The 230,686-nt window shown below is 30.4% G+C and carries 217 protein-coding genes, 1 tRNA gene, 2 riboswitches and 2 other annotated features (2 of these 222 only partly in view); of the genes, 31 read left to right on the top strand and 187 right to left on the bottom strand.

What is annotated here, in order from left to right; all coding sequences use genetic code 11:
• From dapG to KDK92_RS15290, 30 genes are all read right to left on the bottom strand, one after another.
• A protein-coding gene (dapG, locus tag KDK92_RS15435) for an aspartate kinase (protein WP_250860235.1) crosses the window boundary here: on the bottom strand, positions 1-931 show its 5' portion. Its footprint begins 257 nt before the window's first position; 931 of the gene's 1,188 nt are visible here — the first part of the coding sequence; the start codon lies at positions 929-931; its stop codon lies off the left edge, out of view.
• A gap of 180 nt (positions 932-1,111) precedes the next feature.
• Positions 1,112-1,378 carry a YlmC/YmxH family sporulation protein gene (locus KDK92_RS15430; RefSeq protein ID WP_250860234.1) on the bottom strand — a complete coding sequence of 89 codons (267 nt, stop codon included), beginning with the start codon at positions 1,376-1,378 and terminating at the stop codon, positions 1,112-1,114.
• Between the two features lie 88 nt (positions 1,379-1,466).
• Positions 1,467-2,726, bottom strand: a complete 1,260-nt coding sequence (locus tag KDK92_RS15425) for a M16 family metallopeptidase (protein WP_250860233.1) — start codon at positions 2,724-2,726, stop codon at positions 1,467-1,469.
• A 51-nt stretch (positions 2,727-2,777) separates the two neighbouring features.
• Positions 2,778-4,889, bottom strand: a complete 2,112-nt coding sequence (locus KDK92_RS15420; protein WP_250860232.1) for a polyribonucleotide nucleotidyltransferase — start codon at positions 4,887-4,889, stop codon at positions 2,778-2,780.
• Between the two features lie 253 nt (positions 4,890-5,142).
• Entirely contained in the window at positions 5,143-5,406 is a 264-nt protein-coding gene (gene rpsO / locus KDK92_RS15415; protein ID WP_250860231.1) for a 30S ribosomal protein S15, read from the bottom strand.
• A 114-nt stretch (positions 5,407-5,520) separates the two neighbouring features.
• Positions 5,521-6,438 carry a bifunctional riboflavin kinase/FAD synthetase gene (locus tag KDK92_RS15410; protein ID WP_250860230.1) on the bottom strand — a complete coding sequence of 306 codons (918 nt, stop codon included), beginning with the start codon at positions 6,436-6,438 and terminating at the stop codon, positions 5,521-5,523.
• Between the two features lie 9 nt (positions 6,439-6,447).
• Complete coding sequence (gene truB / locus KDK92_RS15405) at positions 6,448-7,320, bottom strand: tRNA pseudouridine(55) synthase TruB (RefSeq protein ID WP_250860229.1); 873 nt, start codon at positions 7,318-7,320, stop codon at positions 6,448-6,450.
• Positions 7,321-8,277: a DHH family phosphoesterase gene (locus tag KDK92_RS15400; RefSeq protein WP_250860228.1), complete on the bottom strand. Its 957-nt coding sequence runs from the start codon at positions 8,275-8,277 to the stop codon at positions 7,321-7,323.
• A gap of 1 nt (position 8,278) precedes the next feature.
• Positions 8,279-8,626: a 30S ribosome-binding factor RbfA gene (rbfA, locus tag KDK92_RS15395; protein ID WP_250860227.1), complete on the bottom strand. Its 348-nt coding sequence runs from the start codon at positions 8,624-8,626 to the stop codon at positions 8,279-8,281.
• 255 nt (positions 8,627-8,881) lie between these two features.
• Entirely contained in the window at positions 8,882-10,933 is a 2,052-nt protein-coding gene (gene infB, locus KDK92_RS15390; RefSeq protein WP_250860226.1) for a translation initiation factor IF-2, read from the bottom strand.
• Entirely contained in the window at positions 10,920-11,258 is a 339-nt protein-coding gene (locus tag KDK92_RS15385; RefSeq protein ID WP_250860225.1) for a ribosomal L7Ae/L30e/S12e/Gadd45 family protein, read from the bottom strand. The genes infB and KDK92_RS15385 overlap by 14 nt, the downstream gene beginning before the upstream one ends.
• Positions 11,251-11,517: an RNase P modulator RnpM gene (gene rnpM, locus KDK92_RS15380; protein WP_250860224.1), complete on the bottom strand. Its 267-nt coding sequence runs from the start codon at positions 11,515-11,517 to the stop codon at positions 11,251-11,253. The genes KDK92_RS15385 and rnpM overlap by 8 nt, the downstream gene beginning before the upstream one ends.
• Before the next feature lie 16 nt (positions 11,518-11,533).
• Entirely contained in the window at positions 11,534-12,586 is a 1,053-nt protein-coding gene (nusA, locus tag KDK92_RS15375) for a transcription termination factor NusA (RefSeq protein WP_250860223.1), read from the bottom strand.
• A 2-nt stretch (positions 12,587-12,588) separates the two neighbouring features.
• Positions 12,589-13,050, bottom strand: a complete 462-nt coding sequence (rimP, locus tag KDK92_RS15370) for a ribosome maturation factor RimP (RefSeq protein ID WP_250860221.1) — start codon at positions 13,048-13,050, stop codon at positions 12,589-12,591.
• A gap of 142 nt (positions 13,051-13,192) precedes the next feature.
• Entirely contained in the window at positions 13,193-17,521 is a 4,329-nt protein-coding gene (locus KDK92_RS15365) for a PolC-type DNA polymerase III (RefSeq protein ID WP_250860220.1), read from the bottom strand.
• A gap of 302 nt (positions 17,522-17,823) precedes the next feature.
• The gene (rseP, locus tag KDK92_RS15360; RefSeq protein WP_250860218.1) at positions 17,824-18,864 is read right to left on the bottom strand and encodes an RIP metalloprotease RseP; all 1,041 of its coding nucleotides are present in this window, start codon (positions 18,862-18,864) and stop codon (positions 17,824-17,826) included.
• 149 nt (positions 18,865-19,013) lie between these two features.
• The gene (gene ispG / locus KDK92_RS15355) at positions 19,014-20,060 is read right to left on the bottom strand and encodes a flavodoxin-dependent (E)-4-hydroxy-3-methylbut-2-enyl-diphosphate synthase (RefSeq protein WP_250860216.1); all 1,047 of its coding nucleotides are present in this window, start codon (positions 20,058-20,060) and stop codon (positions 19,014-19,016) included.
• Between the two features lie 15 nt (positions 20,061-20,075).
• Positions 20,076-21,116: an RIP metalloprotease RseP gene (rseP, locus tag KDK92_RS15350; protein WP_250860215.1), complete on the bottom strand. Its 1,041-nt coding sequence runs from the start codon at positions 21,114-21,116 to the stop codon at positions 20,076-20,078.
• A gap of 1 nt (position 21,117) precedes the next feature.
• Positions 21,118-22,281 (bottom strand): 1-deoxy-D-xylulose-5-phosphate reductoisomerase, encoded by a 1,164-nt coding sequence (dxr, locus tag KDK92_RS15345; protein WP_250860214.1) that lies wholly within the window; start codon positions 22,279-22,281, stop codon positions 21,118-21,120.
• Positions 22,278-23,273, bottom strand: a complete 996-nt coding sequence (locus tag KDK92_RS15340) for an AI-2E family transporter (RefSeq protein WP_250860213.1) — start codon at positions 23,271-23,273, stop codon at positions 22,278-22,280. Before KDK92_RS15340 ends, dxr begins: the two co-directional genes overlap by 4 nt.
• A 2-nt stretch (positions 23,274-23,275) precedes the next feature.
• A complete protein-coding gene (locus KDK92_RS15335; RefSeq protein ID WP_250860212.1) occupies positions 23,276-24,079 on the bottom strand; it encodes a phosphatidate cytidylyltransferase in 804 nt (267 codons plus the stop codon).
• A gap of 12 nt (positions 24,080-24,091) precedes the next feature.
• Positions 24,092-24,838 (bottom strand): isoprenyl transferase, encoded by a 747-nt coding sequence (locus KDK92_RS15330; protein WP_250860211.1) that lies wholly within the window; start codon positions 24,836-24,838, stop codon positions 24,092-24,094.
• Between the two features lie 124 nt (positions 24,839-24,962).
• Positions 24,963-25,520: a ribosome recycling factor gene (gene frr / locus KDK92_RS15325; RefSeq protein WP_250860210.1), complete on the bottom strand. Its 558-nt coding sequence runs from the start codon at positions 25,518-25,520 to the stop codon at positions 24,963-24,965.
• A 15-nt stretch (positions 25,521-25,535) separates the two neighbouring features.
• Entirely contained in the window at positions 25,536-26,243 is a 708-nt protein-coding gene (pyrH, locus tag KDK92_RS15320; protein ID WP_250860209.1) for a UMP kinase, read from the bottom strand.
• A 78-nt stretch (positions 26,244-26,321) separates the two neighbouring features.
• Positions 26,322-27,242 (bottom strand): translation elongation factor Ts, encoded by a 921-nt coding sequence (tsf, locus tag KDK92_RS15315; protein WP_250860207.1) that lies wholly within the window; start codon positions 27,240-27,242, stop codon positions 26,322-26,324.
• A gap of 42 nt (positions 27,243-27,284) precedes the next feature.
• Positions 27,285-27,986 (bottom strand): 30S ribosomal protein S2, encoded by a 702-nt coding sequence (gene rpsB, locus KDK92_RS15310; RefSeq protein WP_250860205.1) that lies wholly within the window; start codon positions 27,984-27,986, stop codon positions 27,285-27,287.
• Positions 27,987-28,357: 371 nt separating this feature from the next.
• Positions 28,358-29,134, bottom strand: coding sequence for a GTP-sensing pleiotropic transcriptional regulator CodY (gene codY, locus KDK92_RS15305; protein WP_250860547.1), 777 nt, complete (start codon positions 29,132-29,134; stop codon positions 28,358-28,360).
• Between the two features lie 179 nt (positions 29,135-29,313).
• Positions 29,314-31,389 (bottom strand): type I DNA topoisomerase, encoded by a 2,076-nt coding sequence (topA, locus tag KDK92_RS15300; RefSeq protein ID WP_250860204.1) that lies wholly within the window; start codon positions 31,387-31,389, stop codon positions 29,314-29,316.
• A gap of 119 nt (positions 31,390-31,508) precedes the next feature.
• Positions 31,509-32,600 carry a DNA-processing protein DprA gene (dprA, locus tag KDK92_RS15295; protein ID WP_250860203.1) on the bottom strand — a complete coding sequence of 364 codons (1,092 nt, stop codon included), beginning with the start codon at positions 32,598-32,600 and terminating at the stop codon, positions 31,509-31,511.
• A 10-nt stretch (positions 32,601-32,610) separates the two neighbouring features.
• Entirely contained in the window at positions 32,611-34,128 is a 1,518-nt protein-coding gene (locus tag KDK92_RS15290) for a YifB family Mg chelatase-like AAA ATPase (RefSeq protein ID WP_250860202.1), read from the bottom strand.
• 303 nt (positions 34,129-34,431) lie between these two features.
• Between KDK92_RS15290 and KDK92_RS15285 the strand changes: the two genes are divergently transcribed.
• Positions 34,432-34,791: a YraN family protein gene (locus tag KDK92_RS15285; RefSeq protein WP_250860201.1), complete on the top strand. Its 360-nt coding sequence runs from the start codon at positions 34,432-34,434 to the stop codon at positions 34,789-34,791.
• A 357-nt stretch (positions 34,792-35,148) separates the two neighbouring features.
• Here KDK92_RS15285 and KDK92_RS15280 read toward each other — a convergent pair whose 3' ends face one another.
• The 19 genes from KDK92_RS15280 to pta all read right to left on the bottom strand — a co-directional run bounded on the left by KDK92_RS15280 (position 35,149) and on the right by pta (position 52,515).
• Positions 35,149-35,967: a ribonuclease HII gene (locus KDK92_RS15280; RefSeq protein WP_250860546.1), complete on the bottom strand. Its 819-nt coding sequence runs from the start codon at positions 35,965-35,967 to the stop codon at positions 35,149-35,151.
• 4 nt (positions 35,968-35,971) lie between these two features.
• Complete coding sequence (ylqF, locus tag KDK92_RS15275) at positions 35,972-36,844, bottom strand: ribosome biogenesis GTPase YlqF (protein WP_250860200.1); 873 nt, start codon at positions 36,842-36,844, stop codon at positions 35,972-35,974.
• 268 nt (positions 36,845-37,112) lie between these two features.
• Entirely contained in the window at positions 37,113-37,466 is a 354-nt protein-coding gene (gene rplS, locus KDK92_RS15270; protein ID WP_250860199.1) for a 50S ribosomal protein L19, read from the bottom strand.
• Positions 37,467-37,562: 96 nt separating this feature from the next.
• A complete protein-coding gene (gene trmD / locus KDK92_RS15265) occupies positions 37,563-38,291 on the bottom strand; it encodes a tRNA (guanosine(37)-N1)-methyltransferase TrmD (RefSeq protein WP_250860198.1) in 729 nt (242 codons plus the stop codon).
• Positions 38,288-38,791, bottom strand: coding sequence for a ribosome maturation factor RimM (rimM, locus tag KDK92_RS15260; RefSeq protein WP_250860197.1), 504 nt, complete (start codon positions 38,789-38,791; stop codon positions 38,288-38,290). The genes trmD and rimM overlap by 4 nt, the downstream gene beginning before the upstream one ends.
• 139 nt (positions 38,792-38,930) lie before the next feature.
• Complete coding sequence (locus tag KDK92_RS15255; protein WP_250860196.1) at positions 38,931-39,158, bottom strand: KH domain-containing protein; 228 nt, start codon at positions 39,156-39,158, stop codon at positions 38,931-38,933.
• A gap of 29 nt (positions 39,159-39,187) precedes the next feature.
• On the bottom strand, positions 39,188-39,433 hold the full coding sequence (gene rpsP / locus KDK92_RS15250; RefSeq protein WP_250860195.1) for a 30S ribosomal protein S16: 246 nt from the start codon (positions 39,431-39,433) through the stop codon (positions 39,188-39,190).
• A gap of 35 nt (positions 39,434-39,468) precedes the next feature.
• Positions 39,469-40,830, bottom strand: a complete 1,362-nt coding sequence (gene ffh, locus KDK92_RS15245; RefSeq protein ID WP_250860194.1) for a signal recognition particle protein — start codon at positions 40,828-40,830, stop codon at positions 39,469-39,471.
• A gap of 11 nt (positions 40,831-40,841) precedes the next feature.
• On the bottom strand, positions 40,842-41,195 hold the full coding sequence (locus KDK92_RS15240; RefSeq protein ID WP_250860193.1) for a putative DNA-binding protein: 354 nt from the start codon (positions 41,193-41,195) through the stop codon (positions 40,842-40,844).
• Between the two features lie 92 nt (positions 41,196-41,287).
• The gene (gene ftsY, locus KDK92_RS15235) at positions 41,288-42,199 is read right to left on the bottom strand and encodes a signal recognition particle-docking protein FtsY (RefSeq protein ID WP_250860192.1); all 912 of its coding nucleotides are present in this window, start codon (positions 42,197-42,199) and stop codon (positions 41,288-41,290) included.
• Positions 42,200-42,294: 95 nt separating this feature from the next.
• Positions 42,295-45,864 (bottom strand): chromosome segregation protein SMC, encoded by a 3,570-nt coding sequence (smc, locus tag KDK92_RS15230; protein WP_250860191.1) that lies wholly within the window; start codon positions 45,862-45,864, stop codon positions 42,295-42,297.
• Between the two features lie 109 nt (positions 45,865-45,973).
• Entirely contained in the window at positions 45,974-47,080 is a 1,107-nt protein-coding gene (locus KDK92_RS15225; RefSeq protein ID WP_250860190.1) for an elongator complex protein 3, read from the bottom strand.
• Positions 47,073-47,777 carry a ribonuclease III gene (rnc, locus tag KDK92_RS15220; RefSeq protein ID WP_250860189.1) on the bottom strand — a complete coding sequence of 235 codons (705 nt, stop codon included), beginning with the start codon at positions 47,775-47,777 and terminating at the stop codon, positions 47,073-47,075. The genes KDK92_RS15225 and rnc overlap by 8 nt, the downstream gene beginning before the upstream one ends.
• 117 nt (positions 47,778-47,894) lie before the next feature.
• A complete protein-coding gene (gene acpP, locus KDK92_RS15215) occupies positions 47,895-48,128 on the bottom strand; it encodes an acyl carrier protein (RefSeq protein ID WP_276576001.1) in 234 nt (77 codons plus the stop codon).
• A gap of 69 nt (positions 48,129-48,197) precedes the next feature.
• Complete coding sequence (gene plsX / locus KDK92_RS15210; RefSeq protein WP_250860188.1) at positions 48,198-49,187, bottom strand: phosphate acyltransferase PlsX; 990 nt, start codon at positions 49,185-49,187, stop codon at positions 48,198-48,200.
• Between the two features lie 221 nt (positions 49,188-49,408).
• A complete protein-coding gene (gene rpmF, locus KDK92_RS15205; protein WP_250860187.1) occupies positions 49,409-49,591 on the bottom strand; it encodes a 50S ribosomal protein L32 in 183 nt (60 codons plus the stop codon).
• 33 nt (positions 49,592-49,624) lie between these two features.
• Entirely contained in the window at positions 49,625-50,137 is a 513-nt protein-coding gene (locus KDK92_RS15200; RefSeq protein WP_250860186.1) for a YceD family protein, read from the bottom strand.
• 153 nt (positions 50,138-50,290) lie between these two features.
• Positions 50,291-51,487 (bottom strand): acetate kinase, encoded by a 1,197-nt coding sequence (locus KDK92_RS15195; RefSeq protein WP_250860185.1) that lies wholly within the window; start codon positions 51,485-51,487, stop codon positions 50,291-50,293.
• Between the two features lie 26 nt (positions 51,488-51,513).
• Positions 51,514-52,515: a phosphate acetyltransferase gene (gene pta, locus KDK92_RS15190; protein ID WP_250860184.1), complete on the bottom strand. Its 1,002-nt coding sequence runs from the start codon at positions 52,513-52,515 to the stop codon at positions 51,514-51,516.
• A gap of 230 nt (positions 52,516-52,745) precedes the next feature.
• Here pta and KDK92_RS15185 point away from each other — a divergent pair, with 230 nt between their 5' ends.
• Together KDK92_RS15185 and KDK92_RS15180 are read left to right on the top strand one after the other, a co-directional pair.
• Positions 52,746-53,972 carry a nucleotidyltransferase gene (locus KDK92_RS15185; protein WP_250860183.1) on the top strand — a complete coding sequence of 409 codons (1,227 nt, stop codon included), beginning with the start codon at positions 52,746-52,748 and terminating at the stop codon, positions 53,970-53,972.
• A 64-nt stretch (positions 53,973-54,036) separates the two neighbouring features.
• Positions 54,037-55,173 (top strand): sporulation integral membrane protein YlbJ, encoded by a 1,137-nt coding sequence (locus tag KDK92_RS15180; protein ID WP_250860182.1) that lies wholly within the window; start codon positions 54,037-54,039, stop codon positions 55,171-55,173.
• On the opposite strand, the gene KDK92_RS15175 is transcribed toward KDK92_RS15180, so the two are convergent.
• From KDK92_RS15175 to KDK92_RS15150, 6 genes are all read right to left on the bottom strand, one after another.
• On the bottom strand, positions 55,170-55,694 hold the full coding sequence (locus KDK92_RS15175) for an ATPase (RefSeq protein WP_250860181.1): 525 nt from the start codon (positions 55,692-55,694) through the stop codon (positions 55,170-55,172). The genes KDK92_RS15180 and KDK92_RS15175 overlap by 4 nt on opposite strands.
• Positions 55,695-55,706: 12 nt before the next feature.
• Entirely contained in the window at positions 55,707-56,186 is a 480-nt protein-coding gene (coaD, locus tag KDK92_RS15170) for a pantetheine-phosphate adenylyltransferase (RefSeq protein ID WP_250860180.1), read from the bottom strand.
• A 1-nt stretch (position 56,187) separates the two neighbouring features.
• Positions 56,188-56,745: a 16S rRNA (guanine(966)-N(2))-methyltransferase RsmD gene (gene rsmD, locus KDK92_RS15165; protein WP_250860179.1), complete on the bottom strand. Its 558-nt coding sequence runs from the start codon at positions 56,743-56,745 to the stop codon at positions 56,188-56,190.
• 237 nt (positions 56,746-56,982) lie between these two features.
• Complete coding sequence (gene recG / locus KDK92_RS15160; RefSeq protein ID WP_250860178.1) at positions 56,983-59,016, bottom strand: ATP-dependent DNA helicase RecG; 2,034 nt, start codon at positions 59,014-59,016, stop codon at positions 56,983-56,985.
• Between the two features lie 359 nt (positions 59,017-59,375).
• The gene (locus KDK92_RS15155; RefSeq protein WP_250860177.1) at positions 59,376-61,004 is read right to left on the bottom strand and encodes a DAK2 domain-containing protein; all 1,629 of its coding nucleotides are present in this window, start codon (positions 61,002-61,004) and stop codon (positions 59,376-59,378) included.
• Positions 61,005-61,016: 12 nt separating this feature from the next.
• Positions 61,017-61,367: an Asp23/Gls24 family envelope stress response protein gene (locus tag KDK92_RS15150; protein ID WP_250860176.1), complete on the bottom strand. Its 351-nt coding sequence runs from the start codon at positions 61,365-61,367 to the stop codon at positions 61,017-61,019.
• A gap of 198 nt (positions 61,368-61,565) precedes the next feature.
• Here KDK92_RS15150 and rpmB point away from each other — a divergent pair, with 198 nt between their 5' ends.
• On the top strand, positions 61,566-61,757 hold the full coding sequence (gene rpmB / locus KDK92_RS15145) for a 50S ribosomal protein L28 (protein ID WP_250860175.1): 192 nt from the start codon (positions 61,566-61,568) through the stop codon (positions 61,755-61,757).
• A gap of 340 nt (positions 61,758-62,097) precedes the next feature.
• Here rpmB and KDK92_RS15140 read toward each other — a convergent pair whose 3' ends face one another.
• From KDK92_RS15140 to KDK92_RS15035, 22 genes are all read right to left on the bottom strand, one after another.
• Entirely contained in the window at positions 62,098-62,730 is a 633-nt protein-coding gene (locus tag KDK92_RS15140; protein WP_250860174.1) for a thiamine diphosphokinase, read from the bottom strand.
• Positions 62,730-63,386, bottom strand: coding sequence for a ribulose-phosphate 3-epimerase (gene rpe, locus KDK92_RS15135; RefSeq protein ID WP_250860173.1), 657 nt, complete (start codon positions 63,384-63,386; stop codon positions 62,730-62,732). Before rpe ends, KDK92_RS15140 begins: the two co-directional genes overlap by 1 nt.
• Positions 63,380-64,249, bottom strand: coding sequence for a ribosome small subunit-dependent GTPase A (gene rsgA / locus KDK92_RS15130; RefSeq protein WP_250860172.1), 870 nt, complete (start codon positions 64,247-64,249; stop codon positions 63,380-63,382). Before rsgA ends, rpe begins: the two co-directional genes overlap by 7 nt.
• An 8-nt stretch (positions 64,250-64,257) precedes the next feature.
• Entirely contained in the window at positions 64,258-66,144 is a 1,887-nt protein-coding gene (gene pknB / locus KDK92_RS15125) for a Stk1 family PASTA domain-containing Ser/Thr kinase (protein WP_250860171.1), read from the bottom strand.
• Positions 66,134-66,862, bottom strand: a complete 729-nt coding sequence (locus KDK92_RS15120) for a Stp1/IreP family PP2C-type Ser/Thr phosphatase (protein ID WP_250860170.1) — start codon at positions 66,860-66,862, stop codon at positions 66,134-66,136. Before KDK92_RS15120 ends, pknB begins: the two co-directional genes overlap by 11 nt.
• Before the next feature lie 15 nt (positions 66,863-66,877).
• Positions 66,878-67,903, bottom strand: coding sequence for a dual-specificity RNA methyltransferase RlmN (gene rlmN / locus KDK92_RS15115; RefSeq protein ID WP_250860169.1), 1,026 nt, complete (start codon positions 67,901-67,903; stop codon positions 66,878-66,880).
• A 4-nt stretch (positions 67,904-67,907) separates the two neighbouring features.
• The gene (rsmB, locus tag KDK92_RS15110; protein ID WP_250860168.1) at positions 67,908-69,233 is read right to left on the bottom strand and encodes a 16S rRNA (cytosine(967)-C(5))-methyltransferase RsmB; all 1,326 of its coding nucleotides are present in this window, start codon (positions 69,231-69,233) and stop codon (positions 67,908-67,910) included.
• A 255-nt stretch (positions 69,234-69,488) separates the two neighbouring features.
• Positions 69,489-70,418, bottom strand: coding sequence for a methionyl-tRNA formyltransferase (gene fmt, locus KDK92_RS15105; RefSeq protein WP_250860167.1), 930 nt, complete (start codon positions 70,416-70,418; stop codon positions 69,489-69,491).
• Positions 70,418-70,870 carry a peptide deformylase gene (gene def, locus KDK92_RS15100; protein ID WP_250860166.1) on the bottom strand — a complete coding sequence of 151 codons (453 nt, stop codon included), beginning with the start codon at positions 70,868-70,870 and terminating at the stop codon, positions 70,418-70,420. Before def ends, fmt begins: the two co-directional genes overlap by 1 nt.
• Before the next feature lie 45 nt (positions 70,871-70,915).
• Positions 70,916-73,108, bottom strand: a complete 2,193-nt coding sequence (priA, locus tag KDK92_RS15095; protein ID WP_250860165.1) for a primosomal protein N' — start codon at positions 73,106-73,108, stop codon at positions 70,916-70,918.
• 94 nt (positions 73,109-73,202) lie between these two features.
• On the bottom strand, positions 73,203-74,387 hold the full coding sequence (gene coaBC / locus KDK92_RS15090) for a bifunctional phosphopantothenoylcysteine decarboxylase/phosphopantothenate--cysteine ligase CoaBC (RefSeq protein ID WP_250860164.1): 1,185 nt from the start codon (positions 74,385-74,387) through the stop codon (positions 73,203-73,205).
• A gap of 1 nt (position 74,388) precedes the next feature.
• Positions 74,389-74,643 carry a DNA-directed RNA polymerase subunit omega gene (gene rpoZ, locus KDK92_RS15085; RefSeq protein ID WP_250860163.1) on the bottom strand — a complete coding sequence of 85 codons (255 nt, stop codon included), beginning with the start codon at positions 74,641-74,643 and terminating at the stop codon, positions 74,389-74,391.
• A gap of 6 nt (positions 74,644-74,649) precedes the next feature.
• On the bottom strand, positions 74,650-75,261 hold the full coding sequence (gene gmk / locus KDK92_RS15080; protein ID WP_420852342.1) for a guanylate kinase: 612 nt from the start codon (positions 75,259-75,261) through the stop codon (positions 74,650-74,652).
• Between the two features lies 1 nt (position 75,262).
• Positions 75,263-75,535, bottom strand: a complete 273-nt coding sequence (remA, locus tag KDK92_RS15075; RefSeq protein WP_250860161.1) for an extracellular matrix/biofilm regulator RemA — start codon at positions 75,533-75,535, stop codon at positions 75,263-75,265.
• A 10-nt stretch (positions 75,536-75,545) separates the two neighbouring features.
• Positions 75,546-76,424: a YicC/YloC family endoribonuclease gene (locus tag KDK92_RS15070; RefSeq protein WP_250860160.1), complete on the bottom strand. Its 879-nt coding sequence runs from the start codon at positions 76,422-76,424 to the stop codon at positions 75,546-75,548.
• Positions 76,425-76,678: 254 nt separating this feature from the next.
• Positions 76,679-78,031: an NCS2 family permease gene (locus KDK92_RS15065; RefSeq protein ID WP_250860159.1), complete on the bottom strand. Its 1,353-nt coding sequence runs from the start codon at positions 78,029-78,031 to the stop codon at positions 76,679-76,681.
• A gap of 107 nt (positions 78,032-78,138) precedes the next feature.
• Positions 78,139-78,238: riboswitch (purine riboswitch) on the bottom strand.
• Positions 78,239-78,304: 66 nt separating this feature from the next.
• Complete coding sequence (locus KDK92_RS15060; protein ID WP_250860158.1) at positions 78,305-79,297, bottom strand: asparaginase; 993 nt, start codon at positions 79,295-79,297, stop codon at positions 78,305-78,307.
• Positions 79,298-79,541: 244 nt separating this feature from the next.
• On the bottom strand, positions 79,542-79,739 hold the full coding sequence (locus KDK92_RS15055) for a hypothetical protein (protein WP_250860157.1): 198 nt from the start codon (positions 79,737-79,739) through the stop codon (positions 79,542-79,544).
• Positions 79,740-79,839: 100 nt separating this feature from the next.
• Entirely contained in the window at positions 79,840-80,829 is a 990-nt protein-coding gene (locus tag KDK92_RS15050) for an N-acetylglucosamine kinase (protein WP_250860156.1), read from the bottom strand.
• A gap of 205 nt (positions 80,830-81,034) precedes the next feature.
• Positions 81,035-82,621: a 5'-nucleotidase C-terminal domain-containing protein gene (locus tag KDK92_RS15045; RefSeq protein ID WP_250860155.1), complete on the bottom strand. Its 1,587-nt coding sequence runs from the start codon at positions 82,619-82,621 to the stop codon at positions 81,035-81,037.
• Positions 82,622-82,720: 99 nt separating this feature from the next.
• A complete protein-coding gene (locus KDK92_RS15040; RefSeq protein WP_250860154.1) occupies positions 82,721-84,307 on the bottom strand; it encodes a 5'-nucleotidase C-terminal domain-containing protein in 1,587 nt (528 codons plus the stop codon).
• Between the two features lie 98 nt (positions 84,308-84,405).
• Positions 84,406-85,131: a glycerophosphodiester phosphodiesterase gene (locus tag KDK92_RS15035; RefSeq protein WP_250860153.1), complete on the bottom strand. Its 726-nt coding sequence runs from the start codon at positions 85,129-85,131 to the stop codon at positions 84,406-84,408.
• Between the two features lie 151 nt (positions 85,132-85,282).
• Between KDK92_RS15035 and KDK92_RS15030 the strand changes: the two genes are divergently transcribed.
• The gene (locus tag KDK92_RS15030; RefSeq protein WP_250860152.1) at positions 85,283-85,552 is read left to right on the top strand and encodes a metal-sensing transcriptional repressor; all 270 of its coding nucleotides are present in this window, start codon (positions 85,283-85,285) and stop codon (positions 85,550-85,552) included.
• A 224-nt stretch (positions 85,553-85,776) separates the two neighbouring features.
• Here KDK92_RS15030 and KDK92_RS15025 read toward each other — a convergent pair whose 3' ends face one another.
• The 3 genes from KDK92_RS15025 to KDK92_RS15015 are packed head-to-tail and all read right to left on the bottom strand — an operon-like array spanning position 85,777 to position 87,758.
• Positions 85,777-86,070: a hypothetical protein gene (locus tag KDK92_RS15025; protein WP_250860151.1), complete on the bottom strand. Its 294-nt coding sequence runs from the start codon at positions 86,068-86,070 to the stop codon at positions 85,777-85,779.
• A 16-nt stretch (positions 86,071-86,086) separates the two neighbouring features.
• Entirely contained in the window at positions 86,087-87,253 is a 1,167-nt protein-coding gene (locus KDK92_RS15020; RefSeq protein WP_250860150.1) for an iron-containing alcohol dehydrogenase, read from the bottom strand.
• A gap of 25 nt (positions 87,254-87,278) precedes the next feature.
• The gene (locus KDK92_RS15015; RefSeq protein WP_250860149.1) at positions 87,279-87,758 is read right to left on the bottom strand and encodes a hypothetical protein; all 480 of its coding nucleotides are present in this window, start codon (positions 87,756-87,758) and stop codon (positions 87,279-87,281) included.
• Between the two features lie 183 nt (positions 87,759-87,941).
• On the opposite strand from KDK92_RS15015, the gene pgmB reads away from it, so the two are divergent.
• Positions 87,942-88,586, top strand: coding sequence for a beta-phosphoglucomutase (gene pgmB / locus KDK92_RS15010; protein ID WP_250860148.1), 645 nt, complete (start codon positions 87,942-87,944; stop codon positions 88,584-88,586).
• Positions 88,587-88,617: 31 nt separating this feature from the next.
• On the opposite strand, the gene dapF is transcribed toward pgmB, so the two are convergent.
• The 4 genes from dapF to ptsP form a co-directional block, all read right to left on the bottom strand.
• Positions 88,618-89,574 (bottom strand): diaminopimelate epimerase, encoded by a 957-nt coding sequence (gene dapF, locus KDK92_RS15005; RefSeq protein ID WP_250860147.1) that lies wholly within the window; start codon positions 89,572-89,574, stop codon positions 88,618-88,620.
• Between the two features lie 278 nt (positions 89,575-89,852).
• A complete protein-coding gene (locus tag KDK92_RS15000; RefSeq protein ID WP_250860146.1) occupies positions 89,853-91,121 on the bottom strand; it encodes a S1C family serine protease in 1,269 nt (422 codons plus the stop codon).
• A gap of 328 nt (positions 91,122-91,449) precedes the next feature.
• On the bottom strand, positions 91,450-93,399 hold the full coding sequence (locus KDK92_RS14995) for a sensor histidine kinase (protein WP_250860145.1): 1,950 nt from the start codon (positions 93,397-93,399) through the stop codon (positions 91,450-91,452).
• 270 nt (positions 93,400-93,669) lie between these two features.
• Complete coding sequence (ptsP, locus tag KDK92_RS14990; protein WP_250860544.1) at positions 93,670-95,376, bottom strand: phosphoenolpyruvate--protein phosphotransferase; 1,707 nt, start codon at positions 95,374-95,376, stop codon at positions 93,670-93,672.
• Positions 95,377-95,627: 251 nt separating this feature from the next.
• Between ptsP and KDK92_RS14985 the strand changes: the two genes are divergently transcribed.
• Entirely contained in the window at positions 95,628-95,909 is a 282-nt protein-coding gene (locus KDK92_RS14985; RefSeq protein WP_250860144.1) for a hypothetical protein, read from the top strand.
• A 227-nt stretch (positions 95,910-96,136) separates the two neighbouring features.
• On the opposite strand, the gene KDK92_RS14980 is transcribed toward KDK92_RS14985, so the two are convergent.
• The 3 genes from KDK92_RS14980 to KDK92_RS14970 all read right to left on the bottom strand — a co-directional run bounded on the left by KDK92_RS14980 (position 96,137) and on the right by KDK92_RS14970 (position 98,653).
• Positions 96,137-96,484, bottom strand: coding sequence for a 2TM domain-containing protein (locus KDK92_RS14980; RefSeq protein ID WP_250860143.1), 348 nt, complete (start codon positions 96,482-96,484; stop codon positions 96,137-96,139).
• Positions 96,485-96,501: 17 nt separating this feature from the next.
• Positions 96,502-97,887, bottom strand: coding sequence for a hypothetical protein (locus tag KDK92_RS14975; RefSeq protein WP_250860142.1), 1,386 nt, complete (start codon positions 97,885-97,887; stop codon positions 96,502-96,504).
• A gap of 124 nt (positions 97,888-98,011) precedes the next feature.
• Positions 98,012-98,653 carry a lactate utilization protein gene (locus tag KDK92_RS14970; protein ID WP_250860141.1) on the bottom strand — a complete coding sequence of 214 codons (642 nt, stop codon included), beginning with the start codon at positions 98,651-98,653 and terminating at the stop codon, positions 98,012-98,014.
• A 153-nt stretch (positions 98,654-98,806) separates the two neighbouring features.
• Between KDK92_RS14970 and KDK92_RS14965 the strand changes: the two genes are divergently transcribed.
• Positions 98,807-99,151, top strand: coding sequence for a phenylpyruvate tautomerase MIF-related protein (locus tag KDK92_RS14965; RefSeq protein ID WP_250860140.1), 345 nt, complete (start codon positions 98,807-98,809; stop codon positions 99,149-99,151).
• A 103-nt stretch (positions 99,152-99,254) separates the two neighbouring features.
• Here the strand turns inward: KDK92_RS14965 and KDK92_RS14960 are convergent, their stop codons facing one another.
• The 13 genes from KDK92_RS14960 to KDK92_RS14900 form a co-directional block, all read right to left on the bottom strand.
• Entirely contained in the window at positions 99,255-99,515 is a 261-nt protein-coding gene (locus KDK92_RS14960; RefSeq protein WP_250860139.1) for an HPr family phosphocarrier protein, read from the bottom strand.
• Positions 99,516-100,088, bottom strand: coding sequence for a PTS sugar transporter subunit IIA (locus KDK92_RS14955; protein WP_250860138.1), 573 nt, complete (start codon positions 100,086-100,088; stop codon positions 99,516-99,518).
• Positions 100,089-100,931, bottom strand: coding sequence for a BglG family transcription antiterminator (locus KDK92_RS14950; protein WP_250860137.1), 843 nt, complete (start codon positions 100,929-100,931; stop codon positions 100,089-100,091).
• A gap of 136 nt (positions 100,932-101,067) precedes the next feature.
• The gene (locus KDK92_RS14945; protein ID WP_338115273.1) at positions 101,068-101,649 is read right to left on the bottom strand and encodes a PTS sugar transporter subunit IIA; all 582 of its coding nucleotides are present in this window, start codon (positions 101,647-101,649) and stop codon (positions 101,068-101,070) included.
• A 200-nt stretch (positions 101,650-101,849) separates the two neighbouring features.
• Entirely contained in the window at positions 101,850-103,025 is a 1,176-nt protein-coding gene (locus KDK92_RS14940) for a C40 family peptidase (RefSeq protein WP_250860136.1), read from the bottom strand.
• 220 nt (positions 103,026-103,245) lie between these two features.
• Complete coding sequence (gene ptsG / locus KDK92_RS14935) at positions 103,246-104,763, bottom strand: glucose-specific PTS transporter subunit IIBC (RefSeq protein ID WP_338115272.1); 1,518 nt, start codon at positions 104,761-104,763, stop codon at positions 103,246-103,248.
• A gap of 242 nt (positions 104,764-105,005) precedes the next feature.
• Positions 105,006-105,293, bottom strand: a complete 288-nt coding sequence (locus KDK92_RS14930) for a hypothetical protein (RefSeq protein ID WP_250860135.1) — start codon at positions 105,291-105,293, stop codon at positions 105,006-105,008.
• A 207-nt stretch (positions 105,294-105,500) separates the two neighbouring features.
• A complete protein-coding gene (locus KDK92_RS14925; protein WP_250860134.1) occupies positions 105,501-105,779 on the bottom strand; it encodes a peptidoglycan-binding domain-containing protein in 279 nt (92 codons plus the stop codon).
• Positions 105,780-106,411: 632 nt separating this feature from the next.
• Positions 106,412-106,999, bottom strand: a complete 588-nt coding sequence (locus KDK92_RS14920) for a metallophosphoesterase family protein (RefSeq protein WP_250860133.1) — start codon at positions 106,997-106,999, stop codon at positions 106,412-106,414.
• A 15-nt stretch (positions 107,000-107,014) separates the two neighbouring features.
• The gene (locus KDK92_RS14915; protein WP_250860132.1) at positions 107,015-108,943 is read right to left on the bottom strand and encodes a BMP family ABC transporter substrate-binding protein; all 1,929 of its coding nucleotides are present in this window, start codon (positions 108,941-108,943) and stop codon (positions 107,015-107,017) included.
• A 927-nt stretch (positions 108,944-109,870) separates the two neighbouring features.
• Entirely contained in the window at positions 109,871-111,388 is a 1,518-nt protein-coding gene (locus tag KDK92_RS14910; protein ID WP_250860131.1) for a BCCT family transporter, read from the bottom strand.
• 152 nt (positions 111,389-111,540) lie between these two features.
• Positions 111,541-112,890: a betaine reductase selenoprotein B gene (gene grdH / locus KDK92_RS14905; RefSeq protein ID WP_250860130.1), complete on the bottom strand. Its 1,350-nt coding sequence runs from the start codon at positions 112,888-112,890 to the stop codon at positions 111,541-111,543.
• Between the two features lie 11 nt (positions 112,891-112,901).
• On the bottom strand, positions 112,902-114,227 hold the full coding sequence (locus KDK92_RS14900; RefSeq protein ID WP_250860129.1) for a glycine/sarcosine/betaine reductase component B subunit: 1,326 nt from the start codon (positions 114,225-114,227) through the stop codon (positions 112,902-112,904).
• 442 nt (positions 114,228-114,669) lie between these two features.
• On the opposite strand from KDK92_RS14900, the gene KDK92_RS14895 reads away from it, so the two are divergent.
• Positions 114,670-115,314 (top strand): TetR/AcrR family transcriptional regulator, encoded by a 645-nt coding sequence (locus KDK92_RS14895; RefSeq protein WP_250860128.1) that lies wholly within the window; start codon positions 114,670-114,672, stop codon positions 115,312-115,314.
• A 49-nt stretch (positions 115,315-115,363) separates the two neighbouring features.
• Here the strand turns inward: KDK92_RS14895 and adhE are convergent, their stop codons facing one another.
• The 5 genes from adhE to KDK92_RS14870 all read right to left on the bottom strand — a co-directional run bounded on the left by adhE (position 115,364) and on the right by KDK92_RS14870 (position 121,595).
• Positions 115,364-117,979, bottom strand: coding sequence for a bifunctional acetaldehyde-CoA/alcohol dehydrogenase (gene adhE, locus KDK92_RS14890; protein ID WP_250860127.1), 2,616 nt, complete (start codon positions 117,977-117,979; stop codon positions 115,364-115,366).
• A 201-nt stretch (positions 117,980-118,180) separates the two neighbouring features.
• On the bottom strand, positions 118,181-118,336 hold the full coding sequence (locus tag KDK92_RS14885) for a hypothetical protein (protein ID WP_250860126.1): 156 nt from the start codon (positions 118,334-118,336) through the stop codon (positions 118,181-118,183).
• A 193-nt stretch (positions 118,337-118,529) separates the two neighbouring features.
• Entirely contained in the window at positions 118,530-119,441 is a 912-nt protein-coding gene (locus KDK92_RS14880; RefSeq protein ID WP_250860125.1) for a DMT family transporter, read from the bottom strand.
• Between the two features lie 166 nt (positions 119,442-119,607).
• On the bottom strand, positions 119,608-120,705 hold the full coding sequence (tnpB, locus tag KDK92_RS14875) for an IS200/IS605 family element RNA-guided endonuclease TnpB (RefSeq protein WP_276576000.1): 1,098 nt from the start codon (positions 120,703-120,705) through the stop codon (positions 119,608-119,610).
• A 158-nt stretch (positions 120,706-120,863) separates the two neighbouring features.
• Positions 120,864-121,595, bottom strand: a complete 732-nt coding sequence (locus tag KDK92_RS14870) for a phosphatase (protein ID WP_250860124.1) — start codon at positions 121,593-121,595, stop codon at positions 120,864-120,866.
• A gap of 689 nt (positions 121,596-122,284) precedes the next feature.
• Positions 122,285-122,542, top strand: a binding site (T-box leader).
• Between the two features lie 91 nt (positions 122,543-122,633).
• Here KDK92_RS14870 and KDK92_RS14865 point away from each other — a divergent pair.
• Positions 122,634-123,974 (top strand): sodium-dependent transporter, encoded by a 1,341-nt coding sequence (locus tag KDK92_RS14865; protein WP_250860123.1) that lies wholly within the window; start codon positions 122,634-122,636, stop codon positions 123,972-123,974.
• Positions 123,975-124,088: 114 nt separating this feature from the next.
• Here the strand turns inward: KDK92_RS14865 and KDK92_RS14860 are convergent, their stop codons facing one another.
• The 9 genes from KDK92_RS14860 to nagZ all read right to left on the bottom strand — a co-directional run bounded on the left by KDK92_RS14860 (position 124,089) and on the right by nagZ (position 134,702).
• Positions 124,089-124,883 (bottom strand): ElyC/SanA/YdcF family protein, encoded by a 795-nt coding sequence (locus tag KDK92_RS14860; RefSeq protein ID WP_250860122.1) that lies wholly within the window; start codon positions 124,881-124,883, stop codon positions 124,089-124,091.
• Positions 124,884-124,909: 26 nt separating this feature from the next.
• Complete coding sequence (locus KDK92_RS14855; protein ID WP_250860121.1) at positions 124,910-125,905, bottom strand: asparaginase; 996 nt, start codon at positions 125,903-125,905, stop codon at positions 124,910-124,912.
• A gap of 1 nt (position 125,906) precedes the next feature.
• The gene (locus KDK92_RS14850) at positions 125,907-126,677 is read right to left on the bottom strand and encodes a copper homeostasis protein CutC (RefSeq protein WP_250860120.1); all 771 of its coding nucleotides are present in this window, start codon (positions 126,675-126,677) and stop codon (positions 125,907-125,909) included.
• Positions 126,670-129,720 (bottom strand): glycoside hydrolase family 2 TIM barrel-domain containing protein, encoded by a 3,051-nt coding sequence (locus KDK92_RS14845; protein ID WP_250860119.1) that lies wholly within the window; start codon positions 129,718-129,720, stop codon positions 126,670-126,672. Before KDK92_RS14845 ends, KDK92_RS14850 begins: the two co-directional genes overlap by 8 nt.
• Before the next feature lie 92 nt (positions 129,721-129,812).
• Entirely contained in the window at positions 129,813-131,270 is a 1,458-nt protein-coding gene (gene panF, locus KDK92_RS14840) for a sodium/pantothenate symporter (RefSeq protein ID WP_250860118.1), read from the bottom strand.
• Position 131,271: 1 nt separating this feature from the next.
• A complete protein-coding gene (locus KDK92_RS14835; RefSeq protein ID WP_250860117.1) occupies positions 131,272-131,628 on the bottom strand; it encodes a YhdT family protein in 357 nt (118 codons plus the stop codon).
• A gap of 108 nt (positions 131,629-131,736) precedes the next feature.
• Positions 131,737-132,438, bottom strand: a complete 702-nt coding sequence (locus KDK92_RS14830) for a TcaA NTF2-like domain-containing protein (protein ID WP_250860116.1) — start codon at positions 132,436-132,438, stop codon at positions 131,737-131,739.
• A 112-nt stretch (positions 132,439-132,550) separates the two neighbouring features.
• Positions 132,551-133,495, bottom strand: coding sequence for a nucleoside hydrolase (locus tag KDK92_RS14825; protein ID WP_250860115.1), 945 nt, complete (start codon positions 133,493-133,495; stop codon positions 132,551-132,553).
• A gap of 49 nt (positions 133,496-133,544) precedes the next feature.
• On the bottom strand, positions 133,545-134,702 hold the full coding sequence (nagZ, locus tag KDK92_RS14820; protein WP_250860114.1) for a beta-N-acetylhexosaminidase: 1,158 nt from the start codon (positions 134,700-134,702) through the stop codon (positions 133,545-133,547).
• A 209-nt stretch (positions 134,703-134,911) separates the two neighbouring features.
• On the opposite strand from nagZ, the gene KDK92_RS14815 reads away from it, so the two are divergent.
• Positions 134,912-136,597 (top strand): hypothetical protein, encoded by a 1,686-nt coding sequence (locus tag KDK92_RS14815; protein ID WP_250860113.1) that lies wholly within the window; start codon positions 134,912-134,914, stop codon positions 136,595-136,597.
• Between the two features lie 50 nt (positions 136,598-136,647).
• Here the strand turns inward: KDK92_RS14815 and KDK92_RS14810 are convergent, their stop codons facing one another.
• Positions 136,648-136,995, bottom strand: a complete 348-nt coding sequence (locus KDK92_RS14810; protein ID WP_250860112.1) for a RidA family protein — start codon at positions 136,993-136,995, stop codon at positions 136,648-136,650.
• A 146-nt stretch (positions 136,996-137,141) separates the two neighbouring features.
• Positions 137,142-137,291, bottom strand: a complete 150-nt coding sequence (locus KDK92_RS14805; RefSeq protein WP_250860111.1) for a hypothetical protein — start codon at positions 137,289-137,291, stop codon at positions 137,142-137,144.
• A 125-nt stretch (positions 137,292-137,416) separates the two neighbouring features.
• On the opposite strand from KDK92_RS14805, the gene KDK92_RS14800 reads away from it, so the two are divergent.
• The gene (locus KDK92_RS14800; protein WP_250860110.1) at positions 137,417-138,754 is read left to right on the top strand and encodes an MATE family efflux transporter; all 1,338 of its coding nucleotides are present in this window, start codon (positions 137,417-137,419) and stop codon (positions 138,752-138,754) included.
• Positions 138,755-138,771: 17 nt separating this feature from the next.
• On the opposite strand, the gene KDK92_RS14795 is transcribed toward KDK92_RS14800, so the two are convergent.
• The 14 genes from KDK92_RS14795 to KDK92_RS24825 all read right to left on the bottom strand — a co-directional run bounded on the left by KDK92_RS14795 (position 138,772) and on the right by KDK92_RS24825 (position 153,302).
• Positions 138,772-139,485, bottom strand: a complete 714-nt coding sequence (locus tag KDK92_RS14795; protein WP_250860109.1) for a DUF2161 family putative PD-(D/E)XK-type phosphodiesterase — start codon at positions 139,483-139,485, stop codon at positions 138,772-138,774.
• A gap of 85 nt (positions 139,486-139,570) precedes the next feature.
• Positions 139,571-139,882, bottom strand: coding sequence for a YbjQ family protein (locus KDK92_RS14790; RefSeq protein WP_250860108.1), 312 nt, complete (start codon positions 139,880-139,882; stop codon positions 139,571-139,573).
• The gene (locus KDK92_RS14785; RefSeq protein WP_250860107.1) at positions 139,863-140,102 is read right to left on the bottom strand and encodes a hypothetical protein; all 240 of its coding nucleotides are present in this window, start codon (positions 140,100-140,102) and stop codon (positions 139,863-139,865) included. Before KDK92_RS14785 ends, KDK92_RS14790 begins: the two co-directional genes overlap by 20 nt.
• A gap of 175 nt (positions 140,103-140,277) precedes the next feature.
• On the bottom strand, positions 140,278-142,059 hold the full coding sequence (locus tag KDK92_RS14780; RefSeq protein WP_250860106.1) for an ABC transporter ATP-binding protein: 1,782 nt from the start codon (positions 142,057-142,059) through the stop codon (positions 140,278-140,280).
• Positions 142,060-142,072: 13 nt separating this feature from the next.
• The gene (locus tag KDK92_RS14775) at positions 142,073-143,812 is read right to left on the bottom strand and encodes an ATP-binding cassette domain-containing protein (RefSeq protein WP_250860105.1); all 1,740 of its coding nucleotides are present in this window, start codon (positions 143,810-143,812) and stop codon (positions 142,073-142,075) included.
• A gap of 196 nt (positions 143,813-144,008) precedes the next feature.
• Positions 144,009-144,554, bottom strand: a complete 546-nt coding sequence (locus tag KDK92_RS14770; RefSeq protein ID WP_250860104.1) for an RNA 2'-phosphotransferase — start codon at positions 144,552-144,554, stop codon at positions 144,009-144,011.
• 484 nt (positions 144,555-145,038) lie between these two features.
• Positions 145,039-145,758 (bottom strand): DUF4261 domain-containing protein, encoded by a 720-nt coding sequence (locus KDK92_RS14765; RefSeq protein ID WP_250860103.1) that lies wholly within the window; start codon positions 145,756-145,758, stop codon positions 145,039-145,041.
• A gap of 16 nt (positions 145,759-145,774) precedes the next feature.
• Positions 145,775-146,314, bottom strand: a complete 540-nt coding sequence (locus KDK92_RS14760) for an NUDIX domain-containing protein (RefSeq protein ID WP_250860102.1) — start codon at positions 146,312-146,314, stop codon at positions 145,775-145,777.
• Positions 146,293-147,222, bottom strand: a complete 930-nt coding sequence (locus KDK92_RS14755; protein ID WP_250860101.1) for an NADAR family protein — start codon at positions 147,220-147,222, stop codon at positions 146,293-146,295. Before KDK92_RS14755 ends, KDK92_RS14760 begins: the two co-directional genes overlap by 22 nt.
• Before the next feature lie 93 nt (positions 147,223-147,315).
• Positions 147,316-147,858, bottom strand: a complete 543-nt coding sequence (locus KDK92_RS14750) for a hypothetical protein (protein ID WP_250860100.1) — start codon at positions 147,856-147,858, stop codon at positions 147,316-147,318.
• Positions 147,859-147,975: 117 nt separating this feature from the next.
• On the bottom strand, positions 147,976-148,530 hold the full coding sequence (locus KDK92_RS14745) for a class I SAM-dependent methyltransferase (RefSeq protein ID WP_250860099.1): 555 nt from the start codon (positions 148,528-148,530) through the stop codon (positions 147,976-147,978).
• Between the two features lie 227 nt (positions 148,531-148,757).
• Complete coding sequence (locus tag KDK92_RS14740; RefSeq protein ID WP_250860098.1) at positions 148,758-149,390, bottom strand: hypothetical protein; 633 nt, start codon at positions 149,388-149,390, stop codon at positions 148,758-148,760.
• A gap of 169 nt (positions 149,391-149,559) precedes the next feature.
• Complete coding sequence (locus tag KDK92_RS14735; protein WP_250860097.1) at positions 149,560-151,761, bottom strand: DNA topoisomerase III; 2,202 nt, start codon at positions 151,759-151,761, stop codon at positions 149,560-149,562.
• 227 nt (positions 151,762-151,988) lie between these two features.
• A complete protein-coding gene (locus tag KDK92_RS24825; protein ID WP_250860096.1) occupies positions 151,989-153,302 on the bottom strand; it encodes a transglutaminase domain-containing protein in 1,314 nt (437 codons plus the stop codon).
• Between the two features lie 292 nt (positions 153,303-153,594).
• Here KDK92_RS24825 and KDK92_RS14725 point away from each other — a divergent pair, with 292 nt between their 5' ends.
• On the top strand, positions 153,595-154,416 hold the full coding sequence (locus KDK92_RS14725) for a transglycosylase domain-containing protein (RefSeq protein ID WP_250860095.1): 822 nt from the start codon (positions 153,595-153,597) through the stop codon (positions 154,414-154,416).
• On the opposite strand, the gene KDK92_RS14720 is transcribed toward KDK92_RS14725, so the two are convergent.
• Complete coding sequence (locus tag KDK92_RS14720) at positions 154,299-155,555, bottom strand: NlpC/P60 family protein (RefSeq protein WP_250860094.1); 1,257 nt, start codon at positions 155,553-155,555, stop codon at positions 154,299-154,301. The two genes, KDK92_RS14725 and KDK92_RS14720, sit on opposite strands and share 118 nt — an antisense overlap.
• A gap of 153 nt (positions 155,556-155,708) precedes the next feature.
• On the opposite strand from KDK92_RS14720, the gene KDK92_RS14715 reads away from it, so the two are divergent.
• Genes KDK92_RS14715 through KDK92_RS14705 form a run of 3 tightly spaced genes read left to right on the top strand, consistent with a single transcriptional unit; the run spans position 155,709 to position 158,025 of the window.
• Positions 155,709-156,089 (top strand): GntR family transcriptional regulator, encoded by a 381-nt coding sequence (locus tag KDK92_RS14715; protein ID WP_250860093.1) that lies wholly within the window; start codon positions 155,709-155,711, stop codon positions 156,087-156,089.
• Between the two features lie 23 nt (positions 156,090-156,112).
• A complete protein-coding gene (locus KDK92_RS14710) occupies positions 156,113-157,675 on the top strand; it encodes a DUF1648 domain-containing protein (RefSeq protein ID WP_250860092.1) in 1,563 nt (520 codons plus the stop codon).
• A 17-nt stretch (positions 157,676-157,692) separates the two neighbouring features.
• The gene (locus KDK92_RS14705; protein WP_250860091.1) at positions 157,693-158,025 is read left to right on the top strand and encodes a DUF3784 domain-containing protein; all 333 of its coding nucleotides are present in this window, start codon (positions 157,693-157,695) and stop codon (positions 158,023-158,025) included.
• Positions 158,026-158,081: 56 nt separating this feature from the next.
• Here KDK92_RS14705 and hisS read toward each other — a convergent pair whose 3' ends face one another.
• The 3 genes from hisS to KDK92_RS14690 all read right to left on the bottom strand — a co-directional run bounded on the left by hisS (position 158,082) and on the right by KDK92_RS14690 (position 161,033).
• Positions 158,082-159,344 (bottom strand): histidine--tRNA ligase, encoded by a 1,263-nt coding sequence (gene hisS / locus KDK92_RS14700; RefSeq protein ID WP_250860090.1) that lies wholly within the window; start codon positions 159,342-159,344, stop codon positions 158,082-158,084.
• A gap of 300 nt (positions 159,345-159,644) precedes the next feature.
• Positions 159,645-160,505 (bottom strand): SDR family oxidoreductase, encoded by an 861-nt coding sequence (locus tag KDK92_RS14695; RefSeq protein ID WP_250860089.1) that lies wholly within the window; start codon positions 160,503-160,505, stop codon positions 159,645-159,647.
• A 39-nt stretch (positions 160,506-160,544) separates the two neighbouring features.
• Complete coding sequence (locus KDK92_RS14690; protein ID WP_250860088.1) at positions 160,545-161,033, bottom strand: hypothetical protein; 489 nt, start codon at positions 161,031-161,033, stop codon at positions 160,545-160,547.
• A 269-nt stretch (positions 161,034-161,302) separates the two neighbouring features.
• Between KDK92_RS14690 and plsY the strand changes: the two genes are divergently transcribed.
• Complete coding sequence (gene plsY / locus KDK92_RS14685; RefSeq protein WP_250860087.1) at positions 161,303-161,908, top strand: glycerol-3-phosphate 1-O-acyltransferase PlsY; 606 nt, start codon at positions 161,303-161,305, stop codon at positions 161,906-161,908.
• Between the two features lie 154 nt (positions 161,909-162,062).
• On the opposite strand, the gene KDK92_RS14680 is transcribed toward plsY, so the two are convergent.
• The 7 genes from KDK92_RS14680 to KDK92_RS14650 all read right to left on the bottom strand — a co-directional run bounded on the left by KDK92_RS14680 (position 162,063) and on the right by KDK92_RS14650 (position 168,628).
• Positions 162,063-162,341 carry a CD3324 family protein gene (locus KDK92_RS14680; RefSeq protein WP_250860086.1) on the bottom strand — a complete coding sequence of 93 codons (279 nt, stop codon included), beginning with the start codon at positions 162,339-162,341 and terminating at the stop codon, positions 162,063-162,065.
• A 296-nt stretch (positions 162,342-162,637) separates the two neighbouring features.
• Positions 162,638-162,940 carry a hypothetical protein gene (locus tag KDK92_RS14675; RefSeq protein ID WP_250860085.1) on the bottom strand — a complete coding sequence of 101 codons (303 nt, stop codon included), beginning with the start codon at positions 162,938-162,940 and terminating at the stop codon, positions 162,638-162,640.
• 100 nt (positions 162,941-163,040) lie between these two features.
• The gene (locus KDK92_RS14670) at positions 163,041-163,469 is read right to left on the bottom strand and encodes a GNAT family N-acetyltransferase (RefSeq protein WP_250860084.1); all 429 of its coding nucleotides are present in this window, start codon (positions 163,467-163,469) and stop codon (positions 163,041-163,043) included.
• Positions 163,470-163,860: 391 nt separating this feature from the next.
• Positions 163,861-165,915 (bottom strand): aminopeptidase, encoded by a 2,055-nt coding sequence (locus KDK92_RS14665; protein WP_250860083.1) that lies wholly within the window; start codon positions 165,913-165,915, stop codon positions 163,861-163,863.
• A 45-nt stretch (positions 165,916-165,960) separates the two neighbouring features.
• The gene (locus KDK92_RS14660) at positions 165,961-166,443 is read right to left on the bottom strand and encodes a GNAT family N-acetyltransferase (protein WP_250860082.1); all 483 of its coding nucleotides are present in this window, start codon (positions 166,441-166,443) and stop codon (positions 165,961-165,963) included.
• 26 nt (positions 166,444-166,469) lie between these two features.
• Entirely contained in the window at positions 166,470-167,378 is a 909-nt protein-coding gene (locus KDK92_RS14655) for a GNAT family N-acetyltransferase (RefSeq protein WP_250860081.1), read from the bottom strand.
• 23 nt (positions 167,379-167,401) lie between these two features.
• Positions 167,402-168,628, bottom strand: a complete 1,227-nt coding sequence (locus KDK92_RS14650; RefSeq protein WP_250860080.1) for an alpha/beta fold hydrolase — start codon at positions 168,626-168,628, stop codon at positions 167,402-167,404.
• 221 nt (positions 168,629-168,849) lie between these two features.
• Between KDK92_RS14650 and KDK92_RS14645 the strand changes: the two genes are divergently transcribed.
• The gene (locus KDK92_RS14645) at positions 168,850-169,254 is read left to right on the top strand and encodes a 2TM domain-containing protein (RefSeq protein ID WP_250860079.1); all 405 of its coding nucleotides are present in this window, start codon (positions 168,850-168,852) and stop codon (positions 169,252-169,254) included.
• A gap of 365 nt (positions 169,255-169,619) precedes the next feature.
• Here KDK92_RS14645 and cysS read toward each other — a convergent pair whose 3' ends face one another.
• Both cysS and KDK92_RS14635 read right to left on the bottom strand, forming a co-directional pair.
• Entirely contained in the window at positions 169,620-171,005 is a 1,386-nt protein-coding gene (cysS, locus tag KDK92_RS14640; RefSeq protein WP_250860078.1) for a cysteine--tRNA ligase, read from the bottom strand.
• A 285-nt stretch (positions 171,006-171,290) separates the two neighbouring features.
• On the bottom strand, positions 171,291-171,902 hold the full coding sequence (locus KDK92_RS14635; RefSeq protein ID WP_250860077.1) for an HD domain-containing protein: 612 nt from the start codon (positions 171,900-171,902) through the stop codon (positions 171,291-171,293).
• 130 nt (positions 171,903-172,032) lie between these two features.
• Here KDK92_RS14635 and KDK92_RS14630 point away from each other — a divergent pair, with 130 nt between their 5' ends.
• Positions 172,033-172,311 carry a hypothetical protein gene (locus KDK92_RS14630; protein ID WP_250860076.1) on the top strand — a complete coding sequence of 93 codons (279 nt, stop codon included), beginning with the start codon at positions 172,033-172,035 and terminating at the stop codon, positions 172,309-172,311.
• A 104-nt stretch (positions 172,312-172,415) separates the two neighbouring features.
• Here KDK92_RS14630 and KDK92_RS14625 read toward each other — a convergent pair whose 3' ends face one another.
• The 9 genes from KDK92_RS14625 to KDK92_RS14585 all read right to left on the bottom strand — a co-directional run bounded on the left by KDK92_RS14625 (position 172,416) and on the right by KDK92_RS14585 (position 182,852).
• Positions 172,416-172,796, bottom strand: a complete 381-nt coding sequence (locus tag KDK92_RS14625) for an arsenate reductase family protein (protein ID WP_250860075.1) — start codon at positions 172,794-172,796, stop codon at positions 172,416-172,418.
• Between the two features lie 97 nt (positions 172,797-172,893).
• The gene (gene metG / locus KDK92_RS14620; RefSeq protein ID WP_250860074.1) at positions 172,894-174,516 is read right to left on the bottom strand and encodes a methionine--tRNA ligase; all 1,623 of its coding nucleotides are present in this window, start codon (positions 174,514-174,516) and stop codon (positions 172,894-172,896) included.
• 100 nt (positions 174,517-174,616) lie between these two features.
• Positions 174,617-174,877 (bottom strand) — a binding site (T-box leader).
• A 67-nt stretch (positions 174,878-174,944) separates the two neighbouring features.
• Positions 174,945-175,778, bottom strand: coding sequence for a CvfB family protein (locus KDK92_RS14615; RefSeq protein WP_250860073.1), 834 nt, complete (start codon positions 175,776-175,778; stop codon positions 174,945-174,947).
• Positions 175,779-175,924: 146 nt separating this feature from the next.
• Positions 175,925-177,040, bottom strand: coding sequence for a hypothetical protein (locus KDK92_RS14610; protein WP_250860072.1), 1,116 nt, complete (start codon positions 177,038-177,040; stop codon positions 175,925-175,927).
• 242 nt (positions 177,041-177,282) lie between these two features.
• A complete protein-coding gene (locus tag KDK92_RS14605; RefSeq protein ID WP_250860071.1) occupies positions 177,283-177,843 on the bottom strand; it encodes a C40 family peptidase in 561 nt (186 codons plus the stop codon).
• Between the two features lie 276 nt (positions 177,844-178,119).
• Positions 178,120-178,416, bottom strand: a complete 297-nt coding sequence (locus KDK92_RS14600; protein WP_250860070.1) for a TFIIB-type zinc ribbon-containing protein — start codon at positions 178,414-178,416, stop codon at positions 178,120-178,122.
• An 86-nt stretch (positions 178,417-178,502) separates the two neighbouring features.
• Complete coding sequence (locus tag KDK92_RS14595) at positions 178,503-179,249, bottom strand: hypothetical protein (RefSeq protein ID WP_250860069.1); 747 nt, start codon at positions 179,247-179,249, stop codon at positions 178,503-178,505.
• A 168-nt stretch (positions 179,250-179,417) separates the two neighbouring features.
• The gene (locus KDK92_RS14590; protein ID WP_250860068.1) at positions 179,418-181,223 is read right to left on the bottom strand and encodes a MutS-related protein; all 1,806 of its coding nucleotides are present in this window, start codon (positions 181,221-181,223) and stop codon (positions 179,418-179,420) included.
• Positions 181,224-181,379: 156 nt separating this feature from the next.
• The gene (locus KDK92_RS14585) at positions 181,380-182,852 is read right to left on the bottom strand and encodes a methyl-accepting chemotaxis protein (protein ID WP_250860067.1); all 1,473 of its coding nucleotides are present in this window, start codon (positions 182,850-182,852) and stop codon (positions 181,380-181,382) included.
• Between the two features lie 175 nt (positions 182,853-183,027).
• Between KDK92_RS14585 and KDK92_RS14580 the strand changes: the two genes are divergently transcribed.
• Together KDK92_RS14580 and KDK92_RS14575 are read left to right on the top strand one after the other, a co-directional pair.
• Positions 183,028-183,984, top strand: coding sequence for an LNS2 domain-containing protein (locus KDK92_RS14580; protein ID WP_250860066.1), 957 nt, complete (start codon positions 183,028-183,030; stop codon positions 183,982-183,984).
• Positions 183,985-184,213: 229 nt separating this feature from the next.
• Positions 184,214-185,119 carry a DMT family transporter gene (locus KDK92_RS14575; protein ID WP_250860065.1) on the top strand — a complete coding sequence of 302 codons (906 nt, stop codon included), beginning with the start codon at positions 184,214-184,216 and terminating at the stop codon, positions 185,117-185,119.
• 66 nt (positions 185,120-185,185) lie between these two features.
• On the opposite strand, the gene KDK92_RS14570 is transcribed toward KDK92_RS14575, so the two are convergent.
• The 6 genes from KDK92_RS14570 to KDK92_RS14545 all read right to left on the bottom strand — a co-directional run bounded on the left by KDK92_RS14570 (position 185,186) and on the right by KDK92_RS14545 (position 190,968).
• Positions 185,186-185,791 (bottom strand): histidine phosphatase family protein, encoded by a 606-nt coding sequence (locus KDK92_RS14570; RefSeq protein WP_250860064.1) that lies wholly within the window; start codon positions 185,789-185,791, stop codon positions 185,186-185,188.
• A gap of 17 nt (positions 185,792-185,808) precedes the next feature.
• A complete protein-coding gene (locus KDK92_RS14565; RefSeq protein ID WP_250860063.1) occupies positions 185,809-186,879 on the bottom strand; it encodes a reductive dehalogenase domain-containing protein in 1,071 nt (356 codons plus the stop codon).
• Between the two features lie 136 nt (positions 186,880-187,015).
• The gene (locus tag KDK92_RS14560) at positions 187,016-187,174 is read right to left on the bottom strand and encodes a hypothetical protein (protein ID WP_250860062.1); all 159 of its coding nucleotides are present in this window, start codon (positions 187,172-187,174) and stop codon (positions 187,016-187,018) included.
• 73 nt (positions 187,175-187,247) lie between these two features.
• Entirely contained in the window at positions 187,248-188,903 is a 1,656-nt protein-coding gene (gene hcp / locus KDK92_RS14555) for a hydroxylamine reductase (protein ID WP_250860061.1), read from the bottom strand.
• Positions 188,904-189,267: 364 nt separating this feature from the next.
• On the bottom strand, positions 189,268-189,873 hold the full coding sequence (locus KDK92_RS14550) for a CBS domain-containing protein (RefSeq protein WP_250860060.1): 606 nt from the start codon (positions 189,871-189,873) through the stop codon (positions 189,268-189,270).
• Positions 189,874-190,098: 225 nt separating this feature from the next.
• Positions 190,099-190,968, bottom strand: a complete 870-nt coding sequence (locus KDK92_RS14545; RefSeq protein WP_250860059.1) for a radical SAM protein — start codon at positions 190,966-190,968, stop codon at positions 190,099-190,101.
• Positions 190,969-191,154: 186 nt separating this feature from the next.
• Between KDK92_RS14545 and KDK92_RS14540 the strand changes: the two genes are divergently transcribed.
• Positions 191,155-192,522 carry an aldehyde dehydrogenase gene (locus tag KDK92_RS14540; RefSeq protein ID WP_250860058.1) on the top strand — a complete coding sequence of 456 codons (1,368 nt, stop codon included), beginning with the start codon at positions 191,155-191,157 and terminating at the stop codon, positions 192,520-192,522.
• 49 nt (positions 192,523-192,571) lie between these two features.
• On the opposite strand, the gene KDK92_RS14535 is transcribed toward KDK92_RS14540, so the two are convergent.
• The 13 genes from KDK92_RS14535 to KDK92_RS14475 all read right to left on the bottom strand — a co-directional run bounded on the left by KDK92_RS14535 (position 192,572) and on the right by KDK92_RS14475 (position 207,673).
• Complete coding sequence (locus KDK92_RS14535) at positions 192,572-194,599, bottom strand: ABC-2 transporter permease (protein WP_250860057.1); 2,028 nt, start codon at positions 194,597-194,599, stop codon at positions 192,572-192,574.
• Positions 194,571-195,476 carry an ABC transporter ATP-binding protein gene (locus tag KDK92_RS14530; protein ID WP_250860056.1) on the bottom strand — a complete coding sequence of 302 codons (906 nt, stop codon included), beginning with the start codon at positions 195,474-195,476 and terminating at the stop codon, positions 194,571-194,573. Before KDK92_RS14530 ends, KDK92_RS14535 begins: the two co-directional genes overlap by 29 nt.
• A gap of 1 nt (position 195,477) precedes the next feature.
• Entirely contained in the window at positions 195,478-195,852 is a 375-nt protein-coding gene (locus KDK92_RS14525) for a GntR family transcriptional regulator (RefSeq protein WP_250860055.1), read from the bottom strand.
• A 206-nt stretch (positions 195,853-196,058) separates the two neighbouring features.
• Positions 196,059-196,958: a thiamine pyrophosphate-dependent enzyme gene (locus tag KDK92_RS14520; RefSeq protein WP_250860054.1), complete on the bottom strand. Its 900-nt coding sequence runs from the start codon at positions 196,956-196,958 to the stop codon at positions 196,059-196,061.
• Positions 196,958-198,142 (bottom strand): transketolase C-terminal domain-containing protein, encoded by a 1,185-nt coding sequence (locus KDK92_RS14515; RefSeq protein ID WP_250860053.1) that lies wholly within the window; start codon positions 198,140-198,142, stop codon positions 196,958-196,960. Before KDK92_RS14515 ends, KDK92_RS14520 begins: the two co-directional genes overlap by 1 nt.
• The gene (locus KDK92_RS14510) at positions 198,143-198,445 is read right to left on the bottom strand and encodes a 4Fe-4S binding protein (RefSeq protein ID WP_250860052.1); all 303 of its coding nucleotides are present in this window, start codon (positions 198,443-198,445) and stop codon (positions 198,143-198,145) included.
• Positions 198,446-198,461: 16 nt separating this feature from the next.
• Positions 198,462-199,001 (bottom strand): 2-oxoacid:acceptor oxidoreductase family protein, encoded by a 540-nt coding sequence (locus KDK92_RS14505; protein ID WP_250860051.1) that lies wholly within the window; start codon positions 198,999-199,001, stop codon positions 198,462-198,464.
• A gap of 149 nt (positions 199,002-199,150) precedes the next feature.
• Positions 199,151-199,954 (bottom strand): pyrroline-5-carboxylate reductase, encoded by an 804-nt coding sequence (gene proC / locus KDK92_RS14500; protein WP_250860050.1) that lies wholly within the window; start codon positions 199,952-199,954, stop codon positions 199,151-199,153.
• Positions 199,955-199,968: 14 nt separating this feature from the next.
• On the bottom strand, positions 199,969-200,457 hold the full coding sequence (locus KDK92_RS14495; RefSeq protein WP_250860049.1) for a flavodoxin family protein: 489 nt from the start codon (positions 200,455-200,457) through the stop codon (positions 199,969-199,971).
• Positions 200,458-200,758: 301 nt separating this feature from the next.
• Entirely contained in the window at positions 200,759-202,147 is a 1,389-nt protein-coding gene (locus KDK92_RS14490; RefSeq protein WP_250860048.1) for an alanine/glycine:cation symporter family protein, read from the bottom strand.
• 365 nt (positions 202,148-202,512) lie between these two features.
• On the bottom strand, positions 202,513-204,291 hold the full coding sequence (locus tag KDK92_RS14485) for an ABC transporter ATP-binding protein (protein ID WP_250860047.1): 1,779 nt from the start codon (positions 204,289-204,291) through the stop codon (positions 202,513-202,515).
• The gene (locus KDK92_RS14480; protein WP_250860046.1) at positions 204,291-206,048 is read right to left on the bottom strand and encodes an ABC transporter ATP-binding protein; all 1,758 of its coding nucleotides are present in this window, start codon (positions 206,046-206,048) and stop codon (positions 204,291-204,293) included. Before KDK92_RS14480 ends, KDK92_RS14485 begins: the two co-directional genes overlap by 1 nt.
• 716 nt (positions 206,049-206,764) lie before the next feature.
• Positions 206,765-207,673 carry a WG repeat-containing protein gene (locus tag KDK92_RS14475; protein WP_250860045.1) on the bottom strand — a complete coding sequence of 303 codons (909 nt, stop codon included), beginning with the start codon at positions 207,671-207,673 and terminating at the stop codon, positions 206,765-206,767.
• Positions 207,674-208,009: 336 nt separating this feature from the next.
• Here KDK92_RS14475 and KDK92_RS14470 point away from each other — a divergent pair, with 336 nt between their 5' ends.
• Positions 208,010-208,861 carry a DegV family protein gene (locus KDK92_RS14470; protein WP_250860044.1) on the top strand — a complete coding sequence of 284 codons (852 nt, stop codon included), beginning with the start codon at positions 208,010-208,012 and terminating at the stop codon, positions 208,859-208,861.
• 96 nt (positions 208,862-208,957) lie between these two features.
• Here the strand turns inward: KDK92_RS14470 and KDK92_RS14465 are convergent, their stop codons facing one another.
• The 3 genes from KDK92_RS14465 to KDK92_RS14455 form a co-directional block, all read right to left on the bottom strand.
• A complete protein-coding gene (locus KDK92_RS14465; protein WP_250860043.1) occupies positions 208,958-209,407 on the bottom strand; it encodes a hydrogenase maturation protease in 450 nt (149 codons plus the stop codon).
• A 251-nt stretch (positions 209,408-209,658) separates the two neighbouring features.
• The gene (locus KDK92_RS14460; protein WP_250860042.1) at positions 209,659-210,561 is read right to left on the bottom strand and encodes a sensor histidine kinase; all 903 of its coding nucleotides are present in this window, start codon (positions 210,559-210,561) and stop codon (positions 209,659-209,661) included.
• Positions 210,558-211,265, bottom strand: coding sequence for a response regulator transcription factor (locus KDK92_RS14455; RefSeq protein ID WP_250860041.1), 708 nt, complete (start codon positions 211,263-211,265; stop codon positions 210,558-210,560). The genes KDK92_RS14460 and KDK92_RS14455 overlap by 4 nt, the downstream gene beginning before the upstream one ends.
• Positions 211,266-211,480: 215 nt before the next feature.
• On the opposite strand from KDK92_RS14455, the gene KDK92_RS14450 reads away from it, so the two are divergent.
• The gene (locus KDK92_RS14450; RefSeq protein WP_250860040.1) at positions 211,481-212,764 is read left to right on the top strand and encodes an N-acetylmuramoyl-L-alanine amidase; all 1,284 of its coding nucleotides are present in this window, start codon (positions 211,481-211,483) and stop codon (positions 212,762-212,764) included.
• A 13-nt stretch (positions 212,765-212,777) separates the two neighbouring features.
• On the opposite strand, the gene KDK92_RS14445 is transcribed toward KDK92_RS14450, so the two are convergent.
• Positions 212,778-213,710 (bottom strand): right-handed parallel beta-helix repeat-containing protein, encoded by a 933-nt coding sequence (locus KDK92_RS14445; RefSeq protein ID WP_250860039.1) that lies wholly within the window; start codon positions 213,708-213,710, stop codon positions 212,778-212,780.
• A gap of 133 nt (positions 213,711-213,843) precedes the next feature.
• Here KDK92_RS14445 and KDK92_RS14440 point away from each other — a divergent pair, with 133 nt between their 5' ends.
• Both KDK92_RS14440 and KDK92_RS14435 read left to right on the top strand, forming a co-directional pair.
• Positions 213,844-214,308 (top strand): hypothetical protein, encoded by a 465-nt coding sequence (locus tag KDK92_RS14440; RefSeq protein WP_250860038.1) that lies wholly within the window; start codon positions 213,844-213,846, stop codon positions 214,306-214,308.
• A 22-nt stretch (positions 214,309-214,330) separates the two neighbouring features.
• Positions 214,331-214,930, top strand: coding sequence for an HAD family hydrolase (locus KDK92_RS14435; RefSeq protein ID WP_250860037.1), 600 nt, complete (start codon positions 214,331-214,333; stop codon positions 214,928-214,930).
• A 136-nt stretch (positions 214,931-215,066) separates the two neighbouring features.
• On the opposite strand, the gene KDK92_RS14430 is transcribed toward KDK92_RS14435, so the two are convergent.
• On the bottom strand, positions 215,067-215,270 hold the full coding sequence (locus tag KDK92_RS14430; protein ID WP_250860036.1) for a hypothetical protein: 204 nt from the start codon (positions 215,268-215,270) through the stop codon (positions 215,067-215,069).
• A gap of 133 nt (positions 215,271-215,403) precedes the next feature.
• On the opposite strand from KDK92_RS14430, the gene KDK92_RS14425 reads away from it, so the two are divergent.
• Positions 215,404-215,479, top strand: a tRNA-Pro gene (locus KDK92_RS14425).
• Between the two features lie 203 nt (positions 215,480-215,682).
• Here KDK92_RS14425 and KDK92_RS14420 read toward each other — a convergent pair.
• The 7 genes from KDK92_RS14420 to deoD all read right to left on the bottom strand — a co-directional run bounded on the left by KDK92_RS14420 (position 215,683) and on the right by deoD (position 221,823).
• Positions 215,683-216,444 carry a hypothetical protein gene (locus KDK92_RS14420; protein WP_250860035.1) on the bottom strand — a complete coding sequence of 254 codons (762 nt, stop codon included), beginning with the start codon at positions 216,442-216,444 and terminating at the stop codon, positions 215,683-215,685.
• A gap of 198 nt (positions 216,445-216,642) precedes the next feature.
• Positions 216,643-218,010, bottom strand: coding sequence for an MATE family efflux transporter (locus KDK92_RS14415; protein WP_250860034.1), 1,368 nt, complete (start codon positions 218,008-218,010; stop codon positions 216,643-216,645).
• Positions 218,011-218,213: 203 nt separating this feature from the next.
• The gene (locus KDK92_RS14410; RefSeq protein ID WP_250860033.1) at positions 218,214-219,047 is read right to left on the bottom strand and encodes a potassium channel family protein; all 834 of its coding nucleotides are present in this window, start codon (positions 219,045-219,047) and stop codon (positions 218,214-218,216) included.
• Positions 219,048-219,233: 186 nt separating this feature from the next.
• On the bottom strand, positions 219,234-219,749 hold the full coding sequence (gene lepB / locus KDK92_RS14405; protein WP_250860032.1) for a signal peptidase I: 516 nt from the start codon (positions 219,747-219,749) through the stop codon (positions 219,234-219,236).
• Between the two features lie 23 nt (positions 219,750-219,772).
• Entirely contained in the window at positions 219,773-220,114 is a 342-nt protein-coding gene (locus KDK92_RS14400) for a hypothetical protein (protein ID WP_250860031.1), read from the bottom strand.
• Between the two features lie 103 nt (positions 220,115-220,217).
• A complete protein-coding gene (locus KDK92_RS14395; protein ID WP_250860030.1) occupies positions 220,218-220,967 on the bottom strand; it encodes a hypothetical protein in 750 nt (249 codons plus the stop codon).
• Positions 220,968-221,112: 145 nt separating this feature from the next.
• On the bottom strand, positions 221,113-221,823 hold the full coding sequence (gene deoD, locus KDK92_RS14390; protein ID WP_420852343.1) for a purine-nucleoside phosphorylase: 711 nt from the start codon (positions 221,821-221,823) through the stop codon (positions 221,113-221,115).
• Positions 221,824-222,072: 249 nt separating this feature from the next.
• Positions 222,073-222,173, top strand: a riboswitch (SAM riboswitch).
• Positions 222,174-222,350: 177 nt separating this feature from the next.
• Between deoD and KDK92_RS14385 the strand changes: the two genes are divergently transcribed.
• From KDK92_RS14385 to KDK92_RS14370, 4 genes are all read left to right on the top strand, one after another.
• Positions 222,351-223,340 carry a methionine ABC transporter ATP-binding protein gene (locus KDK92_RS14385; protein ID WP_250860028.1) on the top strand — a complete coding sequence of 330 codons (990 nt, stop codon included), beginning with the start codon at positions 222,351-222,353 and terminating at the stop codon, positions 223,338-223,340.
• The gene (locus tag KDK92_RS14380) at positions 223,340-223,987 is read left to right on the top strand and encodes a methionine ABC transporter permease (RefSeq protein WP_250860027.1); all 648 of its coding nucleotides are present in this window, start codon (positions 223,340-223,342) and stop codon (positions 223,985-223,987) included. Before KDK92_RS14385 ends, KDK92_RS14380 begins: the two co-directional genes overlap by 1 nt.
• Positions 223,988-224,010: 23 nt before the next feature.
• On the top strand, positions 224,011-224,826 hold the full coding sequence (locus tag KDK92_RS14375; protein ID WP_250860026.1) for a MetQ/NlpA family ABC transporter substrate-binding protein: 816 nt from the start codon (positions 224,011-224,013) through the stop codon (positions 224,824-224,826).
• 202 nt (positions 224,827-225,028) lie between these two features.
• Positions 225,029-226,168 (top strand): GerAB/ArcD/ProY family transporter, encoded by a 1,140-nt coding sequence (locus tag KDK92_RS14370; protein ID WP_250860025.1) that lies wholly within the window; start codon positions 225,029-225,031, stop codon positions 226,166-226,168.
• A gap of 76 nt (positions 226,169-226,244) precedes the next feature.
• On the opposite strand, the gene KDK92_RS14365 is transcribed toward KDK92_RS14370, so the two are convergent.
• From KDK92_RS14365 to asnA, 4 genes are all read right to left on the bottom strand, one after another.
• Complete coding sequence (locus KDK92_RS14365; RefSeq protein WP_250860542.1) at positions 226,245-227,636, bottom strand: MATE family efflux transporter; 1,392 nt, start codon at positions 227,634-227,636, stop codon at positions 226,245-226,247.
• A gap of 44 nt (positions 227,637-227,680) precedes the next feature.
• Positions 227,681-229,180 (bottom strand): aminotransferase-like domain-containing protein, encoded by a 1,500-nt coding sequence (locus tag KDK92_RS14360; protein ID WP_250860024.1) that lies wholly within the window; start codon positions 229,178-229,180, stop codon positions 227,681-227,683.
• A 39-nt stretch (positions 229,181-229,219) separates the two neighbouring features.
• On the bottom strand, positions 229,220-230,173 hold the full coding sequence (locus tag KDK92_RS14355) for a D-alanine--D-alanine ligase (protein WP_338115275.1): 954 nt from the start codon (positions 230,171-230,173) through the stop codon (positions 229,220-229,222).
• A gap of 324 nt (positions 230,174-230,497) precedes the next feature.
• On the bottom strand, positions 230,498-230,686 hold the final stretch of the coding sequence (gene asnA / locus KDK92_RS14350) for an aspartate--ammonia ligase (RefSeq protein ID WP_250860022.1). Its footprint extends 822 nt past the window's final position; 189 of the gene's 1,011 nt are visible here — the last part of the coding sequence; its start codon lies off the right edge, out of view; the stop codon is at positions 230,498-230,500.

Raw genomic sequence — 230,686 nt, 5'->3', positions numbered from 1 at the left:
TGTGACTATCAATTGTAAATATCTTTTGTTTTGGAAAAACATTTATTAAATCTAAACTAATACCATTATCAGCTAAAACTGTGAACATAGAGTAATAATTTTCGTTTCCATCATAAGCTACAGTAACTTGTACTCTTTTACTCCTACTAGCTATCCCAGTAATTATTCTCTTCCTTTCAAGGTGTACATCATTATTAATTAAAGTTCCCTCGCTATTAGATAAGGTATTTTTAATAAGGAGTGGTAAGTTATGATTTTGAGCAATTTCCACTGCTCTTGGATGAATAACCTTTGCACCCTCATAAGCAAATTGGAAACTTTCTTCATAACTTATATTTCTAATCAGTGATGCATTAGGGACTATATTGGGATCTGAGGTAAGTATTCCATCAACATCCGTATATATCTCAACTCTCTCAGCCTTTAAATACGCACCAATTAGGGAAGCTGTTACATCACTTCCCCCTCTTCCTATTGTTGTGATATCCCAGTTCTTTGTTCTTCCTTGAAATCCTGCTATAACTGGTACTTTACCTTCATTTAATAAACTTTTTAAATTTTCTGTATCAACAGTAATAAAATCAGCTTCCATAAAATTCTCATCAGTTATTATACCTGCTTGCCCACCTGTCAAAGGAATTGCATTTATACCCTTTAGTAACATCTCAGAACTTGTTACTACAGAACTAATAACTTCTCCACAACTCATAAGCATATCTACAACTCTTGGTTGTTCTGTTTTTAATCTTGGATTTATTTGTGATAAAAGTGTATCTGTTGCATATGGATCACCATTCCTCCCCATAGCAGAAACCACAACAACTGGTAACTCACCTCTATCAATGGTTTTTTGAACTTTATCTATTATTAAACTTCTTCTTTCAGGGGTAGCAACAGAAGTACCTCCAAATTTTTGAACTACAATTTTCATGTTATCCTCCAAAGTCCTTTATTATACAATATTTCTAAAAAATATTTTTGTGTACAAAGTCTATTCTAATTAATATAGATAAAACTACTTCAATGATATAAAGAAGTAGTTTTATCTATATTATAACCTCATTATTTATATAATGTATTACATTTAGTGATATTTATATTGCAAAAAGTGCTATTTCTCTAATTCACCTTCAAAATCAATAATGATTGTTTTACTACCAATCTTTTTCACCCTATCCCATGGAATTTCAACAGTAGGAATTTTATTTGCAAATAATGATATCTTCCCTTCAGAGCCACCTAACATGATTTTCTTAAGATTACCATCTTCGTCGATTATAACATCGTTATGGCCAAGATAGCTATATTTGTCACCATCATTGATATTTATAATTTCATATTTTTCCATATCACTAAAGTATTTACGCTTTTTATCCATAAAAAACCAACCTCCTGATCATAAGTATTTTATTAATAATTATGTTAGAAGGTCTTTTATTATACATAGATATTTATTTGAATATGTCTTATTTAAGAATTCTTAAGTTTTCAACAGATACATTGTCTTGACCACTTCCTACAAAAGTGTAATTAAGTATACCCTTTTTAAAAATTCTTTCCATAATTACTTCTATTCTATTATTGTCTATAGCTTCAATTTTCCCTAAAATCTCATCAGGAGTTTTTACTCTACCGCTCATAAGCACAGTACGTCCATTACTGAACATTCTATTGCTTGTATTCTCAAGTGCTAATAGATAGCCTCCTTTTAATTGTTCCTTAGCTTTATATAATTCGTCCTCACTAAACTTAAACTTACTAAATTTATCAATTTCTTCACTGGTAATATCAATAAATTGCTGAACTGTATTTGGACTAAGTGCACCGTAAATATTTAGTGCTCCCGTGTTAACATAGGCAGAATTGAACGCATATACAGAATAACATAGTCCCTGTTCTTCTCTTACCTTCTGGAATAAAATTGATGATGCACCTCCACCAAACCTATTTGTTAATATTGCAAGTGGATACATATCATCACTTCCCAATTCAATTCCTTCTAATCCCATATTAATATGAAGTTGTTCAATCTCTTTTGGTTTAAAAAGATTGTTGTTCACTTTAACTGGAACATCGTAAGTTCTAACTAAGTGATTTTTATTTTCCCATTCTGAAAAATTTTCTTCAATAAGTTTGCCCATATCATCTGAGAAATTACCACATATTGAAATAACACAATTTTCTGGAATGTAATTTTCTCTTATATATTTTTTAATTTTCTCACTATTTAATTTTCCAATTGATTCTTTTGTTCCTAATATTGTATTCGATAGACCTCCATCTCCCCACATTGCTTCACATTGGAGATCAGTCAAAAGATCTTCTGGTGAATCATCATTCATGTTTATTTCTTCACCGATAACCATTTTTTCTTTTTCAATATCTTCCTCATTAAATAATGAATTAAAAATCATATCAGCTAAAGTTTCCACACATAATTTTTCATGAGTATTTAATGCTCTCACATATATACAGGTAGTTTCCTTACCTGTAAAAGCATTAATGTGTCCACCAACATCTTCAATTGATTTAACTATATCCATTGCACTTTTGTTTTTTGTTCCTTTAAAAAGCATATGCTCAATGAAATGTGAAATACCAGTTTGTTCTTTTCTTTCATTTCTAGCACCGATTTTCATCCATATCCCAACACTTATTGAATTAACGTATTCTATCTTTTCTGTAACAACTCTTAATCCGTTCTTTAAAGAATAAATATTATACATAAGTATTCTCCTTCTTTAATTTAAAAGAAAAAGGCATTTCTGCCCTTCTCATTATTTTTCTTCTTTATTATCTTTTTCACTATTTTCTATAGCATCTTTTCTTGAAAGATTAACTCTACCTTGAGCATCAATTTCAGTTACTTTAACAAGAATTTCATCACCAACAGTAACTACATCCTCAACTTTAGCAACTCTCTTGTGGTCAAGTTTAGAAATGTGAACAAGACCTTCTTTACCAGGTAATACTTCAACAAAAGCCCCGAAGTTAGTAATCTTAGTTACTTTACCTAGATAGATTTCACCTACTTCAACTTCTCTTAAAAGTTCTTTTATCATAGCTAGCGCTTTTTCAGCATTTTCAGCATCATTTGACATTACAACAACTTTTCCATCATCATTTGTATCAATTGATACTCCTGTTTCAGCTATAATACCTTTTATAGTCTTTCCACCTGGTCCGATAATAGTTCTAATCTTATCAGGATGAACTTGAATACTATGCATTCTTGGTGCATATTTAGATAGTTCTTCTCTATGAGTAGGTATACACTCTTTAATAACATCTAATATTTGTAATCTAGCTTTCTTTGCTCCATGTATAGCTTCTTTAATTATATACTCTGATAGACCTGCTATTTTTGTATCTACTTGGATAGATGTAATACCTTTCTCAGTTCCTGCAACTTTAAAGTCCATATCTCCAAAGAAATCTTCTAATCCTTGAATATCTGTCATAACAGCTTCTTTAGATAAATCTTCACTAGTTATTAATCCCATAGCTATACCTGCTGCTGGTCTCTTAATTGGAACCCCTGCATCTAGTAAAGCTAATGTACTAGCACATACACTTGCTTGTGAAGTAGACCCGTTTGAACTAAGAACTTCAGAAACCATTCTAATTGCATAAGGGAATTCTTCTTCACTTGGTATTAATGGTTCAAGAGCTCTTTCTGCAAGTGCTCCATGTCCAATCTCTCTTCTACCTGGTCCTCTCATTGGTCTAGTTTCACCAACGCTATATGATGGGAAATTATAATGATGCATATATCTTTTATGACTTTCAGCACCAAGACCATCTAATGTTTGTGCATCTCCTAGAGCTCCTAATGTAGCTACAGTCATTACCTGAGTTAATCCTCTAGTAAATAATCCACTACCATGAGTTCTAGGTAATAATGATACTTCGCTTTCTAAATTTCTTACTTCATCAAAAGCTCTTCCATCTGGTCTTCTACGTTCATTTAGCATCATATTCCTAACTATATCTTTCTGCATCTTATATAGTGTATCTGCAATATCCGAACGATTATCAGCGTATTTTTCACCGAATTCTTCATCAATTTTTTCTCTAAGAGATTTCATCTTAAGAGCACGTTCTTCTTTATCAATGATATACATAACTTCTTTTGTCATTTCAAAAGCAAACTCACGAACCTCTGCCTCAATAGTCTTATCTACTGAGTGTAATTTTGGTTCTGGTTTTTCTTTACCACATTTCTCTACTATTTCCTCTTGGAATTTAATTAATAGCTGACATTGATCAAATCCGAACTTGATAGCATTTATCATAGTTTCTTCATCTATTTCTTCTCCGCCTGCTTCAATCATCATAACTCTCTCTTTTGTAGCACAAACAGTCAGTTGCATGATACTCTGTTCTCTCTGCTCTGCATTAGGAAAAACAATATATTCTCCATCAATCAAACCAATAGAAACTGTTGCTACTGGAGAAGTAAATGGTATGCTTGATGCACACAAAGCTAATGAAGCAGCATTCATTGCAATAAACTCTGGTAAATTATCTTGTTCAACTGACATTACAGTACAAACTATTTGAACATCATTTCTGTATCCTTTTGGGAATAATGGTCTTAATGGTCTATCAATTGCTCTCGCACTCAAAATAGATTTTTCAGACGGTCTTCCTTCCCTTTTAATGAATCCACCAGGTATTTTACCTACTGAATAAAGTCTTTCTTCATACTCAACACTTAATGGAAAGAAGTCAATGCCTTCTCTTGGCTCTTTAGATGCGTTAACATTTACCATTATAACTGTATCTCCATAGCTGACAAACATTGCACAGTCAGATAACATGCCAGTTTTTCCGCATTCTACTTTCAACGTTCTTCCAGCGAACGAAGTTTCTAGTACATGACTCATATCTTACCTCCAAATTCCTATGTATTATATCAAAATTTTATATTTCCAATTCATTTTAGAAATTTCCTATAGATATATATTATACCATATTATTATCAATTTTTCGTATTTTTCAAATAAAATGTGAATATAATTATTTTTATAAGTAATATTACTATTTATATTATTGTCAAAGTTATAAATTTTATTATAAAATTTATAATATTATGTCTTGTAGATATACAAATAAAGAGCGGCATTGCCACTCTTTTAATTATTTTCTTATTCCTAATTTCTTGATTAAAGCACGATACTCATTAATATCTCTAGCTTTGATGTAGCTAAGGAATCTCTTTCTTTGACCTATCATCATGAATAATCCTCTTCTTGAGTGATGGTCTTTCTTGTGCATTTTTAAATGCTCTGTTAAATGCTTAATTCTGTGAGTAAGTAATGCTACTTGTACTTCTGCTGAACCAGTATCTCCTTCACATTTTCCGTACTCTTTAATGATTTCTAACTTAGTTGCTTTATCCATCTTTACACCTCCAAATTTATCCCCACTATCCAAGATAACGTTGGTGAATCGCAAATCTTAGAATAGGGTTCTACGCAATTATAGCAGATAATTAATTAAATGTAAAACATTTTTTTAAAACCACATAATTTGTTGTTCTACAAATTCTTTATCCTTTTGAATCTGCCTTTTCAACAATTCAATATTTTTGAATTTTTTCTCATCTCTAATTCTATCAATAAAGTGTAGTTTAAAGTAATTGTCATAAACATCTTTATCAAAATCTAAAAGATGTGTTTCTATACTTAATTTATTCCCATTTACCGTTGGATTATACCCTACATTAGTAATTCCTTTGAAGTATTGACCTTCAATTTCTGCTACAGTATAATAAACTCCACCCCTTGGTACTAGATTCTTTATGTTGTAATCAATATTTATTGTTGGAAACCCAATTGTTCTACCAATCTGTTTACCTCGGATTACTATACCATCCATAACAAAACTATGACCTAAAAATTTATTAGCTGTTGCAATTTGACCTTCAATAATTAATCCTCTTATAAGAGTACTACTTACTGGTGTATCTCCAATTTTTACAGGATTTACCACGTGAAGTTCAAATCCTAGATTCTTTTGCATACTCTTTAATAATTCAACATCCCCAAGATTTTTGTATCCAAAACGATAGTTATAACCAACAATTATATGTTTTGCTCCATATTTTTCTGTTAAAAGCCTAATGAACTCTTCTGGACTCCATTCCATGAACTCGCTATTGAACTGAGTTAGAGCTAATAAATCTACTCCGAGCTTTTCAAAATACTCTATCTTTACTTTATTACTCATTATTAGTTTTGGCGTTCTATGAGAATTTATGACGCTTAGAGGATGATTACCAAAGGTATAAACCATACTTTGAATTCCCAACATTTGTCCAATTTCTATTGCAGTTTCAATCAACTTTCTATGACCAATATGTATTCCGTCAAAACTTCCAAGAACTATTACAGTATCTTCCTGTATTCTACCATCATCTTTTAATAATTTCATAAACATCACCTAACTATATCTTTTGAATATTTTAAATCCATTTTCACCAAGTTCTCCAAGACCTATAAAGCCACATTCAAAGTCATACACCCTGTATGCTTTATTCTTTTTCAACGTACTTGTAAGCGCCTTATCCTTTACCACTACTCCGTTAGATACTAATTTTGAGAATTTTTCATTTAGATTCAATTCATTAAGATTACTGAAAATATCTTCTATAGAAATAATATTATTTAATATATCATTCTTCTCAATTCCACTTATATCTATAGAATCCTCAACATTAAAAATACCACTCTTAAGTCTTGTAAGGGAAGTCATTACCCCACCGTTGTTTAATTCTTTTCCTATATCAAAACAAAGACTTCTGATATACGTACCTTTAGAACATTTCACATCAAATTTTATATATGGGATATTCACTTCTACATTACTAATATTATGTATAGTTATTTTTCGTCCCTTTATCTCAACTTCTTTACCTTCTCTAGCATATTCATATAAGCGTTTCCCAGCAACCTTAATTGCTGAGTAAATAGGAGGAATTTGTTCATATGTTTTAATGAATGAGTTAACCACTTTAACTACTTCTTCTTCAGTTATATGTGAAAAATCGAAAGTCTCTGTGACTTCACCTTCTATATCATACGTATCTGTAATTTCCCCTAACTTCATTTCTGCTCTATATATCTTTTCTTCAGACATAATTAGTTCAGCAAATTTCGTACCTTTTCCTATACAAATTGGTAGTACTCCTTCTGCCATTGGATCTAATGTTCCTGTATGCCCTACTTTTTTCATATTTAATGTTTTCTTTATAATTCTAACAACATCAAAAGATGTTATTCCCTTAGGTTTATTAATATTGATTATTCCATTCATCTAAATAAGTCCTTTTAAATAATTTATTATTTTCTCCTTGATTTCATCTGTAGAGAGTTCACTTTTGAATCCAGCTGCTCTTACATGCCCACCACCATCAAATAATCCTGCCATTTTACAAACATCAATATATTTTTTTGACCTCAAGCTAACTTTTTGGTATTCACAATTACTTTTTATCAACATTACCGCTTCAACAGTATCAATTTTAGTCCCTAAATTTATCAAATCTCCAATATCTTCATTCTCTGCTTCCAGCTTTTCAATATCACTTTGTTTTATTTCCATAATACACAGTTTATTATTATAATACATTTCCATACTTTCAATTGCCGTTGCATACAATTTGATTTGTTTAAAAGATTTATTTTCGTATATTTTATCATGTATCTCAGTAAAGTTAATTCCTTTTGAAATTAATTCACCGGCAATTTGATGAGTTCTTTTACTAGTATTACTGTATTTAAAAGAACCTGTATCAGTAAGCAATGCTGTATATAAACACTTACTTATATTTTCATCAAGTTCTATTTCAAGTGATTTCGCTAATTCAAAAACCAGTTCTCCAGCAGCTGATCTGCCCGAATCGACCCAATTTATATTTCCATATTCTTCATTAGATTTATGATGATCTATATTTATAATATTATTTCTAAACTTATCAATATTTATATTCAAGTTAATTCTTTCAACATTTCCACAGTCGAGTACAATTAAAATATCATTTTCCTCAATGATATCTTCTTCAGTAACTTTTATACTGCTATAATAAGGTAAAAATGAAAATTCTTTAGGTGGACGTTCTTTAAAAACCACTTGAACCTCATTTTTAATTTTCTTTAAACAGCCATAAAGCCCTAGTGAACTACCTAATGAATCACCATCTAGGGATGTATGTGCTGTTATTACCACCTTATCCGCATTTAATATTAAGTCTTTAATAAGATTAGTATCCATTCTATTTTTCCTTTATTTCTCTTAATAGTTTATCAATTTTCATACCATATTCTAGCCCTTCATCAAGTTCAATTATAACCTGCGGAATGTGTCTCATGCTTATTGTTCTACCAAGCTCTTTTCTTATAAAGCCTTGACTTTTTTTCAATGCTTTCATAGACTCACTTTTTTCTTTTTCACTTCCAAAAATACTTACATAAATCTTAGCATAACTATAGTCATTTGTAACATCAACTCTTGTAACACTTATCATTCCTGATAATCTAGGGTCTTTAACCTTAGAATTAATGATAGCACTTACATTTTTTTTAATTTCTTCATTTATTCTTCCACTTCTATGTTTAGTCATATCTTCATCTCCTTTGAATATAGATTACCACCTTAATCTTAAAATTATTATTTTAAGATTAAGGCACATTCAAAAACTAAATTAATCATCTTGCTCGTTCTTTTGACTATTTTCATCGTTACTCAATCACTTACATACACTTGTATGCGCATAATTGAGTGCCTAGAAAACACTCAAAATCACTTCGCAATCTGACTAGTTTATTTTTTTCATGCGCCTAAAGTAGTTTCATTTTCTATATATTATTTTAGATTATTATAAGCTCTTTATTTTTATCTCTTCGATAATATAAGCTTCAATTAAATCTCCAATTTTTATGTCATTAAATCTTTCAATTGTTACACCACATTCATACCCTGTGTTAACTTCTTTAACATCATCTTTAAATCTCTTTAGGGAACCTAAATCTGTATCTAAAATTACAATTCCTTGTCTTATTATACGAACTTTACTGTTTCTAGTTATCTTACCAGTTTGAACATAACATCCAGCAATTGTTCCCACATTTGAAACCTTATAAGTTTCTCTAACTTCTAGTGTACCTAAAACAACTTCTTTATATTCAGGATCAAGCAATCCAACCATAGCAGATTTTATATCTTCTAAAGCATCATAGATTATTCTATAAGTCTTGATTTCAACTTCTTCTTTTTCTGCCATTGCACTAGCATTAACAGTTGGTCTAACATTAAATCCAATTATTAATGCATTGGAAGCACTAGCTAGAGTAATATCTGTTTCTGAAATTGCACCTACAGCTCCATGAATAACTCTAACTTTAACTGTATTTGTAGATAGTTTTTCAAGAGATTGAATAATTGCTTCAACAGAACCTTGAACGTCAGCTTTAACAATTAAATCAAGTTCTTTAACTTTACCTTCTTGTATTTGACTGTAAAGATCTTCAAGGGATACCTTATGGCTCTTTTGGAATTTTTCCTGTCTTATACTCTCTGCTTTTTTATCCGCTCTTGCTCTAGCAGTCTTCTCATCTTTAGCAACAACAAATCTTTCTCCTGAACTTGGTACATCTGATAATCCAAGAATTTCAGCTGGCATTGATGGTCCCGCTTCCTTAATTTTCTCACCCTTATCATTAAACATTGCTCTGATTCTACCATATGTTGTACCAACATATATTGAATCTCCAACTTTTAATGTTCCATTTTGAACTAGTAATGTAGCAACTGGACCTCTACCTTTGTCAAGTCTAGCCTCTACTACTGTTCCTTTTGCATTTCTATCAGGATCTGCTTTTAATTCCATCATTTCAGATGAAAGAACAACCATTTCTAATAATTGCTCTAAACCTTCTCTTGTATGAGCTGATACAGGAACACATATTACGTCTCCACCCCAGTCCTCTGCTACAAGTCCATGTTCAGTTAATTCTTGCTTAACTCTATCAGGGTTCGCTCCAACCTTATCCATTTTGTTTATTGCAATAATCATTGGAACCTCTGCTGCTTTACAGTGGTTAATCGCCTCAACTGTTTGTGGCATTATACCATCGTCAGCTGCAACAACTAATATAACTATATCTGTAATTTTTGCTCCTCTAGCACGCATAGCTGTAAAAGCTTCATGTCCAGGTGTATCTAAGAAAGTTAATGTCTCATTATTTACTTTAACAGTGTAAGCACCTATATGTTGAGTTATTCCTCCTGCTTCAGTAGATGTAACATCTGTTTGCTTTATAGCATCTAGTAATGATGTTTTTCCATGGTCAACGTGTCCCATAACAGTAATAATAGGTGAACGTTTAACTCCATTGATGTCTTCTTCTAAATCAGTATCTTCCTCAACTGCGCCTTCTTCTTCTTCTTTTTCAATAGCTTGAACATCGAATTTTTTACATAATTTTTCTGCAGTTTCAAAATCTATCTCTTGATTAATCCCTGCCATTACACCAACAAATATAAGCTCTCTAATAACCTCAGTTACAGGTTTTTTAAGTTTATCAGAAAGTTCTTTTACAGAAATTGTTCCTTCAATTTCTATGAACTCTAATAATTCTTCTTCAACTTCTCCGCTCTTTTTAGATGCTTTTTTATCTGTTTTCTTAATTTTTTCTTTTTTAATATTCTTGACTACGTTTTCATTTTCAATGCTCTCATACAACTCAACTACTTCTGACTCTTTCTCAACCGAACCAATTAATTCCTTTATTAACTCAGCATCCTCTTCCTCAATAACACTCATATGATTCTTAACCTTTACACTGAACTCTTCTAACAAAATTTTTATTAAATCTTTACTAGGCACGTTTAATTCCTGCGCTAATTCATATACTCTAATTTTTGTCAATATGGTCACCCCCGCATTTAATATCTTCTTGCCATAGTTCCCAAAGTTTTCTTGCAAACCCTTTATTATCTATGGATACTACTTTTATCATTTTATCTTTTCCGAGTAATCTTCTCAATTCTTCACTCGAAGCATTTAAAATCATTTTAACATTATGTTTTTCGCAACTATTTTTAAATTTCTTAAGTGAGTTTTGAGATAATTCTTCACTTGTAATAATCAAGGACGATCTATTTACCAAAATAGCTTCCTCACATTTATTGTATCCCACTGAAACTTTTCCAGCTTTTTTAGCCATTCCAATAAGGTTATAAAATTTATTCATTTACTATTTCTTCCTTCAGCTTATCATATATTTCCTGTTCAATCTTCATTTTAAAACTTCGTTCTACTCTTCTACTTTTCATTCCTTTTTCTAAGCATTCTAAACTATTGCACACATATGCGCCTCGCCCTGGTTTTTTACCGACTTTATCTATCGATACTTCCCCTTCTTTATTCTTAACTATTCTTATTAGTTCTTTTTTAGGCTTCATTTCACCGCAACCGATACACTTTCTTTTAGAAATCTCTCTTGTTTTCATTTAAATCACCTCAAACTTATTCTGTTATTTGAGATTTGCTTTTGATATCAATCTTCCAACCAGTAAGCTTAGCCGCTAATCTAACATTCTGACCTTCTTTACCTATTGCAAGTGAAAGTTGCCCATCATCTACAACGACACTAGCTATTTTGTTTTCTTCATTTAATATATCTACACTACATACTTTAGCTGGGCTTAAAGAATTTGAAATAAACACTTCTGGATCCTTGCTCCACTTAACTATATCTATTTTCTCGTTATTAAGCTCATTTACTATACTCTGAACTCTACTTCCCTTTGGTCCAACACATGAACCCATTGGATCAACATTCTCATCATGAGAGTACACTGCTACCTTACTTCTTGATCCAGGTTCACGAGAAATTCCTTTTATTTCAACTATACCATTGAATATTTCTGGAACTTCTAGTTCAAACAAACGTCTAACCAAGCCAGGATGTGTTCTTGAAACAACAATTTGAGGTCCTTTAGTTGTCTTTTTAACTTCTACAATATATAACTTGATTTTTTCATTGAAATCATAAGCTTCAGTAGGGATTTGTTCATTAGGTCCTAGAATTGCTTCAATCTTACCTAAATTAACAAATACATTTCCTCTTTCTTTTCTAATTATTACTCCAGTTATGATATCATATTCTTTCTCAAGATACTCGTTGTAAATAACATTTCTTTCAGCTTCTTTAATTCTTTGAATAACAACCTGTTTTGCATTTTGAGCTGCTACTCTTCCAAATTCTCTTGGTGTAACTTCAATCTCAACTATATCATCTATTTGATATCTTGCACTGATAATTCTAGCCTCTTCAAGACTTATTTCTGTTGTCTCATCAAACATTTCATCTACTACAGTTTTTTGAGCATAAACATGTATTTCCCCATCTTCTCTAGAAATTGTTACTCTTACATCGTGTGTACTATTTGATATCTTTGAATAGTTCTTTTTGTATGCAGAAACTAATGCATCTTCTACGGCATTAAATAAAAAATCTTCGCTAATACCTTTGATTTTTACAATTTCCTTTAATGCACTTACAAATTCTTCATTCATTTTTAAAACTCCCCTTTTAGTTTAATTCTCTTAATTTTTTCAGTTGGAATAGTCCACACTTCTTCGCCTTCAATAATTATTTCGTTCTCATTAAAATCTTTTAAAACCCCTACTACCTTCTTTTTACCACAATGTAATTTAGATAATGCCACTTTCACCTCATGATTCAAATATCTTCTATAGTGTTCCTCTGTATATAATATTCTCTCAATTCCTGGTGAAGAAATTTCAAGATAATATGCTTCATCTATAGGGTCTTCTACATCTAGATAATCACTACTCAACTTTTTAGTAATATCAACACAATTATTAATTGTAACTCCGCTCTCAGAATCAATATATATTCTTAAATAGAATTCATTGTTCTCTTTCACATATTCGATATGATATAACTCGAACCCTTCATTGTTTACTATAGCTTTAACTCTATCTCTTAATTCATTAAGTTTTACTTCTGTAATCACTAGTATACCTCCTTTTTCCATTTCAATTAAACAAATAGAGTGGAGATAAACTCCACTCTATTTATGAAAGTCTTCTATTATATTTTCTATTATTCATTGTAACATAGAAAAAATTCATTTTCAAGGAAGAATTATCTTATTTTTAGAAGAATGAGAGTTGATTGCTTTCAGGCATTCCTTTCAAACAGCCATGTTCATTCAGCCCTTCTATGACAGTCTTTGTAACTTTTGCTCTTTTTCTTAAATCTTCTTTAGATAAAAATTCCCCATTCTTTCTAGCTTCGCCCATACTTTTAGCCGCATTTTCTCCTACACCTTCAATAGCACTAAGAGGCATTCTTATTTTCCCATCCTCAATAGTAAAATCAATTGGATGTGATATATATAAATCTACTGGTAGAAATTCTATTTCTCTTAATCGCATCTCATGTACCAATTCTAATGTAGTTAATAATCCCTTATCTTTATTACTTGCAGCATTACCTTCATTATTTATCTCTTCCATTTTTGCAAGAACTGCATCCTGACCCCTTATAATTAAGTTTCCATCAAACTCATCCGCTCTAATAGTGAGATACGCGCAATAATAGGCCTGCGGTTTATACACTTTAAAGTAAGCAATCCTTATAGCCATCATAACATATGCAGCTGCGTGCCCTTTAGGGAACATGTATTTTATTCTTTTACAAGATTCAATATACCAATCAGGTACATTATTCTCTTTCATAACTTTCTCATATTCCTCACTTACACCCTTACCTTTTCTAACCTTCTCCATTATTGTAAATGCTATTGCAGGTTCAACACCTTTGTATATTAAATAAACCATGATGTCATCTCTTGTAGAGATACAATCTTTAAGTGTAGTATACCCTTCCTTGATAAAATATTGCGCATTATTTAACCAAACATCTGTACCATGAGAAAGCCCTGATATTCTTACAAGATCCGAAAAAGTTTTTGGCTTTGTATCAAGTAACATCTGTCTAACGAATTTTGTTCCAAACTCTGGAATCCCATAACATCCTACTGGACAACCTAGATCTTCTTCTGTTATTCCCAGCCCCTTTGTTGAGGTAAATAAAGATAATACCTTTTCGTCCCCCAATGGAACACTCTGTGGCTCTATACCAGTTATGTCTTTAAGCATTCTCAGTACAGTTGGATCATCGTGTCCAAGTATGTCAAGCTTAAGTAATCTACCACTTATTGAATGATAATCAAAATGTGTTGTTATTATATCAGATGTTGGATCGTCGGCCGGATGCTGTATTGGACAAAAATTAAATATCTCCTGATCACTTGGAACAACCATTATACCACCTGGATGCTGACCTGAAGTTCTCTTTGCGCCTGTCAACCCTTTAGATAACCTATCCACTTCTGCACCTGGAAGAATCATATCTTTATCTTTTAAATAATTCATTACATATCCATAAGCTGTTTTATCTGCAACTGTACCGATTGTTCCAGCTTTAAATGTATATCCCTTTCCAAATAGAACTTCGCAATATCTATGAATATCTCCCTGGTTATCTCCTGAGAAGTTAAGATCTATATCCGGTTCCTTATCTCCTTCAAACCCAAGGAAAGTCTCAAAGGGAATATCAAATCCATCCTTGTTTAACATCTCTCCACACTTAGGACATTCCTTATCTTCCATATCTACCCCAGCACCAACACTACCATCAGTAATAAACTCACTATATTTACACTTTCTACACACATAATGTGGCGGCAATCCATTAACCTCTGTTATATCAGACATAGTAGCCGCAAATGAAGACCCAACTGACCCTCTGGAACCAACAAGATATCCATCCTGATATGATTTAGCTACTAGTTTCTGTGCTATTAGATATAGTACTGCGTACCCATTTCCAATTATAGATGTTAATTCTTTCTTTAACCTTTTTGAAACAATCTCAGGAAGATTCTCTCCATATATGTTTCTAGCTTTCTCCCAACACATGGATTCTAGTTCCTCTTCCGCTCCCTCAATTTTAGGTGTGAAAGTTTCATCTGGTATAGGTTTAACCATCTCAATCCAATCTGAAACCTTATTTGTATTTTTAACAACTACATCATATGCTGCATGAGAACCAAGGTATCTAAACTCTTTTAACATCTCATCAGTAGTTTTAAAGTACAGTGGTGGCTGATATTCTGCATCAGAGAATCCTTTACTAACCATTAAAATTTTTCTGTATACTTCATCATGAGGATCTAAAAAATGAACATCCCCTGTAGCAACTACAGGTTTATCCATTTCAAGCCCTAGTTCATAAATAGCTTTATTTATTTCTTGTAATTCTGAAACTCCATTTACTATACCTTTTCTAATCATAAATTCATTGTTACCTGTTGGTTGTATCTCTAAATAATCATAAAAAGAAGCAATTTCTTTTAAGTCATCTTTACTTTTACCTGCAAGAAAAGCTTTATATAGTTCTCCTGCTTCACATGCTGATCCAATTATAACCCCTTCTCTATGTTCCATAATCATGCTCTTTGGCATTCTAGGTCTCCTAAAGAAATAGTCTAGATTTGATTTAGAAATCATCTTATATATATTTTTCAATCCTACCTGATTTTTTGCAAAAAGAATAATGTGATGGGTTGGAGCTTTTAGCACATTAAACTCATCAGAATAGGCGGTATTAATATCTTTCAAATATTTTAAGCCCTTGACCTCATTAAGATTCTTGAAACAATGAAGAAATATCTCCGCAGTAGCTTCTGCATCATCAACTGCTCTATGATGGTTGTCTAGAGATATTTTTAGATGCTTCGCAATTGTCTTAAGTTTAAATGTCTTAAGTTCAGGAATAACATATTTACATAATGCCACTGTATCTATTGTGGCGTTCTTAAATTCAAGATCAAGTCTATTGCAATTTGTGTTTATAAAGGAACAATCAAAGGCTGCATTGTGAGCAACAACAACTGCCCCATCAGTAAATTCGAGAAATTCTGGCATCACTTCTTCTATAGTCTTTGCATCCCTTACCATATCATTATTAATTCCAGTAAGTTCAATTATATCAAATGGAATTTTTCTCTCAGGATTAACGAAAACATTAAATCTGTCAATAATTTTTCCTTCTTGAATTTTCACAGCACCTATTTCAATTATCCTATCATTCTTTGGTGAAAAACCTGTAGTTTCCAAGTCGAATACAACAAAAGAACTATGAATTGTTTCTTCTTTTAGTACCTTAAAGTTATCTAATACTATTGGTTCACCGTCATTAACTAAATAGCCTTCAATACCATAAATAATTTTTATACCATGTTTCTTAGCTGCATCCATAGCTTCTGGGAAAGCCTGCGCAACACCATGATCCGTAATCGCAACAGCTTTATGTCCCCACTTCGCAGCTCTTTTAACAACATCACTTGCAGAAACAACAGCGTCCATCGAACTCATCTGAGTATGTAGATGTAGCTCCACCCTCTTTTCACTAGCTGTATCCATCTTCTCTATTTTCTGCAACTTTGATATATCTCTTCCCATTACTACTATCTCTCTTGAGAATGTATCTAACAGAGCTTCACCTCTAACTTTACACACAAAACCTTTTTTAACTTCTTCAAGTACAGCTTCCTCATCCTTTGGTTTTAAGAATATCTTTACAGTTATTGAACTTGTATAATCTGTTATATTAAACATTAATATCTTCTTACCAGTTCTTGTTTCTTTAATATTAACAGCGAAAACTTCACCTTCAATAGCTACAACACCTGATGTCTCATCAATATCAATTATATTCATTGAATCTATAGTAATACTTCTTCCTAAGATTACACTCTTATCATCTGATTTGGAATTCACACAAATTCTTTTCTTAGGTTCTGGTTTTTTTTCTTCCTTTTTAGATGAATCCTTTTGAGGATTTACCCCTATGTTAGCGAAAACCTCCTGTACCAAATACTTATTTTGATTTTCTTTGCTTTTTCTATACTCGTCTAATCCAAATCCCTTATTTTCATGTAATAATTCTACTGAGCAACTAACACCAAAAATACTGCTTATCGTATCTCTCATGAAAGTTTCAACTCTACGGTCTTTCAATTTGTTATAAAGAAACTCATTATCAAGGGAAATTTTGATACTATCTCCTGAAATCTCTTTTGCACAATTAAGTAACGCCCCTTTACATACTGGCAACGTCTTACCAACAGTATTTAATAAATCACTCCAATATTTTTGACAAACTTCTTCTAAAGTAACTCCTGAAATATCTCGAAACCATAATACCTGCATTTTTTCGCTTCCTGGTATAACGCCTTCTAATAATCTTTCAATTCTCTGCTTATCAATTTCATCTATTTCAATATTATGTTTTAATTCTACTTTTATTCTTTTAGTCTTCTTAGATAAGACAACCTTACATACTTCAACATCACTAAGAATACTTGCAAGCCCATCTTCCTTAAGCTTTATTAATTCATTAAGATATTTACCCATGTTCCCCTCCGTAGCAATCTTAGTTCATAACCCTTAATTATAAAAGGCACGCTCTGCGTGCGCTTTTCTATTTACTCCCCTTACGGAGCCCTCTTTAATACGTATAAAATTAAAAATAATAAGAGAATAGGGTAAACCCTATTCTCTCTATATATAATATTACAATTGTTGAATTTGTGCAATAAGAGCATGGACCAATTCTTCCTCAGGGGCTTTTTTGAACTACAATTTTTCTCCGTCCTCAATATGGACATTTCCAACTTTAAGTCTTTTCGTTTTTTTCTAACTTAAGTAACTTCCTTCTAAATTACAGGATATAGAACATCTTTGATTGTAACCAACACCATTAATGCTAGCAATGCTATGAAACCAATATAATTTATCTTTCCAACAACATCCTCATTAAACTTCTTACCTGTAATCATTTGAAGAATAAGTATTAATATCCACCCACCATCTAAAGCAGGAAATGGTAGAATATTAAATATTGCCAATTGCACACTAACTATTGCCATAAAATAGATAAGGGGTAATATTCCTGCTTTAGCGAATTTACCAGTTACTTTAAGTATTGTAACAGGTCCGCCCACATCATCTTTTGAGGCTTTGCCTTTAAATGCTTTCCCAAAGAATCCAAATGTCTGTTTTATATTACTATTCACTTCCATTAAACCTAAATTTAGCGATTTACCAAAAGAAGGTTTTATCACCTCAGCAACAATACCAACCTCAAAACTCTTTCTACCATCTTCTTCAACTTCCGTAGGAACTATATTAAATTCCATAATCTCTCCATCTCTATCTACCTTAAGATCTACTGCTTCACCTTTATTCTCACTCATGATAGTCATAAAATCAGTCCATGTATCTATTTTTTTATCATTAGCTTTAAGAATTTTATCGCCTTCTTTTATCCCTGTCTTTATTGCAGCACCATCTTTTAGCACTTCACCAACATTTGGCACAGGAGTTCCTCTAAAACTATAAACCATACCAAAAAGTAATATAGCTAATATAAAGTTAAATATAGGACCTGCAGCAACTATTGTTAACCTTCTCCAGTTTGCTTTGTTAGCAAAGGCTCTCTTGTCTTCACACTCACCTTCTTCGCCAAGCATCTTAACATATCCACCTATTGGTAACATTCTAACATTATATTCTGTTTCTTTCCCTTTAACTCCAAAAATCCTTTTACCCATTCCTATTGAAAACTCTTCTACTTTAACTCCATTTAACTTTGCTAATATAAAATGACCTAATTCATGCCATATAACCAACACACTAAAGGCAAGTAGCCCCATAATTATAAATGGTATATTTTTCACAATAATCTCTAAACTCATATTAGTTTCCCCCTAAATATAAAGCATATAAATCTTCCCTAATTCTCTTAAAATATTATGTTACTTTAAATTATCTGAGTAAAATACGTTTAATATAGTAATTTATAAAAAACAAGAGACTAGGGTAAACCTACTCTCTATATCTCATATTACAATTGTTCAATTTGTGCGATAAGTTCATCAACCAATTCTTCCTCAGGTACTTTTTTTATAATCTCACCTTTTTTAAATATTAAGCCTACTCCTTTACCTCCAGCTATTCCAATGTCAGCTTCCCTTGCTTCTCCTGGTCCATTTACAGCACAACCCATAACAGCTACTCTGATATTTTTTTTGACATTACTTAACCGTTCTTCCACCTGAGTTGCTATGCCAATAAGATCTATTTCAGTCCTTCCGCAGGTAGGACATGATATAAACTCAATTCCTTCTTTTATTAAATTCAATGATTTCAAAATCTCTTGCCCAACTTTCACCTCTTCAACAACATCTCCTGTGAGTGATACCCTTAATGTATCTCCTATTCCCTCACTAAGAAGCGTACCAATTCCAATTGCCGACTTGATTGTTCCTCTCCATGGAGTACCTGATTCTGTAACACCAAGATGAAGAGGGTAATCAACTTTTTCACTCATTAATCTATAGCATTCTATTGTTTTATATACATCCGAACATTTGATTGAAATTACAATATCATAAAACTCTAATTTTTCAAGAATTTTAACATGACCTAGTGCACTTTCTACAAGAGCCTCTGGTACTGGTGAACCATATTTTTCAAGTATCTCTTTTTTTAAAGAACCAGAATTAACGCCAATTCTAATCGGAATATTTTTTTTCTTAGCAGCTTCAACAACAGCCTTAACTTTCTCTTCACTACCAATATTCCCAGGATTAATTCTAATCTTACTTGCACCATTTTCAATAGCCTTCAATGCTAATTGATAATCAAAGTGTATATCCGCAACAACCGGTAAATTAACATTCTTTACTATTTCTCCTAAAGCTTCAGCCGCCACCATGTCAGGTACAGCACATCTAACTATATCACACCCTGCCGATTCCAACAGTTTTATCTGTGCAACAGTAGCTTTAACATCTCTTGTATCTGTATTTGTCATTGACTGAACAGCTATTTTTTCTCCATCCCCAATGTAGATGTTCCCTATTTTAATTCTTCTTGTACTTTTTCTCACTTTAGTCACTTCCTTTTAAATTACCGGATATAATACGTCTTTGATTGTAACCAATACCATTAATCCTAGTAATACCATAAAACCAATATAGTTTATCTTTCCTACAATATCCTCATTAAACTTCTTACCTGTAATCATTTGAAGAATAAGTATTAATATCCATCCACCATCTAAAGCAGGGAATGGGAGTATATTAAATATAGCTAATTGCACACTAATAATTGCCATAAAGTTGATAAGAGGTAATAATCCCGCTTTCGCAACTCTACCTGTTAATTTAAATATTGTAACAGGTCCACCTACATCATCTTTTGAGGCTTTTCCTTTAAATGCTTTTCCAAAAAATCCAAATGTTTGTTGAACCATACTCTTAGTTTCTTTAACCCCTAACTCTAAAGCTTTCCCAAAAGAAGGTTTTATCACCTCTGGGGCAATACCAACTATATATCTCGTTCTACCCTCTTCCTCTATTTCTTTAGGGACAATATTAAATTCAATTATTTCTCCCTCTCTATCTATCTTAAGATCCACCGATTCCCCTTTATTATCGCTCATTACAACTAAGAAATCAGTCCATGTATTGATTTTCTTTTCATTCGCTTCAATAATTTTATCGCCTTCTTTAATACCTACGCTTATTGCAGGAGCATCTTTTGTTAGTTCAGCAACATTTGGCACTAAAGTTCCAGTAAGACTATAAACCATACCAAAAAGAAGAATAGCTAATATAAAGTTAAATATTGGACCTGCAGCAACTATTGTTAACCTTCTCCAGTTGGCTTTATTGGCAAAGGCTCTCTCGTCTTTACACTCGCCTTCCTCACCAAGCATCTTAACATATCCACCAATTGGTAACATTCTAACATTATATTCTGTTTCTTTCCCGTTAACTCCAAAAATCTTTTTACCCATTCCTACTGAGAACTCTTCTACTTTAACTCCATTTAACTTTGCTAATATAAAATGACCTAATTCATGCCATATAACCAACACACTAAAAGCAAGTAGCCCCATAATTATAAATGGTATATTTTTTACTATGATCTCTAAACTCATATTATTTTCCTCCTAAATATAAACCATATAAATCTTTTCTAATTCTTTTATCTATCTGAATAATGTCTTCTAATGTTGGCTTAGACATATATTCATAATTATTTAAACATCTTTCTACGATTTCATTAATTTCTAAATATTTTATAACTCCATTTAAAAATAGATCTACTGCCACTTCATTACTTGTGTTCAATATCACCCCTGCATTTCCCGAAGCCTTTCCAGCCTGATATGCTAATTTCAAACAAGTAAAAGTATCTGTATCAGGTCTTTCAAAAGTTAATTGACCAATATCAAAAAGATTCAATTCTTTTATGTTACAATCAATTCTTTTAGGATATGTAAGTGCATATTGTATAGGCAATTTCATATTTGGGTTACTCAATTGTGCAATAATACTATTATCTTTATACTCAACCATAGAATGTATTATACTTTCTGGGTGAACCACTACATTGATTTTATCATAATCTACTCCATACAACCAATGAGCTTCAATTACTTCCAACCCTTTATTCATTAACGTTGAAGAATCAACACTTATTTTCATCCCCATATTCCACTTAGGATGTCTTACTGCATCCTCAGGTGTAATATTAATTAGTTCTTCTTTTTTCTTTCCTCTGAAAGGTCCTCCTGATGCTGTTATATGCAACCTTTTGATATCTTCTCTTTTTTCCCCTTGCAAACATTGAAAAAGAGCATTATGCTCTGAGTCAACAGGTAGTATATCAACATTTCTTCTTCTAGCTGCTTCCATAACATGACGTCCACCAGCTACCAAAGTTTCTTTATTCGCCAATGCAATTGTTGTTCCATTCTCAATGGCCTTCATTGTAGGCTTCAAACCAACCATTCCCACAACCGAAGTAACCAAAATATCATTTTCTTTAATTTCACTTACCTTTTCTAAAGATTCAATACCCCTATAAAGACTTAACTTCTTATTTTTATCTTTACAATAATCTTTTATTATGTCATAAGCATTGTCTTCAGTCACAACAACAACTTCCGGTGAAAATTCTTCTATTATTTCAATAGTTTTTTTATAGTTACTGTGAGAACTAATCCCAGTTAAATTGAATGCTTTCCGGTTTTCTCTTAGTACTTCCATTGTTTGACTACCAATTGAACCAGTAGCTCCTATAATACCTACATTTTTCATATTCTGCCTCCGTCATATTCTTGTATATTATATCCTTTTATCCATTCTTTTATTGTTATAGCACAAAATAATAACATGAGAGAACCGGTAAACCCTTGAATCTGGTACCCCATATATACTGAGATAAATAACATCAATGGATGTATATTCAAAGAACTACTAGCGAATTTAGTTTGAAGTATCTCTCTTGTTATGGATATATATAAGTATAAAATACCTAATCCAATAACAAGAACGTATTTTTTATAATATAGATTAATCAATATTAAAGGTATAAATACTAATAACATACCTACAATTGGAAGTATATCAAGTATACCACAGATTATTCCATAAGATAAAAAATCATTTATACCTAAAACCATAAAACCTAAAGTTATCTGAAGAGCCGAAAATCCTACAAGCATTAGCTGAATTTTGAAATACGCTCTAAACTCATTAAGTTTCCTTGTGAAAAAATTTAATGATTCATGCCCCATTAAACTTCTTATTACTTTTATAATTGATTCTTTATCTTTAAGTGCAAAGAAAAGCATAATATTTGCAAAAATGTATGTACTAAGACTATTTGTAGTATAAGTTGCTCCTTTTGTTAAAATCATACCACTTAAGTTCGTTAATTGACTATATAACTTCGTCATTAACTCTTCATATTTAATATTATTTTCCAGATTCAGCAACAGAATTTTAATGTTATTTACAACATTAACAGCTCCACACCTTAAAATGTAAATTATCTTATTGTAAAAAAAACCACCTATAAATATTATCAAAAGAACTACTATTGTATTTATAATTAAAATTAAAATAGTAGCTCTAATATTGGCGTTTGTCAACTTCTTCTTTAATAGTCCATCTATAGGAATTGCCATTATAAGAAGTATTAGAAACAAAATCATAGGTTTAAAAAAATGATTTATAAATACCGCTCCTAAAGCAAAAATCCCAAACAATACTATAACTTCAATAAAAACTCTTCTTCTTTTATTCACACCTACATCCCTATTATTATTGATATATAATAATATACTACAGCAGATGCAAAAATTATGCTATCAAATCTATCTAAAATTCCTCCATGTCCTGGAATTAGATTACTAAAATCTTTAATATCCATGTTTCTCTTTATAGACGATGCTGTTAAATCACCAATCTGATTCAACACCCCACATAATAGACCAATCATTATAAAGTGAAAAAGATTAATATTAATACTAAAGAAATTTATAATTATGTACCCATATATACCTACTGCAATTGTGGATGATAAAAATCCACCTATTGACCCTTCCAAACTCTTATTAGGACTAATTCTAGGTGCAATTTTAATCTTACCTATATTTTTACCTACAAAGTAAGCCATTGTATCACAGCTCCAAGAACTTATGAATATTACCCAAATAAGGTAAACACCATTCTCTTTTGCCCCTATTAAATATATTAAACTTATCAAGGCAGAGACATATAATATACCAAATAGTGTCACAGCAGAATCAACAATAGTACGCTTTTCATATAACATAGGTAAAACTAGTAATACCATAACTACTGACATCACAAGAAACCCTAAAAATACTGGTTCAATACTCTTACCTAAATAATAGTAATAAAATATTGTTGAAACATACCCTATTATCCCAAATGGATTCATATTCTTTTTTCTTAAAGCATTGTAAAATTCATTTAGCCCCATTAAAGACATTATCATCAAGCCATATCTTAAAAAATTTCCACCCAATACTATTATTAATAATGTTGGAATTAAATATATAACTGCTCCAATATATCTTTTATTCATAATAAACACTCCTTATTTCACTCCACCAAATCTTCTATCTCTTCCTTCAAAGGTTTTTAATGCTAAGTACAGATCATCTTTATTAAAATCAGGCCAAAGAACATCTGTAAAATAAAATTCCGAAAATGCCAATTGCCATATAAGAAAATTACTTAGTCTTTCTTCACCACTAGTCCTTATCATTAATTCTGGATCTGGTATTCCTTTAGTATATAAATTATTACTAATCATATCTTCATTTAACTCTTCAAGAGTGAATTTCCCTTTTTCATAATCTTTCAGAATATTTTTAAAAGAGAAAAGAACCTCATCTCTTCCACCATAATTCAATGCCAAATTAAGAGTTAATCCAGTATTATTCTTTGTTAAATTTTTAGCTTTTATTAATTCTTCTTGACATATTTTAGGAAATTCCGTTATATTTCCAATATAATTGATTACAACATTATTCTTATTTAATTCTTCAAACTCACCTTTTAAGTACTGAACAAGCAATTTCATTAATCCATTAACTTCATCTTGAGGTCTTTTCCAATTTTCTGTTGAAAAAGCATAAAGAGTCAAATATTTAATCCCAATTTTACTACATTCCTTCACAATTCCTCTTATTGCTTCAACCCCAGCTTTATGTCCTAAAGTTCTAGGTAATCCTCGTTTCTTTGCCCATCTTCCATTTCCATCCATAATAATAGCAATATGAGATGGTATTGTAGCAAATTCAGGATTGACTTCTTTTCGTTTTTTGTTAAAAATACCCAAATATATCACCTTTTTTCATTTTTTTTCTCAAAATTCAATTAATTCTTCTATTAAAAACTTAATTCTTTATATAACTAACAAACTCAGAAACCCTTTAAAAGCTTCTGAGTTTGCAGTCTATAGATTATACTTTCAAAACTTCCTCTTCTTTAGCAGAAACTAAACTTTCTATTTCCTTTACAAACTTATCTATTTCTTTTTGAATATCCTTTTCAACATCTTTAGCATCATCTTCTGTTATTTCATTTTCTTTCTTTAATGTTTTAAGCTTGTTAAGTGCATCATGTCTTACTGATCTTAATGCAACTTTTGAATCTTCACCAGTTTTTTTAATTGCTTTAACTAAATTTTTTCTTGTTTCTTCTGTTAATTCCGCTACCAATAACCTTATAACATTACCATCATTATTAGGATTTAATCCTAAATCCGATTTAAGTATTGCTTTTTCAATATCTTTTAAAGCACTCTTGTCATAAGGAGTTATTAGTAAAATCCTTGGCTCTGGAACAGAAATATTTGCTAGTTGACTAAGTGGAGTCATACTACCATAATATTCAGCTTCAATTTTATCTAACATCTTAGGATTAGCTCTTCCTGCTTTCATAGATCCTAGTTCATCATTAAGTACTTTAATTGTCTTTGTCATTCTAGTATTCATATTACTCATAATTTCTTTTATCATAAATACACCCCCGTATTATTTTACTAAAGTTCCGATTTGCTCACCTTGAACAGCCAATTTAATATTATCTGGTTTTTCTAGTGCGAAAACTAGAATAGGAATTTCATTATCCATACAAAGTGATGTAGCTGTTGAATCCATAACTTGCAAACCTTTTTCTAATACTTCTATGTATCTTAAAGAATCAAATTTCTTCGCATCATCATACTTGTTAGGATCTTTATCATAAACTCCATCAACATTTTTAGCTAATAATATTATATCAGCTTCTATTTCAGCTGCTCTTAATGCGGCTGCCGTATCAGTGGAGAAATAAGGATTTCCTGTGCCTGAAGCAAAGATCACAACTCTTCCCTTTTCCAAGTGTCTCATAGCTCTTCTTCTTATAAATGGCTCAGCTACTTCTCTCATCTCAATAGCAGTTTGAACCCTAGTTTGAACTCCCATACTTTCAAGGGAATCTTGCATAGCAAGAGCATTAATACATGTTGCCATCATTCCCATATAATCAGCAGTTGTTCTATCCATATCACTTCCATTTCTGCCTCTCCATATGTTTCCAGCGCCAATCACAATACCACATTCAATTCCCATTTCAGCTATTTCTTTAATTTGCTCTGATATGCTTTTAACTATATCAAAATCTATACCATAACCTTTAGGTCCTGATAATGCTTCACCTGATAATTTCAACATGACTCTTTTATATTTTCCATTGTTCATATTAATATTATACCTCCAATTGTCAATAATTACTAATTATTTTAAAAAAAAAGAACACGCTAGTGTTCTTTTTTTCATTTACTTGCTAAGCTGTCTTTGAACTTCTTCAGCAAAATTTTCTTCTTTTTTCTCAATACCTTCGCCTTTTTCAAATCTTACAAATGCTTTAACACTAATTTCAGCACCTAATTTCTTACCTTCTTCTTCAAGAAGTTTTGAAATAGTAAGATCTCCATTTTTAACCCAAAGCTGATCAACTAAGCATACCTCTTTAAGGTATTTATTAATTCTACCTTCAACCATTTTATCAACGATTTTTTCTGGTTTACCTTCGTTAAGAGCCTGAACTCTATAGATTTCTCTCTCTTTTTCAAGGTTTTCTTGATCAACAGAGTTTCTATCTAAGTATAATGGGTTTGAAGCAGCAACTTGCATAGCTAACTCTTTAGCTAATGCTTTTACTTCTTCAACTTTATCAGTATTACTCTCTAATTCAACAATAACACCGATTTTTCCACCACCGTGAATGTAACTATTAATTGCTCCATTTTCAACGCTTAACTTCTTGAATCTTCTTAGATCCATGTTTTCGCCTAATTTAGCAATTAAAGCTGTTAATGCATCAGCAACAGTCATATTCTCATCAGCTATATATTTCGCAGCTTTTAATGCGTCTATATCAGTATACTCATTTAAAGCTACTTGTTTAGCTATGTTTTCAGCAAAAACTATAAATGCTTCATTAGCTGAAACGAAATCAGTTTCACAGTTTACTTCAACAATTGAAGCTTTCTTTCCATCTTCAGTAATAAAAGTTTTAACTATTCCTTCAGCAGCAACTCTTCCTGCCTTTTTAGCAGCAGCAGCTAAACCTTTTTCTCTTAAAATCTCAACTGCTCTTTCTATGTTACCTTCACATTCAGTAAGAGCTTTTTTGCAGTTCATCATTCCTGCACCAGTACGCTCTCTTAGTTCTTTTACCATACTAGCAGTAATCATATTTATTCCTCCATTTCATTAAGTGGCTTATTATTTAGCTTATTATTCAGCTAATTGTTCACCTTGCTTACCTTCTAAAATAGCCTCAGCCATTTTTGAAGAGATAAGTTTTACAGCTCTGATTGCATCATCATTACCTGGAATAACATAATCAATTGGATCTGGATCACAGTTTGTGTCAACTAAAGATACAACTGGGATTCCTAATATTTTAGCTTCTAAAACAGCATTTTTTTCTTTTCTTGGGTCAACAACGAACATTGCACCAATTTTAGAAACATCCATATTTCTTATTCCACCTAAGTTCTTCTCAAGCTTTTCTCTTTCAAGCTTTAACTGAGAAACTTCTTTCTTTGGTAGAACATCGAAGATTCCTTCGTCTTCCATTCTGTCAAGTTCATCTAATCTACCGATTCTCTTCTTGATAGTTTTAAAGTTAGTTAACATTCCACCTAACCATCTATTTTGAACAAAATGCATTCCTGCTTTAGTAGCTTCACTAGCAACAGCCTCTTGAGCTTGCTTCTTAGTTCCAACAAATAATACTTCTTTTCCTTCAGCTACTACAGATCTTATGAAATCATAAGCTACCTCTGTTTGCTTAGCTGTTTTCTGAAGATCAATGATATAGATACCATTTCTCTCTGTAAAAATATACGGAGCCATCTTAGGGTTCCATCTTCTTGTTTGGTGTCCGAAATGTACACCAGCTTCTAATAATTGTTTCATAGAAATAACTGCCATTTTAAATCCTCCTCAGGTTTCACCTCCACACTTTTCACCTCACGTAAAACTTCGCCACGAAGCACCTTCACATGAATCAAAGTGTGTGTGTATTTTTTTTTACCCTATTGAGTATACCATAAGCTCTTTTGTACTTCAACAAAAATTTCGCTTTTTTGTACCATATTATAGTTTTATTTATTATATTAAACCATTTTCATGCTTTTTATTATTTAATTCATTGTTTTGATAGAATATTAACAGACTTACTTTCACAAACGAAGCTTATGTTCACTTGGATATACAAATGTTTAATAATGTTAAGAAGAAACACTAATTTCTGTTAAATTTCAATTTTTTTAAATAAAAAAAAAGCAGTCAAACTGCTTTTCTTATTTCATCTTGTTAAGTTCTTCAATTAATTTATTATTAAGGATTTTAATATGAGTTCCCTTCATTCCTAATGATCTTGACTCAATTACACCAGCACTCTCAAATTTTCTTAAAGCATTAACTATAACAGATCTTGTTATTCCAACTTTATCAGCAATTTTAGATGCTACTAATAATCCTTCTTCACCCTCTAATTCATTAAAAATATGTTCAACAGCTTCAAGCTCTGAATATGAAAGAGTTCCAATTGCAAGTTGAACAACCGCTTTCTTTCTTGCTTCCTTTTCCATATCTTCATTTTTAGCTCTTAGTATTTCTAAACCAACTATAGTTGCACTATATTCAGAAATTACTAAATCATCTTCATTATATTCCGTAGCAAATTTAGATATAATTAATGTTCCTAATCTTTCTCTGTTTCCCATAATAGGAACAATAGTAGTTTTTAATCCTTCTAAAATACAACTGTCGTCTTCATCAAATACGCATATTTCAGAATTTGTTACATTAGCTCTAGTTTCATGAATACTCAATAACTTAGCATTGTATTCTTCAGGAAATCTCATTTCTTCTAAAATATCAGTCTTCATCTTTTCACATTCAAATCCACTGAAAAGATTATAACCAAGTATCTTACCTTTTCTGCTAGTTACATAAACATTGCTTTCTAATACTTCACTCAATAGTTTACAAATATCCATAAAAGAAACAGGTTCAGCTCCTGATTTTTGCAATATTTTATTTAACATTCTCGTTTTGTCTAATAATGACATTATAATATCCTCCTCGTTAGTATATATATTAATAGTATTGTTCAAAAATTCAAAATTAAATCAAAAAAACTAATCTTGATAATAACGAATCACAGTTAATTATAATATCATACCTTCAATTAATATTCAACATTTTTTTTAAATTTTCGACATCCTTAATACTAGCTTCATTCAATTTACTGTTAATTCATATCTTTTTCAGTATAATCACACTCTTTATTTGGACAACTTAAATGTTCTCCACTCTTTTTTGAATATCTTTTTACCAACAATTCACCACATTGTGGACATGGTTTATTTACTGGTTCATACCAGCTAACATAATTACACTCTGGATAATTACTACATCCGTAAAATGTCTTACCCTTTTTACTTCTTTTCTCAACTATAGTGTTACCACACAATGGACAATTAACATCCAATTCTTTGGTTATAGCCTTTGTATTTTTACATTCGGGATAACCTGGACACGCTAGAAACTCTCCAAATCTTCCTTGTTTTATTACCATATTTCTACCACACTTATCGCACAAGATATCAGTAACTTTATCTTCAATAGTAATTTTAGCTATTTCTTTTTCTGCTATTTCTATAGCTTCTTTTAGCGGTTCATAAAGAGTAGCCACGGTTTTTCTCCACTCTGCTGTTCCTTCTTCAATACTATCAAGCTTACTCTCAAGTTCTGCAGTAAAATCAATATCAACTATAAACTTAAAATACTCACTTACTATATTATTAACTATTTCACCTAATTCTGTAGGTTGAAGTATTTTCTTTTCCCTCTCCACATACTTCCTACCTAATAAAGTAGATATGGTTGGAGCATATGTACTAGGTCTTCCAATACCATTTTCTTCTAATGTTTTAACCAATGATGCTTCCGAAAACTTAGCTGGCGGTTGTGTGAAGTGTTGAATTCCTTCAATATTTTCTACATTAAGAATATCATCTTTAGTTAACTTCGGAAGAAGCTTCTTCTTTTCATCTTCACTAGTAGAATATATCTTAGTAAATCCATCAAATAGTATCACAGATCCTCTTGCCTTTAGTAAGTATTCTCCATTTTTAATATTCACTGTAGTATTATCCATAACACAATTACTCATTTGACTAGCCATAAATCTTTGCCAGATTAAATTATACAATTTATACTCATCTCTACTCAAAGAATCTTTTGCTATTTCTGGAGTTATCTGAACATTACTCGCTCTTATTGCTTCGTGTGCATCTTGTGTATTTTTTTTAGTCTTATATATTCTTTTCTCTTGTGGAATGTATTCATCACCCAAGTTTTCTTTGATGAATTCTAATGCAGCGTCCTGAGCTTCATTTGAAATTCTCACAGAATCTGTTCTCATATAAGTTATCAATCCAACAGTTCCAAATCCCTTTATATCTATTCCTTCATATAGTTTTTGAGCATTTGACATTGTTCTTTTAGTACTATACCCTAATTTTCTGTAGGCTTCTTGTTGTAATGAACTTGTTGTAAATGGAGCAGCTGGTGCTTTTTCTTTTTTTGAAGTTTTTATTTCATCAATGATATATTTTCCTTCATTAAGATTTTTTAAAACTTCATTTGTTTCCTTTTCATCATTTAATTCAATTTTCTTTCCATTTTTCTGGGCTAATTTTATTTGAAAACTATCCTTCTTTTTATCTTTGTAAACCGCACCTTCGATTGTCCAATATTCTTTAGGTTCGAATGCCTTGATTTCTTCGTCTCTATCACATATGATTTTCAAAGCTGCCGATTGTACTCTACCAGCACTTAGTCCCCACTTGATTTTTCTCCAAAGTATTGGACTTATCTCATATCCAACAAGTCTATCTAATATTCTTCTAGCTTGTTGTGCATTAACTACATTTTCTCTTATTTCTCTAGGATTTTTAATTGCATTTTTAACTGCTGTTTTTGTAACCTCGTTAAATTCTATTCTTATTTTTTCATTTTCGTCAATTTTAAGAGCCTTAGCTAAATGCCAAGAAATAGCTTCACCTTCTCTATCAGGGTCGGTAGCCAGATAGACTTTATCACTTTTCTTAGCTGCTTTTCTTAAAGTGCTTAACACATCACCTTTTCCTCTTATGGTTATGTATTTTGGTTCAAAATCATTTTCTATATCAACACCCAACTGACTCTTTGGCAAATCCCTAACGTGCCCCATTGTTGCTTCAACTACAAAATTCTTTCCTAAATATTTCTTAATAGTTTTAGCTTTTGCTGGTGACTCAACTATAACTAGTTTTTGTCCCATCATAACCCCTCCGATTTCTATATATTATTTTCTCTAAGTTTCTCCTAAATTTTGCAATAGTTAATTCATGAAAACTTTCATAATTTCAAACGTCTAAATTATTGTCAAAAAAATATTAGTTATTTAACCTCATATTTTCTAACATAAAAATTTCCATTTATGCAGCTTATTAAATCATTTATCTGCATTTCAAATAATAAACTATAAAGTACCCTTATGTCAATCTCAGTAATTTTATTTATTTCATCAAAGTGCATAGGTATATCAGATAAAATTGAAAAAATCTTAGAACAACTGGATTTTTTTTCATCCTCATCTTTGTCTATAATACACTTTTTTTTATCTATTTTCAATATATCTGTTATATCTGTTATATCATTATATACATATGCCCCCTCACTTATTATTTTATTACACCCTTTAGAACTCTCCGAAAAAACATTTCCTGGAACTGCCATAACATCTCTTCCTTGTTCTAATGCCTGCCCCATGGTAATTAAACTTCCACTTTTGTATCCTGCTTCAACAATTAAAAGCAATCTACTTATCCCACTGATAACTCTATTTCTTTTTGGAAAATTATATCTCATTGGCTTTGTACCTAAAACAAATTCACTTATCAAAGCTCCACCATTTTGAATAATATTTTCAAACATACGTTTATTTGTATATGGATATAAGACATCCAATCCACTTCCCAATACAGCAAATGTAGCCAATTTATTTTTTATAGAATAATAATGACATAAAGAATCTATACCCAAGGCTCCTCCACTTATAGTATTTACATTATATTCTCTTAAATACTTCACTATTCCTTTTATTACTTCTTCACCGTAGTGGGTGCACTTTCTTGAGCCTACAATTGAAAGATTCTCTTTATCATTTATTGATTCTATTCTCCCTTGATAAAATAAAACATTTGGTGGATCATAAATTTCCTTCAACAATTTTGGATAGTTCCTATCATGAACATCCATTGAAGAAACATTCATTTTTAGAGATTTTATATATATTTCCTCTATTGTCTTAAAATCATTCTTTTTCTTGCATGGGTATTTTAATTCAAAGTATTTGATTATCCTTTTACAATCATTCAAAGTCATTTTATTAAAATTTTCTTCTTTAAGAGTATCATTTAATATTTCTTTCTTTATACTATGATTTAATCCAGTCATACTTAACCATGTATGAAAAAACAATTTTTCCATTCTTTTCACCTCACCACATTATACTGTTAATACCTTGCCTATAACTGATTGCCTCTGATATATGACTATCTCCTATTTCTTTACTTCCTTCTAAATCAGCAATAGTTCTAGCTACTTTCAAAATTTTAATAAATCCTCTATTAGTAATTCTTAATTTTTTGCACACATCACATAAGTATTCTATTATTTCATCAGAAACCACATCATATTCTTTTAATACTTTCAATGATGCACTACTGTTGAATTCTGTATTTTTATATCGCTTATTTTGAACTGTCCAAGCCCTTTTAACTCTTTTCATTATGGCACTTGAAGTTTCTCCTTTCACTGAATTTTCTTGAACTTCTTTCAGTTTATTACTTAAAAAAATTATTATATCGAATCGATCCATTATAGGTCCTGATAATTTTGATCTGTATCTATTGATCTGTGTTAATGTGCATTTGCATTCATTTTTATCATCACCGAAATAACCACATGGACATAAGTTAGATGTAGCGATAAAAATAAAGTCACAGGGATATTCTATATATTTTAAATTTTTATTAATCTGAACCTTCTTATCTTCAATAGGTTGTCTTAATGTTTCTATTTTAGCTCTTTCAAGTTCTAAAAATTCATCAATAAACAAAACACCCTTATGTGCTAATGTTATTTCTCCTGGTGATAAATTTCTCCCTCCGCCTATAAGCCCTAACTTTGTTATGCTATTATGAGGTGCTCTAAAAGGCCGTCTTTTTATTAATCCTTCATTAGACGTCTTTCCTACCGCTGAGTAGATGCTAGTCACTTCCAAGCTTTCTTCATAAGTAAGATTTGGTAATATGGTATAAAACCTACTCGCCATCATGCTTTTCCCACACCCGGGCGGACCTAATATCAGTATGTTATGTTTACCTGCTGCTGCAACTTCTAGTGCTCTTTTACCATATTCATTTCCTATAACCTCACACATATCTACTTCATATTCCATATTAGTACTATATGTAGGTCTGCAACACTCAATCCCTTTCATATCCCTATATTTAACATACATGAAAACCTCTCTTAAACAACTAAAAGGATATATCTCAATTCCCTCAATTGTTAAACATTCTTTCAAATTTCCATGTGGTATTATAAATTTCTTCTCACCAATTTCACTCAAACTCTTAATCAAGGTGAATGCGCCTTTAATACTCCGTAAATTTCCATTTAATGATAGTTCTCCAAATATAATATTACTCTCAAGCCCTTCAATGGAGATACCATATTCTATACATAATAATGCTATTGCAATTGGCAAATCAAATAACGTCCCTTCTTTTCTCACATCAGCTGGCGCTAAGTTCACAGTAATGCGCCCTGATGGGAATTTTAAATTTGAATTTTCAATTGCTGCCCTAACTCTATCTTTTGCTTCTTTAACCTCAGTACTTCCAAGTCCAACAATGTTAAAGGCTGTAAGTCCTTTTGATACTTCTACTTCTACCTGAATTCGCTGACCACCAATTCCCTCAATACAAACACTTTTCACACTTAATGCCATATAATTCCTCCTAAGGCACATTTGGATAAATGACTATTCATAGGTCTATAGTGTATACTCCTTCCTCAGAAACCACTGATAGAGCAGCTATCAGTGAACATAACTCATCGTCTGAAGCTAAATATCCACCACCTCTTTGACTTGTTATTTATTTTCATATGCCTAATTATGATTTCAATCATAATTATTGACAATAAGTTTATTTTTATAATCGTTTTTTGAAACATATGTTTTTATAATTTGGTTTTGTCAATACTCTTAATATAAACAAATAACAGAGAACAGAGAAGAAGGGAACTTAAAATGAAATCTTATAAAAAAACTTTCGGGAGTATGAATGAGAATATTGTTAGTTCATATCTTAAATCGAACAATTACACAATAATAGAGACTAATTATAGACACAATCTAGGTGAGATTGATATTATTGCTAAGGATAAATTGAATGAGTGTATATGTTTTATAGAAGTAAAAAGTAAGTTTATTGATAATTTTGATACCTATCCTCCTGTTACAAAATATCAATTGAATAGAATCAAGCGCTCTGCTTTTGTATATCTTAAAAAATTTTTTCCAAATGAAAATGCTCGTATTGATTTAATAAAAGTTGTTAATAATGGTACTAATTCTTCTATAGATCACATTAAAGATATAACTTGGTAGGGTGAAATTGTTAATTTTTTATTAAATTAAATAAAAGAATTCCTCACCTTGGATAACAGCTACATCAAAACTTCAATGTTCGGGACTGGCACCCTATGGATTTCGATTATCAAATCGCATAAAAATAAAAAACTCCCAAAATAGGAGTCCTTTATTAAAAAAATATTAACATTACACTGTATTATAATATCTTAGGAACATTCAAATAAATAACTAGTCAGTATGCTAGTCTATTTTGTGATCTACTTCATCCTTGGAACCCACTGATAGCGCAACTATCAGCAGAACCCAACTCTTCGCATATCACAAAATATCCGTCGCATCTTTGACTTGTTATTTATTTTCATGTGCCTTAATCTATAAATTAAGAAGATTTTTTATGAATGACTTTCTGTGTATATCTGTATACCCATGTTCTCTTAATGCCTCAATATGTTTCTGAGTTCCATACCCAACATTATTATGAAAATCATATTCTGGATACTTTTCTGAATACTCTTTCATCATTCTATCTCTATAAACTTTTGCTATAATAGATGCACAAGCAATAGCTGCACTCTTGGTATCACCTTTAATTACTGCTTCATTCTCTACGTTAAAATTCTTAATACAATACCCATCACATAAAACTTTTTCCGGCTTAACATTTAGCCCCAGAATTGCATTCTTAAATATTTCATTATTACACCAAGAAATTCCATTATTATCAATAGTCAGATTATCAATTCCTACTATCTTATAATCAACACATTCTTTTATTATCTGATCAAATAACCTTTCTCTTTCACTCTCTTTAATCTTCTTAGAGTCATTTATTCCTAATATCAAGTCATTTGCTTTCAACGAACTGTAATCCAAAACCACAGCTGCTCCAACTATAGGTCCTGCTAATGGCCCCCTACCAACTTCATCAACACCAGCGATAATCAACCCATTATTATGATTTATATCAAATTCATAGAGTTTTTTTACTCTTTCAATCTCATTCTGCAGTTTAGTGATTTCTTTATCACACTTTACTTTTAAAGCTTTTACCGCACTTCGCCCATCTTCAGATAAAATTGAAATTAATTTTTCTACGTTAACTATATCTTTAGATACATACATATGGTCTATTTCTTTTGTTACAACATCTTTTATTTCTTTAACTTTTAGAGCCCCTATGTCTTTAATCATATATTTATGGCTTCTCAATAGAGATTTTGCCAATTTTCCCTCCCCTAAATTCATCTAATAATATAACTGATACTCTATGGTAATTAATCTCATTCTTTTTAAGAAGACAACCTCTTCTTCTTGCTATATCTTCCATTGTTTCCAAAGGATCATCTGATACGTAATCTAATTTATATCTTTCCTTAAGATTCTCTGGATATTCTACAACAAGTCTTTCTAACAATTTATATGTTAAATCTTCGATATTTAGAATTTCATCTTTAATTGCCCCTGTAAAGGCAAGATTTTGCCCAACTATTTCATCTTTGAACTTTGGCCACAACACCCCCGGAGTATCTAATAACTCAATACCTAAAGTTGTCTTTATCCATTGATTTGATCTAGTTACCCCTGGTTTATCTCCAGTCTTAGCTCTTTTTCCATTAGCCATTCTATTAATGAATGAAGACTTACCTACATTTGGTATACCTACAACCATTGCTCTTGTAACAAAGTTTAATACACCTTTTTTCTCCATTCTCTCTCTTTTATCTTTCATTAATTTATCTATGGCTCTTTTTATATCATTCATGCCATATCCTTTAACGCAATTTGTTAATACAACCTCAACATCATTTTCTTTTAATTTTTCTACCCATTGATTGGTTATTTTATCTTCCGCTAGGTCGTATTTATTTAATAGTATTACCCTTGGCTTACCTTTGCAGATTTTATCAATTTCAGGATTCTTACTAGCTTCAACAATTCTTGCATCCCTAATCTCAATAACAATATCTACAAGTTTTAGTTCTTCTTTAATCTTTCTTTTGGTTTTTGCCATATGCCCAGGATACCAGTTAATATTATCTATTGTATTAACGCTTTCTATTCCATGCATAATTTCTTCACTCCTTATAAAAGTGTATATTTTGATATAAAAAATTAAAAACATTTTTAAAGAAGTTGAGAATGGTGAAATGTCATTTCTTTTCAACTCTCCACTTCTTTTTTAGTGTGCCCTTTTATTATTTATTGTTAGGAATTATACTAACACAGTTTTATACAAACATCAATAATTTTGATATACAAGGTTTAAATGTGCTAATTTCAACCAATATCTTATAATTTCTAAACAATAAAAAAAGGGGCCTAAAGCCCCTCTTAAATTATCTTCTTACAATTTTCTCTTTAACTTTAGCAGCTTTACCTACTCTTTCTCTTAAGTAGAATAACTTAGCTCTTCTTACTTTACCTAATCTTACAACATCAATCTTATCGATGAAAGGTGTGTTAACTGGGAAAGTTCTCTCTACTCCAGTACCATAAGCAACTCTTCTTACTGTGAAAGTTTCTCTAATTCCACCGTTTTGTCTCTTAATTACAGTACCTTCAAAAACTTGAATTCTTTCTTTTTTACCTTCAGTAATTCTTACGTGAACTTTTATTGTATCACCAACGTGAAACTCAGGTAAATCAGTTCTAATTTGTTCTTTTTCAATAGCTCTTATTATATCTTGCATTTGTACAACCTCCTTCTTAAATTTAGACGTTCTATAACAGAATTTCTATCAGAGGACCGCCTGAAATCGCACAAGTATTATATTAACATATAAAATTTAATCTTTCAAGTATTTTTTCTTATTTTTCAACAATTTTATATCATCTTTAGTCAAAATATACTCATCATAAAGATCTTTTCTATATCTTTTGGTTATTTCTAAAGATTTTATTTTTCGCCACTTCTTTATATTATCATGATGACCTGATAATAAAACCTCTGGAACCTTATCACCTTCAAAATCAGCCGGCCTAGTGTATTGTGGGTATTCCAATAACCCATTGTAAAAAGATTCATCCATAAAGCTTTCTTCACTACCTAGCACTCCTGGAATTAATCTACTTATACTATCAACAATTGGTAGGCATGCCATTTCGCCTCCAGTAAGTATAAAGTCACCTAATGAAATTTCTTCATCTATATATTTTCTTGTTCTCTCATCTATACCCTCATAGTGACCACATAGGAATATCAAAGATTCTTCATGAGAAAGTTCTTGAGCTTTCTCATGATTAAATCTTTCCCCTCTAGGTCCTAAAAATATAACTTTACCTTTATTATTCTCTTTTACGTTCTTTATGCAGTCAACAATAGGCTGCGGAGTCATAACCATTCCGGCACCTCCGCCATAAGGATAATCATCTGCTTTTCTATGTTTATTTACTGAGTAATCTCTAATATTTACAATACTTAATTCCAAGCGTCCACTTTCCTGCGCCCTTTTCATGATGCTATGATTAAAAACTTCAAACATCTCGGGAAAAAGTGTTAAAATATCTATCTTCATTCATCCATCCACTCTTTAATAGGCTTTATAATTATCTTTTCTGAAGCAATATCAACACTCAATACAATTTCTTTTAATACTGGAATTAAAACATCTTTCTTTTTGTCATCTTTAACCCAATAAACATCATTACTTCCCGTACTTATTACATCATATATTTGCCCTAACTGAAGACCATTTTCATCAAATACCATACACCCAATTAGGTCAGCTACATAATATTCACCTTCTTCAAGTTGCACAGCCTCTTCTCTATTAACAGAAATATACTTATCTCTAAGTACTACAGTGTCTTCAATTTTGTTGAAACCTTCTAGTTTCAAAATAGCTTTAGTACTTTGAAGCTTCACACCTTCAACTACAACTTCTTTACCGTCAATTAAAACAGTCTTAAGCTTTTTGAATCTCTTAAGATCGTCAGTAAGTGGCATTACCTTCACCTCACCTCTAATACCATGAGCTTTCGTTATCATACCAATTACTAAAGTTTCATTCTTCATACCACACCTCAACCTTGTTTAAATTTTAATATAAAAATATATATTTATATACGTTAATGTACTTAAATTGTATATGTACAATATTATTTGCAAATTATATACTTATTTATACAAAATAAGAGTTAGGAAACCCTAACTCTTAAATTATTTCAACTACTACTCTCTTATTCTCTTTGATAGCGCAAGCTTTAACAACAGTTCTAATAGCCTTAGCTATTCTTCCTTGCTTACCTATTACTTTACCCATATCATCTTGAGCAACTTTTAACTCAAGAATTATGGATTGTTCACCAGAAATTTCATTAACTTGAACCATCTCTGGATTATCTACAAGAGATTTGGCTATTACCTCTAGCAATTCTTTCATCGAGATACGCCTCCATTCAACATTATATACTATTTGTTGATTCCTACTATGTTAAATAATTTCTTAACAGTTTCTGTTGGTTGTGCACCATTGCTTAACCACTTAGCTGCTTTTTCTTCATCAATTTTGATAGTTTTAGGTTCTGTTAGTGGGTTATAGTACCCGATCTCTTCGATGTTTCTTCCATCTCTAGGAGCTCTTGAATCTGCAACTACTACTCTATAGAAAGGAGCTTTCTTAGCACCTATTCTTTTTAGTCTGATTTTAACCGCCATTATATTCACCTCCTTAAATTCTTCATTTGTTTATATTAAAATGGGAATTTCCCAAATAAACCTTTTGACGCTTTCTTTCCAACACCTTTGCTCATTCCTTTAAACTGCTTCATCATTTTCTTTGATTGTTCGTATCCTTTTAGCAGTTTGTTAATTGCAGCGACATTTACACCTGAACCTCTTGCAATTCTCTTTTTTCTCGATGATGAGTTCTTAATAAGACTTGGATTTCTTCTTTCAGCAACAGTCATTGAATTAATCATTGCCTCAACTCGATTCATTTCTTTTTCAGAAGCTTCCATATCTAAATCACCCATCATTGATTTATTAGCACCAGGAACCATTTCCATGATTTTCCCTAAAGGTCCTAATTTTTTCATCTGTTTCATGGCAGAAAGGTAATCCTCAAAATTGAATTCTTCATTCATCATTCTGTTAGATAATTCCTCTGCTTCTTTCTCATCAATTGCACTTTGTGCTTTTTCAATAAGAGACAATACATCTCCCATTCCTAGAATTCTTGAAGCCATTCTATCTGGATGGAACACCTCTAAGTCATTAAGTTTTTCTCCTATTCCTGCAAACTTAATTGGTTTTCCAGTCATTGCTTTGATTGATAATGCAGCTCCTCCACGAGTATCACCATCAAGTTTTGTAAGTACAACACCATCAATGTTTAATAACTCATCAAATGTAGTAGCTACATTTACTGCATCTTGCCCAGTCATAGAATCTACAACAAGTAAAATTTCATCTGGCTCCACACATTCTTTTACATCCTTAAGCTCTTGCATTAATTCTTCATCAATATGAAGTCTTCCAGCTGTATCTATAATAACAACATTATTGTCATTTGCTTTTGCATGTTCTATTCCTGCTTTTGCGATATCTACAGGATTCACTTTATCACCCATACTAAATACAGGAACATCTATAGATTTCCCTACAACTTGCAATTGTTTAATCGCAGCTGGTCTATATATATCACAAGCAACAAGTAAAGGTCTTTTATTATTCTTTCTAAGATGCGTAGCGAGCTTACCGCCCATTGTTGTTTTACCTGCACCCTGCAAACCTACTAGCATTATAACTGAAATGCCATTTGCTTTCAAATTAATTTCTTTACTCTCATCACCCATTAAAGAAGAAAGTTCATCATTAACAATCTTGACTACCTGTTGCCCAGGTGTCAGACTTTCCATTACTTCACTTCCGGTGCATTTTTCGCCAACAGTCTTAACAAAGTTTTTTACCACTTTGAAATTAACATCCGCTTCCAAAAGCGCTAGTTTAACTTCCCTCATGGCCATTTTTATATCTTTTTCAGTTAATTTTCCTTTACCCTTAAGCTTTTTCATAGCTTCTTGTAATTTTGACGCTAATCCTTCAAATGCCATATAGGAACCTCCTAATAAATTTCATTTAAGAATTTCAACACATCATTCAAACAATCCAGCAACTTTTCTCTGTTAATCTCATCATCACTAGTAACATTCTCTATACTATCAATTACTTTAACAGTCAATTTGTCCATCGATAACTTTTTATTAAGATGAGATAATTTAGATTCATAATCATATAAGATTTTTTCACTTCTCTTTATTAGATCATGAACTGCTTGACGACTTTTCCCTGTGTTTTCTGCAATTTCCGCTAATGATAAATCAGCATTATAATACAATTCTATCACATTCTTTTGGTTTTCTGTTAATAAAGCACCATAGCAATCCAACAGAAACGAAATCTCAAATCTCTTATCCATAATTATCACCACACTTAATAACCTGACAACGATATTAATAATAACAGATTAAAATGTTGCTGTCAAGTATTTTTACTTAACACCTTATTTTTTTAATCAAAAAGTGCGTTAACAAATTCTGATGCATCAAATTCTTGTAAATCTTCTATCCCTTCTCCAACTCCAATATACTTTACAGGAATATTCAAAGTATTTTTTATTGATATAACTATACCACCTTTGGCAGTACCATCTAACTTCGTAAGTATTATACCATCAATTTTGCTAGTTTCCATAAATTCTTTTGCCTGCGAAACGGCATTTTGACCTGTTGTTGCATCTAACACAAGATATGTTTCTTTTTGCGCTCCAATAAATTCACTTTCAACAATTTTGTTAATCTTAGCTAATTCCTTCATAAGATTCTTTTTATTATGCAACCTTCCAGCTGTATCACATATTAATATATCAGAGCCTCTTGATTTCCCAGCAGAAATAGCGTCAAATATAACCGCACCAGGATCTGCCCCTTCTTTATGTTTAACTAAATCTACTTCTGCTCTGTTTGCCCATACTTCTAATTGATCAATTGCAGCTGCTCTAAATGTATCTCCCGCTGCTAGAAGAACTTTTTTTCCACTTTCTTTATATCTACTTGCAATCTTTCCAATTGAAGTAGTTTTCCCAGCACCATTAATACCAATAATTAAAAGTACCTTCGGAAATTCCTCTTCAATTTCCACTGTATCTTCTTCAAGCATCTCTATAATAACTCTTCTTAAACAGGGTTTTACTTCTGAAGGTTCATTAACCTTCTCTTCTTTAATTTTCTTTTTCAGTCTATCAATGATATCTACAGTAGTATCAAAACCAATATCCGCCATAACCAAGATTTCTTCAAGTTCTTCGTAAAGATCATCATCAATTGTCACGGCAATTTTTAATACCTCATTAACCTTATCAGTAATAGAATCCCTTGTTTTTTCTAAACCACTTTTAAGTTTACCAAATAATTTTCCAAACATATTTTTCCTCCAAACTATACTGAGATTCCAACTCAAATATTAATTTATACATAGGTTTAAAGTGTATGTATAAATTAATTTTCGTACTGGATCCTCTATACCTGAATTGCATTATTATTTAAATCCATTGACAGTATTTTTGAAACACCCTTCTCTTCCATTGTAACCCCATAAATCACGTCACTCATATGCATAGTTCCTTTTCTATGAGTAATAACAATAAATTGAATGTTTTCAGAGAATTTTTTTAAAAACTCTGCATACCTAAAAACATTAGCGTCATCCAACGCAGCTTCTATTTCATCTAGAATACAAAATGGAGTTGGCTTCATTTTAAGAATAGCAAACAACAGTGCAATAGCAGATAATACTTTTTCTCCACCTGACATTAAAGATATATTTTGAAGCTTTTTCCCTGGTGGTTGAACATTAATTTCAATGTTTGCCTGCAGTTCATCCCCTTCACTAAGTATTAAATCTGCACTTCCACCTTTAAATAGTTCCTTGAATGTTACGTCAAAGTTTTTTCTCATTATTTCAAAATTTTCTTTAAAAAGCGTTCTCATTTCATCTGTCATTTCATCTATTAACTTCAATAACTCATCTTTTGAGTCTATTAAGTCAGCTCTCTGAGTGCTCATAAATTCAAATTTTTCTTTAACCTCTTTATATTCTTCAATAGCACCAAGATTCACTGTACCTAATCTAGATATTTTTTCTTTTAGTACTTTAATTTCTTTTGTTGCTACAGAAATATCAATATCTTCATTTCTAAAATCTTTTGCTTCAGCTAAAGTCAAATCAAAATCTTCATTTAATCTTTGGAAAACATTATCTCTTTCACTCTCTAACTTTGCTTTATTAATTTCAATTTTATTAAGATTTCTATTTATTAGTTCTGCATTCTTCTCTTCGCTCATTAACTCTTCAGAGTATTTCTTAATATATTCTTTAATCTTAATTTTTTTATCTTCGTTTTCTTTAAATGATTCATCAGCTTTAACTAAATATTCTTCTATATTTTTAACATTTTCTTTATCTTCAGTGATTTTTTTAGAACTAATTGCTTTATCCATATATGATTTTTGCACTTCTTTTTCTAAGTCATGCTTTCTCTCATTTATTGAATTAAGTTCAATATTAATCCTATTAATTTCACTTGTTTTATTTGTTATCTTTTGAACAGTTTCAGCTTCAGTAATCCTTATTTCCGTTAGTTCCTTGTCAGCTTTACTTTTTTCTTCTTCCATTAGTGTCTTATCATTTTTTAATTCTTCAATGTTTCTTTCGCTTATTTCAAGCATTTTTGTTAATCCACTATTTTTTTCTTCAAAGCTTGATAATTCATCTTTACGACTAACTATTTCATTAATAATCACATTTAAAGATTCTTTGCCCTGTGAGACTTCTTTAATAAGATTAACTTTTTCTTCTTCAATTCCTTTAATTCTAGTTCTAATTTTAACTCTTTCTAACTCTTCGCTATGAATCCTATCTTTAATATTAAGATTATTCTCATCTAATGCTTCAATATTCTTTTCAAAACTTCCACGACTAAACTTCAAAGCCTCGATTTTTTTTATAAGTTCTTCACTTTGAACATTTAACTCTTCAATTTCTCTTTTTCTACCGATGATAGAATTATTTTTATTATATATACTTCCACCAGTTAAAGATCCCCCTGGATTTATAACTTCTCCATCAAGCGTAACTATTCTAAACCCAAGTCCACCTTTTTTCCCAATAGCCAATCCGTTATCCATGTTATCAGCTATTACAGTTCTCCCAAGAGTATACTCAATTGCATTAGTATACTTCTTATCATAAGATACTAAGTCACTAGCAATACCAATATATCCTTGCATCCCTTTAATATTATTAACAATATTTACTCTTTTACCTTTAACAATATCAATAGGTAAGAATGTGGCTCTCCCAAGTTTCTTATTCTTTAAAGTGTTAATTAATCGTTTTGCAATTATTTCATTCTCAGTTATAACATTAGAAATGGCCCCTCCAAGAGCAATTTCAATTGCAAGTTCATAATTTTTAGGAGTTTTTAATATTTCACCTAGCACCCAACACTTATCTTTATATTCTGGTATAAATTTATGAACCTCTCGCATCAATCTTTGGACAGATTTATTATATCCTTCATATTGTTGCTCAAGATTATTCAATACATTCTTTTTTGCCTCACAAGCATTAAATTCTCTATTTAATACATCGATATTTTTTTCAATTTTTACTTTTTCTTTTTTCTCACACAAGAGCCTCTTATTATTCTCTTCAATATTATTCTTCCAATCTTCAATTTCATTATCAATAGCTTCAGTTTTATTAATAAGTTCCAATTTAGTCTTCTCTTTTATTTTTAAAGACATATCGAAGTTAGATATTTTCTGCGTAATTTCAAGTTTCTTATCACTAAAATCTTTAAGTTCTTTTTCAATTATGAAATAGGTATTTTTCTTACTAAATAATTCTTCTTTAACCTTTTCAACTTCTTGAGTTATTCTAATAATCTTCTTACCTGATAACTCTATCTTAGAAGCTAATTCCAGTATCTTCTTATCAAAATATATTTTATTTTCCTCAATTTTCTCTTTTGTTAGATTCAATTCGCTCAAATCACCTATTTGAATATTCTTTTCATTAGTTATCATATTGAATTTTTCATTAAGAGAAATTATTTCTTTTTCTTCTTTTTCTATTACTTGATCTGCATTTTTAATTCTTTCTTCTAAAAGATTAATTTCACCATTCAACTTTTCATTCAAATTTTTCTGAGAATAATATTTTTGTCTTTCACTTGCATATTCTGTTTCAAATTGTTCAAGTGCTTCCGTCCATGAAGTCAACTCATTTCGAGAGTTTTCCAATACTTTTTTTGAATTAATAAGTTCTTCATTAATTTGAGTTAATAATCCTTCATTTTCCTTACAACTATTTTCATTCTTTTCAAGAGTTGCTAAGATAATATTAACTTCCCTTGTCTTCAATTCTGAACTTAATTCAATGAACTCTTCTGCTTTTTCTTTATCTATCCTCAGTGGTTCAACACGTTCCTCATAAGTAGACAATAAATCATTAATCCTTACAAGATTTTCTTCAGTATTATTCAATCTTCTTTCTGCTTCTTTTTTTCTTGTTTTGTATTTAACAATCCCAGCAGCTTCTTCAAGTAGCTGTCTTCTATCTTCATTATGGCCACTAAGAATTGCATCTATTTTACCTTGCCCAATAATGGAGTACCCTTCTTTACCTATTCCAGTATCCATAAATAATTCTTGTACGTCTTTAAGTCTACATTTTGTGTTATTTATCAAATATTCACTTTCACCAGATCTGTATAATCTTCTAGTAATTTTAACCTGTGAATAATCTATCTGTAGTTTATTATCAGAGTTATCTAGTATTAAAGATACTTGTGCTAGCCCAACAGGTTTTCTGAACTGAGTTCCAGCAAAAATAACATCCTGCATCTTTGCCCCTCTTAAACTTTTTACACTTTGTTCTCCTAGAACCCATCTTACCGCATCTGAAATATTACTTTTCCCACTTCCATTGGGTCCAATAACTGCAGTAACACCTTTTGTAAATTCTAATTCTGTCTTGTCTGCAAATGATTTGAATCCTCTTACTTCAATTGATTTTAAAAACATAAAATTTCACCCACATCAATATTATAATAATGGTACGATAATCGAAAGTACAGTTCCTAAAACAAATATTGATGTAATTCCGATTAATGTATATCTAATTACCTTCTGTTTACTTTTTCTTTTCATTAAACTCATCCCCCATTACTTTTTTTATAAATTCATTTAAATAATCTCTTAATTCTAATTTAATATATTTTTTTCCATATTTCACAACAAATTGATTTCGATTAATCTCTTTGCTAGTTTCAACTTTTATATTTCCATTAAAATCGAGCAATAACTTATTGAAAAACTTTTTTTTCCAACAATACAATTTAGACAAATCTTTATGGTTAATAATTAAATCCACATCTTCTTTCAGGTCAATGATACTTCTTGAAATCATATCATTTATTAGAGATCCTTCAATCAACTCTCTAATTGCAGGATGATAAGGCCCACTTACCAATTCAGAACCAGATGATATTTCTTTGGTTGGTTGCAGCCCAATTCGTATTACCTTGATATCATTCACCTCAAAAAACGCAAAAATTCTTTTAGTTATTTCAATACATTCTTCAATAGTATACGGAGTATATTCTCCTAATTCATACATTGACTCCATCTCTGTATTCTTTATAACCAATGATGGATACAATCTTGTAAAGTCCGGTTTTACATCAACCGCTTTTTTTGCAGAATAAAAATCACTTTCAAAATCAGCTTTTGGTAACCCTAACATCAATTGAATTCCAAGAGTAAATCCGTATTCTTTTATCAATTGGCTAGCCTTTTCAATATCTTCAGCTGTATGACCTCTATTTGCTGCTTTTAATACCTTATTATCAAATGACTGCGCCCCTAATTCAATAATATCCACTTCATACTCTTTTAGATTTTTTAAGATTTCATCATTTATATAATCTGGACGTGTTGAAAGACGTATGAATTTTATTTTTCCCTTTGATTTATACTCTTTTGCAATACTTAGCAACATTTTCTGTTTTTTAATATCAATCCCAGTAAATGTTCCACCAAAAAAGGATATTTCCACTATAGCCTCTTTATCTTTTTTCTTATTTATACTTTCAATATATTCATCAATCATATTTCTAATCTCTGTTGTTGAAATTTCTTCATGCTTCCCTGTAATAGAGTGTTGATTACAAAAAGCACAATCATGCGGGCACCCCTCATGTGGCACAAATACAGGAATTATATAATAGCTTTTACTCATTAAGCTCCTCCATTAGTTGCACATATGCCTTTGCAGCATTTTGTTCTGCTTCTTTTTTTGTATACCCTTCCCCGTTACTTTTGATTACATTCTCAACCTTTAGATCAATGAAAAATTTAGGTCTATGAGGAGGTCCTTCTAACTTAGCTAACTCGTAGGAAATATCAATCACACCATTTTGTTGTAGTATTTCTTGTAGTTTTGTTTTATAATCTAAAACTATTTTATTTTCTATGGCTTTATTAATTATATCATCAAAGCTCTTTAGAACAAACTCTTTAGTGAATTCTATTCCTTTATCAAGGTATACTGCTGCAATTATTGCCTCAACACAATTTGATAAAATAGAGGATCTCTTTCTTCCCCCTGTACTCTCTTCACCCTTACTCATAAGAATATACTTTCCTAAATCCCATCCATTAGCTATTTCAAATAGTGAATTTTCACAAACAATCAAAGCTCTAGTTTTAGTTAAATCCCCTTCTGATTTATCCTCACATCTCATAAATAAATATTCAGATATAATTAACTCTAATACAGCATCCCCTAGATACTCCATTCTCTCATTATATTCTACTTCTTTTTTTAAATTAGCATATGAACTATGTGTCAAACCAGTTAATATCAATTCTTTATTATTAAAACTTATTCCCAGTTTTTTTTCTAGCTCACTTATCACCTTTTTTTTATGAATCATTATTATTCTCCTAACTACTATGTATTATTAAAGTCTGACATTCTAAAGACAAAAACAAAGCAATAACAATATATTGTAACTTTATCAATAAACACAAATCCCGCAAAGCGGGACTTTTTATTCTTCTATTTTGCTTGATACGTACTTTACTACGTCATTTACAGTGCCCACTTTTTCAGCATCTTCATCTGCTATTTCAACCTCAAACTCTTCTTCCAGTGCCATAACCAGCTCTACAACATCAAGAGAATCTGCTCCTAAATCATTTACAAAATTAGATTCTAGTTTAATTTCATTTTCATCGATTCCTAAACGATCTGCGATAATTCCTTTAATCTTTTCAAATACCATAATAATCCCTCCATAATATATTATTAAATTATTCTTTAAATTTAAATATTTCTGATAAACATTGGATATCTATTTTTCAAATTCTGTTTTAATCTTATCAATAACTTTCTTATCGTAGAATAATACTGATTGTTTAATAGCATTTTTAATAGCTTTTGCATCAGAACTTCCATGTGCTTTGATACACACACCTTTTACACCTAAAAAAGGTGTTCCTCCATATTCTCTATAATCAAAGTCTTTTTTGAATTGGCTAAACACAGGTTTTAATAACGCACCTCCAATTTTTGTTTTGAAGGAAGAATAAATTCCTTCTTTCAATCTTCCAAAAATTAATGAGGATACACCTTCTATTGCCTTTAATATTGTGTTTCCAACAAACCCATCAGCTACAATCACCTGAACATCTCCACTAACCATATCTCTAGGCTCAATGTTACCATAAAAATTTATATTTTCTTCTTTCAGTAACTTATAAGATTCTTTAGTTAACTCATTACCTTTTTCTTCTTCGCTTCCAATATTAACTAACCCAACCTTAGGATCACTAATATTCATCACACTCTCAAAATAAGCTTTACCCATCAATGCAAACTGTACCAAATTTTCTGGTTTACAATCTACATTTGCTCCACAATCTATAAGCATAAATGGGCCCTTTTCTCCTGGCATAAGTGGAGCTAATGCTGCTCTTTTTATTCCTTTAATTCTTCCAATAATCAAAGTAGCTCCCGTCAATAAAGCCCCTGTACTACCAGCTGATATAATTGCATCAGCCTCACCATCTCTGACCATTCTTAGTGCTTTAACCATAGAAGAATCTTTCTTCTTTCTTATTGCCATGGCAGGAGGTTCGTTACATGAAATAACCTCAGAAGCATCCACAATGGTTATATTGTTATTATTCTGATACTTCTCAAGTTCCTCCTCTATTTTCTTTTGAGGACCTGTGATATATATATGTACTTCTTTTTTGCTTTCTGTAAGAAAGTCGATACATCCTTTGACAATCTCACATGGTGAATTATCTCCACCCATGCCGTCAACAACAATTTTCATATTATATACCTCTCATTATTACTTTTTCAATTTAAACATTTTCAAAATAAATAACTAGTCAGTTTGCCTCATAATATTCGTAGCATATTTGAATTGTTATTTATTTTCATATGCCTTAATTATATATTAATGACCGCTTATAGTCTATAGTGAAAATCATATATGGACTTAAAATAAGATAAAATAAAAGAAAGCCTTAGAGACTTTCTTCTTTAATCTTATTAATTATCGTTAGAAACTACTTCTTTACCTTTGTAGTGTCCACATCTCTTACAAACTCTGTGAGCTAATTTTACCTCGTGGCATTGTGGACATTCCACGATACCTGGCATACTTAACTTAAAGTTTTGTGATCTTCTTCTATCTCTTCTTGCTTTAGAAGTTTTTCTCTTTGGATGAGCCATAATTACACCTCCTTAACAATATCATCTTTATGTTTAATTTTTGTTGAAAAAGTCTTGCAGTTTAGTAAATCTTGGGTCTAATTTTTCTTCTTCTTCTTCAACAATTGGGTTACAATCACATATATGAAGGTTAAGATTCATTCCACAAATGGGACAAAGACCTTTGCAACTCTCACTACATCTTCTTTGAATAGGTAAATAACTAACTATGTTTTCTTCAATTATCCTACCTAAGTCTATTTCACAATTCGAAGGAAGTTCAAAACATTCCTCTTGCTCAGATCGCGAAAACTTTTCATCTATCTTCACCTCAAAAGTTTCATCAAATGTCTCAAGACATTTAGAACAAATGAGTTTCAAGTTACATGAGACTTCCCCGTTAAATTCTATGTATTCATCTTTATTGACAAACGTTCCTTTGAAATCAACAGGCGAGTTAAAGATAATTTCTTCATCAAAAGCATTAATCTTATTCAAATCAATTTTTTCATTAACTGAAAGCTTCATAATACTTTTATTACACAGTTTACTTAAGTTAAATAACATACTGTCATCTCCTATTATTAATGCTAGTAATAGCACAAGCACAATTTATTATATAAATAATACCATCAAAAGTCAAGACTATTTTATAAAAACAGTGCTCAGATTTAATCGAACACTGTTTCCCTAGCAATTAAATAGACCTTAAATTAATAATTAAAGAGCATCAACGATAGCCTTTGTATCTTTAGCAATCATTAATTCTTCATTAGTAGGAATAACAAACACCTTAACTGTAGAGTCATCAGTTGAAATAAGTCTTTCTTCCCCTCTGAAGTTATTCTTCTCTTTATCAATTTTAACACCTAAGTATTCAAGTCCTTCACAAACAGCTTCTCTACTATCTTTAGAGTTTTCACCTAAACCAGCAGTAAATACTATCAAATCAGTTCCACCCATAGCAGCAGTGTATGCACCGATATACTTCTTAACTCTGTAATGGAAAACATCTAAAGCTAATCTAGCTCTATCATTTCCATTTTCTATTGCACCTTCAATATCTCTAAAGTCACTGCTTACACCAGATAATCCAAATACTCCTGATTTCTTATTCATAAGAGTATCAACTTCTGCAGCAGTTAAATTTTCCGCTTTTTGAATAAATGGAACTATAGCAGGATCTATATCACCACATCTTGTTCCCATTACTAACCCTTCTAATGGAGTGAATCCCATTGATGTATCAACAGATTTACCATTTTGAATAGCTGCACAACTTGCTCCATTACCTAAGTGACAAGTTACTATTTTTAATTCTTCAATTGGCTTTCCAACAACTTCTGCAACTCTTTGAGATACATATCTGTGAGATGTACCATGCATACCATATCTTCTTATTCCATGCTTCTCGTATAACTCATATGGAAGAGCATACATGTATGCTTTATCTGGCATACTTTGGTGGAATGCTGTATCAAATACTGCAACCATTGGAGTATTTGGCATTAATGCTTTACACGCATTAATTCCTGTAATATTTGGTGGATTGTGAAGTGGTGCAAGTTTAACACACTCTTCTAAAGCCTTCATTACTTCATCATCAATTAATACAGATTCTGCGTAATTCTCTCCTCCATGAACAACTCTATGTCCAACAGCTGAAATTTCATCCATGCTCTTAATAACACCATGAGTTTCTTCAACTAAAGCTTCTAATACAAGTTTTATTGCATCTTGATGACTCTCCATTGGTTGTTCTACTATGTACTTTTCTCCATTAACCTTTTGAGTTAATATAGAACCTTCGATACCTATTCTTTCTACTAATCCTTGAGCTAAGGAATTATCTTTAGCCATATCAATTAACTGATATTTAAGTGATGAACTACCACAGTTTACAACTAAAATTTTCATATTTCTGCCTCCTAAAATATATTAAATTAATTACAGTTCTGAGCTTGAACAGCCGTTACTGCAACAACATTAACTATGTCATCTACACTACATCCTCTTGAGAGGTCATTTATAGGTTTTGCAAATCCTTGGCATATTGGTCCAACTGCTTCTGCATTTGCCAATCTTTGAACAAGCTTATAACCTATATTACCAGCTTGTAAATCTGGGAAAACTAAAACATTAGCTTTTCCTGCAACATCGCTGTTTGGAGCTTTTTGTGCTGCAACTGATGGAACTATAGCTGCATCTAATTGCAGTTCTCCATCTATAGCTAAATCAGGTCTTGCTTCTTTTGCAATCTTTGTTGCTTCATTTACTTTATCAACTAGTTCATGTCTAGCACTTCCCATACTTGAGAAAGACAGCATCGCTACCTTTGGCTCTACTTCTGCCAATCCTTTAGCATTATCTGCTGTACTGATTGCGATGGAAGCTAACTGCTCCTTTGTTGGGTTTGGATTAACTGCACAATCAGCAAATAGCATTAATCCATCTTTACCATATTCACAATTAGGAATGCTCATTATGAAAAAGCTAGATACAACGTTTATTCCTGGTGCTGTTTTTATGATTTGCATCCCTGGCTTTAATGTATCTCCAGTTGTATGTACTGCACCAGCAACCAATCCTTGAACATCATCCATCTTCAACATCATATTTGCATAAAATAACGGATCATTTAGAATAGCTTCTGCTTTTTCAATATCTACACCTTTATGCTTTCTTAATTCATAAAAAGCATTTACATATTCTGATCTTTTATCATCTGTTTTAGGATCAACAATTTCAACCTTTTCAAGGTTTACTCCTAATTGTTCTGCATTCTTCTTAATAGTTTCTAAATCACCTACTAGAACTACTTGTGCTAGACCTTTTTCAGCAATTATTTCACTTGCTTTTAAAGTTCTCTCTTCGTCACCTTCTGGCAGAACAATTTTTTTAATATCGCTTTGAGCTTTTTTCCAGATATCATTCATAAGTTCCATGTTATTTCCCCTCCTGCACAATTATCACTCTATACTAATATAAACCCAGAAGTTTTCTTTTTCAAGGATTAAAATTAAAATATGGAGAATTTCTTTGTATTTTTGTTTATTTTGCGTTTTTTTATCTAATGCATATTAAAATCAATTGTTGATATAGAACAACTTGATGAAGTTTATCCTTATATGATATTATTTTTTTAAACACAAATATTTATACAGGAGAGAAATTTATGAATATTACCGGTATAATAACTGAATACAATCCCTTTCATAACGGTCATATATATCACATTAACAAATCAAAAGAACAGACTTCTAGCGACGCTATTGTTTGCGTTATGAGTGGTAATTTTGTTCAAAGAGGAGTTCCTGCAATCATTGACAAATGGGAGAGAGCTAAATTCGCTTTAGATAATGGAGTTGACCTTTTACTTGAGATTCCCACAGTATATGCTATTTCCTCAGCTGAATTTTTCGCTTATGGGTCAGTAGCCACACTTAATTCCCTTGGATGTGTAAATAATATCTGTTTCGGTAGTGAGCTTGGTGATATCAATATTCTTAAAACAATAGCTGAAATTCTAGTTGAAGAACCTCAACAGTATAGATCACTATTAAAACAAAGACTGAACAATGGTGCGAGTTTTCCTGCAGCTAGAAGTTTTGCACTTTCACAATACATACTTGATAATTCTCTTTTAAACATCAGTTCAGATAATCTAAATACAATTTTGAACTCTTCAAATAATATTTTGGGTATTGAATATTGTAAAAGTTTGATTAAACTAAATAGTTCCATGACCCCTTACACTATACAGCGAAGAGGCTCAGCTTACAATGAAACAAAACTGTTAACTGAATTTGCTAGTGCAACTTCCATCAGAAAATTTATTTATGAAAATAAAGAAATAAATAATCTAGCCTCTTTTTTGCCTAGTAACATTTATAAACACTTAAATCTACTTAAAACTAGAGAGTATGATTTTGTTAATCCTAATAAGGCATTCTCATACATTAAATATAAATTACTAATGGATCCCTCTTCAATTTTATCATTACCTGATTTAGAAGAAGGTATGGGGAATAGAATACTAGATGCTTTCATCAAAAGTAATACACTTGAAGAAGCTGTTAATAAAATTAAATCAAAAAGATATACATTTACTCGAATTTATCGTTTACTTTTTCAATTATATTTGGGATTTGATAAAATTTCTTACAAGCATCTAAGGAGCATTAAGCCTAGCTACATAAGAGTTCTAGGCTTTAATTCTAAAGGGAAAGAAATACTTAACCAAATCAAAAAAAACATCGATATACCTTTAATTGCCTCTGTAACAAAGAAGCACAATTCAATCTTGAGTCATGATATTAAGGCTACAAATTTATACTCATTATTAAATAATAACGTAAAGTATGGTGATGATTTCTATAAAAAACCATATATTTTAAAATAATTACTGTAATATAATTCCTGTAAATAAAATATATTTAATACTATAATTCTTAAGGAGTGTTAACATGATAATAGTATTAATTTTAATTTTAGTTACAGGATTTATCTTTTTAAAAACTAAAAACAAATTCTTGAATATTGTTATATTTCTTTTAACAATTACACTTATCTTGATTTTATTGAATCCAAAACTTTGTATCTCATCAGCACATCAGGGAGTAAAACTTTTTTATAATTCAGTATTTCCATCACTGTTTCCATTCACAGTAATTACAGGCTTAATTTTAAGTTTTAACGGTATAAATGTTTACTCCAGAATATTTGGCAAAGTACTTTGTAAACCACTTAATCTTCCTCCAACTGCAAGTTTCCCTTTGATTGTCAGTCTAATTTGCGGTTTCCCTTTAGGAGCTAAATACACAGGTATTTTGAGTAAAGAAAATCATTTGAATTATGACAATGCAACAACAACTTTAATTGTAGCTTCTAATGCCAGCCCTTTATTTGTAATTGGAATAGTTGGTGCAGTACTCCTAAAAAACATCAAACTTGGGTACATATTATTTTTTATAAACATTATCTCATGCTATATAACCGGGTACATATTCTCATCAAAAAAAGCATATTCATTTACTAGTTTAAACAATATAAAAACAACAAAAGTGAATGTAGGAAATGCGATTAAACAGAGTATCGAAGGCGCTCTCAATACTTCCTTGTTAGTTTGTGCTTATATAACTTTTTTTTCCGTAATCATTGAATATCTGAACCACTATATTTTAAATTTATTCCCTGATTTTAATTCGCTAATTGGAAAGATGTTATTTGGTATTATTGAAATCACTAATGGAATTACAATGATTTCAGAGACAGACACCTCTCTTTTAGTTAAATTAATTCTAATAAGCTTCCTGATATCTTTTAGCGGACTCTCAATATTCTCTCAAGTTTACTCATTAGTTTATAATGTAAACTTATCTTTTAAAAAGTATTTTGGGGCTAAAATATTACAAGGCGTTATTTCATCTTGTCTTATAAGTGTATTTATTCTTTTTATCTCTATTACTGATTTTTCATCATTAATGGTTTCCACACTTCATAAAAACGAACTAAAATCACTTAGTGTCATATATATTATTTCATATTTCACACTTATAATTTCTTTTATTTTCAGTTTCTTTGCACAAAAAAAGAGGAGCTAATTCATTCCCCTAAGCTCCTCTTGGTTTTCTTTTAACTTATTTATAACATCATTCATTTTTTTATCTATATCATTTAGACTCTTATTTACATCATCTTTTATATCATCAATCAACCTTTGTTTAATTTCTGACACATCACTTTCAACATTATGTAATATTTCCCCAGCATAGTCAGTAGCTTCAGTTGTAATAACCGCTGCACTTCTTTCTGCTTTAGATAACATGGCTTCAGTTTTCAATTTTGCTTCTTTAACCAAATCGTGATTTTTCAATCTTTTTCTATGATACTCATAGCTTTCTTGTTTAATCTTTTCAGCTTGTTCCGTTGCATCTTTTAAGATTCTCTCTTTTTCATGAACTATCCATTGGGCTTTCTTAAATTCCTCAGGAAGATAGTTGTATATCTGCTCTATTAAACTTAACATCTCTTCCTTATCTATCATTATCTTATTTGTCATAGGAACTTTGGACGCATTTTCAATAAGATCTTGCATACATTCTAAATACTCAACAATCTTCATATTACTCACCCCTTATAATTTCATCTTTTCTAAAATAGCGCACTCAACTTCTTCACTAACACAACCTTTTAATTCCCCACCAAATTTAGCTATTTGTTTAACCATAGACGAGCTAATATAACCTTTATTTCTATCACTCATCAAAAACACCGTTTCTACATCTGAATATAATTTTTTATTTGCTGATTCCATATCATATTCATAGTTAAAATCAATAGTATTTCTAAGTCCCTTGATGATTATATTATAATTCCTTTCTTTCATATAATCAACGAGCAGCCCCCAATATGAGTCCACTTCAACATTTTCTAAATTACATACAGTTTTCTTTATTAAGGCAACACGTTCTTCAAGTTCAAATAATCCTTTTTTATCAGGGTTTACCATTACTAAAACAATAATTTTGTCAAATATCTTACTTCCGCGTTCAATAATATCACAATGACCTAAAGTTATTGGATCAAAACTTCCAGTAAATACTGCAGTTCTCATATTATTCCTCCGTATATTCATAGAAAAGAACAGTTGTATTACCATACTTTCTTTTCTCAGTAAGTATTATCTCTTGATTCCCTTCATAAATATCCTCACCACTATCGATTTTACATACTATTATCCCATCGTCTTTTAGCGCTTTCTCATTAGTAACTATCTCAATAGCCTTAGGAATCATTTCTTTAGCGTATGGAGGGTCTATGAATATGATATCAAACTTTTCTCCTCTTTTAGCTAACATTTCTAAACTTTTGTATGAATCGCCTTTAATAGGAGTGCATACATCTTCAAACTTCAAATTTTTAACATTTTGCTCTAATCTTGAAAAAGTTTCATCATCTCTATCAAAAAGGTAGCATTTCTTTGCGCCTCTACTTGCTGCTTCTAAACCTAAGCTACCTGTTCCAGAAAAAACATCTACAACATTAGCATCTATAGATTTATCATATAAAATATTAAAAATTGCCTCTTTAATTCTATCTAAAGTTGGTCTAGTAACCATAGTTGCAGGGGCAAGAATTTTCCTTCCCTTTGCCTTACCTGAAATAATTCTCATTCCAACACCTCATCTTAAAGTTTTCTTAATGCATATTCAAATACTAACTATTCATAGGTCTGCATTGTATACTTCATCCTTATAACCCACCGACAGAACAACTATCAGCCCCAACACACCCTATGCCACAAAATTTCCGTCGCACCTTTGACTCGTTATTTATTTTCATACGCATAAATTATTTTATCATATTCTGTTCGTTTTTACAAAATATTGTTAAATATTTTCATATTTTTATTAATTGTAACATATATAGTTGCTTGATGACGATAATTTTCTTAATATTTCTTTTTTCATTTTGATGTGCTCCATATCTTCACTATCAATCACCATTTGAGCTTCTTTATTTGCAACCCTTAGTATATTCATATCTTCTCTTAAATTTGCTAATAACAGTTCATCTTCTCCACTCTGTTTGATTCCAAAAAGTTCACCTGTTCCTCTGATTTTCAAATCTTGTTCAGATATATAAAACCCATCATTAGATTCAACCATTATTTCCATTCTTCTTCTTGTGACTTCACTTTTAACTTCAGGAACCAAAATACAATAAGATTGATGCTCCCCTCTTCCCACTCTTCCTCTTAATTGATGTAATTGGGATAATCCAAATCTTTCTGCATTCTCAATAATCATAACAGTAGCATTTGGAACATTAACTCCAACTTCAATGACAGTAGTAGAAATAAGCGCTTTAATTTCACCATTCTTAAACCTATTCATCACAAGTTCTTTTTCTTTAGCTTTCATTTTCCCGTGAAGAATTTCAATTTCTACATCTTTAAATATATTTTTTTGTAATTCTTTAAAATGCTCCTCAACGGATGTGAGCTTCATTTCTTCATTCTCTTCTACTAAAGGACATACAATATATACCTGTCTCCCCTTTTTAATTTCATTCAGAGCAAATTCGTAAGCTTTTTGACTTTGTTTTTTTTCAGTGTATCTAGTTTTTATCTCTTTTCTCCCCTTAGGTAGCTCATCAATTATAGATACATCCAAATCTCCATAAAGATAAAGTGATAATGTCCTAGGAATTGGAGTGGCAGTCATTACTAGTACATCAACATTTTCTTCTTTATTAGATAATCTGCATCTTTGATTCACACCAAATCTATGTTGCTCATCCGTAACAACTAACCCAACTTTATTGAATTCTACATTATCTTCAATTAAAGCATGTGTACCAATAATAATATCAATTTTCCCTTCTTTTAACTTTTCCTTTATGATTTCCTTGTTTTTTTTAGTAGTACTTCCAACAAGTAATTCTATGTTAATACCGAATTTTTTCAACAGGGCACACGTCTCATTATAGTGTTGTCTAGCAAGAATCTCTGTTGGAGCCATCATAGAAGCTTGATACCCATTCTTCACAACATTAAGCATGGATATAATTGCAACTATAGTCTTACCGCTACCAACATCTCCTTGTACAAGTCTGTTCATAGGATACGTATTTTTTTGATCTAAGAGTATTTCTCTTAAAGTTCTTCTTTGAGCACCAGTAAGTTCAAATGGTAGTTCCTCTTTAATTATTGATAACTCTTCACAAATTTTATACTGTATACCATTGGCACATTTAAAATACTTCTTCAATGATAATATTTTTAATGAATAAGTAAACAATTCCTGAAACTTTAATCTTTCCTTAGCTCTTATAAGCATCTCTTTCCCTTGGGGACAATGTATGTTAATAATAGCATCTTTTAAAGAAATAAGATTATACCTTTTGATGATTTCTTTTGATATATTCTCTTGAATATCCACATTATTTACTAGTTCAGTTATAATCTTATTCAAAAATGTATTGGTTAATTTACCTCTTAAATTATATTTAGAAACAACTTTCATACTATCTAGGTTTGAATTACGAATTACTTTCGCATTGTTTAATCCTTTATCGCCCTTTAAATTATAAACCTTCCCTTTTAAAACATACTTACTACCTATTTTAAAGTTATTCTTAATATATGGCATATTGAACCACTTACAATAAAATTCACCACAAGAGTTCTCTAGTTTAATGGAAGTTATAGTCATATTATTTCTAATTCTTAAATCTCTATTTATTTTTTTTACTACCCCTTCTACTATAACCGTTGAATTTTCTATCCAAGTGCTTTTATCATTTAATATATCTACACTTTCATAATCTCTTGGAAAATAAAGAAGTAAATCTAGAAAAGAAAAAACACCAGCTTTATTCAACTCTTCCTTCATTTTGGGCCCTACCCCTTTAAGATATTTTATATCCATTGTAAGGTTCATAATATCACTCCTAATAAAGCGCGCACTTCGTACGCCTAAAAAACAAATGTAGATTTCCCATTCTCAATTCGCATTTATATTTTTCTCTAATTATTTTTTACTCTTTAGAAATTTTTCAATTCCCTAAAATAATAACAAAGAAGAACCCTAAGGTTCTACTAAGCTTGTTGAATAGTTATACAATATTGTTATCATTCTTACTACTATCTTAAAAACTTCAGGCTGTTTAAAAAGTTCAAGATCAAGGAACTAGGCGAACGAGCAGCGGAATGTACAATTGAGTACTTGAGCAGCGCAGAGAGCCTTAGTGACGCCGAGATTGAGCTTTTTAAACAGCCTGAGCAGAACCCTAAAGGGCTCTACTCAACTGAAACAATAAAATAATATAATGGTTGTTTACCTTCATAACTTTCAATATCCATATCTGGATATTTATCTTCTAATTCCTCAACCATCTTATCTACATCTTCTTTATTACAATCTTCACCATAATAAATTGTAATTAGTTCACTAAAATCGTCAACCATTTCATCAATTATATCGCAACAAACTTTCAAATTATCATTTCCGATAATTTCTATCTTCCCATTAACTATACCAAGTATATCATCAGCTTTAATCTCTCTTCCATCTGATTCAGTATCTTTAACAGCATATGTAACACTTCCCGTACTAACATTTTCGATTGTCTCAATCATGCTTTCAAGATTTTCTTCACCACTACCATTTTCATCAAAAATCGATAACGCCGCTATTCCTTCTGGTATTGTTTTACTTGGAACAACTATTATGTTCTTTTCACTTAAGTGAACAGCTTGTTCTGCTGCCATCATGATATTCTTATTATTTGGTAAAATAAATATAGTTTCTGCATTTATTTCATCAATTCTATCAATTAGATCTTGCGTGCTAGGATTCATTGTTTGACCACCTTCAATAACACGATCAACATTAAGATCTTTAAAGATATTTGTTAACCCTTCACCTCTAGCTACAGCTATAAACCCATATTTCTTTGTCTCAATATTTTCATCTAAGGCAACATCACTACTTTTATTTTCTTCCATGTCCAATGTATGTTTATGTTGTTCACTCATATTTTCAATTTTAATTTTTGTAAGTTGACCAAGAGAAGTTCCAAGATTAAGAGCCTTTCCAGGTTCTAATGTGTGAACATGTATTTTAACAAAATCATCCATACCAACTGCTACTATTGAATCACCTATTTCACTCAATTGAGTTTTTAAAGTATCCAAATCGTAATTATCAGTTAATATAATAAACTCTGTGCAGTATCCAAATTGTTGCTCACCTTCTGTAACTTGAGCTTCAAATTTATGTTCTCTTGCAACAACATCCTTCAATTCATCTACTATGTCGTATTTCACCACATCTAACATACCTTTAAGAAGGATTAACATACCCATCCCACCAGCATCAACAACTTTGGCTTCTTTTAGCGCAGGTAGCATATCTGGTGTTTTATTTAGTATCTCTTCTGCGTAATTACAAACTTTCTCTAGCAGTGTATCTATTTCTTCTTCCTCACATTTAATTGCAAACTCTCCAGCTTCTCTTATTACCGTTAATATTGTACCCTCTGTAGGACGCATTACAGCTTTATAAGCATAATTAGCCCCTTCCATTATTGCATTAGCAATATCTCCAGAAGAAGCATAATGTAGATTTTCTAATCCTTTTGAGAATCCTCTGAAAATCTGAGATAATATAACTCCTGAATTTCCTCTTGCTCCCATCAATGCCCCTCTAGAAAATTTCTTTGCTATTTCACTGATTGACTCATTTCTCATTCCTGAAATTTCTTGGGCAGCTGCTTTAAAAGTGAGCGACATATTTGTTCCAGTATCACCATCAGGCACTGGAAAAACATTCAATGAATTTACATATTCTTTTTCTTGTTCTAGTTTATTTGAAGCATTCATCAACATATAATAGAATTTTGCTCCATCTATAGATATTTTTTGCATTTAAGTTCCTCCTTAAACCCTAACACCTTTAACATTAACAGTAACTCCACAAACTGAAAGTCCCGTAAAGTTGTTTATATTATACTTAACAGTCTTAATTATATTATCTGCAATTACAGATATTTTAGTTCCATATTCAACAATGATATATAATTCAATGTAGAGTTTATCTTCTTTAGATATAACCTTTACACCTTTATTCAGATTTTCTCCTTTTAATAACTCCCATATACCATCAGTAGCATTTTTTGAAGCCATACCAACAACTCCATAACACTCCATTGTAGATAAGCCAGCTATATTAGTAATTACTTCTTCATTGTAATATATCTTACCTAGTTCTGTGTTTATATTTCCCTTCATTTTATTCCTCCTTATATGAACTACCTTATTGTTATTTTATATTATACTACCTTTTAATTCAAGAAAATAAATCTATATTACTATTTTTTTCTCTAATTATCAAACTTTCTAGTAAAAAACACTTGTAAAAGTGCCATCATTTATGATACAATAATTTTTGTTTGAAGTTGATTTATGTAATTTAGAGGAGGTGTCGGTATGTCAAGAAAATGTGAATGTTGCGGTAAGGGAGTAGTTTTCGGTGGTCAACTATCTCACTCACATCGTAGATCAAACAGGAACTGGAAGCCAAACGTACAAAAAGTTAAGGCTATCGTAAATGGCACACCTAAGAAAATATCTGTGTGTACTAGATGTTTACGTTCTGGTAAAGTACAGCGTGCAGTTTAATAGTTAACATAGAAAAAATGCAGTTATCTGCATTTTTGATTTTATGTACTTATTGCAAAAGAAAGCACAATACAATGTATTGTGCTTTTGTTTGTTTTCTGCTTGTTTTTTTCTTCATAGTCTACAGTTTAGTCACGATTTCTTTCTTACAAAAATTTGTACAATCTTAGATAGAAACTTAGGTAACTTAATGGCTAAGATTTTCATTTATTAAACTCACCTATATATTAATTCCTTAACATTATACCATATTAAGGAATTATTTGCATGTAATTTTCCAAGGTGCATTCAAATAAATAACAAGTCATAAATTTATGACTTGTTATTTATTTTCATATGCTTAATCATCACTACATATACACATTAATTCTCCCTCAAGGAAGTGAACTTTACCCCACGCCTCAATGATTTCATTAGATGTACATAATACATCATATCTAGAGAGTTCATGTGAACTCAATGGATATTTAAACCCTTCTAATGTCAATCCTGTAACTATCTCATTCAAAGCAAAGAAAGAAACATACTTTCTATCTTTATATAACAACTTACTCTTATTAATTAAGAAAATATCATTAGTGCTATCTTTTATAATACCTTCAATATTATTATTAACCATCTTTTTTAGTAATACTACATTGGCAAATTGGTGGTCAAATCTACTGCCTGTGCACCCTAGCAAAATAGCCTTATCAAACTTCTCTTTAATTATATATTCAACAGCTATAGCTGTATCAGTAAGATCTTTCTCTGGTCTATATTTTTTTATCTCCACTCCTTTTGAAACAAAGAAACTTACAATCTCATCATCTAAAGAATCCATATCCCCTAACATAAGATCTGGGAGTAAATTGTGTTTATAAAACACTCTACTCCCTCCATCAACAGCTATTTTAAAATCAGCACGTTTATATTCACTAAAGAAAAGTTCATTAGAGGGCTCATCACCGGCACTAACTATTAATGCTTGCATTAGATAACAGCCTTTCTAAGAGCTTCAATATTCTTTTCAATCTCACCATTTCTAAATACGGCAGAACCAGCAACAACTACATTAGCGCCTGCTTCATTAATCTCTTTAATATTTTGTGTTCCAACTCCACCATCTACTTGAATCATCATTTCATCTTTATTATACTTTTCAGCTAACGCTTTAACTTCTTTTATCTTATCTAATGAATAAGGTATAAATTTCTGACCTCCGAACCCTGGATTTACACTCATTATTAAAACAAGATCCAGAGCTGGTATTAAGTTTTCAATTAAAGATACAGGAGTTCCTGGATTCAATGATAGTCCAACTTTAACTCCTTTACTTTTTATATAATTAATAGCTCTATCTATATGTACTTCACTTTCATAATGTATAGTTATTATATCAGCCCCAGCATCAATAAATTCATCTACAAATCTAGTTGGCTCTTCAATCATAAGATGTACATCAAACTCTAAATCCGTCAGGTTCCTAATAGATTTAATTATTGGAAATCCAAAAGATATATTTGGTACAAACTTACCATCCATCACATCTATATGAACCATATCTGCTCCATACTTATCTATACTTCTAATATCCTCCCCTAATTTTGAAAAATCTGCTGATAATATTGACGGTGCTATCTTTACCATTTTTTCTTCCTCCCGTTTATTAATTCTTCTAAAGTATATATATAAAATTCATACCTCTCTTTATTTATCTCTCCTGATTCTACTGCTTTTTTCACTGCACAACCAGGCTCTTTATAGTGATTACAATTTGAAAACTTACAATTTTCTTCAATATGAAAATCTGGAAAACACTCTTTAACTTCATCTACATCCATAAAACTCAAATCTAAAGATGAAAATCCTGGAGTGTCAACAATCAACCCATTTCCATATTCTATGAGTTCACTGTGTCTAGTCGTATGTTTCCCACGCTTAGATCTATCGCTTATTTCACCTGTTTCCATAAGTTTTCTATTAGCAATGCTATTTAGCGTAGTAGATTTCCCAACTCCTGAAGGTCCGCAAAAAACAGATATATTATTTTCAATCTTCCCTCTAATTGCATCAATATTTACCCCTTCTTTTGCTGCTACTTCAATTACTTCATATCCAACATCTCTTAGAATTTTTATTATAGTTGAATTATCTTCTTCTCCAACTAAATCCATCTTATTAAAACAAACCACAATATCTAGATTGTTATATTCACATAATAAAAGGAACTTATATAATAGATTATGATTAAGATCAGGATGCTTTATTGTAAAAAACACCAATGCCTGATTTACATTTGCAACAACAGGACGTATTAATTCGGTTGTTCTTTCATGAATTTTTTCTATAACACCCTCATCATTTTCTTCTAGGATAATAGACACTCTATCACCCACCATTGGAGTCACTTTAGTGTACCTAAACTTTCCCCTAACTTTACATACATAATGTTCTTTTCCCACTTTTACTGTGTAAAGACCACCTACTCCTTTAATTATGATTCCTTCCATATATCTCTTTACTCCTCTTTTTTCTTTTTTGTTGTTAAAATTATTGTTTCTCCTACGTGAATTTTTTCTCCAGCGGCAACGCTTTGCTCTACCACATATTCAAAATCATCACCATTAATTTCAACTTTAATGCCAGTCTCAGATGCCTTTATATCAGCTTCGATACCTAACATATCGATAAAATTAGGTACAATCACCTTCATTCTTTCATCTTCCTTAAATAAATAATGGCTAAGATTAATTACACTTTCCTCAGTTACCTCTAATCCGCCTGCTGGACTTTGACTAAATACAACACCATTCTTATCCGGATCATTAGTTTCTACAACACTTATTAACCCTATTTCAAACTTATTAGATTCAAGTATCTCTTTAGCTTCACTTAATATTTTTCCTGTAACATCAGGAACTTTAATTTGTTTAATTTCCGGACCGCTACTTACTATAAATGAAATCTTATCACCCTTTTCAACGATTGTTCCCGCTTCTGGCGATTGACTAATTATTTTACCTTTTTCAAGTATACTTGAGTTCTCCTGAATTTTACCTAAAGTTACACCATCATATGTCAACATACCCTTAGCTGTCTCAATATCTAACCCTCTATACACTCGAACTTTAACACCTTCTGCTCCCTTACTAACAACCAAATTTAAAACCGTGTTTTTCTCTACCTTTGAACCTTCTTCTGGAGTAACTTTAATAATAGACCCCTTCTCACGATCACTTTTAGCTTCGCGAACAACCTCGTATGCTAATTCTCTATCTTTTATCATTTTCTTACCCTCTTCAAGGCTCTCACCTACTATAAATGGAACTGTAGTCTTTTCGTTCTTTATAATATTATTTCCACTATTATCTTTAGAGTGTGTAACTGCCCAAGTCAAAACAATAGAAAATATCAATGTTAATGTTAATGCTACTCCAATAATTATTCCTTTTTTCTTGCTCTTTTTGTTTTCATCACTGGCTTTATTTTTCATATTATCTCTATGACTTTTCAAATGTTCTTCTTTAACAACATTCATAACTCGCGTTTGTTGTAAATCTTCAACATTTCTTCCAATATTAATTTCTTTATTATTTTTAAGATTATATAAATCAACTATAAGTTCATCGGCAGTTTGATATCTTAACCCTGGATCTTTCTCGATGCATTTCAAGATTACACTATTTAACCCAATGGATATTTTCTCATTAACTTCTATAGGAGGAACAACCTCTTCCTGAAGATGTTTTATAGCAACAGATACTATACTTTCTGCATCATAAGGAACTCGCCCCGTAACCATCTCATATAGAACAATACCAAAAGAATAAATATCACTTCTGAAATCTACATACCCACCTTTAGCTTGTTCTGGTGAAAAATAATGCGCTGTCCCCATAACCTTAGAAGTATTTGTTATTGTAGACTGATCTATAGCTTTTGCTATACCAAAGTCAGCTACTTTAATCCCACCATTATCATCTACAATTATATTGTGAGGCTTAATATCTCTATGGATTATACGCTTATTATGAGCACTTTGTAATGCTTTACCAATTTGAATAGCAATATCAATAGCCTTTTTCTCATTAATAGTTCCCTCTTCTTGAATTAACTCTTTAAGAGTTTTTCCTTCAACAAGTTCCATGACAATATAATTTGTATCATTCTCACTACCAACATCATATATGTTAACTATATTATTACCGCATAATCCTGCAGCCGCCGCGGCCTCTCCTTTAAATTTTCCAACGATATTTTCATCATTTGAAAACTCTTTCTTCAATATTTTAATTGCTACATCTCTATTTAACAAATGACACTTCGCTCTGAATACACATGCCATTCCACCCTCGCCTATTTTTTCCACGAGTTCATATCTACCGTTCAAATTTTTACCTATCATCTTGGCACTCTCCTTTAAATACCATTACTGATATGTTATCCTTACTTCCATTTTTCTTGCTCAGATCAACTAATTCTTTTACCGCTTCAATTGTATCTAATTTTAAAAGCACTTCTCTCATCACATCATTATCTATATGGTTAGATAATCCATCAGTACATAGCATTATTTTATCATTCTTATCAACATCTATAAAATAAATATCACTTTCTACTTTTTCTGTTGTCCCTAATGACCTTGTTATAATATTCTTATTTGGATGTTTTTTGGCTTCTTCTTCAGTAAGGTTGCCTGAATCAACAAATACTTGAACAAGAGAATGATCTTTTGTTAATTTATAAAACACGTCCTTTGATAGTATGTAACAACAACTATCTCCTATATTAGCAACTATACCTTTGTTTTTATTTATAAAACATAGAGTTAATGTGGTTCCCATACCTTGTAATGATTGATCAATCTTCCCCATTTCAATAATCGCTTCATTACACGAATCCACTACACCCCTAATAAATTCATCATCTACATCTGCAGTATTCACTTCTTTAAATGCAGATAATGCAGTCTCAACTGCTATTTTACTCGCAACTTCGCCTCCTGCATATCCTCCCATTCCATCAGCAATAACGTATACACCGCCATCATTACATTGAAAAAACCCAATATAATCCTGGTTAGATTTTCTAAAATTCCCTACTTCACTATGCATCCCCACCATAATAATATTACCTCCTTATTCATTCACATAGTCTCTTCTAAGCTGACCACATGCTGCATTAATGTCCGCCCCCATTTCTCTACGAACTGTCGTTTCTATCTTGTTTTTTTCTAAAATACTTTTAAATGAGTCAATTCTCTTCTTATCAGGCTTCTTATAACCACTTTCTTTAACTTCATTAATAGGTATAAGATTAACATGGCACAACATACCCTTGAGTAAAGTTGCCAATTCTTCAGCATGCTCTTTCTCATCATTAAGACCTTCAATTAGAGCATATTCAAATGTAACTCTTCTTTTAGTCTTGCAAATATATTGCTTACAAGCTTCAATAACTTCTTTAATAGTATATTTATTTGCTATTGGCATACTCTTTTTTCTAATTTCATCATTAGAAGCATGCAAAGAAATAGCAAGGGTTATTTGAAGACCTTTTTCACTTAATTCTAATATCTCTGGTACGATTCCACATGTTGATAAAGTTATATGCCTAGCTCCAATGTTTAATCCGTATTCCTTACCAACCTCTTCTAAGAATTTTAGAACATTATCATAATTGTCTAATGGTTCCCCACTACCCATCATTACAACATTTGAAATTCTTTCATTAATGTCCTTACTTACTGCGATAATCTGTCCTAACATTTCACCTGAATCAAGATTCCTTACTCTTCCACCTATTGTTGATGCACAAAACGTACAACCCATTCTACATCCTACTTGAGATGATATACAAATACTATTACCATGCTTATATTTCATCAATACACATTCTATAATATTACCATCATGTAATTTCATTAAATATTTTATCGTTCCATCAATAGTTGATACTAACTTCCTAACTATTGTAGGTGTTCCTATGTAAAAATTATTAGCAAGATTTTCTTGTGTTTTAGAGGATACATTTTTCATTTCATCAAAAGATGTAATACCTTTATATATCCAATTAATAACTTGCTTACTTCTAAATGGTTGTTCTCCATTTTCCTTCATCCATTTTTTAAGTTCTTCTTCGTTGAAATTTATAATATTATACAAAATATCACCTTATCCTTTTTAATTTACAAATAAAGAATCCATCCATCTTCTCATCTGGTAGTATAGTAATAAACCCTTCATTAGAATTTATAATATTGTCTCCTTCTATATGATTAACACTTTCAATACAAAAGTTATCATTTTTGTTAAGAAACCATCTAATATTCTCATCGTTCTCATTTCTATTTAATGTACATGTTGAATAAATGAGCTCTCCATTAATTTTAACATATTTAGCAGCATTACTTAATATATTTCTCTGTATTCCTACTATTTCATTTAATTGTTTCTTACTCTTAGTCCATTTTATCTCTGGTTTCTTTCTAATAATCCCCAAACCCGAACAAGGAACATCAGCTAGAACAATATCAGCAGAATCTATTAAGTCTTCTCTTAGCTTTTCCCCATCATTAATCTCTGCTTTTATATTCTTTAATTCAAGCCTAATCGCATGTTCTTCTATTAATTTCAGCTTTTTCTCGAAAACATCAAAAGCTAGTACCTCACCACTATTATTTAGTCTTTCTCCTATATAACATGATTTACCTCCAGGCGCACTGCAAAGATCTAACACTTTCATTCCTTCTTTTATATCCATAACCTCCACAGTTAGCATAGCACTCTCATCCTGAACACTTATGATCCCCTCATTAAATAAAGGATTTTTTTCAATACTCGCTCCCTTTACAATTTTAATGGAATTCTTAGCGATTTTTCCATCTTCGATTGTATATCCCATATGTATAAGTTCTTTTTTTACTGATTCACAATCTTTTTTCATCGTGTTAACTCTCACATTAATACTAGGTCTAAAATTTAACCCCTTTAAAATATCAACACATCGCTTTTCGCCATATTGTCCTATAAGCAATTTAACTAACCATCTCTCGTAGGAATACTGGAAACACAACTCCTCAATCCTGTTCTCTGATTGAAATTCAAACCCTTCTCTCATGAAACTTCTTAAAACACCATTTACTAGTTGACTTGCCTTTAAGGAAATATCTTTTTTACTTATCTTAACTGCCTCATCTATAACTGCATAATCAGGTATTTTATCAAGATATTTTATTTGATATATACTCATTCTCAAAATATTTAATACCTTTTTATTTGTTTTCTTAACTCCAGTCTTTAGGAATTTTTGTAGTATAACATCTATTGAATAAAGATATCTTAAAGTTCCGTAAATTACTTCTGTTATTAATCCCTTATCCTCTTCTTTTATATCTTTATCTCTTAAAACTTTATTGATCGTTACATTTGAATACGATTTATTATTTATTATTTCATTTAACGCTGAATAAATTACATATCTCGGATTTTTCATATTTTTACCTCTCATAGTTTAATTTAAAATTAATGTGCTGCAAGTCCAGCACATTATTCAGTCTGTTGAAAAAGCCCAATTTCATCGTAACTAAGCCTCTCTGCGCTGCCGAAGTACTAATTGTACACTCTGCTGCTCATTCGACTTGTTCCTTGACCTTGGGCTTTTTCAACACCTGAAATTCTTAAGACAGAAAAAAGTATCAACAATATATTGTAACTTTATAAATATATTAGTGTATTTTATAAATAATTCTTACCCAAGTACAATTCCTTTTTCCAAATCATTTCCTCTTAAAAAATCATTTACATACATAGGCTTTTTACCAGGAAATTGAATTTTCTTTATCAATAAGAACTTATCACTACACTCTACTTTTATTCCTGCATCACTCACATTTACAACCTTACCGGGTACACCACTTACATCCCCTTCAACAACTTCACTTTCATATATCTTTATGTTTTTATCATCATATTTAGTAAAAGCTACCGGGTATGGACTTAGTCCTCTAATCAGGTTTTTTATGCTTTGTGCACTCTCACTCCAATTTATACTCTGTAGGTTTTTATCTATCTTAGGTGCATGACATGATTCATCATCATTTTGTTTAACACCTTTTAATTCACCACTAGCAATCCCATTTAATGTTCTCACTAAGAGTTCTCCTCCGCCACTACAAAGTTTATCATGCAACTCACCAACTGTCATATCTTCATGTATTTCCACTTCATCTTTAATTAACATGTCTCCAGTATCACAACCAATATCCATTAACATTGTTGTATTACCACTAACCTTTTCACCATTTATAATTGCCCAATTCAAAGGAGCAGCTCCTCTATATTTAGGTAATAATGATGCATGAAGATTAATACATCCATATTTAGGTATATCAAGCACTACTTTAGGAAGAATCTGCCCATATGCAACAACAACAATAAACTCTGGATTAATTTTCTTTAAAGCTTCAATAGCCTCTTCGTCTTTCCTTAAAACAGTAGGTTGAAACACCTGAATTTCATGCTTTAACGCAGCTTCTTTAACAGGAGAAAATGTAATTTTTTTACCTCTACCTCTCTTCTTATCTGGTTGAGTAAAAATTGCTTCAACATTGAAATTCTCAATCATTTTTTCTAAAGACGGAACAGCAAAGTCTGGTGTTCCCATAAAAACAACCTTCATTATTTTTCCTCCACTTCAACCAACTTATCAATATATAAAACACCATCTAAATGATCTAACTCATGACAAATTGCTTTTGCTAAGAATTCTTCCCCTTCAACAATTATGCTTTCCCCACGTTCATTAAGTGCTTTAACCTTAACATACTCTGGCCTCTCAACATACCCTTGTTCATTTGGAATACTTAAACAACCTTCTACATCAATATAAGATCCTCTTGATTCAATGATTTCAGGATTTATTAATACAATAGGACCTTCTCCAATATCTATAACAGCAACCCTTTTTAAAATCCCAACTTGAGGACCCGCAAGTCCAACCCCCTCAGCTTCGTACATTGTATCAAGCATATCTTCTATAAGTACTAATAATCTGTCATCAATTTTTTCAATTACTCTACACTTCTTTCTTAAAACCTCATCACCTTTAATTCTAATTTGTCTAATCGCCATAACTTTCTCCTTTCCAACCTCTTTAATTATATTTTAAATACTAACTTACAAAGTATTATATGGGTTCATATCTAAACCCACTTTTATTTTATTATAAGTACTTTTACTCATGTCGTAAACCATATTTTTAATTTTAAATGCATCTGCGTACTCTATATTTCCTTTTATCATAATTTGCCACCTAAATTGATTCTTAATTTTTGAAATATGTGATGGACAAGGGCCTAAAATATTATATTTCCCCCCATAATAAGCTTTTAATTTATGAGAAAATTCATGAACACCTTTTATAAGCATATTTTCATTTTCACTATATATATTAATCATCATAACTCTTCCAAATGGTGGATAGTTCATAAGCTCTCTAATCTTCAACTCTTCCTCTAAGAAACCATGATAATCGTAATTCAGCGCATATAAAATCGCATAATTATCCGGACTATAGGTTTGAAGAATAACCTTACCTTCTTTAGCTCCTCTTCCAGCCCGACCTGAAACTTGAGTGATTAATTGGTAGGTTCTTTCGTTAGATCTAAAATCCGGAAGATTCAATGTTAAATCTGCCGCGATTATTCCCACAAGTGTAACATCTGGGAAGTCCAATCCTTTTGCTATCATTTGAGTTCCTATTAAAATATCTGCCTTCTTATTCTTAAAATCTGAATATATATTTTCATATGCATCCTTATTTCTAGTTGTATCATGATCCATTCTTAGAATTCTAGCTTTTGGAAATAATTTTTCCATTTCATCTTGAATTTTTTCCGTTCCTAATCCAAAGTATTTAACATAATTACTTCCACACTCTGGACATATTTTAGTTGAACTTTCTTTATATCCACAATAGTGACAGTGTAACATTCCACTTTTTTGATGATAAGTTAGTGAAATATCACAATTACTACACTTGAACACATAACCACATTTTCTACAAGATATAAATGTAGAAAAACCCCTTCTATTTAAGAATATAATTATCTGCTCTTTTTTTTCAAGACGTTCATTTATCTCTTCATATAATTTTGCACTTAAAAAGGATTTATTATTATTTTCCAATTCCTGCCTCATATCTATCAATTCAATTTCAGGCATCTCAGCCCCATCAACTCGTTTTTCAATGGAAATAATCTTCCAAAAATTACGTTTAAATTTATAGTATGTTTCGATATTCGGAGTTGCAGAGCCTAAAACAACTTTACAATTTTCAATATTACCTTTTATTAATGCTATTTCAGTAGCCAAATACTTAGGATCGCTATCCGATTTATATGTGCTTTCATGTTCTTCATCAACTACAATTAATCCCAGTTCCTTAAAGGGTAAAAACAATGCTGATCTAGCTCCAATGGCAATCTTTACTTTCCCTTGCTTTACTCTATGCCACTCATCAAACTTTTCCCCTTCAGAAAGTTTACTATGATATACCGTTATATCTTTTCCAAATCTCCCTTTAAATCGTTCAACCATTTGAGGAGTCAATGCAATTTCTGGAACAAGAATTATAGATTGTTTACCTTTTTCAAGCATTTTCTCTACAAGCGTCATGTATATTTCTGTTTTCCCGCTACCAGTAACCCCATGAAGTAAAAATTCATTTCTTTTGCTAGTCATTATCTCTTCAATGGCTATTAGTTGCTCCATTGTTAGATTTTTTTTTGGCAAATGAGGAAATGTCCTTTCATCCACTCTATTAACCCTCTGCTCTTTAATTTCTAAAAACCCATGTTTAACCAAAGTATTAATTGATGAAAGAGAGTAGTCAAATTCTTTACTAAGTTCATTCCTTGAATACTTTGCTACATTTTCTTTTACTGTATTATAAATAGAAGCATATTTTTCTTCTTTATATTTACCATGCAATTCATTATTTGAATATAAAACTAGCTTTATTTTTTCTCTTTTTCCTTTTAAAAGCCCTCTAGGTAAGAATAACTTTATTCCCTCTAAATAAGTACATAAATACCTTTTTCTCATAAGATTTATAAGCCTAATATTTTTATCCGAAAGAACAGGTTCTCTAGCACATATATCAGAGATTTCTTTTAATTTTTCAGTATTCTCGCACTCATCAAACATAGAAATAACAAAAGCATCTTTTAATTTATTTCCTTTTCCAAATGGGACTTTAATGTGTTGTCCTATTTCAACAAACCCTCTTAAATTTTCTGGAATCCTATACGTAAATAATTTATCTAATGCGATACTTTCATTATTCACAATAACTCCGCAATACTTCAAAACATCACCTCAAAAGACGTATTCCTTAAATTATTTAGAACAAAAAACAAAAGCGGCAAAGCCACTTTTGTTTACTTATGGCCCGTGCCATATACTATTCATTCACTATACACTCAAATATTTTAAAAGCCATTTCTCTTTTAGTACATTTGCCTAATTCAGTACACTTTTTATTCTTTGAAATCAAAACAGCTTCATTCTCATTACTTTTGAAACCTATATCTTCTCTACTAATGTCATTTACAATGATATAATCAAGATTTTTTTTCTCAATCTTCTTTTCAGCATTATTGATTAGATCTTCACTCTCAGCAGCAAATCCAATTAATATCTGATGTTTTTTTCTTCTACCAAGCTCTTTAAGAATATCTCTATCTTTTTCAAATTCAATAGTAAGTGTATCTTCACTCTTTTTGATTTTTTGGGTACTATATTCCCTTGGTTTATAGTCTGATACTGCAGCACTTTTAATGATTATATCACTTTCACTCTGGTTACTCATTACAGCTTCAAACATTTCTTTATTGGTTTCAACCTCTATAACATTTACACCAAAGGGATTTTTAAGTGAAGTAGGTCCAGATACAAGAGTAACTTCCGCTCCTCTATCTCTAGCTTCTTTCGCAATTTCAAATCCCATCTTACCACTGGAATGATTTGTTATATATCTAACAGGATCAATTTTTGAAATAGTTGGTCCTGCTGTTACAAGAACTTTTTTACCAATCAAATCTTTACTTGAATACATCATGCTATGAACCATTTCTGCAATAATTTCTGTATCTTCCAATTTTCCTTTACCAATATCACCACATGCTAATCTACCTTTTGCTGGTTCGATGAACCCATAACCATAAGCTTCAAGCTTAGAAATATTATTTTGGAGAATTGGATTATCATACATATTCACATTCATTGCAGGTGCAAAAACCACTTTACCTGTACTTGCCATAATAGTTGTAGATAACATATCATCTGCAATACCATTAGCTATCTTACCAATTATATTTGCTGTAGCAGGTACTACAAGTAATAAATCTGCCTTCTTTGCAAGTGATATATGTTGTATTTCCCAAGCTTTAGGCTCTTCAAACATATCATATACAACTTCATTTTGACTCATTGCTTGAAAGCTAAGTGGAGTTACAAATTCACATGCGCTCTTCGTCATAATAACGTGAATATCATAGTCTTTTTTCTTCAATCTTGAAACAACATCTAAAGCCTTATACGCAGCAATACCCCCTGCAACACCAATAACAATAGTTTTCTTACTCATATTATTCTTCTATTATGCTTTCTTCTATTGTGTTTTCTTCTATTGTGTTATCTTCTACTACAATCATGTTATCAGAATTTAATTCTTCTATTGCAGTTGTTAGTGGCTTAGACACATCCATAGCTATAACTGGACTTTCACCTTCAATTAGTTTTCTAGCTCTCTTTGAAGTAGCAATAACTAATGAATATTTATTATCCACGTATTGTAATAAGTCTACTATTGAAGGGTTTATCATTGAATCTGATTTATGCATTAACATCTACCTCCTGCCAAATTTCTTTATTAGTTCATTTCCAACTCTATCTACTCTACAATTCTCTGCTTCTATAATATTTTCAATTCTAGATGTAGCTATATCAACATCATCATTTACAACAGCATAATTGTATCTTGAAACAAAATTTAATTCTTCAAAAGCAGATTCAAATCTTGTCATAAGAGATTCAGGTGTTTCACTCCCTCTACCAATTATCCTATTTTTTAATTCCTCCATAGAAGGTGGTAATATGAATATAAATACCCCTTTAGGATAAACTTCTTTTACTTTTAGTGCTCCTTGAATATCAATCTCTAAAATTACATCCTGACCACTCTCAAGTCGCTCAAAAACCTTTTCTTTTGGTGTTCCATAAAAATTTCCATACACTTCTGCATATTCAAGGAAGTTTCCTTTTAAAATATCATCCTTAAAATCCTGTTTTTCCATAAAGAAATAACTCTCACCATCAATTTCGCCTTTTCTAGGCGCTCTTGTTGTTGCAGAAACAGAAATACATATATCACTATTTCTTTTAATCAACTCTTTACAAATCGTTCCTTTTCCAGCACCAGATGGTCCTGAAATTACGATAAGTAATCCTTTACGCTTCATATTAATCATCCACCTCTTCAGAGTGTACTTCATCTTTAGCACTTAATCTATGTGCAACTGTTTCTGGTTGAACAGCTGATAATATAACATGATCACTATCTGTAATAATTACAGCTCTTGTTCTTCTGCCATAAGTAGCATCTATAAGCATGCCTCTATCTCTAGCTTCTTGGATTATACGTTTTATAGGTGCAGATTCTGGACTAACAATAGCAACAAGCCTATTAGCAGATACAATGTTTCCAAATCCAATATTAATAAGTTTTATAGCCATAATATCCTCCTTATTCAATATTTTGAGTTTGTTCTCTTATTTTTTCTATTTCACTTTTTACTTGTAAAATATTCTTAGTAATTGTTAAATCATTAGATTTTGAAGAAATAGTATTTGCTTCTCTATTCATCTCTTGAACAATAAAATCTAACTTTCTACCAATAGGTCCTTCAATTTCAAGAGTGTCTCTGATTTGAGATATGTGACTAGATAATCTCACTATCTCTTCATCTATACAACACTTATCAGCAATAACAGCTACTTCCATAGCCACTCTACCTTCATCGTAGTTTTTATCATCTACAATCTCTTTTAATCTATTTTCAAGTTTTTCTTTATATTCTAAAACTACAGTTGAGGCTTTATCCACTATTTCTTTCAACAATAATTCTATATTAGAACATTTTAACAGAAGATCTTCTTTAAGTTTTTCACCTTCTCTTAATCTCATTTCGATGTGTTTATCCAATGCTACTTTAAGAGGCTTTTTTATAGTTTCCCATATTAATTCAACATCTTCTTCTTTATGTTCTATATTAACTACTTCTGGGAATCTAGCAATATTTATGACTGATACATCATCTCTTAAATCAAATGATTCTTGAATTTCTTTTAAACATTTAACATAGCTTTCAGCTAAACTTTTATTTAAAACAGCTTCAACATCAGTTCTTTCAAAAACTTTCATGTTTATGTATATATCAATTTTCCCTCTATTTAACTTCTCTTTTATAACATTTCTTATTCTTTCTTCAAGTGTTAAATAAACTCTAGGCATTTTGATATTTAAATCCATATATCTATGATTGACACTTTTTATTTCTATAACGAAACTTTTGCCCGCTTCAATAATTGAATCACGTCCAAATCCAGTCATACTACTTACCATTTAATATCACCTCATTTTTGTTATACAAATTATTATATATGCCTAGTCAAGTAATAACAATGTTTTGTTAACACTTTGTTTACATTTATTTTTTATTTCTAGAATTGTATGTACCTATTATTTTCAAAGCCCTCTATCTCATTGAATATCAGTACTAAAATATTATGATTTTCTTAACACAAAAACTCAGAGCTTATAAATCACTCTGAGTTTTATATTTTAAATATTATTTATATTTTTAATGTTTAATCTTTTTAGTGTAAAAATAGTAGCTTTGCTATAAAGAGTAGCGTTAGTATAATAATAACCCATGATACTTTTTTCTTTTTATCTGGATCTCTTTGAAATAAATTATACACTACATTTATAACACCGTAACTCATTATTCCATATGTTAAACCATCACCTATGCTATAAGTTAAAGGCATTAATGCAATTGTCAAGAATGCTGGGAAACCTTCAGTGAAGTCAGTAAAATCAATTTTCCCAATATTCTGCATCATGAAGAATCCAACAACTATCAAAGCTGGAGCTGTTGCACATGCTGGAATAGCCATAAATATCGGTGCAAAGAACATTGCTGCTGCAAATAATAATCCAGTTACTACTGAAGCCAAGCCCGTTCTAGCCCCTTCCGCAACACCTGCAGAACTTTCAACATAAGTAGTTACTGTTGACGTACCGACCATTGCTCCTACTGTAGTACCAACAGCATCAACTAAAAGAGCTTTACCTGCATTTTTAACTTTACCATTTTTATCAATCATATCTGCTTTAGAAGCAACTCCTACAAGTGTTCCTACAGTATCAAAGAAATCAACAAACAAGAATACAACAACAATACTTAATAATGTTCCTATTTTACTAATATCAGTTAAATAACTTGTATCAAAAGCCATAAAAATTTCACCAAGTCCATGGAATTGGAATATTCCATCAGGTAAGAATATCATTAAACCTGCTGCTGTTTCAGTATTAAATGCCGCATATATCCAAGCAACTACTGATGATGAAAGAATTCCCCAAAGAATTGACCCTTTTACTTTTTTAATTTCCAGAATTGCTATAACCAATACACCAAATAATGCAATTAAAACAGTTGGTGATCTAAAATCTCCCATTGATACATGTGTAGCTGGATCTCCAACTACTATACCTGAGTTAATAAATCCAATAAAAGCAATAAATAACCCAATACCTGCTGAAACAGCTAACTTAAGATTCTTTGGAATAGCGTTAACTACAGCTTCTCTAACATTTGTTACTGAAAGAATTATAAAAATTATACCTTCAACAAAAACTGCTAATAATGCTACTGACCAATGTATCCCCATCTCTCCACATACAGTATAAGCAAAGTATGCATTAAGACCCATTCCAGAAGCTAATGCAAATGGTAAGTTAGCATAAACACCCATTAAAATTGTAGCAAATGCTGCTGTTAAACATGTCGCTGTTACAACTGCTCCCTTTGGCATACCCGCAGCTTCAAGAAACATTGGATTAACAGCAATTATATATGCCATGGTCAAGAAAGTTGTTATACCCCCAATTACCTCTTTCTTAACGGTTGTCCCATTCTGTTCTAACCTAAAAAACTTATCCATGTAGATCCCTCCTATTTTTTTATAAACGAAAAAGCTGCTGAGAAACTCAGCAGCTTATGTATATAACTAAACCATCCCGATATAATTAGATAATTATAGTTATTTGACATTCACTTTTGATTTCCCATAGTCGAATATTTTCGGTATTCGGTAGAAACTTCTGATCCATATCATCAGACTTATATGAGTATCTTCGTATTGATTTTGAACACAGCTACATCTTAACAATTTCCGACAGCTATGTCAATACTTTTTGCGAATGTTTTTATGTTTTTATTTCTTTTTATACAGTCTATCTTCGAACGTTTTTGTTATTTCCTCTTTATTGTTCGTCTTACTTAAGGCTAACATAAGTTTAATCCTTGCTTTCTGGCCTGGTAATCTATCTCCAAAAATCACTCCAGCTTGTCTAAGTCCTTTTCCTCCACCTTCATATCCATAAGAATCCATTACTCTTCCCTTATAGCATCTAGTTACAAGAACAAAAACAACACCTTTTTCAATTCCACGCTTAACTGCCTCGAACATTTTAGGAGGAATATTACCTCTACCCATACCTTCTATTACAATTCCATCAACACCTTGATTTACACAGAAATCAATTAGTGCTCCAGAATCGCCAGCAACAGCTTTAACCAGCTCTACTCTTCCTTCTATACATTCAACTGGTATATATTGATTTAGAGCTTTATCTCTATAGAAAATAATCTCATTGCTATCAACTATACCTATAGGTCCAAATTCTGGACTTTGGAATGTATTTAAATGCATTGAGTGTTCCTTTGTAACCTCACTTGCACAATTTATCTCGTTATTCATGCACACGAGCACACCTTTTCCTCGGGCTTCTTGAGAAGTTGCTACAACAATTGATGCAGCTAGATTAGCAGGGCCATCATAACCTAATTCTGAACCGTTTCTCATTGACCCAGTAACAACAACAGGCTTCTGAGAATTAATAGTCAAATCCAATAAATATGCTGTCTCCTCTAATGTATCAGTACCATGCGTCACAACTACCCCTTCTATATCTTCTCTTTCAAGTAGTTCTCTCACCATCTTTGATAATTTCATCATCAATTCAGGTGTCATATGCGGACTAGGTAGGCTTGAGAAAGAAAATGTTTCTATCTCAGCATGGTTTTCTATTCCTGTAACCATCGCCATAATGTCTTCACCACTTAAAGTAGGTACCGCTGCTTTTAGTTTACTATCAACTTTCATAGAAATAGTACCACCATTAAATATAACCGCTACTTTCTTCATACTTTTCCTCCTGAGTTACTAAAATACTTTTCCTTTTACTACTATTCTATTTCCTTTTTTACCATTTAACAACCTATAATTATCAACTTTTTTATTTTTATGTTTTCCATCCCTTGGAACCCTTAGATATTCAAACAATCTAATAACTTTTAATAATTCAAACTTGTAAATTTCTTTAAGAAATTTTCAATTTTTTAAAGAATAAAAAAAGACTCCCTGTTATTTTTTCCAGGGAGTTAGTCATTTATTTTTCTTTCAAATAATTAAAAAGAACCTTTTCCATTTCATCAGCCGAATTATCATCGAGATTTAGTTTCATTAAATAACCATCCAGAGCCTTTAGTTCAACTACCCCTACTTCTTGACCACTAGTTAAATCAATATTTCTTTCAAATTTCATAATCTTGTAACCTTCATTGATAAGATTATTTATATTTTCCATATAGAAACCTCCTTAATTATGTTATATTATTTATATTATTTTCTTATTTTTTTCCAAATATACAAATGAACATAATTAAAAGAGAACTTAAGGAAATTTTTTAAACTATATTGAGACTCCTTTTTATAATATCAGCTGTCTCATATGCTTTATCTCCTATAACTTCATAAAGACTTAAAAGTACCGCCCCTCCTATACCAGCCATATATGGGCTATTATAATCAATATCTAATTCAACCTTAATTTTTTCAATCAATTTATTTCTATAAATATCGCAACCTTCAATTACTCCACCAAGAGCAGTATATTTCATCCCTTTTATATTAAGTTTCTTACAAACCGATTTTATCATAAGTGATAATTCCTCGGCTCCCTTATCCAAAATTTCCAAAGCGATTCTATTTTTCTTCTCAGCAAGTTTCAAAACTTCAGGCGCAATCCCTGCAATATCTGTTCTATTAAACTTTCTTTTATATAGTCTTTCACTAACCTCTGATAAAGAATTAATACCAATTAATTTTTTTATAGCTAATTGAAATTCCTCATCTTCTTCCCTACCATCCATGCATTTAACCATCATTGTCAATGCTTCTCTTCCAAGATAAAAACCACTACCAAAATCGTCTATCTTATATCCCCATCCGCCTGATTTCCAACTTTGTAGTTCTTCATTTATTCCGAAACAAACCGCACCTGTTCCAACAATAAATATTACTCCACTCTTTTCAGCTAATCCACCAGCCAAAGCTGCTCTTGTATCATTCTCCGCTACTATATTTTTTATATTTATTATTTTCTCAGTATATTCTTGAACTATATTTACAACATATTCTTTATCTGCTTTTGAATCTATACCTCCTAAGGATACAAAAAAACATTCTATATCTTCAATGTTACCACCATATTGCTTAAAATACTTTTCTAAACATTTCTTTAACCCTTCAGCAATGTGTTCTCCCGTTTCTTCTCTACTAACTGTATCAATACTACTCGCACCACTTTTACCAATAGCCAAAATCTCACCATCTGTATTAGCTAATGCTACACGAGTACTAGTCCCCCCACCATCAACACCAATAATATATCTCATTTATAATCACCCTCCAAATTTTCCTGAAATTATTGCTATGTAAAAAATTTTCTTAATAATTATTTTTATTTTATCCTTTAATAAAAGCAAAATCAAATTAAAACTTGCTTATGTTCTAGTTGATTATATTTAAGTTCAATGAAATCCATTTAATTTAAAGCCACTGAATTATAATTTCAGTGGCCAACAATTAATTCTTTATATTCTACTTTACCTTAGGTGCTTTCCCCTTAACGAAAGGTTGCTCAAATTCAAACTTAACCTCTTTTACATCTCTCAGATAATCAGCTATCATATCTCTTATTATCCTATTTGACTCTACAATATTCTTTGCTCCTTTAAAATCATAATTATCTCCTCCAATAAACATAAAATCATTTGTAGCAACACTATAGTATTTTTCCATTTCAACTTTTACACCATCTTCAAGAATTATAGCTGTTACTCTGTTACCAAATTCAGCTTCTGGATTATAGTAAACCTTTACTCCTGAAATTTCAATCCATCCAATATCTTTATTCATTATGCCATTTTCGATAACTTTCTTTAATTGTGAACCTTTTAGCTTCATTTTTATTAGAATATTGTTAAACGGAATTACATCATATAATTTACCAACAGTTATGTCACCAGCTGGTATTGACGTTCTTAATGCCCCCTCATTAATTACAGCAATTTGAGTTCCCCCAATTTTTCTCATTAAGTCAGTAGTCCATTTACCTAGTACCGAAGTTCCACATTCACTAAATCTTACGTGAGTAAGATTTTCATCTGTTCTACCAATAACTTCATCAATAATTGACTTTAACGCTTTACTATATTTTAAATATATTGCATCTCCTTGCTTATCATTCACTAATTCTGATTTTCTATTATAAAGCAAATCCACTGAGGAGTCTACTTTAACTAAATTATTATCTTTATCAAAAGATAAAGATAACTTACCCAATGCCCTACCATCTTTATATCCCTGAACAACAGCAATGTTATTAACTACTCCTGCTACTGACTGGTGAGTATGAGCACTGATTATTGCATCAAGTCCTTCAACCTCTGTAAGTCCTAATTCAACAACCTCTCCAGTAATTTCCCCACTATCTCTATCTTGAAAACAACCAACATGAGCTAAAGCGATTATAGCATCTACTTTTCCTTCTGGTGCTTCTAAATTTTTAAAATACTTTACCCATTTTTGCGCACTTTCTTTTAGTGGTTCAAACATAAGATTTTGAGCATTCTTTGCTGTTTTCATGCAATCAGTTTCAGGTGTTGTTAAACCAATTAATGCAATTTTCACTCCCTCAACTTCAATAACTTTATAAGGTTTAACCCATCTAATAGGCTTATTAGTTTTTTTATCAACTATATTTGTTGCTAAAAAATCAAATTCCCCAACCTCCGACCATTTCTTAAATAGATCGATACCCCAATCAAACTCGTGATTACCAACTGCAGAAGCAACTACCCCTATTTCCTTATACATTTCTGATACCGGCGCACCAAGTGTAAGCTCTGACATAGCACTTCCTTGATAGCTGTCTCCCCCTGAAACAACAATCGTATTTGGATTAACATCCTTATATTGCTTTACTGCATTTATGATTTTAGACATTCCCATATTCTTACCTTTTTCTCTTGTATCTTCTTTAAGTTTTCCATGAAAATCATTAATTGTGATAATATCTATAACTTTTCTATCATTAGTTTCTGCAAAGATACTACTTGGAGAAAAAAACATCAAAATCATTATTAAACATAGGAATAAACTAAAGATCACCTTTCCTTTGTTCATTATTTTTTTCCTTCCCATGAGATATTTAATTTTAAACCTTTAATAATATATTAAGTAATTTAATGTATATCCAAATAAATAACTAGTCAGTATGATAGTCTACTTTACCTTAGGTGCTTTTCCCTTAATAAAAGGTTGCTCAAAATCAATCTTAACTTCTTTAGTCTCTCTTATATATTCTGCTAACAAATCTCTGATAATCTTCTTAGTACTTACAATATTTTTAGCTCCTTCGAAATCATACTTATCTCCACCTAATAACATAAAATCGCTAGTAGCAACACTATAGAATTTATCCATTTCTACCTTTGTACCATCTTCAAGGATTATTTCAGTGACTCTGTTACCAAATTCAGCTTCTGGATCATAATAAACTTTTGCTCCTGAAATTTGAACCCATCCAATTTCTTTATTCATTATACCATTTTCAATAACTTTCTTTAATTGAGAGCCCTTAAGTTTCATTTTTACAAGAGTATTATCAAATGGTAGTACATCATATAATCTACCGAAAGTTATATCCCCAGCTGGTATTGAAGTTCTAAATGCCCCTTCATTAATTACTGCTATTTGAGTTCCAGCATATTCTCTAATAATATCAATACTCCATTTACCAACCTCTGTTACTCCGCCGTTAGTTACTCTTTCATGAGAAAGCTCTTTATCTGCTTTACCAATCACTTCGTTAATAATTGGCTCTAATTCCTCATAATATTTCGCATATATTGCATCCCCTTGATTATCACTTACAAGTTCTGATTTTCTATCAGAAAGCACATCGACTTCTGGCTTTACTTTAACTAAATTATTTTCATCATCAAAAATTAACGATAACTTACCTAAAGCTCTACCATACTTATTTGCTTGAACAATAGGAATATTGTTAACTACTCCAGCTACTATTTGATGAGAATCTCCACTTATTATTGCATCAATTCCTTCAACTTCAGTAAGTCCTGATTCAACAACTTCTCCAGAAATTTCACCACTTTCTTCATCTTGGAAAGAACCCACATGAGTTAAAGCTATAACAGAGTCAATCTTTCCTTCCGGAGCTTCGCCACTTCTTAGATACTTTACCCATTTTTCAGCGCTTTCTTTAATTGGTTCAAAAATGTAATTTTCCACATTAATAGGTAATGTCTTATATGCAGTTTTAGGTGTTGTTAATCCAATAATCGCAATCTTTACACCATCCAATTCAATTACCTTATAAGGTATAGCCCAATCTACAATCTGATTAGTTCTTTTGTCAACTATGTTTGTTCCTATAAAATCGAATTTTCCATCTTTAGCCCACTTTTTTAACCACTGAATTCCCCAATCAAATTCATGGTTACCTACTACTGATGCAGTTACACCCATTTCCTTATACATTTCAGAAACAGGAGCACCATATGTCAGATTTGACATAGCACTTCCTTGATAGTTATCTCCTCCTGAAAGAACAATTGTATTTGGATTAGCAACCTTATATTGTTTGACAGCATTTATAATTTTAGACATTCCCATATCCTTACCATTTTCGCTTGTATCTTCAGTAAGCTTTCCATGGAAATCATTAATTGTGATAATATCTATCACCTTTGTTTCTTTAGTTTGTGCTAATACACTTATCGGAGAAACAATCATAAAAATCATTATTAAGCTTAGGAATAAACTAACGATATTCTGTCTTTTGTTCATTAAAATTTTTTCCTCCCTTGTTATATTTAATTCGTAATCTGTAATAATATATTCCTATTTTAATATGTTTGAAATTCATATATAAACATATTAATAATTTATTGATTTATTAAGCAACTTAATGCAATTTCTATTTCGTTAGTTATTATGCCCTCTATACCATTTTTAATTAAAAAATTCATTTCTTCCTTTATATCCACAGTATACGTATATATAGGTGTCCCATTGTTTTTCAGGACTTGAATTTTTTCACTATCAAGGGATCGATACATAGGATGAAAAGTATCAAATTTGTATTCATTTATATACTTATGTGGATTAATTAAATTGCTGTATGTTAACGGTCCACATCTAATTTTTTTATTAATACTCTTACATTTCAAAACCGATTCATGGTTAAAACTTGAAATTATCACCCTATCTTCCATTTGAAAATCACTTATCAAAGTAATAATCTTTTCTTCAATATTAGGATAATGAATAATATTATTTTTAATTTCTAAATTCAATTCAATATTTTTGTCTTGTACTAACTCCAACAATTCACTTAATTTAGGTATTTTTTCACCACGAAATTTTTTTCTTTTCCATTCTCCAAAATCTAACTCCAACAATTCATTATATGACATGTTAAATACATATCCTGTACCATTACTTGTTCTATCAATCTTTTCATCATGTATGAGTATCAATTCTCCATCTCTACTCATTTGAACATCGGTTTCTATTCCTTGTGCACCATAATCAATAGCTTTTTTAAATGATTTTAAAGTATTCTCTGGGTATTTCCCACTATATCCCCTATGAGCGAAAATTTTTGTCATAATCTCGAGCTATAGCTCTCCACCTCCATATTATAGTTTAAGTAAATTTACATGAAAAAATCATAAACTTTCAAAAAATCTTAATTCTTTAAAATAACATATAACCTGTGTTATAATTATGAATATTAAATTGATTTTAAAGGAGAATAATATGAGCCACCAACATCCTAGTAAAAAAGCGGTTATTAATCGACTTTCAAGAATTATAGGTCATGCTCAATCAGTAAAAAGAATGGTTGAAGAAGATCGGGACTGCTCTGAAATTCTTATACAGATTTCTGCAGTTAAATCAGCTTTAAATAATGTTGGCAAAGTAATTCTACAAGAACATATAGATCATTGTCTTCTAACCGATAATAATGAAAAAGATCAAGCTGCTATTGAAGATTTAAAATCCGCTATAGATAAGTACATAAAATAGACAAGTATAACCCTTGTCTCAAACATTGAAAAAGCCCAATCTCGGCGTCAATAAGGTTCTCTGTGCTGCTCAAGTACTACTCGTACATTCCGCTGCTCGTTCACCTTATTCCTGATCTTGGGCTTTTTCAACGTCTGAAACTCTGAAGATAGAAATCAGAGTAAACACAATATTATACGACTTTTTCAACAATCTAAGACAAAGTTAGCCCTTGTCTTTCCTTTTTATTTCTTTTTCTTATATTTATTTCTTGTAAATGCTATACCACCAAATCCTGAAATTACACTACAGTAAAATCCTAAGTCATACCACCATCCATTATTAATTTGTTCATAAATTGAAATATTTTTATCAAAAATACCGATTATTAAAGATATGGGTGCTATCCAACCATGCCAAATTCCCCAAAAGAATCCTGCTGGATTAGAGTTTGTAATACTACCATCACCTGGTATACAGCCTGTTGCTGTTAATGCAACAATTAGAATCATTAATATAACAACAATTTTTTTCTTCATGATTGCCCCCTCTCACCTAATATGATTCTTCTAGAATTTCATAAACAATTTTTTCAGTTACAGCTAAAGGATTTATACTAGCCGCTCCATCATTTATAGATATTCTTGCAATTTCCTTAAAATCCTCTTTTTTTACCCCAACCTCATGTAACTTCAAAGGTAATCCCGTTTGTTGGCTTAATGATACTAATAGCGATTTAAGTTCTTCTATACATTTCTCAGCTTTGTTATCAACTTTATTTTTCTCACCTTTAAGAATATCATATATTTCATCATATTCTTTATGACATAAACCTAAGTTTTTTTTCATACATGGTATAAGCAATATTGTCATAGCATCACTATGCGAAACACCAGAAACTGCACCTACTGAATGACCAATGGCATGTACCATCCCTACCATAGAATTTGAAAATGCTACTCCTGCCAGAAAGGATCCTAGTAAAAGATTAAATCTTAAATCTTTATCTTTTGGTTTAAACATCACCTTATATATATTTTCTGTTACTAATTTTATAGCTTCTCTTGCATATAAATCACTCACAAGATTTTTTTGTAAACAACTATATGCTTCAATCGCATGTACTAAGGCATCTATTCCCGTTGATGCTGTTAGTCTCATAGGAAGTGTTACAGTTAATCTCGGATCAATCACAGCGACATCAGGAACAACTTTATAAGAAATAAACTCCATTTTGATATTTTTTTTCTTGTTAGCTATTACTGAAACTGCGGTACCTTCTGACCCTGTCCCTGATGTACTTGGCGCAACAATAAGAGGACGGAGATTTTTATCTATACTATCAACACCTTGATAATCAAGTAAACTCTCACCACCTAATGATACAACAATATTAACACCCTTTGCCGTATCAATTATCGATCCACCTCCAATAGCAATAATTGAATCACAGCCGATCTTCCTATATATTTTTGCAATATCATTAACAACCTCAATAGAAGAATCTATAGGAATATCATGGATAACTTTTCCTACATCCATCTTATAATCTTCAAGTGCTCCTAGCAATATATCTATTATTTTATTTGATATAATTGGTTCTGCAGCTAAAATCAAAGGCTTTTTTGCACCTAAATTACTCAATTCATAAGGTATGTTTTCTATCCCACCCTCTCCTGCCAATAGTTTTACAGGACTGTAAAATTCAAAATATTTCTCCATCTAAACTCCCCCATTAAAATTTAATTCATCTTAAAACTCTCATATAAACAATAAATTTTCTAGCAAAAGTTTTGGGTTTCTCTTTTAAAATTCTTCTCCAAATAAATTTTGGAAAAAGTAGATACTCAACTATATATAACCCCCTCACAAGCCCCATTGCTTTATGAATATCACCTTTAAGTATAAAAGCTCTTTCTGCATACGCTTCATGAATACTTTTTTTCCCCATAAAAACCTTAAAAGCGTAATTAATATTTTTGAATATGATTTCAATGTCACACTCTTTATTATCATTCTTAATAATTTCCATTCTACGAGTATTTTTATCCTTTATCATAATATGAAGAAAAATATTCAAATTAGCTATTCTGATTTTAAAGGATTCACCATCACAAAAATCAATAAGATTGTGAAATGTTTCATCATCCTTTTTATATAAATATACCAATGCCTTCCCCATTATTTTCAAAACTAATGATATAATCATTTTCTTAAACTTACTCATTCGCACCTCCAAAATATACCATATGCAGTATGTATTTAATAATATTTTACCATCATTACCCATTTAATTCAATTTTTTCTTATTCTGATTGTACAATCACTATTTTTTTAAAATTTCATTTGATTTTTTGTGATTAATATTATAAAATAATTATGCAAACGGTTTCACATAGGAGGAGTTAATATGAATATTGATGCTTGTATTTTTGATTTAGATGGAGTAATTTGTGATACTGCAAAATATCACTATTTAGCATGGAAACGTTTATCTAATGAATTAGGATTTGACTTCAGTATTGAGGATAATGAAAGACTTAAAGGTGTTAGTAGAATGGATTCATTAAACATATTACTTGAAATTGGAGAAAAATCTCTAGATGAAGAAACTAAGCTTGAGTTAGCAGCGAAAAAAAACTCTTGGTATGTTGAATATATCTCAGTAATGAAACAAGATGAAATTTTACCAGGCGTTAAAGATTTCATACTTAATTTAAAAGAAAATAATATAAAAATTGCCCTAGGTTCTGCAAGTAAGAATTCCATGAGAATTCTTAAGGCACTTGATATTGTTGATTTATTTGACTGTATTGTTGATGGAAACAGAATAACTAAAGCTAAACCAAGTCCTGAAGTATTTTTAAAGGGTGCAGAAGAGCTTGAAGTATCTCCTGAGAAATGTGTTGTATTTGAAGATGCTGCTGCAGGAGTCGAGGGTGCTAAAAATGCTAATATGTTCGCAATCGGCGTTGGAGATGCATCTATTCTAAAAAAAGCTGATAAAATAATATCTGGTTTTGAAAATTTAACTTTAGAAATATTGAAATTCTAAAAAAACTCACTCAAGCAAAGCTTGAGTGAGTTTAAATCTTTAATTTCTTATCTTTAATTTCTAATAATTTAAAATAGGCTTCCTTTTCATCAAGATATTCACTCTCTTTTTTAATTGATAATGAATCAATTTCATATATTATCTTACCACTCTCAATATAAGATGCATTTCCTTCAAAAGTAGCACTATATAAATCATCTTCTTCTCTCTTTACAGTTATAAGAACCATTCCACCGTCATTATAAACCTTTATTCTTTTATCAAAAAGGTGCGGATTGTTTAAACAATAATTCAAAACTGCTGACATCATACCTGTACCACATGACTTAGTAAATCCAACGCCTCTTTCATAAGTTCTAACAAATACCTCATTCTCATTTATAATCTTTAAGAAACTCAAATTTATACCTTTTGGAAATAACTCCTTATGTTTCTTAATTAATTCCCCTTGTTCTTCCATAACATCCCATTCAATTGAATCTGTTATTGTTACAAGATGAGGATTAGAAACACTAACTGCTGTATATAACAATTCTTTACTAAGCACGAATAGCTTTTCATTAAATACTTTATTATCAAATCCTTCTATCGGTATGGATTTTACATCAGTTGAAATATTTCCTATTTCCACTTCCACATTAGGTAAATTGGGAATATCACTCTTTTTAATATTAATATAATACTGTTCTTTTAACGTATCAAAACTAAATTCATTTAAATGAAAAACTTCGCCAGAATATCGCCCTGCGCATCTTAATCCATTGCCACACATTTCTGCTTCAGAACCATCTGAATTAAATATTCTCATCTTAGCTATTCCACGATCGCCTTTTCCGATAAAAAGTACTCCATCAGCATTCTTATCACTATTACATACCATTATAGAAAAATCACTTTTTTCTTTTTCTTCAATTAAGACTTTATTTACCTCATCTATTAGATAGAATATATTTCCAGTTCCATGGCACTTAATGTAATTAATAACCATATAATTCACCTCACATTTAAATTACTTATATTCTACCATACTAATATACCAAAATTCCATTGTATGATATTCAAATAATTAAAAGAATATATTAATATATTTTTAACTGAATTATCTGAATTTGCCTTTATACTTTCCCCTTTTATTTTTTAGAAATCAACTTGTACAATTTTACACAAGCATATAAACCTTTATATAATCAATATTACATGTGATAATTTCTTAAAGAATAAAAGGAGAAAACTCAGATTTAAAGCTTTCTCCTAAAAAATAATCTTTTAATTTAGTTCACCTAATTTCAATTTCAGTGAAACTCGCTCTCCATCTCTATCAACAATTACTTCAACTACGTCCCCTACTTTATGTTTGGCTTTTACTGAATCAATATCCTCGATAGACTTTATCTGAGTTCCATCCATTTCAATTATTATATCACCAATCTTCATTCCTGATTTCTCAGCAGGCCCAAATTGATTTAATTCATTTACAAATATACCTTCTGGTATATTATATTCTTTTGCCAATTCAGGTGTTACTATTCTACCACCAATTCCAATTTTTAATGCTGGCATCACTAATTCATTTAAAAGAGGTTTTATTTGGTTGATTGGTATTGCAAATCCTAACCCCTCAACTCCATCACCTACACGTTTTTCTGTATTTATTCCTATTACTTGGCCTTTACTATTTACAAGCGGTCCTCCTGAGTTTCCAGGACTTATTGCAGCATCTGTTTGAATAAATTTAATATCTCTATCTCCTATAGATCTATTTATAGCACTAACTATCCCTGAAGTTACAGTTCCAAGTAGTTCTTTACCAACAGGATTCCCTATAGCTACTACTTGCTCTCCCTGTTTAAGAACCTCTGAGTCACCAAAGTTAGCCACCCCTGGTATCTTTACATCTTCAGTTATCTTTAATACAGCAATATCATACTCCTCATCAAAATTTACTACCTTTGCATTAACTTCTTCACCAGTATTGAAAATCACTGTTAATTTACCCTTATTTGAAACAATATTATCAACAACATGGTAGTTTGTTAAAATATACCCCTCTTCATTGAATATCACTCCAGAACCAAGCCCTTCTCTCACTGGAGAAGCATACATTCCAAAACTTTGTCTTGATGATTCTTTTGTAGAAACAGCAACTACAGCAGGACTTACAGTTTCTACAATTTGGGGTATTGAAATCTCTTTACTAGACAACTCACTTATATTACCAACTTTTACATTCTTATCCGAATATGTTTTATTCACTTTTTCTTCTACAGCATAATCTTTAGTATTTGAATCTGATAGTACCGAATATGTTGCATAGGCACCCACGCCTCCTCCAATACTAGCTATACACATACCACTCAACATATATGCTAATACCTTTTTTCCTAAAAAACCTTTCTTCTTTCTACCTGTTTTTTTAATCTCATACTCTTCTACTTCTACAAACTGCCCATGTTCGTTATCTGCAAATTCATGTCTTTCACCTTTTATATTATTTTTCATCTCATTATTTTCTATGTTTTCGTTAAACTCGCCCATTATTTTTTCCTCCTAACTTTAATTATTTATTATAAACATAATAACTCTTTTAAGTTACAGTTCTGTGACAAAAAAAAAGCGATATAAATCGCTTTCAGGCTGTTTAAAAAGTCCAATCTCGGCGTCACTAAGGCTCTCTGCGCTGCTCGAGTACATAATTCGTACACTCTGCTGCTCGCTCGCCTAGTTCCTTAATCTTGAACTTTTTAAACAGCCTGACATTCTAAAGACAGAAAACAGAGTGAAAACAATATATTGTAACTTTGTCAACAAACTCAATGCGAAATAACTCACTTTTATCTATTAATTCCAAGTCAGATTACTATACTTATGTATCAATATCCGAGAATTCAATATTTATTATGTTCTCAATGTCATCAGGTACAGAGTAATAAATAGGCTCTAGATTTTCATAAACAGTATCAGGTATTCTTATTAAAAATTCTGTTCCTTCATCTAACTTACTCTTAACTTCAATATTTCCATTATGCTTTTCCACAATGCTTTTCACTAAGTATAATCCAATACCACTTCCATATGCATTACAATTCTGATTTCCTTCTACCATGTCAAATCTTTCAAATACACTATCTAGCTTTTCTTCTGCCATTCCTATACCTGAATCTTTCACAGAAATAACTAAATACCGGTCATCTTCATAAATATAAACTTCAATATTTCCATTCTCTTGTGTGAATTTAATGGCATTTGACAATAAGTTCATTATTACTCTCTCAATTTTCAATCCATCACAAGCTATTATTTTCTCTTCAACTTCTGTATCAAATATAATATTTATCCCTTTATTTTCTGCTAACTTAGCTACAGATAATGTAGTATTCTCTATCAAACTAATTATCTCATAATTTTTAAATTCCATACTCATAAATCCTGAGTCAATTTTAGTCATATCAATAAGATTATTAGATATTCTTAGTAATCTAAAGCAATTATCTCTTATCGTTCCATTATATTTATTAATCTTTTCAAAACTATCATCGTTATTTTCACCCAAAACTCCCGCTAGTTGTGTAACACTTAAGATAACATTAATAGGTGTTCTTATATCATGAGTAATGTTAGCAAAGAAATCTGATTTTATCCTGTTATTTTCTTTTACCTCTGTCAACATTTCATTACTCTCCTCAACGGATTTTTCCGCTAATCTTCTCTTTGAAATATTGAATGATAAATACTTGATGAGTGCTATAAATGTTATTAATATTAATAAAAACCAAACAAATAACCAATGTTTTTTTATTTTTACTGATCTTTCTGGTTGATTAGGAACTCTTGATCCTTTTGGAAGAATATCCATTGAGATATTAAACTTTTCAAGTAAGAAGTAGTCAAATTGATATACTGTATTTCTAAAAATTACTGACTCAATCTCATTGATATCTTTCCCTGCGAAAATGTCTTTAATAATTTTCACAGCCTCAATTCCTTCAAAATAACTTCTATGTAACTTTCCCCCAATGAGTCCTTGTCCAGTGTACCCACCCCAAATGGAATATAAGGGTATTTCAAGTGAATCACTTAGTTCTTCTGAAAATTGGCTATATGATTTTCTACTATCATAATTTATTGTATTTATAGGAGATAATAAAATAGCCTTACTGCCATGTATTTTTTTCACCTCATCTATAATATAATTGGTATCATCAGATTTTATTTTAATATATTCACTTTTCTTTAGACCTGCCTCTTTAATTGCAGAATCAATATCCCATTCATATAATGGATTAACATCTTCTATGAAAATTAGTTTCTCTAAGCTAGGATGTAATGAGTATATTAATTCAATATTACCTAATATATCCAATTTATATTTTGTTGCAACAACATTCTTCTTACTCTTTATTTCATTAAGATCGATACTATTAATCCCTGTTACAATATGCGGTATTTCTCCAAATATCCCTTGTCCATTTTTCATAATAAATCTATATGCTGGTTCTCCAATAGTAACAATTATATCGATTTCGGATCTTTTATATTTATAATTGAAAAATTCACTTATAGAGTCAAGATATTCTTCTTCTAAATAATCTTGATAATTAAGACTCTCACCTCTAACTATAACATTATTATCTTTATTAAAAGTCATCTTTATAGCATTAAAAATATCTTTACTCCATTTTTCATCATTATTATATGAATTTATAATAAGAATATTTTTTTTCTCATTTTCTTCTCCTTTAACAATATTTACATTATTAAAAAAAATTATAATAATTACAATAAAAATTTTAAGTTTCTTTGTCCTTATTCCCATATTATACAGCCCTTCTTTATGTAAGCATATTTCTATTTATAATTGTAACAAATTTTTAATGTTATTTTAATAACTTTCTTTAAATTTGTAATACTTTATTTTAATTTGTAATAATTTTTATACATAATACTTATAACTACCATATTAAAGAAAAAAATTTCAAAAAAAATTTAATAAAAATGAAAAGTCTAGCGAATATATATTTCTATATTATTCACTAGACTTAATTCCTTAGAAAATTTATCATTAAAATTCAACTAAATTTCTAATCTACTTTAAAATATTATTAATTTCTTCTTCAATTTCAGCAGCTGATCCTATAGTAAGAATTTTATCACTAAATTCTTTCATTTTTTCAAAACTTAAACTATTGATTTGCTTTCTAGCTTTAAGAATAGATATTGCACTCATACTAAATTCATCCAATCCAAACCCAAGTAATATTGGAATCATTTTATCATCTCCAGCCGCTTCGCCACACATGCCTACCCATTTTCCTTCTTTGTGAGCATTATCAATTACTAACTTAATCAAACGAAGTACCGCTGGGTTAAACATATTGTATAAATTATGAATTTTTTCATTCATTCTGTCTACAGCAGTAGTGTACTGAATCAAATCATTTGTTCCAATACTAAAGAAGTCTACGTGTTTAGCTAAAATATCAGATATCAGCGCAGCTGAAGGAACTTCAATCATCATACCTATTTCAATGTTATTATCTGTTTCAATTCCTTCGTTAATCAATTCTTGTCTGCATTCCTCAAGAATCTCTTTAGACCTTAAGAGTTCTTCCAATGAAGATATCATTGGGAACATAATTCTTAATTTACCGTAAATACTAGCTCTTAATAGCGCTCTTAATTGACTCTTAAAAATATCCACTCTATCTAAACATAATCTTATAGCTCTATATCCAAGAAAAGGATTCATTTCTTTTGGAAGTTTTAGGTAATCTAATTCTTTATCTCCGCCAATATCAAGAGTTCTTATGACAACAGGTCTTCCATTCATTCCTTCAAGAACACTTTTATAAGCTATAAATTGTTCTTCTTCATTCGGGAAATTACTTCTATCCATATACAAAAATTCAGTTCTGTATAAGCCTACACCTTCACCGTCATTTTTCAAAACTCCCTCAACATCGTTTGGAGTACCAATATTACCTGCTAATTCAACATGTCGGTTATCTATAGTCTTTGTAGGAACTCCTACCATTTTCTTAAGTTCTTCCTTCTCTTGTTCGAACTGTTCTTTCATATTCTTAAACATTTCATATGTTTCATTATCTGGATTTATTACAACTTCTCCAGTATCTCCATTAAAGACAATCAAGTCACCATCTTTTACTGTGTCAGTAATATTTTTCAAACCAACAACTGCAGGTATTTCAAGAGTTCTCGCCATAATAGCACTATGAGATGTTCTGCCACCAATATTGGTTAGAAATCCTGTAACACTTTTTTTATCCATAACAGCTGTTTGTGATGGTGTAAGATCATCAGATACTATAATATATTCTCCATCTAAAAAGGATAAGTCTACTGATTTAATTCCTAAAATATGCTTCAACATTCTACCTGTAACATCTCTTATATCAGCAGCTCTTTCCTTCATATATTCATTATCCATACTTTCAAAGATAGTTATAAAATTATTTGCCACTTCATTTAAGGCATAATCTGCATTTACCTTTTCATTTTCGATTTTATTAATAGTAGTACTCAAAAGTTCCGGATCCTCTAAAACCATTAAATGAGATTCAAAGATTTGAGATTCTTCTTCACCTATTTCATTTGCAACTTTTTCTTTAATCTTGTTTAATTCCAATTTTGATTTATTAACTGATTCATTCAATTTTTCTATTTCTTCTTTCACAGTAATATTATTGCTCTTAAAGATTTCAACTTGTTCTTCTTTTAATAATAAAGCTTTACCTATAGCGACACCAGGTGAAGCATTTGTTCCCTTAATCATTTTCATTGTCCTTTCTGAATAACTTTATTATTATACGCAATAAATACTCACACATTACTATTTTAAAGCATAATAGCTTTTTTTTCAAATCTTAATTTATAAAAAATATATTTTTTATCGTGAAATATATTTCACCTTTTTTATTAATATACTTTATAAAGAGTGTTTATTTCCCTTCTCGCTTCACCACTGTAACTCACGGTATTATTATTAATATATTTTTACACTTATTTTATGAAAGGAGAGATTATATGGACAAAAGCCTTAACTTTTCAAAGTACTTCAAAACTATTTTAGTAAAAAAATTAGGTGTATTATTAATACTCGCTGGAGTTGTGTTATTCTTCCTAGGTCATAAGTATTTATCAGTTGCTTCTATTATTATAGGAATTATTTTAATACAGTTTATGAAGTGTCCATACTGTCATACAAGGCTATCCGGCGGAGCCTTGGGGAATCCTAGATATTGTAAAAATTGCTGCCACGAGTTACCTAAGAGAAAGAGTTCTATAAATAAAAATGAAAAAGTTTAAAAAAGGCGCTTCGCGCTTCGCTAGGGAACCCTATGGTTCCCCTCGACGCAACTATCGTTGCTGAGCCCCCACCTTAAACCGGCAGGGGAATATTTCCCCTACAACCCCTTCATTTTTTACTCTATAAAGACTTCTTTTACTCGAATATTTATTTAATCAATAACTTATCCACAGTTTTTAAATTTTACAATTTCCTATAGAGTAAAAAATTAAGAGATAGCCATTTGCTATCTCTTTTCTTTCTCTTTTATCTTAGTAGAAAATTCATAATTTTGGTACTGGATATCTGATTTTCCTTTGATTTTTTTTAAATGCTCAATTTCTTTATCAAGTTCTCTTTGATATCCATGACCATACTTAAGCTTTTTCAATGTACTCATATAATGAAATGCTAATCCTAGTCCCCATCCTAATGCAGGCCACTTCACCCATAGATATCCTGATGAAGTCCACATATTAATAATAAATAGAAAACCTATAACTAAAATATAAGTATTTCTATGACTTTTAAAACTCTTCTTTATTAATAATCTCGTTTTTGCCTCTCTCCTAAACAACTCTTCTTCGTTATGCATTCTCCAACCCCCAGAAATTATATATGTTTTTTAGTCAACTTTAACTTTATTTTACACTTTTTATTTATTGTATCATAATATTTAAATTTTGTTGATATGTTTTCAATATTTTCAAATTTTTTATTATCTATTTCATGAGTTAAAGTTCCACCTTTTCGTCTTAGGATTATGTCAACATTAGAAATTTGTTGCCCCTGACTATAAGGAATTGAAAGGAAAAGTTTATTTGTTGGTGTTGTGAACCCTTTTTTATTATCATCTCCAAATAAGTTAATTTTTACTTTCTGCCCCTTATTTACATTATTTTTTATCCAAATATAATCACTTACAACCTTTTTATCACCTACATATATATCTAAATATATACTATCTTTACTTCCACCATTATATATAATATCTTCAAATTCTATTATGTAATTATAATTATCATTCTTGATATAATTATGATTAGAATTCTTAAACAAATCTTTAAAACCATTATTGAAAAAGACTACTGGGTCCTCCCAAGCGTATGTAGAATAATATTTTTTACTTTCATTTGCTCCCCATAAAAAACATGCTTTATTTTTCCCATGTGTATCACCATTTAAAACACCAAAGCTAACAAACAACTCTTTATTTCCTTTAATAAAATCTTTTTGATTTTTAATATATAAATCATTTAAACTTAAAATTTCATATTCGTATGAACTTTTAAAATTCCCTATTTGATTATGTTTTCCACTTAGTATCATTGAATGAAAAAAAGAATTACTTTCTTTATTTGAAAACTGATTAATTGGCACAAAAATTACTCCATCTTTTTTTATTCCTCTTGCACTTTCACCATTATAATTATATATAGCATGCCCACCTGAATCTACCCATATTTTAGGCTTATGCTTATAATAAGACAATTGCTCTTTCTTATAATAATTCCACCACCCATGGGATTGGGTAATCATTGCATTAAAAACTCCATTATTAGAGTTGTTCTTTTTAATATTCATTATTACACTTTCAACATCATTTTCGTGTTTATCTATGCTCCCTGCCTGGTTAGCTTCATCTCTTGGATGAAATAATGAATAAATAATATAATAATCTTTTTCAGTCTCCACTACAGAATAATATACATATGCTTTGTAATCAAATCCTTTATTATTATGATTTTTTATCTCTAAATTTTCCCAATTATTGCATCCCTTCCAGTCATTATCAAACTCTAATCTCATAGGAATATCTTCTAAACCTTTTTCCCCATAAAATATACCTACATCATGATATATTATTGGAGCCCAATAATGTGCTAAAGAATAATAAAAATCCCCATGAACTTCATTATCATCACCAGCTACTCTAGTATTAAATATCAAAATAATCACTACAAAAAATACTAAACCCTTTTTTAATAGTTTAATCATATTTCCACCTCTCAATCTTATTATATTATCTCACTAATTAATAAGATTAATACAAAAGGAGCTCTCTTTGGAGAACCCCTAATTCAAAGTTATATTATATTCATAAGTAGCAGCAGATAAAAAATTAATACCCTAGATTTTCTTCTAAAATAAAAATATTTACTCTATCTTTTTCAAGCTGTCTTTTTGTTAGAACATAACTACAGCATATCCTCTCACTGCTAGAACATTCTTGACAAATACCACTAATTGCACATGGTGTTTTCCTATTTAGTCTTTTAGCATTAGCTGGTGCCGCAATCTCTTTATTCCTTTGTATGGCTTCATTTACATCCCTTACAATTTTATTAGCACCTACTATTACAATAACTTTTTTAGGTCCATAAGTGATCGCAGCCACCCTATTCCCCCTACCATCTACATTAAAAAGATATCCATCTTCAGTGATAGCATTACTACTGGTAAAATACATATCAGAATTAAATGCTCCAATATATATTTCCCTTACTTCATCAGATGTTAATCCTTCTTTATATCTATCTAAGAAATTAATATTTGATTCTCTTAATAACTCAATCAATCCACATTCAAAGAGTGTCATTGAACCTCCAACGGTTACCTTCATGTCAGCTCTTAACATACTCTTGATTCTATCTAATAATTCCTCTTGTGTATTAAAAACCTCGGCATTCATATTATTCTTTTTAAGTTTTTCTACAGTTCTTTCAATTTTCTTCTTTCTAACGTACTTCACATTTGTATCCATTATCATCCCTCCTAATTTAATTATATCACGTTGTTTAAATATTTTGAATTCTCACATCCATTTGACATGTTCCATTTTTTAATTTACCTTGATTTTTTTGTCATTATTTTAAAATATGATATAATAAACTAAATATAAATTTTGGAGGTATACATGCCATTTATAAATTCTAAACTATCAATTTCTCTTACTAAGGAAAAAGAAACCTTAATAAAACAAAAACTAGGTGAATTAATAAGTCTTATACCTGGTAAAAGCGAACAGTGGCTTATGGTTGGTTTTGAAGATAACTATAATCTGTTTTTTGGCGGCGAGAACTCTCATAATATAGCCTTTGTAGATGTAAAACTATCTGGAAGCGCCCCTAGAAATAACAAAGATAAGATGGCAGAATCAATTTGCGAATTATATGAAAGTGAATTATCGATTCCTAAATCTAATATATTTATTACTTTCCAAGAGGTTTCTGATTGGGGTTGGAATGGTAGACTCTTATAAAAACAAAAAGCACACTACCCATGTGCTTAAAATAAGTGGAAAGTTGACGTTATCCACTGTCAACTTTCCACTCTGAAATATACTTTTCTATTTATTTCCCTGTTTATTCACCAAACTTGTTATCAAACAATTCGCTTATTGCAGTAATTGCTTCTTCTGCATCTGAACCTTCAGCGATAATTTTAACTTCGTCATCTTTTTTTAATCCTAAGCACATAACATTCATTATAGATTTAGCATTAGCTTTTGTACCTTTTGCTTCTACAAATATGTCACATCCAAATTTACTTGCTTCTTTTACTAATGCACCTGCCGGTCTTGCATGTACACCAGATTCATTTAAAACTTTAACTAATTTTTCCATTTATAATTCCTCCATCTCATAATATATTCTCATTAAGCTCTCACCTAAGGTAATATTTTCTTTTTTAGTTTTCATTATCCTCATATTATCAATAATACTATTAATCAAAATATAAGTTATTGGTTGAATATTATTCTTTTCTAATACTTCTGGATTAAATCCAATAATATACTGTCCGGCTTTAACCCTATCTCCTTCTTTGCAAAAACACTCAAATCCTTGCCCTTCCAAATTCATAGTATTAATTCCAACATGAACAATGATATCAATATTTTCATCACATCTTATAACCAGTGAATTGTTATAAGCAAAAACAGTGGAAATTACCCCGTCAACTGGTGAATATATTTTATCACCACTTGAAAGAATCCCTATACCATCTCCCAAGAGTTTTGAAGATATAACCTCATCTGGTATTTCTGTTATATCAAGTACCTTTCCATAGGTAAAAGATTTTATTTCAATTGTTCTTTCTACTTCTTCATCATCATTATTTGAAATTTTAAAATCTTCTTTTTTCTTAGAATAGAAAACATAAAGAATTATAAATATTACTATTCCCGCCCAGAACATTTATGTAACCTTTTTCCTGGTAATTATTTTATAAATATGCATAGTAATAAATCCTACTTCATCTAAAGGAACTTTCTTCTTTAAATATTGCTCCATTATTTTAGATATTTCAAATGCAACTTTAAACTCTAGCGGATACTCTATTTTAATTTTATTAAGCAATGAGTTTTTCAATGTTTCATCGTATAAAACCCTATCCTTAACACCTCTAAGATGCATAATAAATCTTCTATAATCAAAAGAATCCTTTTTTAGTTCGATATTTATTCTTTTGTTTAAAAAATCAATAATTTCGCTCATCATTTTTGAATAATGAAGAGCTTCTTGTTTACTCTTCTCAGTACGCCCACAATAAATATAAAATGTTAAAAATCCTATTTCATCCTTTGGAATATTAATATCCAATTTCTCATTTAAAAAATTAACCATTTTTTCTGCAGCAGAATATTCTTCTGGATATAACGCTTTAGTTTCAAACATAAAAGGATTAATAATTTCAATACCTTCTCTTATCCTCTTAATAGCAAAGTTAATATGATCAATTAAGCCCACGTTGATATTTGAACTCAAATTCTCTCCTATTTCTTCTTCTACAATATTTATTAGAGTCGGTATTATTTCAATAATATTTGGATTAATCTTCATAAAGAATCTATCATAATCATTATTATCAAGACCTTTTATTGAAATGAACTTTTGCTCAATATTTTTCTCATCTTCTAGGTAATTACCTTTCTTTTTACCAAACCCAATACCTTTTCCTACAAGAACATAATCACTTTTTTCACCAGATACTAAAACAACATTATTACTTAAGATTTTAATAATTTTATATCTTAACAAAACGTCCTCCACTATTTATATTTTTCATTTAAAAATATTATACATTCGTAAATCATTAATATATTACTTATTCGTGTGTGTGAGTATTTAAGCATATATATTTTTGATTTTAACTTGACGTAATTTTAATGTGTTTCTACTTAATAATAGCTATATCCTTTTCCTTTAAACTAACTTTTCTATTTGGAGTAATTTCAACACTCTCTCCATCTTTTAAATTTGTAAAAATAATAGGCGAAATAATAGATGGAACTTTATCTTTAATGCTTTCTAGATCAACAGTAACTAATTTATCTCCAGCATTAACCTTATCTCCTTGCTTTACATGAGCTGTGAACCCTTCGCCATTTAATGAAACTGTATCAATTCCAAAATGAATTAAAACTTCTCTTCCATTATCTGAAACTAAACCAATAGCGTGTTTTGTATGAAAAAGTGTGGCTATAGTTCCTGTTATTGGTGACACAATTTCCCCATTTGCTGGTTCAATTGCAAATCCATCACCCATCATTTTTTGTGAGAATACAACATCAGGTACTGAGCTTAATTCTAACAATCTCCCTTCCAATGGTGAAATAAATTCTTCAGTACTAGTTTTAGTTTCTTTTGAACTTATATTCATATCATCAGATGTTTTTTTACTTGATGAATTATCAACTGTTTTCCCTTGCTTTTTCCCAAACATTTTACTTAGTATACTAAAAACATTTTTGCTCATAGTGCACACTCCCTTGAATCCCTTATACGTTAAATATAATAAAAAATAAAAAAGGCACGAGTAAAGAAAGTTCTAATGATATACATCATACTTTTCTTTGCTCATGCCTGATCTAATCAGTAACACGCATTATATTTTTCGACAAGTTTCTTATAAAGACATTTTAACAAATCCCAAATAATATTTCAAGTTTTTTTTAATTAATCTGGTAGGAATCTTCTTCCTTCTAAATAATCACGTCTTGTCATAGGAGAAACTTTTATCACATCACCTGTTCTTGGTGCATGGAGATAACTATTGTTCCCAATATATATTCCCACGTGATGCGGATTGCTTTTTGTTCCAAAGAATACAAGATCTCCACGTTTAAGATCTGCTCTAGCAACATATCTTCCATTCGGATGGTCAATTTGATCATACGTAGTTCTTCCCGTAGTAATACCAAATTGTTTATATACATATTGTGTTAAACCAGAACAATCAAAACTCGAACCATACGTTCCATCATAAGGTCTAGTTCCACTCCAATAATAAGGGTCTCCTAAGAACTTCGATGCTAAAGCTATAATATTTTCTCCACTAACATCCCCTACATCTATTGGTTTCTTGTTAGCATTCTCTTTCATTATTGCTAATTGTCTTTGAGCGGCTCTAATTTCTCTTTCAGCATTTGTCTCTTGGATATTATATGCCCTTAATGTTTCCTGATATTGTGATTTCTTGTCTTTAGCTTTATTAACCAAATCTGCTTGTACATCTCTTGAAGCTTGAATTTCATCTCGCTTCTTAATATTTTCTGCTACCAGAGCTTCAATATTTTTCTTTGATGCCTCTGATTTCTTTTTGTTACTTTCAATTTTCTCCATTCCTTCAGTTATCTCATTAAATAACTTCTTATTATGATCGCTCAACTTTCTTGTAAATGAGACATTACTCATAAAAGCATCCCAGCTTTTGGAAGAAAATATAATTTCTAATTGACTACTTATCCCTTTTGTATATAAAAACTTTGTCTGTTCGGAGTATATTTTCTTTTTCTCTTCTAATTTTTTCTCTTCTTCAATTAATTCTTGATTAAGCTCATTAATTTCTATTTCAAGTTTATTTATATTTGCTTCATTATTCTCTATCTCATTATTTATTTTTTCTAGTTCAAAATCAAGTTTCTCAATTTCTATACTTAAATCCTCCAATTGACCTTCAATATCATTCATCAAATTATCAATTTCACTTTTATTTCCTTCATTATTTTCTAAATTTCTGCGTAGTCTATCAATTTTATTTTTTAAATCAGTTTCTTTATCTGCAAAAACATTTAAAGTATTAAAGCAAATAAAAATCAACAATAAATAAAGTATTATTTTCTTTCCTCTCACAAAATCCCTCCTCATCAGCTTGTACATTTTAATTATACCATGTATTCATCATAAAGTTTATATTTCCCAGAAGATTCTCCAAAATTTTATTTTTTGCTACATATAAGAATCAAATAACCGTATAAATCTCAATAGAATAAAAATAGCCTATCGACAACTAAATTTCTCGATAGACTATTTAATAAATTTTATTCCATTATAAAATAAAATTAGTACTCATTTATCTTTTCATAATATTCTTTATTTGACTTTTTAATGTATCAGATTTAGGACCAAATATAGCTTGTAAATTATCCCCTATTTCTACTACACCAGCTGCTCCAAGCTTTTTCAATTGAGCTTTATCAACTTTAGATATATCATTTACAGTAACTCTTAATCTAGTTATACAAGCTTCTAGTTTAGAAATATTATCTTTCCCACCGAAAGCCTCTAACACTTTAGCAGCCAACTCTTCACCTTGAACTACTTCTGTACTCATTTCAACTTCATCATCTTCTTCTTCACGTCCTGGAGTCATTAGATTCCATTTTCTGATTGCGAATCTGAATACGAAATAATATATCACCGCAAACCCTAATCCTACTGGTATAACCAACCACCAAGCTGTTCTATTTGGTATAACCCCATATAGTAAGTAATCAATTACCCCTCCTGAGAAAGTCATACCAATTTTAACATTCAATACTTCCATTAACATGAATGAGAAACCAGCTATTACACAGTGTATTCCATATAATATTGGAGCAACAAACAAGAATGTAAATTCTATTGGCTCCGTTATGCCAGTTAAGAATGAAGTTAATGCTGCTGAAGCTAAAATTCCTGCAGCAATTTTCTTTTTATTAGTCTTTGCTTCTTGATACATTGCAAGGGCTGCTGCTGGTAATCCAAACATCATAAATGGATACTTACCTGTCATAAAAGTACCAGCAGTAAAATTAACACCTGCTTCATATTGAGCCATGAAAATATTAAAATCTCCATTAAATACTTGTCCTGCGACATTAGTCCACTCACCAAACTGGAACCAGAATGGATTATAGAATATATGATGTAATCCGAATGGTATTAATGCTCTTTCAATTACACCAAAAACGAATGCTGCTACTGTTCTGTTAGCGTCTATCATATTTTGTGAAAACGCAGTTAGTCCACCTTGTATGTAAGGCCAAATAAATGTCATAATTATTCCTGTTAAAATTGCAACTAACGCAGTCATTATTGGAACAAATCTCTTTCCTTGGAAGAATCCTAAATATGGTGGTAATTCTAAAGTATGATATTTTTTATATACACTTGCTGCTATAACACCTATAATTATTCCACCAAAAACCCCTGTTTGAAGGGTGTTAATACCTAATACCGATGCATAAGCAGGATTAGTTTTAACCATTTGATCAGTTACTCCTGCTAATATACCTATAGTTTTATTCATAATTAAGAAACCAACTATTGCAGCAATACCTGCTACGCCTTCCCCACCTGCAAGACCAACAGCCACACCAACTGCAAATAGTAATGGTAAATTTGCAAAAACAATTCCCCCACATTCCTTCATAACTAATGCAATTTGTTGGAACCAAGCTACTTCAAACATTGGAGCAGAAGCTAGAAACTGTGGATTTTGAAACATAGAACCTAGTGCAAGTAATATACCTGCTGCAGGTAATAATGCAACCGGCAGCATTAAAGCTTTTCCAACTTGTTGTAAAACACCAAAAACCTTTTTACCCATTATAATTCTCCTTTTCATTATAAAATTATAAATTATTAACCGTTGCAACAGTTAGATAAAATTAGAAAAAATAAAACAGGCATGAGGAAGAAAATATGGAGATATAGTAATATCTACATAATTCCTTCGCTCATGCCTGATCGTATCAGTAACACGCATTATTTCGACAAATTTCATCTTTTCTACATTCTAACAGAACCTTTGTAATTTTTCAACTACTTTTCGACAATCATCGCATTAATTTATCCAATATCAAAATTTAAAACATTATCACTACTGTCTTGCTCTAAAATAAATACTCTATCATCTTTTTCAATCTTAAGAAGAGTATTATTTATATGCTTTACAAAATATTCATCTATCTTCTCTTCATTGTTATCATCATTTTTAGATATATATCTTAGCAGATACGTTATTGGTAGTCCGTTGATTAATCTTGAATTATCACCAATAACTTCTAATAAACTGATAGGTGCTTCAAAATTAGAGATAATCTCTTCAACAAGTTGTTTATATGTAATTTTCTTCATTGCATATCACTCCTTAATTCTATTCTTTCATATAGTTTTGTCATATATAATTATAAACTGAACCTACTATATAATACACTTAACACAGTAATAATAAACCAATACATGAATTTTTTCAAGGAAATCAACTTATATATATATCATTGATTTTAAAAAAGAAAAGGAAATTTAAATATTTTGCAAATTTAATCCCCCCTTCTTTTTTTGTTAATTAAATAACGTTTTCCATGTAATTTTGCCAACTATTCCATCAACTTTAATACAGTTATTATATTGAAATTTTTTAATAGCCTCCTGTGTTTCTACACCATATATTGAATCTATTTTACACTTATAACCTTTTTTATTTAGTGATTTTTGAACCTCTTCCACATCACTACCTTTCATTAACTTTCCCCCTTTTTTATAGCTTAGTTCTCTATAAAATTTTCTCCCTCTAAACAACAGTTCCATAGCCTCAACCCTTAACTTTGACTTTATTTTCATCTAATACTCCTTAGCCAACTAATTATTTATATTATAGAATATGTTTATATTGTTTTTTTGTTATAAATAAGACATTATTATAACATATTTAATGGTAGGTATGTTATAATATAATAGTGATTATGAGTATTAAATATATTCGGTGGTGATAAAAAACATGGAAAAAATTGTTTGTAGAATTTGTAACAAAGAAATTAAGACTAAGAACAATTTAGTACTCGCTTTACTTTTTTTTACTCCATCTTTTTTTCATAAGGATTGTTATGTAAATTACCAGAAGTGAAAAAAAAGCAAAGGTTTAGGCGAACCTCTTAATTCAATGTTTCACTATATGAAATGTTTATTTTTAATTTTTATTTCTTTGTTATTAATAATTTTTTATTTACACAAAGGTAATATTGATAACTGTTATGTGTTAATATTTTTTATATGTTTCATCTGTATATTTAGATTATTCATCTATTTCTTTTATATAAAAAAAATCAATAAGCTAGAGGATATCCACAAAGATAAAAAATATTTTTAATGTTTTTTGTATATACTAAAATTATAGTTATAACTTTAACTATAACTCTCCTCCTATAATTATATAAATACAAGGCTAAATGTTGAGCAGACATTTAGCCTTGTATTTATATATCAATTATAAAATAATTGTATGCATTAACGATAGTTGTTTCCCCATATGAAATAATCCTCTTATTATTTCCATAATTAAGGTGTTGATGTCCATTAAAAAAGAACTTCGGATTATATTTTTCTATTAATTCATTGAATGCCACGAATCCTTGATGGCACAAATCCTCTCCATCTCCAAGCCATCGCCCTGGAGAATGAGTAACCAATACATCAAAACCTTTATTTTTCCATAATTTAAATTTTAATTTCTTAATTCTTTTAATCATGCCTTTTTGAGTATATTGAAAAGGTCCATCATTATATTTGTGAGATCCTCCCACTCCTAAAAATCTAATCCCTTTATAAGTAACAATTGAACTATCAATATTTATACATCCCCCTGGAGGATTTTTCAAATAATTCTTATCATGATTTCCAGGAACATAAAACAAAGGGGCTCTTATCATTGTAGTCAGAAACTCTAAATAGGACTCTTTTAAATCTCCACATGAAATAATTAATTCAATATCTTTAAATCGTTCTTTATCAAAGTAATCCCAAATATATTTACTTTCAGTATCTGAAACCAAGAGTACTTTCACACGTCTCACCTTTTCCTAGTATTTCTTTGGAATTTCACCAGTAACGTTTTCAACAAACCAATCCATATATAACATCTTATTATAGCTTGCATAATCGTTTTCTCCAACTCTTAAAACATTTTCATTATCAAAAATAGGACCTTCAAACGTATGCATTTTGTTATCAATTATCGCCTGTCTAACAAGTTTTATTGTTCTACTAACTTGGAAACTCATTCGATTTTTGGGATATCTTATATCTATTATACCTGAATCCATTCCCCACATAAAGCTAACTCTTTTACTCTCAGTACTAAATATACCTTTCCAGCTACCGTTTGTAATATTTCTTAATACTTTCTCATAAAATTTACCCCAATCCCACTTTATTGTACATAGATATTCACCAAAAGTATATTTCAATTCTTTATCACACTCTATAGGATACAGAGCGATATTTCTTCCACTCATCCATCCTTCTGCAACTCCACGTTTTAACACCAGATCCGCTCCAACTTCTGCTAATTGATTAATATCATTCATTTTTTTCTCAACATTTTCATAATCATCAGTCCAAATAACATTAATTTTTGCAGAATCATTAACAGACTTTACACCTAAAGCAAATGCATTAATGCCAGTTATTACAGATGTTCTACTATATTGTTCAATGCAACCAATAACATTAGATTTTGTCATTGTGCCAGCAATCATTCCTAATAAATACATAGCTTCATGAGACCTTCCGAAATAAGTACTCATATTTTTAAATGCCTGAACAGGAGAACAACAGAAAAATTTAATATCTTCATATTTCAATGCAGCTCTTAATGTAGCTCTTAAGTTTTTCTGAGAAGTAGTAAAAATAATATCAAATTCCTTCTCTGCGATTTCTTTTATCTTTTCATACGCCTTATTATCATCGATAGGAATATTATCAAAATAACAGGTATTTATCTTATCACTTAAAATATTTTGCGCAAAGCGACGTCCCTTTTCGTGAGTATATGCCCATGCAGAGGAATCAATATCTTTCTCGTATAAAAATGCGACATTAAGTTTTTTAGTACTTGTAACAAGATTAGTAAGTGATGTGATAACATTCCCCCTAAACACTTCAAACGGCTCTGTCTGAATCTCAACCTTTGTAACATCTTGAGCGAGTAACAATTCTTCAAAAAGTTTTTTCACTCTTTCTCTACGTTCAAACTTAAATTCATTAGATAAACCGTAGGTTCTTATATATTCCAAAATAGCATCACCTGTAGTAATTTTTAATTGATCTCCACCAAGGTCTTTATATGCAATCCTAAATGGTATATAAAACTTTTTATAGAAATGTTCAAACTTATCCCTACCTTCTAGAGGATCTGGTCTATACTCTTCAAGATAAGTCAATAACTCTCTAAAGAAAATTCTTTTTTCAAACCAAATATCATAAATTCCAGTTTTATTTGAGAAATCAAGAAATTCATAGTACAATTTATTTTCTCTATCTGTTTCGTCCTTTTTAGGTATCAATCTTGTTACATTACCTTCAATAGAATATCCATCAAAATACTTAAGCACACTTACTCTTTTATTACCTTCCATAACATAGTATTTATTCATAAATTCATATACTTTGATAGGATCTCTAATTCCCTCTTCTAAATGTGATTTACAAAGACTCTTCCACTTCTCAGCAAACTCAGTATTCTGTTCTTTTAAAGGCAAAAAACCACTTGAAAAGTCTCTACTTCTTGTATAATAATAAGTTCCAAGTATTTTTTTAATAGGAATTGACTTTATTCCAAGAGGAACCTCAGCTACTATATCTTTGTCTTTTATAATTCTATCCAAAGATTGAAGGTATCCTTCTTCACCTTTACTTCTACCTCTCAATTGTTCATTCCTTGCTTTTTTCATCGCTGAAGCATATTCTTCAAAAACGTTATTATTTATCTCCATAAACTGTTTAGCCATTACTTGAACGCAGTGACTCTCCTTTCTTGATATACAAATAAAATATCATACTAATCATTATTAATTTTAAATTATAACAAAGTGACTTTTAGCTGTCAAACTTACATGATATTACTTCTTAATAAAATAAAAACCCAACTTTGTTTTATTTTACAAAGTTGGATTTAAATTTGAAATATAATTTAAAAGTTTTGCATGTAATCCAATTGAGCAATATTGGATTACATGCTTTTATTAAATTCATTATTATTACTATAATAATGTTTAAAATATGATATTAAATTGTGATTATTTCTGAGTATTTTTAAAATTTTGAATATCTTAAATTTCTAGTTGGTTTTACTTTTTGTGTTTCTGATTTGAAATATAATTTTCTGTTAAGATTAATTTCTGAGTATCCACAAAACTTCAAGAATTTAATGTTTCTTTTCAGTTTTATTACTTATGATACTCATTTAAATTTGATTCAATTACTAATTTTAGTATTTCTTTTGTATAATACAATTGAGCAATATTGTATTACACGCTATGATTAAATTTTGTTCATTATTATTACTAAAAAAATGTTTAAAAATATGATATTCTGTTAAGATTATTTTCTGAGTATCCTTAAAACTTTAAGAATTTTATATCTCTTTTCTGTTTTAATACTTATGATACTCATTTAAGATTTGATTCAATTAATAATTCAAAGTATTTCCTTTGTAATACAATTGAGCAATATTGCATTACACGCTATGATTTAGTTTTGTTCATTATTATTACTACAATAAAATGTTTAAAATATGATACTCTTACATCCTTCAATTCTGAGCGTCCTCAGAACATCAAGTTTTTTTGTTTCTAATCTATATTATTATTTGTGATACTTTTTTTGAAATATAGTTCACATAATAGATTACAATTTAAATGTTTGATTTTCAATTATTATTTTTCTATTTTTAATTCTCCACTTGCAACATCTGATTTCAATGTTTTTACAATACTAACCATACAGAAACATAGAACAACTGCAAATGGTAAAGCTGCTGCTAGTGATGCCGTTTGTAGCATTTTTAATCCTGATTCAATATTTCCACCTTTTGCTCCTGAGTAAATCAGTGCAAGAGCAAATGTTGATAGAAGGACTCCCCATACAACCTTTTTCTTATTTGATGGGTTTAAGTCTCCATTTGAAGACATCATTCCAAGTACAAAAGTAGCTGAGTTAGCAGATGTAACAAAGAATGTAATAAGAAGAACTATAGCAACTAAAGATAGAACAGTTCCAAATGGGTACAATTCAAATACCTTAAATAAAGCCGTAGATGTTTCAGAAATTGCACTCTGTGCAAAATCAAATCCTTGCTTCATACTAGCATCAATTCCTAATGTCCCGAAAATACTGAACCATACTGCTGATCCTACTGTAGGGAAAATTAGCACACCTGCAACGAACTCTCTGATAGTTCTACCCCTAGATATTCTAGCAATGAATGTTCCTACAAATGGTGCCCAAGCAATCCACCATGCCCAATAAAGGATAGTCCATCCACCTAACCAAGTTTTATCACCAAAACTATCGATACTTAAACTATCTTGAATAAAATTACCTAAGTATGCGCCCATACCATTTGTTAATGTTTCGATTATTTTAATTGTTGGTCCAATTAATAATGCAGCAACAACTAATCCCCCTGCTAACCAAAGGTTAAGATCTGATAACATTTTGATACCTTTGTCAACCCCTGTTACAGCAGTAAGTATATAGAATATAGTTATTATTACAACTATTGCCACTATAACTGTCATTGTTTTTGGCATACCAAATAAATGGTTAAAACCACTATTTATCTGTAAAGTTCCAAGACCTAAAGACGTTGCCATACCAGCAACTGTAGCAAATATTGCTAATACATCAATAGTCTTACCTATAGGTCCTTTAACACCTTTTTCACCAATTAACGGAATAAATATTGTACTAATAAGTCCTGGTTTATTTTTTCTAAACTGAAAATACGCTAATGCTAGACCTAATATTGTATAGTTAGCCCAAGGAGCTAATCCCCAGTGAAAAAAAGATTTTTTGATTGCAAAGTTTGCTGCTTCACTTGTTCCTCCAGCTGATACGAAATGGTTAAGAGGTTCTGCAACACCCCAGAATACCAATCCGATTCCCATACCTGCACTAAACAGCATTGCAAACCATGAGGCATTGCTATAATCAGGTCTTGAATCATCCGGACCAAGCCTCACGAGTCCATATTTACTGAACGCAATCCAAATTGCAAATACGACAAATGCAAACATTCCAACTAAATAGAACCACGAAAACTTATTTACACAGAATTCATACGCTCCTTCTCCAACCACTTTAAATGTATCAGGTGCAAAAACACCTACTACAATCAAAAACAAGGTAATAGCGATGGAGATATAATAAACAGATTCGTTCTTTTTATTCATGATGTTCCCCCCATTTTTTGATTAAAATTTTAACCAAGAGGGCTTGATATCAAACAGGCATTTTAAGCCCTCTCAGACATAGGTATTATGACCATATCAAACCTTATTCATGCTTTAATGTTTGCCCTCTATGGTCATATATACCCTAAATCTTAAAACTTAACTTTAAATACCGTCTGTTCTGTGATATCAGTTTCTAAAGCTTCTAATGCTACTCCAACCCTGTGATGTCTTAACTTGAATTGTTCTTCAAGTGTATCACTTGGATTACCAAGTGGATATGGAATTGAGATTGTTGGAACCATTCTATTTGCACCAACAGTCTGAGCTACTGGAATTAAGTTAGCCATTTGAACTACTGTAAATCCAGCCTTTTCAACTTCTTTTACCATCGTTGCTCCGCAACGAGTACAAGTTCCTCACGTAGAAACCATTATAACAGCATCAACATTGTGCTTTTTCAAATCTTCAGCTATTTCTTGACCCATTCTAGCTGCTTCTCCTTGAGTAGTTCCTGTACCAACTGTTGAGTAGAAGTATTTATGAACCTCACCAATTCTTCCTTCTTTCTCATAAACTCTTAAAGAATCAAGTGGAACAATTACATCTGGGTTATGATCAGCTGCATATGGATCAAATCCAGCATGTATTGTCTTATACGCCTTATATTCAACATCTTTATCGCTTGGATCGAATTGTGATGGAAGTGTATCAAATTGAGATATATCATACTTACCCCATCTTGTTGCTGATGCAGATTGAATTCTGTCAGGGTTATCAACAGGAACGATTCCACCTGTGTTAAGAACAGCAATTTTCGCCTTAGATAAATCATCAATTTTCTTAGCTATTGGAACTAAATCTTGCTCAGGGATAGGTAATTCTGTTTCATACTCATCTCCGTGAACCTTTTTAAGTAACATATCAATAACTCTATCTGTTGCAGGCACTGGAGGATTTAACCATCTTTGATGTCTCTTACCTCTTTGGAAGAATCCTTCTTCTTCTGCTGGAAGTAACTCTTCACCTAATAAAAGTTTCTTACCATAATCAGCCATAGCCTTAACATCTTTTCTCATACCAGCTGCACTCTTAGCTCCTACAAAGATAGGCATTTCAGCTTTAAACATTTCAACTCCTGGATTTTCATCATTCATTGATGTTATAACTGGTACTCCAAATTTTTCTTCTACTGCTTTACATATGTTTCCACATGCACTTCCGTATCTTCCTGCTCTAAATGCTGGACCTGCGAAGAATATGTCAAATTCAACTTCACTTAACATTTCAAGCATTCTTTTTATAGCTTCTTCACCGTTAGAACCGATGAAGTTATCACCACAAATTAATGTATGAGTTACCTCAGCAACATCACCTAATGCAGCATTTAATGCCATTGCAGGACCTACAAGTCCCTCTTTTATTTCTGGTTCAAAATCAGCAAGCTCTTCTCCACCGATTTGCCCGAAAAATTGGTTGATATATATAATAGCTTTTTTCATTTTAACCCCTCCTAGTATTCTGACATTCTCTTAGTTGACCATCCTGTTACTCTATCTCCACAGAACATAGCATTATTCTCCATAATAATAGAACCATCTTCTCTTACTGAAGGCCCAAGTAATTCATCATCAGCCCATCCACCTGAAAGACCATCTCTTCCTAAAGCCTCTAACTCACCTAATACTGTTTCCATTGGTGGAAGTTCTATTAATTCAGAAACATTTCCACAAGATACTATTGCGTTAGCTTTACTATCTAATGAAACTAGAGGTTGAGACATACCATCTCTTCCAGTACATTCGTTAGTTAAACCGATAGTTTTAACTCCAGCATCTTCTAATGCAACAATTACCGCTATAAAGTCAGCATCTGGGTTACCATATCCTTCTTCTGCAACAATTGCACTATCTGCTCCTATTGATTTAGCAATTTGAGCAACAACTTGTGCTGATCTTTGTTTTTGCTCAAGAGCAACGTTAAGATTAGACATTATTACTCCTAAGAAGTTAATTGTTTTTCCATGCTCTTTGAATAATCTCTTGATCATCGGCAAGTTTTGGAAATCATATGTAGACCACTTTGATGAACAAGGCATGAATGATCCAGAAATCATAGCTCCATCAATAACCTCAGTTGGACTCATTAATGTTGGTACCATATGGTTACAATCCCATCCATAGCATAAGTCATTATATCCTTGATCTTCCATTTGTGATTGTGGTTGTAATACTAAAGCCACACTTGGAAGGTTGTTTACTTCTTCAGATCTTTTTGTAATTGCTTCGAATTCATACTCTTCAACTTCTTCTGGTTGAAGTTCTTTAACGATATTTCCAATATGTTCTGCTAATCTCATACCAGCCCATCTTAAAGCTTTGTTTTTCTTTTGTTGCTCTCTTTTTTCAAATTCTTCATCAGTATCAGCGATTAAACAGATATTGTTTAATTCTGAGAAAAGTGTATATTTTGCACCTTCTCCACTCATATCAATTAATCCATCTTGGAATCCACCCCAGTGTTTTCCAACTACTAGAACACTACAGTTTTTTAATGCATGTGTTCTACCATCACCGCATTGTGCTAAATCTCCTGTAACTCCTGGGAAAATACTTCTTCCATCTAATCTACATCTTGGCTCAATTGCTTCCTTTACTGGAACAATTCTGATGTTATCCCCTGGCTTTGCAATTACTAAATCAGCTTCAGTAATATGCTCATCTTCAAAAACTACATCTAAAGCTTCTTTCTTATTAATTGTAAGAATACCATCGTCATACTTATTTTCTTCTCCGAAAATAACTTGTTTTACATAGAAATTACCTATTTCTAGTTTCATGCTCCACACCCCTTTTGCTTTTTAGACACATTTTACTTTCACATGCCAAAATTATAATTTTCAATTATTATAATCATAATTACTTTGTAATCACAATCATTTTATAATCATGATTACATTATCATCATGATAACACACTTTTTGAAATTTAGAAATAGTTTTTGTGAAATTTTTCGCAAAAAAATGATTATTTTCTTCAATTCTGAATATTCCCTCTTGATTACCCGTCTATTTTTGTAGTTTTTTGTAGTCTTTTATACTTATATTCCATTTCTTTTCTTCATTTTCATTTCATTATTCACACTATATATTTATTATGTTATACTTATTTGTGAATTAGATTTTGCATTAGCATATCCTTATGAATCTAAAATACGTATACGTCTTCCATAATTTTATATCTTTAATTATCATTTAAAATCAGAAATGAGAGGTATTATTAATGGATAAAAAATCAATAAAGAAAAAAAGAATGATGGGTTATTTTATAGAAGCAGCTCAAAAAATTATTGAAGATGAAGGAATAAAAAATGTAACCATAAGAAAAGTTGCTGATCTTGCTGGATACAACAGCGCCACACTTTATAATTATTTTCAAAATCTTAATCATCTTCTTTACTTTGCTTCCATGAAATATCTGATGTACTATATTTACAGTTTACCTAGCTACGTAAAATCAACAAATACTGCCAGTGAGAAACTTTTAAAAGTTTGGGAATGTTTCTTATATAATTCCTACAATAGTCCTGACATATATAACACTATATTCTTTAATGAATTCAATACAATAAGTGCAACTATGGAAGAGTATTACGAGATATATCCTGAGGAATTAAAGATAGATGCTGACGAGCTCTTTCCTATGATACTTCAAGATAATATATATGATAGAAATTCAGTATTACTAGACGATTGTATAAAGGAGGGGTTAATTTCAGAATCTGACAAAGATGAAATCAATGAAATGATAATACTCATATACAGAGGTACATTAGTTGGTTTCATGAATGGAGATAATAGACAAAACGTACCTGAGTCAGTTAAACGCAACATAAAACATATCGAACGATTAATACACAAAAAGTAGACCAGAGCCTTTTGGCTCTGGTCTTTTAATAAAATGCATGAGGGTCAGTTTATTTTTTGGCTTTTGTCTTTTTATTTATCTTCTCACCTTCAAATACATTAATATACATTTCTTTAATTTCACTAATTAACGGATATCTTGGATTAGCTCCTGTACATTGATCATCAAATGCCATCTCTGACATCTCATCTAATGTTAAGTAAAACTTTTCTCTTGAAACCCCTGTCTCTTTTATTGATTTCGGAATACCAACCTTTTCTTTTAATTCATCTATAGCTTTTATTAATGCGTTAACTTTCTCATCTTCAGTAACTCCACCAAGTCCTAGATAATCTGCAATTTTTGCATATCTCCACTTAGCATTTGGATATTTATATTGTGGGAATGCAGCTTGTTTTCTTGGATTGTCAACTGCATTAAACTTTATTACTTCGTTAATTAATAAACCATTAGCAACACCATGAGGTATATGATGCTGAGCTCCTAACTTATGAGCCATTGAGTGACAAACCCCTAAGAATGCATTAGCAAATGCCATACCAGCAATTGTTGAGGCATGCGCCATTTTTTCTCTTGCTTTAATATTAGTTGTTCCTTCATTGTAAGCCTGTGGTAGATATTCAAATATTAATCTAATAGCTTCTAAACAAAGTCCATTTGTGTAATCAGAAGCTAATACCGAAACATGAGCCTCTAATGCATGTGTCAATGCATCTATTCCTGATGCAGCAGTTAAACCTTTTGGCATATTCATCATTAGTTCAGCGTCAACTATTGCCATATCTGGTGTTAACTCATAATCTGCTAATGGATATTTAACCCCTGTTTTTTCGTCAGTGATAACCGCAAATGGCGTTACCTCAGATCCCGTACCTGCTGAAGTTGGCACTGCTACAAACATAGCTTTTTCTCCAAGTGTAGGGAATTTATATACTCTTTTTCTTATGTCCATAAATCTCATAGCAAGATCTTCAAACGCTACTTCTGGATGTTCATACATTACCCACATAATTTTAGCAGCATCCATCGGCGATCCGCCACCAAGTGCGATGATTGTATCTGGTTCGAAATTTCTCATCTCCTCAGCACCTTTTTTAGCAACAGCTAAAGTTGGATCTGGTTCTACATCCATAAACACTTTGCTATCTATTCCACATTCATCTAGGACCTCAGTTATCTTATCAGCAAATCCTAAATTATATAAAACTCTATCAGTAACTATGAATACTCTCTTTTTATTTAAATCTTTAAGTTCTCTTAACGCAACTCCTAATGCTCCATATTTGAAGTAAACTTTTTCAGGCACTCTAAACCAAAGCATATTTTCTCTCCTCTCAGCAACACTTTTAACGTTTAATAGGTGTTTAACTCCAACATTTTCAGATACAGAGTTTCCTCCCCATGAACCACATCCTAGTGTTAATGATGGAGCTAACTTGAAGTTATACAAGTCACCAATAGCTCCTTGTGATGAAGGCATATTTATTATTGTTCTACCAGTCTTCATAGCAGCACTAAATTTATCAACTCTATCCTGAGATTTATTTGTATTAGTATATAATACTGAAGTATGTCCAAATCCACCTTCTTCAACAAGTTTTACAGCTTTTTCTAATGCCTCGTCAAATGTCTTTGTTTTATACATAGCTAATACCGGTGATAATTTTTCATGTGCAAATGGCTCTGATAATTCTACTGAATCAACTTCTCCAATTAATACCTTAGTAGCTTCCGGAACCTTTACTCCAGCCATTTCAGCAATCTTATATGCAGATTGGCCTACTATATTGGCATTTAATCTACCATCTATTAGAATTACTTTTCTTACTTTATCTACTTCATCCTTTTCTAATAAATATGCTCCTCTATCAGAAAATTCTTTTCTTACTTCAGCATACACACTATCCATTACTAAAACTGACTGTTCTGATGCACATATAACACCATTATCAAAACTTTTAGATAATAATATTGAATTAACAGCCATTTTAATGTGTGCTGTATCATCAATTATAGCTGGAGTATTACCTGCACCAACTCCAATTGCTGGCTTTCCAGAAGAGTATGCTGCTTTAACCATTCCTGGTCCTCCTGTTGCAAGTATCAAATCACTTTCACTCATTACTACTTGAGACATTTCAATTGAAGGTTCATCAATCCAACCAACTATTCCTTCAGGAGCGCCGGCTTTTACTGCAGCATCAAGAATTATTCTTGCAGCTTCAATTGTTGAATTCTTTGCTCTTGGATGAGGCGAAAAAATTATACCATTTCTTGTCTTCAATGCTATTAAAGCTTTGAATATTGCTGTGGATGTTGGATTAGTAGTAGGAACTATAGCCGCTATTACTCCAATTGGTTCAGCGATTTTTGTGATACCAAAAGCATTATCCTTTTCAATTACTCCACATGTTTTTTCATCTTTATATTGATTATAAATATATTCTGAAGCAAAGTGATTTTTGATAACCTTGTCTTCTACAATTCCCATTCCAGTTTCTTGAACTGCCATCTTAGCAAGTTTGATTCTTGAGTTATTAGCAGCCATAGCAGCTTGTCTAAAAATTTCATCAACCTTCTCTTGTGAAAAAGTTGAAAACTCTTTCTGAGCTTTTTTAATCTCTTCAATTCTCTTTCTTAAATCTTGTACTGTTTTTACTGCCATTTTAAACACCTCTCTATTAAAGATTTATATTAGTTTATATATTTTTTTATTTAAATTCCTTTGCAAAAGTATTTGTTCCTCGATTGCATGTTAATTATATCACAAACTATTTTAAGCTGTAAATACTTTTTGTGAAAAATTTATCAAATATTTTTTAGCGATATATACACTATCATTTTGAACTTCGTCATTTTCAATTGTTTACACTTTAGAAACATTGTCACTTACAGTCGGATACCTTACTATTTCCATAATCGACTTATGAAATTCTTTAAATCCACTACAATCTTTTGTTAATTCTTTATCAAGTGCATCAAATAAAAAAGCAGCGTTATACGCTGCTGAGTTTGTTGACAAAGTTACAATATATTGTTTTCACTCTATTTTCTATCTTTAGAGTGTCAGTCGTTGAAAAAGTCCAAGGTCAAGGAACAAGAGGAGCGAGCAGCGCAGTGTACAAATAGTACTCGAGCAGCACAGCGAGTCTTAGTGACGATGAGATTGGGCTTTTTCAACAGCCTGAGCAGCGTTATTACGCTGCTAAAATAAACTAGTTAACTTCATAAACAGTTTTTTCTTCTTGGTTTTGCTTTCGAGAATTTTTACTACTAACTATAAATACAGATAATATTACAAAAGCACCTCCTAGAAGTTTATTAATACCAAAAGATTCCCCCAAAATAAAATAACTTCCTATTAATGTTACTAAGGGCATTAAATTTATGTATAATGATGATAGTGAAATCCCTAATTCATTTACAGAGAAAACATACCAAATGTACCCTAATACCGAACAGAATATTGCAAGATATAAAACATTTAACACGATAGACAAGTTCAACATCTCCCAGTTATTCTTTTCCCAAAAAACGAAAGGCAAAAGCGCTAATGCTCCAAACATAGATTGATAATAAACTATTGTTATTTGGCTATATTTATCTACCAAAGGCTTAGTAGCAACACTGTATATCACCCAAGCTAGAACTGCACCAATCATATAAATATATCCAATTACTTCTGATTTTCCGCCTGCATTCTCTCCTATAATCATAGCGACACCAACAAAAGAAACTAATATCCCAATCCATTTTTTAAGAGTAATTTTCTCCTTAAAAACAATTCTATCTGCAAATAGTGTTACAATAGGAATTGTTGCTAACAATAGAGAAGCTACACTAGCCTGTGTGTGTTCTATACCATTGTTTTCACAGAAAAAATAAATACTTATACCAATTATCCCACTAATAGCCATCAATGGAATATCTCCCTTGCTGATCTTGTCAAATTTTTTACTTTTCCTAGTAATAAAAAAAAGAATAATACTCGCTATTAAAAATCTGATAAAAGCTAATGACATGGGTCTAAAAACCTCTAAACAGTATTTAATACTTATGAATGACATCCCCCATATTATAACAGTAATCAAACACGCAATATGCCCTTTTAATTTATTCGCACCCATAACCTTTCCTCCAGTCATATATCAATAATATCTTGTGAACTCTCCCACCACTTGCTCACGCTGAAGTGGGGGCTTCTTGGTGTATCCAAGAACTTTTCCTGCTTCACAGATTTCGTAATCTACTTTCTCCACAGGCTATCCCCGTAAGACCTACGGTTCTTATTTTTTAGGCTATTTCTAATAACCCTTGCTTCAATATATTTTTACTCGCATTTATATCCCTATCATGAATTCTATCACATTTAGGACATTTCCACGCTCTTATATGGAGTGGCATTTCTTCCAAAACATGCCCACAATTATTACAGCTCTTAGATGATGGATACCACCTATCTATTTTATGAATTTTTCTTCCACACCATTTTGCTTTATAATCTAACATAGTAACAAATTTATACCAACTTACATCTAAAATACTTTGTGCCAATTTATCATTCTTCATCATATTTTTAACTGCTAAATCTTCAAGAACTATAACTTGGTTTTCATATGCAATTCTTTTAGATAATTTATGTATGAAGTCTAATCTTTGATTAGCTACACGTTCATGTAGTCTAGCCACTTTTACTCTTTGTTTATGAAAGTTATTACTACCTTTTTCTTTGCTACTTAATTTTCTTTGCTCTTTTGCCAATATATTTAATGACTTTTTTAGATACTTAGGATTATCTATCTTTTCACCATTTGATAATATTGCAAAATGACATAACCCTAAGTCTATGCCAATATTTTCAGTGACTTTCTCTAATGGCTCTGTTTCTGTTTCAACACATATAGATACAAAGTATTTACCACTTGGAGTTTTAGAAACAGTAGCATTTATTATTCTACCTTCAACATATCTATGAATTTTTACTTTAACCCATTTCAATTTAGGCAATTTAATTTTATCTTTTCTTATATCAATATTGTTATTAACAAAATTACTAGTATACGTTCTATAGTTATATCTTTTACTTTTGAATTTTGGTCTATCTGCTCTACCCTCAAAGAAATTTTTGAAAGCAGTATCAAGATTTCTAAGTGTCATTTGTAGTGATGTACTATCAACTTCTTTAAGCCATACAAATTCATTTTTCATACTTGGTAACTCATTTTGCTGTTCTGTATATTTGACACATCTTTTTTCGTCCTTATATACTTCATTTCTTTGATTTAAGAAATGGTTATATATAAATCTTGAACAACCAAAAGATTTTTCAATTACTTCTCTTTGCTTTTCATTTGGATATAATCTGAATTTATATGCTTTATTGATTTTCATTACTTTCACTACCTTTACTCTTCATATGCACTCTTAATGAAACCTGAAGAACGTTTATTCTTATTATTTCACATTAATAATTTTTTATCCAAGTAAAAGCGTTAAGATTACGCATTCATCTCCCACTTATAGAAGATGAGAGACTTCTGCTAGTTACGTTAAATTTTTATATCTTTTATTTTCCCTTTACTCCGTAAGAAATCCAAAAATTTCTCATAGTTGTTGTTTATAATTAATTCCTCATTAAACCCTATTTTCTTCAATTCACACATAGCTAAACTAAAATCACCTATTTGATAACTAATGTGCGCATCACTACCTAGTATTATATTTACCTTGTGTTTCATACATAATTTAGCAATATTAAGACATTTTTCTTTACTGCCAGGTCTCGATGTTCCAAAAGAGCTATTATTTATTTCAATTAACACGTCTAATTCTTTTGCTCTTTTAACCACTTCTTCCTCATGGATCGGAAATTGTGGATTTCCTGGGTGTCCAATAATAATAACATTTGGATTTTCCATAGCTTTCATTATAGCTATAGTATTATTATATATACCACCATTTTCAATACAAACATCATGCAAACTAGCTATCATATAATCTAACTCGTTTGCAATACCCAGCGAAATATCCATATTTCCATCATAATCAATGATATTTGCTTCACATCCTTTAAGAATAATCATCCCATCAATACTTCTTGGAATTACTCTTTGATTTGCAATGTGAAATATATGAGGTCCCCCTGGCATTTTAGGTCCATGCTCACTGTAACCAAGTATCTTAAGCCCCTTATTTTGGGCTTCTTTTATATTTTCTTGTAGTGTACTATACGCGTGACCACTAGCTATCGTATGTGTATGTAAGTCTATTAAATTATTCATAATCATTTCAGAAACTACTCTGAAGTTTCACCGTCCCTTCATTATATAACTTAAAATATATCAAATATTTCCACCGAACTATCAGATACTTTTATGTTCCTACTATATATTATTACTTATTGACTATTTTATCAAGATATATGTATAATACTGCTAATTTAACAATTTTATTTAATTCTCATTTGAATCTTTTCTTGTTTTTACCATTTAGTGACCACTTATTCAATTTTTGAATTAATTACGACATTATTTGACTATTGATAATTGGTAATATTAAGAACATAATAAAAATATACAATTTTAAAATACCCAAAAGGGGGGATTATAATGATTATTGAAATAAAAGATAATGCTAAATTAAAACTTAAAGAATACTATTCACTGGGAAAAGAACCTTGTGCCATTAGAATTAGAGTTCTAGGATATACCTGAGCTGGATTAAATGCTGATATAGTTCTGGAAGAACTTAAAGATTCTGATAAGTTTTATACTTATGATGGAATAAACTTTAAAGTCGACAAACATATTGAAGAATCATTTTCTAAAGTTATCATTGAATATACTGAAGATTGGTTCAAGAAAGGATTCACTGTTAGAGTTAAATCTTGATTTGCAAGTCCCCTTTATAATAATTTCATTTTTCTTCTTGACAGCAAGTACAATTATGAATATAATATATACAACAACACTTTAACGCGTTGAAGGAAAGAAAGATATATACCCAATTAATTACAGAGAACCGATGTTGCTGAGATTCGGTGTTAATGTATATATGTAATGATCATTCCTGAGCTGAGAGACTGAAAGCATAAGCCAGTAAGTTTATCCGGATGTCACCGTTATATGACAAAGATTAAGCATTTCTCAATAAATGCCAGATCTGAATAAGATACAATTCGAAATTGTGAATTAGGGTGGTACCACGAATTTTAACCTTCGTCCCTATGATAGTGATTACACGTCATAGGAATGAAGGTTTTTTAATTTTAAATTTCACATGCGAAAAAATTCAAAAAAGTACAAGAGGAGGATTTTATAATGAAAAGGGATAATTTCGGCTCAAAACTGGGTCTACTAGCAGCAGCTGCTGGGTCAGCAATAGGTTTAGGGAACATTTGGAAATTCCCATATGTAGTTGGTGAAAACGGAGGGGCCGCTTTCATTCTTGTTTATTTATTATGCATAGCTGTAATAGGTTTTCCACTTATGATGACAGAGTTTGCAATAGGAAGATTTGGACAAGCTAATGTGGTTGATTCATTTAAAAAGATAAAACCAAATACTCCATGGTTCGTAACGGGAATTCTTTCAGCATTTACACCCTTTATGATATTATCATTTTATATTATGATAGCAGGTTGGGTCTTCACCTACATTGGCAAATATGCAACTGGTGCAATATCTTCAGTAGCACCTGCTGAACTAGCAAATTACTTTACTTCTACTGCTGGAAATGCAACTGGTGCAATTATAGCTAGTCTGATAGTTATAGTAATTACAGCATTCATAGTTATTGCAGGTATTAAAGAAGGTGTTGAGAAATACAGTAAAATATTAATGCCATTATTATTAATTTTATTAGTTGTTCTTATGGTTAGATCATTAACTCTAGATGGGGCAAGTGCAGGTGTTAATTTCTTATTCAAACCTGATTTTTCAAAGTTAACACCAGATAGTTTTCTTGAAGCTCTTGGACATGCATTTTATTCTCTTAGTTTAGCAATGGGTATCATCATAACCTATGGAAGTTACGTAAAGAAAGACCAAGATTTAGCATCCCTTTCTTTACAAGTTACAATTGCTGATACTTTAATAGCTTTATTAGCAGGCCTAGTAATTTTTCCAGCAGTTTTCGCTTATGGATTCCAACCAGATGCTGGTCCAAGTTTAATATTCATAACTCTACCTGCAGTTTTTGAATCAATGCCACTAGGTAATTTCTTTGGTCTCTTATTCTTTTCTTTAATAGGAATTGCAGCTATCACATCAACAATATCCTTGTTAGAAGTTGTAGTTTCATTTGTAAATGAGAGGTTCAATATATCTAGAAACATAGCTACTTTTGTTTCTGCAAGCATTATATTCCTATTATCAATACCTAGTATATTATCATTTAGCTCACTTTCAGAATTCAAAATATTCGGAATGACATTCTTTGATCTATTTGATTTCATTACTGCTAAAATAACATTACCTCTTACAGGTCTATTAATATGTATTTTTGCCGGTTGGGTTTGGGGAGCAAAAAATGTACTGAAAGAAGTATCGGGCGAAAAAGAAATTTCACCATTTGCCTATTACTCATATTCACTTATTATAAAAATAATTGCACCACTGTCTATAATAGCTATATTCTTACATTCTTTTAATATAATCTAATTTAAAAAATAACATTAAAATTTCCACAAGAGAAATTTTAATGTTATTTTTCTATGGACAATGAGTTTCCACCGGTTTCATTAGCATAAAACATTGTAGTTAAAATACAATATTTTATCTCACCTGCATATATGGGATGAGTTCAAAGAAAAACGTTTTATATATTGCAAAATACTCCTGCACATGAACTTGGGGAGCTTTTAAAAACGGAGTATGTACCGACTCTACTTGTATATTTAATCCCATCTCTTGTCCAATAAATGATGTTAAAAATACATTATAATCACTAGTTACCATCTTAATCCTATCATTATTATAAAAATTTTCATTTTTAATATCCCAAAATTTCTTCACGCTTTTTAGATTTTCTAGTATCGTATACTCTTTATTTTCCAATTTTATAGAAAACCTGTCCATTCCTTTTTCATACAACTTTTCTCTAATTTCTATGCCATATTGATCATATTCTTTATTTTTATCTGTATTATTACTAACTATTATAATAGGCAATTCTTTTTCTTCTTGATATATTTCATAAGCTCTATCAATTCTGTCATTGATTGTTTCTTCATCCTCATGATCTGTATACCCTATAATAACCATAATTCCACTTGAACCCTCTGTTTCCTTAAATCTTCCGTTTTGTATTAGCACTTCTCCAGTTAAAAAAATAAAAGCTACAATTATTATTATAAAATCCATAATTTTTTCTAAATATGTTAAAAGAACATGTTTCTTTTTATTATTTATTTTTAATAGTCCATCAATTAAAAACAAAATTGAAACTATTAGTATTATATCAATTCCTAAAGTTATTTTTTTATATGATAAATAAAATATTATTGAATATATGCCACATATAATCCCTAATATCAATAAAATACTCCCCAAAATATTTCTCTTTTTCATTTTCAAATCCCCCTTTTAAAACAACACTATAATTTAAATTTACACACTCTCCTACCAACTATCAAATTATTATCATTTACTAGCTCACTATTAAACCTATCCCTTAATTTTTTTATTGTATTCTTATTCTCATAATTTAGCTGTTCAAGAATCGAAATAATAATATATGGCCATGGAGCCTCTGAGCCATCCATAACTTTTATGGCTATTCCTAACTTTTCCTTTTTGAGTCCAAAGCAATATATCCCTCTCGCCCCTCCTTTTGCAATAATATTCTCATCCTCTAATAAGGTTGAGCAAATTAGCCCTGTCCCTGAAATCATCTTAGGATATGTATTCATAACTTTTGTTATCTTTATCACAGAATCCCTAACTTTTCTGTGCTTTATAACCTCCGGACAAGCCATTTTCATATATGCCGTTGCTAGGTTCTTAAGTGGAGCTGCAAATACGGGAACCCCACATCCATCTACTCCAATCCCTATTTCACCTTCATCAATATCAGCCATATAGGAAATATATCTAAGTATTTCTTTTTGTATAATACTATCTTTCTTCCAGTAATTTTTCATATCTTCACCCATGTCCAAACATAATCCCATCAACCCAAGATGTTTGCCTGAACAATTATGGTAAATAGATTTTTTCTCTTCACCAGCTTTTATTAATTTTATTTTTTCATCTTCTTTTAATGGATATGTTGGTTTACATATAAATTCCTCATCTTTAATACCAATTTTATTCATAACATTCACTAAGACATCAACATGCTCTTTCTCAGCTCTGTGTGAAGCTGCTAGTATGGCTAATTCTTTATCTGTTAGATTAAATTTTTCCTGTAACCCCCTACTAATAAAAGGGATAGCCTGAATAGGTTTAGCTGAAGATCTAAAATATGCTTGAAAGTCACCATCTCCTACTTCATGCACAATCTTCCCTTTATCATCTACAATTACTATATGTCCTCTATTGATACATTCCAATATATCCCCTCTGTATTCTGTCATTAAGATTTCATCCATATTACCACTCCTTTAATTCTCTAACAATGCTCAATGTTTTTTTGATTTCCTCCAAGTTACTTCTGTATATTTCATATTCACTCATAATACCTGGGATACCCATTGCTACGCTTTTTTTTCTATAAATCATATCACTCTGTATACACTCCTTGGCAGACATATGAATACTATGACAACCTGTCTCTTTTATTATTTCTTTAATATTATGAGCACCAATTCCTCCCCCAGCCATCACTTCTATTTCTCCTCTTGATATATCAACTAATCTTCTAATAGATTTTACTCCATCCATAGAATTTTTTTCTCCCCCAGATGTTAAAATCCTATCAACATTTAATAAAATAAGCTCCTTAATTGCCGCTTCTAGATTATCACACATATCAATTGCTCTATGAAATGTAATTTCCATTTTACATGCAGAGGCAATGAGCCTCCTCATTAATTCTGTATCAATTTTACCGTTTTTATCTAAGACTCCAACAACTATACCATTTACTCCTAATTTTCTACACACTTCAATATCTTTAATCATTGTTTCAATTTCATACTCATCATAAAGGAAATCACCAGCCCTTGGCCTGATTAAAACATTTATATCTATATTTAAATTATTTTTACACATCTCTATCAATGAATAACTAGGTGTCAATCCACCTATAACTAAACCAGAACACAATTCTATCCTATTTGCTCCACCTTTCTCAGCTATTATAGCCGAAGCCATAGAGTCTGTGCATATTTCCAATTTCATGTGCCCCATTATCTTAATCACTTCCTAATTTAATAATAAATTCCAACTCTTTATTATTATTTTTCTTCAAATTATTCTTTTCATAATACAAGAAACCACTCTTATTCAAGTCAACTTTTTCATCACTTAAAATATCCATCGACAATGGAGCATTCTTTATATCCTCTACCATACTATCTTTTTTTAATACTACATCCACTTCAGACATAAACTTTACTGAATTATATACTCCATCTTCTAGAATAAAATCAAAATTCTTCACATCACTTCTTCTTCCAAGAAGTAATTTATCCTCATTTAAATTAATTTTAAATTTTCCATATTTCATGCCATTCTTAGTCCATGGATGGCTTTCATATGGTCCTCTTCCACACCAGTTGCCTTCTTTAATTCGGGAAAGTATATTTATATTAGTTATAAAATTTTTAGAATTTCTAACTCCTTCACAAGTATAGTTACAATATATTTTCCCAGAATCATATATTTTATAAATTTGAGAAAATCTATGTCCCAATAGTCTCTCTTTAATGTCAAAATAAATAATTATACAATCTGCCTCAAGTATAATTTCTTGTCCAATCACTCTTTTGTGATCTGATAATTTCTTATTCAATTTGTCTAGAACTTTCAATAATAAAAGCTTGTTTTTTTCGAAATCACTTATACTAGCACTACATACCTCCATTAAATACCCTTTATTAAAACTTGAATTTCTTTTAACCTCCATGCGTATATTCCCTGTTACTTTACAAACACTAACCTGAAAATTCTTACCTGTTATTAAATATCTTTCTGATATATTTTTAATCTTTAGATTGTTAGGCTTATTATTAATTGTATATTCTTCAAAACATTTATTTTTTTTATCCTTACTAAAAAGATTACAGTATTCTTTAGATGCTGAACATAACCCTTCAATCTCACGCTTAAATTCAAATTGTTCCCATGCCACTTCCGCTCCAACTTCATAGCATTCAGTATTTTCATTTAAAATAAAAGAGAATTCAATCTGATTAAAATCACCTATTTTATTTTCAATATTATAATGATTTAAATCAATAATACAACTCTCATAAGGAGCTACAATTGGATACTTTACAACCTGTGTACTAAGCACCTCTCCATCTTTTGTAAACTTTATAATACAATCAAATTTTTCTGTAGTAATAAATTTGTAATTATTTTTTATTTCAAATATCATTTTTTCACGATCTATTATTTCTACATTTATAGATTGAAAACATTTTTTTATTTCATAAGCAAGTGGATTTATTATTCCATTTTCAATAAAAACATTATGTTTTTTCCTCTTTATTATATTGTAGTTTTCTTCACTCACAATTACATTACTTGAATGAATATTTAAAAATCCACCAATCCAATTCTCATATTTTTTGAACTCATTTAAATGTTCATTTAACATTCCTAATGGATACTCATTAAATCCTCCATAAGATAAGTATAAAATTGGCTTATTTTTATATCTCTCTAATGATGTTGTTACAAATCCTCTTGTAATATTTTTTATCCTCTCCTTTATTGGATAACTTAACTCTTTAAGTTCCCCAGTAACTCTTTGAAAATTAGGCGTTCCCTCTTTCACAGCAAACACATCACTAACAGCCAGTTCATTATCACCAAGATAAAATACAGGACGACTCTTATCCAGTTTTTTAATCGTTTCATATAGCTTTTCAATATTTTCTCCGAAACTTAATATTCTACTTAATGACCACATAATTATACTAGGATGATTTTTCCCTCTCTCAATCATACTAATAACTCGATCTTTACAACACCTAAGCAATTGTTCATCATTAACAATTCTCTTACCTATTCTTCTATTAAAATTACCTATTTCTACTTCATCAACAACATATATACCATAAATATCGCAATATTTATAAAATACCTGGGGATAAGGATATTCATTTATTATTATAGAATTTATATTAAACTGTTTCAGTCTTTTTACCTCTTCTTCAAAACTCTTCTCATTCTCAGGATATTTATGCTCTTTGTTAAATAAGTTAGCTCCATTTATCCCTTTAATTTCTGCACGTTTTCTATTTATCATTAAAATGTTATTTTTTATCATAACCTCTCTAAATCCTATAACTTGTTTTTTAATAGTTACTATTTCATTACAATCATCAACAACCTTAAAAATAATATTATAGAGATTTGGGTTTTCACAAGACCATATATTTATATTTTTTAATTCAAATTCACACTCAATATTTTTTTCCCCTGTCATATCTTTACAAGATATTTCCCCAATTCTTTTTGGCGAATACCCATACTCACCTAGCATAACTTTTATACTATATTTTTCAAACTCTACTCCATTCCCTCTCAATTTCAGCTGAACCTTTAAATCACAATCACTTATGTCCTCTTTGAAGCTATATACCACATTTATATCACGTATATGTAATTTAGGTTCATAATATATAAATACACTCCTCATAATTCCCAAAATAGAACAATCTTTACTATGTAAATATGTACTATCTGAAAATTCAACCATTTCTATACATATAGTATTATTTCCTTCTCTAATATTGTCTGAAACCTTAAATTCAATTGGCGTTAATTTTCCATAAGAATAACCAACATATTTTCCATTTAAATATATATTAAACGAATGTATCATCCCTTCAAAACATAAATAGAATTCTCCTGTATTATGCTGTTTACTTACATAAAAACTTCTTCTATAAATAATTACTCTATTTGATTTTCCAGTAATCTTAGGAATAGAATTCTTTCTAAATGCACCAATGTAGTTATAATATGTATATGTCTCTTCATGATTGTCTTCCTTTAAAATAGAAGGAACTGAAGCTCTTTCCCAATTTGAATCTTCAAACTCTGTATCATAAAAATTTTCTACAACACTATGGACATTTTCAAAAATTTTGTATTTCCATCTACCATTCAAAGAAATAATACTTTTATTCTCGTCCTTTAGAGCATCCTCAACGCTCTTATAATTATATGCTTGTACGACAGAATCCTCAGTATTGATTCCATTAATTGTTGTATTATCCCACGGATACATTTCTGAATCCCTCCTTCCACTTTCTTTATCTATATTTTAACATTTTTTCCCCTTATCTCAAAGAAAAAGAAAAAGAAGTGTTCACACACCTCTTAATAAAAAAACAATTGTTCAATTTCTTTACCTGGTTTTTTACCCATATAAGTTCCAATTATAAAGCCTAACAAAGATATTAGTATTGTTGGTACAATCTGATGCATACCAAAAGGTTTTGGAAAATACAAAGTAAAAATCACATATGCACCTACCCCAGATATCATTGAAATCAGTGCACCCGATGCATTAGCCCTCTTCCAATACAACCCTAGAATTGTAGGCCATAAGAACGCTGCTTCTAATCCTCCAAAAGCAAATAAGTTTATCCATACTAATGAACTTTTAGGATCTAATGACAATAAGAAAACTAATATTCCAACTACACCAGTTATAATAAAACTCATCTTAGAAACTATCTTTCCTTCTTCTTTACCACCAAACAAGTTTATATAAAGATCTTTTATTATAGTTGCAGATGCTAATATTAACATTGAGTCTACAGTAGACATTATTGCAGCCAATGGGCCTGCAATGAAAATTCCAGCTAAAATTGGATTCATCACCTTTAAGGTTATCTCAGGTATCGCCATATCACCTATTTCAATACCAGGAACAACAACTGATCCAAAAACTCCAATAATATGCATACCTAACATTAAGAACCCTACAACTATTGTTCCAATTATCATGGCGTTATGTAATGATTTTGAATCTTTGAATCCCATACATCTAATTGATGTCTGAGGAAGTCCAATAACAGCAAAACCTACTAAAATCCAAAATGAAAGTATATATGGTTTAGATATAGCCCCTCCCGCATCTGGTGTTAACATTGAAGGTGAAACTTCTTGTATTTTATGTACTATACTATCCATTCCACCACCAAACTTAACAACCGAATAAAAAAGAAATACAGTAGCTATCATCATAACTACACCTTGAATTGCATCTGTAATCGCAACTGCTCTAAAGCCTCCAATAGTAGTATATAAAACTACAGATAATCCAAAGATAATAAGCCCTGTTCTATATGAATATCCTGTTACACTCTGAAATAATCTAGCCCCACCAATGAATTGAGCCACCATAGTAGCAGCAAAAAACACGAGTATAGCTACTGATGATAAAATAACAACAGTATTACTTTCATATCTAGCTTTTAAAAACCCAGTAATTGTTACGGCGTTTATTTTTCTAGATATGATTGCAAATTTTTTTCCTAAGACACCTAAAGTCAAAAAGGCAGTTGGCACCTGTATCATTGCTAGTAATACCCATCCAAATCCGAGTTTATACGCAACTCCAGGTCCTCCAATAAAGCTGCTCGCACTGGCATAAGTTGCAATAAGAGTCATTGCCAAAACAAATCCCCCCATTGTTCTTCCACCTATAAAGTACTCTTGAATGAAACCTTCTCCACTTTTATTAGTTTTGATTCTACTACAAAACAATGCTACAGCAAACATTGCAATTAAATAACCTATCATAGGTAATAGTATATATATTTTCCCCATATTATTTTTTCTCCCTTGATTTTTCATCAATATCTTCAAAATCAATATCTTTGAAGAATACTTTTACCATAACAAAAACAGCTATACATATTACTACATATCCTAATACACAACTATAAAAAAACCATTCAGGCAGACCTAAAATATAGTTATATTGACTGACTTCTTTATTACCTAATCCATATGATAATACATACCACCATACAAAAAAGAATATGTATAAACCTATTGTCATAATAGCTTCCTTATTTAACTGCTTTGAAATATCTTTCATATTAGACTTCATAAGTAACTCCTTTATGTTTATTGACTCATATATTTTACATGTATTTTTATCTTTTATCAATACTATCTTCATATGTTTTTATTTAACTAATTATACTTTATATTCTATCATCTTCAAATATTTTAACAAAAAAACTCGAGGAAAAGTATATCATTTCCTCGAGCAAAATATTTCTTAATATTAATTCATATCTCTAGTAAAATCTACAAGCCAGAAATCCATTTCTATCTTTTTAAATTTATATATCCAATTATATTCTCTTAAAGTTGTTTTACCACTTCTTAATTCCTCAATTACTTCATGTGTCCATACATAATAATAGTCATTATGTTTCCTTACTTCTCCAATTTCAAGAGTTTTGAATTTTTCTGTTAATCCATTTCTGTTGAAATTCTTAATATCTTCATATGCCTCACTATCATTCAATATATTACCATATACATCTGCATTACCGTCATTTACATATTTAAGCCATTGTTCATTAAATCTTAATACAGTGTCAATAGCTCCATATTTATTTGAATAGAAATCCCCTTCGAATTTATATCCATCTTCTTCTGTAACTTCAACTGAATCCTTCAACTCAGTGTATTTGTATGTCCCATTTTCATTAAAAGATAAATTCAAGTTATATTTAAAAAAACCGTCATTTTCTTTTTGATCTACACCTATCTTTAGAACATTTATTATTTCTTCTTTGCTGTCTGAAGCCTCATCTTTCTTTTCCTCTTCTTCCGTTTCTTTATCTTTTCCATTTTCCTTTTCAGTAACATTTGATGCATTTTTATTATTTAAATTCTTTTTATTTTCGTTGTTTTTATTTCCACATCCAGTAACTACCAATGTAAGAGCAATCATAACAATAATACATATTTTTTTCATGTGTATCCTCCCAATAACTTATATTTTATACCAATAAGTGAAATCTTTATACAATAATTTTATAATATAAACACATTTCAGAAATTACGAAAAAGTTACATTCTAACTCCCTTTATGGCAATTCCCTTATAGCGGCTTTAAATAAATTCAAAAATGCTCCTTTATCAATATCAAAAGCGACCTCCACATTTTTCTCTTTTCTTAACAAATCCCTGTAGTCAACTACAGTTTGCCCTGTGGTAAACTCACCTTTTGTTTCCACAGTTACATAACATTTCTTGGTTTCAAAGATGCTAGAATCTATAGCATACGCAACAGCACATGCATCATGTACCGGAATACCTTCAAGTTCAGTATTTTCTTCATAGTACTTTGAGTATGCTACTAATATTCTATATGCTAATTCACTAGTATTATTACCAATTGCTCTTATATCTCTAAAATCTGCTTTCGTAAACAACGCTCTGTGAGTTACATCTAAACCACACATTGCAATCTTAATTCCACTTTTGAAAACAATCTCTGCGGCTTCTGGATCTGTTTTTATATTATATTCAGCGCATGGAGTCACATTCCCCCCAAAACACGCACCTCCCATTATTGAAATCTCGTATATTTTATCTTTTACCTCAGGATATAATGTTAATAAGAGTGCCATATTCGTCAATGGTCCAGTTACGATTATAGTTATCTTTTCATCAGTTTCCATGATAATTTTTTTCATTAGATTTATAGCATTTTCCTTATTAGCAACTCTGTTTCCCTCAGGTAATTCCGCCCCATCTAAGCCTGTTTCACCATGCACTTCAGGCGCAATTTCAAGTTCTCTCATCAAAGGTTTTTTAGCCCCTAATGCAACTGTAATATCCTTTTCTAAAAAACTAACAATATTCAATGCATTTTTTAGAATTTTTTCCCCTGTCTGATTACCTGCGCAAGTAGTAATAGCTCTTACATCAAGTTTTTCATTTCCAAGAGCTAAAATTAATGCTAGTGCATCATCATATCCTGGATCACAGTCAATAATTACAGGTTTCTTCTTTAAGTTAATACTCATATGTACGTCACTCCTCATAATCAACAATAATTGTTTATTTTCATATGCCTTAATCTAATATACCATACTTTTCTTTAGTTTTTAAAATTCTCTTAACACTTTCTTCTACTCTTTCTTCTGATATACTTCCATCCCTCACTCCTTCAACTATACTCTGGACAGCTCCTGTAATATTACCTTCAGTATGACAAACCAAAAGAATATCAACTCCAGCCTCCACAGCCTTTCTACTAGCCTCTTTTATTCCGAAATTATTCTTTATTGCTCCCATTTCTAGATCATCTGTTATAATCAATCCCTTATACCCTAACTTTTTTCGTAATATATCTTCAATGAATATTTTTGATAAGGATGCTGGGTAACCACTACTATCAACTTTAGGTAGCATAAGATGCCCCACCATAATTCCATCTACTTCATTCTTTATAGCCTCAACGAATGGTATTAGTTCTCGTTTAGTTAAGTCTTCTAAACCATATTCCATAACTGGTAATCCTTTATGGGAATCCAGTACAGTATCACCATGCCCTGGAAAATGCTTCACAACTGATATTATTTCTTTTTCCTTGAATCCCTTTATCATCTCAATACCGCATTTACTAACTATTTCTGCATTATCTCCAAAAGCCCTATCTCCAATAACCTTGTTTTCTTTATTACTCCAAATATCAAGAACAGGTGCAAAATCCATGTTAAACCCATACATTCTTAATTCCTCTCCTACTAGCTCTCCAATATCTTTACAGATCTTCGGATTCCCCATCTGCCCAATCTTATAAATTGGAGGAATTGGAATTTTTCCTTTTGGCAGTCTTGAAACACGTCCACCTTCTTCGTCTACGGAAATGAAAAGTCCTATTTCATTATTTAAATCCTTTAGTTGGCTGTTCAGTTCTATTAACTGCTCCCTATCTGTTATATTTCTATTAAAGAGTATTACTCCACCTAAATTCTTTTCCAATATTTTATTCTTGTTCTCCTCACTCAATGAAACACCATTGAATCCTCCAATTATCATCTGACCAACTTTCTCTTCTAATGTCATACTCTCCATAATTTCTTCAATAATATCTTTCTCAACCTTCTCTTCGCCTTCAATTTTCTCTTCTAATTCTTCTCTTTCTTTCATGTTATTATTTTCAGTTATATTGCAAGAAACAAACACAACACTACTAAATAAAATTATATAACATAGTATTTTTTTCACTTCAAACCACCTCATTAGTTATCATTTAAATACATTCTATATCCTTATTTATTTTATCTAACTTTTATATTAACCATATCTTAATCTTTTTACCATAAAATTTAAAAATAATTCGAATTATTTTTCTCAATAAAATCTTTACTATGAATTTACTTGTCTATTTGGTATAATATGAAAGCATGTTTTTAATACTGAAATGGAGGGTTATTATGAACCAAAGAAAAGTTATTAAGCTGATTTCGATAGTACTTTTAGCAATGTTTACTTTTGTATCTTGTTCAAAAGGTGCTAAAGAAATTTCTCAAGCTTTACTCAAAACAGCTAAAATTAAATCATACACTTTTGATTCTTCAGCTAAAATGCATTTAGAATTTCCAGGAGAACTCATAGGTCTTGAAGGCTCTTTTCCTTTAGACTTAAAATTATCTAGCACAGGCGCTTATAAGCAAAATGCGGACAAGCTTCCTACAGCATTAGTTAATATGAATTTGGATGTAATGGATTTAAATTTTGATACTGAGTACTATATTGAACCATCAAAAGATGGTGAAAAGAATTTACAATACTATATGAAAATGCCAAAATTCATGAAGTCTGCTTTAGGTTTTGGAACAAAAAAAGAAGAATACTTAGAATTTAATCTAAATGAGCTTTTATCTATAATATCTTATGCTCCAATAGACAATGAACTTTATGAGCAAATCTTAACAAGCCAAGAAACAGCTATTGAAATGAATAAAGATGTTCTTGATATTCTTCAATCTTTAGGTACTGATAAATCATTAAAAAATATAATAACTGACAAAGGTTATCAAACACTTAAGAGAAGAAAAGGTACAATAAAAGCTAAAACTTACGAACTAAATATAAATAATGAGAATTTCAAATTACTTTTAAAGAGCATAGTTTCAAATGATGAAGCAATAAAGAAACTTTTAGAATTAACTAAAAAATATTCTGCTGAAATTGGTGAGATAGATGTAGATTCTATTTTAAGTGAATTGAATACAAACAGAGAAATGCTTTTATCTCAAATAGATGTTCTCCCTGATATATTAGGTGAAAAAGGATTAACATGTACTTTCTCTATCAAAAACGGAAATATTATTTACCAAAAATATGCTTTAGATATTAATGTTGAAAACATGGTAAAACTTCAAGCAGAAATAGAAACTAGTTACTATGACATTAATGATCCTATAAAAATTGCAAGACCTAAAATTGCTAATAATTCTATTAATGCAATTGAATTATTAAACAAGCTTGATCCTTTTTATGGAAAAATAGAAGAAGAAACTGTAAAAATAGAGTCAAAGAATAGTTCTTTTCTAAGAGAATTAATACTTCTTCAAGATACAGGAAGCTCCATCGAAGGTACAGTTAGTGATTATTTCTATCCTCAAGAAAAGGCTATATATCATTTCACTGACGAAGCTGGAATTGAAGTTTACTCAATTGGACTTGAATATTTCACTGATGAAAAGATTCAAGCAAAATATTCATCACCTTATGGTGATTATTCAATAGTTTATTCTCTAAAAGACAACATTGCTAGAACAGTTTATTTAAGCGAATACACCGAATCTACTGAGTTAATATCTGAGGAGAATATGTTAGGTTCTACAATGATTTCTGGACCTTTAAAAGAAGGTAACTTTTGGACTAACATTGATAACATTGATAACACTATTACTTATATTTCATCTGTAAGTACCGAAGTTACAACACCTAGTGGAACGTATAATGCAATAGAATTAATTAATTTCGTTGATGACAATAACTACATAATAAATTATTATGCAAAGGGGGTAGGCCTAGTTAAAACAATAACTAATCTGAACTCTGATTATGAGTCTGTAAATACTACCCTTGAACTTTCCAAAATTGAAAAATAAGAAACTATAAAAGAGGTTTGTCATTAGACAAACCTCTTTTAATCCATGTATTAAAGTGCAGCGACAACTGACATTTCTACTAATATTTCTTCTCTAGCCATTTTTGCCTCAACACATGCTCTAGCAGGTTGATTCTCTTTAGATACCCATGCATCCCATACTTCGTTCATTTCACTGAACATAGCCATGTCTTTTATGTAAATAGTTGTTGAAAGGATCTTTTCCTTACTAGACCCAGCTTTTGCTAATAAATCTTCTATTTTTTCAAGAACAACTTTTGTTTGTTCCTTCATTCCTTTTTCAGCATCTCCACATGTTTGTCCACAAAGATAAACCGTATTTCCATGTATCACTATTCTACTCATTCTTCCTGTTGATTCAATTCTTTTTATTTCCATTATAATACCTCCCGCAATTGTAAAATATAAGCCACTTATAAAAGTATCATAATATGCCTAATAATTCAATAAATACAGTGAAAATTATTAATTCTATATTAATTCGCCTTTTTTATATATGCTGACCAGCATAATTATCATATTCCTCATTTAGCATTACTATTATTCTCATTATTTACTGACTCATTTTTTATTGTGTTATTATTTGCTTCCTTTTTATCACATCCAATTAAGCTAGTACTAATTAATAATGAAAATATAATCATTATTAGAATAAACCTTTTCTTAATTATCATTTTTTCACCTCAATTACAACAATTTTTACTTCTTACTATTAATATATTGAAGTTTTACACTCTCCATGATATATTTTAAAAGTTAATTATATTTGTAATTTTTGACTCAGAAAGAAGGCATACTAATGAAAAAACAAAACAAAGCTCTTTTTAAACTTACATGGCCAATATTTGTAGAAAATATTATGTTCATGCTTTTAGCATTTATTGATACTTGGATGCTAAGTAGCTATTCTGATAGTGCAGCCTCTGCTGTAGGCGCTACTACTCAAGTAATATGGATGTTCACTATTATTTTTACCATAATTTCTGGTTCTTCTGCTGTCTTAACCGCTCAAAGCCTAGGAAAAAAAGAAAAAGCTTTAACATCAAAAATCGCAGCTATTTCTATGTTGCTTAGTTTATTAATAGGGGTAATTAGTAGTTTAGTTTTAATTCAGTTTAGAGTACCAATACTCAATGCTATTGGTGTTACTGAAAAACTCTTCTCATATTCCAATGAATATTTATTTTATGTAGGAGGCGCCATTTTTCTTCAAGCTCTATTAAGTAATTTATCTGCAATAATAAGAAGTCATGGATATACAAAAATAACCATGAAAGTAACACTTATCATGAATACTATTAATGCAGTTTTAGATGCTTTATTCATCTTTGGATTCCTTGGTTTTCCAATCTTAGGAGTAAAAGGTGTGGCTATTGCAACATCATTTAGTAGATTAATTGGATTAATTATATTATGTATTTTCTTTTTTAGAACTATAGAAAAACTCAATATCTTTAAACTTATTTTCCCACTACCTTTTGATATTATTAAAGATATGCTTTTATTAGGCGTTCCATCTGCTCTAGAAAAAATGAATTATAATGCTGCACAACTTTTTATGACTGCTATCATCCTTAGTAATTTAGGTGAGGATGCCTTTACAGCCAAAACATATGTAATGACTCTGGTTAGATTCTTCTTTGCAATATCTCTAGCCATTGGACAAGCTAATCAAATTATGGTTAGTAGGTATAAGGGCGAAAATAATTATGAACTTGCAGATAGAATTTTTTCAATCGCACTTAAAAGTGCATTAATTGCAACACTTTCTCTGAGTATACTTGGAAGTTTACTAGGTAAACAATTAATGTCCATCTTCACTGATAACAACTATATAATAACATTAGGTGCTACTATACTTATAATAGATATCCTTGTTGAAGTGGGCAGAACCTTCAACATAGTAGTCATAGATGCTCTAAGGGGTACTGGTGATACAATATTTCCTGTGCTAATTGGTATCATTTCTTTATGGTTAATCAGTATTGGTTTAGCATATGTTTTAGGTATCAGATATAATCTTGGACTAATTGGTATTTGGATAGCATTTGGAATTGATGAATGTTTAAGAGGAATATTGATGTACTTTAGATGGAAAAGTGGTAAATGGAAAAAAAAGACCCTTTCATCTCTATAAAAAAGAAATAGAAGCTCCTAAACAGGTTCTTCTATTTCTTTTTCTCTAATATTTTCAATAACATCACTATAATCTCTTAATGCTCTTTCACCTTTATCTGTAAGAGAATAGGTTCCTCTTTTTACCCTTTTAAACCAATCATAAAAATTTTTTTGTAGTATGCTTGAAGTCTTTTTGGTACACCCTAATTTGATTAACTCTTTTATTGAGATTTCACCATTTTCATTTATGTAGTACGCAATTTTAAGAGTTTCTTCCCTATATGCTGTGACTATTTTACTTTTGCTTACTCCCCCAGAATTAAAGTCCCCTGTTCTGTTATTGAACTCTTTAATAAGAGATTCCCTTTTCTTTTTATTTCTTCTTCTAACATTTTTCAGATTATATTCTTTTGGTTCAATGATAACTTCTACTTTATCTTTACTAACAAAAATAAGCCCTAATTCTAGTCTCTTTAGAAGATACTTTTTATCATTCCACTCTTTTGTGAAATGACTTTTTTTAGGTTTTTCAATTGCTAAGTATACATTTTCAGCTAATTTTTGTCTTAAACTACCTTGCAAAAGAAGTTTAAAGTTGAGGCTCTTCTTCATCTCAATTATGACAACATGTCCATCTCTATCCCCTACAATATCACAATCCTTAACCTCTCCTTTAACATTAAACCCTTGCCTTTCCAAGAATTTTTTTAATGGTGCATACATATCTGCCTCTTTTAAGATATTATTCATGTTTTCACCCTTATTATTGAATAATAGAGGATATCTAAAGTATTGTATAATACTTTAAGATACCCTCTAAATTTCAGACTATTTCCTATTTAAACTTAACTGCTGTACCATATGCCATTACCTCTGCAGCCCCTTGCATTACAGCACTAGTTGCATATCTAATATTAATTACAGCGTCAGCATTCATTCCTTCTGCTTCTTCTACCATTCTCTTTGTAGCAATAGCTCTAGCTTCATTAATCATCTCAGTATAAGCAGTTAATTCTCCACCTACCATAGTTTTAAATCCACTTAAAATGTCCTTACCAATGTGCTTTGATCTTATAGTAGACCCTTTTGCAACACCTAGCATTTCAAATTCCTTACCTGTAATGTAATCAGTAGTTACTAAAATCATCTTCATTCTCCTCCCTTAATTCTTTCAATCTTTCAATAACAGTATATATAATTGCACCAACAACTAACAACATTATAGCAAGTACAATCAATAATCCTATAGTAAAATTAGTTAGAGTAATCAAACCTGTTACCAGACCTAAAGAATAAACCAAACTTATTATAACCAAAATTATTCCGATTATAATAACTAATACTGGACTTTCTTTCTTCCTTCTCAATCTCATCACCTCTACTCTTTTATAGGTTATATTATATCACTTAACGTGGTTATTGTAAATATTTTTCTAAATTATTCTACACACTAATTTTAACATATATAGTGTATTATATTAATATTTTTTTTATTTTAGAGGGAAAGGTACCTTTCAACCATATTAACTTTATTGATTTCTTCTATCTGTACCATGATGATTGAAGGTTGTACATATTATAATAATTTCCTTTTAACTGAATTAACTCCTCATGTGATCCCATCTCAATTATTTCTCCCCTATCCATCACAATTATTCTATCAGCATTCTTAGCCCATCCGAATCTATGAGAGATAAATACCCCTGTTTTGTCCTTACATATCTTCATTAGCTTATTAAATATTTCTAGTTCTGCATTTGGATCTATAGCTGAAGTTGGCTCATCAAACACAAGGAGGTCTGCATCTTTGAATACCGCTCTTGCAATGGCAAGTTTTTGCCACTGTCCTCCCGATAACTGTCTTCCTCCATCTTTTAATCTTCCTAAAGTGACATCTAGTCCACCTAGTTCCTGATATAAATCATATAGGTCACATTTTTTTAAGGTTTCAATTATCTTCTCATCATTGTGATATTCTTCTATATTACCTAAAGCAATATTTTCTCTTAAAGTTAGCTGAAATTTGATGAAATTCTGAAAGACAACTGCTGGCTTGCTAGATATTTTGTTTTTTCCATTCCATAAAACTTCACCATTAGAAGCTTTATATTGCCCAAGTATCAACTTCACCAATGTTGACTTACCTGCACCATTTTCACCTACTATGGCGATTTTTTCTCCTTTTTGTATTTTTAGATTCAAATCATTTATTATATTCTTGTTACTGCTTATGTATTTAAAGTTCACACTATTTATTTCAATTGGAAGTAAACTATCCTTCTTCTTTTCTTCTAAATTTTTGACTTCCTTTAAACTTTCTTTCAACTTTAGTATCTCATTCAAATCATATAACTTTGTACTGCTTATATATAATTTACTTAAAGGCCATGTCAAGCTCATTATCTTATATCCACTAGATAACATTGCCATAAACAGAACTGAAATAGTACCTATTGTAACTTCTATAGAACTATTAATTCTATTAAGTAACATTAACAATACAAGAAATATTGCTATAGTCTGTACTAAGGTTACTATCATTCCAATCCGTATTTCATCTCGTCTAGCATCATATCTCTTCCTATGTTGTTTAGTTATGATCCCTCCCCAAAGATCTAAGAAATAATTTGAAGCATTGTAGATCTTCAACTCTCTAATTGTATTTGAATCTTCAAGTGTATTTGAGAGGTAATCACCCATTCTTCCCTGGAACGTAAGCTCTCTCCCTACTTTACGTACTTTCACCTCAGTTGAAAGTTTTAACCATAAACTAATCACCATCATTCCAACCACAACTATGACTATTATGAAATATCTACTAGTAGCAGCTAACCAAATGATACTCAAAAGGGATGAGAATATACTTATACTTGATACCAAATTCTGCATTATACCTACAAGGTGTTCTCCTACAACACTTTTGGCTCTCTCTAACTTATCACAGAATTCTTTATCATCAAACTTTTCATAATCAACCTTGTTCATTAAATCGACAATTTCACTTTTAAAGAACAAGGTGACTTTTGTGTTCATTGCGTTTTTGAAAATGTTCGTTAAAGCTTGAGATATAGCCTGTATTGCAAATATAGAGGTAAAGATTATTAATGGATGTACCACCTTAGAAAGTATGACCTTCCAACTTTCCTCTCCGCTGTTACTGACTATAATATTTATTATTTCAACCTGAGTTGTATATGTAAAAAATGTAATGACTCCACCTATAAAGGGAATAGTGAATGTGATAAACATAAGTAACGGCATCTTCTTGAAAATCTTAAATATTATCAACATTATGTTGTATATATTATTCTTTTTATTAATCATAAAGGCCCCCTTCTTATCCATGTAATTCAGATTGTGAAATATACATCTTCTCATATTTTCCATGTAGTCTCATTAACTCTGAATGGCTACCACTCTCAACAATTTGTCCATCTTCAAGTACAAATATCCTATCTACAGACCTTGCCATATAAAGTCGATGTGTAACAATAACAGATGTTTTATTATCACTAAGATTTACAAATGCTTCGAAAGCCTTTAATTCAGCTTTAGGGTCTAATGAAGCTGTTGGTTCATCAAATATGGTTAGCTGTTTCTCATTGAGATATGCCCTGGATATAGCCAACCTTTGCCATTGCCCACCTGAGAAGTCTCTTCCTCCAAATTCTGGACCAATTTGTTCATCTAGATAATCAACATATTCATTACTCTCTGCCTTGTTAAGTGCTCTATTAAGCTTTTTATCATTATTAAGATGTTTAATATCCCCTATGGCAATGTTTTCTCTGATTGGTCTCAACAATCTTGTATAATCTTGAAAAACCACCCTTGCCCCATTGACAGCCTCTTTTGCTTTTATAGACTCCCCTCCAATTGACCAGTCTATATTTCCATCCTTTTGTTTGTACAACCCTAAAATGATCTTAACCAATGTGGATTTCCCTGAGCCATTTTCTCCAACAAGAGCTATCTTCTCCCCCGGGTTTATTACCATATTTATTCCTTTAAGGGTGTTCTTTTCACTATCCTTATACTTGAAAGATAGGTCATTGATTACAATCTTCATTCCTTTGTCACACTCTGGTAATGCTCTCTGTCCCCTCATATCCTCTTGAACATTTAAAAATCCAATAAAATCTTTAAATCTTATGGTACTTGACTTCAATGAAGAATAATTTGTAGAAAATCTCGGTAATAAAATAAACAATTGAGATACCACTTTAAGTAGCATTACAAATACACCTGCTCCATTTCCACTTTTAGCGCTGATTATCACCAGTATTATCACACATGACCCGTTCATAATAGTGATCACAATATTTTGAAGAATATTACGTAACTCACCAGAGATAATCTTTTTCTGTATCTCTTTGAAGTTCGTTTTAAATATTTCCTTCCATTTCTTTTTTAAGTATGGTGACATATTATAAGTTCTGATTTCTTGTATTGTCTCTCTTTGAACTAAAAGATTGAATAGATAATCTAATATTAATCTTGAAGAAGATTGTTTTTGATAGATTTTCTCTTTATTTTTAACAATTTTTTTATTTGTAGAGAATTGTAGTAACAGACCTGCAAAAATTATAAATGATACTAGTGAACATTTATAATAGATTAATATTATGAGCAACGAACCTATTGTAGTAAAATCAACAATGCAATTCATCCATTGTTCAAAGAGTTCAAATAAGGGTAGGCGTTTAGCCCTTTCCCTAAGTGCTTTTATTTTTGGCCATTCAAGATATGTAAGTGGTAACTTAGAAGATTTTTCTAATATGAGTTTTTCTTTTTTATATAAACCTATTTCTATAAGACTAGTGGATGATAATGCTTTCATGGAAGCATTCATTGTATTCATGTAAATTACCACAACCAAGAATATCATAAGCAATAAAGCTTCCTTGTAAGTAAATGTTGAAGTTGAATTCTGAATTGTATCAATAACTCGCTTAGTTAAGATTAGTTCCCCTAAAAATAAAGGTACTGTTAAAATAGTTGTGATGAAATATAAAATCACATTTTTTTTATTCTCTGAATAGAATAGTTTTGAAGTGTAAGTTAAGCTTTCAAGCATAAATTCCCCCCTTTTTTGAACAGAAATATATTATAACATAATTTTGTAAAGTTATATATATTTTTGTAAGTTTTTATACTATTATAAAGGTTTATTTCTATTTTTCATATAAATCAATCTAACGTTAGAAAATAAAAAAATAGTACAATCAAGCAATATTTACTTTGATCATACTATCTACATATTATACTTCAATTTATTTTTCAAGAACTATATACTCTCTAGGAACGCAATCTGTTAACCAAACCCCATTCTCAGATAAGTAAAATTTAAACCCATCTCCATGCATCCTGCCTGCTTCTATATGTAGTATTATGGCCTTTCCTCGCCTATTCCCAACTTTTTCAGCGGTTTTTATATCCTCGCTTAGGTGGACATGTTGCCTAGACATTTTTAATAATCCTTTAGTTATTATATTATCTATAAACCTTTCTACAGTACCATGATAAAGAATACTTGGTGGAACACATTCTTTTAAATCTAATTCTACATATAAAGAATGTCCTTGATTTGCTCTAATCCTTTTCTTATCTTCACAAAATGCATATCTCTGTTTATTATCAGAAGCTACTATTTTATTTAACTCTTCTATTGTTATGTTCTTTCCATAAGCATTCATCTTCACTAATAGTTCCTCAACAGAACACCATCCATTCTTATCTAGTTTTATACCTATAACTTGTGGCTTATGCCTTAAAACTAAACTCAAAAATCTACTTAAATTCACATTTTTATTTTTCATAAAACACCTCTACAATTCACATTTAAGTATCTAATAGTTAATTTCCTCTATCTCATTTTTATCATATCTCTACCTATCAATATAATCTGCACCTATATCATCACACAAAATATGTTCATGCATAAGAGTCATTCCTAATTCTTTACTTGGAATTCTTCCACAAACAGTATTTATCATCCTTATTACCTCCAATTGTTAACTTATGTCCTATAACGTTTCTCTTTTTTGAAACTGTGCAGACTTATATAGCTCATTCCTTAGTCTGAAGAGTTTGCTTTGCTTTCCAAGAACCTTCTACAAAATATACCCCAGCTAGCAGGAATGATCAATAAAAATGCTAATAACAACCCCCAAATGTTAAACATATCAGAAAAATTAACACTTGTACCTAACAGCGTTTTAATATAAACGGTAATTCCTACAATAATAATTACGGGAATAATAAATAAACTCGCGACTAAACTTAGCTTAATTACCATAATCCTTATTTTTTCTTAAGCTCCCACACACCATATGGATTATAGAAAGGATGTTCTTCTTCAAAGTATGTACAAGGTTTATGATTTAATATATAATATGGAGAATTAATATCAATACTAAATGTTTCTCCACTTTTCAATACCGGTTTTTCATAAAGATTGTAAAGTAAAAATGTTTCCATTAGCTTTACAACTTCACTTGGATTATAATCGTCTTTTAATACAACAACATCAGGATAACCTAAACAATGCATACCACATGAATAGTAAAACTCTTCTTCACCCACAAATGTCACAAATGATCTAAAAGTATTATGAATTTCTTTTGCTTGAGCTGCACTTGTCCAATTTTCAACAGTGTGAGCTACACCTGATGATTCAACTTTTACAGCTATACCTCCAGCATTAAGCAATGCTAAACCTACATCTAACATTTTGTTTGCATCTTCAATACTTCCACCTTTCCCTATCACATATAACGTACAGCTATGCTTTTCAATAGCACCTAATTGTTCTGATGAAAAACTCCCCGCATATGAAAATGCTTCCTTAAGTTGCTTATCATGGCCATAAATCTCCACATCAAAAAAATCTTTTGTATCTGTTCTACTTAGGATACCACCTAAAAATAAATATCCCCCACTCTTTTCTGCAATTGTTTTCACTATATCAGTTCTATCTTTCCAAAATCCTGGTATCCCAAATATAATTTTTGATTCTAACATAATATATCACTCTCTCTTATATTTTTATTACACCACTCTTGAACATGCTATTAACATCTCTTGTTTCAATCTTATCGACTTCATCTCTATAATCATTGTATTCATTTTCAGCTACTATCTTAGCTTCTTTCACTTTAAATGCTTCTTGCATAGCCCAATATTGATATTCAATACGAATACTTTTCTTAAGCTCTTCTCTATCTTTCCAAACTAGTTCATGGTCCAATTCACTTTTCTGACCAGTATTATTTTTAAATTCAATCATATAAAAAGAACCAACTAATTTCAAATATTTTTGAGATTTTGGTCCATAACCATATTGAATTCCCTTACAAATAAAATTATTTATATTTATGTCATATCCAGTTTCTTCAATTAATTCTCTTTTCAGACACTCCTCTTCAGTTTCGTTACTTTCTATCCCCCCTCCTGGAAGAAAATCTCCATGAGGCATTTGTATTACTGCCACTTGGTTTAATTCATTTATAGCTATTCCATAAGCGCCTTTTCGCTCTTTATAGAAAACACCATCCATTACTTCTCCAAATATACGCATCTGAAATCATCCCTTTCTTTCACAAACACATTTTCATCAAATTTTTTACGCAACTCATTCAAATCCAATTTTTTATCATTTTGACAAACACGAATAAGTTCATCTCTCACTTCCATTAACGCAAATCCCAATAGATTCTGTCCATTCCATAACAAAGGATTATTAATTTTCTCATTATCAGCCGACATACCAATTCCCCAAATTTTATCATACGGACTTGCTTCAACCAAAACCCTATTTTTTGTTTGCATTAAAAATTGTCTTAGATTTTCATTCTGAAGAAACTTTGCATAGTTACCATTTAAGATAATTGAGTACCTTCTTCTTTTCCAAAGATCTTCATTGAAATTTCTTACTTTTCGTCCTAATTCCTTGATCTGTTTTGGATGACAACTTCTTAGTATCTCCTCCAAAATTTCATTATCTTCAAATAGTCTTGCTTTTTCAGCCATCATATATTGTTCCATACAACAGTATTCATTTATACCAACACTAAAATCTGATTTCCACCATTGACTTAAACATGTTTTTGTAATACTTCCATCATAAGATGGTTGGTGTCCCCAGAAAAAAAGATATTTAATTTTTTTACCTTTTTTAAAATCCTTTTGTAAACTGTTTATTGAATATTTCATATGGGCTCCTTTATTCCATAGAAGATAATCCTCATCATAAATGTCTTTATCTGTATATTCTTGTTCATACCAACCGAGCCATCCTATTGGTTCAGGAAACATAAGTTGATACTTTTTTTGTTCCTCAATTATCAGAGAAGAATACCAATCTCCAAATTCCCATGCATAGCTTTCTCCATATCCCATTCTCCACCCAATACTGTATCTACTAATATGTGGATACATAAGCCATAGTGGTGCCATTGGATTATTAATATCATATGTTTTTTTCACTTTATTTCCTCCTCTTTAACTTGAGTACTTTATTATGTATAATGCTCTATATCCTCTTAATGTAATTTCAATCTTGTAAATCTATATCCATTGTCAATCAATTAGAATCGGTTCATCAGATGTATAAAAATCGATAAATGACTCCTCATCCTTTTCTTTCCAATAACTTAATGCTACCCAGGTAGATTTATCATTTAAGATTTTTATCGTCTCCTGACCAATTACTTGATCATTATATTTCACACTAATATCATGGTCTCCCTCTTCAATCAAAATATAATAATACAAGTATTTATGTTGGTCTTCAACCAAATATGTGTCATTAACCAATAGTCTTTCATCTATATAAATACTTAAATTCACTTTATCCATACTAAAGCTTTGGTTTGAAACCATTAGTATTAGGTTTGCTTGTGTTATTAATTCCTGTGAATATCCGCCCTTAAGATTACCTAAATCTACAATAGTTTCATCCTCAATTGTTCTTGTAGTATTTTGTGCCTTGTTATTTTCTATTTCTTTAGTACCGCTCACTGTTTCATTTTCTACTGCAACTTTGTCTGTATTTTTACAACTCACTGCAAAAATACAAATAAGGGTAATTATACAAACAATTATCTTAAAATTTTTAAGCATACTAACAACTCCTTACTAATTTTAAATATTTTACTTCTATTTGTAATAGATAGAATTTCAGCCAAAATTTTAATCTATATTTTTATTCTATATACAAGTAAATTTCATATATTGTAATTATTTATTTCTTATGATAATTGGTTTCATTGCATCAATGATAATTGAAACCATACCTAATGTTTCAATTGAATTTCTTGTATCAAACCTAAATGATCGTCCTATTTTCCCATCATTTTCGTTCCAATAAGTAAAATGAAAGTCTCCATCATTGTCACAATACTCCAATAATGTTACTACAAATCCTGCTGTCTCAAAAACTCTTTTAAATGTTGTATAATCATAAACTATCTTATGTGTTGCAGCTGGATGTTCAATAGGTCCTGGACCTCCAATTTGAACCATATTTTGATACCATTCATTTCTAAAATTTTTATCTGGAACAGCACAACGTATATAGCCCCCTGGTTTCAAATATTTAAAACAATTTCTTGCTGCCTCAATCCCTTCTTCATAAGTTAGATGCTCCCACACATGTTCAGCAATCATAGCGTCTACGCTTTCTTTCAAAAATAGTTTGTCCCAATCAGAGATAGAAAGTAAATTCAAGTCACATTCTTGGGTTGTTTTCCAACCTTCATAATTTGTTTGACCAGCTCCTATTATAACTTTCATCTTTTTAACCTCCATATTATTTCTAAAAACGATATAATAATTATCAGTAATAATCTCTTCAACTGACTTTATATACTTTAATGTTTCAAAATATTTTGCCTTATCAATTTATTTCATTATGAGTTTACATCTTTTTATCTTTAAATATGTACCTAATATACTTGCGATTAGGACACTTATCCTTTGACTTATAGTTTCAAATTACTTGTTAGATTTACAGAACTAGCTTATTCTATTTTATCTTCAAAGTAAACTTTTAAAATCAAAGCCCAATCTACTTTTTCCGCAGTAGCTTCTATACTTTTCTCTTGAGAATAGACACTTGATGTCCCATCATCAGTTGCCATAAAGCCCCATATCGAAATTTCATTATCATCTGTGTCTTTAAATGCTTCAATAATATTGCAAGGACTACTTCCGTAAGATTTTGGGTACCTATCAATATATTTTCTTGACCTTGAATAACCATTTTGATCAGATATGACGGTCGTCATAATAGTTGTTTGAGACGTTTCTAAATTATCCATCACAATATCTTTCAATGATATGCTTACTTCACCATTAAACCCATCATCAATACTAATCTTAAAGATATTTGTAGAATTCTTTAGTATACCGCCTTCCCATGTCTCATATTTTACTCCAATACATTTTTTATTACCTTTATATTCAATTTCAACACAACCTGTGGTCATATCTAAATGTGCTCCTAATTTCTTAGTACTTTCATCATATAATGAACTAGGAATGATAAGTACTTCTCCCTCCATTAGTTCAGTATCGTTACTCGACTCTCTATTACAACCTAAAAACATTAAACATACAACCATTGTAATGCATATAATTTTTTTCATTTTCATCTTTTCCCCTCCTTGAATATCTCATATATTCCACAGCGTCTTACCACAATACATTTATTTCATTTTACTGCCAGCATATTCCATTGTCAACAAGTTAAATTGGGAATTTTATTCAAATAAAAAAGATAATACAATCAAGCTACATACACCTGATCGTACTATCTTTATATTATTTCAACTTAAGTTTAGCCAAAGCATCAGCAAATGCTGAATTTATTGGCTCATCTGCCTCTTGCTTCTGTTTCTTAAGATATTTTTTCACATCTTGTTTTGTTGTTTTGCTGTTGTTCTCACTTCTTCTCTTCTGGAATGCCGATAGTTTCTCTCTATAGCTACAGTTAGGACATACAAATATCTGCCCTTCTCCTTTTCCTCTTAACTCAAGTTTCTTATGACACTCTGGACATCTTGCATTAGTAACTTTAGATAATCCTTTTCTGTATCCACACTCTCTGTCCTGACAAACTAGCATCTTACCTCTCTTACCATTAACCTCAAGTAGATACTTACCACACTCAGGACATTTCGCTCTTGTCATATTATCATGAGTATATTTTGCTGTTCCGCTCTTTACATCGTTAACAAGCTTTGTTGCATAAGTTCTCATGTTGTCTACGAACTTCTTGTTATTCATCTTTCCTTTACTTATCAATCCTAATTCATTTTCCCATTTAGCCGTAAGTAATGGAGATTTTAAGTCAGCTGGAACTAAGTCAATAAGCTGTTTTCCTTTTGAAGTAGGGAATATCTCCTTACCCTTCTTCTCTATAACAAAGGAGTTAAATAATTTTTCTATAATATCTGCTCTTGTAGCAACTGTTCCAAGTCCACCTGTTTCTCCAAGAGTTTTGGCATGCTCTTTATTAACATGCATATATTTATGAGGATTTTCCATAGCTGATAACAATGTAGCTTCATTGAATCTTGCTGGTGGTTTAGTTTTCCCATTTTTTATATCAACAGAAGTGAACTTAATTACATCACCTTTATTTATCTCTGGTAGTGATTGCTCTTTAACCGAATCTTGGTTTCTATCATCATCTTCATTCTCAAAGTCTGTATCTCTGTCATAAACAGCCTTCCATCCTTTTGATTTAACTATTTTCCCTTTAGCTATAAACTTCTCACCATTAACTTCAGCTTTAACAGTAGTTTGAACATATTCAAATGCAGGTAACATAACACTAAAGAATCTCTTAACAACAAGCTCGTATATTTTAAGTTCCTCACTGCTAAGACTTCCAATGCTAACCTTCTGCTCAGTTGGAATTATTGCATGGTGATCTGATACTCTATTATCATCAACAAATCCCTTATGCGCTCTTATCTTACCATTTAATATCTGTGTAGCGAATCTTCCATATGAACCAATTGATGCAGCCTTTATTCTCTGTGGAAGAGTTTCAACTATATCAGTAGTTATATATCTTGAATCTGTTCTTGGATAAGTAAGTACTTTATGCTGTTCATATAGTCTCTGCATTATAGAAAGAGTCTGTTTAGCTGAATATCCATATCTCTTATTTGCATCTCTTTGAAGTTCTGTTAAGTCGTAAAGAGCAGGTGCATAATTCTTCTTATCTGTTTTAGTTACATCAACTACCTTACCTGTTTGCCCTTTTACTTTCACCATAACAGTCTTTGCTTCTTCTTCATTAAATGTAGACAATTGTCCTTTTTTATTCATCCAGTTTAGTGTGAACCCATTTGCCTTACCAGAAATTCCATAATAATCTTTTGGCTTGAAGTTTTTGATATCTTCTTCTCTCTGAACTATCATTGCCACAGTAGGGGTTTGAACACGTCCCGCAGATAACTGAGCATTATACTTACATGTAAGAGCACGAGTAACATTTAGTCCTACAATCCAGTCTGCCTCAGCCCTACACATTGCTGCTCTATATAAATTCTCATAGTCTTTTCCTGGTTTTAGATTCTTAAATCCATCCTTGATTGCCTTATCTGTCTGTGATGAGATCCATAAACGTTTTATTGGCTTTCTAAACCCTACCTTATCTATGATAAGACGAGCAACCAATTCCCCTTCTCTCCCAGCGTCTGTTGCAATAACAAGGTCACTAACATCTGGTCTTATCATCGCTTTTTTTACTGTTGTGAACTGCTTACCAGTCTTTCCAATAACATTTAGTTTCATTCTATTTGGAAGCATAGGAAGTGTATCCAAACTCCATTGTTTATATTGATTTCCATAAGCTTCTGGGTCAGCCAAAGTAACCAAGTGCCCCAATGCCCATGTAACTATATATTTATCACCTTCAAAGTATCCATTACCTTTTTTCTTACAATTAAGTACTCTTGCTATTTCTCTTCCTACTGAAGGTTTTTCTGCAAGAACCAATGATTTGCTCATAGTATAAAAATCTCCTTTCATTGTTGATTGTAATAATCAACTATACCATTGAAAATTAATAACTCTTTTATATTAAACATTCATATATTTCAATTATACAGTGTATATATTTCAATCTTTAATCTATCTTTTATATTACCATGAAATACCCAACTTATCCATAAGACACTATCTCAATAAAAAAAAGCACGCTCTGCGTGCGATAATACCCTTTTCATTTTTAAAATCTATTTCAGTACAACACCCATTACGCCTATTGCCTCATCAAAACTATATGAAAATGCACCTTTATATCCAGCACTTCTAACAACAGAAGGTATATCTACAACCATATCCTTTATCAAAACATTTATATCTTTTTCTCCATTTTTGATTCTCATTTTTATTATTGAAATCAACTCTGTTTCATCTTCTGCATAAGATTCATTTCTAACAAAGTAATTTTCATTCATTGAAACTGCTTTAGTATATTCCTCTGTATTCCATATATGATTTTTCTTAATAAGCTCATCAGTAACATTAAAATAGTTTCGTCTTAAAATATTTTCCTGTGATGATACTGGATCATCGAAAGTTGCATCTAGATGATAATACTCTCCATTCAATTTTACTAAGTTCCACACATGACTTTGACCATTTGCATCTCCAAAAATCAGTTGGTTATCTATATTGGACTTATCTAGAAAATATTGCATAGTTTTCGCATAACCAGTACACACTGCTTTTCCTTCAATTAGAATACCATACATAGAGTAAGCACTATGTTTTAATGTATCATTATTTAGATTTTCTATATCATAAACTGCATTGTTAATTATATAATCATGAATTGCTAATTCTTTTTCATAATCATTCATTGAATCATTTATAACATTCATTAAAACCCAATCTATTTTATTATAAAGTTCCACCTTCATCTCTTCAATTTCTTCTAATGAATATGAATAATTAAAGCTTACACTCTCTACCAGTCCACCTGAAGCCTCATAAGAGTATTTAAATCCATCATAATAAAATATTTCAGGAGTGTAATTTATAATGTCATTAATTATATCCACAATCTCATCTTTACTGATGTTATATTCCTTAATATCAACATCTTTATGCCCTAAGAGTAATTCTGACTTCAATTTTCCTTTAACTAAAGCTTCATTATCTTCAATATTAAAAGGCATTATTACTCGTTCTTTCAATGGAATTCCATTTGATGATTTTAACTCGTTTTCAATTATAAGCTTGTAACTCTCTCCATTTCCATAGGTTTTCTTTGGACTAACCACCACAGTATCATTTTTTAATTCAACAACGACTGGAAAACTCTCTCCATTATCATCTTTAACAAATATAAAGTCCTCAATAGCCCCAATTTCACCTATAAATGTGTTAAATTTAATTGTCCAAACCTTATCATTCTTAACATAACTTTTTGAAAACTTGTCCCATATTATTTCATTATCCTCTGCTAAAACTGTTGCTATATGTAATGTAAATAACAATCCTATCATTGCAACAAATCTAATATACTTTTGGGTTTTCTTCACCTTATCACCTCTGAGTTTAATATCAAAATTATTTTAATCATATGAGAACCCAACTCATCGTCTGATGCAAAACATCCGTCGCATCTTTGATTTGTTTTTAATTTTCATACGTCTTATTATGTATATTTTATCATCTTTTATTAAATTACTAAAATTTAATTTATAATAATTTATGAATAATTTATTAATATGAATAAATTATACCAAAAACATGAAACTTTTTGTCATTCTATGCGTATATTAGAGGCATTAATATTTTAATGTTTATAACCATAATTTGGAGTTGATTAAAATGAAGAGAAAAATATTTTTTCTTGTATTAGTTATGATTTCCTTCACCTGTTTTAAAATATATGGCTCAACAGAGAATTGCATAGATAACAATGTGAAGAATTTAAAGAAAAATATTATTTCGAGTAGAGATGATTATGTAACAATAGATAAAATTCCTGAAGACTTAAAAAATGCTATCGTATCAATTGAAGATAAAAATTTTTATAAACATCTTGGATTTGATCCTATGGCCATAAGTCGCGCTTTTATTAATAATATTAAAGCAGGTACTATCGTTGAAGGAGGTAGTACCATAACACAACAACTTGCTAAAAATGCTTTTTTAACAAATGAAAGAACTTATTCAAGAAAATTAAAAGAGCTTGCTCTATCGATACAACTAGAATTAACATACTCAAAAGAAGGAATTTTAGAAATGTACCTGAATTATATATACTTTGGAGAAGATACTTTTGGTGTACAATCTGCTAGTAAAAAATATTTTAATAAAGATATATGGGATTTAACATTAGAAGAAAGTGCTCTTCTTGCAGGCTTACCTCAATCTCCTAGTACATATAATCCAATTGTTAATAAAGAAAAAGCCCTTTGGAAAAGAGATATTGTTCTTGATGCTATGCTTAAAAATGGATTTATAGATTCTTGCCCACTTAAAAACTCAAGGGAGCCTTTAAATGACTCTCTTGAGTCTAACAATGTAAACTATTCAAACAAAAGAATTGTATCTAATTCATCTAGGTATTTAAGCCCTTTACTAGTCTCAACATCTAAATCCGTCACAACAATTTTATTTCCTCCTATTAGTTTTCCTTCCTTATAAAATCCTCCTGAATCATGAATAATATATCCACTTCCATTCTCTTCTCCAAGATAAATCATAACATGCCCTGGTAAAAATATTGGAAATGCGATGGCATATTTATTTAAGGCTTCTAGTTTCTCATCTTCTCTCAATTTTGATATATCTAATATTTTAGCACCTTTAATTTTCTTCTGTTCACTAGCATTCCTTGGCAAAATTATTCCAAAACATTTAAAAACATCACGGACATAAGCTGAACAATCGCGACCTTTATTTTCTCCACCCCATGAGTACGGCTCCTCTAGTAATTTAAATGATAACTCTAATATATTTCTCTTATTTAATTTTAAAAATCCTCTCCTAATATCTTGTTTCTTACTTAAAATCACAATTTCTTTTTCGGATAAATTCCCCTCTCCTTGTGGAAGATAACATTCGAAGTATTGTTCTTTTTCTCTGTATATTGGTAATGAGGAGCCTAGTGGTAATTTTATCTTTTTTGAATTCATTATTGCATATACATTTTCATCACAAGAAATTACTAAATCACTTTCTTCTAAGTATTTAATAAAATTCACTCTAGAACAAAGCTTAATTCCTTCTTTTTTTACCCATCCCACATAATCTCTACATATAATTAAATACCATTTAGAATCCATACTTTCATGAATTACAATCACTTCATCTCCAAAATATAAAGCTGATTCAACAAATCTATTATGTTTATCGTCATAATTCTTATATGCATTTCTTTCAGTTGGATAAGATTTTATTTTTAATCTGGTTTTTGCTACCCCAAATTTTACAATAGTAGGTTTAGTTTCTCCTTTTATATTTGAATGCCAAGTTATATTCATGTTTTTTATCATTGAATTATAATCATCTTGAGTAATATGTTTTCCTTTGCTATCTATACACTGGTTATAGTCAAAATCATAGAACATTCTTAGATACTTTATAATCTCTTCCTGAGTTATTGAGGACATATTTTCAGCTAAATCTTTAATATAAAAGACTCCTTCACTATTTTCAAAATTCTCCTCATTTATCTTTTTTATCTTTTCACAATCATAAATTATTTGATTATAACTCTCATCCTTTTTTGTCCAAGACTTAAAATCAAATATATATCCATTTCTTTTTTTCCTACTGCTCAAATCTTACACCCCTTAATCTTTCTATAATCTATTATATTCCCCATCTTTTTATTTTTTCCTTTTACTTGAACTGAATTGTATATTGAAGATTGACTTTAACTGTTATATAATTAGTATAACAAGCATAACTTAATATTTTAAGGAGTTGATATTTTGTTACTAAAGATTAATTTTGAAAGCGACATCCCTATATATGTACAAATAAAAAACCAGGTTATTCATGGTATTGCACTTGGAACACTTAAACCTGGAGAAATACTGCCTTCTGTCCGTCAACTGGCTTCAGATATAGGAATAAACATGCATACGGTAAATAAATCCTATAGTCTTCTGAAATCAGAGGGCTATATCGTTGTAGATAGACGAAAAGGTGCAACAGTTCTTCCTATAAGAACTACTTCTGATCCAATTTTCAAGGAGGAAATGACCGAAGAGTTAACAACACTTATTGCTTCATCTATCTGTAAAGGTTTAAACGAAGAAGAATTTATTGAACTTAGTAAGAATATTTTCAAGGATTTTTCTTCTAAATAATCTGAGAATTGGAGGTGTAAACTATGAAAAAAATCAATAAAATATTTGTTATATTATTAATATTATTTTCTTTTGTCTTGAATTTTACTTCTTGTAGCACTATTAATAAGGTAAAAGATACTGTTGAAAAGAGCTCATCTTCAGAATATACTGAAGATGAAAAGATAGCTATGGAGAGTACTGCCGGAGAATTTATGAACCTCTACGGAAATAAAAGTTTTGAAACACTTACTTTAGAAATCCCTATGACTAAAGCGATGAGTGATTTTTTCTTATCAAAGAGTACTGAAACTATTCATAAAAAAATAATAAATGGTGAATTCGTAAAAGTTATAGAATCTAACTTTCTTATAAAAAACAATGCACCTTGTGTTCATATTATAGTTGAAGGCAGTAAAGGTAATACTGAGTATGATTTATTTTTCTTAGAATCTGGGGAAATCCAAGGATTCTTCCTCTCAAATCCTACCCTTTATTATAAGAATTTAAATTCATTTGTAACTTTATTCGTAGCTTTCATTATTATAATTTTGTTCTACTTCATGCCAACTTTAAGTCGTAAAGAACTATTCTTCGGGGTAAGAATTCCTTCAGAAAAAGTTGGTGATAAAGAATTATCTTCAATATATTCTCTTTATAAGAAACTGTTCATAATACTTGTTGCTCCAATAACTTTATTGTTAATTGTAGTTTCATATTTTAATATATTATATATTAACATGAATATAACACTCATTGCTGTAATTATAATGATATTTGGAGTTTATTTAATTTGTCATAAGAAAACAAAAAAAATTAAAACTCAGAACCAGTGGAATATTAATAAAAATCAGTTTGTTTATGTAGATACAGAGTATGTTTCTTCAAAAAGAAAAAAGGTAACCATTTCAGGCTTTTGGTATTTAATACCTCTTTTAATAATAGGAATTTCAAGTTTATTAATTTTGATTAATTATAAATCACTACCTGATTCCATACCAATTCATTGGGGATTCCTTGGCGAAGCAAATGGATGGATTGTTAAAACACCAACATCAGTTATGACAGTTACAATATATCAACTAGTTATGACGCTTTTAGTTTTCTTTGGTCATATGATCACTCGTTGGTCAAAGCAACAAATTAATACATCAGATCCTGAAACTTCAATGAGGAAAGATAAAATTTTTAGAAGAAGGATATCTATATTTTTATTAGTTATTGTAATATACTCTACATTTACAACATCCTTATTTAATCTTGTAAGCTTAAATATATTTAATCTTAATTCATCTTTAACTGCGGTTATTTCAATCTCTTTCTTTGTGGTTATTATTTGTAGTGGAATATATATTACTTTCTTTACTGGTCAAGGTGGAAGTAGATTATCATTGAAAGATAAGAATTCTAATTCATCTCAAAGTAGAAATGATGATAAGTTTTGGAAGCTAGGTATATTTTATGTAAATAAAAACGACCCTAGTATATTCATTGAAAAGAGATTTGGTATTGGTTATACACTTAATATTGGTAACCTTTGGGGAATGACTATAATGATTATTATTTTATTGTTAATATTTGTACCATTACTTATGGCTTGGGTATAAATAAAGGAGAATTAAATATGATAGAAGACTATATTCCAGTAATTATTATTCATTTAATATTAAGTATTATTTTTCTTTTCTTAGGTTTCCTAGTAAAAAAATATAAATTGGGAAATATTATTTCTGGTTTTAATCCTAAAAAAGATGATCCCGATATTATTTGTCCACTATTTGGAGAAAACTTTATTTTCTTAGGCATTTTAGGTTTGGTTTTGATCATAATCTCTTATTTTGCAAAAGGTATGATTTCTTTAAAGTTCTTTTCTATAACATATTATACAATTCTTACAGTAGTAGTTATTAATATATATTATAGAATGCACATTATACGAAAAAATTCCAACCAATAGATATCTATTATATAATAAAACAGGCTCCTTTATGAGAGCCTGTTTTTCTGCTATTATTAGATATCTTTTATCTCAATTTCTTCTTCATTTTCTCTATATACTGCAAATGATTTAAATCCTTCTTCCCCTAATCTATTGATCTGTTTACCTAATTTCTTTTGTTTCTGAATAAGTGATACAGCCATTCCTTTTTCTCTTAAAGTGTCAGCATATGAGAATACTTTAAGCAGTTCATCATTTTTAAGCTCATATAATAAAGCTGTTTTGTCTTCTTTAAAAGGTATCTCAAAGTTCTTCTCTTGTAATATAGCAATGATTCTCTCAAATCCTATTGAAAATCCAACAGCTGGAACATCATTCTTCATGAATCTCCCTATCATCGTGTCATATCTTCCGCCTCCTGCGATAGATACTCCAAAGTCACTATATTCAATCTCAAAAATCATACCAGTATAATAACCCATTCCTCTTACTAACGATGGATCAAATACAATTGAAAAATCACCATTTTGTGATGATACAACTGAAATAACAGCTTTTAGTGAAGCAATAACTTCTTCCTCAACACCTATAGATTTGAGTTCTTCAAGATCAAATCCTTCTTTAGATAACTGTTCAAGTGAATTAATGAACTTATTTATTACTTCTTCACTGTATTCATTCTTAATAAGTTCATTCTTAACGCCATCCATTCCTATCTTATCAAGCTTATCGATAGTTATGCATATACTTCCAACCTTCTCACTTGGGAATCCTGCACCTACAATCATAGCTCTTAGCACTCTTCTATCATTAACTCTTATTTTGAAACCTTTAAATGAAAGTTTTGATAATGCCTCAGCTGTTGTTGATATAAGATCAAGTTCAGCTCCATAAGAATCGTCTCCGATAATATCAATATCACATTGTATGAAAGAACGGAATCTTCCCTTTTGAGGTCTCTCTGCTCTATAAACCTCACCTATTTGTACACTCTTAAACTGAGCCGGAAGATTAGCTTGATTATTTGCATAGAATCTACTTAATGGAAGTGTTAAATCATAACGTAATCCCATATCAACTAAGTCCTTCTCTTGAAGATTTTCCTTAGTAAGGTTTAGCTTTTCTCCCCTTTTTAGGATTTTATATATAAGTTTAAGGTTTTCTCCCCCTTCACTTCCCATCAAGATCTGACTATTTTCAAGTGCTGGTGTTTCAATTCTAGTAAACCCATGTTTCTTATATACCCCTAAAATTGTCTCTCTAACATAATCTCTTAGTTCCACATCTGCTGGAAGGAAATCTCTAGTTCCTCTAACTGGATTCGTATTTACTTTCATTGTTGTCCTCCTTATAATATTCAAATTTTTTTCGTATAAAATAAAAACTGCCCGTGCTATACACCGGCAGTGACATTTCTTATTAACCATCACATAGCAGCGTAAGCAACACAATTAGCGCTTACACTTTTCAACGAAAAAGCAAACGCTTACATATGGTGATGATGATGATGTAATTTTTCGATTTTATTTAAAATACTAATATTCATAAAAACACATCCTTAAAAGAGACCATAACTAATCTCACTTTTATTAACAATATCATATAATAGTAGATATTTCAAGTTTTAATTCTTTTAATTATATTAGGGAATATTCTTTAATAGCTTTTAAAATCCCCTCTTCTGTGGTAGAAAATTGAATTCCTTGTTCCCTTAACTTTAAATTGCTTATTCTAAGGTCTCGAGGTTTCTTTTTAAATCTCTCAACATCTTTGTTAAACTTATTGACCTTTAGATCATCCCTTCCAAGTGCTTTTAATATCCCTTCTACCACATTGTAACGGCTTAGATCATTTTCACTTCCAGTATTATATATTCCATAAGGAATAGAAAATAACTTTTGAATATTCTCCACTATTTCATATACATATGTCATACCTCTATATTCATTGACTGGTTCTTTAAATTCTTCTCCACTTAGAATATGTTTAATTGTATTAAATAATATGTTGCTATTTACTTTAAGGTTCCTCTCAGGCATTCCAAAAAGCCATGTTAGTCTAAGTATCCATACCTCAGCTAAAATAGCTTTTATCTCTTCCTCTGCTTTTAATTTATGCTTTCCATAAACTGTATTAGGTACAGGGGTAATTTCCTCATTATAAGGACCACTTTCTTCATTTCCATTATATACTTGTTCACTACTCATATATACTAACTTCGCATTAACACTATTACATGCTCTAGCAACATTTATACTTCCTTCTACATTAATCTTATATGAAAGTTCAGGATCATTCTCGCATTTTCCTGTATCTGCTATTGCTGCTGTATGTATTACTATATCTGGATTAAACTCTTGAAACTTACTTTCAACATTCTTTTTATCTGTTATATCTAACTCTTTTCTCCCAAGAGCAAGTATTTCATATTCCTTTTCAAACCTCTTTTTAAATCTAGATGCCAAAAATCCCTTTCCCCCTGTTATCAAGATTTTCATGATAACACCTCCCCAATTATTAATTACTACTGTTTAATTTTAACATATAATTTGCTGATTCATGTACCCAATTATTTCTTTATAGTCTCCTTTATTAAAAGTAATAGTTCTTTTACGTTCTTTACCGTCCTTATCTATTAAACTAAATTCAGTTTTTCTCTTTTCAAGAATCTTAATCTCCAGTACATCCTTCCATTCATAAAACTCATATCTACAACCTTCAAATGGAATTAAAATTCCCTCTGTACCAACTATGTATCTCATGTTACTAGAAATTATAAGAAACAGATTTATTATAATCATTGGTAATAAGCTTCCAATTCCATCAAACCCATCAATTATATTAGAAAAAATCACTAATGAGATCGACACTAATGAAATTCCTAGTAAAAATCTATTCCATGTATTTCCTTTATATTTTACCTCTCCTTTAAAGTCCCTGTTCTTATAATTTGACACCATTAAAAACAACATACAAACTGCACCTACTAAAATCAAACTATTTGTTATAATTGAATATGCATCCATTATACCACCATCCCCTTAAACGTTATTTTATACCATATTTTGTGGTTAAATTTATTGTACTATATTTCCATTTTATAGTCAAGTTTGAAATTTTTCATATATTCTTCTTGATTTTCAAAGTCTTAACAACTGATTATCATATTATTATTGATTCAACTCCCAACCTTCTTTATAATAGTTAGTATAGTAATAAAAATAATTCATTTAATATAGGGTTTTCTTAATGAATACTGAAACCCTATACATATAATTTTGAAAGGGGTTTTTTTATGAGTAACTACATATTACCCATTATTCTAGGGTACTTATTTGGGAGTATTCCTTTCTCATTTTTAAGTGCTAAGTATTTAGGTAAAATCGATATTAGAAATTATGGAAGTGGTAATTCAGGTGCTACTAATGTTCTTAGAACCTTAGGAAAGAAAGCTGGAATTGTTGCATTTATTGGTGATTTTCTAAAAGGCTTTATAGTGGTTGCTGTTGTTAACTCAACTTTAGGCTTAGATATTGCTGTAGTATCTGGTGCTTTTACTGTAATTGGCCATTGCTATCCAGTTTTTCTTAAATTTAAAGGGGGTAAAGGCGTTGCTACTGCTGGAGGAACAATATTTGCTTTATATCCTTTAGTTGGATTCATTCTACTAATTTCCTTAGTTATTATTGTAATGATATCTCGTATGGTATCTCTTGGCTCTATTTCTGTAGCATTTCTACTACCGATTATTTCTTTATTATTAAATACTGATAAATCATTCTTGATTTACTCTATTATAATGGGACTTTTTGTTATCTACAAACATAAAGCTAATATTTCTAGATTACTAAAAGGAACAGAATCAAAATTAGGCTCTACTACTGTGAAGAAAAATCCTTAAAATTTATAACTTTAAGAACTTTTATCAAAGATTACTATAATAAAAAAGGTAAATGATGTTTATTTTAATCATCACTTACCTTTAACAAAATAAAGGATACTTTACTATCAAAAATCTGATAATAAAGTATCCTTTTATGTTTCTCCAATATTCATTAAGCACACATTTTCCTCACTTCTCGTATAATTCTACTTATACTTTTTTCAGAAAGAAAATATTGCTCTGCTAGTTCACCAACAGTGCAACCACTATTGTACTTATTAAATATCTCACTATTTCTATCTTTTAAACTATGTCTTGTTCCGTTCTTCTCGCCCCAAGACTTTTCATTACCATTTTTTCTAGGAATGTAAAGGTATTCACCATCTACATATTCCTGAATTATTTTTATTACCTCTTCAGGTAAAATATTCTTAGCTTTAACATATCCCATATCTTTGCTCCTCCTAATATTAAGTGAATATTCGGATAAAGCAAAGACTACTACAGAAGTAGTATAATGTGTGTTAAGCCTAATTTAAAAATAAACATATTTTTTTGTTATCTTTCTATTAGGCTCCAAGCAAACAAAAGTCGACTTCAATTAATAGTCTTTGCTTGGAGCTGTATCATTTACTGCATGATTAAATATTAAAATAAAATGCCTCATAAATATCCCCCCTAATAAACATTATCATATATCAATTCTATCATTTTTTGTTTTTTTTGTAAATACTGCTAATAGTTCATTTATTTGCACTTCTTCTTTATTCCCTCATATAAATAGTCAAGATGTTCTGTATCTCCACCTTCACTTCTTAATTTGTCTATTCTATCCTTAGCTTTGCTCAATGATTCTCTAGCTTCTCTAAAGTCCTTCTGTTTTATGCAATTGCTTGTATATTCAAGTAAATAGTCTATCTTTGTAACCATTTCCGCAAGATCTCTTCTATCCTCATTCATAAGTTCAACTAATAAATTATATGTTTTTTGTGAAGTTTTATTTTTATAAGATTTCAGAAAATCATTATTTCTACTTGTTATCTTTGGCATTTTACTCTCCTCTTTCTATTTTTCAGTTTCGCACAAAAGCAATTATTCCTGTACTTTTATGATTTTACCACATCTTTTATTATTAATGAAAGAAGAATTTCTAATTATATATATACCTTAATACAACTTCTTTATCCTTAATCTTACCCGTTCTTTCAAATCCAATACTCTCATAAACATGAAGAGCTCTATCATTTTCTGGACTTGTACTGGTGTAAAATTCATTACAATCATACTTTTCTTTTACGATGGTTAATAACTTCTTAACCGCCTCTGTTCCATAACCCTTATTTTGATGTTCTTCATCAATGAATAATCTATACATCCATAAGTTCCTGTCTTCTTCATCAATTACATACATTATAAATCCTACTAAAGTATTCTCAAAATATATACAACAAGGATACCAATCATCAAATACATAAGCTTCGATAATAGATATAATATTACTTGCCATGTAGTCAGAGCTCCCCATTGAAATGCAATTTTTATAATTATGTTTGTTTATAGGTTCAAGTCTTATATTCATAAAGTTCTTCCACTCATTTATTTAAATTCCCCCTATCTATTATGATTTCAGTATATCATCTTGTAATTTTCATTAATACCTCATAAATAATACATAATTAAAGTTGAGCATATTTACATGTTTTGTAGTGTTTTTGTTTACATTTGTTTAGTTAACATAATCTTAAATATGTTAACCCCCCTCTTTAATATCTCATTATAGTGGTATTAGTGGTTTCTTATCATTCAGTGGAATATATCCTGAATACAATCTGCAGATAATTGTATTGAACAATCTTATTTAACTGCTTTTGATTTCTTATAAAATTAAAAACAGAGGACACTCAATTTTGAGGGTACTCTGTTTTTTTATGAAACCTAGTCTTGTCTGTAATCCTTAAAATCATTTTAATTTATCTATCAAATGGACTATTCAATTCTTCTGTACCTTCAAGTACAAATCTTCCATCTCTTATAATATCAATTCTATCGCCGTCTTCTGTTATAACAGCTATACATCCAATTTCCTCATATGGCAATGGTATATCTGTATGAATTCCTGTATAAGCTTCATCTACATTTTCTTTTCTTAAAATAGACTTCTCATTATCTCTTGCTATAACTTCTTTTCCATTTAATAGATTATAAACAGGTGTATCTTCTCCCCAAACAAATGCCGTATCTCCAATTGCAAAGTGTGGTCCCATCTTTTCAGAAATAAGAATTGGCAGTAGGTCAAGTATTCCATATTTTTTTGCCATTACATGTGCTTCTGTATTTGTTCCAATTGCGAATTCCCCAAGTGGAAGTTTATTGTATAGTTTCATTAAATTTTCATGCACATATTTCCTGTTATCATTCTCATCATCAAAATTACTGCAACTATAATCTACAACATAACCATCCTCAAATAATAGCTTTAAATCTTTATATTTAAGTTCAACATAAGCATCCTTAATATGAAATATACCATTAGTTCCCTTAAGTTTTGGGCTTGTATAAACTTCTCCTAGTGGTATATTTGATTCTGCAACCATATTTGCAAAGTTAGTCTCCTTATCTGGATTCTTTATTTCTTGTAATTTCACCTTAATGTCTGTCTCATTTCCGTCTTTACCAACTATATGAACATATTCACCTCTGTCAAGAACATCAATTATTCTTTGCTGAATAGCTTCATGAAAACTGTTATCCATCATATTTATTTTTAGTGTTTCCTCAAATATATTTTCAAAATCCTCTCCTATTCCTGGATGTGGCAAGGCTACTATGCAATAATTAGTGTTATCCTTAGGTTCATATTTATAATATATTTCATTTATATTATTTTCATGGCTCTGTAGTAGTTCTTCTTGTTCTTCTGATAATTTTAGACATTCACTTTTATTTTCTGGTGAAAATGGTATCTCTCCAAATCTTTCAAAAATCATTGGACCTGAAAGCTTACTAAAACAATGTTCAGTTAACTTATATGCAATGTCATATGTTTCTTCCTTTAAGGTTGTATATCTTTCATCTAAATACAGTGAATTATCAAATCTATGATCATACTCGTATTGTTCATTAGGACTTGTTGATTGTGCCAGCTGGAATACACATTCAAAACCATTATTCTCGAATTCCTTAATGAGCTGTTTTATAATTATCTCTTGTCCTACTGAGTAAATCAGTCTAACTACATTTCTATCCCCTCTAGCTTTATTGTCAGCGATGAAGCCTCTTAAAAATGCTTCAACTATTGCTTTCGAAAGCTTTTCTAATTTATCCATTGGATAAGTCGTAAGATACTGTGCCATTCTTATTTCATTCTCACTTATATAATTATCAAATCTGAATAAATATCGAATATCTGTAAGATCCGTACTTAATACTGTCTCTGTATAAAATCTATAGTTTGTATTTAAACATTCTTCATTAAAATATTTTGCGTCTCTTATTAATGCTTCTCTATTTAAAAATGGCCGTATGATTATATTCTTTAATATGGTATAATCAACTTCATTTTCCTTAATGCTATTAAAAGCTTGGACAAAAATTTGGTTATTCTCCTCTAGTCTGAATATTCTATTCCTGAAAGCATGAGATATCCCCTCTCTTATCCTTACATAAAAAGCTGATAAAAGTTGTCCTACTCCATTCCCTAAAACTTCCACTGCATATTTAGGATTAGCATAACTTTTCTTATAATTATCTCCAATGAGTTCTTCATATAATCTATAATTCTCATGTTTAAGCTCTTCAAAACTCTTTGAATTAAAGTATTCTTCACCTAAAGTTTTTTCAATATCAGCAAGCTTTAATATGAATTCCCCTGTATGATTAAAGAACTTATAAAGCCGCTTGAGTTCTCCAACTTCTTCACTTTGCTTTGTTTCTAAACATATTTTTTTAATCATTTCAAGACTTTTTTCATAGCTATTTAATATTTTACTATTTTCTTCATTATAAAATATTTTTGTGTTTTTCATCTTTAACACACTCCATTCACATAATGCAATCCCCAAATTTTTTTATTATGTTAATCTCTTTAAATATACTTCATATGTTTCTGTTGGTGTTGGATTTCCATACTGATCCACATAATGATGATCCTCGTTCTTACTCTTTAGTAGTTCTGTAAATCCCCATGACGTGTACATCTCTTTCAATTTTTCATATTCACGAGAATCAATACCAATAGTAATTTCTTTGAATCCTCTTTCTTCTATTCTCTTAAATACCCTTTTCATCAGTTGACTACCAAGTTTTTTACCTTGAAAAGGCTTTTCAATCCTAAAAGCACATAAATATGCTCTATCTTCCCCATTAGCTTCATCCTTATCTACAGAATCCCATGCAATATGAAGCTCTCCTATCGGCTCCTCTTCTCCTTCACATTCAACTACCCAAAATTCTCTACTACCATCTTCTATCCCTGTTCTAAATAAATCTTTTGTTGGAGTCTCTTTTGTCCACATTACCTTTAACTCATCTACAGTACCTAATCTTATTTCCATTTATTCCCTCCTCCACTACCCATGTATTATCTCTTAGCATCCGTTATTTCATATCTATAACACCCCATTGTTTCAATTTTTGTAAATCCCTCTTGAAGATAAAGTTTTAATGCGTTATCATTCTCAGCATTTACTGAAAGCATGGCTTGAGGCATACCTTTACTTTTTCCATAATTCATAGCAGCTCTCAATAAATTTCTACCAAGCCCTTTCCCTTGATATTCAGGTATCAGACACAAGGAGAATATAAAGGTATATAATTTATCATTATCATATTCCTTTGATATAGCTACCTGACCTACTGGTCTTTCCTTATGATAAAGTAGTTTCATTCCACCTTCTAATATAAGTTCGTCCCCTTCAAGACCACTAACCCATTCTGAAGTTATAGGTATTTCACTTCCTGCAAGTTTAGCAAACCCAGAGTTTCTAACTAAGCACCAATCTTCTTCATCCCTTCCAAATTGAAATGTTCTAAGTTCAAATTCTTCTGGAAATGCTTCTTTAATAATATGGTCTTCCTCTCTCGCAAGGTGGTATGAATATCTTTCAATTTCAAATCCCAAACTTTCAAGTATCTTAATAACCTCTGGGTTATTCTCATTTACAAAATTGTAAAGTCGATTAATTCCTTCTAAATGTTTCAATGATGCTTTAAGTAGCATCTGGTATGATTCTCGTGTTCTATACATACTATGGAATATCCTGATTCTAGCTTTTTTCCCTTTTCTATTGTATGAATCAATCATAAGTGATAACGTTCCAATAATCATTCCTTGTTCATTAAGTAAAATATACGTAGGATTCTCTTCGTCTGGTATGAAACTCTTCAAATCTTCATCATATAAAAATGAATCATCTACCTGCTCTCTATAACTCTTACAATACTCAACAAACTCTTGTATTTTATCAGTTTTTATCTTTTCTACTCTCATATAAATACCACACCCCTTTTTTCCTATTCTCCTAAAAGATGAATAAGACCATCTGCAAACCCTATTTTGGCATCCATGTATGTGTGTCCACCCATAAATTCCTTATATTTATAGCTATACCCTTTATCCTGTAATAACTGAACAAATTTTTTAGTCCCATCAAAATGCTCCTCTGCATCCTTTTCATATTCGCCAAAGGTTACATAGAAATCAACAGGTAGCTTTTCAACCTTTTCATAATCTTTAAATATATCACTTTTATCATTATCTTCTTCAGCTGGTTTCCATGAGAATCCACCAGATTGTATAAATACATTTTTAAAAGTTTCTCCATATTCTAATGCCATGAATGCTGCCACTAATCCTCCATAACTAAACCCTATTAATACATTTTTTTCTCCCTTGTTTGTAATATTATACTTTCCATTTACCCATGTGACTACTTCTTCCATAGCAAATTCTCTAAATCCCTTATGGCATGTAAGCTCATTATCTCTATCATCACTAGTTTCAATGAATACAGCACACATTGGTGGAATCATTCCTGCCCCTATAAGATTGTCTAAAACTGTTGGTGCTTCTGTTACATTTATATACTCCCACCCATCTGTAAATACTGCCAATCCATACGGTTCTTTTGTTTCATCATAACCATCAGGTGTATAAACCCAAACCCGTCTTTTATTATTCAAACCTTTACTTTCAAAATCATCAAACAATTCTAGTTTTCCCTTAGCTGTATCTTGTTTTTCCATAGTCCACTGATTTTGTTTAAAATCAGGAAGTGCTACATAAGAATTCTCTTTCAACATTAAATAAAGATCATTTGGACGCTTATCATCTTCAATACATACATATTTCTTTTCGTTTAATGGATCTAATCTAAAATCAAGATTATCCCATTCAATCTCATCATCACAATTGATAATATAGAAGTATACTGATTGTGCATCCCTTCTGGCTTTCCATGTTCTATACCACAGATCAGTATTCTCTAATTTCTCTAATCTGGTTTCATCAGTATCCATTCCAAACATTTCTCCAATTACACAAACATTGTCTAGCTCTTCAGTCTCTCTCCAAATCAATGTAACAAGATAGTTATTCTCATCACCTTCTATCTTTTCTATTAAAGGTGAACCAACTTTCTCTATATCTTTCCAAAATAATTCTAACGCTTGCTCACTATTGTTCTTTATATCAATAGATAACCTTTCAATTCTTGGACTCTCAATTTTTATTTTTTTCATTTCATTAACCCCCTAAGTCAATTTCAAGTCTGCTCTATTTAGAAAATAATTCTTTTATTTAAATCTTTATCCATATTATAACATTCCATTTTTTCATTTTATAGCCCACAAATAGTACATAACTAACTTTGAGTTTAGGCTTTATTTCCACTCTATTTTTGACATCATTTACTTTTGATTGTAAAATATTAGAATAGGGATAACATTTGAGGAGGGTTTTAATGAGCAAAAGAATTGATAATAATAATTTAAATAATACTGAATCACAAGATAATTCCTTAATGATTGAAGCAAAGAAGAGATTAAAAGTCAAGCGAGATTTCAAGGAACATAGAAATGCTTACCTCATTGTGAACGGTGCCTTTTTCTTGATAGACTTTATAGGAAACAAATCAATAAACTGGGCCTACTATCTTGCAATCGCGTGGGGAATAGGCTTAGTATTCGATTACCTGGATACAGTTAAAAAACTACGCCATAGAAATGATTTAGAAAAAGAAATGGAATATCTTAAAAGAAATCAAAGATATGTTGAAGATAAAAAAACTAATTATTCAAATCCATTTTCTTCTGAGAATATGAATAGAACACAAGAAAAAGAACATGCAAAAAAATTGGACCAATAATTGATCCAATTTTTTCTTAGTTTTCTTTAACTGTCCAAGTACTTCCTTCTTTATTCTGAATCTCACACGACTGAAGTCACGTGGTTCTTACTTCATTAAGCTTCGCCCATACTCTCAATACATTCGTAATTGTTTAAATATGTTTTAATAATTTAAACACCCCTCATAATATTTACAACATATAGGAACTCACTTTAATACAGTAAGACTTTCACTATCAATAATCCCATTGGATTAATTGACGATAGTATAAGGCTCGATTCAAAACCCTATTAATTATTTATAGTATACCCTGTAATTGCTTAACATATGTATATTATATTTGCCGAACACACTCATGACTGAAGTTACGAGTGTGTTCGGATTTAATCAATAATTTCAATATTCATTTCAGCTAGCTTATCTCTTATTTCATCTGCTTTTTCCCAATCCCTATTTTTTCTTGCTTCTGATCTTTCAATTATTAATTTTTGAATTTCATCTTCATCAATATCACTTTGTTTTTTATTATTGTCAAAATTCAAAAGTTCTAGCGAAAAAACCTTATCAAACTCATTGATAATAAATATTTTCTCTTTTGCCTCTAATTCTTTATCCTTCAATACCTCATAAATCAAAGTAATTCCATTAGGTGTATTTAGATCCTCATTAATCTGTTCTCTGAATTTTTCAACATATTTTCCTGTTTTATCATTATCTATTTGTTCTTCATTTAAAACGGAACATTTGTATACTTTCTTGATCTTCTCTTTTAATGATTCGTACTCATGTTTCGCCTTATCTAATGCTCCATAGCTAAATACTAATTGTTTTCTATATCTAGATAACAAACACATAAATCTGTAATGAATTGGCTCATACCCCTTTTCTTCCAAAAGAGATACAGTTAAAAATTCACCTTTTGACTTTGACATTTTTCCATCATCTAACACTAGAAATTCTCCATGTATCCAATAATTTACCCACTTATGTCCTGTAGCGCCTTCTGATTGGGCAATCTCATTTGTATGATGAATAGGGATATGATCCACCCCACCACAATGAATATCTATACTCTCTCCTAAATATTCCATAGACATTGTTGAGCACTCTAGATGCCATCCTGGAAAACCTCTTCCCCAAGGGGAATCCCATTGCATTATCTGATTTTTAAACTTTGAATTAGTGAACCATAATACAAAGTCCATAGGATTTCTCTTTCCCTCATCTACCTCTATTCTCTTACCAGCTTCTAAGCCTTCCATTGTTAAACCAGCAAATTCAGTATAAGAAGGAAATTTATCTATTGAAAAATAAACATTTCCATTTGCTACATAGGTATATCCCTTCTCTTCCAGTTTCTGAATGAATTTTATCATATGATCAATATGCTCTGTTGCCCTACAAGATATTGTTGGTCTAGCGATGTTTAATTTAACACAATCTTCATAAAATTTTTCTTCGTAGAATCTTGCAATTTCCCATACTGTCTTTCCCTCACGTTTTGCTCCCAATGCCATCTTATCTTCACCAGTATCGCTATCTGACTCAAGGTGTCCCACATCTGTGATATTCATAACATGCTTAACATTTAATCCATTGAACTCTAATGTTTTCTTTAAAATATCTTCAAAAATATATGTTCTTAGATTACCAATATGGGCGTAATTGTATACTGTTGGTCCACAAGTGTATAGTGATACCTCATTTTCCCTTAATGGTTTAAAGTCAACTTTTTTTCTTTCTAAAGTGTTGTAAAATTTTATACTCATGATTGCATCCCCCTTAAATTTTTATAGCAAAAAAAGGCTACAATTATATTGCAGCCTTTTTTATAAATTTATATTTGATTTTAAATTTACATAATAAAATTATTCACTAAGCTATTTGGCCGCATGTATACTGTTTTAAATTTTCATTAAGATTTAAACAACAGCAACAACATGTAATTAATAGTATCATAATGCGACCTCCCAAATGTAATATTTTAACTTATTGTAACACTAAGTAATGAATAATTCAACCTTATTATTTAAATTCAATAAATTTTTTAATCATTAGTAATTTTCTGAATTAAAGGTATTTTCTTTAACACCTGGTAAGACATCATATATGGATTTACCTATCTTTTTTTCAAAATACTCTTTATTCTCGAAAATCTTTTTCCATTTTTTTAAAGTATACTCGTTAAATCCATGTCTCATAGAAACACCTACTAATCTCTTTTCAATTAATAAAAATCCACCGTCAAGTGCTAATGCATCTGCTAGCTGACATAATAAATCATAATCATCGAACTTTTTTTTATTTAAAAATTCTCTAACAAACTTAATTTCTTCTTCATCACAATCCCATTCTCCGCAACCATCCATCATATCTCCAGTTGGATGTGAGTGAGTCAAACATATTCTAGCAGCACCTTCATATCCTAATTTAGAAAGGTAATTATATCCATCTAAAGCATGCCTCATACCGGTTCTACCAACTCGTCTTCCAATATCATGAATCATAGCATAAGCTTGTGCCTTATTTTCATCCAAATCCTTACACTCTTTTGCAATGTTTCTAGCTGCCAAACCTGCATTTATACAATGTTCCACCCATTGTCCTGGATTTAAAATGCTCCCTTCTTCTAATAGTTCTCTTGCTTTTTCAACAGTAAGCTCCATTCTTATCCCCTTCTCTCATTAACATCATAAATTTCATATGTACATTTTATCATATTTGTTTGTTTATTACATTAACAAAACTATTTAATTATATATATATTATTGTAGAGAATAATTTTAGGAGATCCTAATGAATATATTTAGATTTAAACAAGATGATATATCTCTAAATAATGAGAATTATCGTATGATTCCTATAGAGCTGCTAAATCATAATTTTTATATGACTCGTCCAGGTGCTTCAAAGATTGCAAAACTTGGTGGTTCAGTTGAATACGGTGGTTTGATGCCTTACTTTCCATTCTTACCAGCTCCATTTTCAACATATAAATCACTTTTAAAAGAGTATAAAAAAAACAGTATACCTTCTCCAGAATTGACTACTGAAACAAATCACTTATCAGATTAATATTTACTTGAATATTTTTAATTTCTACTTTTAGTTTATCCTAAAATATGAGAAGAAGGTAGCCTTCTTCTCATTTAAGGCAAGTTCAAATAAAACTAATTTATCTACTCATCTTCATCTGTATTTTTATTAAGTAATTTGTCTTTCCATTCATCAACTTTAAACCCTACAAGAACAAAATCTTCTCCCACTAAAAGTGGTCTCTTTACTAACATTCCATTAGTTGAGAGAAGCTTTATTTTCTCTTCATCATCCATATTTGAAAGCTTATTTTTCAAATTCCCTTCCCTATACGCCATTCCTGTTGTATTAAAAAACCTCTTAATTGGTAATCCACTTTTTTTTATATAAATTTCTAATTCCTTTTCTGTTGGATTGTTTTCAACAATATGTCTGTCTTCATAGCTAATTTTATTTTCTTCCAACCATTTTTTAGCATTTCTACATGTTGTACATTTAGGGTATTCTATTAATTCATAAATCATTCAATCACCTTCAGTTTCATATTTTTTTATTAATTAGTATTTATTATATATAAGATTATACCATTTTTTTAGAATTATAATATAAGGTCTAAAAAATCTAATTTTCTCCATTTAATCTTTTTAACTCTTCTTCTATTACTTTTTTATCGATTCTATCAAATAGTTTATTAACACCATTCAACTTATTTAAACCATCAATATTAATCTCGCCCCAATTGATAATATCTATACCTAATTCTCTTCTTATTTCTTTAGAGCTTTTAGGTAAAAAAGGTTCAAGGAGAATTGACAGATTAGCTATAATATAAACAATATTATGAATTGAATTATTGCATTTTTCTCTGTCCTCTTTGAAAGTAATCCAAGGTGTTTCTGTATCAAAGTACTTATTTCCATATCTTACATAATTGAATATCTCCTCAACACATTTTTTGAACTCTCCATTTTCAATTTTTTCTCCTACTCTCTTGAAGACATCTACTGTTAATTGCCTAATTTCTTCATTAACCTTACCACTAGGTATAATATTATCAAAGGATTTTTCAATATATAAAAGTGTTCTGTTAACTAAGTTTCCAAATGCCCCAAGGAGTTCACCATTGTGACGATTCACAAAGTCATTCCAAGAAAAATCTGAATCTCTTCTTTCAGGTCCATTAGCTAGCAAATAGTATCTCAATGAGTCACTATTGTATCTTTTTATAAAATCATCTACCCAAATGGCCCAATTTCTACTGGTGGAAAGTTTTTTCCCTTCAATTGTAAGATATTCGCTGGATATAACCCTCTCAGGAAGTTTAAACTCTTGGTTTATCCCCTTCAATATTGACGGAAATATTATTGTGTGAAATGGTATATTATCTTTTCCATGAACGAAGTAATTTTTAACATCATTCTCCTGCCAAAACTCTCTCCAATCTTCTCTTACATTTAATGATGCAGTTAAATATCCACAAACTGCCTCTATCCAAACATATATCTTCTTCTTTTCGTATCCTTCAAATGGTACATCTATTCCCCAAGAAAGATCTCTTGTAACTGCTCTATCATGAAGCCCCTCATTCAAATATGATAATGTTTGATTAACTGCATTTTCTCTCCATATATTTTTATTATCCTTAACTAATTTCTCAATATCCTCTTGAAAAGCTGATAATTTAAAATATAAGTGCTTTGTTTTTCTTAATATTGGACTCTCACCGCAATTTTTACATACTGGATTTATTAACTCTGTAGGTGCTAACAACTTTGAACAATAATCACATTGATCTCCTCTAGCAGTTAATCCACACTGAGGACACTCTCCTTCTATAAATCTATCTGCAAGAAACTCATCGCAACTTTTACAATAAAATTGTTCACTTTCCTTTTCATATATATAACCATTCTCTTTAATGATAGTTAGTAATCTCTTTACCTCATTTGAGTGTTCCTTATCATATGTGGCTCCATAATAATCATATGAAAAATCAAGTCCATTAAAAGATTTCTTAAATTCACTATGATATCTCTCTGCTATCTCCTTAGGTGATTTTTTCTCCTTCTTCCCTCTAAGTGCGATAGGACTTCCATGACAATCGCTGCCTGACACATATAGTACATCATCACCCTTTAATCTATGATATCTTGCTAATACATCTCCTGGTAGTAATGCTGCTATGTGTCCAAGATGTAGTGATCCATTTGCATAAGGCCAAGCGCCTCCAATAAATACTTTCATTTTAATTTCTCCCTTCACTTTTAAATTTGCTTCTGCCATGAAGAAAGAGATTTAGTTATTAAAAATGTTATTTTTAACGACAAAAAAACTCTCATCCCTATAAAGGGACGAGAGTATATCTCGCGGTACCACCCTAATTCATCAACATCTCACAATACCAATCTCTTCAAGTACGGCATATAGCTTATACTCTAGCACTATAACGGGTGCATTAATTCCCGGCTCAGCCTACTTATGCATTTGCATTTTCGACCTGCAGTTCAAAGACCATTTTCCCTTAGAAATCCATCTCTCCATTTCACCATACTGGAGTTCTCTGTGCATATCTTTTTAAGGTACTTTCTCTTATCATAACTTTTACATTCATTTTAACTAATATTACTATATTATTATTTGTATGTCAACCATTTCTTAATGTTCTGGTTAAATTACACTAATCTTATACCATCACTATCGATTGTGATTTTTTTCGCTTTATATAAACTTCCTATAGCCCTTTTAAATGCGTTCTTACTCATATTGAATTCAGCTTTTATTTCATCAGGCTTACTCTTATCATGTAATGGTAGGAAACCTTCATTGTTTTCTAATCTAGCTAAAATTAACTTAGCATCATCTCCTATTTGAACTTCAACCTCTCTTCTCATGGAAAGGTCTAGCTTACCATCGTATCTTCTTCTGATTACTCTTGCCTTTATTTCATCTCCTGGATATACCTCTTTGTAAAGCTCACTTTCTGGGATAAGTCCTCTGTATTTATTATCAACAGCTACAAATACTCCTACCTCTTCTTTTATCTTATAAACTACACCATTAACATAGTCACCAGTCTCATATGGCGACTCATCGCTTAAGTATTCATATACTGAAGTTGTACCACAAAGTCTACCTGATTTATCTTCATATATTCCAAATAAGTAGCTTTGTCCTTTTCTTAATTTATAATATTGTTGTTTAAAAGGAACTAAAAGATCTTTTTCAAGACCCCAATCAACAAATGCTCCTATCGTAGCGTTATCTATAACTTCAAGATAACCAACACCGCCAAGCTGAGCATAAGGTTTCTTTCTTGTTGCTATTAATCTGTCTTTTGAATCTCTATAAATGAAAACTTCGATTACGTCACCAATATCTGCACCTTTAGGAATTTGCTTTGTAGGAAGAAAGATATCATCTTCATCATGCTCTTTTACCCCAATATATGCGCCGTGTTCAACTATTCTTTTTATCTCTAACTCTTGATACGTTCCAACTTTTATCATATTTCTCCACCTTTGTATTCCGGCTATCAAATAAATAACTAATCATAGGTCTATGGTGTATATCTTTGACTTGTTATTTATTTTCATACGCCTTAAGTTAACTCTATATATTTTACCACAGAAGTATAGAATATCAAATAAAATTACTAATAAATATCATATTCGAAGTCATCCACTTCACAATCACTCCATATTTTCCCACGAATTATTTCAAATATTTCACTTTTTTTAATTTTATTTTGTCCATATGGATTTAAAAATATCCTACTCATTCCACTATTGAAATTAATAAACATTACTGCTGAAATATATTTAACAACATCCTTTATCAAAAGATTTTGTTCTAATCTTCCATCGAATCGTATAGCTTTCTTATTACATTTATTCAATTCCATAAATGTTCTTCTTGCTAATGATCTGAGAGCTGTATTTGTATTCTTTAAATTTCCCTTGTCATAAAAATTATTGAAAGAATCAGAGAATGAACAAATTAATATGAAAGGTTTATTAATTGTAAACTGTGAAGCTTTTCTAATGCAAAAAAACTTATTTTCTCTAGCAAATCTGTATGGATTAAATTCTTTTTGTTGCCTTTTCTTGATAAGATTTATATTATATTTCCCAATATCAAGTATCTTTATATTCCATCGTAATCCTTCTATATAATAAGATTGATTTTTTTCAAGACAAGTCACAATCTCTTTCATTGCATCAAATGCATATTTTGAAATATCCTTATAACTTGAATCTCTTAATCCTTCTATATAAATAATCTTTCCTTTGAAATGTTCTTGTAATTTCCTTCTAAATATTTCTCTTGCATAAAATTGTATACCAAAAGCTTTTATATCAAAATAAATCTCTTTTTTAACAATACATCCATCCAATTCAATATTTTCTTTATTAAGCAATTCATTACTATTTACCATTACTTGAGGGGTAAATTTGATTTCCATTTCAAACATCCAAACATATGCCATTAGTTCACAATATTGTCCATAAAAATTATTAGCTGAAAACAAATTTAATAGCCATGATTTAATTCTCTTTTCATTTATAATTTTTTTCCTGTAATAGTATTTCATAAATCTAATAATTCTTTGTATGTGATTTTTATTATTACAAAAGTTATCCAATTCTCTATCGAATTCTTCATCGATTATATAATTTTTAATTTTATCCCTTAAATTTAATGATTTTATAATTTTAAAACTATTCTCGAATTCTGCAATAAGAAAATATATACTATGCTTTTCCCTCATAGCTACGTCTCCTATATTTAAAAATAATAAAAAACTTCTATGTTAATTTATATGCAGATTTATTATTTATATTTACTTTTACTCTGTTTTCAGTCTTTAGAATTTCAAAGTGTGCAAATTATGTACTCCAGCAGCGCAGAGAGCCTTAGTGACGCCGAGGTTGGGCTTATTAAACACTCTGAGGGGAATTGATTTACAATCCCCCTCAGTTTAACTATAAATATTATTAATTATAATTGCGTTTATACTAATACTTCAATACCTGTACATGCTAAATCTTTTATCTTACCAGTGTAAATCAATTTAAACTCCTCTGCCTCAAGAAAATCCGTAGGTGTAACAAATTCACTGGGTTTATCAACAATTTCTATTCCCACTTTTTTAAAAATAGCATCAACAAACTGAGAACAAAAATAATAATTACTCCGCTTATAGGAAACTCCTATCGCACAAGTAATTAATCCGATGAAATTATACCTTAATTTATCTGCATTTTCTTGAAATTCTTCAATAACCTCTTTTAATCTAAAGTACTGCTCATCATTAACATTAAGTTCAAAAATTCCACATTCTGCATTTTTAAAACGCTTGTACACGCCTTTATCAAGCTCTTCTGTAACAAAACCTCCCCATATTGGACAGAAAGAAATTTTTCTACCAAAACTATAGAAATTGGTTAAATCTTGTTCAAGCGAAATTGATACATGCGAATATGGTGCCATAGTATATTTTTTTATGGCTCTACTGAGAAATGTACCAGTATAGGAGAGCATTACATATACAGTCCTATTATTATCATTCAAAACCCCTCATCCTCCATATCAGTCAATAATTTCTATTAAAACCCTATAATTAAAACCTTATAATTAATATTATATCGTTTTTTCTATTTTTTCACAAACTATTTTTAAAAATCTTTACAAACAAAACTCAACTCTTTTTTTCTCAATTCTATTATAATATCATCTTTTAATAACATCTCAATATTTTATTATTACTTTCATATCATAACATTATTAATAAACAAAAGGCACATAAAAGTGCCCCAAATTAATATTCATAATTTTCTGTCAATATCCCTAGTAGAAAGTATTCTCATCATTCTGCGGAATGTATATATGCTCTCCGCAATGTGGACAATATTTATATTGGTCTAATGATTTCGTAACTTCAAGCTTTTTACCACATTTAGGACAAATAAATTTTGTCATAGCATAATATGATGATAGGATAAAGATTGTTATTGTACAGAAATTCACACTAAAAGGGACTTCTAATAGAAATAGTATAACTGATATTACCACACCCATTGCTATGATTATCCTACTAATCATTCTATAAAGTATACTTTTTTTGAACTCCTCAAAATAATTCATCTTTCCACCTCCCATTACCATTATTTTACTACATTATCGTGCAAAATTAAACTATTAAAAAGAGATTGATTATTAAATCAATCTCTTTACGGCGTTATGTATTTTTTTAAAATAGCTCTAATCATTCTTAAATTACTACTTCCAACATCATTAAAATTAGCCTCATACCACTTTTCATCAATGCTTCCAGTCTTACGCATTTGAACATACCCCTTTGTAAGTTCTTTATATGTTAGAGTATATTTTTCCCCAGTGCCTGTGGAATAACTTAAATTAAAAGATTGTTTTTTTAGTATCTCACCTTTAAAACTCTCCCCTTCAAATTCCATACCAACACTAATATCTTTTATTAAATTTTCGATTTCTGAAATATGATTTTTCTTATCTTGTTGCAATCTACCATTATTAGAATTATATTTTTTATTAGTAGATTTATTATCATGTATTTTTCTTTCAATAGATTTTTTATCATTGTATGTTTTCTTATTCTTATCTCTGCTATTATTATATTCTTTATCATTTTTTCTTGTGTGTTTAATTCTATCTTCATTTGAGCTCTTACTATCTCTTGGCTGTTTTGTTCTATTTTGAATAGAACTATAAGTATTTTTAGAATTGTTTGTTTTATTTTCCTTACTATAATTTCCTCTTGAAGTTTTTTTCTCTTCAAATTTTGGTTTTATCTCTTTTTCTTTAATCTTTGGTTTTATCTGTTTCTCTTCAATTTTTGTTGAATCAAGTTGTTGCTTCTCAACTTTTATTTCTTCATTTTTGTTCTCATTCTTTTTTCTATTAAATAAACTTTTAATTTTATTCATTATTCCATTTCCCATTATTTGTCCTCCAGCTTTCTATTAGACAAGTTCAAATAAATAACAAGTCAGTATACTCGTCTATTTTCATATGACTTAATAATTATATTCTATCATAATTTACATAAATAAACCATTTTAGATATGAGAAAATGAACGGTAAGGATTTAGAACTAATTAGAATAGTCCTTAGTCTTTTATAATATCTATCCCAATTAATTTCATTAGATATTGAGCATTTGCAGTTGTTGATTTACCTTCTTTCAATTTATAATCAAATGTAATTTTATTATTTTCATATGACTCTTGAAAGTGGTAATTCGCAATTCTATTATTTGCTACTCCTTCAAGCTTACATAATTCAAAATCATGTGTTGAAATCCCCCCAATAATCCAAGATTGATTTAAACTGTGTAAAACACTCTTTGCTCCTATTATCCTATCATTAGAATTAGTCCCTCTAAAAATCTCGTCTATTAAAAATATCATTTTCTTTTCTTTATTAGAACTATCTATTATTTTCTTTATCCTCTTTAATTCCGCGTAAAAAGTTGAAATACCAGCATTCAAATCATCTTCTATCCTCATAGAAGTATTAATATCCATAATTGAACATTCTAATTCTTCAGCGCAAACTGGAGCTCCAGCATATGCAAGCACCAAACTTATCCCAATAGTTCTAAGGAATGTAGTCTTACCTGACATATTTGATCCTGTAATAACGAAGATTCTATTACTTAAATCAACATTATTACAAACTCTCTCTTTCTCATTAATTAAAGGATGCCCTAATTTCGTACTTTTTAACAGAGTTCCTTCCTCATGTATTTTAGCATAAGATACTTTATCATTTATATGTACAAGTACTGATAAACTAACAATACATTCAAATTCATTAATAACTTCAAACCATCTTTTAATATCATCTTTATATTCGTTTCTCCATCTTTCTAAATATAAGATACATCTAAAGTCACCTAATAAAAGAATATTAAAAATTATAAAGGTAACAACATTATATCTCATCTGAATTCTATACATAATTTTATCAAGTTCATCTATGGCATTTCCAACATTTTTCTTGTCTTTAAATAGTTCATTTTTCATGTTTTGCAGATATTTGTATTCAAAATCTTCTTTCTTAACATTCATAATAATATTTTGATATTCTTCCAGTGTGTCTTTAAATTTAAAAATGTCACCTAAAGCATTTGATGATTTTAAGAATCCATATACGGAAACAACTCCGTGAGAAAATAATAGTAATAACATTACTAAAAGATAATTTTCACCAATCAAATAAGTTACTACCACCAAAGAAATATCTAAAAAAAGCACAACATTAATTAAAATATTCAGATTCAAATTTTTAAATACTCTATTGTTATTTTTCAGGAAATCAATAAGTTCTTTTGAACCATCTTCTCCTTTGTATTGCTCACTAGGTGAAGCCATATTCTGACAGAAATCAATTTTCTCACTAATTTCTTCTACTGCTCTTTGTCTGTTTACTATTTCTTCCTTGCTCCTTTTTCCACTTTTCAATAAATTAGCCAATCTTTTTCTACCAAATGTTGTTCTTGTTGAATTTATAAGCTGAAATAGAGATTTAGGACCAAATATATCTAAATCACTTGAGTATTTATGTTCTTTATTCAAAAATTCATTTCCTTTATCCTTAAACTCTATCCAAGTACCATCAAACCTATTAATATATTTTTTATTTACTTGTATCAATTCTTTTAGTTTTGATACTATTTTTTTAGTTTTATTATGTTCAAGTACACAATAAATAAAAATTATTATACCCAAAATACAACTAACAAGTAATATATTATTCTTTGTTCCATTCCCAGAATAATAAAAATACAATGCTGCAAAAGATATCAATATTGATGCAAGCCTAAACAGTCCAAATATATTTAACTTTTTTTTCATATTAACAAGTTCAACTTCATATTTATTTAATCGTTTCTCAAAAAACTCTCTCTTCATTCTCTATTCCTCTCTTAATATATTGTGATTAATAAAATTATATCATATAAGGCACATTCAAATTAAGAATTTTATTAAATATAAAAAGCATAAACTCAATGTTTATGCTCTGGCTGTTGAAAATTGATTAATTAAAGTCATAAAAGATAAGCATTTTTAGTCCTTAACTATATGATTCAATCCACTAATCATCTTATCAAGTTTATTGAATTGATTCACAGTATTTAGTATCTTTTGGCTTTGCTCTTCAACTTTCGCTAAAGTTTCTTCAACAGAACAAGTGTTATTTTGAGTCACTTTTGAAATCCCTGAAATTTCGCTAGCCACAACATTATATGATTGCTCTACTTCTTCTATTACATAATATACATCCTTTGATTTTTCAACAACAGTACTACTATTTTCCGATATTTTCTTAAACAATGCATTTACTTCCTCAGTAGAATTTTTCCCAATTTTAACAGTTTCTTTTGCATTCGTTATTTCCTTTGAGATCTCTTCAGTTTTATTCCTTATAACACTAAGTATATTTGCAATATTTTCAGTTGATACTCTTGAATCTTCTGCCAAATTTTTAACTTCATTAGCAACAACTGTAAATCCTCTTCCATGTTCACCTGCTCGTGCTGCTTCAATTGATGCGTTGAGCGCCAGTAAATTAGTCTGCTCTGCAATTGAGGTTATTGTCTCTAAAATCTCACCAATTTGTTTAGTCTGATCATTAAGCTCATTTATTAAATCTGAAGTATAATCTACTGTATCATTAACATCCAAAATATTTTTTTGTAATTTGGTAACTAACTCTGTTCCATTTTCAATAACTTTAACTGTATCATTAGATGAATTGCTCATATTCTTTGTTGAAGTTAATGCCATATTCATTTCTTTTTCAGTATTTTTCACAGATGATAATATTTCTTCAACACTTATAGCTTCTTCCTCAATTGAACTGGTCACTTGATTAAAAATCTCAGTGATTGTTGCTGATACCTCGCCAATAACTCTGATATTTTCTTTTAATACTTTACTAAAGCTTCTTAAATCTGATACTCCTGATTTTATTTGAGCTAATATCTCTTCAATTCTAATTTTAGCTTCATTTGTTTCCTCATTTTTATCCTGTACTTCTGCAAGTAATTTAGTAGTAAATTTACATTGAAACATTACAATAATTGTACATAATACTATAATCAAATTCAACGTAATTAAACCACTTATTCTTACTGTAGGGAACATTAAATCATGATAAAAAACATAAAAATAATTTGTAATCCCTATACAGCCCAGTCCGGTTATTATAATTGGAACCACCCGTTGATACAATGATACTAAAAATAATGAATAATAAACCATAAGATAAGCTGTGATATCTGGTACTCCTAGCATCAACATTACTGATATCATAAGTATACCAAATGTAACTATGTACATAGTCCCCTGTATCAATGTTTTATTCAATGTGAATATCATTAATGGTATAATGATTGCTAAAGAAGCTCCACCAACTATTAATGTTGTTACCATTGGTTTATGTGTTAAAACACATACTATAACTGCTAAAACTGCACTGAAAATCAACAATCTAGAGCATAAAATATTTCTTCGATGAATAATTTCTAGTTTTTCCATACTTCCCCCCCAAATACATAATCTTTAAAATTTTTATATTTTTTTATTTTATCGTTCATTTTTCTATGTTCTTTACATATTTTTGTTTCTTTTGAATTAATATGATTATAATTATGTTCCATTAATTCACTTATATCATATTTTAATATTGAAACATATATTTCCAGGAGTGAACATGGAATTCTTAGCTTGCGATAATATTGAATTTAAATCCAGAGAATATTTTTATAATCTAATACCAAAACAATTTCCTCATATAAAAAAAACATACTTTAGACATTGGTACAATACTCTTTTCACCTCATCTCATTCCCCATATCATAATGGTTATGATATTATTGCCAATGAAAAAGACTCTATAATAATTCATGGTAAATTTCACTATGGTGATTTTAGAAAAGATTTAGAAGATGAATGGATATCAATTTTCATGTATAATTTCAATTTACCCAATCCTAACTGGGTCTATATTACTAGAATCCTAACAGATAATGATGGACAAATATTTCACCATTTTACTAAAGACAAAACTCTTAAAAATGGTCTTTATTTATTTAAGTTTATTGTAGAAGGAGACAGGACATCTGCTGATATGTATATCAGAATACTTAGTGAAAAAGAGGACTACGTTATTTTTGATATTGATGGAACCTTAACTATTTCTGATAATGAATTAATTAAAGAAAGTTTTTATGAATTTTTAGATGTACACTACAAACCAAAGGCATATAAAGATGCATATAAGGTTGTTAACTATTATAAAGATAAAGGTTATAATATTCTATATCTTACTGCAAGGCCTTCTTGGCTAATATCAAACACTCTTAATTGGCTTAAAGAGAACGGGTTTCCCTTTGGAATATTGCATACTAACGAAACTGGAATACCCTCAACTTATGCTGATATTTATAAAAGTATGTATCTTAAAACTATCATATCTAAAGGGGCAAATATTAATTATCTTTATGGAAATGCATTGACAGATATTTCGGCTTATAAATCCATTAATATTTCACATGATAAGATCTTTATTGTTGGTGAACATGGTGGAAAGTCTGGTACTAATCCTATATATAACTACACAGATCATTTATGTAATTTAATTTCACTAAGTCAAAACAGTTTTCTATAAAACTCATGTTGTTGAAAAAGCCCAATCTCATCGTCACTAAGACTCGCTGTGCTGTTCGCTCCTGCTGTTCCTTGACCTTAGGCTTTTTCAACGCCTAAAACTCTTGTTACAAGAAAGAAATAGATAAGTCAAGTTACAAAATAATATTGATTCTCTAATTTCCTAAAAAATAAAAAGCTGATATAATTTATATTGTAAAATTACTAGTATACTTACAGAGGAGAAAAATATGAAAATTAACAAATGTTATCTTTTAATGATTTTAGCTACTTTTTTTTGGTCAGGTGCATTTATAGCTGGGAAACTTTCAACACCTTACATACCTCCATTTACCTTAACTTTCTTAAGATTTGTAATTGCAACCTTTTTATTATTTTTATTTATTAAGTTTAAAGAAAAAAAGTTGTACAAGCCTAAAAAAGAAGATATTCCAGTATTCTTATTCACTGGAATAATTGGTATGTTTGGATACCACATTTTATTCTTTTATTCACTAAAATATACTACTGCTATTAATTCGTCTATAATTGGTTCAACTAACCCGATAATCACAACACTATTAGGAGTTATAATTTTAGGAGATAAAATTTCACCAAGAAAACTATTTGGTATTCTAATTTCCATCTGTGGAATAATATTGACAATAACTAATGGTAAAATAGCTTCTCTTAGTAGCGTTGTCTTTAATATTGGTGATATATATATGATACTTGCGGTTATAATGTGGGCATCATACTCTGTTTTCAGCAAAAAAGTATGTCATAGATATAAACCTATTCATCTAACATTTTATAGTTTTCTTTTTTGCACAATCTTTTTAATACCTTTTGTTTTATTGGAAAATCCATGGACTATGTTAACATCAGCCCCTACTTCAACTTACTTAGCTATACTTTATATGAGCATCTTTGCTTCAATAATAGGGTATCTAATTCAACAGATTTCCATTAAAGAAATAGGAGCAAGTTCAACTAATATTTTCATAAACTTAGTACCTGTTTTTTCTATCATATTATCAACACTAATTTTACATGAAGAATTAACAAGCATAAAAGTAGTTAGTGCATTAATAATAATTTGCGGAGTTTATATATCCCAAAAATCATCACTTACATCAAAAAAAGTGCAAATATAAAATACCTTTAAATACCACATATAATCAAATATTGACCTATATGTGGTATAATTATGTAAATATTTCTTAAGCTATATGTGAAGTATCACATTCAATTTCAAAATCGATTTTGTCTTCATCAATATTTATGATTGTCAAACATGTATTGTGCACAAATGGTTCATTCCAGAATTCTTTTATTGATAAGTTCTTTAGTATCTTATAAAAGGCTTTAACAACTCCTGCATGAGCAACTACTAATACATTATTCTTGTCCTTTTGCTCCAGAATTTCATTAATAACCACTTGAATTCTATCCGTAAATTCATCATAAGTTTCACCATTCAGAGGCTCGTATAAATGAGGCTTCATCCAAAAGTTATTATATCTTTCAGAATGAGATTCTTCAATTTCTTTATGTAACATTCCTTCCCAATCTCCAAAACTGATCTCTTTAAGATTTTTATGGGCTATTATCTCAATCTCATTATCTCCTTTTACTATATTTGCAGTATCTAGTGCTCTACTTAATGGACTCGAGAATATTAAATCAAAATTTACATCCTTTAAACTTTTACCAAGCATAGTTGCTTCTTCAATTCCCTTTTGAGTCAATTTTGCATCTAAACTTCCTTGCAATCTCCCCTCAAGATTCCACTCAGTTTCCCCATGTCTAGTTAAATATATCTTCATCAATAAATCCCCCTATGTTATTCTTCTATTGGTAATTTAGTCCTTATGATAGGTCTAACTCCATACTCTTCTTTATATTCATTAATAATCTCTTGAATTACTTCAGGATTTTTCTTTATCTCTTCAATTTTATTTTTTTCAATTCCCATACTGAAAGGACAATTACATAAACATATTCCACAATCAGTACCTAGGCTTCTCCACCTTCTATAGCATTCTTCCATATTGATTTTCCATCTTAATACACCATCAACCATTTCTTTAGTTCCCTTAGAGATGGATTTTCCTGGACATGTCATAGCACATAAACCACATTTATCACAGAACTCCTGTAACCCAAAGTCCACCTTTCCATCAGGTATCAATGGCATATCTGTAGTTACTATTCCTAATCTTACTCTTGGTCCATACTCTTTTGTTACTAAGAGTCCATTCCTACCAAGTTCCCCTAGGCCTGCTTCTACAGCTACGAGTGGCGCTATAGCAAGATAGTTACCATCCATATGATTCCTAGCATCATATCCAAGTTCTCTAATATAGTAAGATAATATCATTCCAATAATTCCTACGTCAGTATATCCTTTAACAGTTGCAATAGCCTCCGGCAATTGTGGCGCTCTCATAATAAAATCCTTCTTTAATTCTACTGCAAAAACAATACCATATTTATGCATTTTTTTAACCTTATCTCCGTAATGCTTACTTTCTCGTCCTCTATGGGAGTAATAAAATTCTTCTTTCATTTCACAAATCCCAATAAGATCAGCACCATAAATATGTGATAACTCTTTCAATTTTAAGCTCATCTTTTTCTCATTGATTTCTTGTTTAACTTCATTAGTTTTCCCTTCACTAAGTTCTTTTATATCACTTAAGAACCTGAAGTTTGCATTCACAATAGGTGAATTTATTTTGTTAAATGTAACAGATCCCTCCTCACCTAGTTCTGGCATAGCTCTAAGTTCATCATCTATCTCTTTCAATTCTGATTTTCTTTTGTAATAATCTTCATACTCTTCAGTGCCTTTTTCATAATTCATTCTTGAAAACATGTGATCTCTCTCATCAAATCTCTTCAACTTCTTCACCTCAATTATTTATGGCTTCTCAAATAATTTTATCATATTGATTAAATCATTGAAAATATAATATATATTATAGTCTATTAGCGAGTAATTTATATGATTTTCTTTCCAATTTTTTAAGAAAGAAAAACCACATTCATCATATACTTTTGCATATGATAAATGTGATTATTATTGTAAAAATAATACCGACCATGCCTTTTATATTTTTTTCCTTACTTTTAAAATCACCTTTAGCCGCTCTTATTGTAATATTTAATATAAAAAAACCTGCCAATATATAAATAAATGATTTCATAGTAATTCCTCCCATAGTAATTACTATGAAAGGAATTTTTCAAATATTATTCAGTTATATAAACTAAAGATTATTATTTCTTACCTAAAATTTCTTCAAGATCTTTTTCTGGTGTTGATACTGGTCTAAGACCGAATTTATCTACTAATACCTGTAAAATATTCGGTGTAACAAATGCTGGTAATGTTGGCCCTAAATAAATATTTTTTAATCCTAATGATAACATTGTCAATAAAACAACAACTGCTTTCTGTTCATACCATGAGATTATATATGACAATGGTAGTTCATTAACATCACATTCAAATGCATTTGCAAGTGCCAATGCAATCTGTATTGCTCCATATGCATCATTACATTGCCCTACATCAAGCACCTTAGGGAATCCTGCTACAGTCCCTAAATCTAACTTATTAAATCTAAATTTACCACATGCAAGAGTTAAGATAATTGTATCATCTGGTGACTGCTCTGCAAATTCAGTATAATAATTTCTTCCTGGTCTTGCTCCATCACATCCACCAACTAAGAAGAAGTGTCTAATCTTACCAGCCTTAACAGCTTCAATGATAGCCCCTGCATTACTCAATACAGCATTTCTTCCAAATCCAACTGTAATTCGCTTCTCTGGTTCGTCTTCTTTAAATCCACCAAGCTCAAGAGCTTGATTTATCATTTCAGTGAAATCTTTTGGTTGATCTTTGTTATACTCAATATGTTTAACATCATCCCATCCAACTACACTTGTTGTGTATAGTCTATCTTTGTAACTATCTCTAGGTTTCATAAGACAATTTGATGTCATAAGAATACAACCTGGTAAATTATCAAATTCTTTTTGTTGATCCTGCCAAGCTCCTCCGAAATTACCAATCAAGTATTTATGCTTCTTAAGTTCTGGATATGCACAACCTGGAAGCATCTCTCCATGAGTATAGATATTAACTCCTTTACCTTCCGTTTGCTCTAATAATTCTCTTAAGTCTCTTAAATCATGACCAGATACAACAATGAAAGGACCTTTCTTTTTAGTAATTAACATCTCCGTTGGTTCTGGGTGTCCGTAATTTCCTGTATTAGCATTATCTAATACTTCCATACACTTAAAATTACATTTTCCAAGTTCCATATTTAAATTTAATAACTCTTCAACAGTTATATCTTTTCTTAGTGTTTCTCCTAAGAATCTAACCATTCCATTTACAACTTCTTTATCATACCCACCTTGAACGAAAGCATGATGAGCATATGCACTCATTCCTTTAAGTCCATATATTAGCATTTCTCTTAATGATCTAATATCCATATCAAGGTTTTCATCATCCATTACACCTAGATTAGGCATATCAGGTAATGCTAAAACTTGCTCTACTGTTTCAGGAGCCATAAAATCTGCATCCTTTGGAGCGCTTTCATTTCCTACTTTTTCAATTAATTCTTTCTTAATTTTGTTTGCCTTTTTTATGTATTGGAGAAATCTATCATTATCAAAATTAACATTGGTCAAAGTAGCGAAACAGCCTTCCATAGTGAAGTCCGCTGTTTCTCTACAAATTTCTTCTCCTTTGTTCACAAGTTCATTACAATAATATCCTATACCTTTTAACTGTAAAATAAGTACATCTTGCATTTTAGCTGTCTCAGGAGATTTACTACATACGCCAACTTTTGTGCAACCTTTTGAACCTGCTGTTTGTTCACATTGAAAACAGAACATAGCTGTATCCATAATTACTCCTCCTTAAAATTATTCCTAATTATTTTATGAGTAATTCTAAAAATAATACTATTTATTTTTGTTCATAGATATTTTTATACTTAATGAATTATCCTGAAATAAAAAAGGCGCGTTTCACGCGCTTCGCTAAGGAACCCTATGGTTCCCCTCGACGCAACTAATATTGCTGAGCCCCCTTAAACCGGCAGGGGAAATACTTCCCCTACAACCCCTTCATTTTTTATTATTAAGAAATTGAACTGGTACAATTTTACACTAACATATAACACGTTGATATAAGCACGATTACATGTGATAATTTATTAAGGAAATTTTTCAATTTCCTTAATAATAAAAAAAGACACTTTATTGTGTCTTATTGTACATTAAATCCATTTTTCTTTAATTTTTCTTTTATTTCTTCTACTTTTTCCGATTCTGCATCTACTTTACAGAATACTTTTTTAAGATTCATAACTTTAAGATTTACAATAGTCATAGAAATAATACTTACATTCTCTTTATATAGTTTTGTTGTTAACTTACTTAACACACCTTTCATATCGCGATAAACAACAACTAAATTCTCTCCTTTATTTTCAGACCCAATACTATTTGAAAATAAGTTTAACATTTTTTTATTTGGAATAATTCCCAACAATTCGTTATCTTCATTTACTACTGGCAAAAATAAACATCTTGTTTCTTTTAATTTTGCTATTATTTCATCTAAAGTATCATCAAGAGTTACTGGTGTATATTCCATTAAGAAATTATCTACTGTAGAATTTTTAGCGTTTTCATTCTCAAAAATTGCTTCATATGACGGAACTTTAGATATAACACCAAAATACTTATTATTCTCATCAATTACAGGGATGTTGTTGTATTCTTTCATCTTTTTTAGTGCTTCATTTAAATTTTCACCTTTTTTAACTACAGTAGGATTTTCAATTATTAAATTCTTAAGTATATTTCTCATATTATCTCCTTTTCGACAAATAGTATTTTTCAAACAAAAATCGGATTCACAATAAAGCTTTTTCTAAAACATCTTACCACGAGCTCGATCTTAGTACAAGCTTTGATTTCTATTTCTAATACTGTCAGTTCTAATGCATATGCTTATGGTACTCCTTTAAGTTATGTACTTATAAATAATGAACTCGTGAAGAATTCCTCTTCTCGAGTTCATTTGATTTAAAAACTATAATGATCTATATTGTTCATCTTTAAAATATCCTTCTCCATTCATATACTGCTTCAGTACTTGGAGAATTTTTTCTTTATCTCTATTTAGAGTTCCCCCAAGTGGTACATAATTAGATGCATGATTGCTTCTGAATATACACTCTGACACTTCAAGATTATTTATAAATTCATAGGTCTCAGCTATAACCTGTTGTGGTTGCAAAAGTACCATCTCTCCCCTACTAATCCTCATGTGAAGTTCGGTTCCCTCTTCAACCATTAAAGTTAGAAGACCAACATAGTGAGGATTAATTTCAGAAATTACCCTAGCTGATTCAACCGCATGATCTCTCCACTTATCAACCCCACCTATTCCTGATATTAAAGTTGCTGAGAGCTTCATACCACATTCTATTGCTTTTTTACCTGCATTAATTATTTCTTGTGCTGTAACACCTTTGTTTATAATTTTTAATATTTCATCGCTTCCTGATTCTATACCCATATATAACATTTCTAATCCATGTTCTCTAATCATCCTAATATCTTCATTACTCTTATTGATTATATCTCTTGGAGTTGCATAAGAAGAAACTCTCTCACACTCAGGAAACAAATCTTTTATTTCTAGAAGAATTTCTATAAGTTCAGAAGTTTTCAAGATAAAAGCATCTCCATCTGCTAAGAATATTCTTCTTACTGACCTATACAAATTTCTAGCTTCTCTTAATTCTTCCTTAATTAAATTTATATCCTTTATTTTAAATTTTTTTTCCTTATACATAGCACAGAATGTACATTTATTATGGGAACATCCAATAGTAACTTGGATAATCAAACTCCTTGCTTCACTCGGTGGTCTATACACCACACCTTCATATTTCAAAAAATCTCCTCCTCCCAGTATGTTTCTATTCTATCAATCTTCTTCTTTTGATACAACACTGTAGATGGCATATAAGTATATTATTTTTATGATAATTTTTTTGTAAATTTTAGGTTTATTTAATAAAAATGTTGTATAATAGACATTATAATATAGAATTTTTTGTAAAATAAAGGTGGTGCTTTTATGTTAGTAAATGAATTTTTAAATAACCAAAAGGATTATTTTCTAAAAGGGGAGACCCTCTCATATGAATTTAGACTTAATGCCCTTATGAAATTAAAAGCCTCTATTAAACTTAATGAAGAGCTAATCATGCAAGCATTAAAAGCTGATCTTGGAAAATGCGAGTTCGAAGCATACGCTTCTGAAATTGGTATTGTCTATGAAGAACTAAACTTTGCTTTAAAACACCTGAAAGAATGGATGAAGGACAAAAAGGTCTCTACTCCCCTATTTCAAACGGGTGGAAAATCATTTATACACTATGAACCTAAAGGTACTGTTCTTATCGCTTCTCCATGGAACTACCCTTTTAATTTAACTATGGTTCCTCTTATAGGTGCTATAGTTGGAGGAAATACCGTATTAGTTAAAACCTCCGCCACTACACACAATACATCTGAGGTCATCAAAAAAATCATCACTGAAAATTTTGATGATAAGTATATCAAATTCTTAACTGGTGGAAACAATGAAGTATTAGAGATAATTACTATTGGAGTAGACTACATATTTTTTACTGGAAGTATCGGTATTGGAAAAATTATCATGGAACATGCTTCGAAAAACTTAACTCCTCTAACACTTGAGTTGGGAGGGAAAAGTCCCGTAATTGTATGCGATGATGCAAATATTGAAGTGGCTGCTCAAAGAATAACATGGGGTAAATTCTTAAATTGTGGTCAAACCTGTATTGCTCCTGATTATTTATATGTACATAAAGATGTAAAAGAAAAGTTTATACATGAAATGATTCATTGTATTGAAAAATTCTATGGTACTGATGCAAGTTCATCACCTGATTATGGTAAGATAGTGAACGAAAAACAATGTGACCGACTAATTGAGTATCTAGATAAAGATAAGATTGTATACGGTGGAACTCATAATAAAGAGAGTTTATATATTTCCCCAACTATAATGGATAATATTACTTATGAAGATAAGGTTATGAGTGAAGAAATTTTTGGTCCTATAGCTCCAATTATAGAGTTCACTGATCTTAATGCTGTTATTCGTGAGATTAACAGTAAACAACGCCCTCTAGCAGCTTATTTTTTCACTGAGGATCAATACAAAATTGACAAACTCATAGATTCAATACATTATGGTGGTGGATGTGTAAATGATGTAGTATCTCACATTACTAATGTTAATTTACCTTTTGGTGGAAATGGCCTCAGCGGAATGGGTTCTTACCATGGATATGAAAGTTTCTTAACATTCTCACATAAAAAAAGCATAATGAGAAAAAGCACTAAAATAAAATCTAAACTACCATTCCCTCCATATAATAATAGAGTAAATCTTGTAAAGAAAATCATGAAATAAAAACAATGTAAAAGGAGAGTATTTAGTTGCTATACTCTCCTTTTGTTCTTTATCTCATTAAAAGTTCTTTTATTTCATCTGTCATCCCTTCTTCAGTTAATTCATAATGCGGAATTACTCTTCCATTATTTAGATATATATCAAACCCATGTTGATGATCTCCATATCTCTCATAAATGATGTTATACTCATTTCTAAACCCTTCTTTTATTAATTTTTCCATGATACTTGGTTCTGTAACTGTAATTTCTCTATGCTCACGATCACGAGTATAGACTACAATTTTTTCTACCTCATCTGTTGATAAAAGTATTTCATCATATAATTCTAGTTCCTTTAACGTATTTATTGTATTTTCAAATCTATTTGTAATTGTTATGTTTCTTTGCACATTCTCACTTTTTTCCGTAATAATTTCCCCATCATCCACAACTTTACTGTCTATATCTGCAAAGAGTATTATACTTCCAATAACATCAGTATTCATTAAATCCTCAAATCGGAATCCGTCTACGTCTTTTTTTATTGCCTTTGTTAATTGATTAATAGTATCTCTATCTAGTATTTTTTTCTTTGAAATAGCATCTCTATCCCCATATCTATTCATATATCCTTTTTCTAGCATTAAATAATTTACATCTTGTCCACTTTCTATCCCTCCATAAATATGATTTTTATTTTCTTTGCTTAAATATATATTTTTGAGAGATTCATGGTCTAATAATTTCTCATTAAAGTAATATGCTCGTGATTCCTTAAATTCACCATCACTGAATATTTTATAATGAATTCTAGGCATATATCCACTGGATTTAATATATTTTTTTCTATTCTCCAAAAGATAGTCCTTAAATTTCAATGCTTCTTTCATCAAATTTTTATCTTCTATTTGAATATTAATGTCTCCTACCTGACCTTCTACATTTAGAAACATAGATATAAATTCCACTTCATTAGTGTTTACATTAAATTCTTGGACTCCAAATAAATTTATCCATATTCCATAAAATCCAATAAATACGATTAGAAAGTATATCCCAAATCCTTTTAGTTGTTTTTTCTTAAATATTACACTAATTGATTTCTCAATAAAACATGTTACAATACAATACGCTATAGCACCTGTTATTAAATAAACTCCAATTTTATAAGAAAAACCGCTCTCTCCATATCTATTCTCTAAAAAAATTAGAGAAGTGAACATAACACATAATGTAAAGCCATATTTTAATATTGGACTAAACCATTTAAAGGCAATCATATTTCCAACAGCCTCTGATTTTCTACGATTAAATAATAGATATGAAATAATTAAATATCCTACTATGCATAAAACAAAATTAATTAATAACCCACTGTTCAAATAATACTCTACATCTAAGTTCCTCAAACCTAATACTTTATTACTTGAAATAGGGTTCAATCTTTCCATTATTCCAAAGTATAAATCATTTTCATACAAAGAATGTCCTGTATATCCGTATATCCATAAGCTTAATGTTACTTCTACAATTCTTTTTAATGCTGATGGAAGATACATAAAAACAAAGAAAAATACCCCTGTAGCAATTGATGATGACGTAAAACTTCCTATTGCAATTGATATAGTATAAGCTAGAGCTGAAATCAATATAAAAAGAAATATTACTTTAATTACATACATTATATTAACAATTGTATACAGTCCATTAACTCCCATAAGTATAATCAATATTGAATATGATATTATCAATGGAATCAATATCATGATTAATCCCGCTATATACTTTGATATGAATATTGTCTTTTTAGTAAGCGGTAGCGAATATATGAACTCACTGCTAGCTTTCCTATTCATAAAACTAAATACTAGGATTGAAATCCCAACCGCTCCTCCAATTATTATTACATAAATAGGACCAGCAAATAAGCAGTTATTTATTTCTTTTAAACTCAAACTTTCTTTAATTGTTAAAGAAGATATTGGCAATACCGCAACAAATATCATTGCTATACAATACAATGCCATTGCCCACCAGTATCGCTTTAAATCATTAAGTACTAATCCCTTATCTAACCATGATTTTTTCATACTCATATTCTTTCCCCTCCAATTCAGCAATAAATATTTCTTCAAGAGTCAATGGCATAATATCGTAGAATGTAATTCTAGAGTTTTCAAGAACGTCTACTATTTCTTCTTTATATCCCCTTACTATTTCAATTTTCACCTTTCCTCTCTTCTCATGTTTAACTACTTCAAATCTATCGTCATCAAAAACACTTGTATCTTCTAATTCACTCACATATTGAATTTTTTGCATATCAACTTTAAGATCATCTAAGTCCTTCTCAATTATTATTTTTCCTCTATAAATAATGCCTATATGATCACATAGATCTTCAAGCTCCAAAAGATTGTGTGAAGATATTATTGTTGTCATCTCTCTATCTGCAGTTTCATTTATAATCATCTCTTTTATCCGCTTTCTTATCATTGGATCTAACCCATCTAAAGGTTCATCCAGTATCATAACATCAGGTTTCAAAGAAAATGCAATCCAAAACATCGCTTGTTTTTTTTGACCCTTTGATAAGTTATTCATTTTCTTAGAAGATGGAAACTTAAATACACTCTCCAATTCCTTGAATCTTTCCCATGAAAATGTCTTGTACTGTGTTGAGAAAAATTTTGCCATAGCCTTTACAGAAAATCCGTAAAAATTGTATACTGATTCATTCATGAAAAATATTTTCTCTTTTGTTTCCGGACTCTCAAATATTCCTTTATCACAACATGTTACATTGCCTTTATCACAATCATATATCCCATTCAATATTTTTAATAAAGTTGATTTTCCGCAACCATTTTCACCAACTAATCCATATATAGATCCCTTTTTAACATTTATATTCAAATCACATAAAACTTCATTATTTGAAAACCCTTTATAAATCCCTTTTCCCCTGATCATTCTAAATCCCCCTCTCGTTCATGACCTCATCAATTATGCTCTTTATCTCATCAAAAGTAATTCCACTATACATTGCCTGTGTCATGACTTTTTTAAGTTCATTTTTAATCTTGTTTTTCTCTTCATTGTTCTTACGGTCCTGCCTCCCCATAACATAACTCCCCTTTCCCTTTATGGAATAAATATACTCTTGCCTCTCAAGTTCTCTGTATGCTTTCTGTATTGTATTTGGATTTACTCCAAGTTCTTTTGACAGTGCTCTAACAGATGGTAATTTTTCATCTTCTACTAAAACACCCTTAATGATAAGTTCTTTGTACTTCTCCACTAACTGTTCATAGATAGGCACTCTACTTCTAAAATCTACTTGAACCATTTGGTACTCCTTTCACAAATCATTTATATACTGTATTATTTGTATTAACTGTATTAATATACTTAGTACAGTTATATATTACTACACTATTTCATACACGTAAATACCTTTTATAAAAAAATTCCATAAATAACAATAAAATCACCCCAAGGGTTAATACCCCTGAGGTGATTTTATCGTTGATTAAGCTTTTTTAACTGCCTGATTTATACCCAATTTTTTCTCATCTTTTCCCACTTATAATCTCTATGCTTTTCAATAACTTTGATATCTTCTTCACCTAAATGCTTAAATCTACCCTGCTTTTTTAAGTAGCTTTCTATAGGAGTAAATTCTTTAGGGTTTTTATTTAGCTTGAACTCTCCATTTTCATATTCAGCTAAATACCAAAGACCACAATCAACAGCTTCTTTAGCTAATGATATAGTTATATTAGTTGCATGTCCCCATCCTGTTGGACATGGAGCTAATATATGAATATAAGAAGTACCTTCAACTTCCTTAGCCTTTTCAACTTTTCTCATGAAATCTTCTGGATAACCAATACTTGCTGTAGCTGCATAAGCAATATCATGAGCCGCTACGATTTCAAACATGTTCTTTTTCATGTTTTGAGCACCAGGAATATTTTCTCCTGCTGGTGAAGTAGTAGTCTTACTTCCATATGGAGTTAATCCACTCTTCTGTATTCCAGTATTCATATATGCTTCATTATCATTACATATATAAATAACCTTATCATTTCTATCTATCGCCCCTGAAAGTGATTGCAATCCAATATCTGCAGTTCCACCATCGCCAGCAAAACCAATAGAATAAGCATCTTTTATACCAAGAGCTTTAAGACCTGCTGCTACACCTGATGCCACAGCTCCTGTTGAAGCAAATGGTGTGATTATAGCATTATTTCTAAATGCCATTTGAGGATATATGAAAGATACAGCTGACATACATCCAGCTGGTAATGATGCAAATGTTCTTTCACCAAGAATTTTCATAGCTAATCTAACAGCTAAACTCTCACCACATCCACCACAAGCTTTATGTCCGTAAAAATACTCTTTATTTGTAAGTGTTCTAGCATTGATAGGTTTCTTATCCATCATTATTTTTCACACCTCACATTCATATATTGAATTCTCTCTTCTACTTTACCTTCTGATGCATTTATCATGCTGTTGAACATATCTTCAATATGGTTCTTTCCAATATCTCTTCCACCAATACCTGCAATGAAATTTAATGACATTGGATGTTTTTCCATAGTTACAAGTGCTGAGTTAACATTAGTAAAGATTGTTCCCTCATATCCAAATGAAATATTCTTATCTACAACACCAATAACCTTAGCATTCTTAACAGCTTCTCTTATCTTTTCTGCTGGGAAAGGTCTAAGATATCTTAATTTTAATAATCCTACTTTTTTCCCCTTATTTCTTAAATCATCAACAACCATTCTTGATGTTCCTGTTACTGAACCAGTAGTTATCAAAATGACCTCTGCATCTTCACATCTATACTCCTCAATAAGCCCACCATAGTATCTTCCAAACTTATCTCCAAATTCCTTATCAACAGCTTCAATTGTATGTACAGAATTCTGCATATCTAATTCCTGCTTAATTTTAAATTCCATATTCCAATCATTACCTGCTGTTATACATAAGCTCTTAGGATCATTTAAATCCATCTTGTTTTGTGGCATATTGATTGGTGGAAGAAATTCATCAACATCTTTCTGTTCAGGTATTTCAACAACCTCATAAGTATGAGTTAATACAAATCCATCAAGGTTAACCATCATTGGAGTCATAACCTCTTCTGTTTCTGCAATTCTATATGCCTGTATCATCATATCAAGTGCTTCTTGAGCATCCTCAACATACATTTGAATCCAACCTGAGTTTAATAAGAACATAGAATCCATCTGATCACCATAAATGTTCCATGGTGTTGCAATAGATCTATTAGCATTCATCATTACTATTGGCATTCTAGCACCACTTGCATATGGTAGACATTCTGCCATATATAATAATCCTTGAGATGAAGTCGCTGTAAAAGCTCTCGCTCCTACTGAACTTACCCCCATAGCACAAGCCATTGCACTATGTTCTGATTCAACATGCATATATTCAGCCTTTAATGACCCATCTTCAACAAAATCTGCAAGTCTTTCAACTGCAATTGTTTGAGGAGTTATAGGATACGCTGATATTACATGTGGTCTTGATAATCTTACTCCTTCAGCTACTGCATCATTTCCGCAAATAAACGCTCTTCTTCCCATCTATTTCTCCTCCTTTACCATATCTATAGCACCAAGCTTACACTCATAAGCACAAACTCCGCACCCTTTACAATAATCGTAGTCAATTGTAAGTTTTTCTTCACCTTTGCTTATAACTCCATCAGGACATAGAAGAAAACATTTTAAACAATTTACACATTTGTCTTGATTAATTACAGGTCTTAAAACTCTCCAACCAGCATTAATAGTCACCAATGTTCCTCCATCACATGTGGAGCCTACAGGGTATTTTGATATTCTCTCTGGTTCTTTCCAATCTTTATTAACCTTAGGTCTATCCATCTCTCTAAACTCCTCCCTACGCTTCTTTAACAGCATCATATGACTTCTGAATAAGCTCAATATTCTTCTCTGAAACAGACGCTTTTAACGTATCCTTTATTGCATTCTTACAATCATCTAAAGAAACAACATCAGAAATAGCCACAAGAGCACCTAACATAGCTGTATTAGTAATTGGTCTTCCCAGTACCTCTAGCGCAAGGCTTGTAGCATCTATTGTAATAATTTTATTTTCTACTTGTCCCGCATATTTTTCTGGTGTCTCTGTGTTTATAATTATTATAGTATCTTCTTTTAAACCTGCAACAACCGCTGGCCCCCACAGTGTTTCATCAAGTACAATTACATAATCACATGTAATTACTTCACTTCTATCAGTAATTTTTGTTTCACTAATTCTAGTAAATCCCAAAACAGGAGCTCCTCTTCTCTCAGGTCCAAATGATGGAAAAGCTTGAGCATATTGTCCTCCATATACTGAAGCAGCCTGTCCTAATAATCTAGCAATAGTGAAAGACCCTTGTCCCCCTCTACCATGCCATCTAATCTCTTTCATAAACGCACCACCTTATCCAGTGAAATTATTATTTTCTTAAAATTTTAAATATTTTACCTATTAAAAAGTAACATATATCATTAAAAATATCAATTTAGCACTATTAAGTGCTAAAATATATGAAATAAGGTACAGTCTTTGACTATACCTTATTTCATATACCTAGATTTATGTGCACATTTTCTCATTGCAGAAATAACTGCGGATTTAAATCCTTTACTCTCAAGTTCTGCTACTGCTTCAATTGTTGTCCCACCAGGTGAACATACATTATCTCTTAGTTTTGCTGGATGTTCATTGCTCTCCATTACCATCTTAGCTGATCCTAGTACAGCCTGACATGCCATTTTATATGCCTTATCCCTTGGCATACCTTCTAAAACAGCTCCATCAGCCAAAGCTTCTATAAACATGAACACATATGCTGGGGATGAACCACTTACTGCAATGAAAGCATCAATGAGATCTTCTTTAATCACCTCAGCTTCACCAAAACACTCAAATATTTCTTTTATCTCTTCTAAATCTTGCTCAGTGGCTAGCTGATTTTTACATAGAGCGCTCATCCCTTCACCTACTAGTGCAGGAGTATTAGGCATTGTCCTTATTATCTTTACTGGTTTCTTAAACATTTTTTCTACATCAGTTATTTTCTGACCTGCTGCTATTGTTACAATGATTTTATTCTCATCTATTATACCTTTTATTTCTTCTATAACATCTTTATAAATGTTTGGTTTAACACTTAAAATAATAATATCACTCGCACTAGCAATATCCACGCTAGATTTTCCAACATTTATTCCATATCTTTCTTTTAAGGATGATGTTTTCTCAGTACTTCTATCGAAAATAATTACGTTATTTTTATCAATATTCCCTGATTTTATCATTCCACCAACCATTGCACTTCCCATATTTCCGCATCCTATAAATCCTATTTTTTTACACATCTTCTTCATCCTCTCTACAACATTTTCTTAAGTTCTTTTCCCCATTGAATAATTTCATTGTTTGTTGAATCAATATTTTTTAATGGCTTTACAATATCTATTGAATTAATTATTGAATTGTTATCTTTAACTAAGGCTTTAAATTTTTCAGTTACTTTACCCATGCCTCCTTGGTGTGTACAAAAAAAGGCAATCTTCTTATTCTCTATGTTCTCTCTCTCAAAAAAACTTCTTATAGGCGGTGTTACAGTACCTGCCCACACTGGTGTCCCAATTATAATATTATCATATTGTTCAAGGTCTAAATCATAAGATTTAAGTTCAGGTTTTTTCTTCATCATCGCCTGTCTTCCACCCCAAATATATTTAGAAAACCCTTTTGTTGTAATCTCTTTTACTACTTTAATCTCTAAACTATCACAGTTTAATTCCTCTGAAAGTTTCTCAGCCAACCTCTTAGTACTTCCCTCAAATGAATAATAGACAACAACACTCTTCTTCATATTATCCTCCTAAGTCATATTCAAATAAATAACTAGTCAGTATGCTAGTCTATTTCGCATAATCCTTCTTCATCAGAACCCACTGATAGAACAACTATCAGTAGAACCTAACTCATCGTCTGATGCAAAATATCCGTCGCATCTTTGACTTGTTATTTATTTTCATATACCAAATTTTATTCTCATATATATTATAACAACTTTTATCACAATAAAAATAGAAAGTGGTCAAAGATTTTATGTTAAAATCTTTGACCACTTATTTGTTTTATAAATATTAATGAAAAAATTATTAATTGTGTTATTTATTAAGACTAACTTTTTTATCGTGCTCTTTTTTTTCTTTAAAGAATTTTTTTGTTTCAGCAATTACTATTCCACTTAATGCAAGTAATCCTATAAGGTTAGGTATAGCCATTAATCCATTAACTATATCTGCAATTGTCCATATAAGATCAAGTTTTAAGAATGGCCCAACTGCAACAATAGCTATGAATATATATTTGTACCATTTAATAGCCTTTACACCGAACAAATATTCAGTACATCTCTCACCATAATAGTTCCATCCTAAGATTGTTGTGAATGCGAAAAACAAAATCCCAAAAGTAACTATGTATCCGCCTACTGCTTCTATTGGCAATCCACCTTTAAATGCTGCACTTGTTAATGCAGTACCTTCTAAACCAGCATCACTCCATAATCCTGATTGAATTAAAACTAATCCAGTCATTGTACATACTATTATTGTATCAATAAAAGTACCAGTCATTGATATCAATCCTTGTCTAACACATGACTTTGTTTTTGCAGCAGCAGCAGCTATTGGTGCACTACCTAGACCTGATTCATTTGAGAATACTCCTCTTGCTACACCTGCTCTAATAGCAAGCGCCATTCCTGCACCAGCAAAACCACCTGCAGCAGCATGTCCATTAAATGCACTCTGTATAACTAATTTGAATGCTTCACCTGTAGCTGAAGCGTTAGTTATAAGTATAATTAACGATCCTAATATGTATAATACAGCCATAAATGGTACTATAAATTCTGCAACTTTAGATATTTTCTTAATTCCACCTAATGTAACAAGTGCTACTGCTATAGTTAATACCACCCCAGTTACAACTATAGGGATATTAAATCCAGCTTCTAAACCTCCAGCAATAGCATTTATTTGAGGGAATGTTCCTATTCCAAAGAATGCAACCCCTATACCAAATATAGCAAACATACTTCCAAGGAATTTACCTAATTTCTTGTTCTTTAAACCTCTTTCAAGGTAATACATTGGTCCTCCAGATTGGTTACCATTTTCATCAGTTACTCTGTACTTAACAGCAAGTAATCCTTCAGCATATTTTGTTGCCATTCCAAAGAAAGCAGCTAGCCACATCCAGAATAAAGCTCCTGGCCCCCCCAGTTTTATTGCTGTTGCAACCCCAACGATATTCCCTGTACCAATTGTTGCAGCGAGTGCTGTACATAAAGCCGCAAAACTTGACACATCTCCTTTAGCATCAGTATCAATACCTTCCTCTTTGGAAAATAAATACTTTAATGCTAGTGGCAATTTAAAAATCTGTAGTACTCCAAGTCTTAATGTTAGATAAAGTCCAGTTCCTACAAGTAAAATTAATAATGGCGGTCCCCAAACAAAATCACTAATACTTTTGAATAATTCTAACATTTTTACCCCTCCCAGATATAGATATTTTTTTAACAACCTATACATACATTTTATACAATGTTCATAATTTTTGCAATATTCTTATCAATATTTGTAGATATATAGAGGATATTAGAGATTTACAGAGGTAAACATTGTTATTTTCAATACTTAAAAATCTTATTATAGATTTTTCCTATAAAAAAACGTTATTATTTTAACATTTTACTGTGTTACACTGTTAAACTTTCCTAATTTTTCTACAGTATATTGTATTTTAGTGGTTTTTTTTATTTGTTAATATTTCACTAAATTACTCCATGTAAAAAAAAGCACGCTAAGCGTGCCTTAAGGTGAAACTCATGTTAAGCTATATCTTGTAACCTTTATTTAGCATTTACAATTGCTCTAAATTCCTCTGAAACTTTAAGTAGCTCATCAAATGTTCCTTCTGCTTCAATAAATCCATCTTTTAAAACAATAATATTTTCTGCTCTCTTAAGTGCTATCTTTCTATTTGAAACAGCTAAACAAGTTATATTATTAAATTGGAATAATCGATCCCAAAGTTTACCCTCTGTTTCAACATCTAAAGCACTTGATATATCATCAAAAACATATAGTTGGGAATCCCTAAGAAACATCCTAGAAGCAGCCACTCTCTGTTTCTGTCCTCCAGACAACTTTACTCCTTTTGAGCCTACAACTGTATCTAGTCCTTTTTCAAGATTCTTTACATCTTTTTCAAATACAGATGCATAGATAGCTTTATTAATGTCCTTTTCACTTTTATCTAATCCTAAAAGTATATTCTCCTTTACTGTTTCACTCAATAGATTAGGTACTTGAGAAGTATATGAACAAATTGGAGGAATAAAAAACACGTCTTCATCAACTTTATCTCCATTCCAGAAAACCTCTCCACTTTGTTTTGGTAACAACCCTAACATTGTTCTTAAAAGTGTTGTTTTTCCAGACCCTATTCTTCCAGTTATTATAGTAAATGTTCCTTTCTTTATTGTTAATGTAATATTTTCAATACCACCTGTTGTATCTTGGTATCTATACGTCAAATCTCTTAATTCTAGTTCTTCAAGCTTTTCTTTTGCCTCCTGATATATTTCTTCATTCCTCTCAGGTGCCTCTTTAATATATAATTTTGAATGCTTTGTTATGCTTTCATAGCTTCCTTCTGTTATATCATTAATTTTTCTAAAAGCAACACCTGTCTGAAAATAATTTGCTAAAATTTCTCCAAAGAATATTGCTTTATCAGTTACAAATTGTAGAAAATACACAAAGAGAGTAAAATCACCAACTGTAAAACTTTCTGTTTTTATTGCAGTACCAGCAACAAGAAGAATTAACCCAGTTCCTATACTTATAGTATTCTCAAATATAGAATGTAATAGTTGGTTCAATAAAGTATCCTTTATCATAGCTTTTTTACGCTTTTGATTCAATGACTTAAGATGTTCCAACATATTCTTTTCTTTACAAGCTAATTGTATTGCTTGTACAGAGTTAAACATCTCTCCCATTGCACCATTTACCATACTAGTAGCTTTTCTCGCCTCTTCTCTATACCTTTTGATTTTTTTTGTTGTTGATTTTGCTATTGTTACAATTACCACTAAAGGTGCATATACCAACACTGTCATCTTCATATTAATCTTCATAAGAATAATTAATGATATCACTGAAAAAACAACAGCTCCAATCCCATCAATTAACCAACTTATAGAATCAGTTATCTGATTTACATCATCTCTATAAGTATTAATAACTTCTCCTAAAGACTTCGGTACTGCTTTTGCCCCAGGTTTTTTCATTATTTCATCCAAAATGTTAAATCTGAGTACTGCTGAAATTGAGAACCTATGAAGTATATCAGTAACAAATCCATAATACATCACAACTAATTTAACGATGGTAAATGCGATTATTCCTATTATCAATCCATTTAATCCATATTTAAATGTTGATTCTCCTTCAATATATTCAAATGTATATTTCAATAATAACCCCATAAAAATCGGTGTTACGTGTATAATAATCCAGAATATATTATTAAATAGATAAAGAATTGGTCTATATTTTATTAACTCCCATATAAGTTTAAATATTTTAATATTTCCTCTATCATTACTCTCAATTTTTTCCATTATACTAACACCTCCTCGATACCATGCTTACACAATTTTGAAAATCTTGATTTTTCCTCTTTCAATAGACTTGCCCTTTCACCATGTTCAACAATTTGTCCTTTTTCAAGAATAAGAATCTCATCTGCTCTCTTTATAGTACTCAATCTATGCGCAATTATTATGCAAGTCCTATTCTTAAGAAGGTTATTTAGCGCAGTCTCCATCATTTCTTCTGTAGCTGGGTCAAGCCTAGAGGATGCTTCATCAAGTATCACTAAGGCAGGATCTTTTAAGAAGACTCTTATAAATGCAATTAATTGTGATTCACCTGCGGATAATCCAGTCCCTTCTGAACTTAACATTGTATCCAATCCCTTTGGAAGATTATTTACCCATCTTCTAAGCCCAATCTCATCTATTATGCTATAAATTACTTCATCATGGATGCTTTCATCAAAAAGGGTAATATTCTCTCTGATAGTTCCTTGAAAAAGCTGTACATCTTGAGTAACATAGGCTATCTTATTCCTCATTTCTTGAAGTTTAATATCTCTCACTTCTTGATCATTTAACTTTATTTCACCACTAGTAATGTCGTACAATCTAACAATCAACCTTGCAAGCGTTGTCTTACCACTTCCCGTCCTCCCTAAAACTCCCAGAATCTTTCCACTTTCAAGTGAAAAATTAATTCCCTCTAATACATTTTCACCTTCATCATAACCGAAATATACATCTTTTAATGTTATTGATATTTTATCTTTATTTTTGAAAATTTCTGTTCCATCTTCAAGCTTACTTTTAACTGAAAGTAATTCATCAAGACGTTTAATACTTGCTCCAGCTTTCTGAAGATCCTGAAATTCTCTCCTAATGTTCTCTATAGGTCTAACAATTAAATTTGAATAATGAAATAGTACATATAGCGCCCCTATTGATAAATCTCCCTTTACAAACAACCATCCACCCAGTCCTAGTATAGCTACATTTACAAAAGTAAATATCACTGTAGATGATGCCCACATTTTCATGTACATCATCTCACCATCTCTAGTATAAGGAAATAACTTATTTATAAGCTTATGGTATGAATAAATAACATAGTTTACTGCTCCATTTGATTTTATATCCTCAGTACTTGCTATGAATTCACCAACTACCCCATATAATTCTGCATTCTTTTTTCTAATAATTTTCCATTTACCAACAGCTATTTTTTGCATCATACTAAATACTTTAAAAGCACAAAGTACTAGTATAAATGTTACAAACCCAATTAAAGGACTTTTTATAAACATAACTATTATAATTCCAAGAATCAATATTATATTACCTAGAATCTTAATTATAAATTTTGAGAAGAAATTGAATAAAGCAGTTATATCTCCATCAATTCTTTCGATTAACTCCCCAGTCTTCTGTCCCTTATGAAAGGACATATCTAACCCAAAACAGTGATCCATTAAGTCAATTCTTAAATTATTAGTTGCATACCACCCAACATTTTGAGCCATATATGTTGAAGCTATTGCAAGTAACTGTTTACATATTGCAAAAACAATAAATAAAATTGCAAAGATTGTTAATCCTTCAGCTCCTTTTCCTTCTTTTGCTCCATCAATAAATTCCCCCATAATTTGAGGATTTATCAACTCCAACATTATTGTTCCCATCATCATTAAACACAGTACGATTATACTCCCTTTTTGCTTCTTTAAATATTTCCTCAATAACTTAAAATAATCTGCAACATTTAATTTCTTGTTTATCTTCATACCTCATCCCCCTTAAAACACATTCAAATAAATATCTTCCCCAAATTTAGTAATTCATTATATAAATGGCGCGTTTCACGCGCTTCGCTAGGAAACCCTAGGTTTCCTTCGACGCAACTATCGTTGCTGAGCACCTTCCTTAAACCGGTAGGGAAAATACTTCCCCTACAACCCCTTCATTTTTTATCCTTAAGAAATTGAATTAATGAAATTTCACATAAACTTGTCATATGTTTATATAAACAAGATTCCACGTGATAATTTCTTGAAAAGATTTTTCAATTTCCTTAAGAATAAAAAATTAAAACCTTATAAGCAGCTGCTCATAAGGTTATTTTAAACTTCATTATACTCTACGAAAACACAATTTAAAGATCGTTCACCTTATTCCTTCACCTCAGGCTTTTTCAACGCCTGAAAGTCCGAGTATAGAAAATAAAGTAAAAACAATGTCATATGACTTTGTTATCAAACTCTAAAATTTTATTTGTAGATTATATATATGAATATGAAATAACCATAGTTACATATTGAATTAGTAAATTGGGCATAGCAAATTAACCTCTTAATATAGAGTTTAAAATACCATTATTATGTTTTTTATCCCAAGTTAAATGTTCAATAGTATTACGCTCATGGTTATCCCCCTTCATCTTAATTTACACTTTTTACAAATTATATCACATTTTTTTACAAATTAAAAGATATTCTTCAATTTATTTCTGAGGTTTCCATATATATATATCTTCTTTGTCAATATATCCTAATCTACCTTTTCTTTCAATTGCTCCAATACCACACTCAAACCCATAGGCTTCTGCATAAGCAAATGGGACAACAACCTCATTATTTTTATTAATATGCCCCCACTTATTATTTTTCATCGCTGGAATCAGTTCTTCACTTATATTATCAAGATCCTCATATTCAATAGGGATAATCAGGTTACCCGCTTTATCAATCATTCCAAATAATCCATCTCTCTCAACAACTGCATATCCATTGCTAAATTCATCACAAAAATCATAATCTGGTTCAATCACCATTTCTGCATCTTTATTTATATAGCCATAGCCATTCCTTACTTCTACACCAGCTAAGCCTTCTGAAAAACCTCCAGCTTGAATAAACTTACAAGGAATTTCTATTTCACCTTTAGTGTTTATGTAACCATATCTATTTTCAACTGCTACTGCTGCTATACCTTCACTAAAACTTTGAGCATAATCATACTGAAAATCTATTACTGTTTCACCAGTGGAATTTATATAACCAAGCTTTCCACCGTATTGCACCAATGCTAATCCATCGTTAAAATCGTACGCATCATTGTATTGAAATGGAATAATCTCTTCTCCGTCTATATTAATATAACCTATTTTATAATTTTTTTTAGCTCTACATAGTCCTTCACTTAAATATGCTAAATCTTCATATTTAAAGTCTATAACAATCTTTCCTTCTAAATCAATCATTCCCTTTTTGCCTTCATTAGTTACAACTGCATATCCGTCAACAAACTCATCCCCATTATCATAACAAGGTTCTATTTTAATTTCTCCTTTACAATTAATGTATCCATATTTTTCTTCTATAACCACTGGAAAAAGTGCTTTATTATTCATATTATCACTCCATAGTATTTTTTTATATAAAACATAATCAAATAACTAGCTAGTCAGTATGCTAGTTTATTTATTTTTATACGCATAAGTAGATTATAGCAAACTTACCTCAAGAGACCAATTTATTTTTTTACTTATTTGCTTTAGTCTTGATTTTCTTTTTTTATTATTCTCTCTTTCTTCATTATTTATAAGAGGCACTAATTACCCTTAAATAATTACCAATTTTAATTTAAATATAATTTTTCTTCTTAATCATTGGTTATTTTTTCTAAAATGTATTATACTCTATATATAGAAGTATAATATATAATAACCTAATATGGAGGAATTTTTATGGAAAAAATTGCTTTAATTACAGATAGCACATCAGATTTAACTGAAGATATTATCGAAAAGTATAACGTTACTGTATTACCTTTTAGAATAATTTATAAAGATAGAGAATACCTTGATGGAGTTGACATAAAACCTAATGAAGTTTATGAGAATCTTGATAAAGAAGTTCCAACCTCCTCATTACCTCCATTAAAAAAGATGCATGAAGTCTATGATGACCTTCAAAAACAAGGATATACACATGTAATTGCAATCTTACTATCAAGTGGTCTATCAGGAATTTATAATGCTCTTAGTTTAGTTTCAAAAGATTATCCAAATATTCAGAGTTTTATCTTCGATTCAAAATCCATATCTCATGGCGAAGCTGTTTTAGTTGAAGAAAGTGGGAAACTTATAACCACTCAAACTCCATTTGATACTATAAAAGAAAAAATCGAAGAATTTAGAAAGAAACTTGAAGTATATTTCGTTGTGGATACCCTAGAATATCTAAAAAGAGGTGGCAGAATAGGGAAAGTTTCTGGTACTATAGGTGAACTTCTTAAAATCAAACCAATCATATCTGTTGGAGAAGATGGTAAGTATTTTACTGTGGATAAAGTACGAGGAAAGAAACAGTCCTTGAAAAAAATTATTGACGTTGGAAAGTCAAAACTCAAAGAAAATACTCGAATAATACTTATGGATGGTTATGCAAAAAAAGAATCTCAATATGTATATGAAGAACTTAAAAAATATAGTGAAGAACTGCAACAAGGTATTGTGGAACTTCTTGGATCCATTAGCCCTGTTTCTGGGGTACATAGCGGTCCTGGATTAGTAGGTATGGTAGTTTTTAATAATTAATAAAAGAAAGCTGTAAATATGGGGATAATTTCTCATATTTACAGCTTTCTTTTATTTATATAGATAATTCTACAAAGCACTTTTTCTAGATATATATTACATATCTTTTATCTTTTTAACTTCATCTAGAACTTGTATAGCTACCTTATCAAAACTCTCCACCATCATCTCACTCAATCCATCATTAAGTTCCATATTACATACTTCAATCAAAATAACATTACCTTTATATTTCTTATTGTTTTTAAAGATATAATCAAACAAAGTATTACTGTGACAATAATCTTTATTACTGTAATAGTCAACTCTATATTCTTCTAAACTCATACTACGTATTCTACCTGAATCCCCACCTGTAAAAGAAGCATCTAATATTACCAATTCATTCTCTTCATCAATACAACTTATAGCATAACTAGTATCAGTTTCACATTTTACTACTTCATATCCCATAATATTAAATTCTTTAGCTAAATAATCTGCCAAGTATATTGCTACTCCATCATCTGATAATAAAATATTACCTAAAGCTAAAATTTTTTTCATTTTATATCACCCTTATAGTTATTGGTTCCATTCTTGTCTTTCATTTTTCACCTCAAAAATTGTTTCTTTAAATTATATTCCCTTTATACATGTATATATACTAAATTTTTGTGTTTCAGTTTTAAAATTAAGCTTAAGTTTATGAATAGTGTTTCTATGGCATTGCCATTCAACATTTTCAAAAAATTATGGGCTAGACATATATCACACAATGCCTACCCCCAACAAATCTTTAGATGTTATACTTATAATTATTGTTTAAAGTTAATCTTAAAACTAGTTCTTTCAAAGGGTTTACTTTCAACTGAAATACTTCCATCCATTTTTTCAACAAGATTTTTAGTTATGGCTAGTCCTAGTCCACTACCTTGAAGATTTCTATTTCTAGATTTTTCACCTGTGTATAAACGTTCAAAGATATAGGGTAATTCATCCTCATGGATTCCTTTTCCTTTATCCCAAATTACTAGCTTCACTGTTTTCCCATCAATTGAAAGATCTACTCCAATTATTTTACCTTCATATCCATATTTAATACTATTTGAAATTAAATTAGTTATGATCCTATTTAAACAAACTACATCTCCCTTTACATATATTTCTTTATCGCCAAGTCTAATTTCTGGTTGAATATCTTTTTTCTCAAATTCATTTATAAATGTTATTATATTATTTCTTAAAATTTCACTGAGATTAACCTTCTCCATTTTTACTTCAACATCGTCTGCTTCTAGTTTAGATATATGAAAAAACTCTTCTATCATATTTTTCAAAACTATTCCCCTACTATAAGCAATATTCAAATAATCCATTCTTTTTGATGGAGTTATATCCTCACTTTTTGATAGTTCAATATATCCAATCAAAGAAGTTAACGGGGTTCTAATATCATGTGATATGTTTGAAATCATTCTTCTATGTTGGTCTATATATTTCTTGTTTTCCATAAATATCTGCTGATGTTTGTCCATAAGATTATTGATATTGTTCAATAATTTCTTTTTATCTTTTGATGCATTTTCAAACTTGAAACGCTCCATTGATCCTTCTTCTAATACTTCCTTCAACTTATTAGATATTTTAATATTAAGTATTCTTTCATTATAAAGTAATAAACATAAAACTATAATAATTGCTATCAAAATATATATCATTTTTTCATCCCTACCAGTTTATATCCAATTCCCCATACAGTTTCAATTAATTTAGGGTTATTCGGATCATTTTCTATCTTACTTCTAAGTCTTCTCATATGTACTGTAACAGTGTTATAGTCTGTAATAAAATCTTCCCCCCAAACACTGTCATAGATCTGTACTTTTGTAAATACTCTGTTAGGATTTTTAAAGAACAGTTTCAAAATATTCATCTCTTTTGCAGTTAAAGCTACTTCTTCTTCACCTTTATAAACACAATAGTTATTCATATCAAAGGTAACACTGCCATACTTATAAATTGATTTATCATCAATTTCTTTCCCTTCACTATAATGGATACATCTTCTAATATTACACTTTATTCTTGCTACCATCTCTGGAACAGAAAAAGGCTTAGTAAGATAATCATCTGCCCCCATTCCAAGACCAATTACCTTATCCGTTTCCTCACCTTTTGCTGATAAAATTATGATAGGAACATTGCTCTTCATTCTAATTCTTCTCATTGTTTCCAACCCGTCTATTATTGGCATCATCACATCTAGTAAAATTAAGTCATAGTTCTTCTCCTCAAACTTAAGTATTCCTTCCTGACCATCAAAAGCCTGTCCAACATTATATCCTTCTTTAATAAGAACTTCTTTGATCATGCTATTAATATTAATATCATCTTCAATTATTAATATACTGTTTCCTTCCATAAAACAATCACCTCTATGTAAATTATACCAACAATTGCTTGTTTTGAACATGTATTCATATTCTCATTTATTATGTTGTTATATATATTTTTAATCATATGTTCCTTTCATTTATTACAATTTTCATAAAATCTAGTCATATTTCTTATCACTATAATATACTCTTACATATATTATAGTGATACCTTATTAATTAATACAAAGGAGTTGTGTTTATGAAAATTGGTATTCTAAGAGGACACAATACGATATACAACCGTGGCGCCAACGGGATTTTAAAAGAAGAAGATATGATAAATGATGTATCTTTTAAATTGATAAATAAACTTAAAGCCGCTGGCCAAATTGTTATTGATTGTACCCCAACCCAAGAAGATTTTAAAAACATTCATTCTACCACAGATAGTTTAAGAATAAGATGCCAACGAGCAAATGCTGCTAACGTGGATATTGTTGTATCCATACACTTCAACTACTATAATGGTCAAGCAAATGGAAGCGAAATATTTTATGTTAGCGAGAATGGTAATAATATAGGTCAACCTGTACTAAATGAAATAGTAAATTTAGGCTTTACCAACAGAGGGATGAAAAAGAATACCTCACTCTATGTTCTAAACAATACCATAGCACCTGCAATATTGGTTGAGGGATGTTTCTGCGACTCAGTAAAGGATACAAACCTCTTTGATAGTGAAAAGATGGCAACCGCCATATTTAAAGGCTTAACCGGTATTAAAGGTACTTTAATATCAACGTCTCCAACTGCTTCTAAAGATCAAATAGCCACCTGGGCCAAAGAAAATTTTTTAAATGATAATTACAAAGAACTTCTTGATATTTACTGGACTGATTGTATTTCTAAGGAAATCAACCCCGTAATATTATTTGCCCAAATGTGCCTTGAAACAGGCTTTCTATATAAAATACCTAGTCAAGCTGGAATAGATGCCTCATATTATAATCCATGTGGATTAAAAACCACTTCTGGTGGAAGCAATATAGATCCTACCGCTCATAAAAAGTTTAAAAATTGGAAAGAAGGGATTACGGCTCATATTGATCATATGGGATTATATCTTGGTTTAGATGGCTATCCAAAAGAATCAACGCCTGATCCTAGACATTTTTCTTATCTAAAAGGAATAATTACTACAGTAGAAGATCTTGGTAAAACGTGGACAACATCTGACACCTATGCTTCAGTATTATTAAAATATAGTTCCGAGATTGAAAATACTGAAATATTTGTTCATACTGATTTAGAAAGGCTAGCTAAAAAAGTGGATGACTTAGAAACCTCATATTCTTATTTATCCTCTCAAATTTCACAAATTAATTCTAGACTTTCATCACTAGAAGATAACTTGCAATTTTTTACAGAAAGAATTGCTACCTTGACTTCTAATGTATCTACCATTAATCAAAATATCGCTTCATTACAAAGTTTTGTTGATAAAACATTAAAACACTATCAGGATATAATAAAAGAGGTGTAAATTTACACCTCTTTTATACTAAAATACTATCTTTTTCAACATTAACAAATACATTATTTTGGCACTGATTGCTATTGTCTATACTTCTTATCCCTTTGGTGCTATTAGATAATACTCCTGAGGTAAAAGAATTATCTCCATCAGCAAAAGTTACGCAAGCCTCTTTCATATTACCAATAATTTGTCTCTCAAATTTGTTACATCTATCAATGACGATTATCCCATTTCTTCCATTTGAAATAACATTATTGTTGATTTCATTATTCTGAGAGTTAATAATCATCCCTGCATCTTCACAGTTCTGGAATGAATTTTTATCAATTTTTGTGTAAGGTGAATTTACAAATAATCCTGTATCAGTTGTTATTACATTCTGAATAATTTCATTGTACTTGGATCCACTATGACTTAAATTAATACCAACTGGTGACTTAGTCGCTATATTCTTACATATTATAGTATTAGTAAGAGGTTCTATGCTATTTGCTACACAACCTAATATATTGTTATTAAACACATTGTTTGTTATTTTATGATAATCACCACCAATATTCATTCCAAATAATCTACATTCATCAAATGAACAGTTGGTTATTGTATTATTTTTACCTGACAGAACCATACCAAAGCTGCCACAAGCACTAAAATGAACTTCTTCCATTTTAATTGAATCTCCATTTATATAAGCTCCAACATAGTAATTCTCAATATTTAAGTCATAAAACTTAATATTGTCAGCTAAAACAGTGAATGCTATGTCATTCGAGTTAATACCACGTATATTTACACCTATAACAGTGAGACCTCTAATTGTAATATCCTTCTGCGTTATTATCACTTGTTCTTTATATTCTCCAGGTAGCAATATTATTGTGTCTCCAGCTGATGCTGAGTTTACAGCATCTTGAATTGTTGATTTATCTGTTGGGACAATGATATCTGCCATATTCCTTCCTCTCCTCTTTTGTTTCATATTATGCTATATACTATGCCAAATTGTAAAACAATGGCACAAATATTTGTTATATCTCATATAATGTGATATTATCTTATTATTAATTATGGCGAGGAGAGTTGTTATGATATTTTTTATCATTTTAGCATGGTTTTTATTGTTCACTATTCTATTTTTTGCTTTTACTTTCTATAAATTTTTACGTAGTAGAAATACAATTATTCAAGATATAAATGATAAATTAAGTAATTATATTGAGAAACTTGGAATTCCTAATGACAATATAAATTTTATTAATTCTCTCGGTTTTGACTCACTCAATCCAGATTTCAGTTATAAAGAGTTATATATATGGACAGATAATGATATGCTAAAGTTTGCAAACGGTGATTTTGAAAAAGATTTAGGAGTGGCAAGTATACTCATTAAAGATATTCATGGTTATATAAGAAAAACATACAAGCATTCTGAAAAAGCAGATACATATTTATATTTTAATAATGATAGTTCAAAAGTATTATATTTTAAAGAAGATTCAATTAATACGTTGAAAAAACTTCTTCCAAATAAAGAACTAACATCTAAGTAGTATTTCTAACGGAGGGTTCTAAATGATTAAAAATATTATATTTGATATTGGAAATGTACTCCTGAAATTCGAACCGAGAAAGTATTTGACTAAATTATTTAATAATAAGGAAATTGAAGATTTGTTATTTAATGAAATATTCAAAAGCGATGAATGGTTGTTGCTAGATAAGGGTTCAATAAGTGAAACTGACGCAACTTCAATATTTGTTGAGCGTTTACCCGAGAGGAATATCGATATTAATCTTTGTATGTCTAATTGGAAAAGTATCCTTGTTCCTATCAAAGAGAATGTAGAAGTCTTAAAATCCCTTCATAATAAAGGGTACAACCTTTATATTTTATCTAATTTTCATAAAGCGGCATATAATCATATAATAGATTCTCATGATTTTTTCTCTCTTTTTCATGGTGGTGCAGTTTCCTTTGAAGAGAATCTATTAAAACCCAATATAGAATTTTTTAATATCTTACTTGATAGATATGCACTGAATCCATGTGAATGCCTATTTATTGATGATACATTGGATAATATAACTGCTGCTTCTTCACTTGGAGTAAATGTAATTCATTACACTGGAGATTTTTTATTAGAAGATAAAATAAAGAGTTTTATAGATTAAAAACTAAGAATCAGGCTGTTGAAAAAGCCCAATGTCATCGTCACTAAGACTCGCTGTGCTGCTCGAGTACTATTTGTACACTCCGCTGCTCGCTCCTCTTGTTCCTTGACCTTGGGCTTTTTCAACGCCTGAAACCTTATTTTTTTCTCTTTTCATCAATCTTTGTAATTATCAAAATAGTGCACAATATAATAGTTGCGAAAATAATGCATAGCCCACTTATTATAACACTATCATCAAAGCTATGAATAGGAATAATCATAGCGGTTTTATATGCTATAAATAAAAATAATATATATGAAATTATAAATACTCCTAAGTAAATAAACACTTTTTTCATTGATCCTCACTCCTATGAATATAGTCTTAACTCCCAATAGGTAATTATTCATTTTCATGGAATCATATACTATATATTTACATCACTGGTTGTTTTATCATTTTGAGTTTGATATAATATACTTAATTAATATCTGGGTGTAGCGCAGATGGTAGCGTGCAGGTATGGGGTGCCTGAGGCCGCTGGTTCGAGTCCAGTCACCCAGACCAAAACTCTCAGGATGTTTTAAAAGCTCAATCTCTACGTCACTAAGGTTCTCTGTGCTGCTCAAGTACTAATTGTACAATCCGCTGCTCGTTCACCTTGTTCCTTGACCTTGAACTTTTTAAACACCCTGAAATTCTAAAGCAACAAAATAAAATGAAAACAATATAACTTTGTCAAAAAACTCAGATAAGTAACTCCGAGATTTTCAGTATTCGTAATTAAATAATTCTTTGAATTCATTCATATCTATTTTTTTCTCATATTCTAAGAACCTAATCAACTTTTTGCTATTTAAATCTCTAATCTTCATATTACCATCTAGCTCTATATATTCATCATGCAACTCAAAAATTTTTTCTCCATATTCTTCTTCAATTAATCTCCCTTTATTACCACGGAAATACTTTAAGTGATCAACTCCAAAAATATCTTGATATCCTATTTTAACGAATATCACCACTTTTATTTCTAAACTCACTCCTTGATTTTTTGCATACTGAGCTATATCATTATTTAAACTATCAATTATCAGATTGTTGTTATCTCCAATTGCCTCAAATACTAATTTATCGCTCTCTCCGAAATATTCTCTATTAACTTTAAAAAAGTCTTTAATTGGTAACATATACTTTTCATTTCCATAAGAAACCATTAAGAATACTATCTTGTCACAGTTAAATTCATAAAAATTTCCCCCTGAATTATGTATTTTAAGGCTATTGTCTGTATAGATTCCCTTTTCATTCTTATTTTCATATAAAATAGCCATATTAAAATGTGGTTGTAACTGCATATCCATATATTCTCTTTGCTTATCGTATATTTTAGTCTGTGTGTAGGTAAAGTATATTCCTGCAGAACCAACTATAATAGTTACCACAACGTTGATTAAAAGCAGAATTCTTCGTATTCCTCTCCACACAACATAACTTTCTCTATTTTTATCTTTACAATTATTTTTTTTCACTCTATCTCAGCTCCATAATTCAACCCACTTCCCTTTTACTATATCACCAACGATAAAAATCTATACAAAAAAACTCGCCGTATATTTCAGCGAGCTTTATACTTATATTTTTTTCCATGAACTCTTTAACAGTAATTGTATAGAAGTCACCCATCTTCTATAAATGGGTGATGAATAATACTATCTGTAAACATATTTTTACATATCATTTACAATATTTTTAATCCACTTATTTGAAAGCATTCTCTTTAAACCTATCACAACTTTTACAACCTCTTCAAGGTTCACTAATGCAATAACAACAGGTATTGGAAGTTTTAACCAAAGACCACCTATTATAGCCATAGGTATTCCAATACACCATACTGTTCCACTATCTAATAACATGGCAAATACAGTTTCTCCACCACTTCGAAACACGCCTACTACAAGAATACCATTAAGTATCTTTATGAATGAAATGAATCCCATAACTATGAGAATTGTGACAACATCGTTCTTTATTCCTTGTTCCACGTTGAAAAGTTTTACAAACAATGGAGCTGTCATAATTAATATTGCTCCCATTATAATCCCCACATAAACTCCAAGTTTACAGAGACGTCGCGCGTAGGTATTTGCCTCTTCAACGTTATTATCACCAATTTTATTTCCAATCATAACTGCTGAAGCACTTGCAATACTTCGGCCTATAATCATAAACAAATTAAGAATTGTATTACTTATCTCTGCGGAATTAACTGCCTCTGTACTAATTCGCCCATATATAACAGCATAGATTGTCATTCCAAGAGACCATAAAAATTCATTGAATATCACAGGTAATGCAGTTTTAAGAATCTTTGCTACAAACTCTCGTGAAAAATCAAATAACTCACTAAACTTAGCAGCAATAACAGTCCCTCCGTTATATTTATACAGAAGATATAATGTAACAAATAGTTCTATACATCTGGCTATCAGGGTTGCAATAGCTGCACCTTTAACTCCCATAGCTGTAAATCCAAATTTACCAAAAATAAGTGTATAGTTTAAGAAAGTATTAATCCCAAGTGATACTACACTAGCATACATAGGAATTTTGGTCAAACCTACACTTCTAGCAGACATACCAAATCCAAAGGTTATACTTGTTAAAAGATAACTAATTCCTATTATTCTAAGATATTCAGTACCTAATTTAATTACTTCAGCATCTTTAGAGAACATGGTCATAACTGTCTTTGGAGCTAATGTAGCAGCAAGTGCGAATATTACGCTTACTGCCCCTCCAATTATTAAAGACAACCCAAGTACCCTTTTAATATTTGGGATATCCCTTTTCCCCCAAAACTGTGCTGAAAACACTCCAGCACCACTATATACTCCAAATAGTATCAATACAAAAAGAAAAAATAGCTTATTAGCTTGTCCAACAGCAGCTATTGCTTCCTTTCCTAATTGACCAATCATAATATTATCAACAAAGTTTAATGATGTAGAAAAAAAGTTTTGTATAGTAATTGGTATAGCTATGGTTACCAACGCCTTTATAAACCCTTTATCTTTTAATTTTAACCCTTTCATGCTCACTCTCCTTTTTTCTATCCTAAAATATTTCGTGTTTCGAATTACCTATTAGCATATTATACAATACTAGGAGTAAAAGGTAAAGCAAAATTAAAGTTGCTTTTAGTGTATAAATTCATAATAGAGAAATTTTGTGCAATTGTTTCTTATTAAGCATTGCCAGTCAGTACACAAAATCTATTTAATATCTTACTTTCCAATTACTCTCTATAAGTTATATTATTCAAAAAAATACCCATAATCGTCATCCCCATTAATGCTTCAATAGTTATTAACATTCTGGTTATTAACGTAATTGGTACAATATCTCCATATCCAATAGTGGTTATTGTAACTGCACTCAAATATAGCATGCTTAAAAAGTGATTATTTATCTTATTTGAAAACCCTTTACTTGCGAGAAGAAATTCTTGTATCTCCTTCTCTATTCCCTCATCAATCTTTATAACTGGTGACAAGAATCCCTCATGTTTGAACAATTGGTTATAGTTTATTTTATCTACATCAATATTGTCACATTTAACAAAAACATTGCTAGTTACAACCAGAGGAACAAAAAATTTATCATTAATTTTTATAGCATTTGTGCTAAGAGATATATCAAAAAAATCCGTATATACTACATTCTCAATATAATTCTTTTTATCACAATCATCTATATGTTTATCAGTAATCTTTTCAGGATTTTTCACCTCTACAATAAGATTTATTGGAACTATTACCCGTTCACTCTTCACATAACTTTTACCAACATTCATAGTGGTAATATCTATCTCGATATCATCAAAACACAATTGTTCTTTTTTATAAACATCCATAAAATTAGCTTTCATAGCTTCTAGAATTTTCTTTGAAAACTCCTCTGCTTCTTTATCATAGCCACTCTCAAGCCTTATAGTTTCATGATAGAATCCACTTGGAATATTAGTGTATATCACAGCAAAAACAAACATTACAAGGATATACAAACTTAACACAACTCTAATAGGTATTTTAGCCAACTTTCTTCTGGCATCTTTAATCCATCTTATCATACTATTTACCTCATCATCATATGCATACTTATATTCTGCCTCATCTCATAATAGATATGTACCCAAAATACTCCTTTTACATCTTCTTAACGTACAAAAATAAAAAGCCTAGAATCCCCCCCTAGTAAGGAATTGTAGACTTTAATAATCAATATTCTCTATATTATGTTATTTATTTGAATATGCCTAAAATGAATTACCTTCGAATTTCAATATATTAACTCTATAGACAGCTTCCCCTAGTATATTATCGTAGCTAAAGAATCCATACTTTCTACTATCAGAGCTATTCATTCTATTATCTCCAAGTACAAACACATTCCCTTCTGGTACAATATATATCCCTTCTGGTCTAGTAACACCTTGTTCTTTTATGTATACTTCATCAAGTTTTTTATCATTAAGATAAACAAATCCTTTCTTTATCTCAATTTTATCCCCTTCTATTCCAATTATTCTTTTTATTATACTATCTCCCTGTTCAATTTTCTTTTTTATAATTACAATATCACCTCTACCATACTTCTTAGTATAATGAGGCACCCTATTAAGAACTACTCTATCACTATTATCTTTCATATTCAATGTAGGATACATTGATTGTCCATCAACAGGGATAATATCAACTACAAAAAATTTAATTGAAAAAATAACTGCAAAAATTATGATAACATCTAAATTTTTCTTCAAGAATTTTTTCACGAAACACTCCTCCTTACATCATATCAATCAATGTCATTTTTTAAACTTATTAATAGCTTGTCTTCACATTCTTTATACTCATACATCTCTCTAACAAACTCTTCAGCATACAGATATATTTCATATTTTTCAGTTTGAAGAATTCCATAAAAAAAAGGTTTCTTTATCTTCATGTATGTTTTAAAAATCTCCTCAGAAATGTAATCTTTAATATTATCTAAAAAATTCTCTGCAATTTTTTTACTTTGAAATGATATTATTCCTTCAGCAAATTCTTCAACAACAAATTTCATATTTTCTAATGTTGATTCTTCATAGTTTAATCCGCCAACTAGTAAGGGCTGTTCATTATGGTCAAAATCCATCTAATCTCTCCTTTTGATTATTTGAAGTCATATTTAATTTATCGACTAATATTTATAAATGTTAAGAATGTATCTTATAGTAATGAATTTCTCAATAACCATATTATACACTTTTAAGATAATTCCTGCATCTTGAAATCCATATTTTTTCATGTTCTCCAGTATCCACTATGTTCTTAACCAAATCTTCTGCTGAATATATTTTTTCATCCCTACACCATCTTAATGTCTCTTCGTAGAGCCCAATATCATCATATTCTTTAGTATATATACCGTAAATATATTTATAATCATTTAATATAGCATAAACAAGTCTAGTATGCCCATCAATACATACAGCTTTACCATCTATTCTCACAAACGTACAAATAATTTCTTCTGAGGATTTTACCCACTCTTTTAGTTGTTTCAATTTACTTCTATCTACTGTTAATTGGCTTGGACACACGTCTTTCACTTTTATCTTAAATATTTCAGCTGGGTTAGGATTTTCATAAGTATACACATTTCCTTTAAGAAATCCAGCTCTCAATATATCATTTTTCTCTTCAGAAATCTTTTTCATCAGTGGTATTTCAATAGCTATATTTTTAATATATTCGTTCCACCAAAGAAATTCTTGAATAAATCCTTCCAAGAGTTCCAAATGATTTGTAGCCTTGTCCCATGAAATATTAATATGTTCTATTCTTGCATTAACCATATCAAAAATATTAAATTCAATGGTTCCAATAACTTTATCATCTTTTAAAGCTAAAAAACAAAGACGTCTTCTTAATAAATCTATGTTTTTAAAATCCTTTTTTTTATCTATGTCTGCTCTCTTAAAAACAATTCCTTCTTTAATCTCCATAGCCCCTCCTTACCTCTTACCAAAAATTATTTCCCCTATAAAATGTATATGAAAATAACACCAAAAAAGTTTTTAATATACTAGATTTATTTAAAAAAACTAAGATATCCTTATTATTTCCACCAAGGATATCTTAGTTATTTTTTTACTCAGCCATTTCTAAGGCAATTTTCATCATATTCGTAAATGCATTTTGTCTTTCTTCAGATGTTGTTACTTCTTCAGTTGCTAAGTTGTCTGAGACTGTTAATAAGCAGGCTGCTTTTTTACCCAATACATTTGCATTATGGAATAAAGCAAATGACTCCATTTCAACTGCAACACATCCATGTTTTTCATAAATCTCTTTGTATTCATGGAAATTTTTACGATAAAATACATCACTTGAGTGAATTCGCTCTTTATGAATTTCAATTCCTAACTCTTTTGAAAATTTCTCTAGTTTGCTATTTAAATCAGTAGATGCAGCAATTATATCACTATCATATCCACTTTGAACTTTAGCAAAACTTGATTCACTCCACGCTTCCGTACTCAATATTACATCATATAAATTTAAATCTGCTGTATAGGCTCCACATGAACCAATACGAATAATATTCTCTACTCCATAAAATTCAAATAATTCATATGAGTAAATACCAATACTTGGCATACCCATGCCACTTGCCATTACAGAAATTTTACGACCTTTATATGTCCCAGTATACCCAAATACGTTACGTACAGTATTAAATCTTTCTACATTCTCCAAAAATGTATCAGCGATAAATTTAGCACGTAATGGATCTCCAGGCATTAATACTGTGTTAGCAATAATTCCTTTATCTTTTACTTCAATATGGGGTGTTGGTATCATATCAATTCCTCCTTAAATTTTCTAATAATTTCATCCACATTTAGGCATGTAAATGATTACTCCCTAGTTACAGTATTGCAATATCTTGTGTATTAATATACATAAAAAAGATAAAAATTAACTCCCCTATACTATAATAGTACGAGTACATGCTTTTCACAATACAATTACATAATTTTTTTATATTGACAACCTATAAAATCCTATGTATAATGAAACGTATATTAAAAAATTTAATAGAGATTACTCTTATCAAGAGCGGTGGAGGGACTGGCCCTATGAAACCCGGCAACCTACTTATGTAAAGGTGCTAAATCCTGCGATATATTCGTATCGGTAGATGAGAAGAACTAACAACCTTAATCTTGAATTGTTACTTCCTTCTTATCGAAGGAAGTTTTTTATTTTAAAATTTTCTTTGTGATTAAGGTTATTATTATACCCTCAATCCTTTAGCACGTTAATCCATTAATATAGGCATATATGGACATACATATTCAATAATTTTGGAAGGAGATACAATATTGATAAAGATACTTAATTTAGAAAAGAAATTTAAGCTGAAAAACTCAACTTTTAAAGCTTTAGATAATATAAATCTTGAGTTTGAAAAGAGAAAAATTCACGGCATAATCGGTGAGAGCGGAGCTGGGAAATCAACACTTCTCCGTTGCCTAAATAAATTAGAAACCCCTACAAGCGGGATGATAGAAATCGATGGTACTGATATCATATCATTATCTGATCTTGAGCTTAGACATTTTAGACAAAATATGGGTATGATTTTTCAGGACTTCAATCTACTAAGTTCAAGAACAGTATATGATAATATAGCTTTTCCTTTAGAATTAGCAAAGACCTCAAAAAAAGAAATTCACGAAAAAGTTACAGAACTGCTTGAGATTGTGTCTTTATCTGATAAAGCATCATCATACCCTTCTCAATTAAGCGGAGGACAGAAACAGAGAGTTGCTATAGCTAGAGCATTAGCTAATAACCCTGAATTTTTATTGTGTGATGAGGCTACTTCAGCACTTGATCCTAAAACAACAAAACAAATTCTTGATCTTTTAAATAATATAAACAAAGAATTTAATATTACGGTGATTCTAATTACACATGAGATGGATGTAATAAAAGAAATTTGCGATACTGTAACTCATCTTATTGATGGAAAATGCTTATATTCTGGAAAGTGCTCTGATTTCTTTGTAACTTATGAAAAGAAAATTCATAAAGATTCATTAATTAATGAAAAGAAAGATATCATTGATAGTTGCCAAGGAAAAGTAATATATCTAACTTTTACTCATTCCTCTGCAAAATCTCCTATCATATCAAGACTAAGCCGTTTGTTAGATATAGATGTTAATATAATAAACGGGCAAATTGACAAAATTGGTGACATTGTACTGGGTAATCTAGTTATTGAAATTGAGAACAACAATTCTCTTTTGGAAAAATCATTGAAGTTCTTAGAAGAATCATCGGTAGAAACGGAGGTAATTAAATAATGCGATTATTAGAACTTTTATTACCATCAACATTGGAAACACTTTATATGGTGAGCATATCAATACTTTTCACAATAATAATTGGATTACCACTTGGAGTTCTACTTGTTGTTACTGAAGAGACTACTATACTTCCTAATAAATTTATAAACACAATTTTATCATGGATTGTAAACATAGGTCGTTCCGTACCTTTTGTGATTTTAATGATTGCAGTTACCCCTTTTACAAGATTCATAGTAGGCACTTCAATTGGTACTAACGCAGCCATTGTTCCACTTATTTTTGCTTCTATTCCATTCTTTGCAAGAATCGTGGAATCAGCCTTAAAGGAGTTACCACCTGGAATAATTGAAGCTGCTCATGCAATGGGAACCCCTCCTAAACTTATTATTTTAAGGGTGATGATCCCTGAAGCATTATCTCAATTAATTTTAGGTACTACTATAACATTGATTGCTCAAATAGGTTATTCTGCTATGGCAGGAATAATTGGCGGTGGTGGTCTTGGTGATCTTGCCATTCGCTTTGGATATCAACGCTCACAAAACGATGTCTTATTTGCTTCTGTTTTAGTGCTTATTTGCTTAGTTATGTTAATACAATTTTGTGGTAATAAATTATCTAATTATTATAATAAAAAATAATCAAAAAACGAGGAGATATTTATATGAAAAAATATACAACTGTACTATTAACTTTATTTACTTTACTTTCAATTTTCACTTTTTCTTCATGTGGTGCATCAAAAAATGCTGGAGAGGACAATGTTTTAAAAATAGGTGCTACTCCTGTTCCTCATGCAGAAATTTTGAATCAAGTTAAACCCTTACTAAAAAAAGAAGGATTCGAATTACAAATAATTGAATTTAACGATTATGTTAAACCTAATGATGCTTTAAATGATGAAGAAATCTTAGCAAACTTCTTCCAACACATACCATACATGGATTCTTTCGCAAAAGATAAAGGATATCCCCTTATTAGTGCAGGTAGTATCCACGTAGAACCTTTAGGAGTATATTCTAAAAAAATATCTGACATAAAAGATATTCCTAATGGTGCAACTGTAACTTTACCAAATGATCCAACTAACCATGGAAGGGCTCTTATTCTTCTTCATAATAACGGCATAATTACTTTAAACGATCCTACAAATTTGTCCGCATATTATAAAAATGATATTGCTGAAAATCCTCATAATCTAGAGTTTACTGAAATTGAAGCCGCTATGCTTCCAAGAACTCTTAATGATGTAGTTCTAGCTGTAATAAATACTAATTATGCCCTTGATGCTAATTTAAACCCAACTGAGGATGCACTTTTAATTGAAGGAAAAGAGTCACCTTATGCTAATATAATAACTGTCCTTGAAAAAAATAAAAACAATGAAATGATTAAAAAGCTTATTAAAGCTTTACAGAGTGATGAGATTAAGAAATTTATTGAAGAAAAATATGAAGGTGCAATAATTCCTGCTTTCTAAACCCTTTAATATACAAGTCCTTTATTTAATAAATAAAATTGCCACCATTATGAGTACTCTAGTAATGATGGCAATTTTTCTTATGGAACCACTTAACTTTCACATAATTAACTGATTTAAGTACAAAATATGTATTAATAGATAAATGTGTATTAATACATAAATGTGTAAAGTATGTAGAAATATAAAAGGATTAAACTTTATGAAACCTAAAATAAACTTATATCAATTATTCATCTTAATGGTTTTACTCCCCTATGGTACTGCTATTCTTTTCTATTTAGGAGCTGACACTAAGCAGGATGCATGGATAGCTATGCTGTTATATTCATTAGGTGGTATCATTCTTCAATTAATTTATACAACATTATATTATAAGTATCCTCAAGATACTTTGGTTACTTATCTACCGAAAATATATGGCAAAATATTAGGAAATATATTAAGTGTAATATATTTATCTTATTTTGCTTATATAGGAGCAAGAAATATCAGAGATTTTTTAGAAATTACAAAAATCACTCAGTTAAGTATGACTCCCATGATTTATATTGGAATTCTTTTTATTGTAGTGGTGATTTTCAGCGTAAATAAAGGACTTAAAACTATTGCAGGTACTGCCCAACTTTTCTTTATACTTATAATTTTTGTGCCCTTATTAATATGGGTACTTTTACTATTAATGGGAAATGTCATGGATTCATCTAATCTTAGACCTATTTTACAAGATGGTATTGTGAGTGTCATAAAAAAAGGATGGCCTCTTATAAGCTTTCCTTATGGTGAAACAATATTATTCACTATGATTTATCCTTTTGTTTCAAATGGTAAAAAAATCAGAAAGGTAGCTATACTATCTATTGTTTTTGAGGGTATTATATTATCCTTAAGTACTATGTTATTAATAGTTGTATTAGGGGTTCCACAGGCAACCAAGGCTCTCTGCCCCTTATTTGATGTTGTTCAACGCATAGACTTAAAAGATTTTTTAACGCGATTAGATGTGTTATTTGTACTTTTATTAATGATAGGTGGCTTTTTTAAGGTGACTCTCTTTATGTATGTAGCAGTTATTGGAACAATACAAATAACAAATATTAAAGATTTTAAATTCAAAAAAATAAAGTTAAAAAACATAGAAATTGTATCATGTTTTATTGGGATAATAATGTTATTTTCATCACTAATTATGGCTAAAAACTATTTACATCACCTAGATATTGGACTTGATTTTGTAATTAAGTATATACATTTACCCTTGCAAATTGTTGTGCCTATTTTAACTTTATTTACATGTTTAATCAAGGAATCAATACAGAACAAAAATCAAAACCCAACGTAGTATTAACAAACTGAAAACTTCCTAGAAACAGGAGTTTTTTAGTTTGTTAATAAAGTCAATTTATGTTGTTTATGCTCTATTTAACTTCAGAGTTTTTCGTACAATTAGTAATTTTATTATTGTTACTTTCACAGTTACTCTTTCTTAATAAGAGTACTATCATTATACTTGAAAATAATAACGTTATGAATTCCGCCGCTGGAACAACTAGCCATAATCCATCCTCACCTAATATTCTAGGAATAATTTGAATAAATATTGTAACAAGTCCTATTCCCTTCATCAAAGAAATAACCCCTGATATTTTTCTTTTCTCCATTGATTGAAATATTCCAATTGCAAACATATTTATTCCACTAAATATTATCATAATAAAATATATCCGCATACTTCGTATTGTATATACAATAAATTCTTCATTATTACTTCCAAAAGCTTCTACGATATCCCTTGAAAATACATAACTCAATATATAAAATATAACACCAAAACTCCCGATTATAACAATACCATGTTTTATAAGTGTCTTTATTCTATCAATCTTTCCAGCTCCATAATTTACACTAATTATTGGTTGTGCTGCATGTGTCATCCCATCTAATATAGCAATAAATACAAGAACAACATTAGTAATTATACTGAAAGTAGCTACACCTGATTCACTGATGAGAGAAATAATCACATTATTAAATAGTATTATTACAATTCCATTTGAAAATTCTAGTATAAATATTGCCATACCATTTTTAAATACTCTAATACTGTTTTTAACACTAAATAAATTTATATTGTATTTAAGTGAACTATTTTTAATAAAATAAGTGGACATGATGATTAAACTAACTATACTAGCCATACTGGTTGCCCAAATAGCTCCTGTCATTCCCCACTTAAATACTAAAACAAAGAGTACATCTAATCCTATGTTCAAAACTGCATTTATAGTCATAGATATCATTGCCACCTTCGGAGCATTATCATTTCTTGCAATTACATTCAGTGCTCCAACAGTTATAAATGAAGGGGCAAATAGTATCAACACCCTAAGATACTCTTTCACATAGGGTTCTAACATTTCATTAGACCCAAGTATAGTACATATTGGGTCAGTAAATACTGTTGCTATTATGCTTATGATTACTCCAAAACTTATGGTCAATGTAAGAACAACTGTAAAGAATGTATTTGCCCCTTCATAATCCTTCTTTCCCTTACATATTGATAGAGCTGCACCACCACCAAACCCAATCATTAAACCTAATGAAGCAAAAAGATTGTATACAGGTATAACAATATTCAGAGCCGCTAATCCTTTTTCCCCTACTCCTTGTCCTATTATCATAGTATCAAAGAATACTATGAATGCAAATGACATCATACTTAACACTGCCGGAATAAGATATTTATAATAAACACTTTTAATAGGCTTTTCTAAAACTTCTAAATCCTTACTATTAATTTTAAACACCTCCAAAAAACATTACACATTATACCAAGTAAAATGTCAATGTTTTATTCATTAAGCATCTCCTTAATTTCCTCTCCGATTATTCTTATTCCTTTCTTTATTTCACTATTCTTTAGTTTTGAAAACCCTAATCTTAATCCATTCTCATAATTATATTTATTTGATATTACTCCATCACTATCTTCATTGGAAACACTAAAAACATCCCCACATGTAAAAATAACACCCCTCTTTATACATCTTTTTAATAATGCCCTTACTTTAATTTTTGAGGGAAGTATTACATACATATATAATCCCCCATCTCCCAAAAGATGTTCATACTTAATATTTTCTTCAATCATTTCTTTCATAAGCTCATACTTAAGCTTATACCTTCTTCTAATTCTCTTAATGAATTGAGGAAACTGCTCACTCTCTAAATACTCATATAATATCCCCTGATCTATAAATGAGGTATGAATATTTAATCCCCTTTTTATACTCTCTAAAGCATCGATTAATGATTTATCTCCAAATACCCATCCAATTCTCATTCCTGGAAAAAGAATCTTTGAAAAACTTCCTATATTGATAACATTATTATTACTTCCTCCAATTGCCGTAATGGATTTCACATGATCACCACTATAATTCAACTCTTCTGCAAACCAATCTTCAATAATGGGTATATTATTTTCTGATAATATAGAATATATTTCTTCTCGTTTCTCGTAAGTCATCACAAGCCCAGTTGGATTATGATATGAAGGTATTAAAAATACAGCCTTTATATCATTGTTTTCTATAAGTTCTTTAAGTTCCTTTATATCTATTCCTTCTCTGCTTTTTATATTAATCCCAATGAGATTAACTTCTCTCATCTTTAAAATCTTTATTGCTGTATTATGTGTTGGATTTTCACATAATACCTTATCTCCACTTTCACATATTGCAGACAATACGATATTTAGCCCTTCAGTAAACCCATTAGTTATAAGTATATCTTTTCCTTCTATATTAACTCCTTTATCTACCATATACTTCAACAACCACTCTGTTAAAGGCTTATACCCCTTTGCATATCCATAATTCAGTAAGTTACTTCCTTCAAGAGATAACCTATTATAAAAAGCTCTCTTAAACCCATCAATATCAAATGTATCCCCATCAGGAGCTATTGATTTAAATGATATCATTCCCTTCTTATATTGACTATCCCATTTCATAATATCTAACTCAACAGCTCTTTTAGCATATTTATTCATGTGCTCTTCCCAGTTAATAAGAGAACTATTTGTGAACTCTCTATTCTTATTATACTTGATTTTTAATTCATTAATAAATGTTCCTTTCCCTTTAATAGTAAATATATATTCTTCCACCTCTAGTATCTCATAACTTTTTAAAACAGTACTTCTTCCTATTTTTAATTCTTCACTCAATTCCCTTGTTGATGGAAGTTTACTCCCTGCTGTTAGACTCCCATTCTCTATCATATTTTTTATATAGTCAGATAATTGAATATACTTTTTTTTATTCTCTTTAAATTGAATGAAAAACATTTTTTTCCTCCTAGAATTTTATTATTATTATTTAACACATTACCCTTTCAAAAGTGAAACCTGAATGATCTTATCTAAAAGTTCTTCATATGAACTTCCCATTCCTTTTACACTTATAGGAAATAAGCTCTTTTCAGTTAATCCAGGTAGGGTATTTATTTCTAAAACATATACATCCTCGTTTTTAACGATTATATCTATTCTACCATAAACCTCTAATTTAAACTTTTCCCAACATTTTTTCGAAATATTTTTAATTTTCTCATCTAACTTTCTAGGTAAATTTATAACATGTTCTATTGTTTTATCACTCTTATATTTGTTTACGTAATCAAACCAACCATCAGTAGATTCAATTTTAATAATTGGAAGTACCTCTCCATCTAGAATTGGAACCGTTATTTCAACTCCCTCCACATATTCCTCTATTATCACATGTTCATCTAACTTTAATGCTTTAATTATCCCATCTTTTATATGATTAATCTCATTGATTATGGTAACACCAAGGCTTGATCCACCTGTAGCTGGCTTTATCACAAATGGTACATTAATATTAAATTTTTGTAGTCTATCTAATAATCTCAACAGCTCCTCATTACCTATTATCAGCTCTTCATTTTCTCCAATTCTCTTTGCTATTCCTTCAATTTCTATCCACTTAGGCGTGAGTATCCCTACATCATTCATAATATTTTTACTTAGTTGTTTATTCATACATAAAGCACTACTCAGCACCCCAGATCCAGTATAAGGTATTCCCATTACCTCAAGTGCACCTTGTATTGTTCCATCTTCACCAAATTCACCATGTAATGCTATAAAAGCTAAATCAATATTCTTCACTTTTTCAAAAACCTCATATTTAGTATCTATTATTATCTCTTCTATAAAGTATTTTTCTTTATTAATGTGTTTAATAATCTCCCTACCTGTCATTAAAGAGACTTCTCTTTCACTAGATACTCCACCCATTATTACCCCTACCCTAATCTTCTTTTGATAGGATTTTTTAATATATCCATTTTCTTCTTGAGTAAATGTACCATCTATACTACCATAACTACCTAGCATATTATTTTTCACACTCTCCACCTCATTATAGATTTCTTATATTAGAAATTATTTTATTCAAAAAATTCAAAAGAAAAATAACCTAATTTAATCTTTACCCTCTATTCTCTTATCTTTGCTTTTTAGTTATAGTACTATATTATTCAAATATTACCATAAAATAAATATCCACATACTCACAAATTTTACTTATACGTGGAAGGAGGGCTCACAAGTCTTCACTTGAGAACCCTCCTCTATTAATTATAGTAATTCTATTCCATGCTCTGTACACTTATCAATCATTTCCTGTGGCCACAATGCAGCTTGTACTTCTCCTATATGAGCTTTATTTAAGAAATACATACATATCCTAGACTGCCCTATTCCACCTCCCACAGTCAATGGTAATTCTTCTTCTAAAATCATCTTGTGAAATGAAAAGTCACTTCT

The sequence above is a fragment of the Oceanirhabdus seepicola genome, from assembly GCF_023684385.1.
GTDB lineage: Bacteria > Bacillota > Clostridia > Clostridiales > Clostridiaceae > Oceanirhabdus > Oceanirhabdus seepicola.
Note: the sequence above shows the minus strand (reverse complement) of the source record. Positions and strands in the feature narration are given on the sequence as shown.

Coding starts and splice junctions, on each gene's coding strand:
- KDK92_RS15430 (WP_250860234.1), bottom strand. CDS start 1,378: ATGGATAAAAAGCGTAAATACTTTAGTGATATGGAAAAATATGAAATT.
- KDK92_RS15425 (WP_250860233.1), bottom strand. CDS start 2,726: ATGTATAATATTTATTCTTTAAAGAACGGATTAAGAGTTGTTACAGAA.
- KDK92_RS15420 (WP_250860232.1), bottom strand. CDS start 4,889: ATGAGTCATGTACTAGAAACTTCGTTCGCTGGAAGAACGTTGAAAGTA.
- rpsO (WP_250860231.1), bottom strand. CDS start 5,406: ATGGATAAAGCAACTAAGTTAGAAATCATTAAAGAGTACGGAAAATGT.
- KDK92_RS15410 (WP_250860230.1), bottom strand. CDS start 6,438: ATGAAATTATTAAAAGATGATGGTAGAATACAGGAAGATACTGTAATA.
- truB (WP_250860229.1), bottom strand. CDS start 7,320: ATGAATGGAATAATCAATATTAATAAACCTAAGGGAATAACATCTTTT.
- KDK92_RS15400 (WP_250860228.1), bottom strand. CDS start 8,277: ATGGATACTAATCTTATTAAAGACTTAATATTAAATGCGGATAAGGTG.
- rbfA (WP_250860227.1), bottom strand. CDS start 8,626: ATGACTAAACATAGAAGTGGAAGAATAAATGAAGAAATTAAAAAAAAT.
- KDK92_RS15385 (WP_250860225.1), bottom strand. CDS start 11,258: ATGAATAAATTTTATAACCTTATTGGAATGGCTAAAAAAGCTGGAAAA.
- rnpM (WP_250860224.1), bottom strand. CDS start 11,517: ATGAAAACAAGAGAGATTTCTAAAAGAAAGTGTATCGGTTGCGGTGAA.
- nusA (WP_250860223.1), bottom strand. CDS start 12,586: ATGAATGAAGAATTTGTAAGTGCATTAAAGGAAATTGTAAAAATCAAA.
- KDK92_RS15365 (WP_250860220.1), bottom strand. CDS start 17,521: ATGGGTAAATATCTTAATGAATTAATAAAGCTTAAGGAAGATGGGCTT.
- rseP (WP_250860218.1), bottom strand. CDS start 18,864: ATGAGTTTAGAGATTATTGTGAAAAATATACCATTTATAATTATGGGG.
- rseP (WP_250860215.1), bottom strand. CDS start 21,116: ATGAGTTTAGAGATCATAGTAAAAAATATACCATTTATAATTATGGGG.
- dxr (WP_250860214.1), bottom strand. CDS start 22,281: ATGAAAAATGTAGGTATTATAGGAGCTACTGGTTCAATTGGTAGTCAA.
- KDK92_RS15335 (WP_250860212.1), bottom strand. CDS start 24,079: ATGAATAAAAGATATATTGGAGCAGTTATATATTTAATTCCAACATTA.
- frr (WP_250860210.1), bottom strand. CDS start 25,520: ATGATAAAAGAAATTATGAGTAATATGAATACTAGAATGACAAAGACA.
- pyrH (WP_250860209.1), bottom strand. CDS start 26,243: ATGAACAATGGAAAATATAAAAGAGTCATGTTGAAATTATCAGGTGAA.
- tsf (WP_250860207.1), bottom strand. CDS start 27,242: ATGATTACTGCTAGTATGGTAAAAGAACTAAGAGAGCGTACTGGTGCA.
- rpsB (WP_250860205.1), bottom strand. CDS start 27,986: ATGGCAGTTATTTCTATGAAACAATTATTAGAAGCTGGTGTACATTTC.
- topA (WP_250860204.1), bottom strand. CDS start 31,389: ATGGGACAAAAACTAGTTATAGTTGAGTCACCAGCAAAAGCTAAAACT.
- dprA (WP_250860203.1), bottom strand. CDS start 32,600: ATGGAAAAATTGTTTTTTCATACATGGTTAAGTATGACTGGATTAAAT.
- KDK92_RS15290 (WP_250860202.1), bottom strand. CDS start 34,128: ATGGCATTAAGTGTGAAAAGTGTTTGTATTGAGGGAATTGGTGGTCAG.
- KDK92_RS15285 (WP_250860201.1), top strand. CDS start 34,432: ATGAAATCTTATAAAAAAACTTTCGGGAGTATGAATGAGAATATTGTT.
- KDK92_RS15280 (WP_250860546.1), bottom strand. CDS start 35,967: ATGATTAAAGACATAGGGGCTCTAAAAGTTAAAGAAATAAAAGATGTT.
- ylqF (WP_250860200.1), bottom strand. CDS start 36,844: ATGCATGGAATAGAAAGCGTTAATACAATAGATAATATTAACTGGTAT.
- rplS (WP_250860199.1), bottom strand. CDS start 37,466: ATGCAAGATATAATAAGAGCTATTGAAAAAGAACAAATTAGAACTGAT.
- trmD (WP_250860198.1), bottom strand. CDS start 38,291: ATGAAGATAGATATTTTAACACTTTTTCCCGAGATGTTTGAAGTTTTT.
- rimM (WP_250860197.1), bottom strand. CDS start 38,791: ATGAAGAATGAAACTTTAGTAATTGGTATGATAACGAAAGCTCATGGT.
- KDK92_RS15255 (WP_250860196.1), bottom strand. CDS start 39,158: ATGAAAGAATTGCTAGAGGTAATAGCCAAATCTCTTGTAGATAATCCA.
- rpsP (WP_250860195.1), bottom strand. CDS start 39,433: ATGGCGGTTAAAATCAGACTAAAAAGAATAGGTGCTAAGAAAGCTCCT.
- ffh (WP_250860194.1), bottom strand. CDS start 40,830: ATGGCATTTGAAGGATTAGCGTCAAAATTACAAGAAGCTATGAAAAAG.
- KDK92_RS15240 (WP_250860193.1), bottom strand. CDS start 41,195: ATGGATAAGAGATTTGAGATTTCGTTTCTGTTGGATTGCTATGGTGCT.
- ftsY (WP_250860192.1), bottom strand. CDS start 42,199: ATGTTTGGAAAATTATTTGGTAAACTTAAAAGTGGTTTAGAAAAAACA.
- smc (WP_250860191.1), bottom strand. CDS start 45,864: ATGTTTTTAAAATCAATTGAAGTAAGAGGATTCAAATCATTTGCAGAC.
- KDK92_RS15225 (WP_250860190.1), bottom strand. CDS start 47,080: ATGAGTAAAAGCTATTATATAATTCCTGTATTTGTGCCACATGAGGGG.
- rnc (WP_250860189.1), bottom strand. CDS start 47,777: ATGATTCATAAAAAAAAGGTGATAAGTGAGCTAGAAAAAAAACTGGGA.
- acpP (WP_276576001.1), bottom strand. CDS start 48,128: ATGGTATTTGAAAAGATTAAAGGAATTATCGCAGATCGTTTAGGAATC.
- plsX (WP_250860188.1), bottom strand. CDS start 49,187: ATGAAAATTGTTGTTGACGGCATGGGTGGAGATAATTCACCATGTGAG.
- rpmF (WP_250860187.1), bottom strand. CDS start 49,591: ATGGCTCATCCAAAGAGAAAAACTTCTAAAGCAAGAAGAGATAGAAGA.
- KDK92_RS15200 (WP_250860186.1), bottom strand. CDS start 50,137: ATGTTATTTAACTTAAGTAAACTGTGTAATAAAAGTATTATGAAGCTT.
- KDK92_RS15195 (WP_250860185.1), bottom strand. CDS start 51,487: ATGAAAATTTTAGTTGTAAACTGTGGTAGTTCATCACTTAAATATCAG.
- pta (WP_250860184.1), bottom strand. CDS start 52,515: ATGGAACTTATGAATGATATCTGGAAAAAAGCTCAAAGCGATATTAAA.
- KDK92_RS15185 (WP_250860183.1), top strand. CDS start 52,746: ATGAATATTACCGGTATAATAACTGAATACAATCCCTTTCATAACGGT.
- KDK92_RS15180 (WP_250860182.1), top strand. CDS start 54,037: ATGATAATAGTATTAATTTTAATTTTAGTTACAGGATTTATCTTTTTA.
- KDK92_RS15175 (WP_250860181.1), bottom strand. CDS start 55,694: ATGAAGATTGTTGAGTATTTAGAATGTATGCAAGATCTTATTGAAAAT.
- coaD (WP_250860180.1), bottom strand. CDS start 56,186: ATGAGAACTGCAGTATTTACTGGAAGTTTTGATCCAATAACTTTAGGT.
- rsmD (WP_250860179.1), bottom strand. CDS start 56,745: ATGAGAATTATTTCAGGTAAGGCAAAGGGAAGGAAAATTCTTGCCCCT.
- recG (WP_250860178.1), bottom strand. CDS start 59,016: ATGAACCTTACAATGGATATAAAATATCTTAAAGGGGTAGGGCCCAAA.
- KDK92_RS15155 (WP_250860177.1), bottom strand. CDS start 61,004: ATGCAAAAAATATCTATAGATGGAGCAAAATTCTATTATATGTTGATG.
- KDK92_RS15150 (WP_250860176.1), bottom strand. CDS start 61,367: ATGAAGGGAAATATAAACACAGAACTAGGTAAGATATATTACAATGAA.
- rpmB (WP_250860175.1), top strand. CDS start 61,566: ATGTCAAGAAAATGTGAATGTTGCGGTAAGGGAGTAGTTTTCGGTGGT.
- KDK92_RS15140 (WP_250860174.1), bottom strand. CDS start 62,730: ATGCAAGCATTAATAGTTAGTGCCGGTGATGAGCCCTCTAATGAACTT.
- rpe (WP_250860173.1), bottom strand. CDS start 63,386: ATGGTAAAGATAGCACCGTCAATATTATCAGCAGATTTTTCAAAATTA.
- rsgA (WP_250860172.1), bottom strand. CDS start 64,249: ATGGAAGGAATCATAATTAAAGGAGTAGGTGGTCTTTACACAGTAAAA.
- pknB (WP_250860171.1), bottom strand. CDS start 66,144: ATGATAGGTAAAAATTTGAACGGTAGATATGAACTCGTGGAAAAAATA.
- KDK92_RS15120 (WP_250860170.1), bottom strand. CDS start 66,862: ATGGTGGGGATGCATAGTGAAGTAGGGAATTTTAGAAAATCTAACCAG.
- rsmB (WP_250860168.1), bottom strand. CDS start 69,233: ATGAAAAATCCGAGATATGTAATTTATTCAGCGTTAAATGAAATAATA.
- fmt (WP_250860167.1), bottom strand. CDS start 70,418: ATGAAGGTTGTTTTTATGGGAACACCAGACTTTGCTGTTCCGTCTTTA.
- def (WP_250860166.1), bottom strand. CDS start 70,870: ATGGCGATTAGACAAATTAGAATTAAAGGTGATGAGGTTTTAAGAAAG.
- coaBC (WP_250860164.1), bottom strand. CDS start 74,387: ATGAGTAAGAAAACTATTGTTATTGGTGTTGCAGGGGGTATTGCTGCG.
- rpoZ (WP_250860163.1), bottom strand. CDS start 74,643: ATGCATAAATCAGATTCAATGATAAACCCTTCAATAGTAGACTTATTA.
- gmk (WP_420852342.1), bottom strand. CDS start 75,261: ATGAAGCGTAAAGGATTACTTATCGTAATTTCAGGACCATCTGGTGCT.
- remA (WP_250860161.1), bottom strand. CDS start 75,535: ATGGCTATAAAACTTATTAATATTGGATTTGGAAACATTGTATCTGCT.
- KDK92_RS15070 (WP_250860160.1), bottom strand. CDS start 76,424: ATGGTAAGTAGTATGACTGGATTTGGACGTGATTCAATTATTGAAGCG.
- KDK92_RS15065 (WP_250860159.1), bottom strand. CDS start 78,031: ATGGATAAGTTTTTTAGGTTAGAACAGAATGGGACAACCGTTAAGAAA.
- KDK92_RS15060 (WP_250860158.1), bottom strand. CDS start 79,297: ATGAAGAAAGTAGCGGTTATATTTAATGGTGGTACTATTTCTATGAAA.
- KDK92_RS15055 (WP_250860157.1), bottom strand. CDS start 79,739: ATGGAAAATATAAATAATCTTATCAATGAAGGTTACAAGATTATGAAA.
- KDK92_RS15050 (WP_250860156.1), bottom strand. CDS start 80,829: ATGAGATATATTATTGGTGTTGATGGTGGGGGGACTAGTACTCGTGTA.
- KDK92_RS15045 (WP_250860155.1), bottom strand. CDS start 82,621: ATGAACAAAGGAAAGGTGATCTTTAGTTTATTCCTATGTTTAATAATG.
- KDK92_RS15040 (WP_250860154.1), bottom strand. CDS start 84,307: ATGAACAAAAGACAGAATATCGTTAGTTTATTCCTAAGCTTAATAATG.
- KDK92_RS15035 (WP_250860153.1), bottom strand. CDS start 85,131: ATGACAAAAATTTTCGCTCATAGGGGATATAGTGGGAAATACCCAGAG.
- KDK92_RS15030 (WP_250860152.1), top strand. CDS start 85,283: ATGAGCCACCAACATCCTAGTAAAAAAGCGGTTATTAATCGACTTTCA.
- KDK92_RS15025 (WP_250860151.1), bottom strand. CDS start 86,070: ATGAAGAAAAAAATTGTTGTTATATTAATGATTCTAATTGTTGCATTA.
- KDK92_RS15020 (WP_250860150.1), bottom strand. CDS start 87,253: ATGGAGAAATATTTTGAATTTTACAGTCCTGTAAAACTATTGGCAGGA.
- KDK92_RS15015 (WP_250860149.1), bottom strand. CDS start 87,758: ATGAGTAAGTTTAAGAAAATGATTATATCATTAGTTTTGAAAATAATG.
- pgmB (WP_250860148.1), top strand. CDS start 87,942: ATGAATATTGATGCTTGTATTTTTGATTTAGATGGAGTAATTTGTGAT.
- dapF (WP_250860147.1), bottom strand. CDS start 89,574: ATGGTTATTAATTACATTAAGTGCCATGGAACTGGAAATATATTCTAT.
- KDK92_RS15000 (WP_250860146.1), bottom strand. CDS start 91,121: ATGGGCGAGTTTAACGAAAACATAGAAAATAATGAGATGAAAAATAAT.
- KDK92_RS14995 (WP_250860145.1), bottom strand. CDS start 93,399: ATGGGAATAAGGACAAAGAAACTTAAAATTTTTATTGTAATTATTATA.
- ptsP (WP_250860544.1), bottom strand. CDS start 95,376: ATGATTAAGGGAACAAATGCTTCACCTGGTGTCGCTATAGGTAAAGCT.
- KDK92_RS14985 (WP_250860144.1), top strand. CDS start 95,628: ATGGACAAAAGCCTTAACTTTTCAAAGTACTTCAAAACTATTTTAGTA.
- KDK92_RS14980 (WP_250860143.1), bottom strand. CDS start 96,484: ATGCATAACGAAGAAGAGTTGTTTAGGAGAGAGGCAAAAACGAGATTA.
- KDK92_RS14975 (WP_250860142.1), bottom strand. CDS start 97,887: ATGATTAAACTATTAAAAAAGGGTTTAGTATTTTTTGTAGTGATTATT.
- KDK92_RS14970 (WP_250860141.1), bottom strand. CDS start 98,653: ATGGATACAAATGTGAAGTACGTTAGAAAGAAGAAAATTGAAAGAACT.
- KDK92_RS14965 (WP_250860140.1), top strand. CDS start 98,807: ATGCCATTTATAAATTCTAAACTATCAATTTCTCTTACTAAGGAAAAA.
- KDK92_RS14960 (WP_250860139.1), bottom strand. CDS start 99,515: ATGGAAAAATTAGTTAAAGTTTTAAATGAATCTGGTGTACATGCAAGA.
- KDK92_RS14955 (WP_250860138.1), bottom strand. CDS start 100,088: ATGTTCTGGGCGGGAATAGTAATATTTATAATTCTTTATGTTTTCTAT.
- KDK92_RS14945 (WP_338115273.1), bottom strand. CDS start 101,649: ATGAGCAAAAATGTTTTTAGTATACTAAGTAAAATGTTTGGGAAAAAG.
- ptsG (WP_338115272.1), bottom strand. CDS start 104,763: ATGGGTAAAAAGGTTTTTGGTGTTTTACAACAAGTTGGAAAAGCTTTA.
- KDK92_RS14930 (WP_250860135.1), bottom strand. CDS start 105,293: ATGAAGAAAATTACATATAAACAACTTGTTGAAGAGATTATCTCTAAT.
- KDK92_RS14925 (WP_250860134.1), bottom strand. CDS start 105,779: ATGAAAATAAAGTCAAAGTTAAGGGTTGAGGCTATGGAACTGTTGTTT.
- KDK92_RS14915 (WP_250860132.1), bottom strand. CDS start 108,943: ATGGCTAAACAGTTTATGGAGATAAATAATAACGTTTTTGAAGAATAT.
- KDK92_RS14910 (WP_250860131.1), bottom strand. CDS start 111,388: ATGAATAAAAAGAACGAATCTGTTTATTATATCTCCATCGCTATTACC.
- KDK92_RS14900 (WP_250860129.1), bottom strand. CDS start 114,227: ATGAAACTAGAAATAGGTAATTTCTATGTAAAACAAGTTATTTTCGGA.
- KDK92_RS14895 (WP_250860128.1), top strand. CDS start 114,670: ATGGATAAAAAATCAATAAAGAAAAAAAGAATGATGGGTTATTTTATA.
- adhE (WP_250860127.1), bottom strand. CDS start 117,979: ATGGCAGTAAAAACAGTACAAGATTTAAGAAAGAGAATTGAAGAGATT.
- KDK92_RS14880 (WP_250860125.1), bottom strand. CDS start 119,441: ATGGGTGCGAATAAATTAAAAGGGCATATTGCGTGTTTGATTACTGTT.
- tnpB (WP_276576000.1), bottom strand. CDS start 120,705: ATGAAAATCAATAAAGCATATAAATTCAGATTATATCCAAATGAAAAG.
- KDK92_RS14870 (WP_250860124.1), bottom strand. CDS start 121,595: ATGAATAATTTAATAGACTTACATACACATACGATAGCTAGTGGTCAC.
- KDK92_RS14865 (WP_250860123.1), top strand. CDS start 122,634: ATGAAAAGGGATAATTTCGGCTCAAAACTGGGTCTACTAGCAGCAGCT.
- KDK92_RS14860 (WP_250860122.1), bottom strand. CDS start 124,883: ATGAAAAAGAGAAATATTTTGGGGAGTATTTTATTGATATTAGGGATT.
- KDK92_RS14855 (WP_250860121.1), bottom strand. CDS start 125,905: ATGGATGAAATCTTAATGACAGAATACAGAGGGGATATATTGGAATGT.
- KDK92_RS14845 (WP_250860119.1), bottom strand. CDS start 129,720: ATGTATCCGTGGGATAATACAACAATTAATGGAATCAATACTGAGGAT.
- panF (WP_250860118.1), bottom strand. CDS start 131,270: ATGGGGAAAATATATATACTATTACCTATGATAGGTTATTTAATTGCA.
- KDK92_RS14835 (WP_250860117.1), bottom strand. CDS start 131,628: ATGAAGATAGTATTGATAAAAGATAAAAATACATGTAAAATATATGAG.
- KDK92_RS14830 (WP_250860116.1), bottom strand. CDS start 132,438: ATGAAAAAAATATGTATTATTGTTATGATTGCTCTTACATTGGTAGTT.
- KDK92_RS14825 (WP_250860115.1), bottom strand. CDS start 133,495: ATGAGTATTAACTTAAAGAAGAAACCTGTAATTATTGACTGTGATCCA.
- KDK92_RS14815 (WP_250860113.1), top strand. CDS start 134,912: ATGAACCAAAGAAAAGTTATTAAGCTGATTTCGATAGTACTTTTAGCA.
- KDK92_RS14810 (WP_250860112.1), bottom strand. CDS start 136,995: ATGGAAATAAAAAGAATTGAATCAACAGGAAGAATGAGTAGAATAGTG.
- KDK92_RS14805 (WP_250860111.1), bottom strand. CDS start 137,291: ATGATAATTAAGAAAAGGTTTATTCTAATAATGATTATATTTTCATTA.
- KDK92_RS14800 (WP_250860110.1), top strand. CDS start 137,417: ATGAAAAAACAAAACAAAGCTCTTTTTAAACTTACATGGCCAATATTT.
- KDK92_RS14795 (WP_250860109.1), bottom strand. CDS start 139,485: ATGAATAATATCTTAAAAGAGGCAGATATGTATGCACCATTAAAAAAA.
- KDK92_RS14790 (WP_250860108.1), bottom strand. CDS start 139,882: ATGATTTTAGTAACTACTGATTACATTACAGGTAAGGAATTTGAAATG.
- KDK92_RS14780 (WP_250860106.1), bottom strand. CDS start 142,059: ATGATTAATAAAAAGAATAATATATACAACATAATGTTGATAATATTT.
- KDK92_RS14775 (WP_250860105.1), bottom strand. CDS start 143,812: ATGCTTGAAAGCTTAACTTACACTTCAAAACTATTCTATTCAGAGAAT.
- KDK92_RS14770 (WP_250860104.1), bottom strand. CDS start 144,554: ATGAAAAATAAAAATGTGAATTTAAGTAGATTTTTGAGTTTAGTTTTA.
- KDK92_RS14765 (WP_250860103.1), bottom strand. CDS start 145,758: ATGTTAGAATCAAAAATTATATTTGGGATACCAGGATTTTGGAAAGAT.
- KDK92_RS14760 (WP_250860102.1), bottom strand. CDS start 146,314: ATGCGTATATTTGGAGAAGTAATGGATGGTGTTTTCTATAAAGAGCGA.
- KDK92_RS14750 (WP_250860100.1), bottom strand. CDS start 147,858: ATGCTTAAAAATTTTAAGATAATTGTTTGTATAATTACCCTTATTTGT.
- KDK92_RS14745 (WP_250860099.1), bottom strand. CDS start 148,530: ATGAAAGTTATAATAGGAGCTGGTCAAACAAATTATGAAGGTTGGAAA.
- KDK92_RS14740 (WP_250860098.1), bottom strand. CDS start 149,390: ATGAAAATGAAAAAAATTATATGCATTACAATGGTTGTATGTTTAATG.
- KDK92_RS14735 (WP_250860097.1), bottom strand. CDS start 151,761: ATGAGCAAATCATTGGTTCTTGCAGAAAAACCTTCAGTAGGAAGAGAA.
- KDK92_RS14725 (WP_250860095.1), top strand. CDS start 153,595: ATGAAGAGAAAAATATTTTTTCTTGTATTAGTTATGATTTCCTTCACC.
- KDK92_RS14710 (WP_250860092.1), top strand. CDS start 156,113: ATGAAAAAAATCAATAAAATATTTGTTATATTATTAATATTATTTTCT.
- KDK92_RS14705 (WP_250860091.1), top strand. CDS start 157,693: ATGATAGAAGACTATATTCCAGTAATTATTATTCATTTAATATTAAGT.
- hisS (WP_250860090.1), bottom strand. CDS start 159,344: ATGAAAGTAAATACGAATCCAGTTAGAGGAACTAGAGATTTCCTTCCA.
- KDK92_RS14695 (WP_250860089.1), bottom strand. CDS start 160,505: ATGAAAATCTTGATAACAGGGGGAAAGGGATTTTTGGCATCTAGATTT.
- KDK92_RS14690 (WP_250860088.1), bottom strand. CDS start 161,033: ATGGATGCATATTCAATTATAACAAATAGTTTGATTTTAGTAGGTGCA.
- plsY (WP_250860087.1), top strand. CDS start 161,303: ATGAGTAACTACATATTACCCATTATTCTAGGGTACTTATTTGGGAGT.
- KDK92_RS14680 (WP_250860086.1), bottom strand. CDS start 162,341: ATGGGATATGTTAAAGCTAAGAATATTTTACCTGAAGAGGTAATAAAA.
- KDK92_RS14675 (WP_250860085.1), bottom strand. CDS start 162,940: ATGCCAAAGATAACAAGTAGAAATAATGATTTTCTGAAATCTTATAAA.
- KDK92_RS14670 (WP_250860084.1), bottom strand. CDS start 163,469: ATGAATATAAGACTTGAACCTATAAACAAACATAATTATAAAAATTGC.
- KDK92_RS14665 (WP_250860083.1), bottom strand. CDS start 165,915: ATGAAAAACACAAAAATATTTTATAATGAAGAAAATAGTAAAATATTA.
- KDK92_RS14660 (WP_250860082.1), bottom strand. CDS start 166,443: ATGGAAATAAGATTAGGTACTGTAGATGAGTTAAAGGTAATGTGGACA.
- KDK92_RS14655 (WP_250860081.1), bottom strand. CDS start 167,378: ATGAGAGTAGAAAAGATAAAAACTGATAAAATACAAGAGTTTGTTGAG.
- KDK92_RS14650 (WP_250860080.1), bottom strand. CDS start 168,628: ATGAAAAAAATAAAAATTGAGAGTCCAAGAATTGAAAGGTTATCTATT.
- KDK92_RS14645 (WP_250860079.1), top strand. CDS start 168,850: ATGAGCAAAAGAATTGATAATAATAATTTAAATAATACTGAATCACAA.
- cysS (WP_250860078.1), bottom strand. CDS start 171,005: ATGAGTATAAAATTTTACAACACTTTAGAAAGAAAAAAAGTTGACTTT.
- KDK92_RS14635 (WP_250860077.1), bottom strand. CDS start 171,902: ATGGAGCTTACTGTTGAAAAAGCAAGAGAACTATTAGAAGAAGGGAGC.
- KDK92_RS14630 (WP_250860076.1), top strand. CDS start 172,033: ATGAATATATTTAGATTTAAACAAGATGATATATCTCTAAATAATGAG.
- KDK92_RS14625 (WP_250860075.1), bottom strand. CDS start 172,796: ATGATTTATGAATTAATAGAATACCCTAAATGTACAACATGTAGAAAT.
- metG (WP_250860074.1), bottom strand. CDS start 174,516: ATGAAAGTATTTATTGGAGGCGCTTGGCCTTATGCAAATGGATCACTA.
- KDK92_RS14615 (WP_250860073.1), bottom strand. CDS start 175,778: ATGATAAAAGTTGGAACGTATCAAGAGTTAGAGATAAAAAGAATAGTT.
- KDK92_RS14610 (WP_250860072.1), bottom strand. CDS start 177,040: ATGAGGGAAAAGCATAGTATATATTTTCTTATTGCAGAATTCGAGAAT.
- KDK92_RS14600 (WP_250860070.1), bottom strand. CDS start 178,416: ATGAATTATTTTGAGGAGTTCAAAAAAAGTATACTTTATAGAATGATT.
- KDK92_RS14595 (WP_250860069.1), bottom strand. CDS start 179,249: ATGGGAAATGGAATAATGAATAAAATTAAAAGTTTATTTAATAGAAAA.
- KDK92_RS14590 (WP_250860068.1), bottom strand. CDS start 181,223: ATGAAGAGAGAGTTTTTTGAGAAACGATTAAATAAATATGAAGTTGAA.
- KDK92_RS14585 (WP_250860067.1), bottom strand. CDS start 182,852: ATGGAAAAACTAGAAATTATTCATCGAAGAAATATTTTATGCTCTAGA.
- KDK92_RS14580 (WP_250860066.1), top strand. CDS start 183,028: ATGGAATTCTTAGCTTGCGATAATATTGAATTTAAATCCAGAGAATAT.
- KDK92_RS14575 (WP_250860065.1), top strand. CDS start 184,214: ATGAAAATTAACAAATGTTATCTTTTAATGATTTTAGCTACTTTTTTT.
- KDK92_RS14570 (WP_250860064.1), bottom strand. CDS start 185,791: ATGAAGATATATTTAACTAGACATGGGGAAACTGAGTGGAATCTTGAG.
- KDK92_RS14560 (WP_250860062.1), bottom strand. CDS start 187,174: ATGAAATCATTTATTTATATATTGGCAGGTTTTTTTATATTAAATATT.
- hcp (WP_250860061.1), bottom strand. CDS start 188,903: ATGGATACAGCTATGTTCTGTTTTCAATGTGAACAAACAGCAGGTTCA.
- KDK92_RS14550 (WP_250860060.1), bottom strand. CDS start 189,873: ATGAGAAATATACTTAAGAATTTAATAATTGAAAATCCTACTGTAGTT.
- KDK92_RS14540 (WP_250860058.1), top strand. CDS start 191,155: ATGTTAGTAAATGAATTTTTAAATAACCAAAAGGATTATTTTCTAAAA.
- KDK92_RS14535 (WP_250860057.1), bottom strand. CDS start 194,599: ATGAGTATGAAAAAATCATGGTTAGATAAGGGATTAGTACTTAATGAT.
- KDK92_RS14530 (WP_250860056.1), bottom strand. CDS start 195,476: ATGATCAGGGGAAAAGGGATTTATAAAGGGTTTTCAAATAATGAAGTT.
- KDK92_RS14525 (WP_250860055.1), bottom strand. CDS start 195,852: ATGGTTCAAGTAGATTTTAGAAGTAGAGTGCCTATCTATGAACAGTTA.
- KDK92_RS14520 (WP_250860054.1), bottom strand. CDS start 196,958: ATGATGGATAAGAAACCTATCAATGCTAGAACACTTACAAATAAAGAG.
- KDK92_RS14515 (WP_250860053.1), bottom strand. CDS start 198,142: ATGGGAAGAAGAGCGTTTATTTGCGGAAATGATGCAGTAGCTGAAGGA.
- KDK92_RS14510 (WP_250860052.1), bottom strand. CDS start 198,445: ATGGATAGACCTAAGGTTAATAAAGATTGGAAAGAACCAGAGAGAATA.
- KDK92_RS14505 (WP_250860051.1), bottom strand. CDS start 199,001: ATGAAAGAGATTAGATGGCATGGTAGAGGGGGACAAGGGTCTTTCACT.
- proC (WP_250860050.1), bottom strand. CDS start 199,954: ATGTGTAAAAAAATAGGATTTATAGGATGCGGAAATATGGGAAGTGCA.
- KDK92_RS14495 (WP_250860049.1), bottom strand. CDS start 200,457: ATGAAGAAGAGTGTTGTTGTCTATTATTCATTTGAGGGAAGTACTAAG.
- KDK92_RS14490 (WP_250860048.1), bottom strand. CDS start 202,147: ATGTTAGAATTATTCAAAAGTATTAGTGATTTTGTTTGGGGACCGCCA.
- KDK92_RS14485 (WP_250860047.1), bottom strand. CDS start 204,291: ATGGAAAAAATTGAGAGTAATGATAGAGGAAATATTAAAATATTTAAA.
- KDK92_RS14480 (WP_250860046.1), bottom strand. CDS start 206,048: ATGAAGATAAACAAGAAATTAAATGTTGCAGATTATTTTAAGTTATTG.
- KDK92_RS14475 (WP_250860045.1), bottom strand. CDS start 207,673: ATGAATAATAAAGCACTTTTTCCAGTGGTTATAGAAGAAAAATATGGA.
- KDK92_RS14470 (WP_250860044.1), top strand. CDS start 208,010: ATGGAAAAAATTGCTTTAATTACAGATAGCACATCAGATTTAACTGAA.
- KDK92_RS14465 (WP_250860043.1), bottom strand. CDS start 209,407: ATGAAAAAAATTTTAGCTTTAGGTAATATTTTATTATCAGATGATGGA.
- KDK92_RS14460 (WP_250860042.1), bottom strand. CDS start 210,561: ATGATATATATTTTGATAGCAATTATTATAGTTTTATGTTTATTACTT.
- KDK92_RS14455 (WP_250860041.1), bottom strand. CDS start 211,265: ATGGAAGGAAACAGTATATTAATAATTGAAGATGATATTAATATTAAT.
- KDK92_RS14450 (WP_250860040.1), top strand. CDS start 211,481: ATGAAAATTGGTATTCTAAGAGGACACAATACGATATACAACCGTGGC.
- KDK92_RS14445 (WP_250860039.1), bottom strand. CDS start 213,710: ATGGCAGATATCATTGTCCCAACAGATAAATCAACAATTCAAGATGCT.
- KDK92_RS14440 (WP_250860038.1), top strand. CDS start 213,844: ATGATATTTTTTATCATTTTAGCATGGTTTTTATTGTTCACTATTCTA.
- KDK92_RS14435 (WP_250860037.1), top strand. CDS start 214,331: ATGATTAAAAATATTATATTTGATATTGGAAATGTACTCCTGAAATTC.
- KDK92_RS14430 (WP_250860036.1), bottom strand. CDS start 215,270: ATGAAAAAAGTGTTTATTTACTTAGGAGTATTTATAATTTCATATATA.
- KDK92_RS14415 (WP_250860034.1), bottom strand. CDS start 218,010: ATGAAAGGGTTAAAATTAAAAGATAAAGGGTTTATAAAGGCGTTGGTA.
- KDK92_RS14410 (WP_250860033.1), bottom strand. CDS start 219,047: ATGATAAGATGGATTAAAGATGCCAGAAGAAAGTTGGCTAAAATACCT.
- KDK92_RS14400 (WP_250860031.1), bottom strand. CDS start 220,114: ATGGATTTTGACCATAATGAACAGCCCTTACTAGTTGGCGGATTAAAC.
- KDK92_RS14395 (WP_250860030.1), bottom strand. CDS start 220,967: ATGGAGATTAAAGAAGGAATTGTTTTTAAGAGAGCAGACATAGATAAA.
- KDK92_RS14380 (WP_250860027.1), top strand. CDS start 223,340: ATGCGATTATTAGAACTTTTATTACCATCAACATTGGAAACACTTTAT.
- KDK92_RS14375 (WP_250860026.1), top strand. CDS start 224,011: ATGAAAAAATATACAACTGTACTATTAACTTTATTTACTTTACTTTCA.
- KDK92_RS14370 (WP_250860025.1), top strand. CDS start 225,029: ATGAAACCTAAAATAAACTTATATCAATTATTCATCTTAATGGTTTTA.
- KDK92_RS14360 (WP_250860024.1), bottom strand. CDS start 229,180: ATGTTTTTCATTCAATTTAAAGAGAATAAAAAAAAGTATATTCAATTA.